A 230,686-nucleotide genomic window follows, 5' to 3' on the forward strand; every position below is an offset into this window, starting at 1 on the left:
AGTAATAAACGTCGCTCAATCAACTTAAATGCCCCCCAGACAAGCACACTACTAATAAGAATACCGACAATAACATCAGATGCCCAGTGCATTCCCAATACAATACGCCCAATAGTGACGTCCATTCCCCATAATAACCCGAATGACGCTAAAAAATAATGACGGCGCAACATAAAAAAGGTAAAAACAAACAAAGCAAGTGTTGCCGCAAACAAACTATGCCCTGAAGGGAATGCATATCCCGTTTCTGCTCGCCAATGTTTTAATTGCCATAAAGGAACAACGGCTGAATCAGCAAATCCATCATGTAACAGTTGTTCTCTTTCAGGTCTTGATATCTGATAAAAATAGTCTGTCGAAATATGCAGATTATCACTTACCCAAACGACATAAGGACGGGGCTCTTTTACACTGTTCTTTACCACCACTTTGATTAATTGCCCTATTGCCAATGTAGCTATCATAATCACAGCTAATTGAATAAAAACTTTTTTAGGCAATTTCAATATAAAAAATAGTAATGCTAAACAGATAACAAGGGTCAATGCCCCCCAAGGTTTTGCAGCGCTATCAGCAAACCATAGCGTGGTAATTCCGCCAATAGGATGTTCTATAGGTTGCCAATGCCAACCTATAGACAACAGCACGACCGGAGGTAACAACAGCAGTATGCTTCCTAAGAAGATCAAAAAAGTTATTTGTCTATTCAATCAATTAATCCTTTCAAATCGCCATTGCTTACGAATCTGTTGACGAAACTCAATCACCATAAACAATGTTTATTAATAAATAAACCATTATGCAAAAAGGCTTAAAATCTGCTAGTTTAGAGGCGTGTGTATTACAAGTGTGTGTTAGCTTTTTCCTTGTTTATCAGACATGGAAACATTTCAGTGTTTTATTTCTCTTCGTTCATATTGCTAAAGTGTATAGTATGAATGAGAGTATCACCTGAAATTACGAGTCAAAAATAATGAAATTAAGACGTATCGCAGAAGCAAAACTACCTACTCCATTTGGTGAGTTTTTAATGGTCGGTTTTGAAGAAATCGCAACTGGAAAAGATCATGTCGCCCTTGTTTATGGCGATATTTCAGGCACTGAGCCTGTACTATCCCGTATTCATTCTGAATGTTTAACGGGAGATGCACTTTTTAGCCTACGCTGTGATTGTGGTTTTCAACTTGAAGCTGCACTTTCTCAAATCAGCAAAGTAGGTCGTGGGGTATTACTATATCACCGCCAAGAAGGTCGCAATATTGGGCTGCTAAATAAAATCCGTGCTTATGCACTGCAAGATCAAGGCTTAGACACTGTTGAAGCAAATCTTGAGTTAGGCTTTAAAGCAGATGAACGTGATTTTACGCTATGTGCTGATATGTATAACCTTTTAGGTGTACATGAAGTTCGGTTATTAACCAATAACCCGAAAAAAATTGAAATTATGAAAGCTGCGGGTATTAATGTTATTGAGCGCGTGCCATTAATTGTTGGACGTAATCCTAGTAATGCGCATTACCTTGATACAAAAGCAGATAAAATGGGGCATCTGTTATTTAAAAAAGCACAGTGATCCATAATTAATTTTTTTCATTCCGGGTAGCCACTACCCGGATTTTATTTTTTACTTTATTCGTTATTTCTTAACGAAATCATTGTCTCCCACTCGGTTTTCTCTATATTCCTGACAATTTTTTATTATTAAATTATATCATGTGCCTTTTTATCATATGCTATTTCATTGACTATCTATCTGATTTTCAGCTATTTTTTAATAAATAACTTATTGATTTAGGAATGAATTATGCCAATGCAATTTTCAGGTAGGCTTTTAGGCGCGTTTTTATTAGCGAGTACATTATTAACGGGTTGTGATAACAGCAATAAAAGCGGTTATTCAATTAAAGTTGGTGTAATTAATGGTGCAGAACAAGATGTTGCTGAAATTGCAAAACAAGTCGCCAAAGAAAAATATGGTTTAGATGTTGAGTTAGTTGGCTTTAGTGGTTCTTTATTACCCAACGATCCAACAGCAAATAATGAATTAGATGCGAATGTTTTTCAACATCGTCCTTTTTTAGCCCAAGATAACCAATCTCGTGGATATAATTTAGTGGCTGTAGGTAATACCTTTGTATTTCCAATGGCGGGTTACTCTACCAAAATAAAGCACCCTTCTGAGCTAAAGCCAGGTGATACCGTTGCAGTACCTAACGATCCGACCAATTTAGGTCGAGCACTGTTACTATTACAAAAAGAAAAGCTGGTTACACTTAAACCTGATAGTGGTTTATTGCCGACTGCGCTTGATATTATTGCAAATCCTCTTAACCTAAAAATTATGGAACTAGAAGGCGCACAATTGCCTCGTGTACTAAACGATCCGAAAGTGACGGTAGCAATAATTAGCACAACCTATATCCAACAAATTAATTTATCACCGACCAAAGACAGTATTTTTATTGAAGATAAAAACTCGCCTTATACCAATATTATAGTGACAAGAGAAAACAACAAAGATGCTGATAATGTGCGCGATTTTATAAAAGCATACCAATCGCCAGAAGTCGCCACAGCCGCTGAGAAAATCTTTAATGGTGGTGCAATTCAGGGTTGGTGATCCACTAAAGATATGGCTTCAAATCTTAAAGGAATTCCATACGGTTAGGTAAGTTATTCCTTTATTTCTCCCCTATTTTGTCTTTCGCCGTGTAGATGATTTAACAATACTCAATATCCCAGTATACTGGCTAAAATTCGTATCTCATTTAGATATGAATTGATAGCTCACTCTTTTTAATTCACAAAACTAATGAGAATACGCTAACACCCCATTTACAGGCTAATGGAGAATCAAGTGAGTAAAATAGATACACTAACTATTAGCGGTTTTAAATCTATCCGTAAATTGGATCAGCTAAAACTAAATCGCCTCAATATACTTATTGGCGCTAATGGTGTTGGTAAAAGTAATTTTATTAGCTTTTTTCGTATGTTACATGAACTGGTTGAAGGACGTTTACAAATTTGGGTAAGTAAACAAGGTGGGGCTGATCGGATCCTCACTTATGGCGTTAAAGAAACAGAAGAACTGCAATTTGATATTCGTTTTAATAACAGTGGTTACAGTGCAATATTATCGCCTACTTTAGATGATGCATTTACATTTATTAATGAGAATCTTTACTTTAGTTGTTCTTATAAAACAGATGATCTTCCTGTATTTAGTTCTGGTCATAAGGAATCCAACCTAAAAAACACATCGAGTGCTGTTGCATTAGCCTGTTACAACAGCATTGCTAGTTGGAAAGTCTTCCATTTTCATGATACTAGTGAAACAGCGACAGTTAAACGATTAGGCGCTGCTCATGATAATGAATATTTACGTCCTGATGCTTCCAATTTAGCTGCTTATTTATTCCGACTACAGCAAGAATACAGCGATATTTATACTCAAATATGTAAGATTGTTCGCTTAGCTGTTCCCTTTTTTGATAGCTTCATTCTAAAACCAACCCAATTAAGTTCAGGTGAAGAACAAATTCGATTGTTTTGGAAACAAACCGACAGTGATTATCCACTATGGCCAAGCCAATTATCTGATGGTTCTATTCGCTTTATTTGTCTAGTAACTGCGCTACTTCAACCTAATCCACCGTCAACCATTATTATTGATGAACCAGAGTTAGGATTACACCCTTATGCAATTACGCTACTTGGCGCATTACTAAGAAGTGCATCAGAACGTATGCAGGTTATCGTTTCAACTCAATCAGTCCCATTACTCAATGAATTTGAATTAGAAGACTTAATCGTTGTTGAACGTAAATTGGGCGCTTCTGTATTTAAGCGTTTAGAAGCTAAACAATTTGAAGATTGGCTTGAAACCTATTCTGTTGGTGAACTATGGGAAAAAAATATTATTGGTGGGAGACCGTTAAAATGACCTTAGTTCATGTTATTTGTGAAGGGCAAACTGAAGAAGCTTTTGTACAAAATTTATTAGTTGAGCCTTTTGCTCATAAAGGGATTTATTTAATACCTGCATTAATCGGTAGACCTGGTCATAAAGGAGGAAACTTCAAATTTGACCGTCTTTATCCTGATATCAAAAATAGATTACTAGCTGATAAAAACTGTTATTGCACAACCTTCTTTGACTACTATGGTCTACCTGAATCTTTTCCTGGAAAAATTGCGTCTTCATTAATGCCTACAATGATAGATAAAGCACGGGAACTCCAAGATATCCTAGTACAAAAATTAACAGAAAAGCTGGGTGAACAAGCAATGCTTCGCTTTATTCCTTATATACAAATGTATGAATTCGAGGCGCTTTTATTTAGCAATACACAAAAAATGGCTCAAGGTATGGATAAGTTTGAATTGGCAGATACTTTCTCCAATATATTAAGAGAATTTGACTCGCCTGAGCATATTAATAACTCCCCTCAAACTGCCCCTAGTAAACGTATTGAAAATCTAATCCAAGGTTATGAAAAACCATTATTAGGTATTTTAGCTGCGCTTGAAGTTGGATTAGATTCAATGCGAGAAAATTGTTCTCTATTTAATCATTGGTTAACAGAAATAGAATCATTATCCTAAAATTATAAATATAAACGCCTTAATAATAAGGCATTTATATTATCGCTATGCTACAACACATTAATCACAACATATTACGAATAACATAATGCAATATGCCACCATGTTGGAAATAGGCTAATTCAGTTTGGGTATCAATACGGCAACGTGCCATAATAGTTTCCGTGCGATTATCTGCGAAAGTAATATTTACCGCAACCTCTTGCCCCGGTGTTAAAGCATTAAGTCCTGTGATCTCAATTTTCTCATCACCTTTTAAACCTAATGTCTTACGAGTTACCCTTTCAGGAAACTCTAACGGTAAAACGCCCATACCGATTAAGTTAGAACGGTGAATACGCTCAAAAGAGCCTGCGATAACAGCTCGCACGCCTAATAAACGCGTTCCTTTTGCCGCCCAGTCACGACTAGAGCCAGAACCATATTCACTCCCTGCGATTATCACTAATGGCGTTGCATCTTGCTGATAACGCATTGCGGCATCATAAATTGCTAATGTTTCACCACTTGGAATATAACGCGTAAATCCACCTTCTACTTCGGGTACCATCTCATTACGAATACGGATATTGGCAAAAGTGCCTCGCATCATCACTTGATGGTTGCCTCGTCTTGAGCCATAAGAGTTAAAATCTTTAGGCTCTACACCATGCTCGCGTAAATAACGCCCAGCAGGGCTATCCGCTTTTATATTACCCGCAGGTGAAATGTGGTCAGTAGTTACCGAATCACCTAAAATTGCTAAAATATTCGCTTGATGAATATTTTTTACTGCAACCGGCGTTTTCGTCATTCCTTCAAAGAAAGGAGGATGTCGAATATAGGTAGAATCAGGTTGCCAATCATAAACTGGGATATTTTGCGTTTTTAGTGATTGCCAAGTCTCATCACCATCAAATACCGCAGCGTATTCTTTATGGAACATCTGCGTTTTAACTTTTTCAACCGCATCAGCAATTGCTCGGCTATCAGGCCAAATATCTTTTAAATAAACAGGATTACCCTGCTTGTCTTCCCCTAATGGCTCTTGGGTTAAATCAATATTCATATTACCTGACAACGCATATGCCACCACTAATGGCGGTGAAGCAAGCCAGTTGGTTTTGACTAACGGATGAATACGCCCTTCAAAGTTACGGTTTCCTGATAATACAGCGCCAATAGTTAAATCATACTCTTTAATTGCCGCCTCAATAGGTGCAAGTAAAGGTCCTGAGTTACCAATACACGTAGTACAACCATAACCCACCAGATTAAACCCAAGCGCATCAAGATACGGCGTTAATCCAGCCAGTTTTAAGTAATCAGTAACCACTTTCGAGCCTGGCGCCAACGACGATTTAACCCAAGGTTTACGCTGTAAACCTTTCTCTACTGCATTTTTAGCCAACAATCCTGCTGCCATTAATACATTTGGGTTAGACGTATTGGTACATGATGTAATTGCTGCAATCACAACGGCACCATCGGATAGCTCAAAGGCAGGTTGTGAATCGATTTTAACGTGGGGATATTGAGAGAGTGGTTTCTTATTGGTTTCTAGCTCAACTGCCGCTTTAAATGCTTTAGGTACATTAGAGAGATTAACACGATCTTGTGGGCGCTTAGGTCCTGCTAGACTTGCTTCTACTGTGCCCATATCTAAAGATAAAGTTGAGGTAAATATTGGCTCATCACCCGTATTACGCCATAAACCTTGCTCTTTGCTATAGGTTTCAACTAATGCAATTTCTTGCTCTTCACGCCCTGTAAGACGTAAATAATCCAGTGTGATGTTATCAATAGGGAAAAAACCACAGGTTGCACCATATTCTGGTGCCATATTGGCAATTGTTGCACGATCGGCAAGAGGTAAAGAGGCTAACCCATCGCCATAAAACTCAACAAATTTACCCACAACACCATGAGCTCGAAGCATTTGGGTAACCGTTAACACTAAATCCGTTGCTGTAATGCCTTCACGTAGTTTTCCTGTTAGTTTAAACCCAACAACATCCGGAATAAGCATTGAAATAGGCTGACCTAACATCGCAGCTTCTGCTTCAATTCCACCTACCCCCCAGCCTAATACACCAAGACCATTTATCATGGTGGTATGTGAATCAGTACCGACTAGAGTGTCAGGATAAGCAACATTGCGACCATTTTGTTTTTCATACCAAATCGCTTTACCAAGATATTCAAGGTTAACCTGATGGCAGATTCCCGTTCCTGGTGGCACTACCCGAAAACGTTGAAATGATTGCTGACCCCAACGTAAAAAGAGATAACGCTCATAATTGCGTTCCATCTCTATCTCTACGTTATCGGCAAATGCACTTTTAGTCGCGTATTCATCCACCATAACGGAGTGGTCAATAACTAAATCAACGGGAGATAACGGGTTAACCTTTTCAACTTGACCACCGAGTGACCTCACCGCTTCACGCATTGCAGCTAAATCAACAACCGCAGGAACCCCCGTAAAATCCTGCATTAACACCCTTGCAGGTCGATACGCTATTTCACGGTCTGCATGGGCTTTTTTCTGCCAAGTAATTAATGCCTTGATGTCATCTTCAACAACAGTATCGTCATCAAGATAACGCACTAAGTTTTCTAACAACACCTTTAGCGATTTAGGAAGACGCGTAATATCGCCTAATTGACGGGCAACTTCAGAAAGACGGTAATACTCGTATTGTTGAGTGCCAACAAAAAGCGTAGCAAGGCTCTCTTTTTTTAAGCGTAACGACATAGCTCCTCTCCTTCTTATTTTTTACTGACAGCAATCTAAACCATCAAAATAGGTAAGGTTATCTATTAAACATACCATAAAAGAATAATTTCGCTTAATTACCACACATTTTGTTAATGCGATGTTATGAGCGTTATGGCGCTAACAAAATTTAATCTCTTTCTTTATGAATACTTAGGATTAAATGGCTACGTTATAGTAAAAAAAAGGATAATGAGATATGAATAGCCAACAACCTGAGTTACTAAAAAAAATCATGATGGCAGATAACTATTTTGCCGCTCCTATCACACCTCCATTCCCACAATCTATTTCTATTAATCCATTACATACGCAAAATATACGAGATACAGAAGGCTTGGTTCAATTTATTATCGCCTCGCCAAAACCTTTCGACCAAAAAGAATTAGCGCGTATGACACAATTGAAAGATATCCAAATCGCACTAATTTCAATTATGGCAAATCATCTCCATGCTTTAAAAAAACATGACGATGAAGCTTATTACCATCCTGAACACTGGCTAGAAACATTAAATCACTTACCACTTTTAGGCAGAAATAAAATAGAGACAAAAAAATTAGATAAACAAACATTTGATTTTTCTATTGCTCAAGCCTTTGTTCAGCTATTACTGGGCGCAGCAATTAATGCCGCCTCTCCATCACTCACGGAGTTTATAGAATTTTTACGTAAACAAGGGCAACAAATAGAGATTGGATTACGCCGCTCTTTTGATAGTTATAAAACCATCACCATTGCAGGTATTACTGAAATATTAAATCATAATAATCATCTTATTTTTGTACCGAAGCTAAAAATTATGAGCCTGCGTTTTTCAACACAATCAGCAAAAATGCTATTAGCAAGTTGTGCAGGAAAAAAATTTTCGCTGTCGTTGGAATACACCACTATTACGTCGGTGTTTGATGTGGGTGCACTTGACGATCCACTCGTTAGTCAACGTTTTTATGCTTTCTTACAGAAATATCGTCAACTTAGTATGGAAAAATCAGATGCATTTTTTAATGGGGATTTTTATCTAAAATAAAATCATTACTTGAAGTTTAACAACGCTTGAAGGCGGGAGAACCCCGCCCTTCAGTATCAAATTTATTCAATACCAAACTTATTGAGTATCAGACAAGTGGTAGTTCAATATCTTTAAATAACTCATCAATCTCTTCATGTGTACGTAATGCAACAGCTTGCTCTACTAAATTGCGAGTTAGATGAGGCGCAAAACGCCACATAAAATCGTACATATAGCCACGTAAGAAACCACTACGGCGAAATGCAATTTTTGTGGTGCTATAACTAAACTTATCGCGCATATCAATAGCAACCAAATCGCTATCAAGTACCGGGTCAAATGCCATACTCGCAATAACACCAATTCCTAGATGTAATCTAACATAGGTTTTAATTACATCAGCATCGGTTGCAGTAAAGACAATCTTAGGTTTCAGCCCTACTTTACCAAATGCGTCATCAAGATCGGAACGTCCTGTAAAGCCATGGGTATAAGTAACGATATCGTAGCAAGCTAACTCTTTTAGCGTCACTTCTCGTTTTTGTGCTAGTGGATGATCTTTTGATACCACGACAATACGGTTCCAGCGATAACACGGCAGCATGACTAAATCGTTATAAAGGTGCAGTGATTCTGTCGCTATCGCAAAGTCACTTTTTCCTCTGCATACATCTTCTGCAATTTGCGTTGGTGAACCTTGATTCATATGCAAAGAGACATCAGGGTAACGCTCAATAAAACCTTTAATTACGGGAGGTAACACATAACGCGCTTGTGTGTGTGTTGTTGCAATAGAGAGCGCGCCTCTATCAGGATAAGTATGTTCTCCTGCAGCAGATCGAATAGCTTCTGTTTTAGCTAAAATTTCACGAGATAGCCTTACAATTTCTTCACCCGCTGGCGTCACATGCGTTAAATGTTTACCACTACGAGAAAAAATTTGTATACCTAACTCATCTTCTAGCATACGGATTTGCTTACTGATCCCCGGTTGTGAGGTATACAAACGTTCAGCGGTGGTTGAAACGTTTAAATCGTTATTTACAACTTCAACGATATAACGCAACTGTTGTAATTTCATAGAGACGCTATCCCTTCAACAAAAAAAGCAATTATTCTGTTATTCCGTTTATATTGATATAACTAAAAAGAATAATAAAGATGTGATATATAACCACTATATCACTTATTTCATTTCGGTCTAACGTAATTGATAAGGTTATTTAGCCTTTGTTATATCAAATAGTTATAAGCTATAAAAATTAGTACAAAAATAAAGCCGACTAAAGTCAGCTTTAAATGAGATTAATTTATCGTTGAAAGATCATTTAATTACACCACATGCCATTCTAGCACCGCCGCCACCTAATGCTTCTGGGTTATCTGAATAGTTATCGCCGCCCACATGAACCATAAGGGCTTTATCTTTTATCTGCTCAAGTTTTGTCAACCTAGGTGCTAGAACAGAATAATCGGCAACACCTTTATCATTAACCACCAAGCCGGGCAAATCCCCTAAGTGTCCATCTTTACTATAAGGTCCTAAATGCACGCCTGTCTTTTCAGGATCTAAATGACCACCCGCTTTTAATGCAGGAACGGGTTTCCCCTCTTTCATATCAGGCTCACATGAACCATTTGCGTGAACATGAAAACCATGAAACCCCGATGCTAATCCATTCAGTTTAGGGGTGAATAATAGTCCATAATCGGTTTCTGTGATGGTTACAACCCCAATATCATTGCCAGCACCCGTTGGTAATGCTTCTTTTAACGTAACATCTAATGTGGCTGCACTTGCTATAGAGGTAAATAAAAAACCTGATAATAACCAAGGTATCAGTTTCATAGCATCTCCGTTTTATAATTAGCAATTTAAAATATCGATTAAACAAAAATTAATTGTTAATACTATTTCTACATACCTTAATTAGCATAACTGTAGATGCAAAAAAAGCGACTAACTCACGCTAGTCGCTTTTCTGTTTGTCGAGAGAGGTCAACGTTACTTGGTTTTTTCAACCCACTTGCCATCTACATAAAATGCAGACCAGCCAGTTGCTTTGCCCTCTTTTTCTGAAGAGACATATTGCTGTTTTGTTTTACGGCTAAAACGTACAATTGTCGGGTTGCCTTCAGGATCAGCGACAGGTGCATCTGCTAAATAACGCAGTTTTTCTGCCAATCTGTCTTTAAAGCGAACCAACTCTTCAACTTTAGGTGCGCGTGTTTCTCGTGATTTAGGGAATGTATTTGCCGCTAAGAAAACACCCGCAGCACCATCTCTTAATACGAAATAAGCATCTGATTTTTCACATGGTAATTCAGGAAGCGGTACTGGATCTTCCTTCGGTGGTGCAATTTCACCACTTTTTAAGATTTTACGTGTGTTTTTACATTCATCGTTAGTACAACCCATGTATTTACCAAAACGCCCCATTTTCAGGTGCATTTCAGAACCACATTTGTCACACTCAACAACAGGACCTTCATAACCTTTTAAGCGGAATTCACCATCTTCGACTTCATAACCATCACATGCTGGGTTATTACCACAAACATGTAATTTACGATGTGTGTCGATAAGGTAGCTATCCATTGCAGTACCACATTTCGGACAACGACGACGTGCACGTAATGCATTGGTTTCTGCATCATCCCCTTCAAGAATATTCAGTAATTCATCTTCAGGGATAAGGTTAATGGTTTGCTTACAACGCTCTTTAGGTGGTAATGCATAACCAGAACATCCTAAGAATACACCTGTTGTTGCCGTTCTTATTCCCATATGACGAGAACAGGTTGGGCATTCAATCGAGGTAATAATCATTGGATTTGGTCGCATACCGCCTTCTTCAGGATCTTTTTCTGCGACTTCTAATTGCAGACTAAAATCTTTAAAGAACGCATCTAATACCGCTTTCCAATCTTCTTCGTTATTGGCAACATGGTCGAGATGGTCTTCCATTTGCGCAGTAAAATCGTAATTCATTAAATCGCTGAAGTTCTCTTCTAGACGATCAGTAACGATCTCACCCATTTTTTCTGCATAAAAACGTCGATTCTCAACTTTCACATAACCACGATCTTGGATCGTAGAGATAATCGATGCATAAGTTGAAGGACGACCAATACCACGTTTTTCTAATTCTTTAACTAACGTTGCTTCACTAAAACGTGCTGGTGGTTTAGTAAAATGCTGGCTTGGCTCTAACTCAGACAATGACAACGTTGCGCCAACCTCAACGGCTGGCAAGGTTTTATCTTCATCTTTGCTACGCATAGCAGGCATGACTTTAGTCCAACCAGCAAAACGCAGAGTACGTCCTTTAGCACGTAATTTATAGTCACCTGATTGTACCGTTAATGTGGTTGAATCATATTTTGCAGGTGTCATTTGACAAGCTACAAATTGATTCCAAATCAGTTGATATAAGCGTTGAGCATCGTTATCCATATCTTTTAGCGATTCAAAGGTCACGCTAATATCAGAAGGACGAATCGCTTCGTGCGCTTCTTGTGAATTCTCTTTGCTTGAATAAACATTTGGTTCTTTAGGCAAATATTTATTACCAAATTTTTCACCAATATAATCACGCGCCATTTGAATTGCATCCTGACTTAAGTTTGTTGAGTCAGTACGCATATAGGTTATATAACCTGCTTCATAAAGGCGTTGTGCTAACATCATGGTCTTTTTCACACCAAAGCTTAAGCGAGTGCTTGCCGCTTGTTGGAGTGTTGATGTTATTAATGGTGCACTTGGCTTGCTTGATGTCGGTTTGTCTTCACGATCTTTTACAACAAAAGCGGCATTTTTCAATGCATCAACGGCAACCTGAGTTTCAGATCCTGAAACTGGGTTAAAGGCTTTATCGTTGTAATGTGTGACTTCCATACGCAACATTTGCTCATCAGGTGTAAGCAAAGAAGCATGTAATTGCCAATATTCTTCAGGAACAAAGGCTTTAATTTCACGTTCACGCTCAACTAATAAGCGAACAGCAACAGATTGCACGCGACCCGCAGATAATCCACGAGCCACTTTTTTCCAAAGCAAAGGTGAAACCATATAACCAACAACACGGTCCATAAAACGGCGTGCTTGTTGCGCATTAACGCGATCTATATTTAATTCACCCGGCGTTTGGAACGCTTGTGTTATTGCATTTTTAGTGATTTCGTTAAAAACCACACGACTAAATCTATCATCATCACCGCCGATAACTTCGCGCAAATGCCACGCGATAGCTTCTCCTTCGCGGTCAAGGTCCGTCGCGAGGTAGATGTGATCAGCTTTTTCAGCCAATGATTGAAGCTCAGCCACCACTTTTTCTTTGCCGGGAAGAATTTGATAATTCGCATCCCAGCCATTATAGGGATCAACTCCCATGCGGCTAACTAAGGCTGATTTCTCATCCTTTTTTACTTTTTTTACGCCTTTCGTGGCGGATGAGTTTTCGCTCTTCTGGCTGCCAGATCCACTCTTTGGCAAATCACGAATATGACCCACACTGGATTTAACCACGTAGTCATTGCCAAGATATTTATTGATCGTTTTGGCTTTAGCCGGGGACTCCACGATAACAAGAGCTTTACCCATAATTACCTTTACCTAATTAAACTTTGTCATGACGGCATCGTTTTATGCCATCAACTCAGAAAACTTTTAGAAATCTCTTTTTTATATTGCGTTAGTTTTGCAATATATCAACCTGTTTTTATTCAAAGCTTTTGTTTAAACGCAAAACTCGTTAAATTTTTTGAGGTATTTTAAACACCTCATCACTTTTTTCAGGTAACAGGCAACACACTGTTTGCTACATATAGAGTAGCTGAGTTTTAAAAAAGCCACACTCTACCTGATAAAAAGTGAGGCGCAACAAATTATTTTTCTAAGGAGCACAAATTATGCAAAATCAAACTACACCTATTACAACAGAGATGCTACTTGAAAAAGCGAATAAAATCATACGTGAGCATGAAGATTATATACAAGGAATGCGTGCTGATTCTGTTGAACAAAAAGGTAATGTACTCGTATTTAAAGGTGAGTTTTTTTTAGATGAGCAAGGTTTACCCACTGCCAAAAGCACCGCAGCATTTAATATGTTTAAACATTTAGCACATCTATTCTCAGACAAATACCATTTAGAATAAGGTATTTTTTAACATTTAGCTTTCCCATTACTATCACAATTAGAATGGTGAGCGAAATTGCGTCATTTAATTATTTTTATAGCGAATATATAAACATTAAATAATGTATGCATTGAATGTATTCTAAATTTGAATAATAAAGAGTGGGATTATCGTCGTTATAATTTCGCTAAAGAACCATTTACGATACTGGATAAGACACCACTTTCCAGTATCGTAAAATAACCGCTAAATTAAGATTGATACCGGCACTACAGCAGCGGTTTTTGACCTCGTTGTAACCAACGCATCATAAGTTTATCCACGCTTTCCATTGCACCACCCGTAATGCGCTCAACCATGCGTTTTTTCGTCACGAATTGAACAGCGAATACTTCATAGTCATTGATGCGATTAATTAGCCAGTCGTCACTCACACCAACTGCATCAATTAAACCTCGATTTAAGGCTTCTGAGCCATACCAGTATTCACCCGTTGCAACACTATCAATATCTAATTCTGGGCGATATTTGTGCACAAACGATTTAAACAACAGATGTGTTTCATTCAAATCTTGTTTAAATTTCTCACGTCCTTCATCGGTATTTTCACCCATCAAGGTGAGTGTACGTTTGTATTCACCTGCGGTATGCAATTCCACATCAATATCGTTTTTCTTCAGTAGACGATGAATGTTAGGAATTTGTGCAACCACACCGATAGAACCAATAATTGAGAATGGTGCCGCAACAATATGGTCTGCAACACAAGCCATCATATAACCACCACTTGCAGCAACTTTATCGACCACTGCGGTAAGTTTAATGCCTTTCTCTTTTAAACGAGTTAATTGAGCAGCAGCTAAACCATAACCATGGACCATTCCACCCGGGCTTTCAAGACGTAACAACACCTCATCTTCTGGTTGAGCTACAGATAAAATAGCGCTTATTTCTTCACGTAGTGCGCCCACTTCATGAGCGTCCATACTGCCATTAAAATCAAGCACATATAAACATGGTTTAACAACACCTTTTTTACCTTCTTTGGCATCGCTCTTACTCTGTTTATTCTCTTTTTTCTGCTGCTTTTTAAACGCCTTAGACCAAACTTTTAACTCAGCATCGTCCATTCTTGCTTGTTGCATAATTCGCTGTTTTTCTTGGTAAGCTTCACCAATATCAGTCACCTTTAACGTGCCTTTACGATTTTGCTTTTTATTACCAATAATGACAAAAAACAATACGATAGCGATGATAGCAACCACCACAGTGACAATTTCTGCTAAAAATAGCCCATATTGCAAAATATACTCCACAAAGACCTCTTTTTAAGGTTAATCAAACTCATTGAAACATAATATGCCCTAGTTTAACGAAATTCTGCTTTAGCGCCACCAGCGAAAGGAAAATTCTGTTAAATACCTTAATGTACTAAGAATAAAACCAGCAGAAACTGGTCGTTAAGTGAATAAGGCGTTACACTTTATTAACTTTCTACCAAACAGGATCCCTCTATGTTGCAATATCAACCTACTCATGCCGTATTAAAAGATAAAATTATTCTTGTTACTGGTGCTGGTGATGGTATCGGCAAAGAAGCCGCGCTAACTTATGCTCGTTATGGGGCGACATTAATCTTGTTAGGTCGCACTTTATCTAAGCTTGAAGACGTACAAACACAAATTACAGCCTCTGGTGGGCAAAAACCGCTGCTGTACTCATTAGATTTACTCACTGCCACAGAGCAAGATTATCAACAGTTCGCTAAGACCATTGAGAAGCAATTTACTCATCTTGATGGTGTATTACAAAATGCAGGATTGTTAGGTGTTGTTGAGCCTATCATCAATCAGCCTAGCACGCTTTGGCATGATGTGATGCAAGTCAATGTTAATGCGACTTTTATGCTGACGAAAGCGCTTATTCCATTAATGTTAAAAGCCCCTCATGCCAGCTTGATTTTGACAAGTTCTAGTGTTGGTCGCCAAGGGCGTTATGGTTGGGGTGCTTATTCTGTTTCTAAATTCGCAACAGAAGGCTTTATGCAAGTGTTAAATGAAGAGTATATCAATAGTACTCTGCGCATTAACTGCATTAATCCTGGTGGCACTCGCACAGGTATGCGAGCAAGCGCTTTCCCTGAAGAAAATGCACAAAAGTTAAAGACACCTAAAGATATTATGCCGTTATATCTTTATCTAATGAGTGATGACAGCATCAATGTACGTGGTCAATCTTTAGATGCACAACCCGGCAGAAAAGCAGGTCCCGCAGAGTAATCGATAAAATATCCTTTAAGGTAAAACTATGAATGAAGCACAACACCAACAACGCCAGCAACGTTTAAAACAGAGAGTAGATGCCAGAATTGAACAAGCTCAACGTGAGCAAGGTATCTTTATGATTTTTACAGGAAATGGCAAAGGTAAAACAACCGCAGCAATGGGCACAGCAACTCGCGCTGTCGGTCACCAAAAAAAGGTGGGTGTTGTGCAGTTTATTAAAGGAACGTGGGAAAATGGTGAACGCAATCTTTTAGAGCAAGCGGGTGTCCCTTTTTATGTAATGGAAACAGGATTTACATGGGAAACGCAAGATAGAACTGCAGATACACAAGCCTGTTTAAATACATGGCAACATGCACTTAAGCTGCTTAATTCTCCACAATACGATTTAGTTATTTTGGATGAAATCACTTATATGATCACCCTTAATTATTTACCACTTGAAGACGTTATCAACGCGATAACGTCTCGCCCTGCTCATCAAAATATAATTATTACAGGTAGAGCTTGCCATAGAATGTTGATTGAATTGGCAGATACAGTGACAGAAATGCGCCCAGTTAAACACGCATTTGATAGCGGTATTAAGGCTCAAAAAGGAATCGATTGGTAACCTACCATTATAATAACAAATTAATACTCTCTTAAATGATGATTGGTTCGCCTAAAATACCCGCACCAAATAGTCGACCATTGTTTTTAATAAATTCAAAATAAGCATCTCTATCTACAAAAATATCATTTTGTAATTGTTGATTGTAAATTATTGCCATTCTTACTAAATATTTATGATATTCATCATAAAACATCTGCTTTTCATTAGGATCTCTGGATGCTAGATATTTTTCCATTATTTCATAAATACTATTTGCTTCTTTTGCTAATTTTTCATTACGAAATTGAATATTATGTTCTAGCGGAACTAAATTATCTGTTCGTGTGTTCAGTTTATCTATCCAATTAAACTTATCCATTGCTAAATGTTCAGTTGAAAAGTCACGTTCAGAATAAAAGTGAATACCGTAGGGGTATCTAGCGATATATTGAAAAAAATCATCTTTTGAAAAGCATTTAGTCAATACATTTACTTTTTCATTACTTTCCCAGTCAGGTAAATAAGTAGGTAATGATTCATCTAATGGAATATCACAATTGAATATATTATTATCAATGAAAAGAGAATCTGAACTATTAATAGCTCCACTAACAAGCATACCGTTAATCCATACCGTTCGCTCATCTATATGGAGGTTCTCAGGTGCATCTTCTTGTTTAAAAACCGTGGTGAAACTATAATATATATCTCTATTTGGATTAATTATCCCGCCTCGGTTACCAGGATAAATCATAAACTCACTCTGTTGACCATGGCTATCAACTAACAGATGTTGTCCATTATTAAGTTTAATTTTTTTGACTTCACCTTTACCCATCACAAAATAAGCATTATCAACTTTAAACTCCAAAGGTTCTAATCGATTATTACTGATGTAAAAAACACCATTCTGCTTTTCTCTTTTTGCAGGGTTATCGCATCCCACGATCAGAGAAGCTATATATAGCACTGTTGTTAAATAAAAATAACGATACATATTATTTTGAATACCTTATCGTTAAATATAAAATTATTAATATGTCTGCCGTAATAATGTAAGTATCATAGATATATTTATAATAAAAAGAAAGTCATCAAAAAAAGAAGTCCTCATAAAAATATGAGGACTTCTCTATTAATAATGAAATTTTAAATTAAAAAAATAAATAATTATTCGTTTTATTAATTTTTATTTCCTGCTGATTGACGACGACTTGATACTCTTTTTGCAGGCGATGTTGCAGATGTACGAGTAGACATTTTAGTATGACGTTTCACTGCGCGACGAATTTGATTCGCTTTGAGTCGGCGCTGATCTTTCTCAACGGCAACTTTAGTGATGGTCTCATCGTTAAGCTCAACAAGTTGGCGCAAATAGTTAATTTGATCCAGCCCTAATTCAACCCAACCACCACGTGGTAATCCTTTTGGTAAATCAATATCACCATAGCGAACACGAATAAGGCGACTAACTTGTACACCTACCGCTTCCCACATACGGCGAACCTCTCGGTTACGACCTTCTGTAAGCGCAACGTTATACCATTGATTGATCCCTTCGCCGCCACGGTAAGAAACAGTGCGGAATGAAGCAGGACCATCTTCCAATTGTACGCCTCGAGTTAATTGACGAATTTTAGCATCATCAATTTCACCAAAAACACGTACCGCATATTCACGTTCAACTTCACGGCTAGGGTGCATTAAACGGTTTGCTAACTCACCATCAGTTGTAAATAACAATAATCCGCTGGTATTTACATCAAGACGACCCACTGCAATCCAGCGAGCACTGTTAAGACGAGGAAGACGTTGGAAAACAGTAGGACGACCTTGTGGATCACTGCGAGTACACAATTCACCTTCAGGTTTGTAATAAGCAAGCACACGACAAACATCTTTTTGTGCTTCGCGAATATTTAAAACACGGCCATCTAAACGGATTTTGGCTGTAGTGGTGACATCAATACGATCACCTAATTTCGCTTTTGTACCATCAATGCTAATCCGTCCTTCTTGAAGGTAACCTTCAATTTCACGGCGAGAGCCGTGACCAGATCGAGCAAGGATTTTTTGTAATTTTTCAGTCTGTTGCGATTTATCGCTCATGGAACAACCTCATGTGTCGCCTTCACAGGCGTCATAAAATAAAATTAATTTTTTTAAATCAATTAAGTAAAAAACAACCTGTTTTTATAAAATGTTTTAACAAACACAGATCTATTGATTCAGGGGTGAACGATGCTGATAACAGAGATAAATATCAACATCGCTGACAAAAATAGTGCCAACAAAAGTCGCCTTTAACCGCTTAAATGCGCCTACTTTACCGTTAATTGCCATAACTGAGTTTAAAGGCATATACCGTGACTTTTGTCGCAATGTATAAATTTAACACAAGCAGCAGCTAGCTTCACGTTTTATATCTTTATCACGCGATAAAAAATCGTTCGCCACAAGAATACTGACTTGCTATTTAATACTTATTGAAAAGGAGTTATATCACCAGTACCTTCTCGAACAATCACAGGGCTATCTTCAGTTAAATCAATAACGGTTGTTGGTTTTTGCCCTAAATAACCACCATGGATCACTAAATCGACCTGTTTACTCAGTAAGTCGTTGATCTCTTCAGGATCAGATTCTGCAAAATCATTACCCGGTAAAATCAGCGTGGTTGACATTAATGGCTCACCGATTACTGCCAATAACGCTAATGCAATAGGGTTAGAAGGAACACGCAAACCTATTGTTTTACGCTTCTCATTCATTAAACGCTTAGGTACATCTTTGGTCGCTTTTAGAATAAAGGTGTAATTTCCCGGTGTATTATTTTTAATTAACCGAAAAACGACATTATCCACATAGGCATAGTTCGCTATCTCAGATAAATCACGACACATTAAGGTAAAGTTGTGGTTTTTATCTAATTGACGAATACGGCAGATCCTCGTCATTGCATCTTTGTTATCTAAACAACAGCCAATGGCATAACCAGAATCTGTTGGGTAAATCACCACGCCGCCTTTGCGTAAAATATCAGCACTTTGTTCAATTAAACGAGCCTGCGGATTATCAGGGTGAATATAAAAAAGTTGGCTCATACATCCCTCAACGACTTTCTGATGTTACTCCTGCCATAGCGTCCAAACAGGTTCGACGCCACCGGGTAACCATAAATTACGCCCTAATTCTATCCACGAACAAGGACGATGAAAATCAGAACCTAACGACGCTTTTAGCTCAAAAGATTGTGCCAATGCACCGTGTTGTTCTCGTTCTTGTGGTGGCTGTTGGCATTGTGCCACTTCGATAGCATCGCCACCTTGTTGTTTAAAATAAAGCGTTAAACGCTTTAACCACTTAGAAGATAGTCCATATCGACCAGGATGTGCTAACACGGCAACACCACCAGCAGCATGAATTGCCGTGACAGCGTCACCAATAGAGCACCATTGCGGCGGAACATAACCTGTTTTGCCTTTTGCTAAGTAGCGTTTAAATACTTTATTAACAGAGTCTACATGTCCCGCGTTAACTAAAAAGCGAGCAAAGTGCCCTCTGGTAACTTGCCCGTCTTGTGCCAATGCTTTAGCACCTTCCCAAGCGTCTGGAATGCCGGCTTTTGTCAAACGTTCGCCTATCATTTTGGCACGTTCTTCTCGGCATTGGCTTTGTGAAGCAAGACAGCTTTTTATGTCATCATGCTCAATATTAATATTAAGCCCCACAATATGGATTTCTATATTCTCCCACAAAGTCGATATTTCGACACCTGATATCAGGGTAAGAGGCAGATTTTTTTCTGCAATATGACGAGTTGCTGGTTCAATTGCCGCTGTTGTATCGTGATCGGTTATCGCTAACACATTAATTTGACGTTCTACTGCTCTTTCAACTAGCTCTTCAGGTGAAAGTTCGCCATCTGATGCGGTAGTGTGGCTGTGTAAATCATATATCACTCGTAAATCAGATAGCCGTTCTGTCATTGGTTCTCCTTTTATAACCGCTAACAACACAATAATTTTTAAAGAGTATGCCACAAAGTACTTGACGAACCCAACGCAATCCAGTTTACTAGTACGCAATACGAGCTAGTTCGTTAATTGCTATTTATGATTATCTTTAAGGAGATCTTATGAACACCTATCAACATCTTATCGCTCTTTGGTGGCGCAATCCTATGTTATGGGCGGTTTGATCTCCTGCTTAGAGTCAGTGATATCTATAACCCGCCTAGGCGGGTTTTTTTATGCGCCAAAACAAGCACTGAAAGCCACAAATAAAGACCATAAAATAGAGCGATAATAATGAATACATTACAGACATTCTCATTTAAAACGAAGGCAATGCCTTTACCTTATCACAGCGAACCTGCTTTAATTTTCAATACATTATGTGAGGATCGTGACCATACATTGCTGTTAGAATCTGCACAAATAGAGACTAAAGCTAACTTAAAAAGTTTATTAATCGTTGATAGTGCATTACGTATTAGCGCATTAAAAAATCAAGTCACTATTGATGCATTAACGGCTAACGGACAAGCACTATTACCTGCGATAAAAATCGCACTAAAAGAACAGGCAACGCTAACATCAGAATCGGCTCAACAGTGTATTTTTACTTTTTCAGCGGCAAAACAAGATATTGATGAAGAGAGCAAACTTAAATCAGCTAGCGTATTTGATGCTCTGCGTTTCTTCTTAGGTAATTCCAACGCTAAAGATGCTCACTTTGTCTTTATTGGTGGCCTATTTGCCTATGATTTAGTGTGTGGATTTGAACCTATTGCTGATTTAGACAGCGTTTTTTCTTGCCCAGACTACTGTTTTTATTTAGCAGAGCAGTTAATCGTTATCGACCATCAAAACCGTGATAGTCAGTTAGTCTCCATTACATTTACTGATGATAAAGCAGAGAACCAACGCATTCATTCACGCCAACAGCAGCTTATTGAACAGACAAAACAGCCGTTAAAATCGCCTATTCCACGTACCTTATCAGCGGAGGAAGCGGTGGTACGCGGCAATATGACCGATGATGGTTATGGTGACATTGTTGAAGCGATGAAAACCTACATTCGTCGCGGCGATATTTTCCAAGTTGTCCCTTCTCGCCGTTTTCAAGTCGCTTGCCCTTCACCGCTGGTGGCTTACCAAATGTTAAAGGCAAAAAATCCAAGCCCTTATCTATTTTATATGCAAGACCCACTATTTACGGTTTTTGGTGCTTCTCCTGAAAGCGCATTGAAATACCAAGCGATAGATCGCCAAATTGAAATCTATCCAATTGCAGGTACTCGCCCAAGAGGTCGTAATCCTGATGGTTCAATTAACCAAGATTTAGATAGCCGAATTGAACTGGAAATGCGTACTGACACTAAAGAGCTTTCAGAACACTTAATGCTCGTTGATTTGGCTCGTAATGATTTAGCGCGAATTTGCCAAGCCGGTAGTCGTTATGTTGCTGAATTAACTAAGGTTGATCGCTACGCTTTTGTGATGCATCTGGTATCGCGCGTTGTCGGTAAATTACGTGATGACTTAGATATTTTTCATGCTTATCAGGCATGTATGAATATGGGAACCCTTTCGGGCGCACCAAAAGTGAGTGCCATGCAGTTAATTGCCCATTATGAAAAAACGAAGCGTGGTAGTTACGGTGGCGCGATTGGTTATTTTACTGGCGCTGGAGATTTCGACACTTGCATAGTTATTCGTTCAGCCTATGTCGAAAATAATATTGCGACCATTCAAGTTGGTGCTGGAATTGTGCTCGATTCCGATCCAAAAATGGAAGCAGAAGAGACGAGAAATAAATCACAAGCCGTTATTAATGCCATTTTACAAGCACACACCGTAGTTCAAACAGAGGAGGCTTGCTAATGGCGACGATTTTACTGCTCGATAATATCGACTCATTTACTTATAACCTAGTTGATCAATTACGCAGCCATCATCATCAAGTGGTGATTTATCGCAATAGCGTAAGCGCTGACTTTATTGAACAAAAACTGAGTGAATTAACTGATCCTATTTTATTGCTATCACCAGGACCTGGAGCACCATCACAAGCAGGATGTATGCCTGAATTATTACAACGTGTATTAGGTACCTTACCTGTTATTGGAATTTGTTTAGGTCATCAGGCAATTATTGAAGCTTATGGCGGCAAAGTTTCCTCTTGTGGCGAAATTTTACATGGCAAAGCGACGTTAGCTCAGCATGATGCCAATGCAATGTTCGATAAATTACCTAATCCGTTACCAGTAGCCCGTTATCATTCACTTTCAGGCGAACAAGTACCAGAAGAACTGATTATTAATGCGTGGTGCGATAACACCGTTATGGCGGTGCGTCACCGTCAACATAAAACCTGTGGTTTTCAGTTTCACCCTGAATCAATTTTAACCACAAAAGGCGCACAACTATTAGAACAAACTATCGCATGGGTACTTACTCCTAAAGGAGACGCATAAAATGGATACTATCTTCAATAAATTATTTAGCGCACAACAATTAACGTTGGAAGAGAGCCAAACTCTGTTTAGCGCCATTATTCGCGGTGAATTAACCGAATCGCAATTAGCGGCAGTATTGATTAGTATGAAAATGCGAGGAGAACATCCTCAAGAGATAGCGGGTGCCGCTCGGGCTTTACTCGACAATGCACTGCCTTTTCCACGCCCTGATTATACGTTTTGCGATATTGTTGGTACTGGCGGTGATGGCGCGAACAGCATTAATATCTCAACAGCGAGCGCCTTTGTTGCTGCTGAAATGGGGCTCAAAGTAGCAAAACATGGTAATCGCAGCGTATCAAGCCGATCGGGTTCTTCTGATTTATTAGCGGCATTTGGTATTGCACTTGATAACAGCGCAGATGATGCTCGTCGACTACTCGATGATATTAATGTCTGTTTCTTATTTGCACCGCAATATCATAGTGGTTTTCGCTTTGCGGCATCCGTTCGCCAGCAACTTAAAACTCGCACACTCTTTAATGTGTTAGGGCCGTTGATTAATCCAGCTCGTCCACCATTGGCTCTGATTGGCGTTTATAGCCCAGATTTATTATTACCGATTGCCGACACCCTTAAAGTATTGGGTTATGAGCGCGCAGCCGTCGTACATAGTGGTGGCATGGATGAAGTTTCATTACATGCCCCAACACAAGTCGCAGAACTCCATAATGGTAAAATTACACGTTATGAATTAACACCAAGTGATTTTGGTCTACGCCCTTGTGCAATGTCTGATCTTGAAGGTGGAGAGCCAGAAGTAAATCGTCAGTTACTGGCAGATTTATTACAAGGTCAAGGTAAACGCGCACATACTGAATCTGTTGCCGCCAATGTGGCGTTATTAATGCGTTTACATGGTCAGGAAGATTTAAAAATAAATACCGAAATTGCCATGCACACCATTTACAGTGGTAAAGCAATTAACCGTGTTAATGCACTCGCAGCAAGAGGATAAACCAATGACTGTATTAAATGCCATTGTTCAAGATAAAGCGCAATATTTGATTGAACGTAAAGCGGCTCAACCACTAACGACGTTTCAGCATAAAATAACACCATCAACACGTTCGTTTTATCGGGCTTTAACGCAAGAGAAAACAGTATTTATTTTAGAGTGTAAAAAGGCATCGCCATCAAAAGGATTAATTCGTGCTGATTTTGATCCGGCAAAAATTGCCAAAGTTTATCAGCCTTATGCTGCAGCTATTTCGGTTCTAACCGATGAAAAATATTTCCAAGGTAGTTTTGATTACTTACAACAAGTGAGTAATGCGGTACATCAGCCTGTATTGTGCAAAGATTTTATTATTGATGAATACCAGATCTATCTCGCGCGCTTTTATCAAGCTGATGCCATTTTATTAATGTTGTCAGTATTAAATGATGATGAATATCGTGCCCTTGCAGCGGTTGCTCACCAATTAAATATGGGTGTATTAACCGAAGTCAGTACAGAAGAAGAACGTCAACGCGCAATAAATCTTAATGCCAAAGTGGTTGGTATTAATAACCGTGATTTACGTGACCTCTCTATTGATTTAGCACGTACACAACGACTAAGCCAAGGTTTAGCTAAAGAGACCATTATTATCAGCGAATCGGGTATTCATACCCGCCAACAAGTTAAACAGCTCAGCCAATATGCTAATGGTTTTTTAGTGGGAAGTGCGCTGATGTCGCAAGAGAATATCGACCAAGCAGTAAGAGCTCTTATTCTGGGAAAGCATAAAGTGTGCGGTTTAACCCGTACACAAGATATTAAAGCCGTTTATCAAGTGGGAGCTTATTATGCTGGGCTTATTTTTGCTGAAAAATCACCACGTAAAGTGACATTGTCACAAGCGCAAGCATTGATTACGCAAGCTCCCATGAACTATGTCGGTGTTTTTCAAAATCAACCGATAGCACTTATTTGTCAATATGCAGCGAGTTTAGGTTTATCTGCAATACAGTTACATGGGCAGGAAAATACACAATTTGTTGAGCAATTACGTCAACAACTTGATCCAAACTGTGAAATCTGGCAAGCAATAAATATGACTAAACAAGACGATATACACCCCATTGTCTCTGTCGATAAATATGTTCTGGATAATGGCGCGGGTGGCACAGGAAAAGCCTTTGATTGGCAACATATTCCTAATGCATTACGTGAAAAAGCATTACTTGCAGGAGGTCTTAACAGTGAAAACTGTTTAAGTGCGGTTAAAACAGGTTGTATCGGACTTGATTTTAACTCAGGCGTCGAATCTGCGCCGGGCATAAAAGATGCTCAACTGCTAGCTCAAGTATTTAATCAATTACATTAAGATAAATTGTCACAAAGATAAAATTTTAAACAGGATGACAGCATAATGAGAAAACTTAACCCCTACTTTGGCGAATTTGGTGGCCAATATGTACCCGAAATCTTAATTCCAGCACTGGATCAACTTGAACAAGCTTTTATTGATGCCCAAAGTGACCCTTCATTTCAGCAGGAGTTTCAAGATTTATTAAAAAATTACGCCGGTAGACCAACCGCACTCACGCTTTGCCGTAACCTGACTGAAGGCACTCGTACACGTTTATATTTAAAACGTGAAGACCTACTGCATGGCGGTGCTCATAAAACTAACCAAGTATTAGGGCAAGCGCTGTTAGCTCGACGTATGGGTAAAACAGAAATCATCGCAGAAACAGGTGCTGGTCAACATGGTGTAGCAACTGCTTTAGCTTGTGCGCTGTTAAATATGAAATGCCGTATTTATATGGGCGCAAAAGATGTTGAGCGCCAATCACCTAACGTATTTCGTATGCGTTTAATGGGGGCTGAAGTTATCCCTGTTCATAGTGGTTCTTCTACCTTAAAAGATGCCTGTAATGAGGCGTTACGTGACTGGTCTGGTTGTTACGACCGCGCGCACTACTTATTAGGTACCGCAGCGGGTCCTCACCCTTATCCAACAATTGTGCGTGAATTCCAGCGAATGATTGGTGATGAAGCAAAAGCACAAATTTTAGCAAGAGAAGGTCGTTTGCCGGATGCTGTTATTGCCTGTATTGGTGGTGGCTCAAATGCAATTGGTCTATTTGCTTCGTTTATTCCTGAAACCTCAGTGCAATTAATTGGCGTAGAGCCAGCTGGTAAAGGGATTGAAACCGGTGAACATGGCGCACCGTTAAAACACGGTAAACTTGGCATCTATTTCGGTATGAAATCACCTATTATGCAAACCGATGAAGGTCAAATTGAAGAGTCTTACTCTATTTCAGCCGGATTGGATTTTCCCTCTGTCGGTCCTCAGCACGCACATTTAAATAGCATTGGTCGCGCTGATTATGTTTCTGTAACTGATGATGAAGCCATTGATGCATTTAAAGCACTTTCTCGTCGTGAAGGCATTATTCCAGCATTAGAATCATCACATGCACTTGCCTATGCATTGAAATTAATTGCACAAAATCCAGATAAAGAACAATTACTGATTGTGAATTTATCAGGGCGTGGCGATAAAGATATTTTTACTGTAAATGATATTTTGGCAGCACGAGGAGAAATCTAATGAACCGTTATCAATTGTGCTTTAATGCACTAAAAGAAAAAAACCAAGGTGCATTTGTTCCCTTTGTAACATTAGGTGACCCAACGCCCGAACTTTCATTACAGATAATTGAGGCATTAATTGCGGGTGGTGCTGACGCATTAGAAATTGGTATTCCATTCTCAGATCCTTTAGCAGATGGTCCGACAATTCAAGGTGCCAATTTACGTGCATTAAATGCCAATGTCACACCAACCGCTTGCTTTGCACTATTAGCTCAAGTTCGTGAAAAACATCCTAATATTCCTATTGGGCTACTGGTCTATGCCAATTTAGTGTTTAGTAATGGTATTGATAATTTTTATGCTAAATGCCAACAAGCAGGTGTTGATTCGGTGTTAATTGGTGATGTGCCACTGCGTGAATCGCAAGAGTTCCGAGAGGCAGCACAACGCAATAATATCGCCCCTATTTTTATCTGCCCACCAAATGCAGATGAAGAGCTGCTAAAAGAGTTAGCAACATCGGGTAAAGCCTACACTTATTTACTTTCTCGTGCTGGCGTAACAGGTACAGATAAACGAGCAGAACAACCATTAGCGCATTTAACAGAAAAACTAAAAACCTATAGTGCGCCACCCGCACTACAAGGATTTGGGATTTCTGAGCCAAATCAAGTTAAAGAGGCGATAGCCAATGGCACAGCTGGGGCTATTTCAGGTTCTGCTGTTGTGCAAATTATTGAGAAAAATCTTCATCAACCAGAAATTATGCTAAAAAACTTAACTCAATTTGTAAAAGAGATGAAAGCGGCGACACGCGCGGCATAATCGCGCAATAATTTTATGCAAAAAATCCGCTTTAGAAGAAGATACCCTTCTTTTTCTGAGCGGATTATTCTCAATTTCTGTTTTAAGCACTTATCCTCCCTCCTGCTTATTTTAATAACAACTTATTGATCTAGCGTGATATTGCTATCTCTCATTTTCCTAAACAGAAAAACATTATTTTTAGTAAAAATTTGGCAATATTCTATTTTTTGCACATACTTTACACAGAGCTTTATCTTTGCTTTTCTTAAATAACCCACCACATCGTAGTAATAGGGAGTTTAATTATGAAACTATGGGCAAAAATTTCTGCTGTATTTGCAGCAATGGTGATGGCACTCGCTTTATCTGCATGTTCTCCGACACCAACCTCAGAAGGCACTGGTGGATACTTTGATGACTCGGTAATTACCACCAAAGTAAAAACCGCACTTATTGGTGAAAAAAATCTGAACTCAACACAAATTAGTGTTGAAACCTTTAAAGGCAAAGTTCAACTCAGTGGTTTTGTCTCTTCTCAAGCAGATGCTAATAAAGCAATAGAAGCCACACGTAAAGTTTCCGGTGTTAAAGGCGTAATTAACTCTATGGTTATTCGCTAATCTTTCTTTTCTGTTTTTTCTTTTTCCTTTATTTTTCACTAAGACCACTTCGGTGGTCTTTTTTATCTCGCCATAACCTAACTTTTACTCGCTAAAACCCCAATTTAGGCAACAAATCAATTTCTGTAAAAAAACCAATTTTGATAAAAACAACTGCTTTTTATTCCAAGATAAATTAAGAGCAAAAAAAGAGCAAAACACAAATTTAACTAATCATTTTGCGAGTAAAAAAACATCTGCTTATTTAGTAGAAATAATCTAATCATGTTTTACTGCTACTTTATTTTTTATTGTTTGCTTTAGCACTCACCCTTCACTTTGCGATATTTAACTTTATCAACATTAGATAAAGATGCATTTAAAATACACCTAATCAATGGTAGTATTTACAACTATTAGCTTCTAATTTTAATAAATATTATTCACCGAATTTATTGGTTTAATAGAGTCAAAAATAATAAAGTGCATTTAAAATACAATTTAAATATAAACTAAAAATATTAGTCCCATATAAGATAAATCTTACACTATAAAATGTATGTTTTTCTTTATTACTATTAATAGGTGTATTAAATATAAAAAGTCACTATTCAGTTTAGATTTTTTTAGAAAATTGAGATATAAAAAAAGCGAAGACAGTCTTCGCTTTTTCATTATTTGATATTCTTTTAAAGAAAGAATAATTAGAAACGGTAACCAACACCGAACATAAATACAAATGGGTCTATACGAGTACTGATTGATTGTCTATCGTCACCCGCTTTGAATTTAACATCAGTTTCGATATTCATCCACCAAACTGAAGCATTCAGCATCCAGTTTTTATCTAGGTTATAATCTAAACCAGCTTGTGCTGCAAAGCCCCATGAATCCTTAAGATCTAAGTCAGAAAGGCCAGCACCTTTACCTGCTGAATTGAATTTTTCATCAAAGAAGGTGGTAAAGTTAAGACCCGCACCTAAATAAGGGCGTAATTTATCTTCGCCATTACCGAAATAGTATTGTGCCATTAATGTTGGTGGTAAATGTTTAATAGTAGCAATTTCACCAAAGTTTGTTAATGAAACCTTGTGTTCAAAAGGCGTAGCTGCTAATAACTCAACACCAAAATTATCAGTAATCATATACCCAAAGGTTAAACCTAATTGAGTATTATTGTTAGCTTCAAAATGACCAATATCTAATACATTATCAGAACCTGCATTAGGACGAACTGTTGCAGTACCCGCACGGAATAAAAAATCCCCTGCTTGGTGTGCAAAAGAAATAGAAGGCGCAAGAGTTGCAGCCGCTAAAATAAGCGCAGAAAGCTTTTTCATTATTTAACCCATTCCTGTAATAAGTAAAATCTCCGCTAAAATATAACCATTAATCATAAATTATGATCTAATGCCGATCACAACTTTGGAATTATTTTTGCAGAAAATGTTATTTCGTTATTTATTATTTATGAAGCCGATTATTTATAATTGATCCACATCAAATTACCTGTTAATACCATTTTTTCTTATAAATTAATTTATTATTCCTGCTAATTTTTGAATAAAAAACATCCTAAAAAGATATTTGAATAAATAAAGTTATTAATGTGTTAATTTTATGTTTTATTTAATTTAGGTAATGAATATTACCTTAAAGAAAGTAAATGGCTTTATGTTTGAATTGTACTGGCAAGATAAAATATCCCTTTTTGTTGTATGAAAAGGTACAATAGCGCAAATTGACTTAGTCTATCTTTAATAGGAGCCGTTTTCATGCCTACCACGGCAAGCACAATCTACCGGGACAGCCTTAATTTTTATAAGAATGAACTACGTAGCCTTGTCATACTTTCCGCCTTTCTGGCGGCTATTTTAGCGGTAATTACTTCATTAGTGGGACCAAATACCCAAGAATACCAATTGATGATCGACTTTATTGCCGATTTTCAAAAAACAAAATTAGCCAGTGCTTCACCTGCTGAATTAGAAGCAATGAGCAACAGTGTCGTAGGCGTTGCTAAAAAAGTATTGGTGCTATATTCATTTGAAACACTACTACAAAGCATATTGGTTCTTACACTGCTTATTTTTGTTATGGGGTTATCTTCGGGTCATAACCCTACTATCAGCCAATCATTTAGCTCAGGGCTGCCACGCTTACCTAAGATGTTTTTATTAGTTGTGCTTTGCTCAATTCTTATTAGCGCTGGTTTTATGGTAATGATTATACCAGGCATTATTCTGCTAATTGGTTTTGCGATGGCACCGGTTATTTTGATCCGCCAAAATAGCATCGGTAATGCGATTCGATTAGGGTGGAAAATAGGCTTTAGTGAATCAAGATTGCTAATCCCTGCGTTAGGGATTTGGATCTTGCTGCAATTTGGTATTGGTTTTCTTACTAACATCACCCTGCAGCTACCCGATTTTGTGCACAATTTCTTATACTACCTATTAAAAAATATGGCGTCTGCTTGGGTTATTATTTATCTTTTCCGTTTATTTATGTTGGTTAACGACAAATATATGGCTAACACACATTAAAAAAATATCCCGTGATAGGCATTTACTTATCACGGGATTATTGTGTATTTCAACTCATAACAACATTACATATCTATTTTAACCAGTCCCTTTAGGCACCGATAAATTATCTTGTGTCGATAAGGCATCTTCCACTGTAGGCTCTGTAGAGTGCTCTTTTTCTGCATTATACTGTTGTGCTTGTAATGCTTCCTTTTGTTTCTCTTTAATTTGTAAGCGACTCTGATAAAGCCGAATAACAAAATAGAGATCCGGTGCAATAATTAAGTCGTCTTCATTAGAAGACATTTTATTTCGCTCAAGCCAACGATTTAATTCTGTTCTACGCCCCGCTAAAACTAATTTAACGCCTTTTATTTTAAGCTCACGTATTAGCTCATCAATGGCGGCAAACACGCTTACATCGTCATAGGTGAAGCTTACCGCTGCATCAACAGCAAGCCATGCTGGTCTCTGTGGCGCGCTATCAACTAATTGCAATACTCGTTTTTTAAAATAAGCCACATTAAAATACGTTAAAGGTGAATTAAAACGATACATCATTAAGCCATCTATCGGCACTATGTCATTATCTTTATTCATTGAATGAACCATTCCCTGTTCATCAACGCCTAATAATTGATCACTAGGGCGAAATACAATACGCAGAAATTGCAATAATCCGAGTAAAACCGCAAATCCAATACCGTTAATTAACCCAGCTAACAACACCGCTAATAAAGTAAACGATGCCAACGTAAAGGCTTGACGATTACGTTTACGATAAGACCAAATATGACGAATACTGAGTAATGACCAAGAAGAAACAATAAGTACCACGCCTAATGAAGAAAGCGGAATATAAGCAAGAAAGTCGGTCATAAATAACAGTACTAATAGGATCACTAGCGCTGCAATAATCGAAACTAACTGCGTTTTACCACCAACAGAATCATTAACCGCAGTACGACTACTTGCCGCACTTACAGCAAAACCTTGTGAAAGCGCAGCAGCAATATTGGCAATACCTAATGCTTTTAGTTCTTGGTCTGCATCAACTTCATAGCCGTTTTTACTCGCAAAGCTTCTTGCTGTCATCATAAAACTGACAAAGCTAATTACAGCAAGGTTAATAGAAGGCACCATCAATTCACGCAATAAACCGGGATGAAATGTACTCATTGAAACCACAGGTAAAAACATCGCAACATTACCTGCATCTTTATTGACGATAGCAATACCATAATTAACTAAATCAAACTGCCAACTTAAATAAGTCATTACAACCATTGCAATTAAAGGCGCAGGCCAACGGCTACGAAAATGACGGATCCCAAGTAACAATGCCAAGGTGACTGTTGACATTAACAGTGTCTGCCAATGTGCATCCATCAGCCTAAACGGCACTTCAATTAATTTTTCTATTAAGTATTCAGGAGAGGTATCAAAACCAAAAACTTTACTGATTTGACCAACCATAATAGTGATAGCAACACCATTTAATAGGCCTTGTAAAATGGGACGAGAGAGGAAATCGGTAAACGCACCTAAACGGAAATGGCTTGCGAGAATACACCAAAAACCCGTCATTGCCGTCATTATAATGGCAAGTTGCCAGCGCGTGTTTTCATCTCCCGCTGATAACGGAATGACGACCGCCGCAATAACAGCACAAGTAGCGGCATCGGGTCCTGTAATTAATTGTCGTGATGTACCAAAAAGTGCATATATAATCATTGGTAAAATACAAGCGTACAATCCAACTATCGCATTGATACCTAATAGTTCGGTGTAAGCAATAGCAACAGGTAATGCAACGGCAGCAACAGAAAGCCCAGCTTTAAGATCATAACCAAAATAAGCACGCTTATAATTAAACAGTAAGCCTAATCCTGGCATCCATTTTATTATTCTTTTCCCGTTCATTGATTTCCTCTTATCAGAAATACGTTCTTACTTATGCATTCATCAGGCTGTGCCACTAAAATTGATGAATTATTGAATCATATACTAGAGTGATGTTTAAATCTCCTATCATTAACATGGCTTGATTATTGACTTTCCATAAATGCAATTACATTTATTTTTCATTTAGTTATTTGTCATAAAAGCGACTATTATTATATAAATTAGCGCTATGACATTAAAGATATGCAATTGTTTACCCATTCATGTCGCTTTGCATTAGAATAGCGTTGTTTCCGAATTTAATTACAATAGGTTCCCATCAGTTATGAAAAACGGCTGGCTTAAGCAACTACTTGATTTTGCTCCACTTTTAGTGTTTTTTGTGTTTTATAAATGGCAAGATATATTCTATGCTTCTGGTGCATTAATTGTAGCAACATGGATTTCAGTCGTTCTAACATGGCTTATTTTCCGTAAAGTTGAAAAAGCACCACTGATTACTGCGGTCGTTGTTACTATTTTTGGTTCATTAACTATCGCCTTCCATTCTGCTGATTTTATTAAATGGAAAGTGACCGCTATTTATGCCATTTTTGCGGCAGTATTAGTAGGGATGCAACTCTTTACACCAAAAACATTAATAGAAAGAATGTTAGGTAAAGAGTTAAAAATGCCAGCCGCAAACTGGAAGAAACTCAATATTGCGTGGGTTATTTTCTTTGTTACCTGTGCATTAGGTAATATTTATGTGGCTTTTTCACTCTCTTTAGAGACTTGGGTTAACTTTAAAGTCTTTGGCTTAAGTATTTTAACCTTTATATTTACTATCGTGAGTGTGGTTTATATCTGGAATAATCGTTTACCAGAACCAGAAGAAGAGCCAGAAAATAGCACAGAACAGAACGCATCAGATGAAAACCTAGCTCAAGCAGCCAAACCTCTTCATCATGATGCAGATATAAAATCTAAATAATACAACTTATTCTTGGGAGATCTTATTAAGATCTCCTTGGTTTTAACACTTATAGATATCATTTCCCATGACTGAACAACAATCTCTTCCTAATGGTGAGCTCGTTTTACGTACCCTTGCCATGCCTGCAGATACTAATGCCAACGGTGATATTTTTGGTGGCTGGTTAATGTCTCAAATGGACATTGGTGGCGCTATTTTGGCAAAAGAAATTGCATTAGGTCGTGTCGTTACTGTTAGCGTAACAGGCATTACCTTTCTAAAACCTGTCGCTGTTGGCGATGTTGTGTGTTGTTATGCACGCTGCTTAAAAACAGGTAACTCATCTATTACAGTCAATATTGAAGTATGGGTGAAAAAAGTTGCCACAGAACCTGTAGGTCAACGTTATCGTGCCACAGAAGCTGTTTTTACTTATGTTGCTGTTGATGAAAATAACGCGGCTCGTCGCTTACCTGAAGGCAAAGCCCAGTTTACGTTAACAAGTACCATGGAATAAGCGTTAAACCGTTTTAGCAAAATCCGCCAAACGAGAGAACTAAGCTACAACAACCAACGCGATAAAAACTAAAGCTAAAAAAGGCACTTTATAAAGTGCCTTTATTTATATAAACGATGTGTGCTATCTCTATAAGTGACTAATGCTAATAGCTTATCGCGCTTTCTCTTTTACACTAACCACTGGTTGATATACCCGTTAGTTTAAAATCGATAACCAGTACTTTTCCTTTATAAGCAATTTTTTCATAACGCCACTGACGCATAGCTCTTTTAATATCTCTTTCAAACACATTTTTGGGATCAGCAGAAATAATTTCTACATTTTCCACTCGCCCATCAGCATCAACATCAAAACGTACTTTAACGGAACCTTCAATACCTACAGCTCTTGCTCTTGGTGGATATTCAGGTAAACCTTGTCGAACAGCATTAGGTGCTCTACCTTCACCACTACTTGCCGTTGCAACGGGTTTATCTTCGCCTTTATCACTTGGTTTGGCTGTTGGATTCAGATTCTTTTGATCATTCCCTTTATTCAACACCAATTGTGGACGTTCAACTGGTGGCTTAGGTTTTTCCACTGGTTTCGGTTTTGGCTTCGGTTTGGGTTCTGGTTTTTTCTCTATTGGTTTTTCAATAATAGGCTTTACATCAGGAATTGGCTCTGGTTCTGGCTCTGGTTCAATCACAGGCTCGGGTTCCGGTGGTGTTACCTCTTCAACCACAGGATCAGGCTCGCCAGCAGGCTCATCTGCTGCAAATGCCAACATCTGTATGGATATCGGTTCCGGTTTTGCCGGTTCTTCTTCCACAACATACAAAACGGCAGCCGCAACTAATGAGGCGTGCAAACATAGTGATATGAATACCCAAAGCTTCCAACGCATAACTTGTCTTATTTCACCTAAAGAAAAAATAATGCCTACAGTTTAAATGCAAATAGCAATCATATTCAATAACGTTTATCAAAATGATTGACATAAACAGTTAAAAAAGGAAATTATTAGCTCCACTCAGCGAGTTGCACAAACAAAAGTGCTCTATGTTTTTTAGAAGTATCAAGCTTACGTAGTTGATAAATGCGTAAATTACGACGCGATTGCCCTTCTAACCAACGACGACGCTTACGTATTGCTTGTCTCATCATTCGCCAACGTGCAACTTCGTTCCTGCTATGTCTCATGCTTTCAACACCTACTTTTTCAAATAAGTGATGTATTATAGGACGTTCATTTTGTGATCCAAGGGGGTAATTGTTTTTTGTACTAAATTTATTCATTCTTTGCGCATTTCTCACAAAGAAAAAATAAACAAAGAGTTGTATCGTTCTACTAATTTAATGCTTATCTCTCAAGAAACAGATTTGACAGCGATAATAATCCTGATTTAATAGCAACATTGTACAAATAACAGCGATAATGAACTGTTTTTTATTAAATTGCCTCTAGCCTGTCCATGTGGTTTTTTTTCAACGGAAAATAGCTCTACTATGACAACATTTTATACTGTATTAAGCTGGCTAACATTTTTCTTTTACTGGCTACTCATTGCCGGGGTCACTTTTCGTGTCCTGATGCGTAGACGCCCTGTCGCCTCAACCATGGCTTGGCTACTTATTATTTATATTCTACCTTTAGTGGGTGTTATCGCCTATTTTGCTTTTGGTGAATTACACCTTGGTAAACGCCGAGTTGAACATGCCAGACAAATGTGGCCCTCTGTTGTTGCTTGGCTTGAAGAGTTAAAAAAATATAAACATATTTTTGCCAAACACCATAGTGATGTTGCATCTCCACTTTTTCAATTAACGACAAAACGTCAAGGTATTGAGGGTGTAAAAGGCAATAAAATACAGCTTCTCACCACTTGTGAAGACTCATTGAATGCCATCACACGAGATATTGATAACGCTCGTGATAATATTGAAATGGTCTTTTATATTTGGCAACCTGGTGGATTAGTTGAAGAAGTGACAGACGCCTTAATTCGAGCGGCTAAACGCGGTGTAAAATGCCGGATTATGGTTGACTCAGCGGGAAGCTGGAACTTCTTTCGGACCAAAGGCCCTGAAAAAATGCGTGCCGCTGGTATTGAATTTATCGAATCACTTCACGTTAATTTATTCCGTTTCTTCTTACGCCGAATGGATTTACGCCAACACCGTAAAATTGTACTTATTGACAACTATGTTTCCTATACAGGAAGTATGAATATGGTTGATCCTCGCTATTTTAAACAAGATGCGGGGGTAGGTCAGTGGATTGATATTATGGTGCGAATGGAAGGTCCCGTTTCTACCACATTAGGTATTATCTATGCCTTTGATTGGGAAATGGAAACAGGTGAACGTCATTTACCACCACCACCTGACGACAATATTATGCCTTTTGAAAGCGAAAGTGGTCACACAACTCAAGTTATCGCTTCAGGACCTGGTTTTCCCGATGAATTAATTCAACAATCATTAATTACTGCTATTTATTCAGCAAGAAAAGAATTGGTACTCACCACACCTTATTTTGTGCCAAGTGATGATCTTGCTCATGCTATTTCTACTGCCGCCATGCGCGGTGTTGATGTCACCATTATTGTGCCGCGTTGTAATGACTCATTTCTCGTTCGCTGGGCGAGTCGAGCATTTTTTACTGAGATGCTTGAATCCGGTGTGAAAATATTTATGTTTGAAGACGGATTGCTGCATACAAAAAGTGTGATGGTAGATGGTCAATTAAGCATGGTAGGTTCAGTCAATCTTGATATGCGTAGCTTATGGCTCAACTTTGAGATAACTGTAGTGATTGATGATGAAGGCTTTGGTAGCGATTTAAGCATTGTACAATATGATTATATTGCACGTTCTACTGAATTAACGCTTGAGGAGTGGGAAAAACGCCCATTTTTCAATCGCGTTTTAGAACGCATCTGTTACTTCTTTAGCCCACTGTTATAACCAGAAATGTTATACTCAGTAAAGCGATAAAAAAGTAACGTATAAGTTTGGCTAAAATAGCAAAATACGCTATAAACAACGCGACAATTTTAGAAACAATAACAGGCATTACCATGAATGAACCAACATTGATCAGTGAAGATGAAGCCCTTGAACAAGCCTATGATCTATTTTTAGCACAAGCGGCTGATAATTTAGATGTTGCAGACCAACTCCTTTTTAACCTGCAATTTGAAGAACGAGGCGCTGCTGAAGTGGTTCCATTAGGTAATGACTGGCAGTTTATTGTTGGACTTCCGATAACATCAGCACGTTTTAGTGAAGTGATTATTGGTCTTGCTCCAGATAACGATGCCGATATCGATGATATTTTTGGTCGAGTCTTAATTAGCCGCGATCCGTTACAACCTATGTTTCATATTATCTGGAAGTCATAGCATTATTTTTATTTTCGCCAGCCTTCTATTTTTATTTGGCTGGCGATTTTAATTTTAGGCAACCAATCTTATCTTTATCTTAATTCGCTGTTCTGCAATCACTATCACATAGCTATCTTAACGTGATTTTCTACGCCTGATATCATTATTGGCGCAAGCTTACTGCAATACGATTAAATGCATTCATTAAGCCGATAGCAACGGTTAAATCGCTCATTTCAGCATCCGTAAAATGTGCTTTAACTTGTCGATAAATAGCATCATCGGTAGTTACTGCTGAAAGATGAGTCACAGCTTCAGTCCAAATTAAAGCGGCACGTTCTCTTGGTGAAAAACGTTCGCTAACTTGCCAACCATTAAGGGCATCCAATTTATTTTGCGCCACATCGTGTTTACGTAATGAAGTACTGTGCATTTCAAGACAAAAAGCGCAACCGTTAATCTGCGATATTCTTAAATATACTAATTCAATAAGCGGCAACTCTAACGAGCTACCTTCTAGTGCAGTTTTGCATTTTATTAAACCAGAATAGGCTTCTGCACTGAGTTTTGGATATGACAAACGTAATTGTGACATTTTCTACTCCATAATAAATAACGAAGACTCAACAAGAACTGGACATAAATACAGTAAAAATAATATTCCATTAGCGCCTTATCATTTATCAATTTTGTGGTATTGCAAAAAATAGCCACATCTTAAAAATGGCTAAAATCACTTAACCTCATAGTATAAAAACAAAAAAAAGCGCCTAAATGCGCTTTTATGTAGCCAAATAAAATAGAAATCATTCAAAACAGTGCGACGAATGTGCAATAGTTAAAAACATCATTCCCTCTTTTGTTAATTCAGCTTCTTTTCTCTTGGCGGGAGATGTCACCATATTATCTATTTCTGTTGATGAGAATTTTTTCTCAGCGTCATTATAAAAACAGATACACTGCTCTTTAGTTACTTTACTATAAACACTCAATGCATCCATACAATATGCAATGACTCTATCCTCTTGTGATTCAGAACAAGCAGTAATAAAAAATAAAGATAAGATAGCTGCAAATTTTTTTATCATCGTAATCCACCTTAATTTTAGAATTATTTTTAGTGTGGAAGAAATCACCCTGCCATTTACTTACACAATATGTTGTTATTAACTAAAATTATTTCATTAAACGAGAGGGATTATTACGACATAAATCAAATTACATTGTGAGATTAATCTATAATAGTTATTTTCAGTACTTATACTTATCTCTATTTAACTTTAAATGTAACAATGGATATGGATTTCCCTGTCCATCCAATTCAGAACGCCCTATTTGATCAAATCCCATATAATAATAAAAACCGACGGCTTGTGGATTTTGTTCATTGACATCTAATTCATCAATATTTAGTTTTTCGACAGCAAATTTTAATAGCTGCTTTCCACATCCTTGACCTCTTGAAACAGCAGCAACAAATAACATTTCCAATCTATTTTCAGCCGTACCTAATACACCACCAATAACCTTATTTTTATCCATAGCAACGTACAGAGTAAGCATCGGTAAATATTGCGATAAGATATCTGCTTTTAGCGATTGAATAATTTCTTGCGTTAAAAAGTGATGTGTCGCCCTCACTGATGATTCCCATACCTCCATTATCTCATCATAATGTGAAGGGTTGGCTTTTATTATTGTCAACATAATGACTCCTTAAAAACTGTTATATTAAATTGAGATTAACAACAGTCAATAATAAATTAAAAAGGCCAGCGATTAGCTGACCTCTATTTCTATCTACATTCTCTCTTTTTTTTACCACTCAAAATTCACACCCGCACCATACATTAAATCACCAGAATTTGATGTTGAGGTAGATACACTGGCTTTAGCGGCGATATTTTCATTAAAACGGTAACCACTTCCCACTGCAATCGCATTTTCAGAGTTATATCCTCCGATAGCTGCACTGACATTAAATTTACCCACACTATAAGGTTGGAATAAATTAGCCGTTGCGGCTGACATTGCAAAACCACGTTTCATTTTGTCATCAAAATCATTCATTCTATTTTCTAACTTATCAATACGCGCACTATTATGTGTTGCTAAGTTCCAAGCATTATTTGCGGTTTTATTGGCAATATTTGCCGTATTATTTGCCGTATTTGCCGTATTATTTGCAATGTTAGATGTGTAATTGGCATTATTAGCGGTTGTATTTGCCGTATTGGCAATATTTTTTGCATCCACAGCCGTGTTTTGAGCATTATCAGCACTAGTTTGTGCTTTATCTGCGCTAGTCTGAGCTTGATTAGCTGTTGTTTTGGCATCGGTTGCCGTTGTCAGTGCCGTATTAGCTGTTACTTTTACCTCATTAACAGAGGTCAGCGCTGTATTCGCGGTTGTTTTAGCTTCGTTGGCTGTTGTTAACGCTGTATTAGCGGTTGTTTTGACTTCATTAACCGTTGTTTTAACCTCATTAACTGAGTTTAATGCAGTATTTGCTGTTGTTTGAGCGCCATCAGCGGTTTTTTGTGCATTATCCGCAGCTGTTTTGGCTCCTGTGGCAGTGGTTAGCGCTGTTGCTGCGGTGGCTTTCGCTTCATTTGCGGTAGTTAAGGCTGTTCCTGCTGTGGCTTTAGCATCCGTTGCAGTAGTCAATGCTGTATTAGCTGTATTTTGAGCATTATCAGCGGCAGTTTTAGCCTCATTTGCCGTTGTTAACGCTGTACCCGCTGTCGTTTTAGCTTCTGTTGCTGTTGTTAACGCCGTATCCGCTGTCGTTTTGGCATCATTCGCCGTTGTTAATGCTGTACCGGCTGCTGTTTTGGCTTCTGTTGCTGTCGTTTGAGCATTATCGGCGGCTATTTTTGCGCCATCAGCCGTTGTTTTAGCTTCAGTTGCGGTTTCATTTACTGCTTTTAATTGAGCAATATTAGCAACATCTGTATCTTCGGCACCGCCAGCAACATTAGTGATACGCCGATAGGTATCTTTTTCACCCCATTGGCTATTTTCAGCACTTTGTCCTACTGATAACTCACCAACATTCTGTCCTGCTCTATTATTCTCATCTAAAAATAGTGCTTTTTCTGTAGACATTTTTCCTGCGACTGAATTAGCACCTAATGCAATAGATTCTCTTGCATTATTCACGACTTTGGCATCCGTACCAATTGCAACACTTTGATTACTTTCAAATTCAGAGCCATCAGGTGCTGTAAGTTTACTACCAACACCGGCATTTGAATTACTACCGATGCTTATCCCACCATTATTTTGTTTAGATGCATCACCAATGGCTATGCCACCTAAACCATTTGAAACAGCTTTTGAACCAATAGCGACAGAACCTTCACCTTTAGAAACTGCCGCATTACCAAACGCTAATGCCGGTGCTCCTGATAACTGACTATCAGCATATGCACTATTACCAATAGCAATATCAGAATCAGATTTAGCAACAGGAGGTCTTGGTTTATCTTTAGGCAATAACTTATTTGGATTTTCAGCGGGAATATCTTTATCGTCCGCTGTATTACCAATAATAATTGAATTGTTATCAATGGGATCGATAAAACCAGATCCTACTTTAACGCCCCCAGATTGTTCAACTAAACTGGTTGAAACATTTGGCATTGAAACTGGGACATCAAGATCATTATTGTCATCGATAGACGCGGCTTGAACAAAAAAAGGAGCGAGGGCTAGTACGATCAAAGATTTTTTAAACATAGATAAGACCCCAATATATTAAGTAATACAACATTAAATAAAGGAGTTTTGAATATAACTTTATTAAAGGAATACTTTCGGCTAAAGATAAATCAATAAAAGATTAGAAGTAGTCGTTTGTACTTAAGGTTTAACTAATTATTTTTTATTAAAAATCTCATTTAGATTAAAAATGATTTTTAATAGAATTAAAATTAAAAATCGACCAAAAAGGCAGCTAATAAAATGAAGAATTTGCAATATCTCATCATTTAAAGCCAGGAAAAAGACTAGTGAAAAAATGGCTCTATTTTTACCTACTTGGAGATAAAATACTTTTTCAACTCAAAATAAGTTAGCAAACCGAATAACCACCTTATTACAACCTTCTTTTTTAGATGTAAATTATTCTAGTTATTGAACTCTATACTTATAAAAATAAAGCCACATAATGTGGCATTATTTAAAAATAATTATTAGAATCTGTATCCAACACCAAAGACCCAAGTGCCAAAATTAATGCCTGCAATTTGAGAGTATTCATAAGAAGCATCCACAGCTAAATAAGGCAAGGGATTAAACTGCATACCTACCCCATAACTATTCGAAAATTCAGTTGCTTCTTCTTTACTTCTCATATTTGTATTATGCTTATTAACTTTAGCGCTCATACTACTCATGCCAACTAAACCATATAAATTAATATATTGATTAAAACGATAGCTTGGACCTGTGCTTAATAAATAATAACTTAAATCTAATTCCGTTGTTAGATTATCAGATGCAGATTGTTCATAAGCCCGTTTATTATAGGAAAACGAGCCAATAATACCAAACCCATTACCTATTTCACGGTGATATTTAAGATTAAATCCTCGTGGATCTTGTTTCGATTTTACCCCATCAACTTTAAGACCACTCTGAGCATAGCCTACTGATACTGTATTTTTTAATGATGCAAATGCGTTAAAAGAAAGTGTAGAAAAAACGATGATTATAGATGAAGAAATAAATAATTTTAATTTCATTTACAGACTCAATATTATTAAAAAAGAGAAATAAGTAATTAATCAATATTGTTTGAATATTAATCAATAAAAACTCAATTTAAATAATAAAACAAGCTTAAAAAATCACAAATTACTTATTAACCAAATAAGAACAATAAAATAATAATTTTATTTTAAAAGAAATAGGCGAGACAGAGCACTATAAAAAACACCCTATGTGAAAGATTTAATTAGATAGCTTAGTTAATTGAATTATCATTAAATAAATAATTATAAAAAAAGAGATCATCAAGATGATCTCTTATGATAATACTTATTTATTTAGTGGTATTAGAAACGGTAACCTACACCTAATACCCAAGTACCAAATTTAGCATCGTCTAACTTAGAATATTCATATGAAGCATCAATAGCAATATTAGGCAGCGGATTTACTTGTAAACCTAAACCATATGCCATTGACGTTTTATTATAGTCATCTTTCTCACCATAATATTTATCTTCTTGATTTACATGTCCAAGACCAATTAAACCATAAGCACTAACATAGTCATTAAAGCGATAGCTTGGACCAGCCGTTAGTGAAAAGTAATTAACTTCTGAAGAACCTACTTTGCTCCAATACTCATAGTAGTTATAAGTGAGTTTGGTATAAGTTAATGAGCCAATAACACCCCAGCTATCATTTAACTCATAGTTATATTTAAAGTTAATACCTTTTGGGTTGTCATCTATTTTATCATCATCAAGCTTGATGGTAGTCTGCGCATAACCAACGGAGAAAGTATTATTTAATGCCGCTTGTGCGCCAAAAGAGATTGTGGAGATAGCTAATACAGTAGCAGAAATGAGTAAATTACGTTTCATCTTTATTCTCAATATAATAAATAAGCCAAAATGAATATATAAGAAGGCAACTAAAATAAAACTTTAGCTGTTAATTTTCTTATCATTCAATAATATTGTGCTTAAATAATACGACAACAAACCAAAATAATAAAGATTTTCTTATTAATGAAGTGACAATAGAACAACTATCTTAATCAAAAATAAACTTACCATACTTTCACCTATCACCAATAAAATATTAAGACTATAAAATCAAAGAAAAAAAACCAGTTAAGCATAAAATAAATTAAAAGTTCGATTTTCAATCAGTAAATTATACAATATAAAAAATATCAAAACTTAAGTTAAATTAAACAAAAAAAACATGTAAGATAACCCTTATGACAGTAGTTTAAGTATAAAAAAAACAGTTAAATTCAAGCCCGATAAATAAAAAATAAAAAAGCCACTTCAACTGTAGTGGCCATCATTATTATTGAATTTTCACTGTTCTTATGTTGCTCTGCTATTTTATATGGCAGTAATGTCACCAAATAAAAAAGCTAATCTACCAATTGAATATCTAAATATCTCAACAGTTCTAACGCTTCAAATTTGGAAAATTTAGCTTTTGTTATTTTATTTTGGCGAATATCAATATCAAATGAGTGCGAATCACTAAAATCAACAAATTCCAAATTTGTCTGCATAAATAAACTATTTGTTAAATCAGAATTAATCATAACTGATTTTTGCAATTCAGCATGTCTAAAATCAACATCATGCAGGCGACAATCTTCAAAAATAGATTCATGAAGCTTCAATTCAAAAAAATTACAACCACTTAAAATACTACTTTTAAAACTTAGCTGAGAATAAAAATCAAATCGTGGCCAATAGGCTTTTGTCCAATCAATACCGACAAGTTTACACCCTATAAACTCTAGATTAGAAAACCGCGTATTTCTTACCTCAATCAAACTTAAATTACATTGGTTAAATAAGCAGTTAATAAATTTGCAATAAGTTAAACTTGCTGATGAAAAATCACAATTATTGAACTCACACTTCTCAAATACGATTTCTTTAAATGTAAGCCCCGCAATATCTAACTTATCAAAAACCACATCTAGATATTCTTGCTCGTTTTCTATTTTCCCCATGCGAACTCCCTTGTTTAAATACCTTTTATGCTCTATTTGCTAGTTGCATTTTTAACCAAAAAGCTTGCTGGCATAAATTAAAAAACTCTTTCCGACGTGGTGAGATCGGTTTATGGTTTGATTCAATAATTTCCCACGTTATCCAATGTTCGGGGCACTGAGCATCATTATCATAATGCTCAGTTTCTATCTCTTCGACACACTTAAGAATAACACCATCATTAAACTGCCAAGTTTGTGTAGACGTTATAACCTCTTTTAACTCATCATGCTGTTTAACATGCGTTAAATTATGATAATTATTATCCATATTGATAATATGGGATATGTAGTTTGCTAACATAAAGTCTGTTACCTAAAATCTTTTCATACAAATAAGCACTATTATGCTCTATTTAATGCGCTTTCCATCAATATAAATTTAGGTTCTGCTTTTATATATTGGTTAATCATTGGTACTAATCGCCGGAAATGTTCACTATTACAGTGCGTATCTAATGCCGCGTGATCTGGCCACTCTTCAATAAAAATAAAATGACCCGGATCTTTTTCATCAATATACAGATCATAACTAATGCAAAGAGGCTCTTTTTTTGTTGCTTCAACGAGCTCACGATAAAGTGGTAACACTATATTAATAGCTTCTGTTTGAATAAAATCTTCTGCGATAACTTTTAGCATGATATTTCCTTTAGTGAACACTCAACTAAAACACTGTATAAATCCACATTAAATATAATTCACTTATCCTTGCATATCCATCACATTTACCTTAAAAAGGGCTCAATTGTTGAGATAAAACACCACATCTTATTAATAGATGGTAACAATTTGTTTTTTATGGCTTTTTTATTTAACTGTAAATATAGTCCACTATTTTTTGTAACAGAACCATCTCCTAATATTTTCTACTAAAATCATTAAATATTTCCAAGAAAAATACTTAAGTTATAAATAATTATCCTGATTATCGAGAAAAATATACGTTTAAATTGGCTAGATTATTTTTATATAATATAAAATTGAATCTACTTATCCGAATAAGTAAAAATAACTATTAGCGTGGAGGTTAAACGTGTGGCTTGAGCAATTTGGGGTACTTAATATTTGGACATATCTAGCGGGTATGTTTTTTATTATTATTGTTCCTGGTCCAAATTCACTCTATGTACTTAAAACCAGCGCCTCACGCGGTGTTGCTGCCGGTTATCGAGCTGCATTGGGGGTATTTATTGGTGACGCCATTTTAATCTTTTTAGCCTTTATTGGTGTTGCATCTGTAATAAAAGCATCGCCTCTCCTTTTTACCATTGTTCGCTTTCTTGGTGCTTTTTATCTGCTCTATTTAGGGATAAAAATAATTTACGTTAATTTCTTTTCACGAGAAAAAAATTCAGCTGAAGCAATGAGTCTACAGGAACATGTATTCAGAAAAGCACTGACTCTTAGCTTAACCAATCCAAAAGCGATCTTATTTTATATCTCCTTTTTTGTGCAGTTTATTGACTTTAACTATGCACATACTGGCTTATCTTACTTAATTCTTGCCTCAATGCTTGAAACATTTAGTTTTATCTATCTTTCATTTTTAATTTTTGGTGGCGTTGCTCTTGCTCGATTTTTTGGTTCTCGTAAAAGCATGGCTAAAGCAGGAAATGGAATTATTGGATTATTCTTTATGGGATTTGCGACTAAATTGGCATTGATTACCTCTTAAAGAATAATAATTCTCTTTAAGGTAAAATAATTTTATTAATAACTACTTAACCCACCTAAGTTTGATTAATATTATTAAAACATCTCAACACTCGTTATATCATAATAGATATAACCAGAGAAATAGGTAATGAGATAAATAGCCTAATTGTAATTGACTCTCAAAAATGTATTGGTTGTAAAACGTGTGAAATTGCTTGTTCTGTCAGCCATACATCAGAAAAGGATGGGGGGGATTTTCTTGATAAGAAAAACTTTCATCCTAGAATACGTATTATTCGATTAATGAATTACTTTACTGCTTCTGTTTGCCATCAATGTGAAGATGCGCCTTGTGCCGAAGCTTGCCAAACAAAAGCGTTAATACTTGGGGAAAATAGTGTAGAAACTCACCCTGATAATTGTATTGGTTGTCGAGCATGTCTATTAGCTTGTCCATTTGGTGCGATTGAATTGATAAAAGGCAACCATAGCTCTCAGCGCTCTTTTTTAGAATTAGGGCAGCAAATTCATATGGATATTATAAAATGTGACTTATGTAAGCACCGAGAGCAAGGTCCTGCTTGTGTTGAATTTTGTCCTCAAGATGCGCTTACTTGTGTTTCTGATAACACATTATCAAAACTTACAGAACAACGCAGAAGAGATTCTGTATTGAGAGAAAATCATTCTGTAGATGGATATTATCTTTAAAAAATCATCTAGCCTCATAATATTGTGAGGCTATAAAACGCGTTATATTAACGCCTAAACGGTTTCCATTTTACTTATCTGCATCGAATCTATATCGAAACTACCCTACCATCTGCTATCATTGCGGCTTATCAATTTCCTTGCCATAAATAACGAGTATTTTTTGCCTATGAATTATTTATATCTACATTAAATCTAATTGATCTTTATACCATTTTTTAAAATTTCAGATCGACTTAAAATAGGTGTTGATAGAAATAACATCGGTTAAAAAAAGATATTTATCAGCAAATTACAGAACAATCAGCAACAATATAGAAACGTAAAAATGAGCATTCCAAAAGAGCAGTATAATTTTAACAAATTACAAAAACGCCTACGCCGTGATGTTGGGCAAGCTATCGCTGACTTTAATATGATTGAAGATGGCGACAGAATTATGGTCTGCCTTTCTGGTGGTAAAGATAGCTATACATTGCTTTCTATCTTAATGAATCTGCAAAAAAGTGCTCCGATTCACTTTTCACTTATTGCCGTTAACTTAGATCAAAAACAACCTGGTTTTCCTGAGCATATTTTACCTGAATATTTAGAACAGCTTGGTGTTGAATATAAGATTGTTGAAGAAAATACTTATGGGATCGTAAAAGATATTATTCCAGAAGGTAAAACTACCTGCTCTTTATGCTCTCGTTTACGTCGTGGTATTTTATATCGTACAGCAACTGAAATTGGCGCAACTAAAATTGCTTTAGGTCATCATCGTGATGATATTTTAGAGACGCTATTTTTAAATATGTTCTATGGTGGAAAACTCAAAGGTATGCCACCAAAATTAATGAGTGATGACGGTAAACATATCGTTATTCGCCCTCTTGCTTATGCTCGTGAAAAAGATATCGAGCGCTTTGCTCAAGCAAAGCTATTCCCAATTATTCCATGTAATCTTTGTGGCTCACAACCAAATCTACAGCGCCAAGTTATTAAAGAGATGCTAAGAGATTGGGATAAACGCTACCCTGGTCGAATTGAAACCATGTTTAGAGCGACACAAAATATTGTTCCATCTCATTTATGTGATACTCAATTATTTGATTTTGTCGGTCTCAAACATGGCGATGAAGTCATTAATGGTGGAGATTTAGCATTTGATAAAGATGAAATTCCATCAACGCCACTAATTTCACCAGAAGAAGATGAACGACCTAATTTTAGCCAAGATAGATTAGATATTATTGAAGTTAAATAAATCATCGGATCCCTAGAAAACGATATTCTCTTTTCTGGGGATTTTTATGTTCAAAAATCATTATGAACGAAAGATAGATACAAAAAAAAACCGATGTCATTAGACACCGGTGTAATAATGGTCAATTATTCTGTATTAAGAACTCAATATGAGAAAAACTACAATTATGGAGCACAACGTTCATCGCTCAACGTTGTATTCACCTGCGAGAGTTATAGTGCCAGATGTTTCACTTTTAAAAATTGATATATCTCAAACAGAGTTAGAGAATTCTTTTTTAAATCCATTTAGTTACGATTAATTTTCTGAATATTTACAACCATCTACTACGCTTTAACCACCAGGTAACAATAATAATTAAAAACAGTAGCGACATACAAAAAATAGTGAAGCCATAAGGAAACTCATTTCCAGGGATCCCCCCTAAATTCACACCAAATAATCCAGTCAGAAAAGTTGTAGGTAAAAAGAGCATTGCCATTAGCGACATAGTATAAGTCCGTCGATTCATTGCATCAGCCATCATTGAAGTAATTTCATCTGCAATAACTGCGGTACGTGAAATACTGCTATCCAAGTCTTCTAAACGCCGGGAAAGTCGTTCTGATATTTCCAACATCGTCACTCTGTCACTATCACTCATCCAAGGTAGCTTCTCTATTGATAATCTAGAGAAAACATCTCGTTGGGGCGCCATGTAACGACGTAATACAATAAGTTGTTTACGCAATAATGCGAGTTCCCCTCTTGCTGGAATTTGCTGATCGAGGATCATATCTTCTAGTTCAATTAATTGGTCATGAAGTGTTTCTACAAATTCACCAATTTCATCCGTGACAGCATCAGCCATAGTAATAAGCCAATCACCACTACATTCAGGACCATCACCTAATTCTAAAGTATGAATAACAGAATCTACCGAATTCACCCTACGATGACGGCTAGAGACAATAACTTGGCTATTAATATAAATTCTAAACGCCACGAGTTCATCAGGACGGTCATTAGGATTATTATTAATTGTTTGCAGATTAATAATTACACCTTCGCCAATACGTTGTGCTTTTGGTCTAACGTTTTCCGCCAAGAGTACATCTTTTGCAATAGGAGGCAATAGAGCCGTTTCTTGTATCCACTGAGCGCTTTGTGATTTACGATAATCTAAATGAATCCAAAAAGGTTGCTCGCTACTCGCTATCGAATCTGAAGTTATTTCTTTTGTACTGCCATTGCCACTAAGCTGAGCGGCATAAATAGCATCGGAATTTTGGATAACAGAATTATTAATTGTATTCATTTAGTATCCTTCTTAAATATCTCACTTAACACAATATTCCAGTTTCACTGCTGACGAGGATATGTTTATTCGAATATGCAGCTTTTATATTATTATATTTCAAGATGTTATTTCATACTATTTTTGTCAATTTTGCTTGTCCTAACGATTTTTTGTATTAAAAAACAGCAAATTTATATTATATTTTCTACTTTAGGATTTTTACACTAAAAATAATGTTGATAGTTACCTTATGCTATTACTTTCAATATATACCTAAGAATATGTTATTTTATGATTGGATGCTTCGGAAACTACCTACTATTAAGTGTAGTTTCTTGAGCAATATATAAACCACATTCTATACTTAGTATGTCGTACCTAAAAATAAGGTCATTAATATGAACAAATTTCTCGCTATTCCTTTATTTTTACTTTTAGCAGGTTGTGATAACGCTACTACGACAGAATCAGCGGCTAATCCACAAACTGAGCCAACAAAAACCTTTCTTGTAGACTCTCAACTTTATGATTGTGTCGGTGTTGCACCTATGAAATGTATGAAAATAAAAGAGCTCCCTTCTGGTGAGTGGTCTCTTTTTTATCAAAACATTGAAGGCTTTGAATTTAAGAGTGGTTCGGAATATACACTGAAAGTAAAAGTAACAGATATTCCTAATCCGCCAGCGGATGCACCAAGCGTAAAATATACATTAGTTGAAGTACTAGATAAAAAGTAAATTATCTGATAAAGCGTGATGGATTTTAGGATCCATCACTCTATTTAAATACTTGCTTTATTTATCCATTTAAATATAAAAACTAAAGTATTTATATGATGTTTTTAATAACATTATTCTTTTTAATTCAATAATTATATATTTATGCAATCCGATTTTTTATTTAATCTAAGAGTAAGCTTGCTAATTTTTTTTAAGAGTAATTTCAATCAATTAATATTGAGTTTATTTTTTAACTCACTAAAAATAGCGTCATCTTAAACAAGCAGATACTCAAAAATGAATATACCTAAAAAATTAATTACTACCCTTATCTTCTTAGCGTTATCATACTCATCCTCTTTATATGCTCACAATGATGCTCACACATTTTATGGTGGCTACATTTACAGCAAAATTACAGGTAACACAGCTCATGGCGCACAACTGAGCTATCGTTATGAGTCAGATAATACATGGGGGTTATTAGCATCCCTACTACATATTAATTCCAACCGTGAGAAAAATTTTAGTGATGGGCGATTTCCCACTCTCTCAATTTTAGAACAAAAATATTCTATGACTTCAGTATTAATCGGTCCTACTTATCGAATTAATTCTGCCTTCTCAATTTATGCCCAAATGGGACCAGTAAAAATAAAATACAATGAAGATAAGCATCATCCATTTATTAACACAACGGATGACTGTGTAGTCAATACATCCAACTATTTAGCTCAAGGTGGTATTGATTATAATCCCATAGAGTATATTTCAATCAATATGGGATATCTCTATTCCGATGCAACGGTTAATAAAAGACGTATTAAGTTAGATGGTATACAACTCTCTTTAGGATATCGATTCTAAAACTGTTGATAACATGTAACAATTATTAACAAAACTAATATTAATTGATTATTGATTTATTTGTAAATATAAGCAGTTAAACAACTAATAACATTAGTTTCAGTTAATATTAAGAACATATACCTATAAGAAAAAGAGGATGTAATATTAAAATTTGCTTATACTGCACAATTAGTCAAAACATTAATGCAAAAATATATTAACATTCATTCTGCAATGTTTATTCCTTTTGAGTCTCCTTCTGTTTTTATAACAGAGGGATTTTTTTTATTAAAAAAATTTTTGTAACAGCCGTAACAGTTAGAAACAATAAAAAACGTGCAAATTAAACGTTTTAAATATAATTTATAACAAGACAATAAGTTACCTCTGCTTTATTTTGCTACGCCCCTTGTTAAAAGGGGTTCTTTTTTTACCCTCTCTTTTTTATTAAAATCTCTTTGACTCTATTAATAAAAATAAAAAAAACACCCAACCAAAAAGTTGAGTGTCTTATATTTCGCTGAGATATAATGTTAATGTTTTAAAATATATAATGAATGGCTATATGCTACATCTTCAGGATTTTCAATAGGATAACCTTTTAACCAAGGTTTAATTAATCGTCCATTTGTATATTGATAAATAGGCGCTATTGGTGCATCTTCAGCAATTATTTGCTCAGCTCGGTTATAAAGACGATTTCTTTCGTTATCATCAATGGTTATTCCAGATAGCGTCAAAATTTCATCATATTGCTGATTTTGATATTTAGAAATATTTCCCGCATGCTTAGAACCTAACAAAGTTAAAAACGTTGATGGTTCATTATAATCCCCCATCCATGAAGCTCTAATCACATCAAAATCACCTAAGTTCCTACTATCAATATAGGTTTTCCACTCTTGATTACGTAATTCAACTTTTACGCCTAATTTTTTCTTCCACATTGATGCGACTGCAATAGCTATTTTTTGATGATTCTCAGAGTTATTATATAAAAGTGACAGTTTTAGTGGGTTATGAGGTCCATATCCCGCAGCTGATAGCAGTATTTTGGCTTGGCTATCTAGTTCATCTTGATTGTATTCATCATAGATTGTGGGCTCGGGTATAAAGTTTGCCGTAACATCAGGCGTAAACCGATTAGCTGGTTTTTCGCCAGTTCCTAGCACTTTTTCTGTAATAATTTTTCTATCTATTGCCATTGCCAATGCTTTGCGTACACGAATATCACTTGTCGGTCCTGATTGTGTGTTAAATGCATAATAATAGGTACCCAGTTGTTTAGGAATATAAACTTGGTCTGGAATATCCTTCATTAATTTATGGTATAAATTTTTAGGAAAGGATTCAGTAATATCTATATCACCGGCTAGATAACGTTTTGTTGCTTGCGATTCATGATTAATTGGTAAAAATGTCACTTTTGTTAAAACGGTATTTTTATGATCCCAATAGTAACGGTTTGGTGTTAGGACGATTTTTTCATTAACAACCCGTTCATTTAAAACAAAGGCACCATTTCCCACTAAATTATCTACTTTTATCCACTCTGCACCATATTTTTCAATAGTATGACGAGGTACAGGATATAACGAGAAATGGGTGGTTAAACTTGGGAAATAGGAGACGGGTCGTTCTAAGGTAATTTTTAATGTTTGTTCATCAAGGGCTTCTACGCCCAATGCTGTTGGCTTTAATTTTCCATCAATAATTTTTTGTGCATTTTCTATCGAGGATAAAGACACATACCACGCAGAAGGTGAAAGGTTTTTAGGATCAACCAATCGTTGCCAGCTGTATACGAAATCTGATGCGGTAACTTTTTCACCATTAGACCATTTAGCATTGTTGCGCAAAGTAAAGATCCATATACGGTTATCCTCTGTTCGCCACGATTGTGCAACGCCAGGAATAGCGCGTCCATGTCTGTCTTTTATCGTCAACCCTTCAAATAAATCTCGCTGGATCTGTGCTTCAGCTAAACCAACTGAATTAGTGGGATCTAAGGTAGCCGGATCATCTTTTATATGGCGAACAACTTCTTGTTTTTTATCCAGTATTTCACCTTTTGGGATCTCCGCAGTATAAGCTTGCGACGTAAATACCCCTTGGGCAACCAGTATGCAGGAAATGACGAATGTTTTGCGCATGTCTGTTTCGTCCTGTAGTCTATGTGAAAGTGAACTGAATAATTATAAGAGCCTGATAAAAAGGCACAATCACTGTTTTCAATTATTTTATAAAAATCAGCCTTTTTAGCTGTTACTACATTTTTTAGCTACAGCTACAGCTACAGCTACAGCTACAGCTACAGCTACATTAGTAATGATAAAATTTAATTATGGTCAAGCGGTAACAATGTTATCGCAAATATGAGTATTAATAATCGTTAGTTTAAAAACTAATAAAGGAGAGCAACAATGGCACATCAAGTTACTTTACAAGGAAACGCAGTCACTTTAGCAGGGAGTTTCCCAACTGTAGGTCAAAATGCACCTGATTTTTCTTTAGTGGGTAAAGACCTCAATGATGTTTCTTTAGCCCAATTTGCTGGTAAACGTAAAGTTTTAAATATTTTTCCTAGTGTAGATACTGGTGTTTGTGCAGCAAGTGTTCGCCAATTTAACAAAGTTGCAAATGAATTAAATAATACGATTGTATTATGTATTTCAGCTGACTTACCTTTTGCTCAAGCTCGTTTTTGCGGTGCTGAAGGTTTAGATAATGTAGTAACGTTATCTACTCTACGTGGCGCTCAGTTTAAAGAAGATTATGGCGTTGCCATTGCATCTGGTCCTTTAGCTGGTTTAACAAGCCGAGCAGTAATCGTATTAGATGAAAATAACAAAGTTATTTATACCCAACTCGTTGATGAAATCACTACTGAACCAAATTATGATGACGCACTTAACGCGTTAAAATAATCTATTCTAGGTGCATTATAGGTTGTAAAAATAAACGGGCTATTGCCCGTTTATTTTATTGTAGTATCTAATAAGTATATTACTCACCGGAGCGATTAATTTTCACTTTTATCACTTTTTTTATTTGTTAAATTGTATTCTCTTAATTTATTCGCAATTGCAGTATGAGAGATACCTAAACGTTTTGCTAATTTACGTGTACTAGGATAATCACGATATAATCGCGTTAATATTGAAGCTTCAAATCGTTTAGTCATTTCATCTAACGAACCTTCTAACAACTCTTCATCAAACAGAGTATCTGTAATCTGTTCTGGTAATGAGATATCTTGCTGACGCAACGTATTTCCCACTAATTGAGCCATAGCTTGGTAGATAGTATTACGTAATTGACGCACATTGCCAGGCCAGGAATATTGCATTAAATAGCTAGAAAGCTCTGGTGAAAGGAGAGGATGCGCCACTTTTTGCTCTAGACAATATTGATCAACAAAATGTGTAGTAAGGGGCATAATATCTGCTTTTCTTTCTCTTAAAGGGGGCAACTTTAGGGTTAAAACATTAAGCCGATAATAGAGATCTTCTCTGAACAATCCCTTCTGCATTAATTCCCATAAATTTTTCTGAGTTGCACAAATAATACGTACATCCACTTTAACTTCCTGCTCTTCACCTACACGGCGAAATGTACCATCATTTAAAAAACGCAGTAATTTGATTTGCATCTGTGGTGACATTTCACCAATTTCATCAAGTAAAACAGTCCCGCCATCAGCTTGCTCAAAGAAACCTTTTTTCCCTTCAGATGCATTAGGATAAGCACCCGCGGCATAACCAAAAAGCTCACTTTCAACAACATCATCAGGCATTGATGCGCAGTTTAACCCAAGAAAAGGTAATCTTGCTCGATCACTTAAGAGGTGGCAGGCTTTTGCAAATATATCTTTTCCAGTTCCAGTATCACCAACTAATAGCAATGGATCATCCATTTTGGCCATTTTACGAGCTCGCTCAACAATCTGTTTCATTTGAGAGCTAACTGCGATTATTTGAGCAAAACCACTATCATCATTAATAATTAATTTAGGGTGCTCATGATGCTGCATTCCATGATATTTCAGTAGAATAAGTGCACCAACACAGTGGTGAAATTGGTTATCATCCGTCAATTTAATCGGCACAATTTCCATATCATATTTTCGTTTTTTTAGATTAATAGGAATAACTTGAGCGTGCGGATCTTTTTGGTCTAACCAACGATGAATATTAAAATTAGGGATTAATTGATTGAAAGATTTTTCGGAGTCGTCATCACTTGCTAAGTCAAAAAGCTGGCGAGTTGCTGGATTTAATAACTTAATTTGCCCTTTTATATTAATCGAAAAAACGGGCACTGGTACTGATTCTAATAATGTCCACATTGCACGGTGTTCTTGTTCTGATGGCATAAATGCCACTGTGCGAACATCAATAACACCATTAATTCTTCTTATTTCTGCCATTAAAGGCTGGAATATATTGAAATCGACTTGTGAAAAATTCAGGTAAATTAGGCCTATAGGAAATATTTCAATTCCGCGCAAATCAATATTTTTCAGTACTAGCAGATCTAATAATTCACGGGTTAACCCGATACGATCTTCGCATGTGACTTCTAAACGCATTTTAAACCTTCTTAACACAGAGTGACCCTGAACTAATTTTAGATATTATACATAAATATCAACGAAATAAAGGGAATTGTCAGCAAAGGTTGACACTACTAGCATTTATTTTTACACGAATGAATCAAGTTTTTGATTATTAAAAACCTATCGTTTATACTTTGGAGCCATTAAATAGAGCAAACCAAGACGGTTTTATTACTTTTTTCAGTTCAAAATCAATAAGATGCTCGATACCTTGTACTAATGGTTTTAATTCTCTTCGTATTACTTTTTTTATCACTTTACAGCCATTGTCAAAACAAAAAAGTAAATACTCTAATGCATAAATAGCGTTCTCTCTTTTATCGTTTTCAGTTAGATACTCAAAAAATTGTGATGCTTTCTTAAATTGATTTTGTTCTATATCTTTTTGCTGCTGTTTTTTCTTTATTTCATCAATAGTTTCATTAAGAATTGGAATAAGTGTACTTAATTGCTTATCAAGCTTTGCTAAATTGATAGAAGAACGTACATAAAGCTTACGTCTCTGTTTTGACAATTTTTTGATAACTGATATTTGTATTTCGTTCATTTTCCCATCCCTAATAAATGTAATCTACTCTTTAATATCTCTATTCTTTTGAATAGAACCAAATTTTTTAATTCTATTTAATAGCAATGATTTTTGCGAAAATAGCACGTAGATGGCAATTTTCCACCCGTTTTTTTGCTGTTTTTTTAGCTATTTTATTATCATCTCAATTGAGAAGGGTAATATTTAACGCTATTTATTATACTAAAGCCAACACTCTTTTCTATCAAAAAAGGAATATTGTTAATATATTGCTACACAAGGTGTGTGAGATAATGTGATTTTACTTAAAATACAATCAGATAATAAATCGTATAAAAAAGCTTGTTCTTTATATTTCTTACCCCTTTATATAGAAGTACTAACAATGTCTGATAATAAATACTCAAACAATAACTTAAGGTTAATAAATTATTGTTTGTCTAATCTTCTAGTTATATTTTAATTTTATTTATATAATTTATTTTCTATAAAACAATTTAAATTAATTATTATAACAATAAAAAAAGCCGCTGATATTTATCAGCGGCTTTGATTGAGTTGAGTTAAGAGTATATCCAAGGAATAGCCTATTCCTTTTTCTTACTTCCTAATGTGTTCTTTAATTGACCAATAAGCTCTTTTCTAAAATCGCCTAACTTAGGCTTATTATTATCAATCCACGGAAGTGGGCGGCAAAGCTCCATCGCTTTAATCCCTAAGCGCGCGGTTAATAGCCCAGCACCTATACCTTGCGCTGCTCTTGTTGATAATCTTGCAGCTAAGTCTTGAGATAGCCAATCCATACCAACTTCTGTGACTAACTCAGTGGCTCCTGCAAAAGCAATATTGACTAAAACAAGACGAAATAGTTTTAAACGACTGTAATAGCCTAATTCAATACCATATATTTCAGCAATACGGTTAATTAACCGAATATTGCGCCAACCAATAAACGCCATATCAACCATTGCTAATGGACTAACTGCAATCATAAGGGTTGATTCTGCAGCAGAACGGCTAATTTCAGCTCTGGCTTGCTTATCTAAAATAGGTTGAACTAATTGGCTATAAAGCTCTAAAACTTCTCTATCATTATGAGTATCATGTAATGCACTCTGCCAACGAATAAAAGCTGGGTGTTGGGGATTTACGCCTGCTTGTTTAGCGAGATTTTCGCAAAATGGTCGTCCATTTCCCATCGCATGGCTATAGAGCAGCGCTTTTGCTTTATCTCTTTCATCTGCTCGTTGACGTAAACGATAAATACGAACCCACTCAGTAATAACAGAACCTATTCCTGCGACAACAATTAAACCACCCGCACTTGCAGCACCTAAAGCAATCCAATCAGAATTTATCCACGATTCATAAATCCATTGCCCAGCTTGAGCGATAACACTTACACCTAAAATGGTGGTTGCTACTGTTAATAACCGTTTCCATACACTTTTTTTGGGTTTTAAAACAGATTGAATTTCACCTTCTAAGCGCCCTTCATTTTCTTCTTGCTCTAATTGTGGGTTAAAAGGCAGAAATTGTTCTTCGTTATTAAAATCGACACTCTTTTTTAGGATAACGTCTTCGTCTTGAAGTACAGATCCTTTAAAATCAATACGTGATTTTAGTGGCTCATTCATTTTAATTTATCCCCTAACAAAAACTCCATCGCACTATCCATTCTTATATGTGGAACGGCACTATCTCTTGAAATTTGCTGTGGTCTAAATGATTCAAAATTAAAACCTTGCTGCTGCCAAAACGCTTTTTCAGGAAGGCGTTTTGGAACTTCTCCAGGGAAATAGACCAACGGTTGGTTATCACTTAATCTAAAACCTTTTAATGCAGGAATTTTCTCACCATGATGTGAAACTATGCCGCTTTCAGTTGCTGCAATGGAGGCAAGTCCCATGCAATCAATACTGATCCCTTCAAAAATAGCATTTTGTTTTGCATCTTGAATAAGCTGCTGTAATAGCGAAACTAAATTTTCATGTTGATCCGCGGTAATATGGTCAGCTTTAGTCGCTGCAAATAAAAGTTTGTCGATACACGGTGAAAATAAGCGTCTTAATAAAGTACGTTTGCCATAATGAAAACTACGCATCAATTGTGTTAATGCTTGGCGCATATCATTAAAAACATCGGCACCTTGGTTTAATGGTTGTAAACAATCAACTAAGACAATTTGTCTATCAAATCCTTGAAAATGGTCACGATAGAAACCTTTGACGACATGTTGCCCATAATATTCATAACGCTGTTTTAACATACCAATATTGGTGCGTTTATCTGCGTTTTTTAATTTCGTAATATCATGTTGCTGTAAATCAGCCCACGGAAAAAATTGTAAAACAGGAGCGCCTGCTAATTCACCAGGCAAAACAAAACGTCCCGGTTGAATAAAATGTAAGCCTTCTTTTTTACAGTCTAATAAATATTCAGTGTAAGCCGCTGCAATATCGGCTAATAAGGTTTCATCAGCGGGTGCAAATGGATCACATTTTTTAATTAGTGACTGCCATTTTTGTTCTGGTGATATTCTTTGGCGATTTACCTTATTCATCTGTTCAGACCATTCAAAATAGTCTTGTTCTAGCATAGGTAAATCTAATAACCACTCACCAGGATAATCGACTATTTCAAGATAAAGTGATGATGTCTCTTTTATAAAACGGGTCAGTGATTCATTAGAGCGATAACGTAGCTGTAAACGAATTTCACTCACGCCTTTTGTTGGTGTAGGCCAGCTTGGTGGTGTGTGATAAAGAGAGTCCATTCCCTCATCATAAGTAAATCGTGGAATATTTAAATTATGTTGTGGAATACGTTTCACACCTAATAACTGTTTATTACGAGCAGCCGAAAATAAAGGTAAACGCGCACCACTATGAACATTTATAAGTTGATTAACCAACGAAGTAATAAATGCTGTTTTACCGCTACGGCTTAATCCAGTAACAGCTAAACGAAGGTGTCTATCGACTCCGCGATTAATAAATGCAGTTAATTCATTTTGTAGGCGTTTCATGTTTCTCCCAAGATACCTGACGTGATAGCTTATTTAGCCCTTTTGTAATAATAGGTTCAGCTATCAACAGAACCAACCAACGTAACGGCTTACTACTTATACGCCTTAATATACCGCCAGTTATTGCCGCTGGTCCTAATAAAGTGAATAACATAAAACCAAATGTTAACCCTTTTTGGATTAACTTGGTGAGATTATTTTTTTTAATCGTTGCTTCTGAGTTGGTGCAATTCACACAATCCTCCTGATTAAACCACTTTATCTTTAGAGATTAATTAGCGAACAAAGAAATGCATTTAAAAAAAGACGCTCCAATAAAAGGAGCGTCATTCAGATTAAGTGGCGAGAAAATTATAAATCTCGAAAGCGTTTATTTAATTGATACGTTGAAGAAGTAATGTAACGTTCCATTTGCTGCAAACGCTTTTCTCCGCGCATTAATTGGCTATCTACGCCATTTAAGATCTCTTTTAAACTTTCTTGCTGCTGTTGATCCTGATTGTAATTATCAGGTGCCGGCTCCATAAAAAAACTTAAAACTAAATAAGCCACAATGGTTAAACCAAAAAAGCCTGCAAACAGAGCAATCACCGCAATAACCCTAACCAGTAAAACAGGAATATTAAAATAATGGGCTAGCCCTGCGCATACACCACGGATCATTCCCTCTTGTGGCAAACGATACAGTTGCGTTTGTTGCATCGTCATTATGATTGCCTCCAGTTAGGATGTTCTGCATCAAGTATTTGTTCTAGTGTCTTAATGCGTTCCTGCATCTGTTGAGCTTGATCCACCAGCGCGCTCAGTCGCTGCATTTCTTGTTGGGTTAGCTGAACACTACCTCCTCCCTTTCTACTGCTGTAATGTAACCACAGCCAGATAGGTAGAATAAATAGAATAAAGATAGTCAGTGGTATTCCCAGAAATATATAGCCCATTACATATCCTTTATAAGTGGTTATTACGCTTGCTATTACTCTTTGTTGATATTGATTTTAGCTTTTAACGCTGCTAATTGCGCGCTAATTTCATCATCAGCTTTTAATTCAGCAAACTGTTGGTCTAAAGATTTTTCTTTACCTAAGCCATAACTTTGAGCTTCACCTTCCATATGATCAATTCGGCGTTCAAATTGCTCAAAACGCGCCATTGCAGCATCCATTTTACCACTGTCTAATTGACGACGAACTTGACGTGAAGAGTTTGCTGCTTGATGACGAACCACCAGTGATTGCTGTTTTGCACGGGTTTCTGTCAACTTGTTTTCCAATTCACGAATTTCACCTTTTAGTCGCTCTAAGGTTTCATCAATAATAATCAGCTCATGTTTTAAAGTGTCATTGACTGAAGCAATACGTTGTTTTTCAATTAATGCAGCGCGAGCTAAGTCTTCTTTATCTTTCACTAAAGCCAGTTCAGCTTTATCTTGCCAATCTTGAATTTGCTTTTCAGCTTGTTCAATACGACGTTCTAACCCTTTCTTTTCAGCTAAAGTACGTGCTGATGTAGTCCGAATTTCCACCAGCATATCTTCCATTTCTTGGATCATCAGGCGGATCATTTTTTCTGGATCTTCTGCTTTATCTAATAAAGAAGCGATGTTGGCATTAATAATATCGGCAAAACGTGAAAATATACCCATGATGTCATCCTTAATAGCTATGCTAGATAGTAGCGTTCAATTGTTTCATTTTAAATGGCATTATCACTGATAATACCCTGCTTACTTTTATTAATACAATTTACGTGCCAACTTTTATAATAACCTTAATACATTGATAAATAATAGCTTATTTAAATTAGCTTAATATTCAGACAACTGATAACATGGTAAAAAATACCTCTGTATGGTGAATTTAACCAATGAATAAGAATCTAGAGACCATTATTGGAGTAGACAGCCAGTTTATTGATGTATTAGAACAGACCTCTGCACTTGCTCAACTTAAAAAACCCGTCTTAATTATTGGTGAACGCGGTACAGGTAAAGAGCTAATCGCTCATCGATTGCACTATCTTGCCCCTTGGTGGCAAGGTCCTTTTATTTCAATTAACTGCTCTGCGTTAAATGATAATTTACTTGATTCTGAACTTTTTGGTCATGAAGCAGGCGCTTTTACGGGTGCTAAAAACCGCCATCAAGGCCGTTTTGAACGAGCAGATGGTGGTTCATTGTTTCTTGATGAATTAGCAACAGCGCCAATGCTTGTGCAAGAAAAATTACTGAGAGTTATTGAATATGGTCATTTAGAGCGTGTTGGTGGTAGCCAATCGCTTCATGTTGATGTCAGACTCATCTGTGCAACTAATGCTGATTTACCCGCAATGGCAGAAGAGGGGAAATTTAGAGCTGACTTACTCGATAGACTCGCTTTTGATGTAATAAGAATTCCACCATTAAGAGAGCGCAGAGCCGATATTATGTTATTGGCTGAAAATTTTGCTATTGCTATGTGCCAAGAGTTGGGATTGCCGTTTTTCCCTGGCTTTAGTGAAAGCGCAAGCCAAACCCTGTTAGATTATGCTTGGCCGGGTAATATTCGTGAATTAAAAAATGTGGTTGAACGCTCTGTCTATCGTCATGGAGAAAGTGATAACGAGTTAGATAATATTATTATTGATCCCTTTGCTCGCACGCAGCGGGCACTAATGGTGCCGCCATCTAATGCAATAAAATCATCATTGACCTCATCTGCACTGCCCTCTTTACCGTTAGATTTACGACAATGGCAAAACGATACAGAAAAAGCGCTAGTCGATGTTGCACTAAAAGAAGCACAATATAATCAGAAAGCTGCCGCAGAAAAATTGTCTTTAAGCTATGATCAATTACGAGGACTGATTAAAAAGCATCAATCAGTGAATTAGAGGAATAGAGGAATAGAGGAATAGAGGAATAGAGGAATAGAGGAATAGAGGAATAAAAGTAGTTGATAAAATGCTTTGTTCTAGAAGAGATAAATGGCAGATAAAAAAAAAGCCAGCACCCGAGCTGGCTAGTAAAAAAATACTGGAAGCAATGTGAGCAATGTCGTGCCTTTGGTAGAAAACCTCTTTACTGCCAAAGGACAATACGGATGATAATATTTATCATTAGCATTTGTAAAGCTTTTTATTGAGAATTTTTCTCACTTTGTTTTTTGACAATTTGGGGATAGAAAGTTTTTTAAGTTACAATAGCAAAATCGTTTCTATAAAAGACATTATTTATGCGCCCTATTTTACTTGTTAGTACTATGCTACTCGCCTCTTTATGCATGGCTTCTGTTGCTAATGCAGCCCCTATGACGCAAGTGATATCGGTAGAACAAGAGCCAACACAAATTCATCAAAATGGCTTTGTTTACTGCGTAGATGGCAGTGTAAATACCTTTAATCCCCAATTATCAAGTAGCGGATTAATTATTGATCCTCTCGCGGCACAACTTTACGACCGTTTATTAGATGTTGACCCTTACACTTATCGACTGATTCCTGAGCTTGCCGCGCGATGGGAAACTCTTGATAACGGTGCAACTTATCGTTTTTATTTACGTAGAAATGTTTCATTTCAACAAACTCAGTGGTTTAACCCAACACGTAAATTAACAGCAGATGATGTTATCTTTAGTTTTGAACGAATGTTTGACCCTGAAAATCCTTTTTACCAAGTTAATGGCGGTCAATATCCTTACTTCGATAGCTTACGTTTTGCTGATAATATTCAATCAATTAAAAAACTTGGGCAATATACTGTTGAATTTAGTCTAAAAGAGCCTGACGCCTCTTTTTTATGGCATTTGGCAACTCATTATGCCCCTATCCTTTCTGCTGAATATGCGAAAAATCTTGTTGATGCAGGAACACAATCACAACTTGATTGGAAACCTGTAGGCACAGGACCTTTTTTACTCGATGAGTATCAAGCGGGTCAATTTGTTCGACTTTTTAGGAATCATAATTACTGGAAAGGTGAACCTAAAATGCAGCAAATTGTCATTGATATGGGTGCCGGTGGTACAGGACGTATTTCTAAATTATTAACGGGCGAATGTGACGTTTTAGCTTATCCCGCAGCGAGTCAGCTAAAAGTATTGCGAGATGATCCTCGTCTAAGACTAACATTACGCTCCGGTATGAATATCGCTTATTTGGCATTTAACACCAGTAAACCACCGCTAAATGATTTGAAAGTTCGCCAAGCAATAGCTTACGCTATTAATAACGAACGATTAATGGAATCAATATATTATGGAACTGCCGAAACTGCTGCATCGGTGCTTCCTCGCGCCTCTTGGGCTTATGATAATCGAGCTAAAATTACAGAATATAATCCTGAAAAATCGAAACAAATTCTTAAAGAGTTAGGTCTTGAAGGGCTTAAGTTAAATTTATGGGTGCCTAGTGCTTCTCAATCTTATAACCCAAGCCCATTAAAAATGGCAGAGTTGATACAAGCAGATTTAGCGCAAGTGGGTATTAAGATGAATATTCGCCCGATTGAAGGTCGTTACCAAGAAACAACAATGATGGATAGGACTCATGATATGACATTATCTGGTTGGTCAACAGACAGTAACGATCCCGATAGTTTTTTCCGCCCGCTATTTAGTTGTGCTGCGATTAGTTCGCAGACTAACTTAAGTCACTGGTGTTCACCTGACTTTGATGAAATATTGAAAAAAGCGCTCTACAGTCAACAGTTAGCATCTCGTATGGACTATTATCACGAAGCACAGGATGTTTTAGCTCAAGAACTGCCCGTTTTACCTTTAGCTAATTCTTTACGCATGCAAGCTTATCGCTATGATATTAAAGGACTTTTATTAAGCACCTTTGGTAATGCCTCTTTTGCAGGGGTTTATCGAGAAACTGAAGTTGATGAGCATAATAGCAGCAAAGAGGCAACGAATAATCCATGATTATCTATTCGATACGTCGATTACTTTTATTAATTGTGACACTGTTTTTGCTGTCATTAGTCAGTTTTAGCTTAAGTTATTACACGCCTAATGGTCCATTGAGTGGCGCATCGCTCACCGATGCTTATATTTTTTACACTCATAATATGGTTCATTTAGATTTTGGAATATCATCAATTAATGGCGAATCTATTCGTGATCAACTGATCGAAGCGCTTCCAGCAACAATGGAGCTTTGCACCCTCGCCTTTATTTTTGCATTACTTGTTGGTATTCCTGCGGGTATTATTGCTGGTGTTTGGCGTAATAAACCTGCCGATATTCTCATTAGTAACTTTGCTTTATTGGGCTTTTCTGTCCCTGTTTTTGGACTTGCTCTATTATTAACCCTCTTTTTCTCACTAAAACTCGGTTGGCTTCCTGTATCAGGTCGTATTGACTTGTTATATAACCTGCAAACGGTGACAGGAATTGCACTCGTTGATGCATGGTTATCTGATTCACCTTATCGTCAGCAGATGATAATCAATGTATTACAGCACTTAGTTTTACCTGTTACGACATTAGCCATTGCACCAACAACGGAAGTAATTAGACTTATGCGTAATAGCACTGAAGAGATCATGGCTGAAAACTATGTAAAAGCAGCAGCAACGCGAGGTCTCTCACGTTTTACCATTATTCGTCGTCATATTCTTCATAATGCTTTACCCCCCATTATTCCTAAATTAGGCTTACAGTTCTCTACCATGTTAACTCTCACAATGGTGACAGAAATTGTTTTTAACTGGCCGGGTCTTGGTCGTTGGTTGGTTACTGCCATTCGCCAACAAGACTACTCTGCCATCTCAGCCGGTGTCATGTTAATTGGGTCAATGGTCATTATTGTTAATGTGCTATCAGATATTGTGGGTGCAATGAGTAATCCGATGAAACATAAGGTGGGATATGCCTTTAGATAGCCAATTTTATAAAGAGAAAAAAACACCATCTCCTGCTCATGTGATTTGGCAATGTTTTTCTAAAGATGTTATCGCCATGGTCGGATTTTATGGCGTTATCTTTTTGTTAGTATTAAGCATCGTTGGACCATATATTGCGCCTCATGCCCTTGATCAACAATTTTTTGGGCATCAATTAACGCCACCTTCATGGTATCAAAACGGGAATGTCTCCTACTTCTTTGGTACAGATGATTTAGGTAGAGACGTTTTTAGTCGGATCTTAATTGGGGCAAGCTTAACTTTTGGTGGTGCGTTTATCGTTACCTTTGCGGCAACATTAATGGGGTTAATTATTGGCTGTCTTGCCGGTATGACTCACGGGCTTAAATCCGCAGTGTTAAATCATATTTTAGATACACTGCTCTCTATTCCATCATTATTGTTGGCAATTATCGTTGTGGCGTTTGTAGGAACAAGCCTAGAACACGCCATGATAGCAATCTGGCTAGCGCTGTTACCTCGCTTAGTTCGAATGATTTATTCTGCGGTAAATGATGAGCTAAACAAAGAGTACGTTATTGCCGCTCGTCTTGATGGCGCGTCTAATATCTCTATTCTATGGTATACGGTACTTCCTAATATTACGCCTGTTTTAGTATCAGAATTAACGCGTGCATTCTCGATAGCTATTCTTGATATTACCGCTTTAGGCTTTCTTAATTTAGGCGCTCAATTACCTTCTCCTGAATGGGGGGCAATGTTAGGCGACTCATTAGAGTTAATTTATGTGGCACCTTGGACAGTTTTAATTCCTGGCGCAACCATTATGATAAGTGTTTTACTGGTTAATCTATTAGGTGATGGTTTACAGCGTGCAATCAATGAAGGAGTCGAATAATGCCGTTATTGGATATCCGCAATTTAACCATTGAATTTATGACGCCTGATGGCCCAGTTAAAGCGGTTGATCGCGTCTCTATCACACTAAACGAAGGTGAAGTAAGAGGCTTAGTTGGCGAATCTGGTTCAGGAAAAAGCTTAATTGCTAAAGCTATCTGCGGAGTTACCAAAGATAATATTAATGTAACCGCTGACCGTTTTCGTTTTGATGACATTGATTTACTCAAACTGTCACCAAGAGCACGTCGTAAAGTTATTGGTCACAATATATCAATGATATTTCAAGAGCCTCAATCTTGTCTCGATCCTGCAACAAAAATTGAACAGCAGTTGATACAAGCTATCCCGGGCTGGACATTTAAAGGTCATTGGTGGCAGAGGTTTCATTGGCGTAAACGTCGTGCTATTGAGTTGTTGCATCGTGTTGGTATTAAAGATCATAAAGATATTATGCATAGTTATCCTTATGAACTAACGGAAGGCGAATGCCAGAAGGTGATGATTGCTATTGCTATTGCAAATCAGCCTCGATTACTTATTGCAGATGAACCAACTAATGCGATGGAACCAGCAACGCAAACACAAATATTTCGTTTATTAACACGGCTTAACCAGAATAATAATATGACTATCCTCTTGATTAGCCATGATTTGCAATGGATGAGTAAATTAGCGAATAAAATAACGGTAATGTATTGTGGTCAAACCGTAGAAACAGCAGTACCTGATGAGCTATTAGTGACACCTTATCACCCTTATACTCAAGCACTTGTTCGCTCTATTCCCGATTTTACTAACTCGCTAATTCATAAAAGTCGATTAAATACATTGCCTGGTGCAATTCCCTCTTTAGAGCACCTGCCTGTAGGTTGCCGTTTAGGTCCACGCTGCCCTTATGCACAACGTCAATGTATTGAGGCACCGCGTTTGCGTTTATTTAAAAACCACTCTGTAGCCTGCCATTTTCCATTAAATGTGGAGCCGACAGATGTTCGATAAATTACTCGAAGTTAAAAACTTATCAAAAACGTTTCGCTATCGCACGGGACTTTTTCGTCGTCAACAGCACGTTGCTGTAAAGCCAGTAAGCTTTACGCTTGAGCCTAAACAGACATTAGCCATTATTGGTGCTAATGGTTCAGGAAAATCAACCTTAGCAAGAATGCTATCAGGAGTGACAGAACCCACTGAAGGTGAGATTTTTATTAATGGGCATCAACTCAGTTTTGGCGATTACTCTTATCGTAGTCAACGAATTCGGATGATATTTCAAGATCCCACCAACTCCCTGAATCCTCGTCAGCGTATTGGTCAAACGCTTGATATTCCCTTGCGCCTCAATACTGACTTAAGCGCAATAGAGCGTGAAAAGCGGATCTATCAAACGCTACGTCAAGTTGGACTTTTACCTGAACATGCTAATTATTACCCCCATATGTTTGCATCGGGGCAACGCCAACGTATTGCTTTGGCTCGGGCATTAATCTTACAACCACAAGTTATTATTGCAGATGAAGCGATAGCATCTCTCGATATGTCTTTGCGCTCACAAATTATAAATTTAATGTTAGAGCTGCAAGAGACGCATGATATTGCCTATATTTATGTCACGCAAAATTTAGGCATGACAAAACATATCAGTGATAAAATTATTGTAATGGATAATGGTGAAGTGGTTGAACGCGGTAATACTGCCGAAGTTCTGGCATCACCTTTACATGAAGTAACACGCAGGCTTGTTGCTAGCCATTTTGGTGAAGCCCTAACAGCAGAAGCGTGGCGTCAAGATTTACCTTAAGAGTAAATAATATCGGCATAATAGTTATTGCACATTATTTCACCCTTTTTCCTTAACTCCTCGGAGGTGCTAGGGAAATTAAACAAATTTACAAATGTCGTGGTAGAATCAGCCACGTTTATTAACAATAAGCGTGATAACCTAACAGATAACTAAAATTCTGAGTGATGTTATTATCGCGATTTACGAAAAAAAACAAGGATACAGCTATGGGCTTTATGACCGGCAAACGCATTCTTATTACTGGTGTTGCTAGTAAATTATCAATTGCTTATGGTATTGCCAAAGCTATGCATGACCAAGGTGCTGAACTTGCATTCACCTATCAAAATGAAAAACTCAAACCTCGTGTTGAAGAATTTGCGGCATCGTTAGATTCTAGCATCGTATTAGAGTGCGATGTAGCGCAAGACGACAGCATCGCTGCAATGTATGCAGAGCTGGCAAAAGTTTGGCCTAAATACGATGGTTTTGTTCACTCTATTGGTTTTGCACCAGCAGACCAATTAGATGGCGACTATGTTAATGCTGTAACTCGTGAAGGCTTTAAAATTGCCCACGATATCAGTGCATACAGCTTTGTTGCGATGGCAAAAGCAAGCCGTGAAATGTTAAACCCTAATTCTGCGCTGTTAACCCTGACATACTTGGGTGCGGAACGTGCAATTCCTAACTATAACGTTATGGGTCTGGCTAAAGCATCTTTAGAAGCTAACGTTCGTTATATGGCAAATGCTATGGGTCCTGAAGGTATTCGTGTTAATGGTATTTCAGCAGGCCCAATCCGTACATTAGCGGCATCTGGTATCAAAGATTTCCGTAAAATGTTAAGCCACTGCGAATCTGTTACACCACTGCGTCGTACTGTAACTACAGAAGATGTAGGTAATACAGCGGCATTCCTGTGCTCTGATTTATCAGGCGGTATCACAGGTGAAATTATCCATGTTGATGGTGGTTTTAGTATCGCTGCAATGAATGAATTAGAACTGAAATAATTTTCTTTCTATAGAAAGAGGACTCCGTTTTTCGGGGTTCTCTTTTTTATTATAATGTCTTGGTACGCCATAATTTTCGCCCAGTACCCTCCATTTATCTTCTCTTTACCCTCTCTTTCATCTCACTATTTATTTAAAAACTTTTTATCTTTAGGTTATTATAAGTAAGTTCTGCTTTTATTTATAAACATCTTCCTATAGTCTTTCTTTCAATTAAATAAATAACATGTCGTATATTAAACAGTGGATGTAATGTATGAAAAAATTTAGTTTTGTTTTTTATGTTTTTTCTTTTATTGGTGCCGTTATTTTTATTATTTCCCTGTTTGTTATTAAATCAGAATTAAATTTTATTAGAAATGGCGTAGAAACAACAGGTGTTATAATTGATGTTAGTATTGACCGTTCGTCTGATAATAAGCAAACTTACTTTCCCATTGTTCAATTTAATACAGAAGATAATATAGAAATTATTTTTCGCTCTTCTGCTGGAAGCAGCAATTATCACAATAGTATTGGCAATGAAGTAGAGGTGATTTATCTTCCTAACAGTCCTAAGAAAGCATCAATTAATAACTTTTTTAGCTTATATGGTGCTGGATTAATTTTAGCTGTTTTTGGTTTGGTTTTTGCTTCTATCGGGCTTATCCCGATTTTTATCGGGAGAAAGAAAAATAATAAAAATCAACGACTAAAAAGAGAGGGTTCACCTTTAACCGTTAAGATAACTGATGTTATTCTTAATAATTATATTCAAATTAATCGCCAATCGCCTTATCAAATTATTGCTGATTATCATGATAAATTGAACAACCGAGTTATTCGATATAAAAGTGATTATATTTTTTTTGATCCATCGCCTTATATTAATTCAAATCTAATTACTGTGTATATAGATAAAAAAAATCCTAAACGCTATTATCTTGATATCTCGTTTCTACCCACACTAGAAGATTGATGATAACTATCCCTTTGTATAATTATCAATATTTCACGAGGGGAAATTATAGTTTCTATAATTTTCATCAATTAACATCATTGTTCACAAATTTACAAAAGCCTTTTTTATTAGCATCATTTGAGTTTGCTAAATTCTTAGAAAACCCTATTATCTTAACTTAGTGATGATCTTCTTTTATATCCACATCATTATTGCCATCTCATTGATAGGGAGTCGTTCAATATGAAATTGTACTACACACCAGGCAGTTGCTCACTTTCTCCTCATATCGTTTTACGTGAAACAGGTTTAGATTTTTCAATTGAGCGTATCGATTTACGAGCGAAAAAGACCGAATCAGGTAAAGACTTTCTAAGTATTAACCCCAAAGGGCAAGTCCCCGTACTTCAATTAGATAATGGTGATATCCTTACTGAAGGTGTTGCTATTGTGCAATATCTTGCTGATTTAAAACCTGACAGAAACTTAATTTCTCCACCAAAATCGCTAGAGCGCTATCATCAAATTGAGTGGTTAAATTTTTTAGCCAGTGAAGTGCATAAAGGTTATGGTCCACTATTTTCACCAGATACCCCTGAAAGTTATGTGCCAATAGTGAAAGAGAAACTGAAAGGTAAATTCCGTTATGTCGATGAAGTATTAGCAAAACATAATTTTATTTGTGGCAATCACTTTACGGTTGCTGATGCTTACTTGTTTACGCTTAGCCAATGGGCACCTCATGTTGGATTAGAGATAACCGACTTAACTCACCTACAAGATTACCTAAAACGAATTGCACAACGCCCTAATGTTCATAGTGCATTAGTCACGGAAGGGTTGGTTAAAGAGTAACGTTATTATCATAAAAAAACGGAAGCCCTAAAGCTTCCGTTTCTCATTTTATTAATTCGCTTAAATAGAACACTTTTTAATCAATTTGTGTTGCGCAGAATTTATGGGTTGGATGCACCATTTGATCTTGCGCGGCAACTAATTGCAGTTCGTACTCATTCATCTCTTTAGTTTTTAACATCACTTCATAAACGGCAGCGGCAACGTGTTCTAGAGTCGTTGATAACTCTACACCTTTTAATAAATCCACCAGCATTAATCCACTTGTTAAATCACCAACACCAACAGGCTGACGTTCGCCAAAATCGACTAATGGACGGCTAACATGCCAGCTATGTTCTGCGGTTACTAATAGCATCTCAAAGCGGTCATGACGATAACCTGCGCGAGATAAATGTTTTACTAATACGACCTTAGGACCTTGTCGGCAAAGCTCACGAGCAGCATTTACACATTCATCGACATTATGAAGCGCTTTACCACCCGTTAAGGTTTCTAGCTCTAATAGATTTGGTGCAATAATATCGCTAATAGGTAATGCTTCTTCACATAACACCCCAGAAACTTCAGGTGGCACAATACAGCCTTTTTCAGGATGACCCATTACAGGATCACAAAAGTACCATGCATTCGGGTTAGCTTGTTTTACTTTTTTAACGATATCAACAATACGTAAACCTTGTTCTGCTGATCCTAAATAACCACTCAATACGGCATCACATTGTGCCAGTTTACCAATTGCAGCAATACCATCGACAATTTCTGTGATATGTGATGCGGACATGACACAACCTGTCCACTTTTCTGGGTATTGTGTGTGGTTAGAAAATTGAACCGTATTTAAAGGCCAAACATTCACACCCATACGACGCATTGGGAATTCCGCAGCGCTGTTACCTGCGTGACCAAAAACAACATGAGATTGAATAGAGAGTATATTTTTCATGACATAAACCGATTATTGTGAATACACACAACACCCAAGCTTTATCATCATAGGCGAGGTATATACATTTATTTATTGTTATCAAGAAAAAGGGCAACACACCGGCTGCCCTTTACTGTCAGTTACTTCCAGATGATGAGGCAATAGTGTTTTTTGCCACGACGTAAAATAGAGTAACGACCAAATAAGAAATCTTTTTCTTCAAAAGTGTACTCAGGGTTGTCTTGCTTATCGCCATTAATAGAAACAGCGTTAGAGCCAATCATTGTACGCGCCTGACCACGTGAAGGTACTAATTCTGCATTTACCAGCGCTTGTTGTAAATCACTGCCTTTTTCTAGCTCAATAGTAGGCATACCATCTTGCGCGAGTTGTTCAAGATCGGCTTGAGTTAACTCTGCAATTGCACCAGAAAATAAACTTTCAGTGATACGTTGTGCAGCAATTAAACCTTCTTCGCCATGAACTAAGCGAGTAACAAGTTCTGCTAATACGCGTTGTGCACGAGGTGCTTGTCCGCTATTTTTATCTTCTTCTTCAAGTGCATTAATTTCGTCAATGCTCATAAAGGTGAAGAATTTTAAGAAGCGGTACACATCTGCGTCAGCCGTGTTTATCCAGAATTGGTAGAATTTGTACGGGCTAGTTTTCTTAGGATCTAACCAAACTGCACCACCTTCTGTTTTACCGAATTTAGTACCGTCAGATTTGGTAATTAATGGTACTGTCATACCAAAAACTTGTTTCTGATTGAAACGACGGGTTAAATCGATACCTGAAGTGATGTTACCCCACTGATCAGAGCCACCAATTTGTAACTCCACACCTACATGCTTATTTAATGACGCAAAGTCATAAGCTTGTAATAGGTTATAGGCGAATTCAGTAAAGGAGATACCAACATCATCACGGTTTAAACGCTGCTTAACCGCTTCTTTGTTGATCATTTGGTTCACAGAGAAGTGTTTACCGATATCACGCAAGAAAGTTAGCACATCCATTTGACCAAACCAGTCATAGTTGTTTGCTAATTCCGCACTGTTTTCACCACTGTCGAAATCTAAGAAAGGTGACACTTGTCTACGAATTTTTTCTACCCATTCGTGAACAGTATCTTGGGTATTCAGTTTGCGCTCGGTGGCTTTAAAACTAGGATCACCAATTAGACCCGTTGCACCACCCACCAACGCCACAGGCTTATGCCCGGCTAGTTGGAATCGTTTTAAACACAGCAAAGGAACCAAATGCCCCAAGTGCAGGCTATCAGCGGTAGGATCGAAGCCACAATAGAGAGCGATAGGACCTTGCTCCAAACGCTCTACTAAAGCTGCCTCATCCGTGACCTGAGCGATTAGCCCACGCTCCTGCAATTGTGTGATTAGGTTCTTGCTAGACATCAATGACTCCATCGGTTTATTGTTTTTTGTCTATTTAAAATATAAGTAAAATATAAGTGGTATAGCATAAAGCGCTACCACGCTAAGTACCAGTAGAAAAAGCCTTTTTGAGATAAAATTTAAATCAATAAGCAATTAAGGCGCTAATCGCTCTATAGCCCACCCTTCTGGTGATTTTTGGTAGATAAAACGATCATGTAAACGATTTTCTCTTCCTTGCCAAAATTCGACAGAATCGAACGTCACGCGATATCCACCCCAGAAACTTGGTAATGGCACTTCACCATTTTGAAATTTCTGTTTTAATTCCATAAATTTGCTTTCTAATACGCCTCTTGCAGAAATTCGAGATGACTGCGCAGAAGCCCAAGCTGCAATTTGGCTATCTTTAGGGCGACTATGAAAATATTTAATAACCTCAAGTGAAGAGAGTCTCTCGGCTTTACCTAAGAAACACACTTGTCTTTCTAAGGGATACCATGGAAATAACAGACTCACTTTTTGATTATGCTCTAAATGGCTCGCTTTACGGCTGCCCAAATTGGTATAGAACACGAGTCCTTTTTCATCGAAGTGTTTTAGCAACACAATTCGCTGATAAGGCTGTCCATTTTCATCCACGGTTGCAACACACATTGCTGTGGGATCGCTTAATCTCGCTTCACAGGCCTGTTTTAGCCATTTTTCAAACAAAACCAGAGGCTCTTCGGTTAACTCATGACGTCGTAATCCACCATTCATATATTCACGGCGAAGATCAGCAACATCAATAAAATCAAGTTCTGTCATTTTTCACTCTCTCTTTTGAGAAACTGGGTTCAGCATATCACGCTTAACGGGGATTTGTAGGGTAAATAGCCCCTAAAACGGTTTCTCTTGATGCCCCTGTTACAGAAGGCAAATTTCCTGATTCATTGGCAAGAGTACGAGCGGCAAGCCACGCAAATGCGAGGGCTTCCATGTCATCACCACTCAACCCATATTTATCCGTTGGAGCCACTTCTGTACCAGGAAGTAATGCGGCTAATCGTTGCATTATTTGCCCATTACGCGCACCACCACCACAAACAAGAAGACGTTCACATCCACCACTTAATTGTACTTGCTGCACAATACTCATGGCAGTCAGTTCAACTAATGTTGCTTGCACATCTTCAGGAAACACATTAGGAACTTGTGCTAAATGGTAATTTAGCCATTGCGTATTAAAGTATTCTCGACCTGTACTTTTGGGCGCTGAACGAGAAAAATAGGGATCAGCAAGCATCTCTTTAAGTAACGTTCTATTGACAGTACCTGTTGCTGCCCATTGTCCATTTTCATCATAAGGTGTCTGATTATGGATCCAGTTCCAGCTATCCAATAGCATATTACCAGGGCCTGTGTCATAACCTTTAACCGCGACACCGGGCAATAGCAGTGAGATATTAGCAATACCACCAATATTTAAAATAATACGTTTTTCAATAGGATGACCTAATACAGCGAGATGAAAAGCAGGTACTAATGGTGCACCTTGCCCACCATAAGCCATATCACGACGGCGAAAATCTCCGACTGTTGTTATACCTGTTAATGCTGCAATCCGGTTGTTATCACCAATTTGCATAGTAAATGGAAGTGGGCTTTCAGGTTCATGCCACACTGTTTGTCCATGGCAACCTATCGCCGTAATATCGTTGGCACTTAATTTAGCTTTTGATAATAATCCAATGATAGCTTGAGCATAGAGTTCACCCAATTGCGCATCTAATAGCCCTAGTTCATGTAGCGTGGCAGGCTGCCCTTGGCATACAGAGAGAATACGCTGACGCAAGTTTTGCGGATAAGGAAGAAAATAGTTAGTTTGTTGTGCTACAAACTTATTGCTTATTGCAGCCAGTACAACATCAACACCATCTAAACTTGTGCCTGACATCACGCCAATGTACCGTCCTGCCCTCATGTTCTTTTCCTTATAATCAAGATGATGCAATTAGTTAACATATAATGTTATATTTTCTTTTTTCAGAAATCTCTTCTGGGGTTACTGACTGACTTTACTATATAGTAAGCTATCTATTATTAAAATCAGCGTCACTATACATAAAATACACGCTATAACTTATACTAAACAATATGGGTATGGTCTGGGTTTTTTCTCGGATTTTCATTAGGAGTAACTATGTTTAAGCATTTACTTATTGGTCTGTTTGCTGTTACCGCACTTGCTGGTTGTGTAAATACCGATTCATTATCTGGTGATACATACAGTGCAAGTCAAGCAAAACAAGCTCAGAGTGTGACTTATGGTACTATTGTCTCAGTTCGTGCTGTGAATATTCAAGCTGGCAGTGATGAAAATCTGTTGGGCGCAGTAGGTGGGGCTGTTTTAGGTGGACTATTAGGTAACACTATTGGTGGTGGTAGCGGTCGTAATCTTGCAACAGCCGCAGGTGCTATAGCGGGTGGTATGGCAGGACAACAAGCTCAAGGTGCATTAAATACAACCAAAGGTATTCAGCTTGAAGTTCGTTTAGACAGTGGTAAAACCGTTGCTGTTGTACAAAAAGCAGATAATACCGTTTATAGCCAAGGTCAGCGTGTTGCTGTTATTGGTAATGGTAATAACTTAACGGTTTCACCTCGTTAAGGTTACTATAAAAAAAATAGGCAACTTTTTATGGTTGCCTACTTTATTTTATAGCAGTAAATTAATTTTCAATATATCTATTATACATTTTGTCAATCACAGATAAACAATATAAATATCTTAACAGTTATTTATCTCATATAGTTACTTGTGATAAATAACTATTTAGTCAATCACATCAAGAACATTTATGTAGCATATATCAACCTATTCGTTCTTAAATTATATGTTTATATTTGAAATAATTAGTCGTGTAGTCTATTTATATTTCTTTCTAACTTTTGAACTAAGATAACTAACGCTTCGATTTCCTCTCGTTGAATATCGCCTAATATTTCTTGACGTGTTTTTTCGATAACTGCATAAACCTCTTTAATAAAAGGTTCAGATTCTGCGGTTAATTTAATTCGTTTTGCTCTGCGGTCATTTACACAAGTGTGTCGACAAATCAATTTTTTCTCTTCCAATTGATCTAAAGTTCTTACTAAAGAAGGCTGTTCAATTCCTATTGCCTTAGCCAATTGAATTTGTGACTGCTCTGGAGGTAATTGACTAATATTATACAGTGTTACCCAGTGAGTTTGAGTCAGTTTTAATGGTTTGAGACGATGATCAATCAAAGCACGCCATAATCGGACTAAACGCGCTAAATCTGCTCCTAATGTTGATTCCACTTATCCCTCCTTAAATTAGCATACTCAGTCAGAAATTTATAAAATTTAAGATGATACTTTTAAAATAACATTTCTTAACTTCTCTAGTTTCTTTAGTACTCTTATTTATTACCATCAAACTTACGATCCTATTTATTATATTGAGTAATTATTTACTGGGTTCAATTAGATGAGTTTCTTTTTTCTAAAATAAATTTAGATGAAGAATAACCTTGTTATAAAAACTAATCTATATTTTTTTACATAATTGTCATTATAATTTCACACTGCACCAAGCGAGGAAATAAAAATCGTTTAAATTCACGCAATTATAATTGATTGGGATTTGAATAATTACAATCAATATTATTATCAATATAAATAAAGAACGCCACTTAATTAAATAAAACAAATAAAAAAGCAATTAACACCTCACCTTATTATTTAAAACTTTAAGAAATAATAATATAATTAAAAAAGATCTAATTGTTCATTTTCGTTTTTAGTTTCTTTTATTGTTTTCTGTACATTTCTTAAATAACGTTGACGACATAAGCGCAGCACATTTCTTTTTTCTTGCTGCCCCATTGCTGCCCAATTAAAACGCTCTTGCCTGTTACGATAACAACCAATACAGTACCCTTGTGCATTCATTTCACAACGACCAATGCATGGGCTGGGAATATCAAAAAATTCTAATTGTTCTTGCATTTGATTTTTCCTCCTGATTGTTTGTTACTATAGAGTATAGTTAATAGAGATATTACCTGCTTTGATACTGATTTAACTGATAGCGAAAGAGTAAAATTGAATTTTATGGCTTGAAAGCGTTATAGTACTGCGCCATTAGTTTATCTGTAAGATTTAATCATTAAATAAACACGAGAGGTTTATATGCGAGTACTTCATACCATGATTCGTGTAGGCGACTTACAACGCTCTATCGATTTTTATACTAAAGTTCTGGGTATGCAACTTCTACGTACCAGCGAAAATGAGGAGTATAAATACTCGTTAGCCTTTGTTGGTTACGGTGATGAAAGCAGCGGCGCAGTCATTGAATTGACCTATAACTGGGGCGTCAATAACTACGAAATGGGTACTGCTTTTGGTCACATAGCACTCGGTGTTGATGATGTTGCAGCAACTTGTGAGGCTATTCGCCAAGCGGGTGGAAATGTAACTCGTGATGCAGGACCAGTAAAAGGTGGTACAACCATTATTGCCTTTGTTGAAGACCCTGATGGGTATAAAATCGAATTAATCGAAAATAAAAATGCCAGTCACGCACTTGGTCACTAATTTTTATTTTAACCAAAGAGGCAGTAAATCTGTCTTTTTGGTTTCTGCTTATTGTTAATTTCCGATATTCATATTTATCGGATAAGTATAATTTAATGCCTGATAAAAATAACCCAAATGAATTATGTAACCGCTTTCGTGGTTACTACCCTGTTGTTATTGATGTTGAAACAGGTGGATTTAATGCAAAAACTGACGGTCTACTTGAGATAGCAGCCATTACATTAAAAATGGATGAACAAGGTTGGTTAAAACCAGACAACACCCTACATTATCACATTGATCCTTTTGAAGGCGCTAATTTAGAGCCTTCTGCCTTAGAATTTACAGGCATTGATCCAACAAACCCACTTCGTGGTGCGGTGAGTGAATATGAAGCGTTGCATGCTATTTTTAAAATGGTACGCAAAGGAATGAAAGATGCAGATTGCAACCGTGCGATTATTGTCGCGCATAATGCTGCCTTCGATCATGGTTTTGTCATGGCTGCAGCCGAGCGAGCTAGCCTAAAACGTAATCCATTTCACCCTTTTGCTACTTTTGATACAGCGGCATTAAGTGGATTAGTATTAGGGCAAACCATTTTAGCTAAAGCGTGTTTAACAGCTGGTATTCCTTTTGACAGTAAACTAGCACATGGCGCCTTATACGATACTAACCGCACATCACTGCTATTTTGTGAATTAGTCAATCGCTGGAAAAAACTAGGTGGCTGGCCATTGCCTCCTCAAAATTAATCTATTTGAGAATGTTGTTTTAAGTGCACTATTTTAACTCAATAGGTTTAAAACTATAATTTAAAAACAGTGGGTTAAGAATAATAGTTTAAAAAAACAAAAAAGCCAGTTTCAGATTTATAGACACTGAAACTGGCTTTTATTTTATCTGTTGATCTAATTTGTTTAAAATTAAATCAATTATTCTGCTTCTTCATCGCGATATTTATCAGCGGTTTCTTTTAATAACTTCTGTAATTCGCCACGCTGATACATTTCTAAAATGATGTCGCATCCACCGACTAATTCACCATCTACCCATAATTGTGGGAAGGTTGGCCAATGTGCATACTTTGGTAATTCTGCACGAATATCTGGATTTTGTAGGATATCAACATAAGCAAAACGCTCACCACATGCAGAAAGCGCTTGAACCGCTTGTGCAGAGAAACCACAACTTGGTAATTTTGGTGAACCTTTCATATATAAAATAATTGGGTTTTCTTTGATCTGGCGTTCAATTTTTTCAATAGTCGTCATTTATTACGTCCTTACAACCTTTTATATGCAATATGTTTTATATTGGGGAAAACATGAAAGAAGAATACCACTTTATATTGGAAAGCTCTACGTAAAGTTTATTTTCAATTAAAATCAATTAGTTAAAGAAGAAACGTGCTAATTTTGATGAAAAGGAATATGGGAAAACGTAACAAATAAATCAATACGTTGCACTCTTTAGTACATCTATTTTAAGAAAAAACAATATTAATCCAAGGGTAAAATACTACGATCAATATATAAACAATAGGGTTGATGTGAATATGATATTTCAATATTTCCTTCTTTAGCTTCAATATTCTCTAATTCAGAGAAAGTGAATAATTTATCATCGTTTTCTATTTCAACTTCAATTTTCTCTAACTCCCTACAGTGCATTATTTCCGCTAATAGCGCTTTTTTATCTTTAACTAACGGAAAAATATTTTTTCCTTTTTGAGCTAAGAGTGTGCAAACAGAATTTAGATCATTTCCACCAAAATAGGATTGATACACTCCAATTAATTTTCCATTATAAAATTTTAAGGCATTTTTATCTGAGTCTTTATCAAAAGGAGGCTGATTTTGAAACATACACGTTATCAGTTTATCTTCAGTCTCACATGTACCATCTTTGATGAAGGGGATCTCATCAATTGATATTCCAAACTCTAATTTAAAGGGATCATAACTTCTCACGCCAAAACCTGTTAAAAAAAGTGTCATCATGATAACAGTAAATCGTTTTTTCATTCTCACGCACTCCATGCTGATTTATTGATTGCAGTATAGCCATAAATTGAATTTTATTTATTCAGATAATCTGACATTATTTAGCCACCGACATATTTATGAGTATTAATTATGGACATGATTTTGCTGTTTCTTTTGGTGGGATGTATTACTGGTTTTTTTGCTGGATTACTGGGGATTGGAGGTGGAGCAATCATTGTTCCTGTTGTTATGTATGTAGTAAGCCAGCAAGCAATTCCTACTGATATGGTGATGAAAATAGCCTTATCCACATCATTTTCTGTCATTATATTTTCTACAGCATCTTCAGCCTATTCTCATAATAAACATAAAGCTATTTTGTGGAAGCAGTTTCCCTTACTCGCTGTTGGTACTTTAATTGGTATGCTTGCTGGTACATTTTTTGTACAAAAAATGTCAAATACAATATTACAAATCGTGTTCTGTATTTTTATGATCTACACCATTTATGGATTATTAACTAAAAAGAAAGAATCTGAGCATATTGAAAATGTAAAAGATCCTATTGTCTCAAAGCCTACTTTAACAAGCGGCGGATCCTTAATTGGTTTTATATCAAGTTTTATTGGTATTGCTGGTGGCACCATCACCATCCCCCTTTTAAGCTATTGGGGGTTTAATACTCGTAAATGTATCGCAACATCATCAATGCTTGGTGTCATTATTGCATCAATTGGTACCGTTATGGGTGTTGTTTACGGTTGGAATCAAACAAATATTCATGACTATTATTTAGGTTTTGTTTATTTACCTGCATTTATAGGGATAAGCATTACAAGTATATTTTTCGCGCCTATTGGCGTAAAAGTGGCTTATCGACTCCCCCTTCCTAGAGTTCGTCAAATATTTGCATTATTTCTGTTCTTAGTTGTGGTGAAAATGATGTATACACTCATTATAGAGTAACAATCAAACAGCTAAATTTTATTTTTATTCAAAAGAATAAAACGAATAGAAAGTATTTTATGGCAGTAAGGTACTCAATATTATAAGAATATCCGCCCTTATGATGAAATATATTTTACTGCTTTACGTATGACGCTCTGGGATATAGTCTTAACAGTATAATTAATCTATATAGCTTATAACTATAGATAAAAGATATTTAGCTGTTATTTCAGCAGGTTTTTGTTAAAATAATTAGCAAAATAGCAACAACTTAGATATTCAATTTGCCTCATTTTGTCAATCTAGATGATTTTGATAAAGTGATTTTTGGCACAAAACCCGAAATAGATAGTATAAAGGAGTACGCAATGTCTTTCGAATTACCAAAATTACCTTATGCGTTAGATGCTCTTGAGCCACATATCTCTAAAGAAACTTTAGAATATCACTACGGCAAACATCACCAAACTTATGTCACTAACCTGAACAATCTGGTTAAAGGTACTGATTTAGAAAGTAAATCTCTAGAAGAGATTATTAAATCAACTGATGGCGGTGTTTTCAATAACGCAGCGCAAGTTTGGAACCATACTTTCTACTGGAACTGTTTAGCACCAAATGCAGGTGGCGCACCAACAGGTAAAATTGCTGACGCTATCAACAAAACATTTGGCTCATTTGAAGAGTTCAAAAAACAATTTAACGATGCAGCAGCTAAAAACTTCGGCGCAGGCTGGACATGGCTTGTGAAAAAAGCAGATGGCTCAATTGCAATTGTTAATACGTCTAATGCTGCAACCCCAGTGTCTGGCAACGACAAACCACTGTTAACTGTTGACGTCTGGGAACACGCTTATTACATCGATTACCGTAATGCACGTGTAAAATATTTAGAAGAGTTCTGGGCACTGGTTAACTGGTCATTTGTTGACGCTAACCTCGCTTAATTTCTCTTAAGCATTAAGCATCAATTATTGATATTTAGTGACTAAATAACAAAGGGCCTTAGGCCCTTTGTTATATTCAGATATCCGATTATTTATAATTTAAATTAACCTGATATTATATAAAGCAGTGATTAAAACATCATTGTAGAAAATAAAACGATCATGACGAGTGCTGCTACTGCTGTACTCAAACCAAATTTCAGATCCGTATCCATCTATTCTCCCTCAAAATGATTATAATACACATTATTAACCATAACATTGTCATGGTTAATTATTATCACATATCACAATTTGCTAATATAGCGACTAGTGCACAATTTATAACATTGATTAATACTTTCACTTTTGAGCTAGATCATACAAAATTCATAGCTAACAGCTAAATTATTGCCAGTGTTTGCCCTATATATGACTATACTGGCAGCAGAACCACAAAATTAGATTAAAAGAGACCAATGAAGGTCAGGAGTTTTTCACACCATGGCAACAATAAAAGACGTGGCAAAACGCGCAGGAGTGTCAACCACGACTGTTTCTCATGTTATCAACAAAACACGTTTTGTTGCTGAGAACACACGAGCAGCAGTTTGGGCCGCTATTAAAGAATTAAATTATTCGCCTAGTGCTGTTGCGCGTAGTTTAAAAGTCAATCACACAAAATCAATTGGCTTGTTAGCCACGTCCAGTGAAGCTCCTTACTTTGCTGAAGTGATTGAGGCTGTTGAGAACAGCTGTTATAGCAAAGGCTATACCCTAATTTTATGTAACTCACATAATAATCTGGATAAACAAAAAGCCTATTTAGCAATGTTGGCACAAAAACGTGTCGATGGATTATTAGTGATGTGCTCTGAATATCCCGATCACCTTCTCTCTCTTCTTGAAGGCTATCGTAATATCCCTATGGTTGTTATGGATTGGGGAAAAGCACGTGGGGATTTTACTGATACTATCATCGATAACGCCTTTCATGGCGGCTATATTGCGGGGCGCTATTTAATTGAACGGGGTCATCGTGAGATTGGTATTATTCCGGGTCCGTTAGAACGAAATACCGGTGGTGGGCGTCTTCAAGGCTTTTTAAAAGCAATGGAAGAAGCCAAAATTATTGTAAAAGACGAATGGATTGTGCAAGGCGACTTTGAACCAGAATCTGGTTATAAAGCGATGTATCAAATGCTAAATCAAAAACATCGTCCTTCTGCTGTATTTTGCGGTGGTGATGTTATGGCGATGGGCGCTATTTGTGCAGCAGATGAACTCGGCTTACGTGTACCATTTGATATTTCTATTGTTGGCTACGATAACATCCGTAATGCTCGTTATTTTACCCCAGCATTAACAACCGTACATCAACCCAAAGAACGCTTAGGTCAAATGGCATTATCTATGTTACTTGACCGTATTGTGAACAAAAGAGAAGACGCACAGACTATCGAAGTGCATCCACGATTAGTCGAGCGCCGCTCTGTTGCCGATGGTCCATTTATCGATTATCGCCGTTAATTATACGCCTTGTCGAGTTACTCTTAACGAAGCCATTCCGCATTTAAGGTTTGGCTATCACCAAGATAATCTAATAACCAAGATAACGCCGGCGATTCACTTTTATCAACCCAAGTGAGACAGCAAGGACTATCAGGTAATGGCTGTGCCAATTTAAGTACAGCCAGCTTCCCCTGAGCGATTAATGGCTCAGCTCTATGCAATGGCACCATTCCAACACATAATCCTGCTAGTAAGCATTCAAGCCCCATATCCCACGTAGGTACAACCATTCTGCGCTGATTGTTTAGCGCCCAAGTATCACGCTTTGGTAAACTGCGAGAGGTATCTTCTAAACAGAGGCTAGGATAAGGTCGCATTTCATCATCAGTAAGCGGATTAACTGCCTTAGCTAATGGATGATCAACATGGCAAACACAACGCCAAGGCATAAATCCCATGTCTTTAAAACTATATCGCTCACCAATAGGTGATGCTCTGGTTGCGCCAATGGCTAAGTCAACTCGTCCATTAACTAATGAGTCCCACACACCATTAAAAACTTCAGGGTAAACATAAAGTTCGATATCGGGAAAATGTCGATAAAAATCAAGAATAAGTTGTTGTGTTCTTTCCGGTTTTACTATGCAATCTACTGCTATACTAAATTGTCCTCTCCAACCATTAGAGACTTGTTGACACATATGTCTAGTGTCATTCATTTTTTTGATAACAGATCGGGCTTCCTTGATAAAAATTTTACCTGCATCGGTTAATTCTACATCACGGTGACGGCGTTCAAATAGAGGCACAGCAAGCCATTCCTCTAATTGTCGAACGGTATAACTAACAGCGGAGGGTACTCTGTGTAATTCTTGAGCTGCTGAACTAAAACTTCCGGTTCGAGCTACAGCATCAACGACTTCTAAAGAGTATTCTGACCACATAAAGTTTATTCCTTTGAAATTTTTTCACAGCATTAACCAAATATTCCCGTTTCACAAGTAAAATAGGTCTTAGTTACAATATATAAAATGTTCTACATCACATAACATAGAAAATTAAAATGAATTTAAATACTTCCACACAAACAAAAACGCCTGCACGCTTTATGGTGTACCTTGCTGGTCTAAGCATGTTAGGTTACTTAGCCATTGATATGTACCTGCCTGCATTCGGTATGATGCAACGGGAACTTTCAATCAGTGAAGGGGCTATCAGTAATAGTTTAAGCATCTTTTTATTCGGTTTTGCTATTGCACAATTACTTTGGGGACCTCTTTCTGACAAAATTGGTCGTAAGCCCGTTCTGTTAATCGGTTTAACTCTTTTCTCTTTCGGTTGCCTTGGTATGCTTTGGGTTGATAGTGCAACCAGCTTACTGGCGATGCGTTTTCTACAAGCATTTGGTGTCTGTTCTGCTGCCGTTATTTGGCAAGCATTAGTTATTGACCGTTTTGATGAATCTCGTTCACAACATGTTTTTGCTTTAATTATGCCACTAGTTGCTTTGTCTCCAGCTTTAGCACCATTGATTGGCGCATGGTTCTTACAACATGGCGGCTGGCGTATGATTTTCATTCTATTAATGGCGGTAACTATCGTTTTAATGCTACCGACTTTAATGCTGAAAAATATTAAACAAAAATCAGTGACAGAAAATAGTGCAGCTCAAGCATCTGTCTCTTTTATGACTTTGCTAAAATCGCCTATCTACAGCGGTAACGTATTAATTTACGCTTCTTGTAGTGCTGGATTCTTTGCTTGGTTAGCAGGCTCTCCAATCATTCTTGAGAAGATGGGCTATTCACCACAAGATATCGGCTTAAGTTATATCCCACAAACCATTGCCTTTATGGTGGGTGGTTATGGTTGCCGTATTTTACTGTCTAAGATGACGGGTAAGTCACTATTACCATTACTATTAATTGGTTACGCAGTGAGTATGACCGCACTATTTTTAGTTGCTAAATTTACTCAACCAACGCTGACTACCATTTTAATTCCATTCTGTATTATGGCAGCAATGAATGGTGCATCTTATCCAATCGCTGTATCTAATGCGTTATCTGCTTATCCTGAGATTAGTGGTAAAGCCGCGGCGTTACAAAATGCGCTTCAGTTAGGGCTTTGTAGTTTAGCAAGCTTTATTGTTTCAGCCTTTATTAGTCAGCAGCCTTTAATAAACACCACGGCGATTATGGCATTAACGGCGATCCCAATGGCGGTTGGATACTTTATTCAACGCAATAAATCCGTTACCAAGCACACAATTCAAACCGCTGAATAACACTCTTTGCGCTTTTAAGATAATTCTTAAAAAAGGTCATTTTTATAAAATGGCCTTTTTCTTTTCTAGAGAAAAATATTCTACGTCTCTATACTTAATAAACGCAAATTGTAGCGTTTTATTTAATTTTCTTTCGGATTTTGAGGAGTATTAGCGGATCATTGCCTGATTATGTCAGATTAGTTATTTTATTAATCCTATTCATGCGACACATTTTGAATAAGATCCCATTTAACACAGAAAATCTGTACACATCCCTTCTTTGATTCATAACTCAAGACCCGCTTAGTTTACGCCGGAGAGTATATGAGTACATCTTGTGTAGAAGAAGGCCGAAAGACCTCCAATAATTCTTACCAACGCATTGCTACAGAGCTGCTGGCTCAAGCAGATATTCGTGTCAATGGTTCAGAACCTTATGATATTCAGGTTCACAACAAAAATTTTTATAAAAGAGTATTACAGCAAGGCTCGTTAGGTCTCGGTGAAAGCTATATGGATGGCTGGTGGGATTGCGAACGACTCGATATATTCTTTCATAAAGTTTTACGTGCAGGCATTGAAAACAGACTTCCACAAAATATACACGACATACTCAAAATAGCGGTTGCGCGTATATTTAATCTGCAAACACAAAAAAGAGCATGGATGGTAGGGAAAGAGCATTACGACCTTGGTAATGACCTTTTTACTGCAATGCTTGATCCTAACATGCAATATTCTTGTGGTTATTGGAAAAATGCAGATTCATTAGCGTTAGCTCAAGAGCATAAGCTAAATCTAATTTGTCGAAAACTGGCGCTAAAACCAGGAATGACATTATTAGATATAGGTTGTGGTTGGGGTGGTCTTGCTGCCTATGCAGCAAAACACTTTGGTGTTTCAGTCACAGGAGTAACCATCTCTGTTGAGCAACAAAAACTGGCTCAAAAACATTGCCAAGGACTTGATGTTGATATTATTTTAGAAGACTACCGTGACTTACATACACAGTTTGATCGCATCGTTTCTGTAGGCATGTTTGAACACGTTGGTCCTAAAAATTACGCCACTTATTTTGATGTTGTACGCCGTAATTTAAAAGAAGATGGTCTATTTTTGCTGCATACCATAGGTTCTAATCGCGATAAGGTGAATGTTGATAGTTGGATTAGCAAATACATTTTCCCTAATGGTTGCCTACCTTCAATTCAAAAAATTGCCCAAGCGATGGACAATAAATTTGTCATGGAAGATTGGCATAACTTTGGTGCCGATTACGATAAAACCTTAATGGCATGGTATCAGCGTTTTCTTACTTGTTGGCCTGAAATTGAATCTAACTACACACCTCGATTTAAACGTATGTTTAGTTACTATCTTAATGCCTGTGCGGGTGCTTTTCGTGCAAGAGACATTCAGTTATGGCAAATTATGTTAAGTCCTAAAGGTAAAATAGGTGGATTGCAAACACCTCGTTGATTTTTAACTGCCGTTAAAAATAAAAAAGCCAGTTTGTTGAAAAGACTGGCTTTTTTACTTTCTAGTTTCTGACTTTTTAGTTTTTTACATTTTATTTTGTTAGGAGCATGTGACTGCTTAATTTGTTTTAAACTTCAACAAAATAACTTGAAGCTTATTTCGCTTCGCTTTCAGCCTGTTGTTCGGCTAATAATGCTTGTTGCTGAGCCTCTTGTTGTGCTTGTTGCTGAATCATAAAACGTTCAACAGTATCTACAATAGCTTGCGTTTGAGGATCCAGTTCAATATTCACTTTATCGCCAAGACGTTTGCGACCTAATGTAGTTCGGTCTTTTGTTTCAGGAATTAAGTGAACACAAAAACGATTATTAACTACATCACCAATCGTTAAACTAATACCATCAATACCAATAAAGCCTTTATGCAAAATATATTTCATTAACGCTTTATCGAAGATGCGAAACCAAATTTGTAGATTATTTTCAGAAGTAATAATTTTGGCAACTTCGGCAGTAGTTACAATATGACCAGACATTACATGTCCACCAATTTCATCACCATATTTTGCCGCACGCTCAATATTAACCTCTGAACCTACTTTTAATTCACCAAGATTTGTTAAACGCAGTGTCTCTTTGACTAAATCAAAACTAACTTGATTACCTTCTATTTTAGTCGCCGTTAAGCAACAGCCATTATTAGCAACAGAAGCGCCTGTTTCCAAGTTTTGGACTAACGTCTCTGGTAATTCAATGATATGAGTACGGAAATCGCCTTTATCTTCAATGGAAATAACCCGCCCTTTTCCCTGAACAATACCTGTAAACATCTCACATCTCCTTGATTCTACAAACTGGTTTACCCTTAATGAGGTTGATACAGTTTAGAATAACATAGCTATTATTAATACAAAGGAACAATTATCTCTTTTATTCCTTATCGATTATCGTCATTAAATATAACGTAAAAATACGTAATAAATTATCAAAATCCTGTGTTTGAAAAACGTCACATCTTTCATTGATAATTAAACTTTTATCATTAGAATAAGCGCCATTGAGGATCATTTTACGTCATTTTAACAATATGGCGTTCATTATCTCCCTTCCGTTTTCTTATAATTAATAAAGGTGTATGCGTGCAAAAGTACGTAAAAGAAGCGCGTAGCTTACTTGCTCTTGGTATCCCCGTTATCATCGCACAATTTTCCCAAACGGCGATGGGTGTGGTTGATACTGTCATGGCGGGCGCGGTTAGCGCCACAGAAATGTCTGCAGTTGCTGTGGGGACATCAATTTGGTTACCTACCATTTTACTGGGTCAAGGCATATTAATGGCATTGACGCCCATTGTTGCCCAATTAAATGGCTCAGGACAACGAAAGCTGATTGCAAATCGCACACAGCAAGGTTTTTGGTTGGCGACTTTCCTATCAATAATGGTTATTGCAATTCTTTATAATTGCCGATTTATTATTGAAGCTCAGGAAGATATCGACCCAGAATTAGCAGAAAAAGCCGTTGGATTTATTCACGCAATAATGTGGGGGGCTCCCGGTTGCCTCTATTACCAAGTATTGCGAAGTCAGTGTGAAGGGTTATCCAAAACAAAACCGGGGATGATTATCGGTTTTGTTGGATTACTGATTAATATTCCCGTTAACTATGCCTTTATTTACGGTAAATTTGGTGCACCACAATTAGGGGGTATTGGTTGTGGTGTAGCAACGGCATCTGTTTTTTGGGCAATGTTCTTTATGATGCGCTATTACGTGCGTCGAGCACCAACGCAACGTGATGTACAGCCCAAACAACGTTTTGTAGCACCAGAACTTCATACACTAAAACGTATTACTTTCTTAGGGTTACCTGTTGGATTAGCACTCTTTTTCGAGGTAACACTGTTTGCGGTTGTCGCATTATTAGTTTCGCCTTTAGGGGTTACCGCCGTTGCAAGTCACCAAATTGCATTAAACTTTAGTTCGTTGATGTTTATGTTCCCATTATCATTAGGAATAGCCGCAACGATTCGTGTTGGTCATAACTTAGGACAACGCTCGACAGAACAGGCGCGTATTTCTGCTATTACCAGTTTGGCGGTAGGCTTAATGTTGGCAACTTGCACCGCGATTTTTTCCATTATTTTTAGAGAAAAAATTGCCTTAATGTATAACGACGATCTTGAGGTTGTGGCACTCGCGTCACATCTAATGTTGTTTGCTGCGCTTTATCAGCTATCAGACTCTGTGCAAGTAATAGGCTCTGGTGTATTACGTGGTTATAAAGATACGCGTTCTATCTTCTTTATTACCTTTATTGCATATTGGATAATTGGTCTGCCATCAGGATATTTATTAGGTCGTACTGATTATATTGTTAATGCTATGGGTCCTGCCGGTTTCTGGATTGGCTTTATTCTTGGCTTAACGGCATCCGCCATTATGATGGGAAGCCGCATTTGGTGGATCCAACGTCAATCTAATGAAGTGGTATTAGCACGTTCTGAGCGTTAAACAAAAAACATCGATTTAGGCAAGGGAATGACACAAATATCAACAAATAGCTTTAAATACGAGCAGTTGAATATAAATTTGTGTTTTTCCTCTTGCCAGAATCAGATCATCTCGCTAATATTCGTCCCCGTTGTCACCCAGAATAAGTAATGCGTCCATAGCTCAGTTGGTTAGAGCACCACCTTGACATGGTGGGGGTCGGTGGTTCGAGTCCACTTGGACGCACCATTTAATTCTGAACAACTATCTCAATACAGTGCGTCCATAGCTCAGTTGGTTAGAGCACCACCTTGACATGGTGGGGGTCGGTGGTTCGAGTCCACTTGGACGCACCATTTTCTACTCTCTATTTTCTTAGTTTTACTCTTCTTACCTACCCTACAAAATAATTAATTCAGCTTGCAATATTTTATTGCGCAACAAAACGCTTAAAAAACAAGCAGTCAGCACCGTATTTTGATCACATCACTTAAATTTACCTTTTTTCGATTTTCTTCACAGAAATTAACCTCTATAATACGAAACATAATTTTGTTGAAAGGTTTCAGCGCATTGATTTACGGGCATCTTTAGAAAAAAGAACGAATGAACCGTGATAGACTATAATGTATGATATCTGCAAACCCTCGATGCAAATTAGTAACAAGAATTTTATGATGTTGCTGGATCATTAACATGTTGCGCAACTAACCTCATTAGAGTTTTGTTGGCACCATGTGTGCTTAGTCAATAACACAGCGGCATTACTCCCTATTCATCCATTACAATAAACCATTAAATAGACTGCCATGAAAAAGACAAAAATTGTATGCACCATCGGACCAAAAACCGAATCTGAAGAAAAACTGAATCAATTACTGGACGCTGGCATGAACGTTATGCGTCTTAACTTCTCTCACGGTGACTATGAAGAGCATGGCAACCGTATCAAAAACCTTCGCAATGTTTGTGCTAAAACAGGCAAGAAAGCGGCTATCTTATTAGATACTAAAGGTCCAGAAATTCGTACCATCAAATTAGAAGGTGGTAACGATGTGGCTTTAGTTGCAGGTCAAACATTCACTTTCACCACAGACAAAACTGTTGTTGGTAATAAAGACCGCGTAGCCGTTACTTATGAAGGATTTGCTAAAGATTTAACTGTTGGCAACACCGTATTAGTTGACGATGGTCTTATCGGTATGAAAGTAACTGCAGTTACTGATACTGAAGTTGTTTGTGAAGTATTAAACAACGGTGATTTAGGCGAAAACAAAGGTGTTAACTTACCAGGTGTTTCTATCGGTTTACCTGCATTAGCAGAAAAAGATAAACAAGATCTTATCTTTGGTTGTGAACAAGGCGTTGACTTTGTAGCCGCTTCTTTTATTCGTAAACGTTCTGATGTTGAAGAAATGCGTGCGCACTTAAAAGCACACGGCGGCGAAAACATCATGATCATCTCAAAAATTGAGAACCAAGAAGGTCTTAATAACTTTGATGAAATCTTAGAAGCATCTGACGGTATCATGGTTGCTCGTGGCGATTTAGGTGTTGAGATCCCTGTTGAAGAAGTTATCTTTGCACAAAAAATGATGATTGAAAAATGTAATGCAGCGCGCAAAGTCGTTATCACTGCAACGCAAATGTTAGATTCAATGATCAAAAATCCACGCCCTACTCGCGCAGAAGCGGGTGACGTTGCGAATGCTATTTTAGATGGTACTGATGCTGTTATGTTGTCAGGCGAAAGTGCAAAAGGTAAATACCCAGTAGAAGCTGTAACTATTATGGCAACTATCTGTGATCGTACAGACCGCATCATGAAATCACGCCTTGACCTAAGCCAAGTTGGTGCAAAACTGCGTGTCACTGAAGCAGTATGCCGTGGCGCTGTAGAAATGGCTGATAACTTAGATTCACCACTGATTGTTGTTGCAACTTACGGTGGTAAATCAGCTCGTTCTATTCGTAAATACTTCCCAACTGCACCAATTTTAGCATTAACTAATAACGAAGAAACAGCTCGTCAATTACTGTTAGTGAAAGGTGTTACAACTCAATTAGTAAAAGAGATCGCATCTACTGATGATTTCTACCGTATCGGTAAAGAAGCAGCATTAGCAAGTGGTTTAGCTCATGCAGGTGACCGTGTTGTTATGGTTACAGGCGCGCTGGTTGATAGCGGAACAACCAATACTTCTTCTGTTCACGTTCTGTAATTTTACTTAACGCTTAAGTTATCTAAACGCCACTATTTCAGTGGCGTTTTTTATTAATCATATCAACGTATTATGTATGTTTATAATTTTCACATACAGATAAAAACGTTTAAAATCACCAGCAGCGATCATGATATCGGTTATCATAACTTCTGTTATCATGGTATCGGTTATTTCCATATGGTCGAGCGGACTCCCTCTGTGTTTTAATTTGATCAGATAATGAATCCAAATCCTTTATCAGTGATTTAACGTTATCATCCGTTTCGCTAACACCTTGATCATAAAGTTTATTTAATTCATATCTCTTATCTTCAAAATCTCTTTGTAATTTTGAGTAATTTGAATTATTTGAATATCTTTGTCCATGATTGCCATAACAATAGGCGCATGCAGAAGCGACAGATGAATATAAAAATAGTCCAGACAGCATACTAATTAGTAATAGTTTCTTATTCATAAACACGCCTTAATTAAAATAAAACTCTAAATATTTCTTATATTATATTATTTAAATTCACATCATGTAAGGTGATAAAATCAATAAACTATCACTCTAGGTACTACTAAGCATGAGCTATCACTTTAAAGAAATTTTTTAAACTAAATTTAGTTTGCTGTATGAGAGTATAAAAAATGCAAACACTCACCCCGCCAAAAGATAAACTGACGAGATATTATAATGGAAAATCGGATGAAATAGCATAACTCACGAAATAAAGCTTTTCACTATCAGACTTTTATGAATAAAAATCTTTTGTGAAGGGGTACGCACTTTTTGTGCTGATCATTTGCGTTTTAGGTGCTATTTTTCCTATTGTTATAGAGAGTGTAAGTTACACTTATTGCGAATATATCCAGCATTTTCTTATAACTGTGCCATACTTATTAATGGCTTCATATAAATGCTACTTGTTCCTTTAAACAAACTAATAATAGAGGTTGTTACCATGAAAGCGAAACTAGTACTAGGTGCGGTAATTGTGGCTTCAGGCTTATTAGCAGGTTGCTCCAGCAACACTGCTCAATTAGATCAAATCTCTTCTGATGTAAGCCGTTTAAATACACAAGTTCAACAATTAAGCGGTGATGTACAGTCTGCTCGTGCGGAAGCTAAATCAGCTTACGATGAAGCAGCGCGTGCCAATCAGCGTTTAGATAACCAAGTTACTACTTATAAAAAGTAATTTGACTCGCCAATAAGCTAGAAACAGTTTTAGGTAAGTATTAATAGCAAAGCCCCAATCCGCAATGGTTGGGGCTTTGGTTTCTTATGAAATTAAATTAATATCCCTTAAATTCTGCTGTATTATCCGATTTGCTTCTAATTTAGAATTAATTTTATCGGTCGCATTTCTTTTTAACGGTTCAAGCTCTCCTTGATATTTTTCATTTATATTTTTAAGTAATGCAATAACGTTATCGTTTTGAGTAGTTTTGCAATCACTTTCAAGAATAAAATTATTATTAATTAATTCAAATATCTGTGATTTTAATAAATCGTTATGACCAGGATTAATATTCTTCTGAAAATGTTCATTCGCCTGTTGATAAACCTGATACAGTGTCGCCAACATTATATTGACTGATTTATCAGGGTGACCTTCGGTGAGTGATAAAGACTTATCTGTTTGATTTAACAGTTCATTTTTTATAGAACAGAATAATTTAGTCACATCATTAGTCAATTCTTTATGGGTTAACCTAGAACTAATACGCCCACTATCATTCAATGTTTTTGCGTCTAATCGTTCATATTCATCATTTTTTGTTTTTGTTGAGATCCGCTGAATAAACTCACCACATGTTTTATTAATATTCTGTTGTCTTTTCGCTTCACTCCCAACAAAAAAAGTTTCTGTACTATTTTTTATTGCAGCGACTACATTTGCCAATTGACTAAATTTATTTCCAATACTAGAAGTAATACGTTCAAAAACACCACGAGTAATATTTTTTGAATCAATTTCCATATCCAGAACTCAGTTATTTTAAAAAGATGTTACTGATATTAAAGAAAAAAATATCAATTTAATATTAAAAATACACCTTTTATTACGTTAAGCTGTTTTATATAAATTATTATTTATAAAAAAACAGATGCCTTAATAAGCATCTGTTTTGCAATTTATTAATGTTGTTAGCAGCTTAATATGCGGTTACATCGACAGGTAAACCTGAGCGACGAATTATTTCAGCATCAGCTTTATCTTTATCAACTTTGCCACTCTCATACCATTCATTAAATTGCTTAGTAAAGGTTAATGGCATCGTTTGTGGATCATCATCTTCATTACGTGATAATGGTTGGTGGACTTCAATAAACTGTCTACCATCCGCAGTTTCAGTAAATTTAATGGGTTTATTGATAATTTGAACCCGACTTCCTTTAGGAATGACGTTAAATAAGGTTTCAATATCATCAGGTCGCAAACGAATACAACCAGAACTGACTCTTAAACCAATACCGAAATCTGCATTAGTACCATGAATAAGATATTCACCTCGACTGTGTGCCAGCCTTAGAGCATAAGCCCCCATTGGGTTTTCAGGGCCTGCAGGTACTACTGCTGGCAATATTATTCCTTTTGCAGCATAGTTTTTACGAATATTTGTAGTCGGTGTCCAGGTTGGATCTTTAATTAACTGCGAAACCGAAGTCACCATCTCAGGTGTTTCACGCCCTAATTGACCAATACCAATGGGATAAACATCAACGGTCGTTCCCTCTTTGGGATAATAATAGAGGCGTAATTCAGCAAGATTGATAACAATACCTTTACGTGTGGTATCAGGTAAGATCATTTGCAATGGAACGTTAAGTGTTTTACCTGCTTGAGGTAGAAGAGGATCAACACCCGAATTAGCTTCCATCATATTGAGCAGTCCAACCTGATATTGTGCTGCGATGACTTCTAATGAACGATTATCGTTAGGCACTGTATATAATACATTTTCACCAATTAAACGTTCACCATTAGCAGGTAACAGGTATTCATTTGCGTAAGATAAGTGGCTGCTCATCCCTAACAGCGATACACCCAATAGGGTTAACCATTTATTCATCATTGATCCCGTAAATTAAAAATAAAGTAAACTGGCTATCATGATAATAAGATTATAGTACTTTATTCTTATCATATATTAAGCCAGTTTAGAATATTACCACGAGATTAGATAACATTTACGCTACAGTGTAATCCGAAAAACGCTTAATCAGTGTTGTAACCATAGCGTGCAACCCCTGAGTCCGAGATGGCGTTAAGTGGCTTTCAAGCTCAAGGGATGCAAAATAGTGTTTTACATCTGTCGCTAATGCTTGTTCTATGCTCTTACCTTGAAATAAGATAATCACTAATGCCACTAGCCCTTTTACAATACCTGCATCACTGTCGCCCGCAAGCATAAGCTGCTGCTGTTCATTAAGCTCAACCGCTATCCACACTTGGCTTTGGCAGCCTTCAATAAAATTAGCTGCAATACGCTGTTTATCTGTTAATGGAGTAAGACGTTCGCCTAATTCCATCATATAGAGATAGCGCTGCTCCCAGTCCTGACAACGAGAAAAATTGCGCAGTAATTTAGCTTCATCAGGTAAGTTGGCAACCGCCATAAATAACCTCTTTATCTTTTCTTATTTAACCGAGTAACATCTCAACGCGTAACAGTGCATTCACTAATGCATCAATATCTTCTTTACTGTTATACAAGCCGAATGAAGCACGACACATTGCAGGAACTTGATAGAAATCCATAATTGGCATCGCACAATGATGTCCTGTACGGATAGCAATGCCATAATTATCAAGAAAGGTACCTACATCATAAGCATGATGCTTACCTAAATTAAACGCTATCACACCTTGTCGACTTTCATTACCATACAGTACCAGCGATTTTATTTTTGTCAGTTGCGCTTGGGCATATTGCATTAGGCTATTTTCATGCTCTGCAATGGCTTCCATTCCCAATTGACTAAGATAATTTAATGCCGCACCTAAACCTATCATACCAATGATATTGGGTGTGCCAGCTTCAAAACGCCAAGGGGCATCTGCATAAGTAATATCACCGTTAAGATGAACATGCTTAATCATCGCACCACCACCTTCCCATGGTGGCAATTCATCAAGAATGGCTTTTTTACCATACAACAAGCCAATGCCCGTAGGTCCATAAAGTTTATGACCACTACAAACAAAGAAATCACAATCGATTTGTGCAACATTGATAAGTTGATGCATTGCACTTTGTGCGCCATCGACCAGAATATGTAAATCACCGCCTTGTTGAGTTGCATATTGGCGAGCATCACGAATTATCTCAGCCACTGGATTAACAGTGCCTAATACATTTGATTGATGAGTAATGCTGAGTAGCTTAGTACGTTCATCAATAAGTTGTGGTAACTTCACGAAATCAAGTCTGCCATCTTGCAACATTGGGATAATGCGGATATCAAAACCATACTGTTTCGATAGCATAAACCAAGGCACGATATTGGCGTGGTGTTCCATTTCCGTAATGATGATATTGTCGCCATCATTAAGAAAACGCTGACTATACGTGTTAGCAACTAAATTAATACCTTCTGTTGTCCCTTTAACGAAAACAATCTCTTCTTCGCTATGAGCACCCAAAAAGTCAGCCGCTTGTTTACGTACATTTTCAACGAGAGTTGTCGCTTCTGCACTTAACGTATGAATGCCGCGATGAACCGCGGCATATTGTGTTAACGCAAAACTTTTCTCATGCTCGATGACACAAATTGGTTTTTGAGCACTGGCTGCACTGTCGAGATAAATCAGTGGTTTACCTTTCACTTGCTGTGACAAAATAGGAAAATCATCACGCGCTTTTTCAATAGATTGCGTCATAATTACGGTTATACCTCAGATAAGCGCTGATTAATTCTATCCAACACACACGCTTTAATTACGCTATTTTCTAATGATTCGGTTAATTCAGCAGCGAAAGCATGAATAATCATCTTACGAGCTTCATTCAACGAAATACCACGAGAACGTAAATAAAACAGTTGTTCATCATCCATACGACCAACCGTTGCCCCATGACTGCATTTTACGTCATCAGCATAAATTTCAAGTTGCGGTTTGGTATCGACTTGCGCTTTTTCACCTAATAACAAATTATTGTTGGTCATTTGACCATCAGTTTTTAATGCTTGAGGCGTTACAGTGATCATGCCGTTAAATACTGCCTTACCTGCATCCATTGCAATAGTTTTATGCAATTGACGACTCTGACAGTTTTTCTCACCATGTATCAACCAAGTTCTGGTATCCGCGATTTCACCGGCTTTAGGTAATATCACACTGTTCATCGATAGCTCAGTGTTTTCACCATTTAACGCTGAACTAGTATGATGACGAGTAAGTTTACAGCCTAATAAAAAGGCATAACTATCAACTCGAGCATCTCGACCTATTATCAGATCATTATGGGCAAAATGCTGACTAACGGTATTCTCAAAACCTAACTTAAGATGATTGAATGAGGTGTTATCGCCAATATTTGCCGTTAATCTTGCCCCCGTAAAATGGCGATGATCATCGTTATCACTAATATAGTGCTCAATCACTTGCATTTGTGCATTAGCACCAATGTCAAAGTGGAAACGATAATTAGCACTATTGATATCATCAGTGTGATTACCTTGGGTAATATTCAAGATATAAAGCGGTTTATCCGCAATTACACCTGATTTTAAGGTAACAAACAGTGGGTGTGGTGCTAAGCTTTCCACTAAGTGTAAAAATACTTCACCATTAACCGCGTCAGGTAATTCACTTTGGTTATCAAGTAAAGTCACCTGATAAGGACCAAAATCTTTGCTACTTTCAGTGGGTGAAAAAGTACCATTAACCATCACAATACGATAGCAGTCTAACGGTAACGCTTGCTTCGCAACAATCTCTTGCACATCAAAAGGTGGCAATATGCGATATTGCTGATTTAGTGTTTCATCAAGTGGCGTATAGTGCCAATCTTCATGTCGATAAATAGGAAAACCGACTTTCTCAACTTGCAACCAGTGATTACGGGCATGCAGATTATCTTCACCTTTACGCTGATGATACAAATCTGAAAATGTCTTCAATGCTTGTTGGTTGCGTTGATCTACTTGGCGCTGTTTTTCACGTTTTTCATTGAGGGTCAATAAGCCAGCCATAACCTTGTTCCTCCAATTTTTGCGCCAATGAAAAATCACCCGATTTAATGATTTTTCCTTGATAAAGCACATGCACATAATCAGGTTTAATATAATCTAAAATCCGCTGATAGTGTGTTACAACAATAAAAGCACGTTTACCATCACGTAGGCTATTTACGCCATTAGAGACAATTTTCAGCGCATCAATATCAAGCCCAGAATCCGTTTCATCTAAGATACATAATTCAGGCGCTAACGCTGCCATTTGCAAAATATCGTTACGTTTTTTCTCACCACCAGAAAAACCGACATTAACAGAGCGTGTTAACAGGTCTTGAGGCATATCAAGTAGTGCGATTTTATCTTCAATAAAATCTTCAAAATCAAAGCGATCTAATGGCTCTAAACCACGGTATTCTCTTACTGCATTAACAGAAGACTGTAAGAAAAATTGATTACTCACACCGGGAATTTCAACAGGGTATTGAAATGCCATAAAGATCCCTTCGCCCGCACGCTCTTCGGGTTCTAACGCTAAAAGATCTTTACCTTTAAAGGTGATAGAACCTTCATCGACTTCATATTCATCACGACCAGCAAGTGTTGCCGATAAGGTACTTTTGCCTGAACCATTGGGTCCCATAATGGCATGTACTTCGCCTGCTCGGATTTGCAAATCTAATCCTTTTAGGATTTCATTGCCTTCAACACTGACATGTAAATTTTTAATATCTAACATAATATATGCCTTCGGTATTGATATACTCAGAAATAAGCTAATGCTTAACCAACGCTGTGCTCTAAGCTGATTGCTAATAATTTTTGTGCTTCTACAGCAAATTCCAGCGGCAATTCTGAGAATACGTCCTTACAAAATCCGTTTACAATCATTGAGATTGCATCATCTTCACTTAAACCACGCTGACGACAATAAAACAGTTGGTCTTCACCAATACGTGACGTTGTCGCTTCGTGTTCAAGTTGTGCTGAGTTATTCATTACTTCCACATAAGGGAAAGTATGTGCACCGCATTGGGTACCAATTAACATCGAGTCACATTGCGTAAAATTACGTGCATTTTTAGCAGAAGGGAGCACTTTGACTAATCCACGATAGCTGTTTTGACTTTTACCCGCAGAAATACCTTTAGAGATAATGGTTGATTTGGTATTTTTGCCGATATGGATCATTTTCGTCCCCGTATCTGCTTGCTGATTACCATTGGTTAACGCGACAGAGAAAAATTCAGCGGTTGAATTATCCCCTTTTAAAATCACGCTTGGGTATTTCCAAGTAATAGCAGATCCTGTCTCTGATTGTGTCCATGACATTTTGGCATTTTCACCTTCACAGATAGCACGCTTAGTCACAAAGTTAAGAATACCACCTTCACTATCACCACCAGCGAACCAGTTTTGTACTGTGGAATATTTTACTTCTGCATCTTTATGAATAATGACTTCTACCACAGCGGCATGCAATTGATAAGTATCACGTACTGGCGCAGAACAGCCTTCGATATAACTCACATAACTGCCTTCATCAGCCACTAAAATCGTGCGCTCAAACTGACCAGTTTGTGCCGCATTAATACGAAAATAGGTGGATAACTCCATTGGGCAACGCACACCTTTTGGAATATAAACAAAGGTGCCATCAGAAGCGACCGCCGCATTGAGTGCTGCAAAGTAGTTATCGTGGCTAGAAACCACAGTACCGAGGTATTGACGAACTAAATCAGGATACTCTTGAATAGCTTCGCTAAATGAGCAGAAAATAATGCCATGTTCAGCAAGTTCTTCACGATAAGTCGTCGAAACAGAAACGGAGTCAAAAATCGCATCAACAGCAACGGCTTGCCCTTCTCTTACAGGCACACCAAGTTGGTTAAATGCATCTTCAACTTCTTTAGTTAGATAATCCTGAACGGCTTGCTTATCACTTGCAACTGCTTCATTAGAACCACTCTCACAACTACCATTAGCACAACAAGAACTGCATGATGGTGCTGAATAATAACTATAATCTTGATAATCAAGTGATGGATAATCTGCTTTAAGCCAATGCGGTTCTTCCATTTCTAACCAATGGCGATAAGCATCAAGTCGAAACTCAAGCATCCACTCAGGTTCATTTCTTTTTGCCGATATTGCACGAACAACGGCTTCATTTAACCCTTTCTCAAGGGTATCCGTAGATATATCGGTATAAAAGCCTTCTTTATAGTGATGTGAGCTCAGCCAGTCCTGAACTTCATCACCTATTTCAACATTGCTCTGAGACATAATCTGACTTCACTATGTTATACCCCGAAGCTCTCACCACATCCGCAGACATTCTGAGCTTTAGGATTATTAAATTTAAACATCTGATTGAGTCCTTCACGGACATAATCAACAACCAAACCATCGATAAAAGGCATCGCTTTTAATGAAACAAACAGTTTTGCACCGTTATGTTCATAAACAATGTCATCCTCTGTTGGCGCAGCGGCTAACTCGATAACATAGCCATACCCAGTACACCCAGATGGTTTGATACTTAAGGAAAGTCCCTGACTTTCAGGGTTTTTCTCTACTAAATGGCAAATATGTTTTGCGGCATTATCCGTTAATACAATACCTTGCCATGTTGTGTCGTTAAGAGAAAAAGTTTCAACATTGTTTGTCATTGCTGACCTCATTTCAAAAGGAGAATAATATCTTTCCCAACTCTAATGGTAATGATAACCCTTATCACTTCAACCCTGTTTTTTAAAAGGATATTATGGGAATGTTTATTTTTTGTTCTATTTTTGAGTCAGCCAAGTTACGAGTAATAGCTAACTAACTGTAATATATCACTTTGATATTTTTCATTTCAAAAATAAAATTTGGAATTATCTTTTTATTTCGCACAATACGCATAAAAGTTGCAATGTAAATACACCTTATATGTTTATCATTGGAATGTAGAGAAAAAAGCATAAAAAGGAGCATTTAAAAATCGTTTTATCTTCTCTTTATGCTTCTAATTTGATGGATAAGATATCATCACCGTTGTGATTATCTCTTATTGGATTGTGTGCTCTCTCAACTTATTTTTCGATAGTAATTGAAGCAATATATCCACTTGTACATTCAAGTTGTTGGCGATATTTATTACGATTTGATTGGCTATTTACATCACCAATAAATTGTAGCTGCCATACACGATTGTTTTTCGTATCAGAGATTAATACACCTTCATAACTGACATTCTCTTGTGCCATCTTGCCTTCAAAAAGAACATGGCGACCTTGAAACCCTGAAATATCTAATGGCTTTATCGATGTGAAAATTTCTTTCATTCCATCCAATAGTGCAATGTTATCAACAATCCCTTGTGCACCAGAATCTATATCGTAAGTCATTATCTTATTCATTTTAAAATAAACCAGACGAACCTCTGCCAAATTACAAATAGGCTCTGATTTATATACCAACATTTCAGTTGTCACATCTTGGACATAATCAGGTAATATTTGAAAGTAGTGTTCAGTATCTTTTCTACTCATTGAAAATGAGGTTGGGTAATGGATATTAAATCCTGACATTAATTGAACAGGATAATGACTTATTTTTTTACGCTCACTGGTTGTAGAATTATCATCACAAGCACTCAATAATAAACTAGCAATTAGTATGATTGCTGTTTTAAATTTTGAAATAGTTAACATTATTTATTTTCTTAAATTTCCATAGTGGAGACATCGTGAAGATAATGATTATCATTAAAAAACATTTAAATAAAGCGTTATTTATTATCTTCTATTCACTTTTTTTATAATAAAAAACGCACAAAGATAATTATATTCTTTGTGCGTTAATAATTAATTCGCGCTTAAGCAATAACCGATGTAGTTAGTCTTGAAATACAAACTTGGCGGTCTGCATCATCAAAAATCTCTATTGACCAAACTTGGTGTGAACGACCTAAATGAATGGGTTTACAAATCGCTCTAACCTTGCCTTCTCTTACAGCACGAATATGGTTAGCGTTAATTTCTAAACCGACTATCTTTTGTTCACCTTCTGTACAGAGATAACCCGCAACAGAACCCAATGTCTCAGCTAATACAACCGAAGCGCCACCATGCAATAACCCTAAAGGCTGCTTAGTACGATGGTCAACAGGCATAGTTCCTTCAAGATAATCGTCACCAAGGCAAGTTAGTTCAATACCAAGATGACTCATCATATTATTTTGACCAATTTGGTTAAGCTGCTCTAGCGTTACTTCTCGTTTCCATATCATGGTATAATCTCCAAAAGCGCCTGTAAGGGGTGTTTTAGCATAATATTATCAATACGTTTTACTTGACTACGACAAGAGTATCCCGTACTTAAACAGCGTGTTGCTGGCAATGTTTTTAAGGCAACTCCCCATGAAAGCTGATAAATACCCAGCGAGTTTTCATAGTTATTGAGCTCATGGCCATAAGTACCTGCCATTCCACAACAGCCAGTACTCACAAATTCAAGTGGTTGCCCATAGCGCTGGAAAACGGCCTGCCACTGTTTCATACTTTGTGGTAGTGCGGTAACTTCAGTGCAGTGCCCAAAAAGATACCATTTTTCAACATCATCGCGAACATCAATCGGTTCACTGACTAATTTACTTAGCCATTCATGAACCAGTTGGACATTAAAATCACCCCGTTTATCACCCAATATTTCACGATATTCATCGCGATAACAGAGCACTAATGCAGGATCAACCCCCACCATTGGAATGCCTAATTTAGCAACTCGATTAAGCATAGTGGCGGTTTTTTGTGCTGTTTTACTAAACTGCTGTAAAAACCCCTTAATATGTTGTGCTTTACCATTAGGCGAAAATGGCAACAATACGGGTTTAAAACCAATTTTTTCAATAAGTTTAATAAAATCAGCAACAACTTTTGCATCGTAATAACTCGTAAACGGATCTTGCACCACCAGCACATGGTGACTACGTTGCTTATCAGATAAACGTTCTAGATCTTCTAACGTCATATCTAATGCTTTATGACCGGCTAATTGCTGTTTTAATGTTGGCGTCGAAAGCAAGGGTAAATCTACCATACCTATCGTATGTTTACTTACTTTTTGCACCAAAGGCTGTTTCATAAAAAAGTTAAAAAATGCAGGTGCTTTTGCCATTAACGGCGTTGTTAACTCAACATTAGCGACAATATGGTCTTTTAATGGGCGTAAATAGCGCTGATGATAAAGCTCTGTAAACTTAGAACGAAATGCAGGAACATCAATTTTAATCGGACATTGAGTCGAACAGGCTTTACATGCCAAACAGCCATTCATTGCGGATTTAACTTCATGAGAGAAGTCATATTCACCGCGTTTTGCTTTCCATGTATTACGGGTTTTCTCAATCAATCCACGTAAGCTTGGTTTGTTATTTGCAAAACTCGATTCAAGTTGCTTAGGACTGACACCCTGTTCTGTTAGTAAACGTAACCATTCTCTGACTAATGCGGCTCGTCCTTTGGGTGAATGGATGCGTTGACCACTTATTTTCATTGATGGACACATTGGGCTTTTAGCATCAAAATTAAAGCATAAACCATTACCATTACACTCTAGTGCACCACGAAAATCTTGACGTACAGATAACGCAATAGTGCGATCAAAAGTACCCCGTTTAATGGTATCAACTTGTTTCATTGGTTCATCGTTATCCAACGGTGGACAAATTTTACCTGGGTTCAGTCGATTTCGAGGATCGAACACCGTTTTTATTTGGCGAAGCTCATGAAAAAGCGTTTCACCAAAAAACTCTGGGCTATATTGCGCTCTAAAGCCTTTTCCATGTTCTCCCCATAATAATCCACCATATTTTGCAGTTAAGGCAACGATGTCATCAGAAATCGATTTCATTAACAACTCTTGTTGTGGATCGCACATATCTAACGCTGGGCGAACATGCAAAACACCCGCATCAACATGACCAAACATGCCATAATTAAGCTGATGGCTATCGAGTAATGCTCTAAATTCCGTTATATAGTCAGCCAAATTTTCTGGTGGCACACAGGTATCTTCTACAAAAGGGATCGGTTTTGCTTGCCCTTTTGCATTTCCTAATAAGCCAACGGCTTTTTTGCGCATACCATAAATACGATTGATTTCATCTAAGTTATCACAAACTTGGTAACCTATTACGCCACCTTGTTCATCATTCATCAATGCATCTAAGCGCTGGCAGAGTGACGTAATTTGCGAGGCAACTAAGACGTCATCATCACCTGCAAACTCAACTATATTAAGCCCCTGCATATCTTTATCAGGCACATCTGTTATTAACTCTTTTACTGAATGCCAGACGATATCTTCTCGCGCTAGGTTTAAAACTTTAGAGTCCACGGTTTCAACAGAAAGTGCATTGGCTTTTACAAGAAACGGTGCGTTACGCAGTGCTGAATCAAACGAGTCATATTTTACATTGACTAAACTACGTTGCTTAGGAATAGGTGTAATATCGAGTGTTGCCTCAGTAATAAATGCTAGCGTTCCTTCTGAACCAGTTAAAATTCGTGTTAAATCAAAACGCTTCATGTCATCACTAAACACATGGCGCAAATCGTAACCTGTTAAAAACCGGTTTAATTTAGGAAATTTATCTAAAATAAGTTTCCGCTGCGCTTTACAACGAGACAACACGGTTTGGTAAATCTTACCAATAGCAGAGCTTTCTTGTGCAAGATTTTCCGCTAATGCAGTATCCATAGCACGCGTTTCAAGTAATTCACCCCCTAATAATACGGCTCTAACACCTAAAACATGATCTGAGGTTTTACCATACACCATTGAGCCTTGCCCTGATGCGTCAGTGTTAATCATGCCACCCAGTGTTGCGCGATTACTCGTCGAAAGCTCAGGTGCAAAAAAGAAACCATAGGGTTTTAAGAAGAGGTTTAGCTCATCTTTTATCACACCAGCTTCTACTTTGACCCAGCGCTCTTGTGGGTTGATATCAATAATACGTTTCATATGGCGAGATAAATCCACCACAATACCGTCAGTTAATGCCTGCCCATTAGTGCCAGTACCACCACCTCTTGGTGTAAGAGAAAGTGAATGAAAACGTGGTTCATCGACTAAACGCGCTATAATAGTGACATCAGCTGTTGAACGGGGAAAAACGACTGCCTGTGGTAGTAGCTGATAAATACTATTATCTGTCGCCATGGTGAGTCTGTCTGCATAAGTGCTAGAGATATCACCGGTGAATCCGTTTTGTCGGAGTGTTTCTAAAAATTCAGTTGTGAGTTCGCTTACTTGCGGTGCTTGCGATATACGTGGGATCATTTGTTATAGCTCTTTAATCTAATTGTCCACATTGCTTAATATTAAATCATCTCAAGGTAGGTCTAAAAATACGTATGCCTCTTTTTGTACTTTCAGATCGATACCTATTCACCTTATCATACAATTCTGGCAAATTGCGTAGTGATATAAACAACATGATATTTGCCATGTTTATTCATCTGCTCTTAGCATTTTTATTCGTGTAGGGATTTAAAATCATGGAAAAACCGCAGATCCATACAGATATACCCAAAATTTTATTCACTGTTCTTTTTATATCTTTCTTTATTATCGCCAGCTTTTGGATCTTAAATCCATTTATTGTCGGCTTTATTTGGGCAGGAATGATTGTCGTTGCCACCTGGCCTTTACTGATTATTTTAGAAAAAAAAGTAAAGTATCGTTGGTTATCAACCATGATAATGATGATCCTCATCTTGCTGGTTTTCGTCATTCCTATTGTGTTGCTAATCAGTAGTGTTATTGATAATAGCGCACCACTGATTGAGCTTGCCAAATCACCATCAGATATCCAACCACCTCAATTGCTCTGGTTAAATGATATTCCGATGATTGGTGAGAAACTTTATAATACTTGGCACTCTATTTTGGTTTCAGGGGGAAATGCCCTTATTGCCAAAATACAGCCTTATATTGGTCAAGCGGCTAACTGGTTTTTTGCTCAAGCATTGAATATTGGTCGTTTTGCACTTCATTTAGCCATTATGTTGCTGTTTTCTGGTTTACTGTTCTTACAAGGTGAGAACGTTGTTAGTTGGTTACGTCATTTTGCTGTACGTTTGGCAGGACAACGTGGTGATGCGGCAATTGTATTAGCGTCAATGTCTATTCGCGCTGTAGCACTTGGTGTGGTATTAACCGCATTAATTCAAGCCATTGTTGGTGGAATTGGTCTTGCGGTTTCAGGTGTGCCTTATGCTACCGTATTAACCGTTATTATGTTTATCTGCTGCTTGGCACAAATTGGTCCTCTATTAGTGCTTATTCCGTCTGTATTGTGGTTATTCTGGACTGGCGATACAACCTGGGGTGTCGTAATGGTTATTTGGGGTGGCACTGTTGCCACTATGGATGGCGTATTACGACCTTATCTAATAAAAATGGGTGCAGATTTACCCATGGTACTTATTCTAACTGGGGTTATTGGTGGGATTTTAACTTTAGGTATGATTGGTTTATTTATTGGTCCCGTGGTTCTTGCTGTTGGTCATAGTTTATTAAATGCATGGATTAATGAAGTACCAAAACCTAATCCTGATTTATCAGAGACCGTAGAGTTTATGAATAAAAACTTTATTGAAAAAGATTAATATAATAATAGTGTATGTAAGGGTTGATACTTACATACACTATATATATTAGGTTAAACTTTAATAAAGATTATCAATTTAAGAGTAATTTATTTATTAAAACTTACATTTTGAAACATTTTTTATTTTTTAAACCTGTTTGTTACCAGCAGGTTATATTCAATTTTAAATATAATAATAATCTTTTTATTGAGATAATTCTTAGAGCATAATTAACGCATTTCTCTTAATATAAATATCAACGAAACAAATGTTTCATCGAATTAATGATTTCGCCTATTATATTAATAGATTTAAAGGCGAGATTAAAGAATATAAAATATTGCTGTGTGTAGTCTTTGCCTGTCAGCCCATGATAGGCTTTTTTTTTGCCTGCGATTTATTATTGTATAAAAAAAGCTCACATTATTTTGTGAGCTTTTTATTATTAACAATCGTATTAATTCTCTTGTGCTAATTTCACCCAAGTTTTAATTACAGTATCGGGATTCAGAGATAAACTATCAATTCCCTCTTCCATTAGCCACTGTGCAAAATCTTCATGATCAGAAGGTCCTTGACCACAAATACCAACATATTTGCCATTACGCTTAGCTGATTGGATTGCCATAGATAATAATGCTTTTACTGCATCATTACGCTCATCAAACAATGAAGAAACAACACCAGAGTCACGGTCAAGACCAAGCGTAAGTTGCGTCATATCATTAGAGCCAATAGAGAAACCATCAAAATGTGCTAAGAATTGATCTGCCAATAAAGCATTTGATGGTATCTCACACATCATAATGACTTTTAAGCCATTCTCACCACGTTTTAAGCCATTAGCTGCTAATTCATTAACGACCTCTTCTGCTTGACGCACAGTACGTACAAACGGGATCATCACTTCAACGTTATCTAATCCCATATCATTACGTACACGTTTCACCGCTTCACACTCTAAAGCAAAGCAACTGCGGAAATCATCAGAGACATAGCGTCCTGCACCACGGAAGCCTAACATTGGGTTCTCTTCATCCGGCTCGTAACGAGAACCACCAACTAAGTTGGCATATTCGTTAGATTTAAAATCAGATAAACGAACAATAACGCGTTTAGGCCAAAATGCAGCAGCAAGTGTAGCAATTCCTTCCGTTAATTTACTAATGTAGTACTCAACAGGAGATTCATAACCTGCCATCATCTCATTGATTTCAGCTTTTAGTGCTTCGGTTTGATCTTCGTATTCCAATAAAGCACGAGGATGCACGCCAATCATACGGTTGATAATAAATTCTAAACGAGCAAGACCGACACCATCATTTGGTAATCCAGCAAAATCAAATGCACGATCAGGATTACCGACGTTCATCATGATTTTCAGGTCTAAATCTGGCATGTTATCGATTGCGGAGCTCTGAATAGAAAAATCCAGTTTACCATCATAAACAAATCCAGTATCACCTTCAGCACAAGAAACAGTAACCACTTGCCCTTCTGTAATACACTCTGTTGCATCACCACAACCTACAACAGCAGGAATACCTAACTCACGCGCAATAATCGCTGCGTGACACGTTCTACCACCACGGTTGGTCACAATCGCAGAGGCTTTTTTCATGATAGGTTCCCAATCTGGGTCTGTCATGTCAGTCACTAGCACATCACCCGCTTCGATTCTGTCCATTTCATTCAGATTATGAATGACTTTTACAGTACCACTACCAATACGGTGACCAATTGCACGACCTTCAATAATAACGGAACCTGTATCATTGAGCTGATAGCGTTCCATCACTTGTTGATTAGAACGTACTGTTTCTGGACGAGCTTGAACAATGTATAAACGCCCATTGTGTCCATCTTTTGCCCACTCAATATCCATTGGGCGACCATAATGACGTTCAATCAATACCGCTTGTTTAGCTAGCTCTTGAATTTCATCATCAGTCAAAGAGAAACGATTGCGTAGTGACTCTGGCACATCTTCAATTCGTACTTGTTTACCATGCTCAACGCTGTCTGCGTAAACCATACGGATCTTTTTAGAGCCTAGATTGCGACGAACAATCGATGGACGTCCTTTTTCTAAGGTTGGTTTATGTACATAAAACTCATCAGGGTTAACGGCTCCCTGAACAACCATCTCACCTAAACCATAAGCTGATGTAATAAAGACAACTTGATCAAAACCTGATTCAGTATCAATAGTAAACATGACACCTGAAGAGGATAAATCAGAACGCACCATGCGCTGAACACCCGCAGAAAGTGCAACACCGCGATGATCGTAACCTTGGTGAACACGATAAGAGATTGCACGATCATTAAATAATGATGCAAATACGTGTTTAATCGCGACTAAAATAGCATCAATACCTTGAACGTTTAAAAACGTCTCTTGTTGACCAGCAAAAGAAGCATCTGGCATATCTTCTGCTGTTGCAGATGAACGCACAGCGAATGACGCCGCTAATTCACCTTCACTTAAGGTTTGATAAGCATCACGAATATCTTTTTCAAACTGAGGCGTAAAAGGAGTGTCAATAACCCACTGGCGGATTTGACTACCTGCTTGTGCCAGTTGGTTAACGTCATCAACGTTAACGGTATCGAGTAATTCATAGATACGTTGATTAATACCACTCTGTTCCAGAAAATCATTAAACGCTTGCGCTGTGGTAGCAAACCCATTAGGAACAGAAACACCCAGTTCCGCTAGATTTGTGATCATTTCACCGAGGGAAGCATTTTTCCCACCAACACGATCAACGTCATTCATACCCAATTGGTTATACCAAAGCACATTGCACGGGGTGAGGCTATTGCTGGACATTGAGAACAATCCTTTTTTAAACAATTATGAGAGAGAGAGAAAAAAAGAAAAACCCGCTGCCAAAACGACAACATAAATAAGCGTATCACAATGTTATAGGGAATATAGAAAGGTGAATCGATCAACCAGAAAACTTTATTTTTTTATCCTTTATAATCACTAAAAATGCTATAGATAATGTTGTTTGATTTGCTAATTCAGCTAAAAGAAGGTGAGAGTCATGATATTAAGCTTGAATTCCATTAATTGCGATAATAATGAACCTATTGATAGAACAGTCTTTTTTATCTCTGATGGCACCGCGATAACTGCCGAAGTTTTAGGACACGCTGTACTCTCTCAATTTCCATTAAAAATGAAAAGTTATACATTACCTTTTGTATCTACTGTTGAAAGAGCAGAAGAAATAAAACAGAAAATCACCGAAATTTATAAAAAGAGCGGTGCGAAACCTCTGGTGTTTTATTCCATTATTAGTCCAGAAGTGAAGCAAATAATAAATAGCAGCGAAGGTTTTTGCCAAGATATAGTTCAATCTCTTGTCACACCGCTTGAAAAAGAAATAGGCATCCAAGCATCACCCAAGTTAAATAAAACACATGGGCTAACTGAAAAGAATCTCAGTAAATATGATGCACGCATTGCAGCCATTGAATATACCCTATCTCATGATGATGGCATCTCCTTGCGCAATCTCGATCAAGCGCAAGTTATCTTAATTGGTGTCTCGCGCTGTGGAAAAACACCCACCAGCTTATATTTAGCGATGCAATTTGGGATCCAAGCTGCCAACTACCCGTTTACCGCTGATGATATGGATTTTTTAAAATTGCCTACTGAATTAAAAGAGTATCAACATAAATTATTTGGTTTAACTATTGCACCAGAACGTCTTGCTGCTATTCGTAGTGAACGTCGAGAAAACAGTCGTTATGCTTCAATTCGTCAATGTCGAATCGAGTTAGCCGAAGTAGAAGCACTATTTAGAAAAAACAATATTCCTTATCTCAACACAACAAACTACTCGGTTGAAGAAATATCAACCAAGGTAATTGATTCAATGGGATTAGCCAGAAGAATGTTCTAATCTCAATCCATGCTTTTTTATTAACTATTCACGGATAACCTTGTTGAAATTAGCTGAATTTCGTTTATTGTGATCTTAATCACTGGGTAGGTGTACCCTGTATTTTTATTGAGATAAATTATGTTAAAAACAGACGAATTACGGACAAAGGCTTTAGACAGTCTGGTGACACCGGAAACTTTATCTAAAGAGTTTCCTATCTCTGAAGAGATTATCAACAATATCACGTCTGCCCGTAAACGAATTGAAGCTATTCTCACTGGTGAAGATAAACGACTTTTAGTTATTATTGGTCCTTGTTCTATACATGACCCTAAAGCCGCCAAAGAGTACGCAACCAAGCTTAATCAACAAAAAGATCGTTTTCATGACCGTTTAGAAATCGTCATGAGAACCTATTTTGAAAAGCCACGAACCGTTATTGGTTGGAAGGGTTTAATTTCAGATCCCTATCTTGATCACTCCTGTAATGTAAACGAAGGCATTCGTATTGCTCGTAAGTTACTTATTGAAATCAATGCGCTTGGGCTGCCAACAGCCACTGAGTTTCTTGATATGGTAACGGGTCAGTATATTGCTGATTTAATCAGTTGGGGGGCAATTGGCGCAAGAACCACTGAAAGCCAAGTTCATCGTGAAATGGCATCTGCACTCTCTTGTCCTGTTGGTTTTAAAAATGGCACTGATGGCAATACACGTATCGCTATTGATGCTATTCGTGCGGCTCGGGTTGGTCATACCTTTTTATCACCAGATAAAAACGGTCAAATGACCATTTACCAAACCAGTGGTAATCCGTATGGTCATATCATTATGCGTGGAGGTAAAAAACCTAACTATCATGCAAGTGATATTGCTGACGCTGTTGATGCACTTAAACAACTTGATCTACCAGAACATCTCATTGTCGATTTTAGCCATGGTAACTGCGAAAAAATTCATCGTCGCCAGCTAGAAGTTGCTCGTAATATTGGTCAGCAAATCATCGATGGTTCTCAAGCTATTGTGGGTGTAATGGCAGAAAGCTTTTTACAAGAAGGCTCACAAAAAGTCACGCAGGATAAATCATTAGTTTATGGTCAATCAATTACTGATCCATGCCTAAGCTGGGATGATACTGAGCAATTGTTAGAACTGCTAGCTCAGGCTGTTGATAACCGTTTTAAATAACTTTGGGTAACGTCTATCGTTATCATACAAAGTTATCATTCACTTATCGCACTTATGTAAATTTAAAGGAGAGCTTGGCTCTCCTTTTTACGATCTGATGTCAGATTATAAAAAGACACTAATGATACAAATAGATTATTGATTGGCGCTCTCTCTTTTCTCAACAAAGCATCCTCAAAAAAAAATTGCTGCAATTTTCATCGGATATAACTTAATCACTCATAATATGACTTAAATTTACCTGTTTCAGTTAAAAAAAGCTTGTCTAAACACATTCATTAACGATAATGATTATCATAATAATAACCCTTATCATTTTTAATTGCGTAATGGATAAAAAAACCAATAGTTCAAATAGTTCCTTATTGAAACGGGAAAACAGTTCTTCAGTTATTCAAACTATCAATAGTTCTGAGTTACTGGATGAAAATGGCGTGGTTTATATTCAACACAATGGAGAGTTATATCAATTACGCCAAACAAAAGCAGGAAAACTCATTCTAACCAAATAGTTTTTTAACAATAAATCGCAAGCCACCTACCTTTAGGCAGCCAGCTAAATAACTTCCATATACAAGGAATTTTTATGGATATTTATGGTATGTGCATGCTGAAAAAACAGTTCAAATATACAAACATAGCAGCCGCTCTTTGTCTGTTATATACCCCTATTGCCTTTGCACAACTTGAAAATAGTGGCACGGAAACGCTCACTGTTATTGCTACAACAAATACAACTCCTGATTTTCATTCAACAATTGATACCACCACAGCCAGCGCACAGACCGCTGCTACAACAGGTGAAATGCTAAAAGAAGTCGCTGGCGTAACACTGTCAGGTACCGGAGTGACAAATGGCGCCAATCTCCTTATGCGAGGCTATGATCAGAAAGGTGTAAGAATCATTGTTGATGGTATTCAACAATCAACTGAAAACACCATAAATAATCTAGGTGGATTATTTATTGATCCTGCACTAATTCGTCGCGTTGATGTTAAACATGGTTCATCAGCCGTATTACATGGTGAAGGCGCTATGGGAGGTGTGGTTTCATTTCAAACCCTAGAACCTCGATCACTTCTTACTGAAGATAAAAACCTCAGCGCTAAATTATTTACTTCAGTTTCTTCTGCCGATAGACACTTCACTTATGGTGGCATTATTGCTGGTAGATATAATATTGTAGAAGCACTAATCGCTTATAGCCAACACCAGCGGGGTCCTATTCGTCTTGCTGATGGCGAAATAATGGATAATCACGAATACGTTAAAAATTACTTTGCTAAAGCACATTTATATCCAACAGAGAGCCAAACCTTTATTTTATCTGCTCGCCATTACGATAATCGAGGTGAACAACGCGAAGTATTACATCGTATGGGGGGATATGGTAAAAATGAAAGTAACCAAGTATCGCGTGATACACAGCAAAAGAATTATGCCCTCACTCATCATTATGCACCAGAAGCGAATTCATGGTTGGATTTAACAACTCATCTCTACTATTCACAATTTGATATAAACCAAACATTTTTAACCGATACTTCATTAAGTTCATACCAATTAAAAAATAAGAACCAGGGTAAAATAGGCAGCTATGAAGCTCGTACACAAACAACTTACGGTCTGAAATTAGAAAACCACGCCAAGACTCACTATTTCGCACTTATCAATCATTCATTTATTTTGGGTTCTGAAGTTTATCGCCAAAAAATGTTATCGAATGAACAAGCTAAAAACTTTCCTTTAGCGCAAATGGATTATGCTGCGAGTTGGTTACAAAACACATTTAGTACACCATTACTCCCTCTCTCATTAACAGCGGGTATTCGTTATCACTATTATCAAAATAATCCTCATGAAGAACTCAATACCTTTTTTAATAAATTTGAGAACAGTAAATTAATTGCAACAAAGCATAAAGCGAGTTACCAAGGCACATCAGAGAATGTAAAACTAACCTTTACACCAACGCATTGGTTGCAACTCTATACCTCATATTCAACGGCATTTAGAGCGCCAACTCTTAGTGAAATGTTTAACGATTCTCTGCACTTCAAAATGCGATTGCCCTTGTTGGGTACAACATCAGCCCACTGGGTTCCTAATCCTAATTTAAAACCAGAAAAAAATCGTACTTGGGAATATGGTGGTCAACTTGCATTCTCAAACTTACTGACCAAGCAAGATAAGTTATCAATAAATGCCGTTTATTTTGACACGGAATCAAAAGATTACATCACTTATGGTCCTTGGCAGGATAAATCCATTGGGGGCGTGCTTAACTTACAAGCTTTCAATATTCCTAAAGCATTAATTGACGGTATCGATATTGGTTTACGCTATACCCATCCTTATTTTTCAATGGGCTTAAGCTATAACCGCACTAAAACTCTTGAGTTAACAACGAACGAAACTATCTCACCTGTGCGACCTGAAATACTCACAACCTTTGTTTCTATTCCTGTTATCAAAACACCATTTTCATTAGGTTGGTCAGGGCAATTTGCAAGTGCGACCGCTAATAAAGGAACTCATAAAGGTCGCGCTCCTCATGTTAAAGGAAAAAATACAAACCGAATGCAAGAGTTGATCCAGCAATATCCCGGTTATGGTATTCACGATTTTTCAATCAGTTATCAATCGCAAGAAAACAAAGATATCCAGGCTGCTTTAGTACTCGCTAATGCCTTTAATTATGAGTATTTCTCAGCAATGGGTGTGCCACAAGAAGGACGGAATATAAAAATGTCCGTTAGCTATCGCTGGTAGACAAAGAGCAATGATTTACATAACAAAGGGCTGTTTAACAGCCCATTAAAATCATGGAGATCCACCTGCATGTCTCAGTCATCCATTTTTGTCAGATTTAGTTTGCTTGCAGTAGCTATTTCATCTGCTTGTGCTACTGCTCAAGAAATATCGCAAACTAAAATCGAGAAAAAAACAGAGGTGCTTACGGTTTATGCAACAGGTAATGAAAGAGATAGCTTCTCGCTTCCGATGATGTCAACGGTAATTAAAAATAATACCGCCTTATCAGAAACAGCGGGTAGCGCTACAGAGTTACTTCGTCATTTACCCGGTATTTCTATCTCTGGTGCAGGACGAACTAATGGGGAAACCATTAGCATGCGTGGGTATGATAAAAATGGCATATTGACACTAGTAGATGGTGTCCGCCAAGGAACTGATACAGGACATATTGACAGTATATTTATTGACCCATTACTGATTAAGCAAGTTGAAGTTATTCGAGGACCTTCCGCTCTATTATATGGCAGCGGTGCATTAGGGGGGGTAATTGCTTATGACACGGTTAATGCGAGTGATTTATTATCAAAAGGTGACCATGGTGGTGTACGAGTTATTGGTCTAGGTAACACAGCGCAGCATAGCCAAGGATTCGGTGTTACTGCGTTTGGTCGCCAAGATAATCTTGATGGATTAGTGGCTTTCTCAGCACGCAATAAAGGAGATATCCGTTATGGTGGTGGTTATCGTGCTCAAAATGATGAAACCGTGCTTAATCTCTTATCAAAGGGCCGTTGGCTGATTGATGATGATAATACATTAAGTGGACAACTACGTTATTACCATAACGACACAAACCAACCTAAAAACCCCCAAATAGCAGGTAATGCCTCTGCTGCTAATGTACCAACAGATCGCACAACGACTCAAAAAGATGGGCAACTTACCTATCAATATAATCCTGCAAATTCACCATGGCTAAATGTTAAAACCCAAGCTTATTACAGCGAGGTTGATATTAATGCTAAAACGACACAAAACGGTTTTGAAGGTCGCCAACAAAAAACTTACGGCATAAAACTAGAGAATCGTTCACATATCGGTTTACATCACTTTGCCGCACATAGTTTTACTTATGGCAGTGAAATTTATAAACAAAAACAGACACCAAGCCAAAATACAGAGAGTTTTCCTCAAGCAGATATCCGTTTTATGTCTGGCTGGATTCAAGATGAAATCACGCTACGAGATCTTCCTGTTTCATTGGTAGTAGGTACACGTTTCGACAAATATAACAGCCAAAATGACCGCTATGATGATATTAGTGCAGATAAATGGTCATCAAAAGGTGCAATAAGCATTACACCAACCGATTGGCTAATGATTTATTCATCTTATGCACAAGCTTTTCGTGCCCCTACTTTGGGTGAAATGTATAACGATTCAAAACATTTTGATGCTCCCTTCCCTGGTGCTCCAACTAATTATTGGCGACCAAACCCCAATTTAAAGCCTGAAACCAATTCAACGACTGAATACGGATTCGGTTTTCAATTCGACGACTTATTATCTAATAATGATAATCTGAAAATTAAAGCTGCCCATTTCAATACTCGCGCAAAAGATTATATTGATGCAGATGTCGCGATATTTCAGGGATATACACAATCTACAAATATTCCAAGAGCGACTATTTGGGGATGGGACATTTCCATGAGCTATGAATCCCGCTACTTCAATTGGGACTTAGCCTATAACCATACAAAAGGGAAAGATAATGCAACAAATGCATCTATCACCTCTGTTGAGCCAGATACTTTAACGAACCGTATTGATGTTCCAATACCAAGCTCGCACTTTTCTGTAGGTTGGTTAAGTCAATTTACTAAGCACACAAATTTTACTAAAACAGACCGTTTTAACCGACCTGTAAACAAGCAACAAGCAGGCTATGGGGTTAATGATATTTACCTTCGCTATGAAGGCGATGCCTCTTTTCAAGGGCTAACAACATCAATCGTACTTAGCAATGCTTTTGATAAAACTTACTACTCTTCTGCGGGTATTCCTCAAGAGGGACGTAACGCAAAAATGTTAGTGAGTTATCAGTGGTAATGATTAATAAAATAAACAATTTAATAGGAGTTTCTGTGAATACATCTCTTTATGAGAGCTACCTGCAAGCAAAAACGGATAAAAAAGCAACTTATGCCCGTGATTTAGCCGCTTATTTAAATGTCAGTGAAGCGCAATTAACACATGCTCGCGTTGGTCATGATGCAAAACGCCTACGTAACGATGTACGTGATCTTCTAACTGCATTAAGTAAAGTGGGAGAAGTAAAAGCCATTACTCGTAACGATATCGCCGTTCACGAGCATCTTGGTGAATATACCAATGCCCGTTTTAACGATCATGCAGGATTAATTCTCAATCCACGCGAACTTGACCTACGCTTTTTCTTCTCTTACTGGAAAAGCATTTTTGCACTAACAGAAGTATTTGAAAAAGGCACTCGCCACAGTATTCAATTCTTTGATATGCATGGCGATTCATTACATAAAGTCTATACAACTGATAACACGAATATGGATGAGTGGAATGCACTTATTCAACAATTTCTATTAGAAGAAAATCCAGATTTAGAAATTACCCCAGCAGAACCTTTTACTGAGACGCCCGTCGATGAAGAGTTAGCACAGCAACTTGAACAACAGTGGCGTTCAATGACTGATGTGCACCAATTCTTTAAATTATTAAAAGACAATAATCTCAGTCGCCAACAAGCATTTAAAGCGGTGAGCAATGACTTAGCCTATCAAGTTGATAACAGCGCACTAAGAACACTACTAGAACACGCCAAAGAAGCTCAAAACGAAATTATGATCTTTGTTGGTAGCCGTGGTTGTGTGCAAATTTTCACTGGAAATATTGACCGCTTAGTGCCTCATCAATTTGAAAATAGCAATCAAGTTTGGATTAACGTATTTAATCCTGCATTCACATTACACCTTATCGAAAGCGAAATTGCAGAAAGTTGGATAACACGTAAACCCACTCAAGATGGCTTTGTCACTAGCCTTGAGATCTTTGATAACAAAGGTCAACAAATTGCTCAGCTTTATGGACAGCGCACGGAAGGAACAGCAGAGCAACAACAATGGCGAGAACAAGTTAATACTCTCGCCAAAATTGCGTAATCGGAGAATAAATTAATGAAAAAATGGCTTCTATTCACCCTGTGTTGTCTTAGTGCAATAACAACTTCGGCAGCCGAACGTATTGTAACAATTGGTGGCGATATTACAGAAATTGTTTTTGCACTGGGTTCCGGCGAACAAGTGATTGCCCGAGATAGCACCAGTTTGATGCCTGAGAGTGTCAAGAAGCTTCCTGATGTTGGCTATATGCGTATGTTAAGCCCTGAAGGTATTCTTTCTGTGAAACCGACACTGATTATTACCAGTGAGTTAGCGCGCCCATCACTGGCTTTACGTCGTATTAAAGCAGCCGGTGTATCCGTAAAGACGATTACAGGTATACATAGTTTAGAAGCCATTAATCAAAAAATAGAGACGATTTCCGTGCTGTTAAATAAACCAGAAGAAGGTAAACATTTAACAGAGAAACTCAATCAAGCTATCGCCCTAATTCCAACTTCACCTATTAATAAAAAAGTTATTTATATTATGAGTCATGGTGGCGTGGTGCCCATGGCAGCCGGACAAAATACCGCAGCAGATACCATTATCACCTTAGTCGGTGGCAAAAATGCAATGCAAGGTTTTACCAGCTATCGCCCTCTCTCTCAAGAAGGTGTTATTGCCAGTCAACCTGATATTTTGTTAGTCACAACAGAAGGGCTTAAAACAATAGGTGGAATAGATAAATTATGGCAATTACCTGGTATTAAATACACACCCGCTGGTAAAAATAAACACTACGTTGTTGTCAATGATATGGGGTTACTCGGTTTTACACTCTCAACCCCAGAAGTTATGCAACAAATTCGACAAGCATTGGAGCAATAATGGTGCATTTACGTTCTCCGTGGGTGAGTATTTTTGCTTTATTGCTGTTACTTACTGTAGTGACCTTAATTTCTGTCAATAGTGGTGCTTTATCTCTGTCATTTAATACACTTTGGCATAAATCTTTTGATGATATGGAATGGCAAGTCTGGCTAGATATTCGCTTACCCCGCGTCTTATTAGCCATTCTGGTTGGTGGCGCTTTAGCAATTTCTGGCGCTATTATGCAAGGATTATTTAGAAATTCACTCGCTGACCCGGGGCTGCTTGGTATTAGTAGTGGCGCAGCATTAATGGTCGCTATTGTTATTATTTTGCCTTTCTCTTTTTCTCCGGCGTTCTCTTTCTATAGCCACATTATCGCCGCATTTATTGGTGGCTTAATCGTTGCTATGATTATTTTTTCTCTTCATCAATTAAGTAACGGCAATTTAGCCCGATTATTACTTGCCGGTATTGCAATTAACGCGCTCTGTATGTCTTTTATTGGTGTATTAAGTTATATCAGTACCGATCAGCAACTACGCCAATTTTCATTATGGATGATGGGTTCTCTTAGTCAGATTGATTGGAAAACTCTGTCTATCGCAACGCTTGTGATTATTCCAGTTAGCATTTTAGCCTGCTGGCAAAGTCATAAACTGAATTTGCTACAACTCGGTGATGAAGAAGCTCACTATTTAGGATTACACGTTAGAAGAACTAAATTTATTTTACTTTTACTTAGTGCCGTTTTGATTGGTTGTGCCGTTGCACTAAGTGGTGTGATTGGTTTTATTGGATTAGTTGTACCTCACCTTGTTCGTATGAGGATCGGCAGTAACCATGTTTGGCTGCTTCCTGCCACTATTTTAGGTGGTGCAACGCTTTTACTTGCCGCAGATACCTTATCAAGAACATTAGTTTCTCCTGCTGAAATACCTGTTGGATTAATTACAGGATTAATTGGAGGTCCTTATTTCCTTTGGCTTATCTTAAGACAACCCGCAGGAAGAGTGTAATGAAATCATTAGAACACCCCCCATTACTTTGTGGTAAAAATCTAACTTATCAAATTGGTGATAAAACTATTATTGATAACGTTTCTTTGTCGCTTGATTGTGGTGAATTAGTCGCAATTATTGGTCCTAATGGGGCTGGTAAATCGTCGCTATTACGCCTATTAACCGGATATACCTCACCAACACAAGGTGAGTGTTATTTTAAAAATAAACCTTATACGCAATGGAATAGCCAAGCCTTAGCACAAAACCGTGCGGTTATGCGTCAAAATAGCCAACTCACATTTTCATTTTCAGTCGAAGAAGTGGTTGCAATGGGAAGAACGCCTCATGGACAACAAAATAAACAAATTGCCATAGAAACCGCCCTACTACAGACTGATTGCTTAAAGTTCAAAAATAGAGACTATCGCCAATTATCTGGCGGTGAACAACAGAGAGTACAACTTGCTAGAGTACTTGCACAATTGTGGCACCCTTCACCTCAACAAGCCGCACTATTTCTTGATGAACCTACTTCGGCACTTGACCTGTACCACCAGCAACATAGTTTACGATTATTAAAACAGCTCGCTAAAACTCAACAATTGATGGTGTGTTGTGTGCTTCATGATCTTAACCTAGCATCACTTTACGCCGATAGGATCTTATTATTGCACCAAGGTAAGCTGGTTTGTGAAGGGTCACCTAGAGAGGTTTTAACAACTGATAATATTCAAAAATGGTATGGCGCCGACGTAAGTGTTGATATCCATCCTGAATTATCACAACCTCAAGTGTTTTTACGACCTTAAAATAAGCGCTATCAAACATTGAATGTCTATAACGTAAAAATATACTAAGGTAAAAGTAATATCTCAAATTAATACAAAGAGTTAAGAAAAACCATTAATCAGTTAAACAACGTAAACCATTACTTAGCATTAACTTTAAGTAATGGTTTATTTTTACCATAAAAAATATTTTCCCCTACCGTTTTCACTATAAGTAAGAACACCAAAATACATTAATAATATTAAATTATAATTTTATATAGTTAATCAATTAAATTGAATTTAAAATACACCTTAATCAATGATTAGCTTGTTATATATACATAAAATTATAACAACATAGTAGATTTATAGGCATAACAGTATTTTGATCTTAAAAATAATTTAATAAATTCAATGAAATAAAAGATAAGAAAATTAATTTTCTTTATCAAAAAATCTCATCAGCAATCTATATTAGACTATTTATTACTTTCGCCTATTTCTGCGATAATGATTATCAATAACAAAAAGCATTTTTTGCCTACCAGTTATTCTCCCCATGCTTAAAATAGGTTACAAATAACATACGTTACTATTCTATTAATTGGGCACTGTGTCCCCACCTTATTTGTGGGAGGTTTTATGGCTGAAAATGTCGTTAATGATATTCTGAAATGGCTGGAAACGCAGTTACAGCGAAACGAAGGCATAAAAATAGATACGATTGCAAATAAAAGTGGTTATTCCAAGTGGCATTTGCAGCGTATTTTTAAAGATTTTAAAGGTTGTACTTTAGGCGAATATGTTCGTAAACGTCGTTTATTAGAAGCGGCTAAATCACTACAAGAAAAAGAGATGCCTATTTTAGATATCGCTTTAATGTATGGCTTTAGTTCTCAAGCAACATTTACTCGTATTTTTAAAAAACACTTTAATACTACACCAGCTAAGTTTAGAGAAAATGGCACAATGCCTGATACTCATTGCTTTATGTCATGTGAGAATCACTAATACTCTTTTTTCACCCGCTACTGTCGTATAAAAAAACCAGCGCTTGTAATAATACAAAGGCTGGTTTTTTATTATCTAATTTCAATAGCTATTTTTAAGCTTAGGCTATTGCGCCTACTAGCCACTGTTTAAACTCATCTAACTCAGCACTATTTTGTGGAAATTGCGTCTTTAACTGCTCAATAAGCGCTTTTAATGGATCTGTTGAATAACGCTGCCCAACTAACATTTCAGAAAAAGCTTCTAATGGCGCAGGATCTAAACTATCTGTAAAAATCTGGCTCTTAATAATATTGCCACGTTCAATATCAAAATGAAGCTCAATACCACCCCATTTAAAGCGATTATCTAGTAAATGAGAAAATGCAGGTGCTTGCCCAAAATTCCATTCCCAACTACTTTGTTTAGCAAACGTCTCTGTAAAACCGGGTAAATCTGGTAACTTTTGTGGTGAAATAATTTCAGCATCGACTCTTTCACCATAATATTCAAAAAAGCTTTCAGTAATTGTTTGGCAAAGTTGTTCGTGAGTTATTTCTGGTTTTAGCTCAACAAGATTTGTCACCCTTGAACGAACAGAAGTAATTCCTTTAGCTTGCAGCTTTTTAGGGTCTGGATTAAGGTAATTTGCTAATCGAGATAAATCAGCATTAATCAATAATGTTCCGTGATGAAAACCTCGATCTTTCGTCTCTTTATAAGCTGAGCCTGATATTTTTCGTTCACCTTCATTATGAGGAACAACTAAGTCATTACGTCCTGAAGCCGTTGCATTAATACCCGCTTTTAATAACCCATCAAGAATAATTTGTGTTGAGATAGTTTTATTATATTCAGGTTTTCCTGCCATAAAAGTAAAACACGTATTTCCCAAGTCATGAAAAACCGCACCACCACCACTTGAGCGTCGTGCTAATTTCACACCATCTTCTTCCATCTTACGTGTATTACACTCTTTCCATGGGTTTTGAGCGCGACCAATAACGACTGTATTATCATTACGCCAAAGAAACAAAACCCGTTGTTCCGCTGGCATTTGTCTAAAAATAGACTCTTCAACAGCAAGGTTAAACCAAGGATCGTAAGATTCAGAAATTAGCAGACGCAATTTACCTGACATAGAAAGTACCTGTGAGAAGAAAATAAGGTATACGATACCATAACTCTCATAGCGTTAGCGTCTCAAATGGCACGAAATTACAAACGGCGCGCTTGCCAGAAGGTCTTTTTCCAATAAACATTATCAAGAGATGAACGCATCACCCCTTTGCTTGTTGATGCGTGGATAAAGTTATTATCAGTATCGTAAATACCCACATGAAGCCCATTATCTCCACCACCAGTTTTGAAGAAAACTAAATCACCGGGCATCAGATCACTCTTGCTAATCTGTGTGCCATATTTAGTTTGATCAACTGTCATACGTGGGAGTTGAATATCAAAACGATCGCTATAGGTTTTATAAACGAAACCAGAGCAATCAATTCCTGAAGGGCTCATTCCACCATATCGATAAGGTGTACCGTACCATTGCTCTAACTGTGACTTTAATTGCACAATCACCATGATAGGATCTGAGAGTTGTGTTTTTAATGGTGGCGCTGGAGGCAGGTGTTTAGAAGGGCTAGAAGAACAGCCAGCTAAAAGGATAATACAGAGTAAGAAAGGATAAAAAACTGACTTTCTCATCACACTCACCATAATAATCACAGTAGGTTTTAAAACTTATCTGCTTTTACAAATAAAAACAAGCTATTGAAGATAGAAGTACAATAATTGACATTATTAATAGCACAATAACTCACAATTAGAGATTTCAGTCATAGCTAAATAACGAGATAATATTTAATGTGATTTGGTGGTCTCTTTCGGTTTTTGGCTAATCAACCAAACACCAATCATAATAAATACAATACCCAATGTTTTTGTTAATGACGGTGTTTCTTGAAACCAAGGCAATACAACTGCGAGGATATAAACAAATACATAGCTCAAGCTAATAAGTGGATAGGCTTTATTTAACGGTATGGTACGCAGTGTGAATAACCAACACACCATTGATAGAACGTATCCCACCAACCCAGCAAATACGATACTTAAAGATTTTGCATTTGCCCATAACCATGCAAAATCAAACCACTGCTTTTCCAACTGCAATAGAGGTAATTCTGACATACCTACTTTTAGGAGTAATTGAGCTGCTGTCACTAATAGCGCACTGCCGATTGCCCAGAAATAACCTTTCATGATTGTGTACTCATCAGCACAATACCCAACATAATTGACGCAATTCCGACCCAGTGCTTCGCATTAACGGGCTCTTTATAAACAAATTGTCCAATTAAAGTGACAACAATAAAATTAATACTCAACATTGGGTAAGCAATACTCAATGGTAAAATTTGCAATAAGCGTAGCCAAAACAACATACCAAAGCCTAGCATTGCTATCGCAACAAGAAGCCAGAAAATAGTTTTTCTGGCTTTTGTCGTTGAATTACTTTGCCAACTAACAACCGCTTGTTTTTGACAAACTTGTCCAATACAAGTTAATAAACTGACGATTAGCAATAAAACAAAAGACATCACTCTCGTTTCTCATACGTTAATATTGCCATTCTCTGGTTTGTGACTAATTCTTCAGGTCTTGGGAATTTCGCCAATGTTTTAGGATCTTTAAAGGTTACCACAACAGAGACATTCCCCTCTTTTCTTGCGGCATCTAACCATTGAACGAAGTTATCTGGCTTAAGTAGTCGATGTTGCGAATCAGAGTATTCAACACCATAAGTTAATTCACCCGTTCTTTCATACAGATAAATATCACTACGCTGTAATTCCCACGCTAAACCCGCACCAACACCTACACTATTACTGACAATATATTGGCTAGATTTTAACGTATCAAAATTTTGACGAATAAATTCTTGTGGCAACTTACCATCTACACTGCTGTTTGGAATAGCTTGCCCAATACATAAGCTGACACCTAATGAGCAAGATGCAGCCCACAACCAATGTTTACCATTTAGTGTTGAACATAAATATCCAATAATGCCCCATAAAGAGAAAGCCACTATTGCTAATACCCATTTAGACCACTCATAAGGCATATAAATAGGTTTTGAAGATATCAATTGAACTACTAAGATAGCGACAACAGCAGCGACACCAATAAAGATATTAATATAACCATTAACTCTCAGCGCTTTCATTCTGAATTTTCTAGCGCAATCAACACCATATTTTGCCATTAGCATCGCAAGAGGCGCCATAAAAGGTAGCATGTACGTTGGCAACTTGCCCTTTGCAATGCTAAAAAATAAGAATGGCACTACGAACCAACAGAGCAAAAAGAATAATTCAGGACGTTTACGTTTTTTCTTCCACGCACTAATAAGCGCACCAGGAAGTAAACCGAGCCAAGGGATAACGCCTAATATTACCACTGGAATATAGTACCAAATTGGTGCTTTATGCTGAGCATCATCACCAGAAAAACGCTGAATATGCTCAACCCAGAAGAAATAGTTCCAGTAATCAGGTTCAGCTTTAGCGATAGCTAAAACCCATGGCAAACTAATTAAAGTAGCGCCTAATACCGCAAGCAAGCCATATAACAGCATTTGCATAAAACGACGTTGGTAAAGTGTAATGGGAACCATCACTATGACAGGAATAGCTAATGCCAAGAAACCTTTAGTCATAAACGCCATACCACACGCCAAACCAAGGGTTATCCATGCCAATATTCGTGTTTTGACTGTCGTTGCTTTCAATGCCCAGAAACAGCAAACCATGCTTGCTGTTACCCAAAGTGCCAACATAGGATCAAGCACACTATAGGTACCGACACTAAACACGAGAAACATTGATAAATAAATTAAACCAGAAACAAAGGCTATTTGACGATTACGCCACATCATTCTGGCTAGTAAATAGACAAGCAATGTGCTTAAAAGAATGGAAATAACGGAGCCAAAACGCACAGCAAAATTAGTATGCCCAAAAATAACTTGGCTGATATTGTTAATCCAATATCCTGCAACAGGCTTTTCAAAATAGCGAATATCCAGCATGTGAGGAACAATCCAGTTCCCACTCACCACCATTTCTCGGCTAATTTCCGCGTAACGAGTTTCATCTGGCTGCCATAATAACCGGCTGTTCAATGGAAATAAGTAGGTAAGAACAAAAAAAAGAGCCAAGAGGATGGCCCCGATTTTACTCGCCCGGTTATTCAACATAGTTTTGTTAGACCTCTTGTTGGCACCCTAACCAGCCTTCTCGACCTGGAAAGTCAGATCGGACAACTTTGCCTATCGGAAGCGTTTCTTTATCTTTCGGTAATAAATCGCTTAGTGGGCAGAATTCGATGCCTTCATTTGCAATCATTGCCAGTAACTGCTCAAATTGAGCTGCCTTTGACATTCCTTCAACTTCAGTATGGATAGTATAAACAGGTATACCTTTATCTTTTTTGATTTCATCAATAATAAATTGATTAAAATCTTCATCCTTTACCTTTGTACCAACCACTTCATCATAAGTAGGTAATGTTACTGGAATTTGCACCGTACCGATAGAACCATTTTCTAAAATAGGTCTAAAAGGATGCGTTCCTCGACAATCGCTATTGTAATCGAATTTAAAGTTTTCTTTAACTGTTAATACACGCTCATCTGCTCGCCATCCAGCAACTGCTGAACATTTTACAGGTGTTTCAAGGGCTTTTTCTAGTGCTTCGACACCTAAACGAACTTGTTGCATTAATTCTTCTTGTGTCCAACGCCCTACTTTTGCTTGCCAACCCTGATGATCCCACGAATGCAGACCGACTTCATGCCCTGCATCTTGGGTCTGCTTCATCAAATACCCCAAGTTTTGAGCAATCTTTTTACCCGGCCACGCAGTTCCCGCAAGTAAAATATCAAGTCCGTAAAGTGATGCTGCATTTGACCTTAGCATTTTCCACAGAAATTTCGGTCGCAAAAGGCGCCATAAATGGCGCCCCATGTTGTCTGGACCGACACTGAAGAAAAAGCTGGCCTGAATGTTATGTCTGGCAAATACTTCCAGCAATTGTGGAATACCCTCTTTAGTTCCTCGATAAGTATCCACATCGACTCTCAAGCCAACTTTCTTCATTATTTGTTACCTAACTCTTCCACAGCACCGCGTAAGAAGAAATCTAATGTTTCTTCTACTGTTTGGCGTGTTTCTATGGTTGGTTTCCAATCCAATAAACGTTCTGCGTTTTTAATGCTTGGCTTACGGTGTTCAACATCTTGGTAACCTTTACCGTAGTAACTGCTACTTTCAATTTTCTTAAAGCCAGCAAATGGAGGGAAATGACCACGTAACTCATGTTTTTCAAAGCAATCTAACAGCATTTCTGCTAATTCACGGATACTTGCTTCGTTAATTGGGTTACCAATATTAATAATTTGACCATCACATTTGTTATCACGGTTTTCAATGATACGGAATAATGCTTCGATACCATCGTTAATATCTGTGAAACAACGTTTTTGCTCACCACCATCAACCAGTTTAATTGGTGAACCTTCAACTAGGTTTAGAATTAACTGAGTTATTGCACGAGAACTACCAATACGAGCTGAGTTCAAGTTATCAAGACGTGGTCCCATCCAGTTAAATGGACGGAATAAGGTAAATTTCAGACCTTCTTTTGCACCATATGCCCAAATAACTCGGTCTAACAATTGTTTAGATACAGAGTAAATCCAGCGTTGTTTATTGATTGGACCTACAATCAGACGTGAATTATCTTCATCAAACTCTTTATCATCACACATTCCGTAAACTTCAGAAGTTGATGGGAAAATAATACGTTTATTGTATTTAACGCAATAACGTACAATTTTTAAGTTTTCTTCAAAGTCTAATTCAAATACACGTAATGGGTTACGGGTATATTCAATTGGTGTCGCTATCGCAACTAATGGCAGAATAACATCACATTTTTTAATGTGGTACTCGATCCATTCTGTGTGGATACTCACATCACCTTCAATAAAGTGGAAACGTGGGTTACCAATAAAGCGCTCTATTGCAGAAGATCCAATATCCATACCATAGATATCATAATTATCATCTTTTAATAGGCGTTCAGTTAGGTGGTTACCAATAAAACCATTTACACCTAAAATAAGAACACGTTTACGACGTTTAACTTGCGCAGTCGCTTTTGGTCCAACGCGAACATCGGTAACAATACCCATTTCAGATGCTAAACGGCTACCTTGAACATATAAGCCATTTTCACTTTGACCAGTAACAATTTCTATCGCACCTTGCGCACACGCGATAACTAAAGGCTCAGTTGAAATAACAGTACCAGGACGTTTACCTTGGTTATCAGCTACTGGACGTGAACGCCAAATAATCATTTTACGCTCACCTAAGAAGGTGAATGCTCCTGGATAAGGTTCTGTTACCGCTCGAACTAAATTATGAACAGCCTTAGCATCCGCATTCCAGTCGATTAAACCATCTTCTGCGCTACGACGACCAAAATAGGTTGCTTGGTTTTCATCTTGTTTAGTGGTTGAATAGTCACCAGAAGAGATATGAGGTAAAGCACTTGCCATCAGTTTTTCAGCAGCTTCTTTAACCTTTTCATGCAAAATAAGAGACGTGTCGTTTTCACCAATAGTCACTTTTTCTTGAGCAACGATATCACCAGCATCTGCTTTTGCTGTCATTTTGTGCAGAGTAACACCGGTTTGCGTTTCACCATTAACAATAGCCCAGTTAATTGGCGCACGACCACGATATTTTGGTAATAACGAACCATGTAAATTGAATGCACCTTTAGGAGCTAAATTCAGGATCTCTTCGCTTAACATATTGCGATAATAGAAAGAGAAAATAACATCAGGCTTCATTTCACGAATGCGTTCAATCCACAAAGGGTGATTGACATTTTCTGGTGCAAATACTGTCAATCCCATCTCTGCGCTCACGCGAGCAACAGATGAGAAGAAATGATTTTCGTTAGGATCGTCAGTATGGGTAAATACAGCTTGAATATCAAAACCCGCTTTTTCAAGTGCTTTTAAACCGACACAGCCAATATCATGATAGGCAAATACGATTGCTTTCATTAGTCTTCTTCCTGATTTTCGTTGGTTTTTTTAACACCAACCACTTTTTGGATAAAATACCGAGGACGCGCTCTTACATCATTATAAATTCGGCCTATATATTCACCTAATAGACCCATTGCAACGAACTGCGCACCGATAAACATGAATAATATAGCGAAAAGTGTAAATACACCTTCAGCAGCCCACATAGCACCGAAAATAAGTCGTAGCACAATTAAAAGTACGGCAAGTAAAAATCCGGCGACGGCAATCACACTCCCTACGACACTTAATAAGCGCAATGGTGCCGTTGTTAGGCAAGTTAATAAGTCATACATCAAATTAATAAGTTTCAAGAAGCTATATTTTGAATCGCCATATTCGCGTTCAGCATGAGCCACTTCAATTTCAATAGTACGACGAGCGAACGTATTCGCTAAAATAGGGATAAATGTACTGCGTTCGTGACACTGTAACATGGCTTCAACGATGTGACGGCGATAAGCTCTTAACATGCAGCCATAATCGCCCATAGAACGCCCTGTTGCCTTTGTTATCATGGCATTAATCATTTTAGAGGCGGTTTTACGAAACCATGAATCTTGGCGATTGCGACGACGAGTACCGACAACATCATAGCCCTCTTCAGCCGTAGCAACTAAACGAGGGATCTCTTCTGGCGGATTTTGTAAATCCGCATCCAACGTAATAATTAAGTCACCTTTTGCTTGATTAAAGCCCGCCATAATTGCCGAGTGTTGACCATAGTTACGATTTAAAATAATCGCGATAACATGGTTATCTTCAATTTCAGCGGCATCTACCAGCATTTTTGCCGAATTATCGCTACTACCATCATCAACAAGGATCAATTCATATTCTTGGGTAAGTTGCTTACAACTTTTAATAGTACGTTCTAAAAGAATCGGCAAACTTTCTTCTTCGTTATAAACAGGAATAACAACTGAAACTTTATTGATTTTATCAAATGTTGACACTAGATATGCTCCGAAAGGATTTCATTGATCGCATCTGTAACGCGAATAACATCTTCATTACTCATATCTGGGAACAGTGGCAACGAGCATAACGTCGCAGAGTTCCACTCTGATTGAGGAAGGGATAAAGAAGGATAACGCTCACGATAATATTTTTGGGTATGAGCTGCACGAAAATGCAGACCTGTTCCGATATCTTTTTGTTTAAGTTTTTCCATAAATGTATCGCGATCAATACCACATGCTTGCTTATCTACTCGAACCATAAAAAGATGATTAGCATGTAAATGTGGGTATTGTGGAATACTTAGCATTGATAATGGCGAATTTTTTAACTTTTCGCGATAGAGCTCGACTAATTCTGCACGTTTGGCATTCATTTCATCTAGTCGATTTAATTGAACAACAGCAATAGCAGCATGAATATCAGACAAATTATATTTATAGCCTGGCTCAACAACTTCTGCTTGTGGTTTGCGACCTTGGATTTGTCTATCAAAGGCATCAACAGCTAAACCATGGAATTTTAAGCAACGCACTCTATTAGCTAGTTCATCGTTATCAGTGACAACGAGTCCACCTTCTGCACATGTGACATTTTTAATCGCATGAAAAGAAAAAATAGAGGTCCCTTTTTCACCAATCCACTCATTCTTATAGCGGGTTCCTATTGCGTGTGCTGCATCTTCAATAAGAGGAATACCCGCTTCTTCAGCTACTGCTCTTAACGCATCAAGATCACAAGGTGCGCCGGCATAATGAACCGGAATAATCGCTTTCGTTTTTGGCGTTATTGCTTTTTTAATATCGTCAGCGCTTACCATCAATGTATCGCGGTCAACATCAACCATTACAGGCTCTGCACCTAATAAGGTAATAATGTTAATCGTTGAGACCCATGTTTGTGACGGAGTAATAACTTCATCGCCAGGACCAATTCCCATAGCCATAAGAACAACATGCATGCCTGCTGTTGCAGAACAAATAGCGATAGCATGTTTGCTACCAAATTTCTTACAAAAGTCTTGCTCAAGCTGATGATTTTGCGGGCCTGTGGTGATCCAACCTGAACGCAGAACACCTTCAACGGCTTTGATCTCTTCATCCCCGATAGCAGGACGGGAGAATGGAAGAAAATGACTCATAAAAATGTAGCCTAATTAATGAATGAATAGAAAACAATTATATACAAATTGCTGTTTCTCAGCATTAGATCTTATTAAAAAGTCTTAAAGAAAGCTTAATAATTTCTATTGCGTCTGTTTTGAGCATGCCATTAAGTTAAATAACCTGCCAATCGATCTTATTTGTTATATTTTCACATTTAATTTCTACATTAAATGTCGTAGATAGCAAATTTTCATCTAAAAGTATCTTTGCTGTACCTGATCCGACTAATACACCGTCAGAAATTAACCATATTTTGTTCGCTTTTAAATAGGCATGTTTTAAATCATGCGTACTCATCATGACAGAACCACCCAATTGGCAAAATTTATCTAGCCATTTATCTAATATTGTTAACTGCACAATATCTAAATTATTCGTGGGCTCATCGAGTAACATTAATTTTCCTTTTAAATTATTACTCGACCACAACTGAATAAAGACAGCAACAATTCTAATTCGTTGCCATTCACCACCAGATAAATGCTGAATATTTTTTGATAATAGTTTATCTATTTGAAAATCATAAAATAATGCACGTAGCTCTGTGTTATTCATTTCTGATAATTGATGGAATAACGAAAGATAGTGAAAAACAGGCATAAATGGCAAAGCCTCTGATTGTTGTACAACAAAGCCTTGTATTCTAGAAAGATCATGATAATTGTAACGTCTTATTGAGGTTTCGTTTAGAATTGCCTCACCACTGAATGATAGTTCTGTTGCAAGTACATTTAATAAACTACTTTTTCCTGCTCCATTAGCGCCAATAAGATGAATTCGCTCTCCAAAATCAACATTTGCGGTGATCATTTTTAGTCTATTTGGCACACTAATATTGCTCATTTTAAGTAGTGTCATATTATTAGCGCCCCATCTCTTTTGTCGCTAACAACCAAATAAACAGTGGTGCACCAATTGTTGCCGTAACAACACCAATAGGAACTTCTGCACCATTTAACATTAGTCGTGATAAGAGATCAGCCAGAACCAGCAATCCGCCCCCCGTTAGTGCACAAGCTGGTAATAACGTTTTGTAATGAGTAATACCACATAACCTTAATAGATGAGGAACAATTAATCCCACAAAACTGATGGCGCCTGCTAATGCCACACTTAATCCAACAAGTAACCCTACGGCGAGAATAAATCGATTACGCCATTGTTGAACAGAAATCCCTAACTGCTTGGCGCTAAAGGTTCCCAAAGAAAGATAATTCAGCATATTGGCTTGCCAAAACAGCAGTAAAATAACGGGAAGTAATCCCCAAAATAGCAATTGATGACGCCAATCTATTCCGCTAAAACTTCCCATCAACCAATACATTAGTTGTCTTAAATCTAACGCAGAACTGAAATAAACCAGCCATGTCATTATAGCGCTTGCCATAACACCTAATGCCACGCCAATTAATAATAATTGTGCATTTGAAAGTTTTTTTATTTGAGTGAAAAACATCAGTAAAAGTGTAATACCTAAAGCACCCAATATAGCGGCACTACTTATTAACCAATAGGTTGTTCCTATTTGTAGCGTAATTAATAGCACCACACAAACTCCCGCCCCACTGCTTACGCCTAATAACCCGGGCTCAGCTAATGGATTTTCAAACAATGCTTGCATAACCGCACCAGCAATAGCCAAACTAGCACCAACAATGATCACTGCCAATATTCTAGGAAGGCGGATCTGCCAAACAAATAATTTAGCCTCAGCAGAAAACCATTGATTTGGAAAGAGCCAAACCTCACCCGCAGAGAGCGAAAATATTGCCAAAAGAGACACCACTATTGTCATAAAAAATAGCTTTTTATTGTCGTTTTTTCGTTGCTTCTTTTTAAGAAGGCACAGTGGATTATCTTTTTCGTTGTTCATAATAATTTCATATCTATTTTCGCTTTCTGTAACTTTATCTATTTCTGCTTTTATTTTTCATACACGGCTTACGCTAATAGCCTAACTAATTATAGTTGTTATAAAAGATAAAATAGTATGAAAGAGGGTTGAATGCAAAAATGAGCATCACAATAAGAAGATTGTAGTTTATTGAATAAAAACTAGTGTGTAACAAATTTATTGGCTATTACATCAGAAAACTGCTTATAAACAAAAGTAAGTATTTTCCATTATGCTAATAACATAACGGTATAATAAATTAGCTTATAAAAATAAATAAAATAATAAGTAAAAAGAGAAGTAAAAAAAACGACCTTCAAAGAAGGCCGTTTTGGGTGCTCTAAATATTACTCTTTCGGTGTCGCGCTCTCAACCCGGCTCTTTAATTTTTGTCCAGGGCGGAAAGTTACAACACGGCGAGCTGTAATAGGAATATCTTCCCCTGTTTTCGGGTTACGACCAGGGCGCTGATTTTTATCACGCAGGTCAAAGTTTCCGAATCCAGACAGCTTCACCTGTTCTCCATTTTCTAGAGAACGACGCACTTCCTCAAAAAAGGCTTCTACAAGGTCCTTTGCATCGCGTTTGCTAACACCAAGTTTTTCAAACAGATTTTCTGCCATTTCAGCTTTTGTAAGCGCCATAGGTCTAGTCCCTCAAGGATGCTTGGAATCGCTGTTTCAATGCTGCTACACAGGTATTGACTGTTGCAGCAATCTCATCTTCTTCCAGAGTATGCTCGATATCCTGCAAGATTAAGCTAATAGCGAGGCTTTTATAACCCTCTGCTACTCCTTTACCACAATACACGTCAAATAAGTTTATGCCAACTATTTGATTTCCGCCAACTTTCTTACATTCGGCTAAAATATCTTCTGCAGCTACATCATCCGGTACAACTACAGCAATATCTCTACGGTTTGAAGGGAAACGTGAAACAGCTTTTGCTTGCGGTAAATTGCGGTTTGCAATTGCGTCCCAACGTATTTCAAATACAACCGTGCGGCCGTTTAAGTCAAGTTTACGTTCAAGCTCTGGATGAACAACACCAATACAGCCAATATATTCATTTCTCAGATAAATCCCAGCACTTTGTCCCGGATGAAGGGCTGGATGCTCGGCTGGTTTAAATGTAATTTCATCTAACTGGCCTGTCAATTCCAGAATCGATTCAATATTACCTTTCAAATCAAAGAAATCAACAGTTTGCTTATCTAAAGACCAATGTTCTTCACAACGGTTGCCCGCGATCACACCAGCAAGCATAAGTTCCTGACGTATTCCATATTCTGCTTGATTATCAGGAACAAAACGCAGACCTGCTTCAAATAACCTAACTCTTGCTTGTTGACGATTCTGGTTGTAAACCACTGTCGTTAATAATCCGGTCAATAATGATAGTCTCATTGCTGACATATCTGATGATATTGGATTAGGCAGAATTAATGCTTCTTCGTTAGGGTGCAATAAACTTTGTACTTTTGGATCAACAAAGCTATAAGTAATTGCTTCTTGGAATCCATTATCTACCAACATTGTTTTTACACGTTTTAATGGCAGATTTGCTTCGCGGTGATTTGTCATAATTAAATCAGCGCGTAGTGGCACATCAGGAATATTGTTATAACCGTAAATACGAGCAACTTCTTCAATCAAATCTTCTTCGATTTGTACATCAAAGCGCCAAGTAGGTACTGTTGCTAACCAGCCATCATTTTCAACAGTAACACCAAAACCTAAACGAGTTAATGAATCAAGAACTTGTGCATCATCGATTTTATGACCTAATAAACGGTCTAATTTTGCACGAGTTAATTTAACTGGAGCAATGTTTGGTAAAAATTCTTCGTTTGTGACATCAATCACTTTACCAACTTCACCACCACACACTTCTAACAGAAGCTTAGTCGCACGTTCCATTGCCTTGTATTGAAGCGCAGAATCGACACCACGCTCATAACGATGAGAAGCATCAGTATGTAAGCCATAGCGGCGTGCGCGTCCTGTGATTGATAACGGAGAGAAAAATGCACACTCTAAGAAGACATTCTTGGTTTCTTCATTCACACCTGAAAATTGACCACCAAAAATACCCGCCATTCCTAAAGCTTGTTTTTCGTCAGCAATAACTAATACATCATCTTTTAATGTAATTTCATTGCCATCAAGTAGAGTCAGTTTTTCACCTTCTTTACCCATACGAACAACAACAGCACCATCAACGCTATCAAGATCGAAAGCATGTAGAGGTTGACCCAGTTCTAATAAAATCAGATTAGTAATATCAACAATGGGGTCGATAGAACGAATTCCACCACGGCGCAGTTTTTCTTGCATCCATAAAGGTGTTTTTGCTTTCACATTCATATTAGTGAAAACACGACCTAAATAGCGAGGACACGCTTGTGGAGCTTCAACACGCACAGGAAATGTTGCTGAAGACGTTGCAGCAACAGCTGACATATCTGGAACTTGGCATTCCATTTTATTGACGACAGCGATATCACGAGCAACACCCATAATACCTAAACAATCCGCGCGGTTAGGTGTGATACTGATCTCAATAGCATTATCATTGAGTTTCAAATATTCACGGATATCCATGCCAATAGGCGCATCAGCAGGTAGTTCGATAATACCGTCATGGTTTTCTGAAATTGCTAACTCAGAAAATGAACACAACATGCCTTCTGATGGTTCACCACGTAATTTTGCTGCCTTAATTTTGAAATCGCCCGGCAATACAGCACCGACCGTTGCCACGGCAACTTTTAAACCTAAACGGCAATTAGGCGCGCCACAAACGATATCTAATAGTCTATCGCCGCCTACGTTGATTTTTGTCACACGTAGTTTATCGGCATTAGGGTGTTGTCCACATTCAACAACTTCACCCACATAAACACCGTGAAAATCACCGGCAACTGCTTCTACGCCATCAACTTCTAAACCAGCCATAGTAAGCTGTTCAGAAAGTTCTTCGCTAGTAATCGCTGGGTTTACCCACTCACGTAACCAAAGTTCACTGAATTTCATGAGATAATCCCACCTTATTTAAACTGTTTGAGGAAACGAAGATCATTCTCGAAGAATGAGCGTAAATCTGTTACACCGTAACGTAACATGGTTAGACGTTCCATACCCATACCGAACGCAAACCCTGAATAAACTTCAGGATCGATACCAACATTACGCAATACATTTGGGTGTACCATACCGCAGCCTAATACTTCCAGCCATTTGCCATTTTTACCCATCACATCGACTTCAGCAGAAGGCTCTGTAAATGGGAAATAGGAAGGACGGAAGCGAATTTCCATATCTTCTTCAAAGAAGTTTTTTAGAAAATCGTGCAGAGTGCCTTTTAAGTTGGTAAAGCTAATATCTTTATCAACAATCAGACCTTCTGTTTGATGGAACATTGGGGTATGTGTTTGGTCGTAATCGTTACGATACACACGACCTGGCGCAATAATGCGAATAGGTGGTTGTTTATCGTGCATAGTACGAATTTGTACACCTGAAGTTTGCGTGCGCAATAAGCGTTTCGCATCAAACCAGAAAGTATCGTGGTCTGCTCTTGCTGGGTGATGTGCAGGAATATTTAACGCATCAAAGTTATGATAATCATCTTCAATTTCAGGGCCATTCTCAACGGAGAAGCCTAATTCGCCAAAGAAAGTTTCAATACGTTCAATAGTACGAGTGACTGGGTGAAGGCCACCATTTTCAATGCGACGACCGGGTAAAGAGACATCAATTTTCTCAGCAGATAGACGTTCATTTAATATTGCTGATTCCATTTGATCTTTACGAGCATTCAGCGCTTGCTGAACCTCTTGTTTAGCCTGATTAATCACAGCCCCTGCAGCTGGACGATCTTCAGCGGGTAAGTCGCGCAGCGTGGACATCTGAAGCGTTAAATGACCTTTTTTCCCCAAGTATTCAACACGAACCGAATCCAGCGCAGCAACATCCTGTGCCTCTTCGATAGCTGCTGTAGCTTGAGCAACGAGTTCAGCGAGATGTGGCATCGTTTCCTCTTCCTTTGACCTGATGAGGTCTATTAGTTGTTATCAATGATGACGATTAAAAAATTGCCCTTTTTGGTTTCTCACTCAATCAATATGAGATTTGAAAACAAAAAAGCCTCCATATTGGAGGCTTCAGGCGCTACTTTTCGTTTCTGTTCTTACGCGCAAAAGCCCCCTAAATTAGGCGCTAAAGTAAAAAAAGAAGCGAAAAAAAGCGATATTTAACATTAGTTGTGTCTCGTCGAATATTAACTTATTGAATTTCTATCATTAAGCCACAAATTTACACAAAATAAAAGAGGGAGAAAACTCCCTCTTCCATCTACTGACTAATTAAGCCAGAGCACCTTTCGCTTTTTCAACAAGTGCAGCAAATGCTACTTTGTCGAATACTGCGATATCAGCCAGAATCTTACGGTCAATTTCAATGGATGCTTTTTTCAGACCATTGATGAAACGGCTATAAGACATGCCGTTCTGACGAGCTGCTGCGTTGATACGCGCAATCCACAGCTGACGGAACTGACGTTTTTTCTGACGACGGTCACGGTACGCATATTGACCAGCTTTGATAACAGCCTGAAAAGCAACACGATATACACGTGAACGTGCACCGTAATAACCTTTAGCTTGCTTTAAAATCTTTTTGTGACGAGCACGGGCGACAACGCCACGTTTAGCACGAGCCATATTAATCTCCTAATGTCATGAATTCTGTTAAAAAATGATACTTATGCGTATGGTAAGCAAGCTACGACCAGACCTAAATCTCCTTTAGAGACCATGCCTTTTGGACGTAAGTGACGTTTACGCTTAGTTGATTTTTTAGTCAGAATGTGACGGAGGTTAGCATGCTTGCGCTTAAAGCCACCACCTGCAGTTTTTTTAAAGCGTTTAGCTGCACCGCGTACTGTTTTAATCTTTGGCATTTCTATAATCCACTTCGCATTGTTAATAACATAAAATAATTAGGCGAATAACTACCAACTCCGAAGAGTTGGCGCTATTACTTGAGTTGCCCGACTATTTCTTCTTCGGTGCGAGCACCATGATCATCTGACGACCTTCAATCTTATTAGGGAAAGATTCAACAGCTGCCAGTTCATCCAAATCTTCACGGATACGACTAAGCATTTCCATACCGATTTGTTGGTGCGCCATTTCACGACCACGAAAACGCAGTGTTACTTTAGCTTTATCGCCATCTTCAAGAAAACGAATCAGGTTGCGTAGTTTGACCTGATAGTCGCCTTCATCTGTACCAGGTCGGAATTTAACTTCCTTAACCTGAATAACTTTTTGTTTCTTTTTCTGTTCTTTGAGAGTCTTACTTTTCTCATAGAGGAATTTGCCGTAGTCCATAATACGACAAACCGGCGGCTCGGCATTAGGACTAATTTCTACTAAATCAGCACCTGCTTCCTCGGCTTTCTCAAGAGCCTCTTTCAGACTAACAACACCAATCTGTTCGCCATCCAAACCTGTTAAACGAACTTCATGAGCGCGAATCTCACTGTTGATACGATTCTGACGCGTTGATTGAATTCTTTTTCCGCCTTTAATACCTTATTCCTCCAACTGATGAAGACTTCTGCTTCTTATTTCTTGCAGAAGTTTTTCTTTAAATTCGTTAACGTCGACACTACCGAGGTCATTACCTCGACGAGTACGAACCGCTACTTTGCCTGATTCGACTTCTTTATCACCGCAAACAAGCATGTACGGAACACGACGTAAAGTATGTTCACGAATTTTAAAGCCAATCTTCTCATTTCTCAAGTCTGCTTTTGCACGAATTCCGGCATTTTGCAATTCTTTGACGAGTTTTTGTACATAATCAGCCTGTCCATCCGTGATATTCATCACGACAACCTGCTGTGGTGCTAACCAAGTCGGGAAGAACCCTGCGTATTCTTCAGTAAGAATACCAATAAAACGTTCTAACGAACCTAATACCGCTCGGTGAAGCATTACAGGTACTTTACGCTCATTATTTTCAGCAACGTAAGATGCATTTAATCGACCTGGGAGTGAGAAGTCCAGCTGTACTGTACCACACTGCCACGCACGATCTAAACAGTCGTAAAGTGTAAATTCAATTTTAGGGCCATAAAATGCCCCTTCGCCTGGCTGATATTCAAATTCAATATTATTATCAGTCAACGCTTTTGCTAAGTCTGCCTCTGCGACATCCCATAAAGCATCTTCACCGATGCGTTTTTCTGGGCGAGTAGACAGCTTAACTACGATTTTTTCAAATCCGAAAGTAGAATATACATCATAAATCAATTTGATGCAGTCATTTACTTCACTTAAAATCTGTTCTTCGGTACAGAAGATGTGCGCATCGTCTTGTGTAAAGCCACGAACACGCATTAAACCGTGCAATGCACCTGATGGCTCATTACGGTGACAGCTACCAAATTCAGCCATACGTAATGGCAAATCACGGTAAGAACGCAGACCTTGTTTGAAAATCTGTACGTGACCAGGGCAGTTCATTGGTTTGATGCAATATTCACGATTCTCTGAAGAAGTTGTGAACATATGTTCTTTGTAGTTTTCCCAGTGACCTGTTTTTTCCCAAAGAACACGATCCATCATAAACGGACCTTTCACTTCCTGATAATCATATTCTTTTAATTTACAACGTACAAATGTTTCTAACTCACGGAAAATAGTCCAGCCATCATTATGCCAGAATGCCATACCCGGCGCTTCTTCTTGCATATGATATAAATCAAGTTGCTTACCAATTTTACGGTGGTCACGTTTTGCTGCTTCTTCTAGACGTTGTAAATAGGCTTTTAACTGTTTTTTATCAGCCCAAGCGGTACCATAAATGCGTTGTAGCATTTTGTTATCGCTATTAGCACGCCAGTATGCGCCAGAAATTTTCTGCAATTTAAAATTATGGCAGAAACGCATGTTTGGTACATGAGGACCACGGCACATATCAACATATTCTTGGTGATGATAAAGTCCTGGTTGTGAATCTTGACTAATATTTTCATCAAGGATCATGACTTTATAATCTTCACCACGCGCAACAAAAGTGTCGCGAGCTTCACGCCAGCTTACGCGTTTTTTAATAACGTCGTAATCTGTTTTCGCCAACTCTAGCATGCGTTTTTCTAGAGTGTCTAAGTCTTCCTGCGTCAAGGAGCGGTCTAAATCAACATCATAGTAAAAACCGTTTTCGATAACAGGACCAATCGCCATTTTGGTTTGAGGCCAAAGCTGTTTAATTGCATGTCCCAATAAATGGGCACAAGAGTGACGAATAATCTCAAGACCTTCATCATCTTTAGCGGTAATAATTGCTAGATTGGCATCGTTTTCGATTAATTCGCAAGCATCCACCAGCTCACCATTAATACGACCAGCAATACAGGCTTTTGCGAGTCCAGGACCGATATCTGCAGCGACATCCATGACAGAAACTGCATTTTCAAATTGACGTTGGCTTCCATCAGGAAGAGTAATAATTGGCATTTAAAATCCTTATTTACAGTGGTGACCCACACGAAAGATCACTTGCAAGCTTTTTATTTCATATATTTTCAGTACGTTACGATAATTTCTCACTTCACCTCGCGAGGTGTGAACACAGTTATCTACCGCTATTTACTAGGTAAATATCCATAGCATAACCGAGCCTTATCGCAACTCAGCGAGAATATTATCACAGACCGTATGGATTAATACATTTATCTACCTACTGAAATAAAAAAGTATTGAATAATCTTGAATACAAAAAAGCCTCGCTATTTGAACCGCCTTCAATTTATTGAAGGGCTCAATGATGAGGATATAAGGACTTAAAAATACTGAGCTAAAAAAGAAGGGACAAATATCAATAAATTTGACATGTAATGATTAGCGCGAAAAATAACACACTGCTTTGCATTTCTTTTTTAATTTGCTTACCATCTTTAATAAGCGGAAACCGTGGCTTTAAAAAATAATAATTTCTGGGGCGGTCCAAACTCTAAAACAGAGGTATATGCTGTGTTTTATTTGAAGCCCCGCCCTAGGAAACTTGTTTACGCTGTCACTTTTGAAGCCCTTGCTATTCTATTAAGTGCCCTTTTACTGGCAATTCTTAGCCAAAGCCAATCTCATGACTCTCTTCCTGTTGCCATTGCAGTTTCTGTTATTGCACTTATCTGGAACTATTTTTTCAATTCACTATTTGAATTTGTGGAATTAAAGCTAAAAATTGAAAAATGGGGTGTTATCACTCGTCTTATTCACGCTATTAGCTTTGAGTTGGGTCTATTTTTCTTTACGATCCCACTTTATATGTGGTGGTATAACGTCGGCTTTGTAAAAGCGATGAGTATGGAATTGACTATTTTGGTGTTCTTTTTTATCTACACTTATCTATTTACGCTCGCTTTCGATAAGCTATTTCCGCGAATTTATACCACAAGTTAACAACTGTTGTTTCCGATGCGATAAACATCAATGCACTGACTTTAAGTATTAATGTTATAAACCGCGATATTCATTAGGACTTTTATTAAAATATTGGCGAAATGCTTGGCTAAACGCAGAGTGTGATTCATACCCTACGGCTAAAGCAATATTCTCGATATTCGAAGACGAATACTTTAATAACTCTGCACCTTTTATTAAGCGCATCTGCATTACATAATACATTACCGATACACCTAACTCAGATTTCATTTTCCGCTGCAACGTACTCACAGAGATATTAAATGCGATAGCAATATCTTTTGTGGTTAATGGCATATGCAATTTGTTATCTAGCCATAAATCTAGGTGATCACGCCAACTTTTTTGTGGCTTCATCTGCGCCAATAGTAACCGCGTTATTGTTGGATATTGTTCAGGTGCTTGAGGATATTGGCGTAGCCATTCTAATAACCCAATAGCAGCAGGAGATAAACTGAACTGCCCTCCTTTTTCACTAAATTGCCATTGTGATGTTGTAGGAAGCTCCAAAATAAGATTTTTATTATCAATACAGCCAGAAAAAGCATGATTTACGGTTGGAGGAATAATGAGACATTGTTGATTAGAAATCAGAAAATCTTCTCGATTAAAATTGACTTCCATCGAACCAGATAGACCAAAAATAATCTGCCAAATATTATCGTGCTGATGTGATACCGTTTCTAGTGTATAACATCGAAAATGTAATTCAGGTAGTAACAAAAGACGCTCCTACATATCAATCTCGCGATTTGGTTTACACTATAGCAAACCTTAGTCAATAATCGCTATATAAGAGCAATGTAAAATAATGATTATGCTAAACGAGCCCCATTAGGTAATGGTAAATTAAACTCAGCAAGTACAATAGCACCCGCTTCATCAGGGGCACCTGTAATTAATACTTCCGATTTTATACCTGCGATACGTTTAACTGGAAAATTACAGACACATAAAATACGACGTCCAATTAACTCATCAGGTGTATAATTCACCGTAATTTGAGCACTTGAACGTTTTATTCCAAATTCACCTAAATCCACGTCCATTACATAAGCTGGCTTATTCGCTTTTTTATTTATCTCAGCACTAACAATTGTGCCGACACGCATTTCTACTTGTAAAAAATCATCCCACTCAATTGTATCTGCCATTTTTCCTACCAAGTTAGTTAAATTTATTGTTACAGATTAGCATGCATCTCTATTGGTCACCTGTATTCAAACAGTCATAATCTGTTGTTAGAAATGCACTCTGGTTTTGTTCCCTTATTTTGTCTATTTTTTATCTGAATTATTTTCATCGAATCGCTAAATAGCAATATCAATTCATTAATTTGTTATGTATAAAAAGTATGCTTTATTTAATAAAAATAGTGTTAACAACAGCAAAGAGAATATGAGATGAGAAAAATTACAGATTGGACAACACTAGAAGGGAAACTTGTTCGTTTAGTGCCATTAACCATGGAACACTATTCAGCGTTATTCAAACTAATTGAAGAAGACAGACCTGATGAGCTTTGGTATACCACAGTGCCTTCTGTCACAACATTAAAACAAGATATTGAGCATAAAATTCAATTGCAAGAAAAAGGATTAATGCTGCCTTTTACGATAATTTCTAAAGCAGATAACAAGGTGGTAGGGATCACTTCATTTATGAATGTAGATAATCAAACTCCTCGCTTAGAAATTGGATCTACATGGTATGCAAAGCGCGTTCAGAGAACGGGCATTAATACTGAGGTTAAATATCTATTACTGACTTATGCTATTGAAAACTTACATTGTATTGCTGTTGAATTTCGTACTCATATATTAAATCAAACCAGTCGAAAAGCAATTGAGCGCCTTGGTGCAAAACTTGATGGGATATTACGAAATCATAGATTAACAACGGGTGGGCAGCGTAGAGACACCTGCATATACAGTATTACGGATTATGATTGGAACTCAGTAAAAATACATCTTGAATGGCTAATGAAAAAATACCAATAAATACAAAAATTATTATAAAATAACTTTTGTTACTTTTAATTTGTTATAATTGTTGCTCTTTAATTATCTGTTATTAGGAGTATTTATATTCCATGCACTCTGTTTACCAGTTTTTTCAAGCTATTGGTCTTGGTCTTATTCTGCTTCTTCCTTTAACCAATCCATTAACAACGGTTGCCCTTTGGCTTGGTCTTTCCGGAAATATGACCAAAGAACAGCGTAATCAGCAATCTTTAATGGCATGTGTTTATATTTTTATTATTATGACCGTCGCGTTTTATGCTGGGCGAGTCATAATGACAACCTTTGGTATTTCTATTCCCGGTCTTCGTATTGCTGGTGGAATGATTGTCGCCTTTATTGGCTTTAGTATGTTGTTCCCAAATACACCGAATGTTGACGACCCTATTTCTGACGATAAGAATCCTCATAGAAATCCACAAGAACCCAATATTGCCTTTGTTCCTTTAGCAATGCCGAGTACCGCAGGTCCTGGTACTATTGCAATGATTATAAGTACTGCAGCATCTATTCCTTCACGTACCGATATTGCACACTGGGTGTTATATGTAGCCCCTATCACCACGTTCTTTTTGATTAGCATAATAGTCTGGTTATCACTACGAGGCTCCACTGGCATTATGAAATACCTAGGTCATAGTGGCATTGACGCTATTTCTCGTGTTATGGGATTTTTATTAATCTGTATGGGCGTTCAGTTTATGATTAATGGTGTCTTAGAAATCATTGCCGATCTTCCTGCTCTATTACAGCAGACTCAATCTGTCACGAGCTTACCAGAATAATTATCCGCAGAGTGATATGCCGCTTTAACTTTCGCTAAATAGCGAGGTGCTTGAGCTGCTGGATGATTTTTTTCTACATAACGATAAAAGTCATCCGCACTCATTGCATTAATCTTAGCAATTGCACTGTCTCTATTATTATCAAATGTTCTTAACAATGCACCCGCACCATTTACATAAGCAAGGATCGTTGCATAATAAAGTGTTTCTGGATTGCTAATACCTGAAAGATGACGCTCTCTGAGTAATTGAATATAGGCAGTTCCTAAATCAATATTAGTGGCAGGATCTTTTAACTGTGCTGTCGTTGGTTGACCTGATCTACCTCTATTTTGATAAATATCTCTTCCTGCTGTTGATGCCTTTATTTGCATTAAACCAACCGCATTCGACTTACTAATAACTTCAGGTCTAAAGTTTGATTCAACTTGTATAATAGCCTTGATTAAAATTTCATCGACATCATAACGCGCAGAAGCCTGTTGAATATGTGTATCAAAAGGCGTCCTTTTCCATTGAGCAGTAGAAATAGAAGCATTGCTCACTCGATTTTCAATTGGTTTTGCATTTAAAAATCGTGTTGGGCTATTTTGAACAGCCTGTTTATTGTCACTAGCACAACCAGCAAGAAGCAAAATACTTAGGGAAAATACGATTTTTCTTTTCACGCTTTATCCTTTTACACAAATAGTTACGAACTATTGTTAATTTTTGTGACAAAACCCGACAATCTACTTAACATTTACTGAAATACATGGTGTTATCTTACTTCTCGCTGTTATCGAAAGAAGCTTTTTACACAGAGATAACTTGACTTCTTTTGAGATGATATTGATAATCATTATCAATTGAGAAGATTACTCTGCAACTATAAGGCAATAATAATATGGATATATTCCGCTCTGTAAATAAAATTTCACTTACGGCTGTATGCCTTATGGCATCCGTATTTTTAATAACACCAGCACAAGCAAAAGATAAACTTAAAGTGGTGACCACTTTTACTATTATTCAAGACATCGCTCAAAATGTAGCCGGAGATGCGGCTGTTGTCGAGTCAATTACCAAGCCTGGTGCAGAAATTCATGATTATCAGCCAACACCAAAAGATATCGTAAAAGCACAAAAAGCGGATCTTATTTTATGGAATGGTCTAAATCTTGAACGTTGGTTTGAGCGTTTTTTTAATGAGTTGCGTAGTGTGCCCGCAGTTGTTGTAACTGAAGGTATTACACCAATGGCTATTCGTGAAGGTGCTTACAAAAACAATCCCAACCCTCACGCTTGGATGTCACCTAATAACGCTTTAATTTATATTGAAAATATCCGTAAAGCATTTGTTGAACACGACCCAGAGAATGCTGAAATCTATAATCAAAATGCGGCTCGCTATGCTGAACAAATAAAACAACTTGATGCTCCATTAAGAGAAAGATTGTCTCGTATCCCACAAGAAGAACGTTGGTTAGTCACCAGTGAGGGTGCATTTAGTTATTTAACTAATGACTATGGATTTAAAGAGATCTATTTATGGCCAATCAATGCGGAAGAACAAGGCACACCACAACAAGTTAAGTATGTGATTGATACCGTAAGAAAATACAATATTCCAGTTGTTTTCAGTGAAAGCACTATTTCAGATAAACCCGCTAAACAGGTCAGTAAAGAGACGGGGGCAAAATATGGTGGCGTTCTTTATGTCGACTCCCTCTCAGCCGAAGGCGGTGATGTACCAACTTATATCGACTTAATAAATATTACAGTCGACACAATTGCGAAAGGATTTGGACAATGAATCAAAATAAAACTAATCCAACCCTTACTGTTGATAATGCAACAGTAACCTACAACAACGGACACACAGCAATTTTTGATGCCAGCTTTTCTATTACTGGAGGCACAATTTGTGCTCTAGTGGGTATTAATGGTAGTGGTAAATCGACACTATTTAAAACCATTATGGGATTAGTTAAACCTTCTAAAGGAACAGTGACTCTAAACGATAGCCCTATTCAACAAGCGTTAAAACAGAACATGATTGCCTATGTTCCACAAACCGAAGAGGTAGACTGGAATTTTCCAGTACTGGTTTCAGACGTTGTGATGATGGGTCGTTACGGAAAAATGGGTTTTTTTCGTATTCCATCAAAACATGACCATGGCATTGTTGAAGCGTCATTAGAACGTGTTGGCTTATCCGGTTTAGGTCACCGACAAATTGGTGAACTTTCTGGTGGTCAGAAAAAACGCGTTTTCTTAGCAAGAGCAATGGCGCAAGAAGGTACCGTTTTACTTTTAGATGAACCGTTTACTGGTGTTGATGTTAAAACAGAAAACGCCATTATTGAGCTTTTGCGTAATTTACGTGAAGAAGGTCATTTAGTTTTAGTTTCTACCCATAACTTAGGCAGTGTGCCTGAGTTTTGTGATCACGTTATTCTTATTAATAGAACCGTGCTTGATAGCGGACCGACCGAAACCACATTTACACAAAAAAATCTGGAACATGCTTTTGGTGGTGTATTGCGTCATATCCGCTTATCAGGGCCTGATCTGCATGACGACGACGATCCTCGTTCTCTTACTGTTATCACCGATGATGAACGTGCTGCCGTTTTCTATGGACATAAAGAAGAACATACACCTGCACATCAAAGCCAACGCAAGCAAGGAGATTAGCCATGCTAGAATTACTCCTACAGCCATTTGAATATAACTATATGGTGAAAGCAATCTGGGTCAGTGCACTAGTTGGCGCTGTTTGTGCTTTTCTCTCATCCTATCTTATTCTAAAAGGCTGGTCATTAATGGGAGATGCCCTTTCCCATTCAGTTGTTCCCGGTGTTGCAGGTGCCTATATTTTGGGGCTACCTTATGCTGTTGGTGCCTTTTTTACTGGTTTACTGGCCGCATTATCGATGACGTTTATTCGTCATATTACGCGATTACGCGAAGATGCCGTGATCGGGTTTATTTTTTCTACTTTTTTTGCTTTTGGTCTGTTGCTAGTTTCATTAAAACCGACTGCCGTCAACGTTCAGACCATAATTCTCGGAAATATTTTAGGGATTGCAGATGAAGATGTATGGCAAGTCGTCATTATTACGACAGTCTCTTTCTTAGTTTTATTTTGCATATGGAAAGACTTGCTGGTGGTTTTCTTTGATGAAGTTCATGCTCGTTCTATTGGTTTATCACCTTTAAAATTAAAAATTATCTTTTTTACTTTGCTCAGCGCATGTACCGTTGCTGCGCTTCAAACAGTGGGCGCTATTCTTGTTATTGCTATGGTAGTAACACCCGGTGCGACAGCTTATTTACTCACAGACCAATTTAAACGACTGGCAATAATTGCTATCTGCATTGGTACAGCAACGAGTGCTATTGGTGCTTACCTTAGTTACTTCTTTAATGGTGCAACAGGTGGTGTCATTGTCACAATGCAAACCGCCCTCTTTTTATTAGCATTCTTGTTTGCACCTAAACATGGCATGTTAGCGGCTCGTCGTCGAGCTCGCCAAAGTTCACAACAGTTATCCTCACAATCTCATCAGAGCAAAGAAGTGACTGAGCAAGAAGAGGTGCAACTATGAATGAACTAATGGACTTTTTCCTCGAACCTTTTCGATATCCATTTATGCAACGCGCCATTATTGCTGCTGTTATCATTGGGATCGCTTGTGCTATTTTATCTTGTTATATGGTATTAAAAGGTTGGTCACTGATGGGAGATGCTATCTCTCACGCAGTGTTACCCGGTGTTGTACTTGCTTATGTTACCGCTGTTCCATTGATCGTTGGTGCATTTTTCTCTGGATTATTTTGCTCTTTTGCAACTGGCTATTTAAAAGAACATAGTCGTATTAAAGAAGATACCGTGATGGGAATTGTATTCTCTGGTATGTTTGCCGTAGGTTTAGTGATTTTTGCTAGTGTCGATACTGACCAACATTTAATGCATATTCTATTTGGTAATATTTTGGGTATAACACCTGATGTATTAATACAGATTAGCCTTATCTGTTTATTCACCATTACCATTATGCTGGTTAAACAAAAGGATTTTATGCTTTATTGTTTTGATCCTAACCAAGCAAGAATTGTCGGTTTACCTGTAACGTTATTACACTACGGCTTGCTCTCTATTTTGGCATTAACTATCGTTGCTTCAATGCAAGCTGTTGGGATTATTTTAGTGGTTGCTATGCTTATCTCACCGGGGATCACTGCGTATCTGTTAACTCGTAGTTTCTCTCGTATGATAATGTTAGCCATTATATTTTCCGTGGCATCAAGTGTAATTGGTACTTTTATTAGTTTTCATATTGATGGTGCAACAGGTCCCTCTATTGTGCTAACGCAAGCGGTGTTCTTTATTATTGCACTATTATATAGCCAAATTCAGTTAGCAAAAATAAAGCGACAAACAAAACCCACTAATGCCTGATAAAATTCTTTATCTTTGCAAAAACGGGATTATCATCCCGTTTTTTAGCTTTATACTTTATTGATTTAATTAAAGTGTTATTGTCATAGTATAAAACATCGCTCGTTACTATTTGGGTCTACTAAGTAAACAACTTTGCGAGGTGTAATGTATGTGGCAGAATGTAGGTCGTTTACTAGAATCAAACTTAGGATTTTCAGCAAAGATAACTGAAAAAGTTCACCTTTCTAGTGGAGATATTCACCATACATGGAAAATTATTTATGGTGATACCCCTGTCTTTGTTAAATCTAACTTACGTGAATTTCTGCCTAATTTTAAAAATGAAGCAGAACAACTTGAGATGTTGGCAAAAAGCCAAACTATCCGTACTCCTCGCATTTTAGGCATTGGCAACAGTAAAGATGCCAGCTTTTTACTTCTTGAATATCTACCTGTTCAATCCTTTACAGCCCATAGTGCTTACTGTTTCGGTCAACAACTTGCTCGTTTACACCAATGGGAAGATCAACCAAGTTATGGATTTGATTTTGATACTCAAATAGATACAACGCCTCAAATTAATAGCTGGGAAAAACGCTGGGATCATTTTTATTCAGAGAAACGTATAGGCATACAACTTCAATTAGCTTCAGAAAAAGGTATGGTGTTTGGAGATATTGATGAAATCATTCAGGCTATCAATCAACGTTTAGCTGACCATCATCCACAGCCTTCCTTATTACATGGAAATTTATGGCCTAAAAATTGCGCTGCAATTGGTCAATCAGAAGGCACTGTGTTTGATCCTGCTTGTTATTGGGGGGATCGTGAATGTGATATTGCGATGCTTCCGCTCTGTACTAGTGTACCAGCGAATATCTTTGATGGTTATCAGAGCATTTGGCCATTATCTGATAAATTTTTATTACGCCAGCCTGTCTATCAGCTCTACTTTTTCTTAAATCGCTGTAACTTATTTGGTGGTGATGAAAACTATATTGAAGCAAGAAAAATTATTGATGATTTATTAGCCTAATCGCATTTTCCTCTAAAAATATAACCTCGCCAGTTAACCATGTGCGAGGTTTATTTTTCCTTTATTTATTAAAAAATGGGCATTCCTTAACCCATAAATCTGCTCTTTTTTCTATAACAATAAAATACTCGATTGTTACCAACCTAAGAATTTTAGTAAAAAATAACCTATAGCGATTACGATAATCGGTGAAAGATACAGCACCATAATTTGCGTAAATATCGTATGTCGAGGTAACTTAATATTCTGTTGTAACTCTTCAGCAGTTACGCCACTTTTCATTGCTCGTTCAAGAATAAGCTGATCTTGTATATTTTCTTTTAAATACTTCACTTGCCGGTACATTCTAATCCCCGAGGCACTAAATGCTAAACCAACAAACATAAGAGCAAAAATCACAAAAAAAGTGATATTTATTGAGCTAAAACCCATTTGCGGATCAGGAATTGGCGAGTTATGCCAAAAGAAATTAAGAAATGGGGTATTAAATTGCACCATTTCCGCTAATACGCGAAAAAAGTCATTAATCACCGCATTAACACCCTCAGCACCCGCTCGTGGTATTGCCGCTAACCCAATCAAAGAGATAGCGGTAGAAATAAAGGCAGGAATAAAAATAAGCCACCCAAAAACTCGTTTCAAAATGGCATACAACCCTGCATATTGATAACTCATACATCCTCACTAATAGAATTCGTCAATATTCATCTATTTATCGTAGTCTAATTAACGGCTAATAACGTAATAAATTAATAGTACCTATTCTTACTATTTATTTAAAAAAATAAATAAGAAACTGATTAAAAAGATTTTCCTAGTAACTCTTGCTACAATCGCGTTTCATCAACATAGACCTGATTTTGGAGAGTAACATGTCTTTTAAATTCCCTATTGAAGCTGCTATTTTTGATATGGATGGTTTATTAATCGACTCTGAACCATTTTGGCAGCAAGCTGAACATGAGGTCTTTGTCGAGTTAGGTGTCGATTTGTCATTGGCACAACATATGCCTGATATGGTTGGATTAAGAATAAACGAAGTTATTGATTTATGGTATAAAGCATCGCCATGGCAGGGTATTTCAAAACAAGAAGCAAAACAAAGAATGGTTTCTCGTGTTGTTACATTAATCGAAGAAACCAAGCCCCTTTTGCCGGGTGTTGAACATGCTTTATCACTTTGTAAATCATCAGGATTAAAAATAGCATTAGCATCTGCATCACCTGATTTTATGCTTGAACGCGTACTTGAGTTATTTAATATTCGCCATTATTTCTCAGCTGTTGTTTCTGCTGATGCATTACCACACAGTAAGCCACATCCTGAAGTTTACCTAAACGCAGCTAAGGCACTTAATCTTGACCCAATTCATTGTGTTTCATTAGAAGATTCACGTAATGGTATGATTGCTTGTAAAGGTGCAAGAATGCGCTCTATTGTTGTTCCTGCAAAAGAGCAGTTTAATGAAAAGTGGTGGGGTTTAGCTGATGCAAAAATTACCTCCCTTAATGAACTGACAAAAGCCCATCTATTAGGTTAATTTGCCAAAAAATTAAAAGGGATATCTGATAATTGAGATCCCTTTTACTTTCCCTTCTTTTTATGACTCATTTCTTTCATCCAGTGCCTTATGCTAAATTTGTTCGTTTTTGAATCAATCAAATAAAATATTGCTGTTATTGCTTAATAATTAAGACAATTTTTATCTTTTATGTCTGTTAGTTATCGTCGAAACCTTTTATACTTAATCACTGTATAAATGAACAGCAAATAGACAAAAATGGAATGACAGCTGAAGGACACCTACTTTTTTCTGTGGCTACACTTGTTTTAGCTCAGAAACTCGAAATTACTCCCGTTCTCGCACATGGTGATTGGTTTCACATGATACCGGCTGTCTTATTGGGTTCGTTATTACCAGACTTAGATCACCCTGGTTCAATTCTTGGCAGATTATTCCGGGTTATCTCAATTCCGTTATCTAAACTCTGTGGACACAGAGGTTTTACACACAGTTTATTAGCCTTTTGTGGCTTAGCCATTTTATGGGAAACTCAAATTTCTCCTCGTTGGGCGATCTCTGCTGATGTTTTTCATGCAATGTTACTCGGCTATCTGAGTCACTTAATTGCAGATATGCTCACTCCAGCCGGAGTCCCTTTTTTGTGGCCATTAAAAATACGTTTTGCACTACCTATTTTAGGTAAGAAAAATAGCAAAAAAGGGGAACGATTTATCTCAGTACTGATTCTAGTCGGCGCTCTTTTTTTACCACCACACCTTACAGTTACGCTACCTTCACACGTCAACAACTGGTTACAGATATACCACGATAAACGCACGTCATTTTAACATCCACTGACAAAACCCTACGTTTATCTATTTATTTATAATTACTTACCTCTTTTTATGCCCTGTTTTCTTGTCTTTATAACCAAATGGCTATATAAAATACCAATTAATTATAAAAAGTTATTAACAATACTGCTACCATATAGCGAATTGATGCAGTTATATCCTTTCTTATAATTTAAGAACTCATATCGCATACAATCGCTGAAATCATATAAATAGAAATCTCGTTGGAGAGTTAAGATGAATTTTCCGTTAATCATTAACGTACTCGTCTTTGTCGTGCTATTACTCATCTTGGCTAAATTAAGCCAACGTCAGTGGAGCCTTTCAAAGAAAGTTATCGTTGGTTTAGTTTTTGGGGTGGCGTTTGGATTAGCACTACACGCATTCTATGACTCACACGATCCTATAATTAATGAATCCATTCTTTGGTTCAATATCGTTGGTAATGGCTATGTTCAGTTATTACAAATGATCATTATGCCATTAGTTTTCGCCTCTATTCTTAGTGCCGTTTCACGTTTACACCAAGCATCCTCTTTAGGAAAAATTAGCGGACTAACCATTGGGACACTTTTATTCACTACTGCAATTTCTGCATTGATTGGTATTGTTATCGCCAATTTATTCGGTTTATCTGCTGAAGGTTTAATTCAAGGTGAACAAGAAGCTAAACGCCTAATTGCGATTGAGCAAAATTACATTGGCAAAGTATCCGACTTAACAGTACCGCAGCTAATTTTATCTTTTATTCCTAAAAATCCATTTGCTGATTTAACTGGCGCAAGCTCAACATCGATTATTAGTGTTGTTATTTTCGCTGTTTTCTTAGGTATGGCGGCGATAAAACTGCTAAAAGACGATCAACCACGTGGTGAAAAAGTCTTAGCAGCAATAGATTGCTTACAAGTATGGATAATGAAACTGGTTCGCATTGTTATGGCATTAACACCTTATGGTGTAATGGCATTAATGACTAAAGTCGTTGCAAGCTCCAATATGCATGACATCATCCAGTTAGGTAGCTTCGTTGTCGCTTCTTATGTCGCAATAGCACTCATGTTTATTGTTCACGGTTTACTCGTTGGCTTAACAGGTTTAAGTCCAATTAAATTCTTTAAGAAAGCGGGACCTCTATTAGCGTTTGCATTCACTAGCCGTTCTAGTGCAGCAAGTATCCCATTAAATATTGAAACCCAAACACGCCGTATAGGTATCCCTGAATCTATTGCTAGCTTCTCATCATCATTTGGTGCAACTATTGGTCAAAATGGCTGTGCGGGTATCTACCCTGCAATGTTAGCCGTAATGGTAGCGCCAACTGTTGGCATTAACCCATTTGATCCTTTATGGATTGCAACTTTAGTCGGGATTGTAACCATCAGTTCAGCGGGTGTTGCGGGTGTCGGTGGTGGTGCAACATTTGCTGCACTTATCGTATTACCCGCAATGGGCTTACCAGTAACCTTAGTTGCATTGTTAATTTCTGTTGAACCATTAATTGATATGGGACGTACTGCATTAAACGTTAGCGGTTCTATGACAGCAGGCACAATTACCAGCCAATTTATGGGACAAACAGATAAAGACGTTTTCAATCAAGAAGAAGAAGCTGAATTAAGTATTAAATAACGCTTTAACTAATTATTAATTTTGATAGGCAAAAGCCAGTTCACAAAATGAGCTGGCTTTTTTTTGTATTTAAATTAATACGCACTGTTAAGTTAATGCTGAGCAATTCAAACTTTAAACTTATTATAATAGGTCAATATCTGTGCAAAAAATTATGAGGGTTTTACGTAAATTATATAAGTATGAAAATAGCCAATATGATGGACAACGGAAAGTCTCTATTTATAATCTCGATACTCTTTCAGAAAAAGAGCAAATAATATTATCGGAGTCTAATTGGCAACCCAATGTTATCGAACATTGTGATGATCATACTGATATCATCACAAAACTGCACAGTTTGAAAAATGAGCCCTCTTTAACCCAACAACGGTGTTTAGATGCTTTTGTTGCCGGAGTTGGTGGCAGCTATCTACGCGGTCGTTCGGTTCTAGGCGCTTTTCATAAATTACATACTCTGCCAATACATGATTATCTAGAAAAAAAACAATATGCTTGCTGTTGGATCTGTAGTGACTACAACAAACTACAATATATCAATGATAGTTATTTCCAATATTGCTTATATTACGGTAATTCATATACAGGTAATGCGCTATACGCCTATTTAAACCTAAAACATCTATTAACCGTAGAGCCCGTTATTCCAACCGACAATGATAAAAAGATCTTTAATCAGTTATTAGATTTATTACGTATAGTGCCTGTAGATGAAACACCTGGGCGCTTTGAAAAGCGTTTAAATGAATCTAAACTCATTTCTGGTGATCGATATACTAAACGAGGCATATTACATTCTCTTGCTTTGATTGGCGTGATCCCAAATCAGTTTATTTCGCTATCTCTTGATACATGGAATAACTTTGGCGATATCTCCATAACCGAGCAGCAACTGAACAATACAAAAGGTCGTTCTGATATGGAAATGCCTTGGGCTGGTTGGAAAGGTTCATTGAAAATTGATGAAGAGAAAGCAGCTGAATATTTTGCAACTTATTAAAACTAAAGAACACCAGACAATGACTACTCTGGTGTTCTTTATTAGAGGTCAAATATTTAGAAGCTAACCTCTTATTCATTTATCTTACAACGCTACTACTTCAGATACTCACCACTACGTAACGCTTCGATACGCTTATCTAATGGTGGATGTGATAAGAACAATTCGCTAAATGATTTATTACGACCATTGATGCAAAATGCCATCATGCTGCTCTCTTCTTGTGGCTCGTAACTGGTTTTTAAACGTTGCAGTGCTGCAATCATTTTTTCGCGACCAACAAGTTTCGCCGATCCGGCATCAGCATGGAACTCACGGTAGCGAGAGAACCACATTGTAATAATGCTGGCTAAAATACCAAAGACAATTTCCAGTACCATTGATATCCCCATATAAACCCATGGGTTACCATTGCTGTTCTCACTTTCATCATCGTTTGAAATAAAGTTAGCGACAAACTGAGCAATAATACGAGAAATAAAAATAACAAAAGTATTCACCACACCTTGTAACAGCGTCATGGTTATCATATCACCATTAGCCACATGGCTAATTTCATGGGCAATAACCGCTTCTGCTTCATCACGGCTCATACTAGCAAGTAAACCTGTACTTACAGCAACTAAAGACGCATCACGACGCGCACCTGTTGCAAACGCATTAATATCAGGCGCATCATAAATTGCAACCTGTGGCATTTTGATGCCCACTTGTTCTGACTGACGTTTTACTGTGTTTAATAACCAACGCTCAACTTCAGAAGTCGGATTTTCAATAACTTGACCGCCAACTGAACGTAATGCCATCCATTTTGACATTAACAGCGAAATAAATGCACCACCAAAACCAAACAAGCCCGCCATGATCATTAAACCTTGAACACTGCGACCTTGAATTCCGGTTAAAGATAAGATGATCCCAAAAACAAACATAACTGCAAGGTTTGTTAACAGGAATAACGCAATTCTCATCATATTGATACTGTTCCTATTTTATCTAATTGCCACATTACAAAACCACCTTATAAATAAGGCTTTTTTAAATTTTATCAAGTGTTTTAACGTATATTCTACTAAAAATAGTATAACTTTACATATTCATAAAAAAAACCAGTAATTGGTCGTCCAACGATTAGGATTTTCTTCAAGCTTAAGCTAGAAGTATGGTTTAAAATTTATGAAAATTAATTGATTTTTTTGATATGAACATCAACGTTTATGACACTGACGAATTATTTTAAAAATATTCTATCAATGCTTTATTATCAGGCAGGTGAGAAAATTTGGGAAACTGGCATAAGGTGTAAATAGAGGCGTTTTCTTTGAAGATCAATTAGCTGCTTAATTCTATTTTTTATGCACAACTTGCAAGTAATACAAGTTGTGCACTTAAAACAAATAGTAAAACTAACTGACGCTATAAACTACATTTTGAAACGATATGTTGTTGTCATAGAGCCTGATAATGAGTGAGCTCGTTGTGAATGACCATCATAAAGTTTTGGTGTGGTATAGTCGTTTTCTTGCTGGTGGTGCCAGCCGATACCACCGCTTAAAGAAACAGAAAGATTCGCGGTTGGTTTCCAATAGCTAAATAAGCCGAACTGTCCTTGTTTTAGCCTTTCACCTGAATAACTGAACTCACTATAGTTAGTACGCGCACCAACAGAAAGCTCTTTGCTGACTCTGTATTCTGCTTCCAGTGCACCCATGACTTCACCATCACGCACATAGTCAATATCTGCATAAGCTGGTGAGTTAAAGCGTCCACGGCTATTACCAATTGGATTACGTGCAAATTGACCAACACCATTCGCTTTTTCAGCATCGGTATAAGTCACACCAGTACGTAATGTCCATGGTGATTCAGGAATACGCCATTCCATGATGCCCGCAAAGTGCCATGCGTCATTATCAAAGTTACGCTTACCTTTATTGGCATCACTTAATGTACGTTTACCATCACTACCATAATCATGATAATAAACAACACCACCAACAGTAACATCTGAGGTTAATTTATATTTTGCTTCTAAACCATGTTGACGGAATACATCATCCGCTTGACCGTAGAAATAAAATACTTTTAACGGTTTGGAGTTGTAGTTAATGCCACCAGTAAGAACATGGTCGATATTGTGTCTAACGCCATTTCCGTCACTGAAATACATTCTGTCAGTGTTTGGGCTATCACGACGCATTACTTTACCGTCAAGGAACAGTAAATCTAAGCTCCAGTCGCCCATTGCAGTGTTAGTTGCATAACCATTGTAGCTGTTTAATGACAGGCGCTGTGAGTTAGAGAAAATACCCGTATTTTTCAGGGTAAACCAACCTGCTTTACCATTAATTAAAACAGGATCTAAATCTAATTTAATTTTTGCGAAGCGTTGACCAATTTTGTTATAGCCTTTTGCTTCACCATCATCATTAAATAATATTGCACGAGAGGCGAAGTCTCTACTTGCACCTAATTTGATACCACCATAATAAGATGCATCAAACCCGATAATGTCACCAAAATAACCTGATTTGAAATCTACTTGGAAGTTTTGCCCCCATGCGTTAGCAACTTGTTTTCTGTAACGTTGCTCTTCTTTATCAAAACGGTTTTCAGTCTTTAGGTATTTCCACATATTAATTGTAGAAAGCTCTAGTTCAGAATCGGAAATAAATGAACTTTCTTTAAGTGTGTTTTCCCAATTTCCTGCATTTGCAGCACCCACAGCTAAAAAACAAGGAGAAAACATTAACAACACTATTCTTTTTAATTTCATTTTTAATTCAACCTGGTTTATAAATATTTGAATTAATTTATATTGGCTTATATTCAGCAAGCTCAACAAAGCACCATTTTTATATTTAGCTAAAAAACAACCTTGGTTTAAATTTATACTTACATCAATTTTAAACACTAAAATCATTTTTTTTGCATAAAAACTCAATGCGGTTATCACACCACATTTGTATATCTACTTATTTTTTCGCAATAGAAATCCTTTAAGCAAATTATAGATTATTTGCTATCTAGTCATTATCCCTTACGAGGAAATCCTGATTTTGGAAATATAATAATTCAGTTATTATATGCTGCTTTGGTAATACATTTGAACTCATCGAATAAAGATTATTCATCATTTAGGTAAGCTTTTTAGCTGTTGCGATGGTGTGTCAAAGTGCTACAAAATTTTATAGTCTGTATATTATAGTAATTTTATGTCAATTTAAGAGATCGGCGTCACAACATATTACATCTATTGCAACAAAGAAAACCTTAAATGTGACCGAAAGCACAATAAACAGCTTTTATAGCTTTTTATTGTATTTGTTAGATAAAAAGCTAATTTTTCATCACCACTTGAACAAATATTCATCTAAAAAAATCAACTTGGTATCCTTTCTGTTTATATTTTACAAAGCTTATTCAAAATATCCGTCAATATTTATGTAAGTAGATATCTTAACTTTAATTAAAAATATATTTCGGATTAAAATTTAAGTTACATAACGCTAAATTTAAATATCTGCATAATAAAAACAACTATATGTATTAATGGTTTTTTATGTTACTGGTAACTTAATAGAGTAAATAACTAAAATATATTGAGAGATAATGTGCAAGATATCTATTGATAAATATAACCAACTTTCTTGAAAGTACTTTTGATGGCTCACTTTATAAACATTAATTGGCAATAATAATTTTTAGCTCTCGCTAGTATCCGGACATAAAAAACCCCCAATAATTGATTATCTAACTATTGGGGGTTACTTTAAGTACTCGTTTTTATAACCGAATAACTTAATTTAATAACTTTTTAGGCTTTATCATTTGAGAGAGATCTACCGCTATTTTAGCTGTCTCATCTAAATAAGGATCAGGACCTTCATAATCCTTAGGTAAATCATCAAGTGACTTGAGCAGTGGCTTACCTTCTTCTTTAAAACGCTCGTTAAGGCGATTTAATTTGGTATCCTCTAACTCTTTATTTTCTTTCTCTCGCTCAGCAAAGTTAAGAACAACAAATTTATCTTCGTTCTTTGCTTTAGCTTCGTTATAACGCTTAATATCATCAAAGATATATGAGAACTCTCTGTCACCAGCAATACGTTTTGCATGTTGCTCAGTCAATGTTGCTAAAGAGGATTTTATCTTCTCTGAATAGTCAGATAACTGATAGCTCGCGGGAGAAATACTATCCCATGGCATTGCATTATCTTCAAAGCTTTCACCCATTTCAGAACTATCAAAACTTGGTAGTAATAGATCTGGCGTTACCCCTTTAAGTTGAGTACTTCCACCATTAATTCGATAGAATTTTTGAATGGTATATTGCACTGAACCTAAACCAGGCCAATCTGGGCTTAACATTTGATCATAAACACGGGTTAATGGACGATATTGTTGAACGGTACCTTTACCAAAGGTTTGTTCACCAACAACTAAAGCACGCCCATAGTCTTGCATTGCCGCAGCAAAAATCTCAGAAGCTGAAGCACTAAAACGATTTACCACCACCACCAGCGGACCTTTGTAATAGACAACATCATCGCGGTCAAAATCTTGACGAACGCGACCATTGTTATCTCTTACCTGCACAACAGGACCACTAGGAATAAATAATCCAGAAAGCGAAATTGCTTCTGTTAATGCACCACCACCATTACCACGTAAATCAATGACTAATGATGAAACATTATCTTTAGCGACTTTTTGTAATTGCGTTTTTACATCATTGGTTAATCCGACATAAAAACTAGGAATATCCAAAATAGCGACTTTATCACCATTAATAACTTTTTCAGTTAACTTAACGGCTCTATCTTCTAAGCGGATTTGTTCTCTAACTAAGGTGATAGTTCTTGGTTTAGCGCCTTTTTCATCAGAGAGAATTTCCAGCTTAACTTGACTACCTTTTGGTCCTTTAATTAACGCAACAATATCATCAAGACGCCAGCCAACCACATCAACCATTGGTTTATTACTTTGCCCAACAGCAATGATTTTATCGCCAACTTTTAGGTCTTTATTTTTTGCCGCTGGACCACCAGTAACCATCGAATTAATCATTGGATAGTCATCATCCATTTGCAATACAGCACCGATCCCTTCTAATGAAAGACTCATTTCAGAATCAAAAGCTTCTGTATTTCTTGGTGATAAATAGCTGGTATGGGGGTCTATTTCACGGGCAAATGCCGTCATGATAAGCTGAAAAACGTCTTCGCTTTGGCTTTGGGTCTGACGACGCATCGCTGCTTTATAACGTTTAGTCAAGGTCTCTTTGATTTCATTGTCGTTTTTATCTGACAGTTTCAATGTTAACCAATCATATTTTACTTTTGCATCCCAAAGCTTATCTAATTCTTCTTGGGTTTGAGGCCAAGGTGCTTTGGTTCTGTCTAGCTCAAATTTATCTTGCCCTGCTAAATCTATCGGTCTATCTAAACGATTTAAGGCATATTGAAAACGTTCAAAACGTCTTTTTTGAGCAAGATTGAACAAATTAAATAGTGGTTCAAGCTCTCCCGACTTCAAATACTCCCCTACTTTGGCTTTATCTTTGCCAAACTGGGCAATATCTGACGCTAATAACACATTGTGACTATAATCTAATAAATTAAGATAACGGTTAAAAATCTTTTCTGAAAAACTCGCATCAAGCGAGAACTGCCGATAGTGAGAACGTTCAAAACGTGAAGTGACACGTTCGCTCACCGTAGAGTGTTGTGGCTCTTGCTTTAGCATCGGTAACTGATTTATCGTTGCTCTTGCTGGGGTGGCTGGTTTCTCAGCCATCACAACAGAAGTGCCTGTTAAAGTTAATCCGATAACAAAAGCCACATTTAAAAGTTTGTTCATGCTCTGGTTGGCCTCCGTATCAGAACTTTAAATGTTCCGTGCGTACATTCATTGCCAAACCGTTAGGCAATTGTACACGTACACCCTCTTTCGCTATCTCTAGCACTGTCGCATCCATCACGCTGCTGCCGACGTTAACTTTCAGCGCCTGACCCACAGTAAGTACTGAGGTATCCTTCACTGGTATTAACTTTTCGATATTTTCACGTGGTGCCTTGCGAGGCGCTGTAGAAGCTTGCCTTTGAGGGCGGGGCTGCCGTTTTTCACCTTCTTTAGGTGGCTGACGACGAGGGTTTGGCTTTTTCGCTGCCGGACGCTTACTGGTCTCCTTATCACCTTCAGCTTCGCGTTTTTTTGCGCGTTGCTCTGCTCGTTGAGCTTGAACGCGAGCTTTCGCTTCTGCTAATTGTGTACGAGCATGCTCTATATGCTCTGCTTCCAGTTCTCCGCAGTCATTACCGTCCAAATCGACACGTTTTGCCCCTTCTTTAACTCCATAAAGGTAGCGCCAACTTGAGGTATACAAGCGTAATGCCGAACGTAATTGTGTCTTACTCAGTGAGGTCTCATCTTTAAGATGCTCTACGAGATCTTGAAAAATTCCGACTTTCAAAGGGCGAGCTTCACCCTCAGCGATAAAACACTTAGGGAAACGTTCCGCTAAAAAAGCGATGATATCTTTACTACTGTTCAACTTAGGTTGATTTTCCATGAAATTTCCTGATTACAACGGTTTTGCCAACCAGCGCAGGCATGAACAAGCGACATTATAATAGTGTTGCCAACAATTTCTATGGCAAACGCCTGTTAACTTACACAAAATTCACAATATTTTGCTATATGACAAGTTTTTAAGTGCTCGCAGAGCACGTCACACAACGCTTTAAGCCCATTTTCATCTTTTTTATCAAAACGATCAAAAATAGGACTATCAATATCGAGAACGCCGATAATTTGTCCATTTACCTCTAAAGGTAGAACAATTTCAGACTGACTTGCACTGTCACATGCAATATGTCCACTAAATTGGTGTACGTCACCCACTCTCAAAATTTTGTTTTCTGAGTATGCACTACCGCATACTCCTTTTCCAAAACCAATTCTTACACAAGCTATTTTACCTTGAAATGGGCCAAGAACTAATGAATCACCATCATTAAGATAGAACCCAACCCAATTTATCGAGTCTAATTTCTCGTAAAGAAGCGCGCTGGTATTAGCAAGTGATGCGATGAGATCATTTTCACCAGACAACAAAGCTGACAAATTATCAGTGAGTTCCTGATAAAAAAGCGATTTTGGCATCATTAAACCTTATTTGCATAACTAAAATAGATAACATAACCCGTAATTTAGCCTATTTCACTCTGAGGTTGAATACACTCTTTTTAAGAATTAAGTAAAAAAACGATAAAACTCTCTTAAGGCTCACAAAAAAAATCAGACACTTATTATTGTAAAATAAAAAGCGTAAATATAATAAAAATGATAAGTTGTGAAGCTCTGAGTATAGATACTTTTTTTTAGCTTAATCAAACGATAAGTCTGAATAAATAGAATATAGGCGATTTAATGAGCACCTCATCCAAAATGCAGACAAAATCTATTCGCTGCCAAGAATGTGACAGCTTAGTCACACTTGCGCTTACACTGAAGTGTGGCGAAGATGCATATTGTCCGCAGTGCCAAGCAAAACTTGCCTCTTATCGTGATTGGTCATTAACGCGCCTTTTAATTTTATCAATAACAATGCTAATACTTGCATCAATCGCATTTACTCAGCCACTAATAAAAATTCACCTCTTAGGCACCACGATTTCTGCAAATGTGCTTGATGGCATACGGTTAATGACTGAACAAGGTTCTCCACTTACAGCAGCAATGGTTGCATTCTGTGCTGTTGCAGCCCCCCTTAGCCTTCCTATCGCTATTTTATATCTACATTTAGGCGCACGATTACATCTTAACCTTCGCCCTGTTCTCTTAATGTTAGGTAAATTAAAAGAGTGGGTTATGCTTGATGTCTATCTCATTGGCTTAGGTGTAGCAACTATTAAACTAGGTGACTACTCTACGGTTTATCTTGGTAATGGACTTATCGCTTTTATTGCGTTGATGCTATTAAGCCTATTAATGTTAATTAACATCAATATGGATCAGCTTTGGCAGCAATTTTATCCGCAAAAAGAGGTAAAAATTAGCCCTGCAACCTGCCATGCATGTCATTACCATTTTAAAGAGACGCCAACTACACATTGTCCTCGTTGCAAGTCATGTTATTCAGCCCGTCAACCTATGAGTTTACAAAAGACATGGGCAGCATTAATTGCCGCGATAATCTTACTGTTACCTGCAAATCTATTACCAATATCTATTTTTTACCTAAATGGTCAACGTAACGAAGATACTATTTTTTCAGGCGTTATCGCATTAATTAACTCAGGCAATACACCTATTGCAATTATTGTCTTTATTGCCAGTGTATTTGTGCCATTTTTTAAGATTATTATTTTGTTAGGGTTACTGCTTACTATTCAGTTTAACTCTAAAATTCATCCTCTATTTCGGATAAAGTTATACCGTTTTGTTTCTTGGATTGGACGCTGGTCAATGCTGGATCTGTTTGTTATTGGGTTAATGATGTCATTAATTAATCGAGACCAACTGATGACATTCACAATGGGTCCAGCGGCTTTTTATTTTGGTACTGCTGTTATTCTTACTATCCTTGCCGTTGAATGGTTGGATAGCCGTTTATTATGGGATACTTATGCAACACGAAGAAAACGATGCTCAGGAAGCACAAGCCGAGATACGCCGCAAGCGTAAAATTTCGACTTTTTGGTTACTCCCTGTTATCGCCATTTTTATTGCGAGCTGGTTGCTCTTTCAGCACTGGCAGGATAAAGGTGTGCAAATTACCATTGATTTCCAATCTGCTTCTGGAATAGTTTCTGGCAGAACACCTATTCGCTATCAAGGTGTTGATGTCGGTATCGTGAAAGATGTGACATTAAGTGATGATCTGCGCCGTGTTATTGTCACTGCTAATGTACGCAAAGACGTTGCGACAGCTTTAAGAAAGAATACTCAATTTTGGTTGGTCACCCCCAAAGCAAGCTTATCCGGTGTTTCGGGCTTAGATGCTTTAGTTGGAGGTAACTATATAAGTATGCTACCTGGTGATGGCGAAAAACAACTAACGTTTGTAGCACAAGAGGTTCGACCTCAAGCCAATATTGATAAAAGCCAACAACTCATTACCTTAACAGCAGATAACTTAGGATCATTAAATGTAGACTCACAAGTTTACTATCGTAAAGTGCCTGTTGGTAAAGTATATAGCTATGCTATTCGCCCAGATAACCAAGGCATCTTCATTGAATTAAGTATCGATAAACAGTATTCACATCTTATCCGACAAGATAGCCATTTTTGGAATGTATCAGGTTTTCAAGGAAGTTTTGATTTAAAAAGTGGCATGTCTGTTAAAATGGAAAGTGTTTCTGCTTTAGTTAATGGTGCAATTGCTTTCGACTCTCCTGAAGATAGCCCACCAGCACAAGAAAATCAGCAATTTGTATTGCAATCAGCAACGTCTATTGATGCAGGAAGAGCGCTTTATGGTGAAGATGGTTTAATTCTCTCATTAACCAGTGAAGAGAGTTGGGGTGTCGATGCAGGGCAACCTATTCTTTTTAGAGGCATTACTATAGGTCAAATTATTCAGCGTAATATGAGTGATGATGGTGTTATTTTTGATGCCATTATCGCCCCTGAATACAAACACTATATTTATCAAAACAGTAAATTTGTTGCGAATAGCCGAATCAATGTAAATATGGGCTTAAATGGTATTGATATCCAAGGTGCAACACCACAAGAGTGGTTAGAAGGTGGTATTCATTTAATTCAAGGCGATAAAGGTAAACCAACTGAGCAATATCGTCTTTATCGTAATGATTTTTACGCCAAAGCAAGTATCAATGGTAATGAATTACCCGTTACATTAACGTTGAAAGCGTCTAGTCTACCCGGCATTCAGAAAGGCTCAGTCGTGCTTTATCATCAATTCCAAGTTGGTGAAATCACTGATGTACGCCCTTTAATGAACGAATTTGATATTGATGTTTACATCTCTAAGCAATATCGCCACCTTCTTACTGAAAAAAGTGTTTTTTGGACTGAAGGTGCTGCAAAAGTTTCATTAAATGGCGCTGGGCTTACGGTTGAAGCAACACCACTAAACAGAGCCCTTAAAGGTGCAATCAGCTTTGATAACTTTGAAAGCATTAATAATAATGCCTCACGTTACAAGCTGTACTCTTCAGAAACGAGTGCACGTGCAATTGGTGCTCAAATCACCTTAAAAACCTATGATGCAAGTAAACTCTCGGAAGGTATGCCTATACGCTATTTAGGTATTGATATTGGGCAAGTTGAATCGTTGGCACTCTCTTTTGATAGAAAAGCCGTGAGCGTTTCAGCAGTTCTCTATCCTGATTATGTCAAGGCATTTGCTCGTTCTGGTAGTCGTTTTGCGGTGGTAACACCTGAATTAACCGCATCAGGGTTAGATAACTTAGACTCCCTTATTCAACCTTATATAAAAGCAGAACCGGGTAATGGTGGAGTTTATCGACAGTTTGAATTACAAACCGCCAATATTACTGATTCACGTTATCTTGATGGGTTAAATTTAGTGCTTAATGCCACAGAAGCAGGTTCAGTACAAATTGGTACACCTATCTATTATCGTGGGCTTGAAGTGGGTGCTGTAACGGGATTAGAACTGGGGAATATGTCTGATAGGATATTAATTCACATCAGAATTAGTCAGGAATATCAATACCTTGTAAGAAACAATAGTGAATTTTGGCTCTCTTCTGGCTATAACTTCTCCTTTGGTCTTACTGGCGGTGTTATTCGTAGTGGTACATTTAAACAATTTATACGTGGTGGGATTACATTTGCTACACCACCCTCTACACCATTACAAGCAAAAGCCAAACAGGAACAGAATTTCATTTTAAATACAAAAGAACCTAAAGAGTGGGATGAATGGGGAACTGCGATACCCAAACCATAAAATTTAGTTAATTCGGTATTTTTCAATCGATTTATTCAAAGCGGATCACAAAAAATGATCCGTTTTTTTTATTTGTGAAAAATATTTTGGAAATGGATTCCATTTATACTATGCTTAATTCTGTTTGGTCAAAAAGCTTTCTTTATCGCTTTAATACTTAACCTCATAAATAAAATACAACCACCTGCCCCGGAGTATGACGATGAATAAAACAACCTTAAAAATAGCTTCTTATGAAATAGAAGACGTTACCTTAAAACATTCTGGCGATAATCAATTAACGTATATTTATATTCCATGCGATTATGACAAAGAGTTTTGCATGCAGTTGGATGGATGGGATGAGAATACAAGCATTCCTGCTCAATTAAAGGATAAAAATATTCTACTTTATCGTCATGCCTATGATAAACAAAGCCATCATTGGATTTTAAAAGTAGCGTAACATGATGCTAAAGCATATAAAAAAAGCCAGGTAAATCATTTACCTGGCTTAGGGAAAAGGCTCATTGCGAGCCGTGCGCTAAAAAGGACATAAATGTTTACTACATAAAATTCAGTATTGAAACTGTCTTTTATTTATCTCACAACCTACTGTTAAATATTAGCTAACAATATGTAAAGATCCAGTAAACAAATAGCGCACTCACTCTTTTCGACTTAAAATATTTTTGTCTTATAATTTTCTTATTTAAATCAAACTAATAAACAGAAAAAAAGTCACACTCAAAATTAATCAATTGATTAACTCTTCTCGCAAAGTGATTTAAATGTATTTTGTATTACTTCCACTGATTTTTTCTTTTCCGGAGAGTTCGGATCTGCAAGTAAAATTACATCAATTAACTGAGCATTCACTTTCCCGCTTTTCATCTGTGCCATTGCGATATCATTAAGTGGATATTGTACTAATGTAGCAGGGTTAATCACAAACCAAGCGCCATCAGCACGACAATTAAGCATCACCTCTTCACGAGTAAAAGGCCAGTCATCTCCAAACTGAAGTTTACTTACTGTTGAAATAGGTGCAGAAAAAGCTTGGAAAGAGAACATCATTAACATACTTGCTAGTAAAAAACGTCTCATATTCGTATCTCGTTTTACAGATTAGATATTCACGATTATATAACAATCTATACAGGTGAGTTAATCGCAAAGATGGCGACAGTTAAAATAACGACAGTACCAAGCAACAGTTCAAACCAACTGTTAATTAATAACCACTGAAAATTATTTTTTCGTCTAATGTGAGGAACTAGAACATAACGGTTAATTATAGCGAGACCTAGCATCACAGCCACAAATGCAATTTTAAGCCACAACATGCTTTGATATTCAGAAGAGAGTTGTGTTACAGGCCAGCCAGGAATAAGCATAACAGCACTAATCACCCCGCTAACTATAACCAAGAAAACAGCAATATGACCAAATAAAGAGAACTTCTTCATTGTTGCAATGATCGGTTTTATCATGCCATCAGCCAATTCATCTTTATTTCGCAAAAACTGCAAGCAAACGACAAAAGGCCATAAACCACCAAACCAATATGCAGCACTGACGAGATGAATAACTTGGTTAACTTTATAAATAACGGCTTCTGTGCCAGTAAACATAGCACTGTGCCCTATTAATGCATGTAAAATAAGCATCAATATTGCAATAATAAGTAATGCGATATTTCGAATATAACGCTGGTGGATAAATAGCATTAATAGTGCCAGCGTAGCTAAGACCAGTTGCCATTGCCAAACTTGACCAAATGTAGTGCTTAATACCGCTTTCCATATATTAAAAGACCATGCATCATCCCACCCATCACCCATAATACCTGACAGTACCACCATCCATAAAAAAGTTGTGATAAATACAGTAATGGTGCTGATAGCTAATGCAGGACGCAAACGAATTTGAATAAGTGGAATGAATTTATCTCTTGCGAGAATGGCAGCCGAGAAGCTCAGTCCAAAAACAAACATGACTGCCACAAAATGGAAAAAACGGCATAAAATATAAACGTCTTCAGGTGTCATTATTTTACACTAAATTGATAAGAGCCTTTTGTCTTGTGTCCATCAACAGAAACTACATTCCAATCTACTAAATAATTACCTTCGGCTAACTCACCTTCTAAAGGTAATAACAATTTTGTATTATTGACAGGATCTAAACTCAACTTCCCAACAGTAATCTCTTTACCATTAGCATGAGTTACTTTTACTTTACTAAAAGTAAGTTCAATACCTTCAGAGAAATCAAGTGTGATCACTTTTGGCGCTTGCGCTTGTTCTATCGCAGCACCTTCAGCTGGGAGTTGTGATTTTAAATGTGCATGAGCCAATGCTTGTTGGCATGACATACCTAAGAATAAAACAGCAATGGCAGATAATTTGCCCCATGATGTCTTAAGTGTATTTAATGTCATAATAACCTCTTCAATTACAGGTGATTTTTTTATTTATGGAAATATTTTATAGTAAATTTATCTCAAGATCTGCGCTTCTTAACCATTGAAATAAAAGGTTGTGAACTAGCACTCAAAATATATGTTATTTAGAGCAGGATCTGTCTCAAATATCACCCATTTTTACATTTCAGTAAAATTTAATACCTTTTTTGACAGACTAAACCGTTCAATACATACGCAAATTGCGATAATAATAAAATAATTTATTGTGCAAATAATATTCAGAACAATATATTGAGCAAAAAACAGACACATCAACTGATGTTTAATAAACAAAAACATGGCAACACAATAAGAAGAAGAACGAGAAAAATAAAAGTAGAAATAGAAAGGTCTTTATAGAGATTAGGCGCATAAAAAACGCCCTATTATAAGATAACAGAGCGCTAACTTTTTTACTTGCTAGTGAAGAGTAAAGCTAACTAAAGCTTTACTCCTTTTACTATTAGTAATTAAATGTGGGCTGATGTCGATAAAGTGTTTAAATCTTTATCTAATAAGAAGAGCGCTTTTCCGCTTTCTCCTACCATCGCTAATTTATCAATAATAGATTTGAATAATTTTTCTTCTTCGTGTTGTTCTGCAACATACCACTGTAAGAAATTAAACGTTGAGTAATCTTGAGTAGTCATTGCTAAATGCGCTAATTTGTTAATTTCAGCCGTAATATACTGCTCATGCTCATATGTTTTAGCAAACAGATCAGATAAAGATAAGAACTCTGACGGCGGAGCTTCAATAGCACCAAGTAAAGGTAAGGCACCTGTATCGCTTAAATACTCAAATAAGCGTTGCATATGTTCCATTTCTTCACGGGAATGTGCTTTTAAAAATTTAGCCGCACCATCAAATCCTTTATCGTCGCACCAAGCACTCATTTGCAGATAAAGATTGGCTGAATAAAACTCAAGGTTCAGCTGTTCATTCAGTTTATTAATCATATCTTGATGTAACATATTTTACTTCCCTAGCAATAAAAATTAACATTATGAATATTATGCACACTTAAAAATAAAAATATAGCAATTTTAAATATAGTTTTATTTATTTTTTAAAAATTACAAACGTAATAAAAATAAAAACCAATCTCATTTGTAATATTCTACTACTTATAAAAACCCACTTAATAGGATTGATTATCATTTGTAAAAAACATAATATATTCATAGAGATAAATCTCATTAGGAATAAAAGTAACATTAATAAAATTAATTTAAAATAATTTATTACAACCACTATTCTAAAATCATCAATATCATATAGCTCTATTTTAGATATCCTTCATTTTAATATTACTCTCTATTTTTAACATATAAAAAAACAAAGAAAAAACTTTAGAGATAATCATAATTTCAGATATCCAGTAGAAATAGAAAACATATATTCATTATATTGTTATCAAGCTTTATAAGCTCTAGTTATAAATAAAAACAACAATTTACCACTCATAATGGTACTAGTTTCTAAATTAGATGATTATCGACATCGCTATTTTTCACATAACAAACACATACATCTCAAAACATAAAAATATTTCGTTTTTTCACACTATTTTCCTATTTGGCTGATAAGATTAAAAGGTAACTATCGTTTTTATGAGTAACAAAATAACGATAACGTCCTAATCAAAATAAAGGTTAATTAGGAGCCACCATGCCAAAAACAGTACTAGTACCCGTTGATTTTACAGAGCTCGGTTTATTAGACAAAGTCATCTCTCATTTAGAAGCGTTGGCTGTTGCTGATAAACTCAATATTCACTTCTTATCTGTTATTCCTAGCTATGAATCCTTTGCCGGGTTTGCATTTCCGGGTCAGGATAAGCTTACTAGTGACAAACAACGCATCGAAATTGCATTATCAACATTGAAAGAAAGTTTATCACACACAGATATACCAAATAGTACCACTCAATTTTATGTCTCCATTGGTAATCCACGTGATAAAATTCTAGAAACGGCAAAGAAAATCCAAGCTGAACTTATTGTTATTGGCTCGCGTAACCCAGGCATGAAAACATACTTACTCGGTTCTACAGCCTCTTCAGTTGTCAGCTATGCAGAATCGTCTGTATTAGTTGTACGATAACCAAATTTTATTTGTACTGATATAAGAAATCTGGATCCTTTACAAACCAGATTTCTTATCTTTTTTGTCTGTCCGAAGCTTATAAAATAAAATTTTCTTTTATAGTTCTCATTTTATGAAGTCATTTAAAATCGAATATTTTAGCAATAAGATTATTATGAAAAAATGAATGAAAATTTTATGTGCTAATATTTATTATACTAAATTCTATATTCATAACTTCTTAAGAAATTTATATTGTTTGCTATGTGAATTTATGTAAAAATACTTTTCTTTACATTTCCACAAGTACTCTTTTATATCTTTAAAAGGAATTATCATGAATAAAGAATATTCTGCAAAATGGGAAGAACGTTTTGCCTTTATCGAACAATATGGTTCACCTAAATCACCTGAATACAAAGCTGCTTATAAAGGATTAGCCTTTGGTAAACGTATTCTTATTGGGATGAACATCTGGGCATTCTTCTTTGGCTTTATTTATTTTCTGATCCTTGGTTTATGGCGTAAAGCGTTAACTTTATTCGCAATCAACGTTGCTATTATTGTTGTTATCAGCTTTATTGTTGAGGCGTTATCTATCAGCCCTTCGTTTATGAATGCGGTCAGTATCGCACTAAACGTCTTGTGGGCAGCAACAGCTAACTACGCTTACTACCTGAAAGAAAAGAAAAATGATCAAGGCTGGAATCCATTTGCCGGTATCTTCTAATAAAAAGGGGCTAGCCCCTTTTTATTTATCTAAACTTTATTTACCAAAAAATACTGATACTATTTAATAATAATTTCTTATCTATTTTTATAGCATTACTCGAAAAATAAGTGGTAATACTTAATTCCAACACATCTCCTTTATCTCTATTTTCTATAACCAATAGAAACAAGCTTTAATAATTGCTTATTAGCGCCCATTTAAAAATAATGCTTATCTTTAATAAGATTTCTATTAAACCGAAACGACTCTTAAACTCTCTTTAAGGCATCTTGAGATGAACACTTCTATTAATGTTATACTCACTTTATTGTTAAAAGAGGAAACATTAAATGTCTGAACACTTTCAAGGTAAGTTTGAAGCAGAGCTAAAATACCACTTAGAAAACCCTCACCAATTTGCTGCAGCACTAGCAAATGCAGGTGCTATTATATTTACACAAGATAATCAAGAAACAGATTGGTATATGGAACATAGTGGCGTTGCTTTCTCGGCACCGACAATAAGCTTATGTGTACGAAAAATGTCTCCATCCGGAATAAACTTATTAATTGTTAAAGGTCCGGATTTATCGCAATGCGAAGCTGTACGCATTGAAGATACCAATAAAACAATTTCTATGCTTAATACGTTAGGCTATCACTGTGCTTTAAACTACACCAAATCAAGACAGATCTATTTTTTAAACGAGTTTCACATCACCATCGATAAAATAGACAAACTAGGCTCCTATGCTGAATTTGCGATTATGACTGACTCTCAAAGCAAACTTCCCTTCTATACGACACAATTAAAGGCATTGGCTGCTAAATTTGGGTTTAATGAAGCAATGCGAGAAACTAGAAATTATAAAACACTTATGCTTGAACAGATCTGACAATCATAAATAACTATATTATTTTATGCTTTAACTATTTCTCTTAGGAAAGGTTTTTTATAAAATAAAAAACTACAATTAAATCAAGAATAAGTTTTATATTTTCACATAAAAAAAATAATCAGATCGCTCGGCGAAATAAAAAGATAAATTAAAAAACTTCATTTTAATAGAACAATTGAGACAAAAGCCATATTTATAGCAATTTATTCAAATGAACACTCAATTTTCTATCTATTTTAATTCTTTCTTATGCCAAAAATGCCATTAAGATCTAAAAATAAAGATATTTTATAAATACCCCTTATATTAAGGTAATGTTTTTATTAGAATAAATAAAAAAATATACTAATAGGAGGGTTTATGCTTGAAAATTACCTTAATATCTTTATTAGGGCAACTTTTATTGAAAATATGGCGCTTAGTTTTTTTCTAGGAATGTGTACTTTTCTTGCTGTATCTAAAGAAGTAAAGACCTCATTAAAACTAGGTCTTACGGTAACAGCATTACTTGTTATTGCCACGCCAATCAACAACTTAATTTACCACTTTATATTAAAGAAAGATGTTATTGTTGAAGGAATCGATCTTAGTTTTCTTCGTTATATTACCTTTATTGGTGTTTTAGCTGCATTAGTTCAAATATTAGAAATGTTTTTAGATAAATTTATTCCTTCGCTGTACCATTCACTAGGAATTTTTTTACCTTTATTGACTATTCATTGTGCTATCTTCGGTGCCACCATATTTATGGTCGAACGAGACTATACGTTTACAGAATCGATTACTTATGGTGCAGGCTGTGGTGTTGGTTGGCTATTAGCTATTGTCGCACTATCAGGCTTACGAGAAAAAATGAAGTATTCTGATATTCCTAAAGGGTTAAGAGGCCTAGGTATTACCTTTGTGACTGTTGGTCTAATGTCACTAGGATTTATGTCATTTTCTGGTATCTCACTTTAAAGATAACCTTTTTAGCTTTAAAGTTATTTCAACACTATTTTTCAGCGAGTAATAAAAAATCTGTTATCGCTAGCGATAAATTAAAAAATAAACGGAAGGTTTACCTCTTCCGTTTTAAGTATTTTCTAACGCTCACTTCAATGATATTGATTTAAACATCATATAGTTCATTTCTGCGATTTTAGCTAATCACAACATATATCAACTTAGAATATATTTGAAATAATCTTAGCTATTAGATAAAAACAACCTAATATACTGCACTTCAATTTATTTCTAACTTTTAATTTCACATTACAATATTATCTCATCATTTAAATTCAATTGATTCTCATTAAATCAATTATTCACATAACAATAATAATACTTCAACAATTTGATTGTTATTTATCAAGGATTCACTTTGGTTTGAAATTTCATATTATTTTTTAACTTTGAGTTAAATTTAAACACCATTAACAATGAAAATAAAATCATTTCAAATCAACGTGTTAAATAAAAATCCAATCTATTTATAAAATTAATCAATAAGCACAAGAAATAACCATAAAGAATATTTATAAAATGCCGATACTATTTTTTAGTATTTTGCTATTTTCAAAAGGATCTGTGGCGTTAAATCAAAGAACAGAGCAAAAAAACGCACTGACTCATTTTCTCTTTTCTTTGTTCATCCCTATTACAGGACGTAAAAATAAAACTCAATAATCAATAAATTACACAGTTATATTTTTATAACAAAAGGAAATAACTATTTATGTTTAAGATCTTCAAACAACGTTATTTGCCAAGCATTTCTCTTAATGTATCAAGTTTAAAAACAACAACTTTAGTTTGGCTAATAACCGGTTCACTTATTTTATTATTTTCTCTAGCTTGTTTATTATTCCTTTCATCAGTAAATGATTACAAGGGAAATTTAAACAAACTAAATAGTATCTACGATGAACAATCCGTTCTAAATAACACATGGGAAAGTTTACTTCAAACACGTAATACTCTAAACAGGGCTAGCTCTCGCCATTTATTAATCATTAACAAAATGGCGACGGCAAATACAGATATTTCATCACTCTTACAACAAACAAAAGAAAAGCTGGTACAAGTAGAAAGTAATTGGGATGTATTTAAAAACAAGCCACATCAAGTAGAAAATGAAAAATATCTGCAACAATTAGAAGATAAATATATCGAACTTCACGCAGCTTTAATTGAGTTTCTTGGTTTCTTAGAACAAGGAAAAACCTATGAATATCTAAATCAACCAACTCAAGCTTATCAGGATAATTTTGAAAAAGAGTATAATGCTTATCATCAACAGTTGCAGAATCATTACACTACAGCGTTAAATGAAGGCGAGCTGCTCTACGATAAAATTATTTATAGTCTTATCATTATTTCAATTTTAATTGTGATTTTTTCATTCTTAGTGCAGCTTACATTGAGACGATATTTTATATCACCTCTAAATAAGATTATGCATAGCATAGAAGAGATTAGTAATGGTGAATTAGCTTCATCTCTTACAACTAAAGGTCTTTTTGAAATTAATAAGCTCACATTTCATATTGAAAAAATGAAAGAACAAATAAAAAAGATAATCAACAGCATCAACCAAAGTGCCAATAGCATTAATTCAGAACTCAATGATATTACTGTAATGAACAATAACCTTGCTATTCGGGTCGAGCAACAATCAGCTGCGGTTTTAGAAACATCTGCGGGAATAAGACAACTTAGTGTGACTTCTAAACAGCATTCAGAAAATACACACACCTCTTGCGAATTAGTAACAAAAGCGGATTCAATGATCAATCAAAGTAATGAGATGCTGGCAAACGTTGTTGAGAATATGAATGAAGTTGTCACTTTTTCAGAAAAAATTAACGATATCACATCAACTATCGATAACATTGCATTCCAAACAAACTTATTAGCACTAAATGCCGCAGTTGAAGCTGCTAGAGTTGGTGAGCACGGCAGAGGTTTTGCTGTTGTTGCTAAAGAGGTTAGAGAGCTTTCAATTAGCTGTAATTTGGCATCAAAAGAGATAAAAGTATTGGTCGCCAGTTCTAGTAAAAAAATCAATCAATGCTTTCAACTTGCTGCAGATGCAAACGATAACATGGTTGATATATCAAAACATACAGCAAATATTAATGAGATGATACACGATATATCTATATCAACAGATGAACAGAGCAACGGTATAGCTCAAATTGAAGATGCAATAAACCAACTTGACCAGACTACACAAGCTAATTCAACAATGACAAGAGATCTTGTTAGTTCATTAGATTCACTTCAAACACAATCTAACCGACTAAAAAATGAACTTACTATTTTTCATCAATAACAATAAACTACTAACAATCTGACTTACGTTAAAATGAGTAAAGACCTTTACAGTTAAACGTTAAGATAATAATAGGAACAAATAAGAAGCTATCAATAATATTTGATAGCTTCTTATCTTCAAAAAAGTAATGCTAAAAATCTTTAAATTCAGCAATCTCTTTTTTACCATGTGATTGCAAAAAATCGAGTACTCTTCTCGGCGTTGCATTTAATATTCGTTCTGCTGGAAAATCAATTTGTGCTAATACCTTTAACACCTGATCGAAATTACCTAATGACGATGCGATATGAGAATCAGAGCCAAGCGCAATAAGTCCTCCTGCATCACGAACTGCTTTAGCTATTTCAATGCAATTTTTCTCACTACCTACCCTAGAATGAATAAATGATGAGTTGTTCATTTCTAACGCAACATTGCTAGATGCTGCCACTTGTGCAACTTCTTTAATATCTATGGGGTATTTAGGATTACCTGGGTGAGTAATTATCTGAACAATGCCACTCGCCATCGTAGCTATTAACGCTTTTGTATTATCAACTAAGCCTAAAGATCCCATTACTGGTTCATGAAAACCCGCTAAAACGATATCCAGCTTTTTACTCATTTTTTCACTACAATCTGTTTCACCTTTAATATTTTTAATGTTGGCTTCTATTGAGTATAAAATACCAACATCATCAATAATCCGAGGGATCACAGGTAAATTAGAAAAGTGCCATTCATGAGGTGCATCTGCCATATCAGGTCCATGATCAGTAATAGCAAATAGCTTTATTCCTTTCTTTTTAGCTTGTTGGAAATATTCACTAACCGTACTATAAGCATGAGTACTAGCAATGGTATGTGCGTGTAAATCAACTGGATACATAAAAACCTCTTTCTAAAAGCCTTAATTTCTGGTTATAAGATAGCCTTTTTTCTTAGCGGATAACACTTGTTTAAAATTATTACAGTTAATATATATCGTTAATTATCTAGTGATTATTCTATATTTATAACTAAGAGACACTATAAAGCATAGAAGTAAGGATTAACCAGCCAAAGTATGCTCTAATCATAAACATAATGTTTAGCATCAATGCGACAAATTGAGTTAACACCTATTTTCAGATAAAGAAATATTAGCTAACTTATTGAATAAATGAGTTTTATTATTTTTTCTTTATTTACTTAATAAAAGGCGATTTATGTTTAAGTATCCAGCAGTAGCTAGTTTTGATGAAGAGAGTGAAACCTACGAAATTACTTATCGAGACTTTGAAAATATACATGCTGTAGCCTATACAGAAGATGATATTGAACTTGAAGCCTCTGATATTTTACATGTTGGTCTTGAAGAGTTTATTTCTAGTAAAATGCCTATTCCTGCACCATCGAAAGCTCAGGCTGGTGATTTTATTGTCTATTTACCGCTACTAAGTTGCCTAAAAATTGCTTTACATAATGCAATTTTAGAAACCAATACAAAAAAGGCAGATTTAGCTAGAAAAATGAACTTAACTAGCGCACAAATCGAACGTTTAGTTGATATTAACCAAACATCAAAAGCAGATAGTCTAGAACAAGCACTTTACTTACTTGGCTATGATATTTCACTATCAGTTAGTAAAGAAAAATAAATTTTATTATTCTAACTAATTTAAGTTTTATAAATAAAAGTAGCTCTAATAATATTAGAGCTACTGAGCTATCTTATTTTACAAAAATAAGAACCTATTTTATTTAGATTAAAGCTTTTTACTTGCTAAGAATTTTGCATGATTAGTATAAATTGCAATAATATCTTCTTTACGACCAACTAAACCAGCAACCTGATTCACCATATCTAGATGATCTTGTGAATAATCATCTTTAATCAATTTGCCTAATCGCATACTTTTACGGCTAACCAAACCATCATTTTCTTTTTCAGCAAAAAATGCGCCAAGTACTCGCATTGGAGCATGAGTAGGATCTAATAAATTTCCTTTTTCTCCAGCAATAAGTCCCTGAATGTAGCTACCAAATGAGTAATAGTGAACACCATTCACAACTTCTTTTCCTTCACCACCCCATTTCTCAGGTAATCCCTGTGGGAATTTTTTATTAAATTCATTCACACTTTCAGTGGTTAGCGCTTCTAATGCTGCAATAGCGTTTTGTGGATTTTCGCGGTTACCTGAAAATGCAGAAATAATAACACCAATCGCTTTCATTACAGCGTCTGCAATATATTCGGGTACACTATCTTTTCTAACAATACGTCGTACTAAATCCGCGATTTCTGAACCATGGTTGACACCATTAACAGAAGTGACAGACGCGATTTTATGGGCATGTTTAGCCGCAACATAACGACAAGCTAATGGTCCTTGACTATGACCAATCAAATTAACTTTTTTCGCTTTTGTTTCTTTAAGAATTTTTTGAACAAATTCCCAAAGTTGCTCACCACGAATTTCATTGGAATTGAATGCAGAAAGTGACGCGGTAAATACTTGATGGCCATCCTTTTTTAAAGCATCACCAATGCCATAAAAATAAGGATAACCAACAATATCATCAAAACCAGATAATCCATGAACTAAAATAATAGGGTATTGCGTTGACATAATTTCCACTCCTTGGGTTTAAAATAAAGTATTTATATTGCTAAACTTCCTGTTAGCAATAACTAACAACAACTTGTACATAAGATGAAATGTAAGGAATGTTGTAATACCTTTTTTCATACTCTGTTTGCTATCAGTGTTATTAGATTATCCTATATTTTATGATCGTAAAGCTTTATTTTAAATTTTATTGATGCTTAGATTTAATATCATTCATAATTAACATACCTTCTATCACACCCTCTGCTTTTTTAAGCTTTTTTCCAATATAAGTATCTGAACATTGTTGGAATTTAGCTAATTGAATGAATGTTTTTCCATACACATAATAATTAAGTAATAAATCATAATCTTCTTTGTTACTATTCAATAAGTTAGTCATGAACTCGGAAATTAATTGAGCCTGATCTTCATTACTTTTTCTTCTAGACTTTATACGTTCAGGAATAATATGCTGGGATTTTTTGATATCTTCTTGAATTGATTTATTATTATTTATCATCCAAGTTCCCCACTGCTTCATCATTTTAGATATATCTTTCATTTCACATCCTTGTTATTTATTTTATTAAAAACCAACTACATCCTAGTAATTGAGATTACAAGCTTATTCAGTAATAGCTAAAAAATAGCTATAATAACTATACTAATGTTTATTATTATTACAATAAAAAATATTTTTTAAGCAATATGATAAGATAAGAAAATAACGATAAATAAAAATATAAAAATGATAGAAAAATAGGCAAATGAAGATCAATCAAAGAGATAAAAACACTTCCAGCTATGTTAATAAAAAATATTTTTGTCTTAACAAATTAACCTATTCTTTAGTTTAATAGCTGGAAATACCTATATGTAATATACTACTGCAGTGTTTCGTTAGGGCGTAAAGTCAAAACTTCATATCCCGTAGAAGTAACTAAAATTGTGTGTTCTGATTGCGCTGACAATTTCTTATCTCTAGTCACTACAGTCCAACCATCTTTTTTAGTTTTAATTTTTGAACCACCTTGGTTAATCATAGGCTCAATAGTAAAAGTCATCCCTTCTTTTAACTCAACACCTTGTCCACGAATACCATAATGTAATACTTGTGGTGCTTCATGCATTTCTCGCCCAATTCCATGCCCACAATATTCTCTTACTACACTATATCCATGGCTTTGTGCAAAGCTTTGAATGGCATGACCAATATCACCCAATGTTGCGCCTGGTTTAACTTGCTTAATTCCTTCCCACATTGCTTGATAAGTTGTTTTTGCTAACTTACGAGCTATCGGAGATGCTTCAGGCATAATATACATTTTGCTTGAGTCAGCAATAAACCCATTTTTTTCTAGCGTGATATCAACATTAATTATGTCTTTACTTTTTAATCGCTCATCAGCCTTAGGAACCCCATGACACACAACTTCATTAATAGAGGTATTTAAAACATATTCATAGCCATATTGACCTTTACTTGCAGGTCGAGAATTAAGCTCGTTAATAATAAAGTCTTCAACCTTGTCATTAATTTCTAATGTTGAAACACCTGGTACAATAAAATCATCAAGCATCATAAAAACCTGAGCAAGTAATCGACCTGATTCACGCATTAATTCAATTTCATCTTGCGTTTTGATGGTAATTTTATCCATTATTTTCCCTTTCTATTTTTGTTCTTGTTTTGCTATTTCTTTTTCTAGCATCTCGCTAATGATCATCGGAAATGTTTTTTCTGGATTCAATTCTGCTTGAATGCCAATTTTTATCCAAAATTCAGCCTGTGCATTAACAGAACGAGACATAACATTACTTGCCTTACGCAAATACTCATGTAACTCATCAGAGATTTTTACAATACCCACCATAACCTCTATATACAAATAGTAATAAAACATATATGTATTATAGTAGAATCAAATAACATTGCTTTCAATCATTATTCGATACCGACACTACGGATAAAACCTTAAGATAAGGCTTAGAGCATTAATTTAAGGGTTTATATAAACAAAAAAATAATAAAAAAGGGAAAAGTAGCTGTAATCACTTGATTATCATCTTAAATACTCATAATTATGATCGTCATAAAGTCTATTATTAATGGCGTAATTTTCTTTAATGATATTTTTAAAAGTGAAGCCACTTTTCTTTAAGACTTGCTCAGATGCCGAATTCCCCCCAGTTACAACGGCAACAAATCGTGTAATTGGCTTAAATCGTTCATCCGCTAACATACTAATAAGCGCTTTTGTGGCTAATCCTTGACCTGCATATTGAGGATCGATGATAAATCCTACCTCAGCTGTTATACGCTGTTCTCCAATTTGAGGCTCAACCATTTTAAGCCCCATGAATCCCATAGCTGATTTTTTCTCATTACGAATAACCATACAAAGCCAATGTATAGAATGTATATTCCATAATGGTAGGCGAGATTCAAATGCATCTTTAATTTGCTCTTCGGTCATTATTCCTGAAATATATTTCATTACATTTTGTGAAGTATATAAATTATGGAAAAACGACCAATCTTTGGCTGTTATATGTTCAAAAATAAAGTTTAAATTTGGCATTTTTCTGCATTACTCGTCATTTTTATCTAAATGTAGCTTATTAATTAATAAATATTTTTTCTTTATTACTCTCTTATTTGAATAGCAAACTGAATAACATGGCATTTTCCAGTATGAAATTTGCCTTCATGACGTTCAACTTCGCCAACAAAAAAATGATAAAAATTATCTTTGCCAAAAACATTCAAAAAATCATTAATCTCATACAACATATCGGAAGAACTGGGACCTCCAGTACCATAATTTAATTGTTCTTTAGAATAAACTTCTCCGACAAACCACCCATTATTTTTTAGTGACGCTCTAATGCCGAATAATGTTTTTTGTCTTAATTGCGACGGAAAATGACCAAAAACACAAAAAATATTTTGAAATTGATTAGCTTGCCAAACAACATCATTGAGATCTAAACATTGAGTTGAAATCTCAATATTTTCTTCTTTTGCCCTATTCTGAGCTTTTTGTAAACCAATTGAGGAGTAATCCCACAGCGTTACCGAAAAAGCTTGGTTTTCTTGCTTCGCTTTATGAGCAAGAAAAAGCGCATTACGCCCCTCACCTTCAGCAATAGCTAAAGAGTGACCTTTAAAATTTATTTTATTTGCAATAAACTTAATAAAAACATTTGGCTCATTGCCATAAACTGACTCATGCTCTTGATATCGATTATCCCAGCTCTCTTTCATTATTGCCTCATTATAAAAAATAAAGTTTATGCTCAATTTATAAAGTAACTAAGGTGTATACTATTTTCAATCCGCATCTTTTTAGTATTACTACTTTCGCTCTTTCTGACAAACAAACAAACTTAAGTTAAATTTTTCGTTTTATTTTACTTTTAAGATTAATACGAACATCATCCTCAGAATAAACTGAAAGACAATTGAATTAATAACCGTTAATTTAATTAAGAATTTTTTGAACAAAATTAATTTATATGGAATGACATTTAATTCCATTACACTATTTTCAGGTTTATAGAATTAAATATTAAGGAAAGCTAATGAAATTACTTAAAACTATAGCATCTTTCTCATTGATGAGTGCGCTTATTTTCACTTCAGGTTGTACCACAATTGCTAAAAATTACCCAATAGATACCGAAACGTCTTCAGTACAAACTACAAACAAAGCACTCTCAACTAAATGGGGTGAAAGTATTCAATCTGAAGTTCAGAAAGTTGAAGCAATTCGCTTATCAAAACAACCTTATGAAATAGCAGCTATCCATTATCAAGCCGGAGAACCGTCTAATAATTCACAAAAAATAAAATGGGCAAACTTGGATCCTATCAATCTAAGCGTTCTTACTGAAAGTAAAAAAATAATACCTTTATATCAAATTAAAAATAATCAGTACTCCTTATATGGTAAAGAGAATGAGCGATACATTATTTATTTAAACAATACTGACAGACAAAAAACTTATGAAGTTGTCGTTACTGTTGATGGTTTAGATGTTATTAGTGGCAAAGCGGCTTCTTATCAAAATAGAGGCTATCTATTAAGAACTGGGGAAGAGCTGTTTATTGAAGGCTTTAGAAAAAGTGACCAACAAGTAGCCGCATTTCGCTTTGGTTCACCAGACGAAGGCTATGTGAATTTTAGTACCCAAGGGGATAAAAAAGATATTGGTGTTATATATGTTGCCGTTTTTGAAGTAAAAGAGAGCACCTCAGAAAAAATACAAAAATGTATATCAAGCCAAAAGCGTTTTCTTGATGATAACGGCTATGCACCAGAGCCTTGTATTCCTTAATATTAAAAAATAGAATTAAGGTCAATACACACATATATTGACCTTAATAAATATTAATATGATGCCATAATTCGTAAATCTGGTCTTTCGCCTCTCATTATAGCCCGCTGTTGTTCATGTACAGCTTCATTTATTGCACTCTGTTCATCCGGTGTTCTCGTATTTTTACCACAAACTAATGTGGAACAAACTCGCTCACCGACACGATGTTCCCCTGAAGTTCCCACCCTAAAATTAACGCTATCAGTACAACCTGATAAAAACAAAAATGATAATAATACAATTACTGTGCGCATAAATTCCCTATAAATAAAGTTATTGCTTTTAATAAGCATCAAAGATGTAGCGAGGTTTATTATTCCATTTTAATTCTAACTTTTGTTTATTTTCATTCCATACTGGTTCAGGTATTGACATAATAACACTGAGTCTATTATTTGTTTTAATCGTGGAATTTCTAGAATTAATATATTGATTACTCGATATTACGTTAGCTTTATCAAAGCCACTTTTAAATAACTGATTAAATTTTTGTTTTTCTTCTCTAGCCTCAATTTCAAAGCGAGATTGTTTCGATAACATAAAAACCAAGTTATTATTTACATCGTTACTATATACATCTGAATTATCTTTATTAACTTTAATTAATGTCCTTTCTTTATAAGGATAATTATTATCCTTATCCATACAACCAACCATTAAAAATAATGAAAAAAATAGAACGAAAAAATAGCACATAAATAGAATACTTGTAAGAAATAGAAGCAAACAATTATTCCACAAAAACAATTCACCAACAAAATAATTAATCTTCTTTTTATTAAAAAAGTTAAATAATCTTTAAAATAAAAACACAAAGAACAAAAATAATGAAAAAACCAACACCAAAGAGGCATAAGTACAAAAATTTAGCTTTAGCCATTTAAAAATAAAGATAACAGATCTTTTTTGTACGTTTATTCATATAAAACACCACCCTACCAATCAGTATTCTAGATAAAACTTTTCTCTATTTTGTGGCGAAAAATATAACCACAAAGAAATTATGGTTATGTTAATATTTACATATTGCACAATAAATATGCCATTTCCTAATACTATTGATATTAGGGTTACTATTAACTTATCATTTTTAGGTGATTGCTATACCGGTAAGAATATAAGAAAAGATGGTGGGTAATAATATTTTTATAAATTAACAGTTTGAATTAAGTAGAATTAACAAGGTCCCTATTCTAGCCATGTTAGATATAAAATTTATAAAATAAAACCCCACAATAATAAAATTATAGGGTTCTAATAAAACTTAATACAGCTTATTGACCTGCTGACATTTTTTTCATTTGTTCTAATGAATCTAAAGCTTGCTTACAAGTACTTTCTTGAACATCTTTAGGTAGTGCTGCAAATTGCTCTTTAGCTTGAGCGTATTGAGCTTTCATCGCTTCAGCTTGAGCTTTAGTTGCATCATTCTTTGCCATTAACTCAACATAAGAGTCAGTTTCTTTAAAATAATCTTCACATGATTTAGCTAAATCAGCAGAAACAGCTACTGAAGAGAGTGATAATAAACCTAATGCTAAAATTAACTTTTTCATAAATATCCTTTGAGTGAGTAAAAAAATAAATAAGTATTTATTATTGTGAAAGCAATTATCTCAAAGAAAAATAGAATGTAGATAAGTTTTATCCTAATTGAAAATAAAAACCAACAATCAAATAATGATTATTAAATTACAATCAATCAAAATAAGATAGTTATTAAACAAAAAAATGTCATTCGTCGATGTGAAAATTAATTATAATTAATAGCTTAGAATTATTATTAATTCTCACGCTGCATTGTAATAATAAATAACAAACCATTTTAAATAATTGTTAAATCACTGTTTTATTTACTGTTAAGTCATTATGATTCTATATTTTCAATATAAAAATAATATTTAATTAATTCTGCCGTGATCTATATAAAAGAACTTAACAAAACTCTTATATATAGTAGCTCCATACTTAATAGGTTCTATTAGTCGGGGATAATCCCCAAAATTGGAGGCATTTAATGTCTAAAAAGTGGATTTTAATCATATCAGGAGTTGTAATCGGATTTATTGCTTTATTTCTTGGAATAAAAGGTAATCCTCCTAACATGGGTGTATGCGTCGCCTGTTTTATTCGTGATAGCGCAGGTAGCATGGGATTACATAATGCAGAAACAGTACAATATCTTCGCCCCGAAATTTTCGGTTTTATTCTTGGTTCATTCGCAGCCGCGCTATTATTTAAAGAATTTCAATCTAAAGCAGGTTCAGCACCCATAATTAGATTTACCTTGGGCTTTTTAATGATGGCAGGTTGTTTGGTCTTTTTAGGCTGTCCATTAAGAATGGTACTTCGTATTGGTGCGGGTGATTTAAATGCTGTAATCGGTTTAGTAGGATTAGTGGTAGGTATTGGTGTTGGTAGTCTATTCTTGAAAAAAGGCTTTTCATTACCACGTAACTATCGTCAATCTCCAGTAGAAGGATTAATACTCCCTATAATCTGTATTTTCTTATTTTCTCTTTTTCTGTGGAATAATGATATTTTTAATGCAAGTACAAAGGGACCAGGAGCAAGCCATGCACCGGTATGGATTTCAATAACTGCAGGTTTAGTTATCGGTGTTATTATTCAGCGTACAAAATTCTGCTTTATTGGGATGGCAAAGCATGTTTTTTTATCACGCAACTACAATATGGCATTAGGTATTGTCGCATTAACCCTAGTTGTTGCATTAGGAAATATCTACCTAGGAAAATTCAATCTGGGTTTTGATAATCAGCCTATTGCCCATACAGATGGACTATGGAACTTCCTTTCCATGGCACTGGTTGGCTTGTGTGGCGTATTTATTACTGGTTGTCCTTTACGCCAATTAGCGAATGCAGGACAAGGCAGCTCAGATGCAGCAATAAGCGTAATGGGAATGTTAGTTGGCGCTGCATTTGCTCATAATTATTCTTATGCATCGAGCCCTGCTGGTGTTACTGAGAATGGTAAAATAGTTGTTATTATCGGATTATTGCTAACAATGATTATTGGACTTATCTATACCTACTCAACAATAAAAGCAAGCAATAGCGAGACCAATAAAAATGATGCATGACTATTTATTCTTATTTCACGTTCAATATGCTGTTAAAAAACTTCAGCAGAGATTTCAGCAAGATAAGATACCATCTGAAATTATTGATGTACCAAGAAAGCTATCGTCTGAATGTGAATTAGGGATATTAGCTCATTTTATCAATGAAAAAAGCCATGAAAGTTATGTAGACTCAAATATAAGAGCTATATATAAAGTAGAAAATAAAAATTTTACTGTTATTTGGCAAGATAAAAGCTAGTATTTTTTAAACTAGGGAAAAGGTAACGTCATAAGCCTCTTCCCTTTTTAATGGTTGTACTTAATCATTCGGTTTCTACTTAAAGAAGAAACGCCCATTAATAAACCTAAGCACCATTTTAAGAGTCCTAAGTTTATGCTATCTCTAAATTTTTCAATTATACTTCTGATTATTGTAGTTTTATTAATTGCTGGATTGGCATATTGGTGCTTAGAAATACTAAAATATCGTACCAATATCTCCTTAACATTTTTTATTGTTAGACTTTTCATTGGGATCTTTTTGATAATAGTAGATATTTTCTTAATATCTATAATAATAACTCTTACTATTAGTTAAATAAATATCTAATAAAAAAAGCCATCTAGCTTTAAATGATGGCTTAACTATAAATTATAGCTTTATAAAAAATTATTTAAATCAAAAACTATTCATCTTCAGGCGGATTTTTGAGGATTTGATGTATCTCCTCTTTCAATCGTAATTTTTGTTTTTTTAATTCAACGACTTCATCACCATAACCACTTCTATCAGAATGTTCTAGCCTTACTATTTCATGGTCAAGTTGATTGTGCTTATCAAAAAGTGCACGAAAATGAGGGTCTGCTTGGCGAAGTTTTGAAATTAAATCACGGTATTCTGGGAACATAGAAATTTACCTTTCATTATAAATGATAGATTAAAAACCTTATATTTAGTCTCGCTCAAACTAGTTAAACTGTCATTTTTTTATGTCAAAAATAAGACTAATATCAATTAAATTTTTAGCCTTTATATTTTTATGACTGCTTTTATTTTTGCTTATTTTAAATATATCAATTACAGAGTAAGTAAATAAGCTTATTGCTATTCGAACCAAATATCTTCATAACCGCTTCGATCAATAATAAATCTGCTACCTTCTGGTAAGTATAGATAATTAACCACTTCTGGCAACGCTTTATCTAAATGCGATGTGTGTATAACCTGATAAAAATCATCAGAATCAGAGAATTCACCACAATAAAAAAACCAACTTATCGTCCCTGCTTCTGGTAACTCAATACGTGTTCCATAAATAGGGTTATCATTTAATGAATTTAATGCAACAGCAACTTTTTCTTCAGGCGCTAAAGGCAATACCTCATATCTTTTGCATATTTCAGTTTGTATATTATTTGGCTTTTTTGTATGAGTATTGTGCGGCATTATATTTTCTCTTAAATTTATTTTTATAGCGAAACACAAAGTATACATCTTAAAATCAATCATTTTTTAAGATTATAGTTCCTTAAGCCAGCTAAGCCGATCAAATCAGGTTATTTACACTTCTTTTCTAGAAAAAAGCATTATTTGTTAACTATATAAATGAAAATTAGCTACATTTATAGGGATCTCTAATAGTTTTTTTATACCCATCTATTTGAGTCACTAAGCCCAATGCCGCCGCATTGGGCTTTCCTATCTTTCACTATGCTATAAGCGCTTGGCGGCAGAGTCTTAACATCACGCGACTGATAATATCTATAATTAACACTATGGGATACAGAACAATAGATTAACCAAATCTATCATTGCTTATTTTTTAAGGATAAATGATTTATCTAAAGGGGCAAATAAGAATAATTTAAAATAAGATTATTTCTGATTATGAGATAGTTAATTATACTTAGATTAAAGTTTTATTTAATTAATATAGAGTTAATACCAACGGCGAGAATGTTGAAATAGATAACCTCCATCATCCGTCATAAGTAATTATGATGCTTTTAATTTTTTCGTTAACTTTCGTGTCTAATCTAATTTCTACTAGTGAATAGTTTCAGAGTTTTGATTGCACCACCAAACACTTTTATCCCGATATAATGATAACAGGTCACCAAAGTAACCTATTTAATTTAAGGTGGGCATTTTAATAAGAACTATTATCACTACAGAGATATCAAAACTAACGGATCTGATACCGATTAGTACAACATGCTATCCATTGCTTATGGTACTTACTTTATGCCCGCTTAATGCCTAATATGCCGGTTACTCATCAGGTAACTTCTCTTGTTCTCGCAATTTATCTAGTGCGAGTTCCCTCATCCAATCTGAAAGCAATGGCACAGTCTTTATTGAATCCAATAAGGCTCGTTCTTTTTTCGTTAAACGAATGATAACGACTTCTGTTTTCATCATAGACATGTTAATTCTCCCTTGGTTTAAAGGGAAAATATTGACACATAACATGAGTAGAGCGGTCTGAATTACAGATTTTTACAAACCAAATAGTTAAGGCTACACATAATGCGTAGCCTTAACTTTCTTAACGTTATCTAACTTTATTGTTTTTTATCTTTATTCTCGATCGCTATCGTTTGTAGTTTCTCTTCTTCAGGTAACTGATATTCGATAATAATAGTCAAAAGCCCGCTTGATAGATCGGCTTTCTCTATTTTAACATTTTTACCGAGATCAAATTGTAAAGTGAATTTTCCTTGCGATATTCCACGATGGATCCACTTTTCATTATCTTCCTCTATGTTTTCTTCTTTCTTTCCTTCTACCAATAAACGACCACCTTTTAATGAAACGGCTAAATCGCTTTCTTGATATCCAGGAACACTAACAGCCAGTTCATAATGGTCATCATCAATCTGTTTCAGGTTATAAGTTTGAATAGGTGATGATATCGGTTTACTCCCTGTTAACTGGCTAAATAAGCTATCTATCTGATCAAAACGTTTTGATAATAAATTATCAGATATTGCTGGAAATAATGAAAAAGGTTTGATGTTAGGCATAATTCCTCCTCCAGTATTTATTGAATTAAGGGTGATACATTATTTACCCAAGATATAAATAAGAACTGATAGCTATTTTTCAAGCCCTAAAAAACTAATTTTTTATTAATTTTTTATTAATTTTTTATTAGCATAATTATCTATATAACAGAGCACCACTCTTTTCATGTTAACTATATGAGAAATATAATTTTTAAGCTGATGTTATCAGCTAAATTTAGACAACAAAAAACCCCGCCGTAGCGAGGTTTTATATATTCAACTATTTAAACTTAACTCAATTGCGTTGTCATCACACTTTTGCAAAAAATACATTTTGCGCCATGTGGATTGTTCACTGAAACATCAAATTGTGATGTTCTGTATTGTGAACCACTACAACAAGGACATTTAAAATAGAAGTGTATAATAATAGTGCCTTTAGAGAGCAACTACATTACCAGCAGAAGGACCTTTCATTCCGTTCTCGATGGTAAATGAAACTTGTTGGCCTTCAGCTAAAGATTTGAAGCTATCACTTTGGATTGCAGAGAAATGTACGAATACATCTTTGCTGCCATCTGCAGGAGTAATAAAACCAAAACCTTTACCATCATCAAACCATTTTACTGTACCAGTCATTGTATTAGACATAGAATTTCCTTTAATTTTTTAAATTGCCATAAGGCATGTGTATGCGGTTTGTTTTTTATTTTTACTTATGGGTATTAATTAGAAGGAATTCGCAATGAAGAGGTATCAAGGATAACACTAAATGGGAACAACTTTAAACTTACTAACATAAATAGGCCTGTACTTCCAAACCAGTGACGTTATTAAGCCATAGTTAAATTCAGATAGCAAATCTTATTTTTCAAACACACCATAGAAATTAAGAATAGAGGAAAATAATGCTAAGAATTACATCACCATACACATTCATATAAGAATTTCAGCTTATTCTATTAGCTATAACAGAATACATAACCCTATAAACAAGAATAAAAACTATTTGTTTATCAACGTTTTTCTATACTTTTTGATTATTTTCATAGCCCATTCATAGTGAGATGAAGTTGCTGATACAGCGTAGCTTCCCAAACTTGTTGAACCCGTCCATTTAAAGTATTTTTTGGTAAATAGTTCCTCATCAGAAAATAGACTTATTAGTTGTAAACACTGTTTGTGGCTAACAATAAATAAGTTTTTTGCTTTCTCTAGTGATGTAGTTTGATGTTTTTCCCAAAACTTAATATTCATTTCAGGGTAATTTTTCCAGTTATATGGTTGTGGCAGAAACGCAACCATATCTCCGGCTTGATTAGATTTCACCCACACAATAAATAAATGATGCCATTCATATAGATGAACTAAACAATCTCGAATTTGACGGTCTCTTCCCTCAAAAGGAAATTCACCTAGCTGCTCTTTTGATGAAAGTGAGTTAATAAGATTTAATAGCTCATTATAGTTTGTTTCAGACTGCTCAATTAAACTATTCTTAGTTACTGGTCTAGCCATAACTTCCCCCATTTAATTTATAGTGACAATATAGTTTATCGGTGACAATTCAGGCAATAACGTTGATTATGCTCTGAAGCGATAAATTACTGCTCAGATTATTTTCTTCTTAGACTACATACAATTGGCGATATTTATATTTTCACGCAGCTAAGAAGAAACGGAAGTTTAAAACTAGGTCATGATTTACATAACCTAGCGTTTAGAAGGTAAAATATATATAAAAATCAAGCTACTTATGCACCTAATTGCTTATTAAAGAAAGGGATAAGCTGATCTAGTGCTTTAACCGTAGCTTCAGGATTATCATATAAATCATAATGAGAGGCACCTTTCACAATCTGCAGCGTTTTCTCTGTAGAGCGGGCACGTTGATAAAGTTCATAACCATCACGATAAGATCCAAAACCACCGGGAATATCGCCAATAACAATATGCAGTGGCTGCACTAGTAATTTTTCCGTAAAGGCAAAAGCATCCCAGTTTAATGTGGAGGTTGTGCTGGTAAAGCGCAGCTTGTTTGGTGAACCTGACTGCTGCCCGCGAGGAGTAGTGTAATAATCAACCGCCTCAATGATATCGATATCTTTGATACCCGTCTTTGCCAGCTCATCAATATCGGCAGGAATATAGCCAACCACCAGCGAAGCCGCTCCTCGGGCCTCTGTGGTGCGCTGTTTACCAAGTGCTTCAATTATCTTGAGTGCAGCATCGGGGCTTAAATCCCCTTCTCGCATGAGCCGCCCATAGTTGGCTCCAACCACAGTTGCAACTGCTTTGAAACGATGATCTGTCGTTGCGGCACTTACGGCATATCCTCCTCCGCCACAGACACCTAGCACCCCTATGCGATCTTCATCTACATAGGATAAAGTCACGAGGTAGTCCATTGCACACAAGAAATCTTCTACACGAGTTGAGGGCGTTTCGCTAAAGCGAGGAGTGCCTCCACTTTCACCTTGTGTTGAGGCATCGAAGGTAAGAGTAATAAATCCAGCGGCAGCTAACTTTTGACCATAGACAGCACCTGATGTCTGCTCTTTACAGCCGCTAATAGGGTGGGCACAGACAATGGCTGGGTATTTTTGGTTTGCGTCGAATCCATCAGGAAAACGCATGATAGCAGCAACTTTCCAAGTGTTGTGCCTGAAGAAAACGGAACGTTCATAAGACATAGTATAAAATCCTCAAACTTATTGAGATGCGATGAGCATAAATGCAGAACGTTGAGCTGTTGTTAGAGATCAAGGTATATTTCATTCTGTTGTTCTCTGGTAAATTTTGCTCGGCGAAATAGGCTTCCACACTCATGGATCGTGTCACAGGTTTTCTGAAAAGAAAGAGGCAAACTTACCCGTTGCTTCTGTCACATAACCTGACTTGTCATACATAGCAATATGGGTGGCACCATTAACGATATGTATTATCTTTTTCTTACTGGCGGCACGCTGGTAAATCGCTTTTGTCATCCAAAGCGTTCCTGCTTCACTTCCTGCAATTACCAGCATTGGTTGAGTTAAAAAAATGTCAGCATGATTGAATGCATCATAAGTAATAAGTGCAGCAAGGCTGCGGGTTGTCAATTTACAGGATGCGTTGCAATGCATTGCTCGTGGTGTTCGATAATATTCATAAGCCTCTACAATATCGTTATTTATTACCTCTTCCAGTGAATTAGGAATTGTGGGTAAATACCCCGTAGAAGCCCCTTTGGACTCTGCTGTTCGTTGCTTTGCCGCCATCTCAAGGAGTTCAAAAGATAATAAAGGTTGCTGATCACCTTCCCAGCCAAAACGATACATATCACCATAGTTAACAGCACTTACTGTGCCAACGGCTTTAATACGTCGATCCAGCATAGCTGCATGAATGGTGTAGCCACCTCCCGCACAGATACCCAAAACACCAATTTTTTGCTCATCAATACAGTTCTGCGCAACCAAATAGTCAATTGCTGCACTGATATCCTCTACCCTGTTGTAAGGGTTTTCGAGCTGACGCGGTTCCCCGCTACTTTCTCCCTGATACGATGCATCATAAGCCAGAGTAACAAAGCCGAGACTTGCCAGTTTCTCCGCATAGAAACCAGCAGTTTGTTCTTTAACACCACCGCTTGGATGGACAACGACAATTGCGGGGTAGCGTTCTGCTTGATTAAAATGCTCAGGAAAAAACATATTCCCTGCCATGTTGATCCCTGCATTAGTAAACTGAATAGATCTCATCATTTTCTTCTCCCAAGGTCGAGAACCCCATTGTTACGGTGAATTTATGATACTAGTGGACAACTCTTCTGATTAGCAGGGATAATCCGATGACAGTTATTAGCAGAACTTATAAATATGATGAAAGAAAATATTAGTGATCTCACCACATTTCTGGCGATTATTCAGGAAGGTAGTTTCACACGAGCTGCCGCGAAAATTGGGACATCCCAGTCTGCTGTTAGTCAAACAATCAGTAACCTTGAGGCTCGTCTACAACTCAAATTACTCAATCGCACAACCCGTAGCCTGACGCTGACAGAAGCCGGAGAACGGCTAGCGCAACTCATTGGTCCGCCACTCGATGAAATCGCCAATGGTCTAGAGCAGCTCGCTGAGCTGCGGGATAAACCAGCTGGCAAAATTCGTATTTCAGCTGATAAATATGCGATCCAGCAAATTCTCTGGCCGAGATTAGCACCTGTTCTTAAGGATTTTCCCGATATTACACTTGAACTCATCACTGATTATGGTCTTGTGGATATTGCCAAGGAGCGCTTTGATGCGGGTGTGCGACGAGGCGGTCTTATTGCTCAGAATATGATTGCTATTCCTATTAGCGCAGAACACCGCATGGTTGTCGTGGTATCTCCTAATAATCCACATCTACTAGATCAAGGATTACCTAAAACTCCTTTGGAATTGCTAACAAGACCATGTATCAATTTACAGTTACCCACGTATGGACAAAATTTATCGTGGACGTTTTTAATTGATGGGCAGGAGCACAAATTACGAGTAAAGGGACCACTTATCGTTAATGGCATTAATCAGGTTCATCAGGCATGTCTTGATGGCTATGGATTTGCTTATGTTCCACAGGCATTAGTGCAGAATGATATCGTTTCCGGGCGACTTCTCACCGTTCTGGACGACTTCACTATCACCTTCCCAAGTTATTATTTGTATTACACCAGTAGGCTAAAGTCTTCGGCTGCATTTAATATTATTATTGAATCACTTAGATATAAAAAAAGTCTCTATTAGCTTTTTAAAATACCAAATAATCGATTAAATTTCGCAAGTGAAATGATTTCGAAAAAATAATATTAAGACAGTTTATAATAAGAGTATCTAAATTAGCCTCAGATAAAATCGCAATAAAGGTAACAATGAAAGCACCATACAAAATAAAACATCCGAGACATGTCAATAGTTATTATTAACATTGTTATATAAAAAAAGAGGAAATAAATTTAAATTTCTTAGTATGATAAGCTATTATTAAAAACTAGTGATATATGATAAACTAAATTTTATTAACATTATAGGTATTAAAAATGAAAAAACATTTAATTTTAATTTCATCTATTTTATCTGCTGTTTTTGGTTTAATTTCTGCAGGTCTTTGGCATCTGTCATCCACCTTCCCCAATCAAGCCGTATCAGTGGTTGAAAATAAATATGCAGCTGGTTCTGCCATAATATCAGCAATATTCGCTTATATTTCTTTAATAAGAACAAGCCAAAAAACGAGCAATATTCAAAATGGAAAAGAACAATATATTACAAGAAAAGAGTATGAAGAGTTAAATAAAAAAATTCAATGCATGGATGAACAGATTAAATTAAACAAACCACCACAAGAAGAAACTAAAGAAAAAGAAGAAATTAAAGAAAAAGAAAAAGAAAAAGAAAAAATATTTTAAAAAACATCATTTAAATAAAACACTATTAATATTTACAAAGTGAGTAATACATAAAGAAACAATACCACATATGATATTTTGTAATATATTTATAACGTTTTAATTAGAAATAGCATTTGCCTATTCTTTGCATACATAAATAATTCTATTCACAGGGTTATATCAGGTAAAATTATTTTTGTTACGCCATAACGTATCAATATTAGTGTGGTATACAACTGGAACTATATCAGGTGAAGAGATATTTGAAGAATTGCTTGGATTCAAAATTACGCTAGAACCAATGTAAACCAAAGGGGCTGGGCTAGCCCCTCTTTTTAAACTGGTTAACTGGCTATATGATTTCCAAACTGTTTAGCAGCTCGGATAGCCAGGCTAAGTTCACTATTTTTAGCACCGTCCTGCATGATTTGAATCGGCGTCTTTTGCAGGCCTTCGTTATTAATCTTTATCGGTGATTTCAGCACACCCAACCGTAACATTGGATGGGTATCCTCTTCGAATGCCGCCATAACGTCTTCAAAGCCAGTTATCAGTCCATTATCAGTGAACTGAAATTTCGGGAAAATAAAATCACCGTTCTGCTTGAATGCTAAAAGCTTATTTTTCTTAATGCGAATGTTTATCGCTTGGCGAGTAATGCCAAGGATATCGACCACGTCGTTCACCTTTAGCGTACCACCCAACTCCTGAAGCTCACGATAAAATCTTTCCAGATTTTCGCGACGACGGCGAACTTTACGTAGTTCGTATTCTGTTACGCGCGTCTTTTGCTCTAGTTGGACGGTATAGAGCAATTGCATCAGTGAGGCATCATCCAGCGTGATGGCATTTATTGCCTGACTTTTATCTTCAAATTCAGGCATCAGGGAAATAGCGAGGTTGTTAATCCTTTTCAGAAGGTTCAACTGGAAGTCATTCAGCTTAGCTGAAGTGTTGATTTCTCTTTCTGCTGTGGTGTGTTTAATCATTATGCACCTCCATTTGACAAGAATCATAATCTATTTTTGTGGAATCGTCAACTTAAGGGTATTTTTCAAACAATCAATGGTCAAGCAAGGCGTAATACTTTGACCTGTTCCCAGTCGATTTATACAGCGTGATGTCAGCACACACACAATTATGGATATCCAAACAACCCGTTGAGTTCTGTGTACAAACAGTTTAGTGCTAAGCGTTGCTCTTATTAGAGATCGGCAACTTAACTTGGTTGGTTCTCTTCAATATGAAACTTTACGTTTAGCCAGTTAACAAAAGCCATAATTCGATTTTTAAAATTAGCTACATCGCCCAGAGGTTTATAACTAGTTGCGAGTAAGTAATCCATAATTTCAGCTTTAGCTGGATATTGGGTATTGAACTTAATGCAGTACTCTTCGAGTGTGCTAGGCCAGTCTGTATCATGTTTACTACGAAGAATGTTAGTTGATCTGATCGCTTTTCGTGCAGCAGCTCGCTGTAGTTGTAGCATTGTATTTTTGTCAGGGGATGATTGCATTTGCACAAGTAATTCTTTAATTACTTGCAAAAAGTCACCATTCACTGCTACTGCGATTTCTTTTGAAGGTTTGAAAGGATGAAATCGGTCGCGCAGATCTTCCCCGTAGATGCAGACACAATGATGCTTGAGCCAGTACCCCCAGCTAAATTTATTATCCGAATGCAGTACCTGCTGTAATACGCCGCAATCAAAATCGATTTTACTAACAACAGGATGATCTTTTTTCAATTCACACTGAATCATAGTAAGTTGCGTTGCAGCAACCTGTTCGGGTTTACTATTGAATACTATTGTTATATCGAGATCGGATTTTTCTATCTTTGCCCGACCTTCAGCCACGCTACCATAGAGATAAATACTATGCACTAACTCAGGAAAACGTTGGCTTAACGCTGCTACTAAGTCCTCAACTACCGCGACAAATTCGGGCTGAAATTCATTGATATTGGGTAAGGTTATGTAACCACTGCGATCGATTGCCATGCTTTATCCCTTTTATTGGTGCTATGATCTCTAGCAATAAGTAACTAGAACTTCATATTTTCTTTTTGTGGAAAAATGAAGTAATAAACTATTTTTAATACTCCTCAATTTAAATTATAAACTGTCTCTTTCATTTTACTGTTTTTATAACCAATCCATATGCTACACGTATTTGATATTGAGTTTTATTGATTTAAGGATCCCCACTATCGAGATAACCCGTTACCACTTTGCCTGCACCAATCAACGCTTCGTCTCCCTCCTGCTTTAACGAGTGTTTTTCTCTTGATAAATATGATTAGCAATATGCAAAGCGCCCAATATTAATGGTGGTAAATAAGGGATTAATCCTCCATAAATGAAAAAAGCTGCCATTGCAGCTTAGTTATTTTAAATGATACAAATTAATAGTATTTAGCCCTAACAGTTGCTTTTTTATGTATTTCTATCGGGTTATTATTTGGTGATATTGTTATATTTATATCACAGTCATTAGGATTTCTATTTTTATCATAAGCGCATTTAGAGTTTACTATTGATGATATTTCATTTAATGTTTTATTTTTTATATCAAAATCAAATGGCTTATTAATTTCATCGTAATAATTTATAATCGACTCGGAAAACACCATGCTATTGATGTAATATTTAGTGTTAATTATCAAACCATTTTTATTATAAAAGTTTTTAGATAATATACCGCCTGTTTCTCCAATCGTTCTACTTTTTAGGTACCCTTTTTCATTTAATATATTATTAATCACACCGGCACTGTTACTTAAAGATGTAATCAGACAATTTTCATCCAATTGCATTTCTACTGCACCAGCATCGTCTTTCCCTATTAATTTACCATTATTTAAACTGACAGATAAAAATGTATTACTTGAATTTAAATATTCATCTTTATTCTTTTTTAAATAGAAGCTTTCCACACAACCATTAGCATTCATTTTCAATATTGATTCATAGAAAATTGTGCCATCATCATTATATATGGTTGATTCCAATTCACTAACATCCCCTTTAACAGGATTAAAATCATACATTTGAGCTAAGTTAAAAACATTAGGACGATAACTTTGCTCTTCAGAAGAAAGCGCTTTTACAGAAAAACTGGCTGTTGTTAAGCACATTATTATAAAAAATGATTTAATCATTAAAATCCTCTACCACATATCCATTTGTACCGTAATTCTACCATCAGTCTAGGTGTTATGTTGTTTTTCCCTTTCGAATTTGTAAAGATAATCCACACGCGATTTCAGACCTGCCACACAATCAGGGACTAAATTGTTTTTTCATGCCCCCAATAACAACGTACTATATGTTGATGTCGGCAGATTCTGCTTTGAGGACTCTACTATGACCACGTTTTATCAATTGACGGCTACAAGTCTTAGCGGTCAGCTTATTTCTATGGCTGACTACGCTGGTAAGGTGGTGCTCGTCGTTAATACAGCCAGTCATTGTGGCTTTACGCCACAGTACGAGGGTCTTGAAGCACTCTACAAGAAATACGCAGCCCAAGGTTTGGTGGTGCTAGGTTTTCCTTGCAATCAGTTCGGAAAACAGGAACCTGGCGGCGCTGAGGAAATTGGGCGAACTTGCCATATTAACTACGGTGTGAGCTTTCCAATGTTCGAGAAAGTAGAAGTTAACGGAACCACAGCACACTCGGTGTTTCGTTATCTAAAAAAAGAACTACCAGGCTTTCTGGGAGGACGTATCAAGTGGAATTTTACTAAGTTTCTGATCGGACGAAACGGTGAACCGCTCAAGCGCTTTGCGCCGTTCATCACCCCAGAAAAAATGGAAGCTATAATCATTGCTGCACTTGAAATTTAAATATAGAACTAAGAAATTATTTAAATATAAATTAAATAATTTATATTTATTTTATAGTTGTTAGCCATGTTCTATCCTCCCAAAATAATAAATACTCACTGAGCATATACTAACCAAGATCGTTATAACGATGTTCGTGGTAAAGAATGGATAACTATCGAGTATTAGCCTTATTTATTATCTTGTTTTAATCAATTAGATAAGTTAGTTATTTTTCTATAAGCAACGATTTCCTTTTAATGAAGCATTTTAAGTTGGCACATTAAGATTCAATAGTCTAAACCAGTTGCTGAAATATAATCTGTCATACATAAAATCTAATTCCATGTTGATTGGTACTATATTAGAGAATTAGGAAAGTATTTGTTTTGATTCCTAATGGAAAGCAATTACAAAAGTAAAACGATCGTTGTACATTGTGTGTATGGACATAAAAACACACATAATTTCTACTGCCGAGCGTATCTTTGATCAACACGGCTTTTCTGGAACTAGTGTTGATCACTTAGCCAGAGAAGCTCAAGTATCGACAAGAACATTTTACAAACACATAGGTGGTAAAGATGCGCTTATCACCGCCGTCTTGCGTCATCGTGAAGAGCGATTTTTTAATACTCTTAACACCTGCAATATTGACACTCTTTTTCTCTCACTTGAGGTGTGGTTAAGCAATGAAAGTAATCGTGGTTGCTTGTTTCTTCGTGCATTAGGAGATACTGGAGCAGAGATACCCATGGTTGTTGAAGTGGTTTCTGAGTACCATCTAAAACTCCATCAAAAGATTTCATATCTTTGTCAGAAACACGCAAAAGAAAACTACAACAAAGAACTCCCGGAACAAATTCTAATCCTGTTTGAAGGCGCTATTTCTTCTGCTAGTTACCTTGGAAAAGAAGCAATACATACCGCGCATCGCGCTGCATTACTGCTTATTAAACAAGCCAGCCTTTCCAATAAAAACACTTAAAACTCATAACTGGGTTTTACTTCCTACCACCAATACCCTCTGGGAAACATTATGAATTTACTTACTATCTTTGCTCACCCTATACGAAATAGCTATCCTGCGGCGGTAATGGATGCATTTCATAAACCATTCACAGAAAATGGGTTCAATATAGACCTACTAAACTTATATGACGAAAATTTTGACCCTCGATTTACTCAAGATGACCACGCTCACTTCTGGGGAGGAGATCTGCCAGAAGAAATTGCAGCAATGCACCATCGCATTGAAAAAGCAGACCGACTAGCATTTGTATATCCAATATACTGGTGGGGAATGCCTGCAATTATGAAAGGATGGATAGAGCGAGTATTTACTGGTGGTTGGGCGTACCAATACGGAAAAGGGGTTGAAGATCGAGGTGCTAAGCCGCTTAAGTCTCTCCTACAAAATATTCCTACAATACTTATTGGTATAGGTGGTTCTAGTGATAAAACGTATGAAAAATATGGTTATTTAGATGCAATGAGAACACAGATTGATGTTGGAACTTTTTCTTATTGTGGTATCACTGATGTAGAAAGCCATGTCATTACGGATATAGAAGGAGAGATTAATGCATGGAAACGCGAACAAGGACTGAAAGATGTTCATCAATTTGCTAAAGATTTTATCTCTCCAATGCGGGTTGTACGTAACAGGAAAGAAGAACATTTAAAAAAAGCTAAAAAATGTTAAATATTCTAGATGTTGATACACCATACTAAAGCTGTGTAATTAATCCCTTTTATGTTAAACGGACAAATATCTGCTACCTTGTAGTAAGGGCTTTCGAGATACTTGAAAATGGAGTTCCTCAATTAGAAACCTTTACGAAGCGTTGCTCTGGATATGAAAAAGATGGCGCTGCTGGCGCTTCTTTTTATTTTTTGGTGCATACTTACAAGGTCAATTAACGAAAAAAAATACGAAATATAGCTCGAAAAGTTATCGGTAATAGTTTTTTAGAAAAATATCACGAGTGCTACCCTTGGTCGCTCAAATAAAGTACTCCATGCTAAAAATATGGGATTCGTCATCAGTCTGAAGGTCCTTTAGGACCTCACTCAGACAATAACTATCGATTCATTCGCACTGATGGTTATTAATAACCACCTCCCTAGATTTATCAGTCCTTACTTGTCGCTGTATAGCTGTAATTTATAGGTATCCAGCGATAACCATTACCTTCTTTTTGAACATGGCCTATACCTGGAAACGAAATATGCGCAGCAGCAACCCAATCCCCACTCTCAGAAATCATTTTTAAAACACTTTCTCTTGTTTTAACTGCCTGTTGTTGGTCAACATCAAAATGGATTGCGACATCGGGGTCAGGCATTTGTACTGCTTTAGCATGAATAATATCACCCCATAACATCATGCTTTGAGAATGGTTTGTGATCTTATAAATTACGCTGCCAGGAGTATGCCCAGGTGCTGGAATAGCTTGAATACCAGGAATGATCACGGTGGGTGCATGAAAAGTTTTTAACTTACCCGCATTAATCACTGGACGCATTGTTTTTTCTGATTCAGCAAATGTATGTTTTTGGCTATCCTCAACCTTGTTGATATTTTTAGGATTGAGCCACCAGTCAACATCTTTTTGATCAACATATACCGTGGCATTTGGGAAGGCTGGTTTTCCTTTATATTCGACTCCACCCGAGTGGTCACCATGAATATGCGTCAATAAAACGATGTTAATACTCTCAGGTGGGAAACCTGCATTTTTTAGGTTATCCAAAAGATGCCCACCAGCATCACCCATTAATGAACCAGCCCCTGTATCTACTAAGATTATTTTGCTTCCTGTATTGATTACGAAGGCATTGATCGACGTTTCAGCCAAAGGAGTTAAGGCATCTTTAGACATCGCTCTTTTTAAATCATCGGGAGAAATATTAGTCAACAATTTATCAAGAGGTACCTTAACTGTACCATCAGAAACAGCCGTAACCTGCCAATCCCCAAGCATCATACGGTAGTATGCAGGTGCTTGTTGTTGAACAATTGGGATTGGGGAAGCGAGTGTATTTGTCGTATACAAACCGACTGATAGCATTGTTAGTAAAGTAAGTGCAGCTTTCATATATTCCTCATGGTTATAGTTAAGTTGCGTGCAGTATTGGTTATGGACTATTATTAATCCAATTGATTGGAGTGATAATGAATATTAAAGAGAATGATTTTAGGTATGTTGATTTAAACTTATTGATTGTTTTTATGGTGTTATTTCGAGAGGAGAGCGTCTCTCTAGCAGCGGATAAACTGAACCTAGGACAACCCGCCATTAGTGCGTCGTTGTCTCGCTTGAGAGATATGTTTCAAGACCCTTTATTTATTCGAAGTGGTCGAAAAATGCTACCAACAGCCAGATCGGTACAGCTTCAAAAGGAACTGATACCAGTAATGGAGCAGCTTCAAGTTGCTCTGTTTAACCCTAAAATATTCAATCCCAAAGATGCGAAATTAACAATTACAATCGGTATGACTGACTGGGTAGAAATATGGTTGTTGCCTAAGGTTATTAAAAAGCTAAAAAATGTTGCGCCCGGCATAACATTGAACATAGTTGAAAGCACACCATTTACAGATCAGAAGAAATTGGCTTCGGGCGATATCGACTTAGCAATTTCTGTCGCTAGCAGTCCAGAAAAGAACATAGAGCGAGAAGTGCTTGAAACCATGAATTTTGTTGCTTTATGGCACCCTTCGCAGCTACACCTTAGCGATCCATTATCCATTGAAGACTATGCAAAACAGCAACATATTATGGTGACTTACAGGGAAGCGATAAGCAGTAAAATAGATGTTTTGCTTATGGAGGCGGGGTCATCAAGAAATGTTTGCTATACCACTCCACACTTTTCCGTAATTCCATCAATACTCAAAAGTACCCCTATGATAGCAACAGTACCAGAGGGATTAACCTTTGATTGGATGGATAGCTGGGGGCTTAACAAAAGTGTATTACCAGTAAATCATCCATCATTTGATATAAAGATATTGTGGCATAAGCGAAATACTGGAAATAGTGCTCTACAGTGGTTGAGGGAGTTTATTCAGTCCACTTGCCGGTGATCAGTTAATGCAAAAGTACATTATTATAAAAAATGATTTAATCATTAAAATCCTCTACCACATATCCATTGGTATCGTAATTCAACCTTATAAAATAACCATCAAAATATTTGTCTATTCAGATAACATGAGTGTTTAAATTTATTAATTTCATATTAATAATTAAGCATTAACACACGAATTAATTAAACTAACCTCATAGAAATTGAATACTTGCAAAGAAATTATAGTTGTATAAAAATTAAAGGCTTTGCCACTCAAATAACTATTTTATACTCAACAACACTATCAACCGTTTTAGGTAAAGAATTAATAAGAATTTCAAATCCTGCACCTAATATTGTTCACTATTATCAATCAATACTAGATAGTAAAGTAACATCGAAAATAAACAACAAGAGTGAATTTATATACCTAGAAGCTTTAGTGACAGATATATTTATACATCTATCACTAACAAATTATTTAGATCCTGATTTTACAAATAATGGTTCCATTTTACCTGAAATAATTTCTGGTTCATCATCAATATAATATTTTCTATAAAAACTCTGATTCTCGTTTTTATACTTATTCGTCTTATTAGCTGATGAATGGCTTTCCAAGCTCATAATAAACTCTTCTAACTTTTGAATATTATTTTCTATACGTTTCCTGTCAAAGTTAGCCATATTCTATCCTCCAAAAATAATAAATACTCACTGAGCATATACTAACCAAACTAGATTTGAAATATAACTACATTGCACTTTGATAGCCTTTAATTTTTATGTTCTCCATCATTATTTCGTCTTTAGTTATTTCAAACCTATCCTTTTCCAACTCCACACCCAACACGTTTCTATTTAACTTTAATCCTGCCTTTATCGCTGCGCCTGAACCCATACAACCAAGTCACCCTCACGACTGCTAGAGCGGATAATATGCTCAATCATATCTGATGGCTTTTCACAAGGATGCTTACCGGAATAATATTGCTCGGAAGGATATGCCCATACATCAGTATAAGACACATCCGCAGTAACAAAAAAATATACGCGCAGGCATCTACTTCACCAAAATACTCTACACAAATACAGCATGCACTCCACGTAAAATGACTCAAATTTACTGTTCGGCTATCTTCGTACAAGGTTGGAGTTTTCGCTCTCAGAAAACAACAAAGGGCACAGATACCCTTTGTTCATTATTAATACTTTATGGGTTGCCAATGGTTACTATAAATACTGTATATCCATCCGCAGAGTCTTCTTTGATGCTATCAATCGCTAATTGATTATTCTCTGCTAATTTATTTTCTTTAAATAGCTTTGTTTTTCCAGACCAAGAAGCTTCACCATCAGGTCGAAAGCCTGGGTTAAACCAATGCCCACCATCAACTCCTAGTACCCATAATTTCTGTTTTGTCGCTTCCTGACAAACTTCCATGGCTGCTTTAGGAGATAATTTCATTGAGGCATTACCTTTTAGCTTAAAGAAATCAGACCCGTTGTTGTATAAAATGCCATGATTAAATAGTTTCTTTTCCATTATTTTTTATTCCATCTTACTCTTGAATCATCAATCCAATCAGGATCTGTTTTATTACTAACTTGTGTAACTTCACCCGTACGGTCATTAACAACTACATACTTACCAGGCTGACCATACACCGTGGCAGGATCATTACGTCCTAATCCATCATCTGTATTTTTTGGTTTACGTTTATCAAATGAATCACCACTCCCTAGAAAGCAAGGTATCGATACGCAAGCATTATTAGGACATGCAACTCGAGTGCAAACTGATCGTTATAACGATGTTCGCGGCAAAGAATGGATTAAGTTCCTTATTGTAGGATAGATGTAACCCACAATAAAGAGCGCTAAAAATGAGAATGACTCGGCACAGCAAGTGAAATTATCTAGAATTAAAACTTTCAAACGTATTGAAAATAAGAATTATTACCATTAATATAATGGTAATATAAAATAGGACTAATTATTCATTAGGTGCTGAATATGACTAAAAAATATTATATTAATAATATGTTCTGGGGATTTTTCATTCTTACAATTCATATAATTCTTTCGTGGGAGGAACTCCGTTTAGGAGATGGGCTTTTCTGGTTACTTATGAGTATTATTAACGCTATTTTATATCCATTTGCTAAATGGGCTGTTGAATGCTTCTTCTTAAAGTTCACCACAAGAGAATTTTGGAATAAAGGTTGGTTTATAGATACTCCTGGAAAAAAAGGTTTATTAGCGCTATATTCCATAATAGTTTTTATCTTTGCCATCCCTATTTCTATGCTTTATATAATAGCTACTCTGGTAAAAAGGCCACTTATATAGTATATACAAATAGCCTTTAATATCTATGCGATTAAATCTCCATTAGCTTATTAGCTTTTTCGATTAGCTTTTCATCAATTAAAGCTCCGACAGTTGCAATGATTAATCCATATCCTAATATTCCAATTGGCCCACCTAATAGTATGCTAAATGCAAATCCCACTACAACGGGAGCAGCATATCCCACAGCTATTGTTTCAGCTTTAACAAAAAATGGTCTCCAATTATCAGTTTGCATAGCTTTTTTATATTCATCGTATAGTTCATAGGTATAAATAGCTTTGTTAATATATCCCATTCCTTTACTGAATTGTTGTAATCTTTTTGCAAGCTCTTCGACTTTGATTGACTCTATATATTTTACGATAGCAGCTCTATCTGCCGCATTGATTCGCTTATTAATATTAGCTCTATATTTCTCATAAGCCTTAGCTGCATCATCAGCATTACGAATAGTTTTCCCTTTCGCTTGTTCTGCTAACTCCCTAGATAATTGCTCAGCTTTTTTCCCATATTCTTCAGTTATTTGTTCATAAAATGATGCTGTGAATTTCACTCCATCCTTGATGTCATTAAACTCTTTTTCCTGCTGAGGACGCGGATCTTTATCCTTAAGTTCAATTGTGGGGAAGCCCGAATAAGCATATAAAGGCGGTAAGTTTGAATTTCTAGGAAACACAATGATTGCATCATTAAATTGATGTGGGTATGGTGCTTCTATCCTTTTGTTTTCTACCTTATTAGGTAATTCTACTTTTTCTGGATATGAGAATTTTTTATTTTCATTTGAGTAATTTTGAATAACATTTCCTTGTAAACCAAGGCCACTAGGGGAGCTAGTGGGTCTAAGTAAATATTCAATCCTCATATTCTTAATATCCACATGATAACTATTAGCAGCGTAATTAACTTCATATACAGGGACTTTTTTAGTCACTAAAACACCATCGGTTCTAACTAACGTGGCATTCGCTTTATTGTTTTCTTTAATTATAGCTATTCTTGCATTAACATTAATTGTTCCATTGTTTTTTGCAATTTCATTAAGTTCACCAGACATCAAATCAGAATTGTTAATTAAGTTTTCTGCCGGAATGGTAGACATAAGGTAAAACTCATTAAATGAATTATTATCAAACTCACTAAACTCCATAAAATTTACTGAATTCACCTTATTATCATCAATACTATTTTCTTTACTGTATAAACTAATAACAGACTCTATCAATTTATCTTGAACTAAATTAACAGCTTCCTTTGTAAGAAAATATTTCTTTTTAAATGTTTCGAGTTGCTCAATAACAACACCATTAAAATGCATTACACCTTTATTTGTAGCTAATTCTTTATTATTTGAGCTATTAGTTAGTTTATTATTATTACTAGAGATAATAACGGGCTTTTGCGGTTTATTGACTTTAAATTTAGTATTTGGATTAAAGGGTGATGAACCACCATTACCCACATTAGGAGATGGATATTCATCTTTATCACTATCAGCAATAGTGGGTATTTTTGACCAAGGTAAGTCATTTGATGTAGCTGGCGTCACAATTAATCGCTCCACCCCATTATCCACACTTACTACTCCCCCTTTGGTAATCCAACCACCATCTTCGTCAGCACCTCCTGAAGTATCATAAATTAAGCCCTTTTGTTTTATATCACGAATAATATCAGCTGGAAGCCAAGGATATTGATCAACGTTCGCTCTTGTAATAAGCATATAAATTCCTTTTTATATTTAATAGCACACAACCACTGTATGCAAATACAGTATAATCAATAGTAATCGTAAAACAATCATCTTATTTCGGCTATATTCGGAATAATTATCATTAGTATTTAATTCTTCCTTGAGTTAAATACATTTGATTATTTATCAATTTCTGGTGTCTTATTGGTGTCCTGATTTTCTTTCTCTTCTTTTTGTCTGCGTTCCTCTTCCATCTCACGCATTCTCACGTTATAGATTGATTGCTCTGGCATCTGCACACGAACAGAAATAAAACGACCGGCTGGAATATCAATAAGGTCGCCATTCTTAAAACAATCAATTTCATTATTCGCAAATGAGGGCGCGCTAGAGTGAGTACAGTGGTAGATTTTAACGAGAATATCGCTATCAAGGTTAGCGGAACAACGTAGCCGACAAGTTATGGCTATTAGCGATCGAGTAGCAAAAATTAAAGGTAAAGAAATCACGGTTAATACTTGGTTAGATAAATACCACGACGAACGTGGAAAATAATGGCAAATTATTGCTGTTTAATTATACAGTTTTGGGGAAGAGTTTTGGGGAAGAGATATATAGTACAAAAAATAAACGGGAACTAATAAGCTCCCGTTAACTATTTATCAAATCAACAATTACATATGTTTGATAATCGCGTCACCAAACTCGCTGCATTTCAGCAGTTTAGCGCCTTCTAACTGACGTTCGAAATCATAAGTTACAGTTTTGGCGGCAATCGCCCCTTCTGTACCTTTAATGATTAAGTCAGCCGCTTCTGTCCAACCCATATGGCGCAGCATCATTTCAGCGGAAAGGATAATTGAACCTGGGTTTACTTTATCTTGGCCTGCATATTTCGGTGCTGTACCGTGTGTAGCTTCAAATAAAGCACACTCATCACCAATATTTGCACCCGGAGCAATACCAATACCACCAACTTGAGCAGCCAATGCATCGGAAATGTAGTCACCGTTAAGGTTCATACATGCGATAACATCATATTCAGCTGGACGCAGCAGGATTTGTTGTAAGAATGCATCAGCGATAACATCTTTAACAATGATCTCTTTGCCCGTTTTTGGATTTTTGATTTTAACCCAAGGACCACCATCTAACAGTTCGCCACCAAACTCTTCACGCGCTAACTCATAACCCCAGTCTTTAAAGGCACCTTCGGTAAATTTCATAATATTACCTTTGTGTACCAATGTAACTGAATCACGATCATTATCGATAGCGTATTCAATCGCAGCACGAACTAGACGTTTAGTTCCTTCTTCTGAACATGGTTTAATACCAATACCACACTCTTGTGGGAAGCGGATTTTGGTTACACCCATTTCGTCTTGTAGGAATTTAATGACTTTATCCGCTTCAGCAGAACCTGCTTTCCACTCAATGCCTGCATAGATATCTTCTGAGTTTTCACGGAAGATAACCATATCAGTAAGTTCAGGTTGTTTAACTGGGCTTGGCGTGCCTTTGTAATAACGTACTGGACGCAGGCAAATATAGAGGTCAAGTTGTTGGCGTAATGCAACGTTTAATGAACGGATACCACCACCAACTGGAGTAGTAAGAGGACCTTTAATAGAAACACGATATTCACGGATAAGATCTAAGGTCTCTTCTGGTAACCAAACATCTTTACCATAAACCTGTGTTGATTTTTCACCAGTGTAGACTTCCATCCACTCAATCTTACGTTCTTTGCCGTAAGCTTTCTCAACTGCCGCATCAACAACTTTTAACATTGCTGGCGTTACATCAATACCGATACCATCCCCTTCGATATAAGGGATAACCGGATTATTTGGAACAACAAGCTTACCTTTAGCATCTAGTGTAATCTTAGCGCCATTAGCCGGAACAACTACTTTGCTTTCCATTTACCTCTCCTTTCATATAAGCGCACGCTTTGTTAATTTTTTGTAAGAGACCTGTCAATACTACTTGATTATTCAGCTAACGCCAATCGCTTCTCTTTTAAGGTATAATCAATCTCCCACTTTTTACAAAAATAAACTATGGCAAATCAACTTAAAAGTACGTCTAAAACAAAAAAATATCACACCTCTTTTAATCGAGACAAACCTGCTCGCCCTAGAGGGGAGCGCAAAGTAATTATCTTTAATAAGCCGTTTGATGTACTGGTGCAATTTACGGATGAAAATGGACGTAAAACACTAAAAGATTTTATTCCTATCCGCGATATTTATGCCGCAGGACGGCTTGATAGAGACAGTGAAGGTCTACTGGTCTTAACAAATGATGGAAAGCTACAAGCAAAACTCACTCAACCAAATAAAAAAACAGGCAAAATCTACTATGCTCAAGTAGAAGGCATACCTATAGAGTCTGAATTACAACAATTTCGTAAAGGGTTAATGTTAAAAGATGGCAAAACATTACCAGCACAAATTGAAATAGTAGAGCAACCTGACTGGGTATGGGAAAGAGTTCCACCGATTAGAGAGCGTCAAACAATCCCAACATCTTGGGTGAAAATAACGTTATATGAAGGAAAAAACCGTCAAGTTCGACGAATGACCGCACATATAGGTTACCCTACTTTACGTCTTATTCGTTTTAGTATGGGAAATATTACATTGGATAATCTATTACCTGGTGAATGGAAGGAGATCAACCTTGTTTAAACCACATGTCACTGTTGCTTGTATCGTTCATGCAAAAAATAGATTTCTTGTTGTCGAAGAAACCGTCAATGGAAAAGCGACTTGGAATCAACCTGCTGGTCACCTTGAAGCCAATGAAACACTCATACAGGCAGTTCAGCGTGAATTATGGGAAGAAACTGGCTTAACGCTTCCTGTTCAACATTTTCTTAAACTACACCAGTGGATTGCACCGGATAACACACCTTTTTTACGCTTTTTATTTTTGATTGAAACTTCAGAGTTACTTGAAACTCAGCCGAATGATAGTGATATAAATTGCTGCCATTGGGTTAGCTTTGATGACATTATTAATAGCAAACAACTACGCTCGCCATTAGTGAGAGAGAGTCTGTTGTGTTATCAACAAAGTGAACGTTATCCTCTTAGCTTATTAGATAGCTTTGGTGCGCCCTTTAATCTTTAAAAACAAAATAAGAAAACGTATTCGTTTGATGCACCCCTGTTAGCGATATGGTAAAGTATGGCGCTTATTTTTCCGCAGTGAGATTCAGTTATGTCAGATAACAGCCAAAAAAAAGTCATCGTAGGAATGTCCGGTGGCGTTGATTCATCCGTCTCAGCCTATCTTCTTAAGGAACAGGGATATCAGGTCGTTGGTCTGTTTATGAAGAACTGGGAAGAAGACGACGATACTGAATATTGTTCAGCTTCTACAGATCTTGCCGATGCACAAGCGGTATGCGATAAACTTGACATCGAGCTTTACACCATCAATTTTGCCGCTGAATATTGGGATAATGTTTTCGAACATTTTTTATCTGAATACAAAGCAGGTCGCACGCCTAACCCAGATATTCTTTGTAATAAAGAAATAAAATTTAAAGCTTTCTTAGAATATGCAGCTGAAGATTTAGGCGCTGACTATATTGCAACAGGTCACTATGTTCGTCGTCGTGATGTAAATGGCAAGAGCCAATTATTACGTGGTGTTGATAACAATAAAGACCAAAGTTATTTCTTATATACATTAAGCCACCAGCAAATCGCACAAAGTCTTTTCCCTGTTGGTGAAATGGAAAAACCAGAAGTTCGTAAAATTGCTGAGAAATTAGATCTCGCCACAGCGAAGAAAAAAGACTCCACGGGGATCTGCTTTATTGGTGAGCGCAAATTTACTGATTTTCTTTCTCGCTATTTACCTGCAAAACCGGGTCCTATTGTTACTGTTGATGGCGAAACTATCGGTGAACATCAAGGGTTGATGTATCATACTTTAGGTCAACGTAAAGGTTTAGGCATTGGCGGTACCAAAGATGGTGGTGAAGATCCTTGGTATGTCGTTGATAAAGATGTTGAAAACAATATTCTTGTTGTTGCACAAGGACATGAACACCCAAGATTAATGTCTGTGGGTTTAATTGCTCAACAGCTTCATTGGGTATCTAGAGAGCCAGTTACACAAGCGTTCCGCTGTACGGTGAAAACGCGATATCGCCAACCTGATATTGCATGTACGGTAACGCCATTAGGTGAAGATAGAATTGAAGTTCGCTTTGACCATCCTGTTGCCGCTGTCACACCGGGTCAATCAGCCGTCTTTTATCAAGATGAAGTCTGCTTAGGTGGCGGTATTATTGAAACTCGTATTCAGGAGTAGATGTGGCTAAAGATTTTCGTGATATTACCCTTGCATTGGCTGGCATCTGCCAAGCAAGCCGCCTTGTTCAGCAATTTGCTTATCAAGGTAGCTGTAATGAGAAAGATGTTGAAGTTATGGTCAACAGCATTTTTAATATCAATCCGACATCAACACTTGATGTTTATGGTAATCAAATAAGTCACTTGAAATTAGGCTTTCAAACTTTGAAAGCCATTCATCAAGCGGTGAGAAGAGAAAAGCTCACTCTTGAGCTAATGACTTATCAACAAGGTTTAATCAATCTTGAACGTCTTATCAGTAAAAATAGCCAATATAGTGACCAATTATCACAAAAAATTTCTCAATTAGAGCGCCAAAAAAGCTATTTTGAGCCGATGTCTGATGGTGTGTTTAATGCACTAGCGGGCGTTTATGTTGATGCAGTTAGCCCAGTGGGACCTCGCATACAAGTTCATGGCTCTGTTGAATTATTACGTAACCCAATTATTCAGGCTAAGGTCAGAGCATTATTACTGACAGGTATACGCAGTGCTGTACTCTGGCGTCAAGTAGGTGGTCGTCGTTTTGATTTTTTACTCCATCAAAAAACTATCCTACGACAAACTGACGATTTTCTCGCTCAATGTTAATACTTTAAAAAATTCAACCTGGGAGTTGCCAACAATGGAATTATCTTCGCTGACAGCGATTTCACCGATTGACGGTCGTTACGGCAGTAAAACCTCGTCATTACGTTCTATTTTTAGTGAATTCGGTCTTCTGAAATTCCGTGTACAGGTAGAAGTTCGCTGGCTGCAAAAGCTAGCTTCTTGCACCGACATTAAAGAAGTTCCAGTCTTTGAAAAAAACGCAATCGATTTCCTTGATGCAATTGTGGCTAATTTCAATGAAGAAGACGCAAGCCGTATTAAAACTATCGAACGAACAACTAACCATGATGTAAAAGCGGTTGAATATTTCTTAAAAGAAAAAGTAGCAGCGATCCCTGCGTTACATCAGGTTTCAGAATTTATTCACTTCGCTTGTACTTCCGAAGATATTAATAACCTCTCTCACGCTATTATGTTAGAAACAGCGCGCCAAGAAATTCTGCTGCCAGCATGGCGCGAGATTATTGATACCATTAGTAAAATGGCGCAAGATTATCGTGATTTACCGCTGCTGTCTCGTACACATGGACAACCAGCAACCCCTTCAACTGTGGGTAAAGAGTTTGCTAACGTTGCTTATCGTATGGAACGCCAATATCGCCAGCTGACTCAAGTTGAGATCTTAGGTAAAATCAATGGGGCTGTTGGTAACTATAATGCGCATTTAGCCGCTTATCCTGAAATCAATTGGCACCAATTTAGTGAAGAGTTTGTCACTTCACTGGGAATCACATGGAACCCATACACCACGCAAATTGAACCACATGATTACATTGCTGAGCTTTTTGATTGTATTAGCCGCTTTAATACCATCTTAATTGATTTCGACCGTGATATTTGGGGCTATGTAGCCCTTAACCATTTCAAACAAAAAACCATCGCAGGCGAAATTGGTTCATCAACCATGCCACATAAAGTTAATCCTATCGACTTTGAAAACTCAGAAGGTAACTTAGGACTTGCTAATGCGGTTATGGGGCATCTTTCTAGTAAATTACCTGTATCTCGTTGGCAGCGTGACTTAACAGATTCAACCGTATTACGTAATTTAGGTGTTGGTATCGGTTATGCTTTAATCGCCTATCAATCCACCATGAAAGGTCTTAATAAGCTCGAAGTAAATGAAAATCACCTTCGTGAAGAGTTAGATCATAACTGGGAAGTTTTAGCTGAGCCAATTCAAACCGTAATGCGTCGTTATGGTATTGAAAAACCTTATGAAAAACTTAAAGAATTGACTCGTGGTAAACGTATTACGGCACAAGATATGAGTGTTTTCATTGATGGACTAGATTTACCAGAAAATGAAAAAATACGCTTAAAAGCAATGACGCCTGAAAGTTATATTGGCTTTGCAACCCAACTTGTTGATAAGCTAAACTAATCAGCGACTAAAAAGGCAGATAAACTCTGCCTTTTTTTATGGATATACTTTTTAAAGATACGATCTGATGCCGACCTATTTTGCGGTTATACCGTATTTTTAGATTATAAATTTAACACAATATCCCACTCTAAATTAGCGAGTGAACTATCGCACACGCTATAATTGCCTTACAGTCACTTTAGGGATTGCTGTAAGCGAGGTAAAACAATGCGACTCTTAATTATTGAAGATAATATTTTACTCCGCCATCACTTAACCGTGCAGTTTCGCGATGCTGGACATCAAGTTGATGCCGCAGAAGATGCCAAAGAAGCGGATTATTTTATTGCTGAAGGCACGCCTGATGTCGCTATTGTTGACTTGGGTCTTCCTGATGAAGATGGCATCAGTCTTATTCGCAGGTGGCGAGAAAATAACATTACACTGCCTATTATGGTATTAACTGCACGAGAGAGTTGGCAAGAAAAAGTGTCAGCATTAAATGCAGGCGCTGACGATTATGTGACGAAACCCTTTCATTTTGAAGAGATTGTTGCACGAGTACAGGCATTAATGCGAAGAAACATGGGCATTGCTTCACAGACGCTTGTAATAACACCTTTTGAGTTGGATTTATCGCGTAAAGAGTTCATGATTTTCGGCGAGCAAATTAAGTTAACTGCGTTTGAATATACCATTTTAGAAACGCTGATGCGTAATCAAAATAAAGTTGTCAGCAAAGATGCCTTAATGCGCCAACTTTATCCTGATGCAGAACTAAGAGAAAGTCACACTATCGATGTACTTATGGGTCGTTTACGTAAAAAAATACTCGATAAATTCTCTAATGACGTCATTGTAACAGTACGTGGACAAGGCTACCGTTTTGATATGAAACCTTAATATGCAAAAAAAACAGCGTTCACCATTTTCATTACGAACACGATTCCTACTTGCTACCAGTGCAATTATTTTAGCACTCACCCTCTCTTATGGGTTAGTAGCAATTGTTGGTTCGATAGTTAGCATTGATAAAACAACTTATATGCTAATGCGTAGCCAAAGTAATCTCTACTACAGCCTTGCGCAATGGCAAAATGGTAAGCTGAATATTGAGTTTCCTACTAATTTAAATAATAACAATACATCGCTGGTGGTGATTTTTGACAGCAAAGGCGATGTATTATGGACACCCCCCGATTTACCCAAATCAATTCCTAACAGCATTAATCCCAAGTGGCGTAGCGAAGAAGGTTTATTTGAAATAACTGCCGATATCAAAACAACACGTTCAATGTTGCAACAGTTGCCACAATATCGTGCCTATTTGAAACGACTTGATGAATATTCTCGCAATGATTCATTGACTCACTCAGTGGTGATTAATCACTATCCTGCTGAAGGTAATATTCCTTATCTAGCCATAGCTGTTATCGATCCAATCCCTCAACGTATGCAAAAAGTGAATCAAGTATGGGATTGGTTTCTCTATGTTTTGCTGGCTAACTTTCTATTAGTTATTCCTTTAATTTGGTTAGCGGCGCATTGGAGCCTAAGACCGATAAAATCCGTTATTGAGCAAATTAGCGCATTAGAAAAAGGCTCTCGTAGCGATCTTGATGAAAATCCACCAACTGAATTAAAAGGCGTGGTACGTAACCTTAATGTATTACTGCGTAATGAACGCAACCGCTACAGTAAATATCGCACCAGTCTATCTGATTTAACCCACAGCTTAAAAACACCTCTTGCTGTATTACAATCAACGCTGCGCTCTTTACGCTCAGGTAAACAGATGAGCATTGAACAAGCTGAGCCTATTATGCTCGCTCAAATTGAGCGGATATCTCAGCAAGTGGGTTATTATCTACATCGTGCATCGATACATGGTGATCATGATATTACTACACGCAAACTTCACTCATTATCTGGATTGCTCGACAACCTTTGTAGTGCTTTAAGCAAAGTCTATCAAACAAAAGGAGTCGATCTCTCTTTGAATGTTTCACCTGAAATTATGTGGCTAGGTGAAAAAAATGACTTTATGGAAGTGATGGGTAATATTCTTGATAATGCCTGTAAGTATTGCTTAGAATTTGTTGAAATTAATGTTAATTACGATGAATGCAGCGTTATTATTATTGTTGATGATGATGGTCCAGGCGTTAGCCCTGAAAAAAGAACGGCTATTTTTCAGCGTGGCACACGAGCCGATACCCTTCGCCCAGGACAAGGTTTAGGATTATCTATTGCCGTTGATATTATTGAGCAATATAGTGGTGAGATTGTAATAACAGATAGCCCATTAGGTGGCGCACGTATCACTGTTATATTTAAAGAGCAACAGTTAACCTCTGAACGAGAATAGCGTTTACCTAATAGAGTCTATAATTGATAGCAACGAGCAATCAGACACCTTTATTATTGTTATTACTCCCGTTATGTATGATATCTGCTCACTTACCACCATGTTAATGGCTATTACTCACATAGCTCACCGGAATGTTTAGCAGGAAGTTCCAATTCATTATATTATGTTTTTTAGGCTTCCCGAATTCAGGATATACACAATGGACTATAAACTTAATTTAGATTGGCATGCTTTTTTAGAAAGCCATTGGCAAAAACGCCCTTTATTAATAAAAAACGGCTTCTCACGTTTTGTTGATCCTTTATCTCCTGACGAACTTGCTGGTCTTGCAATGGAAGATGAAGTTGATAGCCGTCTAGTTAGTTGTCATGACGGACAATGGGGAGTCAAACACGGACCTTTTGAGCACTTTGATGGTCTTAACGACAAAGATTGGTCTTTATTAGTACAAGCTGTCAACCATTGGCATTTTCCTAGTGCTGCATTGATGAAACCTTTCCGTGTTTTACCAGATTGGCGTATTGATGATTTAATGATCTCTTACTCGGTTCCTGGTGGTGGTGTTGGTCCTCATCTTGATCAATATGATGTCTTTATTATTCAAGGACAAGGTCGTCGCCATTGGCGTGTTGGGGAAAAAATCCCAATGAAACAGCACTGCCCTCATCCAGATTTACTTCAAGTTGATCCATTTGAAGCTATTATTGATGAAGAGTTAGAACCGGGCGATATTCTCTATATCCCACCTGGATTCCCACATGAAGGTTATGCAATTGAAGAGTCTCTTAACTACTCGATTGGTTTCCGCGCACCAAATGCACGTGAGCTGTTCAGTGGTTTTGCTGATTATATTCTTGCTAACGATTTAGGTAGCTATCGCTATAGCGATCCAGATTTAACACCTCGTGAAAATCCTGCGTTAGTACAGCATCAAGAACTCAATAAATTACATGACATGATGGAAGATTTATTAGCTCAACCAGAAGTATTCCGTCATTGGTTTGGTGAATTTATCTCTCAATCTCGCCATGAACTTGATTTAGCAATACCTGAACCTCTATACGAAAATGCAGAAATCCATGATTTGCTGCAACAAGGCGAAAAACTTCATCGCCTAAACGGTATTCGCGCACTTCGTGTTGGCGATAACTGTTTTGTAAATGGTGAATTGATGGATACAGACCGTATTGAAGCCGCAGATGCATTGTGCCAATACGCTTATATTGATAAGGAACATTTAGGTGAAGCCTTAGGTGACCCTAAATTTGTTCGTTTATTAACCAACTTAGTTAACCAAGGCTACTGGTATTTTGATGATTAATCATCAATAGTTGTTAATTTTCATGCTTAAAAGCCCAGTTTATATTTCTGGGCTTTTTATTATCTAATGAAAAAATAAACTCGCATCAGCTATTTTTTATACAATCGCTTTATATAATTAAGCGATACTTTTAAAAGCATTCTGGTACTTTTAAAATAAAATGGAATACAGATAAAGAAAGATATCTGAAGAGATAATAACAACAGTGTATATTTATTATTTAATGCATATAAAGAGCATAAAATAGAAAAAGAGATAACAAAATAGCTAATAAAAAAGAGTAATACTTGTTTTTCTGATTTTACAGTTACTATATCATCCTCATTATCAGTATTATTTTCTTTATTTTTTTGTATGGCTGCTTCTTTATCTATTATTGGTTCAAACAATACATCTGTTACTGCTTTCATTAAAACATCCTTATTTAATCATTTTATGATTAGTATAGTCGATGTTCTTTTCTTTTAATCTAGCAATATTCCTTAATAAATAACCTTATATTTATGGTTAAATAAATAATAATACTTATTTTAATAATTATTAAATAATCTAATTTAGATTTAAGTATTATTACATCCCGCATTGCTGGTTATCTTTCAGTCTATTCTGCTATTTTACTTTATTAATCACCTCTAAGATAAAATTAGATATTCACAAACATTCTCTTTTTTGACAATGGAGTCGTCTATGAAAAAGCTTATTACTTTTATTATTGCATTTATTTTACCTACAGCTGTATTTGCAGAATCTATTATCGCTCAGGATATAAAAGCACCACCAGTGGATACTGATATTATCTTTGTATTAGATAAAAGCGGTTCAATGCAAGGCTATGAAAAAGATACTATTGGTGGATTTAATACTATTTTAGCGGAAAATAAAAATCGCCCTGAAAACGTCTATATCACAACTATCTTATTTGATAGCAAAGTTCACAAACTACATAACCGTGTTGATATTAATAAAATAAAAGATCTAACCGCAAACGACTATTTTGCCTCTGGTAATACAGCATTACTTGATGCTGTAGGCAGCGCTATTATCGATGGGCACAAACCAAACTCACCTTATAAAAATGTGATGATGGTGATCATTACCGATGGTGAAGAAAATAGTAGCCGTGAATATTCACTAGATACAGTAAAATCATTAATAAATTCAGCAGAAAAAGAGAAAGGTTGGGAGTTTGTTTTCTTAGGTGCCAATATTGATGCAATCGGTGCTGCTGAAAGTATTGGTATTAAATCATCGAACTCAACACAATATATTCAAGATGCTAAAGGTTATGAAAATGCCTATGAATCCGTTAATAAAGCGGTTCAGTCTAAAATAGAAGGTAAAGTATTGACTGAAGATTGGAAATCATCTGTTGAGCAAGATGCGAAAGAGAGACAATAATCTGCCATAAAAAAGAGTAAATACTAATTTATCCAAAAATAACAATAGCCGATATTTCGGCTATTGTTTTATATAATCTGCTTACTTGTAAATTAGCTAATGACTTTTGCTTTTTCTCTTTCAGCGGTAATTTCTGCAATACGCATAATCACACTCACAGCAGCTTCCATACCTTCAAGAGAAATAAACTCATGTTTACCATGGAAGTTATACCCCCCCGTGAAAATATTTGGGCAAGGTAAGCCACGATAAGAAAGCTGAGCACCATCAGTACCACCGCGGATCGGCTTTATATCTGGTTCAATTTCACAATCGATCATTGCTTGTTTAGCAATATCAATCACATGTGGAAACTGAACAACCTTATCGTGCATATTGTAATAACTGTCATCAATCGTCAGCTCAATATAACAGTCTGGGTGTAGGCCTTTGCCCACTTTCTCTGCTATCGCAATCATATTTTGTTTGCGTTTTTCAAACTGATTACGATTAAAATCACGGATAATATAGTGCATATCCGCTCTTTCTACCGTACCTTTAATACTCTGAAGATGGTAAAAACCTTCATAACCATCCGTATTTTCAGGTGTTTCATCGATAGGTAATTCTTGATGTATACGTGAAGCTAAACCTAACGCATTCACCATCACCCCTTTTGCACTGCCAGGATGAACATTATTACCGACAATTTTGATACTAACTGATGCCGCATTGAAGTTTTCATACTCCAATTCACCAACACCACCACCATCTACGGTATATGCCCAGCTTGCGCCAAATGCGTTTAAATCAACATAATGCGCACCTCTGCCAATCTCTTCATCTGGCGTAAAGGCGATACGAATATCACCATGTGGTCGATTAGTCTCTTTTAAGCGCACCATCGCAGTGATGATTTCAGCAATACCTGCTTTATCATCAGCACCGAGTAATGTTTTGCCGTCTGTTGTAATTAATGTTTTCCCAATCATTGAGTGTAAAATTGGAAACATAACAGGTGATAACACTTCATCACCAATACCAAGGGCAATATCTCCCCCTCGATAATCTTCAAGCACTTGTGGCTTTACATGCTTGCCTGAAAAATCAGGTGCGGTATCAAGGTGAGAAATAAAACCAATCACAGGTACTGGCCATGCGACATTAGAGGGTAGTCCTGCCATTACACAGCCTTTATCGCTAAGTGTAACATCAGAAAAACCCAATTTTTTTAACTCTTGTGCCAAGGCTTTTGCTAACTTTAACTGCCCATCACTGCTTGGCGACATTTTTGAAGATGGCTTTGATTGAGTATCAAAACTAATGTATTCAAAAAACCGTTCTAATAATTTATCCATTTTGCCCCCTAAATCTCTCTAAGATTCATAATAGGGAACTTTAAGAAATAATTATTGCGTCAAATCAGCTTTAGGATCATTAATCAAATCAAACAATTTATGAACATAATCATCAACAACCTGACTTGCTGGTCCATAATGTTTTTCTTCAAACTGACTTTCAACTAAACTTGGCTCAAGATTTAGCTCAACGGTATGCGCTCCCGTCAGTTTTGCCTCATGTACAAATCCAGCCGCAGGATACACATTGCCAGATGTTCCAATAGAGATAAAAATATCTGCATCAGCCAATGCTTGATAAATCTCTTCCATACCAATAGGCATCTCGCCGAACCACACAATATGTGGACGTAAAGGTGATGGGAATTGACAACAATGGCAGTGGTCACTCGTTGTCAAATCACCTTTCCATTCAAAAACTTGACGAGACTGAGGGCAACGGACTTTTAGCAACTCACCATGCATATGTAAAACATTCTGACTACCTGCTTTTTCATGCAAATTATCGATGTTTTGTGTAACAAGTAAGAAGTTTTCTTTACCAAGACGTTGTTCAAGCTTTGCTAATGCGTAGTGAGCTTCATTAGGCTCAATAGTAGGCTGTTGCAGTTGACGACGACGTTCATTATAAAACTGCTGAACTAATTGGGGATTTCGTTGATAACCTTCTGGTGTTGCGACATCTTCAACACGGTGCTCTTCCCATAAGCCATCTTCTGAGCGGAATGTTTTTATTCCTGATTCAGCTGAAATGCCCGCCCCTGTTAATACAACGACTTTGGGTAAATTCATTTCATGCTCCGTTTTATGGGTTAAGTGAAAATAGCGACAACGAGCATGTTGTCTGCGTAAATACTTAATCTTACGATATTTCCTAAACCGACGATGACGAAGTTTCATCATAACAATCCTTGGTTCTCACTTTTAAAATATAACGGTTTTAAATTAACGATTTTAATGTGTTCTATTTATTTTTATGCCATTAAACTTACTGTCCACTTAAAATTCTCGCCGGAGAGAGTTTAGTTGCCCTACGAGCAGGATACCAACTTGCAATCAGACTTAAGATAACAGTGGTAAGAAATACTGAAAAAACATCTATTCCGTGAATTTCAGAAGGTAGAAAATCAACAAAATAGACATCTCCTGAAAGAACACTATGTCCGGTTAATGATTCAATAGCTGAAACCAAAGGGGTGAGATTTAGCGCAACCAAAACACCCACAATAACCCCAGCGACACATCCAACCATGCCAGATAACAAACCATACCATAGGAAGATGTTGCGAATATGACTGTCTCTTGCACCTAACGTTCTTAAAATAGCGATATCACCACTTTTATCTCTAACTGCCATAATCAGCGTAGAAACAATATTGAAGCAGGCAACGCCAATCACTAAAATCATAGACAAATACATAATGCTACGGATCATTTGAATATCGCTATACATATAACCATAGTCACTTATCCAACTTTTCGCATAAACATATTCTTGGCTATTTAGCCCCGCATTATGAATAACTTCATTAGCAGTGAAAGGATCGACCGTTTTTACTTCAATACCCGTAACACCATTGCCGTAATCCATATATTGCTGAGCATCAGCAAGGGGAATAAGCGCTAATTGGTGATCAAGCATACCACTTAGGCGAAAAATACCGCCGACCTGTAAACGAATACGCTTAGGTTGTAATAACTTAGTTGGATCGTCATTATTAGGGATTAAGACCGTTAGCCAATCCCCTTTTGTCATTTTTAATGCGTCAGCAACACCTTGCCCAATAATAATTTGCTGCTTGCCTGCTTTAAAATCTTGCCATGCATTATCTTGAACATAGCTGGGTAATAAGCTGATATCGGCTTGTTTCTCTGGCAAAACCCCCATAACTTGTACCGCTTTTAAATCTGTGCCTTTTTCTAATAGCCCAGTAAGCAAGATATAAGGAGCAGCCGCCTCAACGCCAGGTGTATTTTCGATACGTGGTAACGCCGATTGCCATTGCTTAAATGGCTGTTCGACTGAATAGATTTGCCCATGAGGAACAACGGATAGAATACGGTTTTTTAACTCCCGTTCAAACCCATTCATCGCACTCAAACCGATAATAAGGACCGCGACACCGAGCATAATCCCTAATGTCGATATAATTGAAATTAAAGAGACCATTCCTGCGCGTTTTCGCCCTTTTGAAAAACGCAAAGCCGTCACTAAAGCGAGTGGCAACTGAGCCATTATTTCACTCCTGAAACCGAATCATGTTGCTGTAATTGACCATCTTTCATTTCAAGCTGGCGTTGAAAACGTGCAGCTAATGCCAAATCATGCGTCACCACCAGAAATGCTGTTTTTTTCTCTTTATTTAACTTAAGCAGCAATTCAAAAATAGCTTCCGCATTTTTTTGGTCAAGATTACCAGTGGGCTCATCTGCAAGTACTAATGCGGGATCATTCACAAGTGCTCTGGCGATAGCAACGCGCTGTCTTTCACCACCAGAAAGCTCAGAAGGTCGATGATGTGCGCGATCTTTTAAACCAACCGCTTCTAAAAGTGACATCGCTTTTTCTTTGGCTTTAGCCACATTAACACCACCAATCATTAAAGGCATTGCGACATTTTCTAGTGCCGTAAAGTCTGGTAATAAGTGGTGAAATTGGTAAATAAAGCCGAGTTGAGTATTACGCAAATCCGCTTTTTGCGAAGATGAAAGCTTATTAAGTGATTGTCCCTTGAAAAAAACTTCGCCTGAACTTGGAGAATCTAAACCACCAAGCAAATGCAACAAGGTACTTTTACCAGACCCCGAGCTTCCCACAATAGCGAGAAAATCCCCTTCTCCCATGGAAAAAGAGACTGATTTTAAAACTTGTGTTGAGATAAGACCATCTTTGTACTCTTTACACAGCGCATGGCAATCTAACAAAAATTTTTTCTCAATTTGCTCTTGTACTTCTGATGGGTATTCTGATTTTAAAAGAGAATTACTCATAACGTAGCGCCTCTGCTGGCTGAATTATAGCTGCCCGCCAAGACGGGTATAAAGTCGATAGAAGTGAAATAACAATCGCGGCAAAACCAATAATAAATACGCGTCCCCACTCTAATGTTGCAGGTAATTCAACACCATGAGGAATAAGCCCAACCGCGGGCATAATGGTATTTAGTTGACTAGAAAGTAAAGCACCTAATAATCCACCAGCAATAGCGCCAATAATACCGGCACCAGCACCTTGAAGCATAAAGATAGACATTATCTGAGAACGCTTTAAACCCATGGTTTGCAAAATAGCGACTTCACCTTGTTTTTCCATCACTAATAATGAAAGAGAAGTAATAATATTAAAAGCCGCTACAGCAATGATTAAGCTTAATAATAATCCCATCATATTTTTTTCCATTTTGACTGCTTGGAAAAATTCACCTTTACGTTCACGCCAATCTTTCCAACTTAACCCTTCAGGTAAAGATTGTGCACTGTATTTTTCGATATTAAGTGGAGATGAGAAAAAGAGCCGCCATCCAGTAATATTACCCGGTTGATAGCGCATTAAACGCGCAGCATCTTGTTGGTTAACCAAAATTTGTGAAGCATCTGCATCACCGCCACTTTGAAAAACCCCTTTAACGGTAAACAGTCGTTGACTTGGCATTCTGCCCATTGGCGTTAGTTGGCTAACGCTAGGCACGATTAAACGAATACTATCCCCTTCTTTTGCTTTTAGTTGTTTCGCTAAGCCATTACCGAGGATCACGCCATATTCGCCAGCTTTAAGCATTGAAAAGTTACCATAACGAATATATTGCGTTAGTGGTTCGTCTTGCGCTTTTTCAACACCTAACATAATGCCGACGCTGATATTGTCTTTACTCTGTAAAACAACATCACCTTCCACTAAAGGTACAACATTTATAACACCTTCTCGTTTTAATAAAGTTTCAGCAGTGCTATCTTGTTTTGGCAATTGTCCATTAGGGGTTGTGATAATTGCCTGTGGAATATACGCCAATATACTGTCTTGTAATGAACGCTCGAAACCATTCATTACCGACGTAACAGTAATAAGTGCCGCAACACCTAACATAATCCCTAAAGCCGATAGCCAAGAGACAAAACGACCGAATTTATCGACCGCACGACCCCGCATATAACGGAGCCCTATAAAAAATGAGACAGAATTGTACATGAAATCTGTGCTGTTCCTGTTGCTAATGCGAAGTGTTCAGGGATAATAAAGGGTAGTCTTACTGAATGGAACCACTCTATTCCCAAACTGTGGTTTTTTCTTTTATCTTAACCTGCCCGCCAGTTTAAGCTTTAGCGATTACGCTGAAGATGTGTTGGGAGTTAACTACAACCAAGAGTTCACATTACACGCTTATGTCCTCAGAATATCGTTATCAACTTCCTGTTAAACAAGGGGATACTCGCCAGCTAGGTCAGCTGACTGGTGCCGCTTGTGCCTTAGAATGCGCAGATATCATTAAACGTCATTCGGGATTAGTTGTTCTTGTTACGCGCGATATGCAAAATGCATTGCGTTTACAAGATGAAATCCGCCAGTTTTGTGATTATCCGGTAGATACACTCTCTGATTGGGAAACCTTGCCTTACGACAGTTTTTCACCTCATCAAGAAATTATCTCTAATCGCCTTTCTACGCTATACCGTATCCCATCACTTCTCAAGGGAATTTTAATCTTACCTGTCAATACGTTAATGCAAAAAGTCTGTCCTACGGATTATCTCGCAGGTCATGCATTAATAATGCAAAAAGGTGAGTTACTTTCCCGTGATAATTTCCGTAAAACGCTCGATGAAGCCGGATATCGCCATGTAGAACAAGTATTAGAACATGGTGAATATGCGACGCGAGGCGCATTACTCGATCTTTTTCCTATGGGAAGCGAGTTTCCATTTCGTATTGATTTTTTTGATGACGAAATTGATAGTTTGCGTACTTTTGATGTTGATACACAACGTACTTTAGCTGAAGTTGAGCAAATAAATCTGTTACCTGCCCACGAATTTCCTACTGATGCAAATGCTATTGAGTTATTTCGCAGTCAGTGGCGTGAGCGTTTCGATGTAAGACGTGATCCCGAACATATCTATCAGCAAGTGAGCAAACAAGTATTACCCGCTGGAATTGAATATTGGCAATCGCTATTTTTTGAGCAGCCATTATCAAATTTATTTGCTTATTTTCCTCAAAACACGTTGATTGTTACGCAAGATCTCCAAGATTCAGCTGATAAATTTTGGCAAGATATTAATCAACGCTATGAAAGTAGACGCGTGGATCCCATGCGTCCTCTGTTGCCGCCTGATGACATTTGGCTCAATGTTGATAATTTCAATAAAGCACTAAAACAGTGGCCACGAATTCAGTTACGTAGCGAAATTTTGCCTGAAAAAGCCGGACAAACAAATCTTGGCTATCAAGTGCTGCCTGATTTATCGATTAATGCACAAAGCAAGTCTCCACTCGATAACTTACGTCGCTTCCAAGAGCAATTTTCAGGCAGCATTGTTTTCTCTGTTGAAAGTGAAGGTCGTCGTGAAACAGTACAAGAACTGTTATCTCGAATAAAAATCGCACCAAAACAAATTATTGAATTAGCGGATGCTAAAGAAAAAGGCTTCTACTTTATTATTGGTGCCGCTGAACACGGTTTTATTGATAGCCACCGCCAACTAGCAATGGTTTGTGAAAGCGATATGTTAGGCGAACGAGTAAACCGTCGTCGACAAGATAATCGCCGCGCTATCAATACTGATACTCTAATTCGTAACCTTGCTGAACTAAGCCCAGGGCAGCCAGTTGTTCACCTTGAACATGGTGTAGGTCGATATCAAGGCATGACTACACTAGAGGCGGGTGGCGTTAAAGCTGAGTATTTAATGCTAACTTATGCTGGTGGCGATAAACTTTATGTTCCCGTCTCTTCATTGCACCTCATTAGCCGTTATTCTGGTGGTGCTGATGATAATGCACCACTTCATAAGTTAGGTGGTGAAGCTTGGACTCGCGCCCGTCAAAAAGCTGCTGAGAAAGTGCGTGATGTCGCTGCTGAGCTATTAGATATTTATGCTCAACGTGAAGTTAAAACAGGTTTTGCCTTTAAAATGGATAGAGAGCAGTACCACTCTTTCCGTCAAAGTTTCCCTTTTGAAACCACACCTGATCAAGAAATGGCAATTAACGCTGTTCTTAGTGATATGTGTCAAGCTATTGCGATGGATAGATTAGTTTGTGGTGATGTTGGTTTTGGTAAAACTGAAGTGGCAATGCGTGCTGCTTTTCTTGCCGTTAACAATAATAAGCAAGTGGCTATTTTAGTACCAACAACACTGCTTGCTCAGCAGCACTTCGATAATTTCCGTGATCGCTTTGCTAACTGGCCTGTTAATATTGAGATGATCTCACGTTTTCGTAGCGCCAAAGAGCAACAATTGATCACTGAAAAATTAGCCGAAGGGACAATTGATATTGTGATTGGTACCCATAAGTTATTACAACCTAATATTCAGTGGAAAGATCTGGGGCTGTTAATCGTTGATGAAGAGCACCGCTTTGGTGTACGCCATAAAGAACGAATTAAAGCGATGCGGGCTAATGTTGATATTCTAACATTAACCGCAACGCCAATTCCTCGTACCTTAAATATGGCAATGAGTGGTATGCGTGACCTTTCGATTATTGCCACACCACCCGCACGTCGTTTATCAGTTAAAACCTTTGTACGAGAGTATGATGAATTAGTTGTACGCGAAGCGATATTGCGTGAAACCTTACGGGGTGGGCAAGTTTACTATTTATATAATGATGTTGAAAATATTGAAAAAGCCCGCGATAGACTTGCTGAATTAGTACCAGAAGCACGAATTGGTATTGGTCATGGTCAAATGCGTGAAAGAGATCTTGAACGCGTGATGAATGATTTTCACCATCAACGCTTTAACGTATTACTTTGTACTACCATTATTGAAACAGGTATTGATATTCCAAGCGCTAATACCATTATTATTGAACGAGCTGACCATTTTGGTTTAGCGCAGTTGCATCAGTTACGTGGACGTGTCGGTCGTTCACATCACCAAGCTTATGCTTATCTGCTTACGCCACACCCGAAATCGATGACCAAAGATGCGCATAAACGCTTAGAGGCGATTGCTTCTCTTGAAGATCTTGGTGCGGGCTTTGCACTCGCTACTCATGATTTAGAAATTCGAGGTGCCGGTGAACTATTAGGCGAAGAGCAAAGCGGACAAATGAATACCGTTGGCTTCTCGTTATATATGGAATTGTTAGAAAGTGCAGTTGAAGCATTAAAAGAGGGTCGAGAACCTTCTTTAGAAGATCTCACCAATCAGCAAACTGAAATTGAACTCAGAATGCCAGTTCTGTTACCTGATGATTATATTCCTGATGTTAATGTTAGGCTCTCATTCTATAAACGCATTGCCAGTGCAAGCGATTTAAATGAGCTGAATGATTTAAGAGCTGAGCTTATCGATAGGTTTGGTACATTGCCAGATGCAGGACGTAATCTGCTACGTAATGCCGCTATTCGTCTTAATGCCATGAATTTAGGTATCACCCGTATTGAAGCACATGACAAAGGCGGATTTATCGAATTTGGTGAGAAAAATAGTGTAGACCCGAGTTATTTAATTAGCTTGTTACAAGAGCAACCTCTTGTTTTCCGTTTAGATGGGCCAACAAAATTGAAATTTATTGTTGATCTTACAGAGCGAGAAAAACGACTTGTCTTTATAGATAACATGCTTGAAGCATTTGCTGAGCATCGCATCAGATAATCATGTAGCTGTAGATAACCAACGGATAAAAGGCGTAAATTAAAATATTTACGCCTTTTATTTTGGTATTCAATGTCACTGGTGTGCTTACTAAAATAATGACAACTGATAACTTAACTATTTGCTGTACTACTTTTTGTACTTGTATTTATACTTATCTTTATAAAGTAAATTTTTATTCTTTTCGACAAGGAACATTTTCATTCATTGAACAATAAGGTTCTTGTTCTAAAATCAGTCGTCCTTGTGGGTCTAATGCAATAGTATCGCCTGGTTTAAAGGTTGTACGCACTTTTCCTGGTGTTCCATCAATGGTGTACAGCACATCATAACCAACGACTCTACGTTCTTGGCGATAAATAGGAATACACTCTTTAAATTGTGGATATGGGAATCGTACAATATTTTTATCGTTGAGTGCTTCAATCATATAAAAAATTTGGCACTCTTTTTCTGCTGGGTGAAATCTTGATAAGTTTTCTGGTGTAAATGGTGTCGGTAAACCAATACGGTGACAATATTCTTCTGTAACAAAAACTGTCGATTTTATTGGTGTTGCTGAAACAACATGAGCGAATTGAGGCTGTGGGAAAACCCACCGCCATGCGATAAACGAAAGAATAGCTAATACAATGATTAGTCCTATCAGTGTGTATTTTCTGATATCAACACTCACTTTTTCCCCTTTTTATCTGTTTTATCCTTAATTTTATTACTCTTAAGTCATTATATAATCACTTGGTTTTTATAAGTGGTTAATATAGTTGGTATTAACTTAAATTATATCGTTTTACTTAAGAGTTTATATAACGTCCTTGACTGTTAACATAATAAATAAACTACGTATTTATGACATGTTAAATACACCACTATTTTTTGTTTTTATTACCTAATTAAATAAATATTCTATATTTTTTAAGATCTAATCCTAATATTAAGAGAGCATTTGACTTATTTAAATAGAGTGTAAAGTTCAGCTAGGACTATAATGCGACAACACAGCATTATGATAACAGCGACTTAACATTTGTTGCCTATTTACTTTATTCGTAACTATCTTAATTACTATGATAGAAAAAGGCCTGACTAAATCAGTAAATTTAACTAATCAAAAAAAACAAATAAAAATAACAAGTTAACGCATTTCTATTATATGAATAAATAATTAATCTTTTAATTATTTCACGCAAATTACCATAACACTTTATCGTAAAAAATAATGAAATAAACGAAACTTTTTATTTAAGAAAAGTCTTAAATAATTCAACTTAATAATTAAAGGGATCCTATCGTTTAAATTATAACTATTTAACCTTAATGGTAAAATTATATTTAACATTGTTAGGTTATGCTTTAGAGTTATTTGTTATTTTTAAGATAAACAGCTAAATCATCTAGTACTTTATGCTACTATTTTTCAGCTTATTTAGATAATCTCATTTAGAATTTTATCTGTAAAGAAAAATAGATAAAAAACCCTCATATAAAATGAGGGTCTTCGTCGTATTACTTTTGTCTAGAGAAGAGAGCAAAAGATACATTCCACCAGCAAAACTGAAGTTAATGTAGTTTCAGTTTTGGTTTAATAACACGATTAATAGATCCGACCAGCATCATTAATCCTGTTTTTATATATCCATGCAGTGCAATTTGATGCATTCGATAAAGTGATATATAAACGATACGAGCAATACGCCCTTCTATCATCATGTCACCTTTCATTAGATTTCCCATCAAACTACCAACAGTACTAAATTTAGAAAGTGAAACTAAAGAGCCATGATCTTTATACACATACTCTTTTAGCGGCTTATCTTTTAACATTGCTAAAATATTACTATAACAACGACTCGCCATTTGGTGTGCTGATTGCGCTCTTGGTGGCACAAAGCCGCCTTCTTTTCTTGGGCAAGATGCACAATCGCCAATGGCAAAAATAGCATCATCTAATGTAGTTTGTAATGTTGGTTTTACAACTAATTGATTAATTCTGTTGGTTTCTAGCCCCGCTATTTCTTTTATAAAATCAGGTGCTTTAATACCTGCCGCCCATACCATTAAGTCAGCATCTATATGCTCACCTTCTTTTGTATTTAAACCGTGATCATCAGCGCTAGTTATCATTGTTTGGGTCATCACTCGAACACCTAATTTGGTTAATTCGTGATGTGCCGCACTTGAAATACGAACAGGTAATGCTGGTAATATACGTTCACCCGCTTCAACTAAAGTAATATTCAGTGTTGATGGGGCTAATTTCTTTAAACCATAACTATTAAGTTGTCGAACAGCATTATGCAACTCAGCCGAAAGTTCAACCCCCGTTGCACCACCACCCACAATAGCAATATTGACTTTACGCCCTTCGGCTTCGGCATTAGCATCTGCTGAATATTTTAAAAACAGATTCAACATTTCGTTATGAAAACGGTGAGCTTGTTGAGGACTATCGAGAAAAATACAGTTTTCTTTAATACCTGGAGTACCAAAATCGTTTGATTTACTTCCCAGAGCCATCACTAAAATATCGTATTCCAGTTCACGTTCAGGAACTAATAACTCTTGGTGTTCATCATAAATAGCCGCTAGCGTGACTGCTTTTTTCTCACGAGAAAGTCCAGTTAGTGAGCCAAGTTGAAAATTAAAATGATGATTATGTCCATGAGCTAAATAGCTTAATGCATCAACACCATCATCTAATGATCCTGTTGCAACTTCATGTAAAAGTGGTTTCCATAAATGACTATTATTTCTATCAACTAAGGTGATTTCAGCTTTTTTACGCCGACCTAATTTATCCCCTAATTTGGTTGCAAGCTCTAATCCGCCAGCCCCACCACCTACGATAACAATTTTTGTTAATGACATGAGTGTCACTCCATAAAGATATTTACTGTTGTTATTTAAGTAGGCTTGGTGAAATCTACTTTGATAACGACAGTTAAATCGTTTCGGCTATTATTTTTGTTTTCACACAAGTTAATTGGCAAGATGGTTATACTAAAGTTGATTTATATCAAAAATATTTGAATATTCATATCTCTTTTTTGATAAAGCCAAGTGTAAATTGCATATTATTGTTCAATAAAGCATCCAAAAGCAGGCTTAAAATAATTTAATATTTATTAATCAAGTAGATAACTAATATTTTTTAAATGTAACGATTGATATCAAGAAAAAAATGATAAAAAGGGCAGTAAAAACATGACATCAAACGGATGTTTAAATGCAGCAAGGAAGTCCAATAACGGGGGGGGGAGAAATAGGGAATAAAAAATGGATGAAGATAGCTTCATCCATCTTAAAATAGCTGTTTTTAATACACTATTTGGTATTAAAAGCTTTAATTTTGAACAGGTGTTCAGAGAGATTTTTAAATTTATGCGATTGATTATCATCCCAAACTACTGAGTAATATGGTGATAACTCATCTGCAGAACGTTGATTATCTAAGATTTCATCATGACGAGATAAAATCACTAATGCATTGTCTCTATTTCTAGAACGGAAATCTTTAATGCATTTTGTCGCGATATCTAAATACTCTTCTGGTCTGTCAATTTTATCCGTCATATTTTCGTAAGGAAAAAGATTTGGATTTATCATTACTTGACGAATATTACACAAGAAACCAATACGTTCAGCCCAGTAGCCGCCTAATCCAACACCACAAATTAAAACGGGTTCTTTGGTTGATTTAATCACTTTATCCGTTTCTTTCAACAAATGTTGCATATCATGACGAGGATGCAACGTGCTGTAGCTAATAAAACGAACATCAGGATCAATAAACTGTAGCTGTAAAACTTTCTCATGATTTCCAGGACTACTGGAATCAAAACCATGTAAATATATAATCATGCGCGCTCCTGCCATTGCTCCTGTAATTGGGTCAACAACTGATTCGATTTTTTCCAACGATCAGATGCTTGAAGCTCACTCAAGGTGTAGCGACCTCGATGATGGTACAATGCAGAAATTCGATCTGCTTTGACGGAGGACAGGTTATCTAACACACTCACTGCACCTTTACGATTATTACACACTAAAAGCATATCACAGCCCGCATCTAACGAACGCTGCGCTCTTTCTGGGTAACTGCCCATAATCGCCGCGCCTTCCATTGAGAGATCATCAGAAAAAATCACCCCTTGGAAACCAAGTTGCTCACGTAATACTGATTTTAACCAATAAGATGAACCACTTGCCGGACGCTCATCAATCTGAGAATAGATAACATGTGCTGGCATAATTGCATCAAGCAATTGACGCTGAATAAAATCTTTAAAGATAGACATATCATGTTGGCGAATATCATCTAATGAGCGTTCATCACGAGGTGTCTCTTTATGAGAATCGGCTCTTACGCCACCGTGCCCAGGGAAATGTTTACCTGTTGATTTCATTCCAGCTGAACGCATTCCTTTAATAAAGCTTTCAGCCATCACCATTGCGACTTCCGGTGAGTCATGAAAAGCACGCTCGCCAATCGCAATGCAGTTATGACCTAAGTCAAGCACAGGTGCAAAGCTAATATCAATATCCATGGCAATCATTTCAGAAGCCATAAGCCACCCTGCTTCTTGAGCTAATTGGCTTGCTTGATAAGCTTCATTTAAAGCTGCATAAGATTGAGCTGCGGGTATGCGAGTAAAGCCATCGCGAAAACGTTGTACACGACCACCCTCTTGATCGACAGCAATAACAAGGCGCTCGCGTGAAGCATCTCGTATTTGACGCACTAATTCATTTAATTGTTCGGCATCGTGGAAGTTGCGGGTAAAAAGGATTAATCCACCAACAAGTGGATGCTTTAAGATTTCGCGCTCCTCACTATCGAGTTCATATCCTTCAACATCAAGCATTACTGGACCCATAACATTCCTCTCTTGGTAATTTTGACAATATAATGTCTTTAGTTCATCAGACTAAAATAGCGACGCAAAGATTCAGACATTATTAAAAATGATTCATCTTTTGTTTGCTGCCAACGCACTTCATACCACATTAGCATCATATAAAAAATGAATGGCTCTCTAGAAATAATACGCTTTCTTAGTTGTTCAACGGAATAAAATATTCCCTCTTTTGCTTGAAAACCGTGACTATGATATGAACAATAATAGTGTAAAAACTGCGTTTGTTGCTCAACATCTAATTGGTTAGCAGCAAAAAATGTCATTAGTGAATCTGCTATATCAATATCGGCAGCATATTCCCAATCAATAAATTTTATACCTGAATCACTTAGAAGAATATTAGTAGGATGTAAATCCATGTGAGCGGGCGCGTATTTTATAAGATTGTGGTGCGGTTGATGCAAAAAATCACGTTGTAAGCGTAACCATTTAGGTGATAAACGATTTTTATCAATGCCATACCAATAAACAGATAGTTCATGGCAAAGATCAAGAGGATAACCAAAAGGTTTTAGCTGATGCAGTGTGGCAATTTTTTGAGCTAAAGGTTGAAGATAAACACTGAAAAGTTGTTTATGTGAGAGGTGTTTTCCTTCTTGCCAATGAAGAAAAAACCATTCGCCGCAACGAGTGGCAACGTTGGGCGATAAATCAGAGCCAGAAAGCTGCTTTAAAATTGCATACTCTTTTCTGGCTCTCACAAATAAAGCTGTTTTTTCTATACCATAATATCGAGCAACCCAATCAATTTCAGCATATTGAACGCGGAAAGAACCACCGCCTAATCCTGCTAATGCTGTAATTGTCCAATCACTCAATGTTGTTGTTGGAAATAAAGCCTGCAACACATTGAGTAATTTAGCGTAATGCGAGTCACTCAACCTTATTGCGCCCATTCCAGAGTATTTCACCCGTAGAAACAGACATTAATTGCATATTGATCACGCGGTTATCTTTTTTGCCATCAACCGTTGAAAATAGGATGTAATCGGCGTGCAAATAACGTGCTAATCCAATGGCAGCGCTACGTAGCCCTAAGCTATCTTCACCAGATAATCCAAGTGCTTTTCTTGCCGACATCATCTGAGCATAAGGTACTGTTTGCAGAGCACTTATTTGATTTACTGATTGGATAATTGTATTAGTGGCATTAACCGCTTGGATATTTCCACCTGAATTATTTTTAACATTATCAACAACTAATAATTTACCAGCAATAAGATCATCAGTAACAGCCATTTGTCTAATTAATGGCTGAATAGCGGTATTCCAATCGATGCTCGTAATTTTAGGCGGTGTTGGAACGACCTCTATCGGAG

General features: G+C 36.7%; 227 protein-coding genes, 2 tRNA genes, 4 pseudogenes and 1 other annotated feature (2 of these 234 only partly in view). Of the genes and pseudogenes, 102 read left to right on the top strand and 131 right to left on the bottom strand.

Going from position 1 to position 230,686, the window contains the following annotated elements; translation table 11 throughout:
• Positions 1–710: the 5' portion of a phosphatidylglycerophosphatase B gene (pgpB, locus tag ABN099_RS08350; RefSeq protein WP_349463194.1), read on the bottom strand. It extends 10 nt beyond the left edge of the window; only the first 710 of its 720 coding nucleotides appear in the window; its start codon is at positions 708–710; its stop codon lies off the left edge, out of view.
• 263 nt (positions 711–973) lie between these two features.
• On the opposite strand from pgpB, the gene ribA reads away from it, so the two are divergent.
• From ribA to ABN099_RS08370, 4 genes are all read left to right on the top strand, one after another.
• Positions 974–1,573, top strand: a complete 600-nt coding sequence (gene ribA / locus ABN099_RS08355) for a GTP cyclohydrolase II (protein ID WP_349463196.1) — start codon at positions 974–976, stop codon at positions 1,571–1,573.
• Between the two features lie 231 nt (positions 1,574–1,804).
• Positions 1,805–2,620 carry a MetQ/NlpA family lipoprotein gene (locus ABN099_RS08360; protein WP_349463198.1) on the top strand — a complete coding sequence of 272 codons (816 nt, stop codon included), beginning with the start codon at positions 1,805–1,807 and terminating at the stop codon, positions 2,618–2,620.
• A 237-nt stretch (positions 2,621–2,857) separates the two neighbouring features.
• Positions 2,858–3,946: an AAA family ATPase gene (locus ABN099_RS08365; protein ID WP_349463199.1), complete on the top strand. Its 1,089-nt coding sequence runs from the start codon at positions 2,858–2,860 to the stop codon at positions 3,944–3,946.
• On the top strand, positions 3,943–4,608 hold the full coding sequence (locus ABN099_RS08370; RefSeq protein ID WP_349463200.1) for a DUF4276 family protein: 666 nt from the start codon (positions 3,943–3,945) through the stop codon (positions 4,606–4,608). Before ABN099_RS08365 ends, ABN099_RS08370 begins: the two co-directional genes overlap by 4 nt.
• Before the next feature lie 64 nt (positions 4,609–4,672).
• Here ABN099_RS08370 and acnA read toward each other — a convergent pair whose 3' ends face one another.
• Positions 4,673–7,345 (bottom strand): aconitate hydratase AcnA, encoded by a 2,673-nt coding sequence (acnA, locus tag ABN099_RS08375; protein ID WP_349463201.1) that lies wholly within the window; start codon positions 7,343–7,345, stop codon positions 4,673–4,675.
• Between the two features lie 220 nt (positions 7,346–7,565).
• Between acnA and ABN099_RS08380 the strand changes: the two genes are divergently transcribed.
• Positions 7,566–8,396, top strand: a complete 831-nt coding sequence (locus tag ABN099_RS08380) for a hypothetical protein (RefSeq protein WP_349463203.1) — start codon at positions 7,566–7,568, stop codon at positions 8,394–8,396.
• Positions 8,397–8,484: 88 nt separating this feature from the next.
• Here ABN099_RS08380 and cysB read toward each other — a convergent pair whose 3' ends face one another.
• The 3 genes from cysB to topA form a co-directional block, all read right to left on the bottom strand.
• A complete protein-coding gene (cysB, locus tag ABN099_RS08385) occupies positions 8,485–9,459 on the bottom strand; it encodes an HTH-type transcriptional regulator CysB (protein WP_349463204.1) in 975 nt (324 codons plus the stop codon).
• A gap of 243 nt (positions 9,460–9,702) precedes the next feature.
• Complete coding sequence (sodC, locus tag ABN099_RS08390; RefSeq protein WP_349463206.1) at positions 9,703–10,227, bottom strand: superoxide dismutase [Cu-Zn] SodC; 525 nt, start codon at positions 10,225–10,227, stop codon at positions 9,703–9,705.
• Between the two features lie 156 nt (positions 10,228–10,383).
• Positions 10,384–12,981 carry a type I DNA topoisomerase gene (gene topA, locus ABN099_RS08395; protein ID WP_349463207.1) on the bottom strand — a complete coding sequence of 866 codons (2,598 nt, stop codon included), beginning with the start codon at positions 12,979–12,981 and terminating at the stop codon, positions 10,384–10,386.
• Between the two features lie 308 nt (positions 12,982–13,289).
• On the opposite strand from topA, the gene ABN099_RS08400 reads away from it, so the two are divergent.
• A complete protein-coding gene (locus ABN099_RS08400) occupies positions 13,290–13,538 on the top strand; it encodes a YciN family protein (RefSeq protein WP_349463208.1) in 249 nt (82 codons plus the stop codon).
• A gap of 251 nt (positions 13,539–13,789) precedes the next feature.
• On the opposite strand, the gene sohB is transcribed toward ABN099_RS08400, so the two are convergent.
• Positions 13,790–14,836, bottom strand: coding sequence for a protease SohB (gene sohB, locus ABN099_RS08405; RefSeq protein WP_349463209.1), 1,047 nt, complete (start codon positions 14,834–14,836; stop codon positions 13,790–13,792).
• A 201-nt stretch (positions 14,837–15,037) separates the two neighbouring features.
• Here sohB and ABN099_RS08410 point away from each other — a divergent pair, with 201 nt between their 5' ends.
• Both ABN099_RS08410 and cobO read left to right on the top strand, forming a co-directional pair.
• Positions 15,038–15,799, top strand: coding sequence for a YciK family oxidoreductase (locus ABN099_RS08410; RefSeq protein WP_349463506.1), 762 nt, complete (start codon positions 15,038–15,040; stop codon positions 15,797–15,799).
• Positions 15,800–15,827: 28 nt separating this feature from the next.
• Positions 15,828–16,418, top strand: a complete 591-nt coding sequence (gene cobO, locus ABN099_RS08415; protein ID WP_349463210.1) for a cob(I)yrinic acid a,c-diamide adenosyltransferase — start codon at positions 15,828–15,830, stop codon at positions 16,416–16,418.
• A 31-nt stretch (positions 16,419–16,449) separates the two neighbouring features.
• Here cobO and ABN099_RS08420 read toward each other — a convergent pair whose 3' ends face one another.
• The 5 genes from ABN099_RS08420 to rnm all read right to left on the bottom strand — a co-directional run bounded on the left by ABN099_RS08420 (position 16,450) and on the right by rnm (position 20,389).
• The gene (locus tag ABN099_RS08420) at positions 16,450–17,397 is read right to left on the bottom strand and encodes a hypothetical protein (protein WP_349463211.1); all 948 of its coding nucleotides are present in this window, start codon (positions 17,395–17,397) and stop codon (positions 16,450–16,452) included.
• 185 nt (positions 17,398–17,582) lie between these two features.
• On the bottom strand, positions 17,583–18,509 hold the full coding sequence (gene rluB, locus ABN099_RS08425) for a 23S rRNA pseudouridine(2605) synthase RluB (RefSeq protein ID WP_349463212.1): 927 nt from the start codon (positions 18,507–18,509) through the stop codon (positions 17,583–17,585).
• 111 nt (positions 18,510–18,620) lie between these two features.
• On the bottom strand, positions 18,621–18,761 hold the full coding sequence (locus tag ABN099_RS08430; protein WP_349463214.1) for a hypothetical protein: 141 nt from the start codon (positions 18,759–18,761) through the stop codon (positions 18,621–18,623).
• 122 nt (positions 18,762–18,883) lie between these two features.
• Positions 18,884–19,504, bottom strand: coding sequence for an L-threonylcarbamoyladenylate synthase (locus ABN099_RS08435; protein ID WP_349463216.1), 621 nt, complete (start codon positions 19,502–19,504; stop codon positions 18,884–18,886).
• A gap of 24 nt (positions 19,505–19,528) precedes the next feature.
• Positions 19,529–20,389 carry an RNase RNM gene (gene rnm, locus ABN099_RS08440; protein WP_349463218.1) on the bottom strand — a complete coding sequence of 287 codons (861 nt, stop codon included), beginning with the start codon at positions 20,387–20,389 and terminating at the stop codon, positions 19,529–19,531.
• A 321-nt stretch (positions 20,390–20,710) separates the two neighbouring features.
• On the opposite strand from rnm, the gene ABN099_RS08445 reads away from it, so the two are divergent.
• From ABN099_RS08445 to ABN099_RS08470, 6 genes and pseudogenes are all read left to right on the top strand, one after another.
• A complete protein-coding gene (locus ABN099_RS08445; protein ID WP_349463219.1) occupies positions 20,711–22,288 on the top strand; it encodes an anthranilate synthase component 1 in 1,578 nt (525 codons plus the stop codon).
• Positions 22,288–23,881 (top strand): annotated as a pseudogene (gene trpD, locus ABN099_RS08450) (bifunctional anthranilate synthase glutamate amidotransferase component TrpG/anthranilate phosphoribosyltransferase TrpD). Before ABN099_RS08445 ends, trpD begins: the two are co-directional and overlap by 1 nt.
• 4 nt (positions 23,882–23,885) lie before the next feature.
• Positions 23,886–25,235, top strand: a complete 1,350-nt coding sequence (gene trpCF / locus ABN099_RS08455) for a bifunctional indole-3-glycerol-phosphate synthase TrpC/phosphoribosylanthranilate isomerase TrpF (protein ID WP_349463220.1) — start codon at positions 23,886–23,888, stop codon at positions 25,233–25,235.
• Positions 25,236–25,280: 45 nt separating this feature from the next.
• Positions 25,281–26,471, top strand: a complete 1,191-nt coding sequence (gene trpB / locus ABN099_RS08460) for a tryptophan synthase subunit beta (RefSeq protein WP_349463221.1) — start codon at positions 25,281–25,283, stop codon at positions 26,469–26,471.
• Positions 26,471–27,280, top strand: coding sequence for a tryptophan synthase subunit alpha (trpA, locus tag ABN099_RS08465; RefSeq protein WP_349463222.1), 810 nt, complete (start codon positions 26,471–26,473; stop codon positions 27,278–27,280). Before trpB ends, trpA begins: the two co-directional genes overlap by 1 nt.
• A gap of 287 nt (positions 27,281–27,567) precedes the next feature.
• On the top strand, positions 27,568–27,882 hold the full coding sequence (locus ABN099_RS08470; protein WP_349463224.1) for a BON domain-containing protein: 315 nt from the start codon (positions 27,568–27,570) through the stop codon (positions 27,880–27,882).
• A gap of 683 nt (positions 27,883–28,565) precedes the next feature.
• On the opposite strand, the gene ompW is transcribed toward ABN099_RS08470, so the two are convergent.
• Positions 28,566–29,201 carry an outer membrane protein OmpW gene (ompW, locus tag ABN099_RS08475; protein WP_349463225.1) on the bottom strand — a complete coding sequence of 212 codons (636 nt, stop codon included), beginning with the start codon at positions 29,199–29,201 and terminating at the stop codon, positions 28,566–28,568.
• A gap of 435 nt (positions 29,202–29,636) precedes the next feature.
• Between ompW and ABN099_RS08480 the strand changes: the two genes are divergently transcribed.
• Positions 29,637–30,407, top strand: a complete 771-nt coding sequence (locus tag ABN099_RS08480) for a YciC family protein (RefSeq protein WP_349463226.1) — start codon at positions 29,637–29,639, stop codon at positions 30,405–30,407.
• A 78-nt stretch (positions 30,408–30,485) separates the two neighbouring features.
• Here ABN099_RS08480 and ABN099_RS08485 read toward each other — a convergent pair whose 3' ends face one another.
• Positions 30,486–32,312, bottom strand: coding sequence for a SulP family inorganic anion transporter (locus tag ABN099_RS08485; protein WP_349463227.1), 1,827 nt, complete (start codon positions 32,310–32,312; stop codon positions 30,486–30,488).
• Between the two features lie 307 nt (positions 32,313–32,619).
• Here ABN099_RS08485 and ABN099_RS08490 point away from each other — a divergent pair.
• Together ABN099_RS08490 and yciA are read left to right on the top strand one after the other, a co-directional pair.
• Positions 32,620–33,171: pseudogene (locus ABN099_RS08490) on the top strand (septation protein A); the annotation flags it as partial.
• A gap of 163 nt (positions 33,172–33,334) precedes the next feature.
• On the top strand, positions 33,335–33,766 hold the full coding sequence (yciA, locus tag ABN099_RS08495) for an acyl-CoA thioester hydrolase YciA (protein WP_064719800.1): 432 nt from the start codon (positions 33,335–33,337) through the stop codon (positions 33,764–33,766).
• A gap of 175 nt (positions 33,767–33,941) precedes the next feature.
• Here yciA and tonB read toward each other — a convergent pair whose 3' ends face one another.
• Together tonB and ABN099_RS08505 are read right to left on the bottom strand one after the other, a co-directional pair.
• Positions 33,942–34,655 carry a TonB system transport protein TonB gene (gene tonB / locus ABN099_RS08500; RefSeq protein ID WP_349463228.1) on the bottom strand — a complete coding sequence of 238 codons (714 nt, stop codon included), beginning with the start codon at positions 34,653–34,655 and terminating at the stop codon, positions 33,942–33,944.
• Positions 34,656–34,771: 116 nt separating this feature from the next.
• Positions 34,772–34,951 (bottom strand): YciY family protein, encoded by a 180-nt coding sequence (locus tag ABN099_RS08505; protein ID WP_349463230.1) that lies wholly within the window; start codon positions 34,949–34,951, stop codon positions 34,772–34,774.
• Between the two features lie 306 nt (positions 34,952–35,257).
• Between ABN099_RS08505 and cls the strand changes: the two genes are divergently transcribed.
• Positions 35,258–36,718, top strand: coding sequence for a cardiolipin synthase (gene cls, locus ABN099_RS08510; RefSeq protein ID WP_349463231.1), 1,461 nt, complete (start codon positions 35,258–35,260; stop codon positions 36,716–36,718).
• Between the two features lie 107 nt (positions 36,719–36,825).
• Positions 36,826–37,155, top strand: a complete 330-nt coding sequence (locus ABN099_RS08515; protein ID WP_432807499.1) for an HI1450 family dsDNA-mimic protein — start codon at positions 36,826–36,828, stop codon at positions 37,153–37,155.
• A 145-nt stretch (positions 37,156–37,300) separates the two neighbouring features.
• Here the strand turns inward: ABN099_RS08515 and ABN099_RS08520 are convergent, their stop codons facing one another.
• The 9 genes from ABN099_RS08520 to ABN099_RS08560 all read right to left on the bottom strand — a co-directional run bounded on the left by ABN099_RS08520 (position 37,301) and on the right by ABN099_RS08560 (position 44,539).
• A complete protein-coding gene (locus tag ABN099_RS08520; protein WP_349463233.1) occupies positions 37,301–37,732 on the bottom strand; it encodes a carboxymuconolactone decarboxylase family protein in 432 nt (143 codons plus the stop codon).
• Positions 37,733–37,943: 211 nt separating this feature from the next.
• On the bottom strand, positions 37,944–38,225 hold the full coding sequence (locus ABN099_RS08525; RefSeq protein WP_349463235.1) for a hypothetical protein: 282 nt from the start codon (positions 38,223–38,225) through the stop codon (positions 37,944–37,946).
• A 163-nt stretch (positions 38,226–38,388) separates the two neighbouring features.
• The gene (locus tag ABN099_RS08530) at positions 38,389–38,841 is read right to left on the bottom strand and encodes a GNAT family N-acetyltransferase (protein ID WP_432807500.1); all 453 of its coding nucleotides are present in this window, start codon (positions 38,839–38,841) and stop codon (positions 38,389–38,391) included.
• A 114-nt stretch (positions 38,842–38,955) separates the two neighbouring features.
• A complete protein-coding gene (locus ABN099_RS08535) occupies positions 38,956–40,878 on the bottom strand; it encodes a YadA-like family protein (RefSeq protein WP_349463237.1) in 1,923 nt (640 codons plus the stop codon).
• 455 nt (positions 40,879–41,333) lie between these two features.
• Entirely contained in the window at positions 41,334–41,885 is a 552-nt protein-coding gene (locus ABN099_RS08540) for an Ail/Lom family outer membrane beta-barrel protein (protein WP_349463238.1), read from the bottom strand.
• A 312-nt stretch (positions 41,886–42,197) separates the two neighbouring features.
• On the bottom strand, positions 42,198–42,734 hold the full coding sequence (locus tag ABN099_RS08545; RefSeq protein ID WP_349463239.1) for an Ail/Lom family outer membrane beta-barrel protein: 537 nt from the start codon (positions 42,732–42,734) through the stop codon (positions 42,198–42,200).
• A 524-nt stretch (positions 42,735–43,258) separates the two neighbouring features.
• Positions 43,259–43,858 carry a pentapeptide repeat-containing protein gene (locus ABN099_RS08550; protein ID WP_349463240.1) on the bottom strand — a complete coding sequence of 200 codons (600 nt, stop codon included), beginning with the start codon at positions 43,856–43,858 and terminating at the stop codon, positions 43,259–43,261.
• A gap of 25 nt (positions 43,859–43,883) precedes the next feature.
• Complete coding sequence (locus ABN099_RS08555; protein WP_349463241.1) at positions 43,884–44,201, bottom strand: hypothetical protein; 318 nt, start codon at positions 44,199–44,201, stop codon at positions 43,884–43,886.
• Positions 44,202–44,242: 41 nt separating this feature from the next.
• Positions 44,243–44,539 carry a putative quinol monooxygenase gene (locus ABN099_RS08560; protein WP_349463243.1) on the bottom strand — a complete coding sequence of 99 codons (297 nt, stop codon included), beginning with the start codon at positions 44,537–44,539 and terminating at the stop codon, positions 44,243–44,245.
• Positions 44,540–44,984: 445 nt separating this feature from the next.
• Between ABN099_RS08560 and leuE the strand changes: the two genes are divergently transcribed.
• From leuE to ttcA, 4 genes and pseudogenes are all read left to right on the top strand, one after another.
• Positions 44,985–45,575: a leucine efflux protein LeuE gene (gene leuE, locus ABN099_RS08565; RefSeq protein WP_432807501.1), complete on the top strand. Its 591-nt coding sequence runs from the start codon at positions 44,985–44,987 to the stop codon at positions 45,573–45,575.
• Positions 45,576–45,727: 152 nt separating this feature from the next.
• Positions 45,728–45,781 (top strand): annotated as a pseudogene (locus ABN099_RS19055) (4Fe-4S binding protein); the annotation flags it as partial.
• A gap of 78 nt (positions 45,782–45,859) precedes the next feature.
• On the top strand, positions 45,860–46,267 hold the full coding sequence (locus ABN099_RS08570; protein WP_349463245.1) for a 4Fe-4S dicluster domain-containing protein: 408 nt from the start codon (positions 45,860–45,862) through the stop codon (positions 46,265–46,267).
• 328 nt (positions 46,268–46,595) lie between these two features.
• A complete protein-coding gene (gene ttcA, locus ABN099_RS08575) occupies positions 46,596–47,516 on the top strand; it encodes a tRNA 2-thiocytidine(32) synthetase TtcA (protein ID WP_349463246.1) in 921 nt (306 codons plus the stop codon).
• Positions 47,517–47,829: 313 nt separating this feature from the next.
• Here the strand turns inward: ttcA and zntB are convergent, their stop codons facing one another.
• Positions 47,830–48,813 carry a zinc transporter ZntB gene (gene zntB / locus ABN099_RS08580; RefSeq protein WP_349463247.1) on the bottom strand — a complete coding sequence of 328 codons (984 nt, stop codon included), beginning with the start codon at positions 48,811–48,813 and terminating at the stop codon, positions 47,830–47,832.
• Between the two features lie 380 nt (positions 48,814–49,193).
• Here zntB and ABN099_RS08585 point away from each other — a divergent pair, with 380 nt between their 5' ends.
• The gene (locus tag ABN099_RS08585) at positions 49,194–49,532 is read left to right on the top strand and encodes a DUF4377 domain-containing protein (protein WP_349463248.1); all 339 of its coding nucleotides are present in this window, start codon (positions 49,194–49,196) and stop codon (positions 49,530–49,532) included.
• 279 nt (positions 49,533–49,811) lie between these two features.
• On the top strand, positions 49,812–50,381 hold the full coding sequence (locus tag ABN099_RS08590) for an Ail/Lom family outer membrane beta-barrel protein (protein ID WP_349463250.1): 570 nt from the start codon (positions 49,812–49,814) through the stop codon (positions 50,379–50,381).
• Between the two features lie 515 nt (positions 50,382–50,896).
• Here the strand turns inward: ABN099_RS08590 and ABN099_RS08595 are convergent.
• The gene (locus tag ABN099_RS08595; protein WP_349463251.1) at positions 50,897–52,516 is read right to left on the bottom strand and encodes a peptide ABC transporter substrate-binding protein; all 1,620 of its coding nucleotides are present in this window, start codon (positions 52,514–52,516) and stop codon (positions 50,897–50,899) included.
• A gap of 270 nt (positions 52,517–52,786) precedes the next feature.
• On the opposite strand from ABN099_RS08595, the gene tpx reads away from it, so the two are divergent.
• The gene (tpx, locus tag ABN099_RS08600; RefSeq protein ID WP_349463253.1) at positions 52,787–53,290 is read left to right on the top strand and encodes a thiol peroxidase; all 504 of its coding nucleotides are present in this window, start codon (positions 52,787–52,789) and stop codon (positions 53,288–53,290) included.
• A gap of 95 nt (positions 53,291–53,385) precedes the next feature.
• On the opposite strand, the gene tyrR is transcribed toward tpx, so the two are convergent.
• From tyrR to pspA, 8 genes are all read right to left on the bottom strand, one after another.
• A complete protein-coding gene (tyrR, locus tag ABN099_RS08605) occupies positions 53,386–54,954 on the bottom strand; it encodes a transcriptional regulator TyrR (protein ID WP_349463255.1) in 1,569 nt (522 codons plus the stop codon).
• A 154-nt stretch (positions 54,955–55,108) separates the two neighbouring features.
• Positions 55,109–55,528 carry a hypothetical protein gene (locus tag ABN099_RS08610; RefSeq protein WP_349463256.1) on the bottom strand — a complete coding sequence of 140 codons (420 nt, stop codon included), beginning with the start codon at positions 55,526–55,528 and terminating at the stop codon, positions 55,109–55,111.
• Between the two features lie 569 nt (positions 55,529–56,097).
• Positions 56,098–57,147: a YcjF family protein gene (locus tag ABN099_RS08615; RefSeq protein ID WP_349463257.1), complete on the bottom strand. Its 1,050-nt coding sequence runs from the start codon at positions 57,145–57,147 to the stop codon at positions 56,098–56,100.
• Entirely contained in the window at positions 57,144–58,538 is a 1,395-nt protein-coding gene (locus ABN099_RS08620) for a YcjX family protein (protein ID WP_349463259.1), read from the bottom strand. The genes ABN099_RS08615 and ABN099_RS08620 overlap by 4 nt, the downstream gene beginning before the upstream one ends.
• Positions 58,519–58,773: a peptide permease gene (locus ABN099_RS08625; RefSeq protein WP_349463260.1), complete on the bottom strand. Its 255-nt coding sequence runs from the start codon at positions 58,771–58,773 to the stop codon at positions 58,519–58,521. Before ABN099_RS08625 ends, ABN099_RS08620 begins: the two co-directional genes overlap by 20 nt.
• A 116-nt stretch (positions 58,774–58,889) precedes the next feature.
• On the bottom strand, positions 58,890–59,246 hold the full coding sequence (gene pspC, locus ABN099_RS08630) for an envelope stress response membrane protein PspC (RefSeq protein ID WP_349463262.1): 357 nt from the start codon (positions 59,244–59,246) through the stop codon (positions 58,890–58,892).
• On the bottom strand, positions 59,246–59,476 hold the full coding sequence (pspB, locus tag ABN099_RS08635) for an envelope stress response membrane protein PspB (protein WP_064719777.1): 231 nt from the start codon (positions 59,474–59,476) through the stop codon (positions 59,246–59,248). Before pspB ends, pspC begins: the two co-directional genes overlap by 1 nt.
• 35 nt (positions 59,477–59,511) lie before the next feature.
• Complete coding sequence (gene pspA, locus ABN099_RS08640) at positions 59,512–60,180, bottom strand: phage shock protein PspA (RefSeq protein WP_349463263.1); 669 nt, start codon at positions 60,178–60,180, stop codon at positions 59,512–59,514.
• A 221-nt stretch (positions 60,181–60,401) separates the two neighbouring features.
• Here pspA and pspF point away from each other — a divergent pair, with 221 nt between their 5' ends.
• The 9 genes from pspF to gstA all read left to right on the top strand — a co-directional run bounded on the left by pspF (position 60,402) and on the right by gstA (position 69,874).
• Positions 60,402–61,406, top strand: a complete 1,005-nt coding sequence (gene pspF, locus ABN099_RS08645; protein ID WP_349463265.1) for a phage shock protein operon transcriptional activator — start codon at positions 60,402–60,404, stop codon at positions 61,404–61,406.
• Positions 61,407–61,747: 341 nt separating this feature from the next.
• Positions 61,748–63,439 (top strand): ABC transporter substrate-binding protein SapA, encoded by a 1,692-nt coding sequence (gene sapA / locus ABN099_RS08650; RefSeq protein WP_349463266.1) that lies wholly within the window; start codon positions 61,748–61,750, stop codon positions 63,437–63,439.
• Positions 63,436–64,401: a putrescine export ABC transporter permease SapB gene (gene sapB, locus ABN099_RS08655; RefSeq protein ID WP_349463267.1), complete on the top strand. Its 966-nt coding sequence runs from the start codon at positions 63,436–63,438 to the stop codon at positions 64,399–64,401. The genes sapA and sapB overlap by 4 nt, the downstream gene beginning before the upstream one ends.
• Positions 64,388–65,281 carry a putrescine export ABC transporter permease SapC gene (gene sapC, locus ABN099_RS08660; protein WP_349463268.1) on the top strand — a complete coding sequence of 298 codons (894 nt, stop codon included), beginning with the start codon at positions 64,388–64,390 and terminating at the stop codon, positions 65,279–65,281. The genes sapB and sapC overlap by 14 nt, the downstream gene beginning before the upstream one ends.
• Complete coding sequence (gene sapD / locus ABN099_RS08665) at positions 65,281–66,282, top strand: putrescine export ABC transporter ATP-binding protein SapD (protein WP_349463269.1); 1,002 nt, start codon at positions 65,281–65,283, stop codon at positions 66,280–66,282. The genes sapC and sapD overlap by 1 nt, the downstream gene beginning before the upstream one ends.
• Positions 66,272–67,081 (top strand): putrescine export ABC transporter ATP-binding protein SapF, encoded by an 810-nt coding sequence (gene sapF, locus ABN099_RS08670; protein WP_349463271.1) that lies wholly within the window; start codon positions 66,272–66,274, stop codon positions 67,079–67,081. The genes sapD and sapF overlap by 11 nt, the downstream gene beginning before the upstream one ends.
• 209 nt (positions 67,082–67,290) lie before the next feature.
• Positions 67,291–68,079, top strand: coding sequence for an enoyl-ACP reductase FabI (gene fabI / locus ABN099_RS08675; RefSeq protein WP_349463273.1), 789 nt, complete (start codon positions 67,291–67,293; stop codon positions 68,077–68,079).
• 256 nt (positions 68,080–68,335) lie between these two features.
• Positions 68,336–69,037 carry a DUF3592 domain-containing protein gene (locus ABN099_RS08680; protein ID WP_349463274.1) on the top strand — a complete coding sequence of 234 codons (702 nt, stop codon included), beginning with the start codon at positions 68,336–68,338 and terminating at the stop codon, positions 69,035–69,037.
• Positions 69,038–69,262: 225 nt separating this feature from the next.
• Positions 69,263–69,874 carry a glutathione transferase GstA gene (gene gstA / locus ABN099_RS08685; RefSeq protein ID WP_349463275.1) on the top strand — a complete coding sequence of 204 codons (612 nt, stop codon included), beginning with the start codon at positions 69,263–69,265 and terminating at the stop codon, positions 69,872–69,874.
• A 76-nt stretch (positions 69,875–69,950) separates the two neighbouring features.
• On the opposite strand, the gene pdxY is transcribed toward gstA, so the two are convergent.
• The 4 genes from pdxY to anmK all read right to left on the bottom strand — a co-directional run bounded on the left by pdxY (position 69,951) and on the right by anmK (position 74,162).
• A complete protein-coding gene (pdxY, locus tag ABN099_RS08690; RefSeq protein ID WP_349463276.1) occupies positions 69,951–70,820 on the bottom strand; it encodes a pyridoxal kinase PdxY in 870 nt (289 codons plus the stop codon).
• Positions 70,821–70,942: 122 nt separating this feature from the next.
• Positions 70,943–72,217, bottom strand: a complete 1,275-nt coding sequence (gene tyrS / locus ABN099_RS08695) for a tyrosine--tRNA ligase (RefSeq protein WP_349463277.1) — start codon at positions 72,215–72,217, stop codon at positions 70,943–70,945.
• A 135-nt stretch (positions 72,218–72,352) separates the two neighbouring features.
• Positions 72,353–73,006 carry a pyridoxamine 5'-phosphate oxidase gene (gene pdxH / locus ABN099_RS08700; protein WP_349463278.1) on the bottom strand — a complete coding sequence of 218 codons (654 nt, stop codon included), beginning with the start codon at positions 73,004–73,006 and terminating at the stop codon, positions 72,353–72,355.
• A 43-nt stretch (positions 73,007–73,049) separates the two neighbouring features.
• Positions 73,050–74,162 carry an anhydro-N-acetylmuramic acid kinase gene (anmK, locus tag ABN099_RS08705; protein WP_349463279.1) on the bottom strand — a complete coding sequence of 371 codons (1,113 nt, stop codon included), beginning with the start codon at positions 74,160–74,162 and terminating at the stop codon, positions 73,050–73,052.
• A 219-nt stretch (positions 74,163–74,381) separates the two neighbouring features.
• Between anmK and ABN099_RS08710 the strand changes: the two genes are divergently transcribed.
• The gene (locus tag ABN099_RS08710) at positions 74,382–74,849 is read left to right on the top strand and encodes a glycine zipper 2TM domain-containing protein (RefSeq protein ID WP_349463280.1); all 468 of its coding nucleotides are present in this window, start codon (positions 74,382–74,384) and stop codon (positions 74,847–74,849) included.
• A 245-nt stretch (positions 74,850–75,094) separates the two neighbouring features.
• On the opposite strand, the gene slyA is transcribed toward ABN099_RS08710, so the two are convergent.
• Together slyA and ABN099_RS08720 are read right to left on the bottom strand one after the other, a co-directional pair.
• On the bottom strand, positions 75,095–75,523 hold the full coding sequence (slyA, locus tag ABN099_RS08715; RefSeq protein WP_349463282.1) for a transcriptional regulator SlyA: 429 nt from the start codon (positions 75,521–75,523) through the stop codon (positions 75,095–75,097).
• Between the two features lie 450 nt (positions 75,524–75,973).
• Positions 75,974–76,213, bottom strand: coding sequence for a DUF1289 domain-containing protein (locus ABN099_RS08720; protein ID WP_349463283.1), 240 nt, complete (start codon positions 76,211–76,213; stop codon positions 75,974–75,976).
• A 183-nt stretch (positions 76,214–76,396) separates the two neighbouring features.
• On the opposite strand from ABN099_RS08720, the gene gloA reads away from it, so the two are divergent.
• Together gloA and rnt are read left to right on the top strand one after the other, a co-directional pair.
• Positions 76,397–76,804, top strand: a complete 408-nt coding sequence (gene gloA, locus ABN099_RS08725; RefSeq protein ID WP_349463284.1) for a lactoylglutathione lyase — start codon at positions 76,397–76,399, stop codon at positions 76,802–76,804.
• Between the two features lie 95 nt (positions 76,805–76,899).
• Positions 76,900–77,541 carry a ribonuclease T gene (rnt, locus tag ABN099_RS08730; protein ID WP_349463285.1) on the top strand — a complete coding sequence of 214 codons (642 nt, stop codon included), beginning with the start codon at positions 76,900–76,902 and terminating at the stop codon, positions 77,539–77,541.
• Between the two features lie 180 nt (positions 77,542–77,721).
• Here rnt and ABN099_RS08735 read toward each other — a convergent pair whose 3' ends face one another.
• Together ABN099_RS08735 and ABN099_RS08740 are read right to left on the bottom strand one after the other, a co-directional pair.
• The gene (locus ABN099_RS08735) at positions 77,722–78,060 is read right to left on the bottom strand and encodes a Grx4 family monothiol glutaredoxin (RefSeq protein WP_064719757.1); all 339 of its coding nucleotides are present in this window, start codon (positions 78,058–78,060) and stop codon (positions 77,722–77,724) included.
• Positions 78,061–78,288: 228 nt separating this feature from the next.
• Entirely contained in the window at positions 78,289–78,813 is a 525-nt protein-coding gene (locus ABN099_RS08740) for a hypothetical protein (RefSeq protein ID WP_349463287.1), read from the bottom strand.
• Positions 78,814–78,924: 111 nt separating this feature from the next.
• Here ABN099_RS08740 and ABN099_RS08745 point away from each other — a divergent pair, with 111 nt between their 5' ends.
• Positions 78,925–79,740, top strand: coding sequence for a sulfite exporter TauE/SafE family protein (locus tag ABN099_RS08745; protein WP_349463288.1), 816 nt, complete (start codon positions 78,925–78,927; stop codon positions 79,738–79,740).
• Positions 79,741–80,090: 350 nt separating this feature from the next.
• The gene (sodB, locus tag ABN099_RS08750) at positions 80,091–80,669 is read left to right on the top strand and encodes a superoxide dismutase [Fe] (RefSeq protein WP_349463289.1); all 579 of its coding nucleotides are present in this window, start codon (positions 80,091–80,093) and stop codon (positions 80,667–80,669) included.
• A 131-nt stretch (positions 80,670–80,800) separates the two neighbouring features.
• Here sodB and ABN099_RS19060 read toward each other — a convergent pair whose 3' ends face one another.
• A complete protein-coding gene (locus ABN099_RS19060) occupies positions 80,801–80,884 on the bottom strand; it encodes a YnhF family membrane protein (protein ID WP_102949514.1) in 84 nt (27 codons plus the stop codon).
• 268 nt (positions 80,885–81,152) lie between these two features.
• On the opposite strand from ABN099_RS19060, the gene purR reads away from it, so the two are divergent.
• Positions 81,153–82,178 carry an HTH-type transcriptional repressor PurR gene (gene purR, locus ABN099_RS08755; RefSeq protein WP_349463290.1) on the top strand — a complete coding sequence of 342 codons (1,026 nt, stop codon included), beginning with the start codon at positions 81,153–81,155 and terminating at the stop codon, positions 82,176–82,178.
• 23 nt (positions 82,179–82,201) lie between these two features.
• Here purR and punR read toward each other — a convergent pair whose 3' ends face one another.
• Positions 82,202–83,104 (bottom strand): DNA-binding transcriptional activator PunR, encoded by a 903-nt coding sequence (gene punR / locus ABN099_RS08760; RefSeq protein ID WP_349463291.1) that lies wholly within the window; start codon positions 83,102–83,104, stop codon positions 82,202–82,204.
• 119 nt (positions 83,105–83,223) lie between these two features.
• On the opposite strand from punR, the gene punC reads away from it, so the two are divergent.
• Entirely contained in the window at positions 83,224–84,447 is a 1,224-nt protein-coding gene (gene punC / locus ABN099_RS08765) for a purine nucleoside transporter PunC (protein ID WP_349463292.1), read from the top strand.
• A gap of 306 nt (positions 84,448–84,753) precedes the next feature.
• Complete coding sequence (gene cfa / locus ABN099_RS08770; protein ID WP_349463293.1) at positions 84,754–85,908, top strand: cyclopropane fatty acyl phospholipid synthase; 1,155 nt, start codon at positions 84,754–84,756, stop codon at positions 85,906–85,908.
• Positions 85,909–86,062: 154 nt separating this feature from the next.
• Here cfa and ABN099_RS08775 read toward each other — a convergent pair whose 3' ends face one another.
• Entirely contained in the window at positions 86,063–86,737 is a 675-nt protein-coding gene (locus ABN099_RS08775) for a riboflavin synthase subunit alpha (RefSeq protein ID WP_349463294.1), read from the bottom strand.
• A 309-nt stretch (positions 86,738–87,046) separates the two neighbouring features.
• Between ABN099_RS08775 and ABN099_RS08780 the strand changes: the two genes are divergently transcribed.
• From ABN099_RS08780 to pykF, 4 genes are all read left to right on the top strand, one after another.
• The gene (locus ABN099_RS08780) at positions 87,047–88,420 is read left to right on the top strand and encodes an MATE family efflux transporter (protein ID WP_349463296.1); all 1,374 of its coding nucleotides are present in this window, start codon (positions 87,047–87,049) and stop codon (positions 88,418–88,420) included.
• 151 nt (positions 88,421–88,571) lie between these two features.
• A tRNA-Val gene (locus tag ABN099_RS08785) sits at positions 88,572–88,648 on the top strand.
• A 30-nt stretch (positions 88,649–88,678) separates the two neighbouring features.
• Positions 88,679–88,755 (top strand) — tRNA-Val (locus tag ABN099_RS08790).
• Between the two features lie 453 nt (positions 88,756–89,208).
• On the top strand, positions 89,209–90,621 hold the full coding sequence (gene pykF, locus ABN099_RS08795; protein ID WP_349463297.1) for a pyruvate kinase PykF: 1,413 nt from the start codon (positions 89,209–89,211) through the stop codon (positions 90,619–90,621).
• 115 nt (positions 90,622–90,736) lie between these two features.
• On the opposite strand, the gene ABN099_RS08800 is transcribed toward pykF, so the two are convergent.
• Positions 90,737–91,081 (bottom strand): hypothetical protein, encoded by a 345-nt coding sequence (locus ABN099_RS08800; protein ID WP_349463298.1) that lies wholly within the window; start codon positions 91,079–91,081, stop codon positions 90,737–90,739.
• A gap of 490 nt (positions 91,082–91,571) precedes the next feature.
• Here ABN099_RS08800 and ABN099_RS08805 point away from each other — a divergent pair, with 490 nt between their 5' ends.
• A complete protein-coding gene (locus ABN099_RS08805) occupies positions 91,572–91,808 on the top strand; it encodes an Lpp/OprI family alanine-zipper lipoprotein (protein WP_349463299.1) in 237 nt (78 codons plus the stop codon).
• An 84-nt stretch (positions 91,809–91,892) separates the two neighbouring features.
• Here the strand turns inward: ABN099_RS08805 and ABN099_RS08810 are convergent, their stop codons facing one another.
• From ABN099_RS08810 to ydiJ, 11 genes are all read right to left on the bottom strand, one after another.
• Positions 91,893–92,594 carry a hypothetical protein gene (locus ABN099_RS08810; RefSeq protein WP_349463300.1) on the bottom strand — a complete coding sequence of 234 codons (702 nt, stop codon included), beginning with the start codon at positions 92,592–92,594 and terminating at the stop codon, positions 91,893–91,895.
• 175 nt (positions 92,595–92,769) lie between these two features.
• Complete coding sequence (locus tag ABN099_RS08815) at positions 92,770–93,687, bottom strand: L,D-transpeptidase family protein (protein WP_349463507.1); 918 nt, start codon at positions 93,685–93,687, stop codon at positions 92,770–92,772.
• A 118-nt stretch (positions 93,688–93,805) separates the two neighbouring features.
• Complete coding sequence (sufE, locus tag ABN099_RS08820) at positions 93,806–94,234, bottom strand: cysteine desulfuration protein SufE (RefSeq protein WP_349463301.1); 429 nt, start codon at positions 94,232–94,234, stop codon at positions 93,806–93,808.
• Between the two features lie 25 nt (positions 94,235–94,259).
• The gene (sufS, locus tag ABN099_RS08825) at positions 94,260–95,498 is read right to left on the bottom strand and encodes a cysteine desulfurase SufS (protein WP_349463302.1); all 1,239 of its coding nucleotides are present in this window, start codon (positions 95,496–95,498) and stop codon (positions 94,260–94,262) included.
• An 8-nt stretch (positions 95,499–95,506) separates the two neighbouring features.
• Positions 95,507–96,814: a Fe-S cluster assembly protein SufD gene (sufD, locus tag ABN099_RS08830; RefSeq protein ID WP_349463304.1), complete on the bottom strand. Its 1,308-nt coding sequence runs from the start codon at positions 96,812–96,814 to the stop codon at positions 95,507–95,509.
• A complete protein-coding gene (gene sufC / locus ABN099_RS08835) occupies positions 96,789–97,535 on the bottom strand; it encodes a Fe-S cluster assembly ATPase SufC (RefSeq protein ID WP_349463305.1) in 747 nt (248 codons plus the stop codon). Before sufC ends, sufD begins: the two co-directional genes overlap by 26 nt.
• Positions 97,536–97,579: 44 nt before the next feature.
• Positions 97,580–99,082, bottom strand: a complete 1,503-nt coding sequence (sufB, locus tag ABN099_RS08840; RefSeq protein WP_349463307.1) for a Fe-S cluster assembly protein SufB — start codon at positions 99,080–99,082, stop codon at positions 97,580–97,582.
• Between the two features lie 17 nt (positions 99,083–99,099).
• Positions 99,100–99,468: a Fe-S cluster assembly scaffold SufA gene (sufA, locus tag ABN099_RS08845; RefSeq protein WP_349463308.1), complete on the bottom strand. Its 369-nt coding sequence runs from the start codon at positions 99,466–99,468 to the stop codon at positions 99,100–99,102.
• A gap of 405 nt (positions 99,469–99,873) precedes the next feature.
• The gene (locus ABN099_RS08850) at positions 99,874–100,494 is read right to left on the bottom strand and encodes a hypothetical protein (RefSeq protein WP_349463309.1); all 621 of its coding nucleotides are present in this window, start codon (positions 100,492–100,494) and stop codon (positions 99,874–99,876) included.
• A 164-nt stretch (positions 100,495–100,658) separates the two neighbouring features.
• Positions 100,659–101,072, bottom strand: a complete 414-nt coding sequence (locus ABN099_RS08855) for a hotdog fold thioesterase (RefSeq protein WP_349463310.1) — start codon at positions 101,070–101,072, stop codon at positions 100,659–100,661.
• A complete protein-coding gene (gene ydiJ, locus ABN099_RS08860; RefSeq protein ID WP_349463311.1) occupies positions 101,069–104,125 on the bottom strand; it encodes a D-2-hydroxyglutarate dehydrogenase YdiJ in 3,057 nt (1,018 codons plus the stop codon). The genes ABN099_RS08855 and ydiJ overlap by 4 nt, the downstream gene beginning before the upstream one ends.
• A gap of 218 nt (positions 104,126–104,343) precedes the next feature.
• Here ydiJ and ydiK point away from each other — a divergent pair, with 218 nt between their 5' ends.
• A complete protein-coding gene (ydiK, locus tag ABN099_RS08865; RefSeq protein ID WP_349463312.1) occupies positions 104,344–105,456 on the top strand; it encodes an AI-2E family transporter YdiK in 1,113 nt (370 codons plus the stop codon).
• 439 nt (positions 105,457–105,895) lie between these two features.
• Here ydiK and ppsA read toward each other — a convergent pair whose 3' ends face one another.
• The gene (gene ppsA / locus ABN099_RS08870) at positions 105,896–108,274 is read right to left on the bottom strand and encodes a phosphoenolpyruvate synthase (protein ID WP_349463314.1); all 2,379 of its coding nucleotides are present in this window, start codon (positions 108,272–108,274) and stop codon (positions 105,896–105,898) included.
• Positions 108,275–108,494: 220 nt separating this feature from the next.
• Between ppsA and ppsR the strand changes: the two genes are divergently transcribed.
• From ppsR to ABN099_RS08920, 10 genes are all read left to right on the top strand, one after another.
• On the top strand, positions 108,495–109,361 hold the full coding sequence (gene ppsR / locus ABN099_RS08875; RefSeq protein WP_349463315.1) for a posphoenolpyruvate synthetase regulatory kinase/phosphorylase PpsR: 867 nt from the start codon (positions 108,495–108,497) through the stop codon (positions 109,359–109,361).
• Positions 109,362–109,481: 120 nt separating this feature from the next.
• Positions 109,482–110,531: a 3-deoxy-7-phosphoheptulonate synthase gene (locus ABN099_RS08880; protein WP_349463316.1), complete on the top strand. Its 1,050-nt coding sequence runs from the start codon at positions 109,482–109,484 to the stop codon at positions 110,529–110,531.
• A 329-nt stretch (positions 110,532–110,860) separates the two neighbouring features.
• Entirely contained in the window at positions 110,861–111,043 is a 183-nt protein-coding gene (gene hemP / locus ABN099_RS08885) for a hemin uptake protein HemP (protein ID WP_349463318.1), read from the top strand.
• 74 nt (positions 111,044–111,117) lie between these two features.
• Complete coding sequence (locus ABN099_RS08890; protein ID WP_349463319.1) at positions 111,118–113,304, top strand: TonB-dependent receptor domain-containing protein; 2,187 nt, start codon at positions 111,118–111,120, stop codon at positions 113,302–113,304.
• A 69-nt stretch (positions 113,305–113,373) separates the two neighbouring features.
• The gene (locus ABN099_RS08895) at positions 113,374–115,401 is read left to right on the top strand and encodes a TonB-dependent hemoglobin/transferrin/lactoferrin family receptor (RefSeq protein WP_349463320.1); all 2,028 of its coding nucleotides are present in this window, start codon (positions 113,374–113,376) and stop codon (positions 115,399–115,401) included.
• A gap of 35 nt (positions 115,402–115,436) precedes the next feature.
• Positions 115,437–116,486 (top strand): hemin-degrading factor, encoded by a 1,050-nt coding sequence (locus ABN099_RS08900; RefSeq protein WP_349463322.1) that lies wholly within the window; start codon positions 115,437–115,439, stop codon positions 116,484–116,486.
• A 15-nt stretch (positions 116,487–116,501) separates the two neighbouring features.
• Positions 116,502–117,317, top strand: coding sequence for a heme/hemin ABC transporter substrate-binding protein (locus tag ABN099_RS08905; RefSeq protein WP_349463323.1), 816 nt, complete (start codon positions 116,502–116,504; stop codon positions 117,315–117,317).
• The gene (locus ABN099_RS08910) at positions 117,317–118,318 is read left to right on the top strand and encodes a FecCD family ABC transporter permease (protein ID WP_349463324.1); all 1,002 of its coding nucleotides are present in this window, start codon (positions 117,317–117,319) and stop codon (positions 118,316–118,318) included. Before ABN099_RS08905 ends, ABN099_RS08910 begins: the two co-directional genes overlap by 1 nt.
• The gene (locus ABN099_RS08915; protein ID WP_349463325.1) at positions 118,318–119,112 is read left to right on the top strand and encodes a heme ABC transporter ATP-binding protein; all 795 of its coding nucleotides are present in this window, start codon (positions 118,318–118,320) and stop codon (positions 119,110–119,112) included. The genes ABN099_RS08910 and ABN099_RS08915 overlap by 1 nt, the downstream gene beginning before the upstream one ends.
• A gap of 603 nt (positions 119,113–119,715) precedes the next feature.
• Positions 119,716–120,084 (top strand): helix-turn-helix domain-containing protein, encoded by a 369-nt coding sequence (locus ABN099_RS08920; RefSeq protein WP_349463326.1) that lies wholly within the window; start codon positions 119,716–119,718, stop codon positions 120,082–120,084.
• A gap of 100 nt (positions 120,085–120,184) precedes the next feature.
• On the opposite strand, the gene ABN099_RS08925 is transcribed toward ABN099_RS08920, so the two are convergent.
• From ABN099_RS08925 to pheS, 14 genes are all read right to left on the bottom strand, one after another.
• Complete coding sequence (locus tag ABN099_RS08925; protein WP_349463327.1) at positions 120,185–121,204, bottom strand: lipoate--protein ligase A; 1,020 nt, start codon at positions 121,202–121,204, stop codon at positions 120,185–120,187.
• Positions 121,205–121,281: 77 nt separating this feature from the next.
• Positions 121,282–121,773 (bottom strand): NlpC/P60 family protein, encoded by a 492-nt coding sequence (locus ABN099_RS08930; RefSeq protein WP_349463328.1) that lies wholly within the window; start codon positions 121,771–121,773, stop codon positions 121,282–121,284.
• Between the two features lie 156 nt (positions 121,774–121,929).
• The gene (gene arnF, locus ABN099_RS08935) at positions 121,930–122,334 is read right to left on the bottom strand and encodes a 4-amino-4-deoxy-L-arabinose-phosphoundecaprenol flippase subunit ArnF (protein ID WP_349463509.1); all 405 of its coding nucleotides are present in this window, start codon (positions 122,332–122,334) and stop codon (positions 121,930–121,932) included.
• Positions 122,328–122,669 (bottom strand): 4-amino-4-deoxy-L-arabinose-phosphoundecaprenol flippase subunit ArnE, encoded by a 342-nt coding sequence (gene arnE / locus ABN099_RS08940; protein ID WP_349463510.1) that lies wholly within the window; start codon positions 122,667–122,669, stop codon positions 122,328–122,330. The genes arnF and arnE overlap by 7 nt, the downstream gene beginning before the upstream one ends.
• Positions 122,669–124,330, bottom strand: a complete 1,662-nt coding sequence (arnT, locus tag ABN099_RS08945) for a lipid IV(A) 4-amino-4-deoxy-L-arabinosyltransferase (protein ID WP_349463329.1) — start codon at positions 124,328–124,330, stop codon at positions 122,669–122,671. The genes arnE and arnT overlap by 1 nt, the downstream gene beginning before the upstream one ends.
• 7 nt (positions 124,331–124,337) lie before the next feature.
• Positions 124,338–125,231, bottom strand: a complete 894-nt coding sequence (arnD, locus tag ABN099_RS08950) for a 4-deoxy-4-formamido-L-arabinose-phosphoundecaprenol deformylase (RefSeq protein ID WP_349463330.1) — start codon at positions 125,229–125,231, stop codon at positions 124,338–124,340.
• A complete protein-coding gene (gene arnA, locus ABN099_RS08955; RefSeq protein WP_349463331.1) occupies positions 125,231–127,213 on the bottom strand; it encodes a bifunctional UDP-4-amino-4-deoxy-L-arabinose formyltransferase/UDP-glucuronic acid oxidase ArnA in 1,983 nt (660 codons plus the stop codon). Before arnA ends, arnD begins: the two co-directional genes overlap by 1 nt.
• The gene (arnC, locus tag ABN099_RS08960; RefSeq protein ID WP_349463332.1) at positions 127,213–128,193 is read right to left on the bottom strand and encodes an undecaprenyl-phosphate 4-deoxy-4-formamido-L-arabinose transferase; all 981 of its coding nucleotides are present in this window, start codon (positions 128,191–128,193) and stop codon (positions 127,213–127,215) included. The genes arnA and arnC overlap by 1 nt, the downstream gene beginning before the upstream one ends.
• A complete protein-coding gene (arnB, locus tag ABN099_RS08965; protein WP_349463333.1) occupies positions 128,193–129,338 on the bottom strand; it encodes a UDP-4-amino-4-deoxy-L-arabinose aminotransferase in 1,146 nt (381 codons plus the stop codon). The genes arnC and arnB overlap by 1 nt, the downstream gene beginning before the upstream one ends.
• A gap of 136 nt (positions 129,339–129,474) precedes the next feature.
• A complete protein-coding gene (locus ABN099_RS08970; protein WP_349463334.1) occupies positions 129,475–130,221 on the bottom strand; it encodes a vitamin B12 ABC transporter ATP-binding protein BtuD in 747 nt (248 codons plus the stop codon).
• Positions 130,222–130,225: 4 nt separating this feature from the next.
• Positions 130,226–131,236 (bottom strand): vitamin B12 ABC transporter permease BtuC, encoded by a 1,011-nt coding sequence (btuC, locus tag ABN099_RS08975; protein ID WP_349463335.1) that lies wholly within the window; start codon positions 131,234–131,236, stop codon positions 130,226–130,228.
• 368 nt (positions 131,237–131,604) lie between these two features.
• Positions 131,605–131,901 (bottom strand): integration host factor subunit alpha, encoded by a 297-nt coding sequence (gene ihfA / locus ABN099_RS08980; RefSeq protein ID WP_036937394.1) that lies wholly within the window; start codon positions 131,899–131,901, stop codon positions 131,605–131,607.
• A 4-nt stretch (positions 131,902–131,905) separates the two neighbouring features.
• Positions 131,906–134,293, bottom strand: coding sequence for a phenylalanine--tRNA ligase subunit beta (gene pheT, locus ABN099_RS08985; protein ID WP_349463336.1), 2,388 nt, complete (start codon positions 134,291–134,293; stop codon positions 131,906–131,908).
• 14 nt (positions 134,294–134,307) lie between these two features.
• Positions 134,308–135,291, bottom strand: coding sequence for a phenylalanine--tRNA ligase subunit alpha (gene pheS, locus ABN099_RS08990; protein ID WP_349463337.1), 984 nt, complete (start codon positions 135,289–135,291; stop codon positions 134,308–134,310).
• 45 nt (positions 135,292–135,336) lie between these two features.
• Between pheS and ABN099_RS08995 the strand changes: the two genes are divergently transcribed.
• Entirely contained in the window at positions 135,337–135,516 is a 180-nt protein-coding gene (locus ABN099_RS08995) for a hypothetical protein (RefSeq protein ID WP_349463338.1), read from the top strand.
• Positions 135,397–135,520, bottom strand: a sequence feature (Phe leader region). Its footprint overlaps the gene before it by 120 nt.
• A gap of 104 nt (positions 135,521–135,624) precedes the next feature.
• On the opposite strand, the gene rplT is transcribed toward ABN099_RS08995, so the two are convergent.
• The 4 genes from rplT to thrS form a co-directional block, all read right to left on the bottom strand.
• Entirely contained in the window at positions 135,625–135,981 is a 357-nt protein-coding gene (gene rplT, locus ABN099_RS09000; protein WP_036937406.1) for a 50S ribosomal protein L20, read from the bottom strand.
• Between the two features lie 41 nt (positions 135,982–136,022).
• Positions 136,023–136,220, bottom strand: a complete 198-nt coding sequence (gene rpmI, locus ABN099_RS09005; RefSeq protein ID WP_004263702.1) for a 50S ribosomal protein L35 — start codon at positions 136,218–136,220, stop codon at positions 136,023–136,025.
• A 94-nt stretch (positions 136,221–136,314) separates the two neighbouring features.
• Entirely contained in the window at positions 136,315–136,854 is a 540-nt protein-coding gene (infC, locus tag ABN099_RS09010; RefSeq protein WP_349463512.1) for a translation initiation factor IF-3, read from the bottom strand.
• Positions 136,855–136,857: 3 nt separating this feature from the next.
• The gene (gene thrS, locus ABN099_RS09015) at positions 136,858–138,786 is read right to left on the bottom strand and encodes a threonine--tRNA ligase (RefSeq protein ID WP_349463339.1); all 1,929 of its coding nucleotides are present in this window, start codon (positions 138,784–138,786) and stop codon (positions 136,858–136,860) included.
• A 456-nt stretch (positions 138,787–139,242) separates the two neighbouring features.
• Between thrS and ABN099_RS09020 the strand changes: the two genes are divergently transcribed.
• Positions 139,243–139,731, top strand: coding sequence for a PACE efflux transporter (locus ABN099_RS09020; protein WP_349463341.1), 489 nt, complete (start codon positions 139,243–139,245; stop codon positions 139,729–139,731).
• 54 nt (positions 139,732–139,785) lie between these two features.
• Here the strand turns inward: ABN099_RS09020 and ABN099_RS09025 are convergent, their stop codons facing one another.
• Positions 139,786–140,475: a helix-turn-helix transcriptional regulator gene (locus ABN099_RS09025; protein WP_349463343.1), complete on the bottom strand. Its 690-nt coding sequence runs from the start codon at positions 140,473–140,475 to the stop codon at positions 139,786–139,788.
• Positions 140,476–140,567: 92 nt separating this feature from the next.
• Positions 140,568–140,906, bottom strand: a complete 339-nt coding sequence (locus ABN099_RS09030) for a tRNA-binding protein (RefSeq protein WP_349463344.1) — start codon at positions 140,904–140,906, stop codon at positions 140,568–140,570.
• Positions 140,907–141,155: 249 nt separating this feature from the next.
• On the opposite strand from ABN099_RS09030, the gene ABN099_RS09035 reads away from it, so the two are divergent.
• Together ABN099_RS09035 and ABN099_RS09040 are read left to right on the top strand one after the other, a co-directional pair.
• Positions 141,156–141,752 (top strand): GNAT family N-acetyltransferase, encoded by a 597-nt coding sequence (locus ABN099_RS09035; protein ID WP_349463345.1) that lies wholly within the window; start codon positions 141,156–141,158, stop codon positions 141,750–141,752.
• A 92-nt stretch (positions 141,753–141,844) separates the two neighbouring features.
• A complete protein-coding gene (locus ABN099_RS09040) occupies positions 141,845–142,558 on the top strand; it encodes a MarC family NAAT transporter (protein ID WP_349463347.1) in 714 nt (237 codons plus the stop codon).
• Here the strand turns inward: ABN099_RS09040 and ABN099_RS09045 are convergent.
• Positions 142,531–143,226 carry a transglycosylase SLT domain-containing protein gene (locus ABN099_RS09045; RefSeq protein WP_349463349.1) on the bottom strand — a complete coding sequence of 232 codons (696 nt, stop codon included), beginning with the start codon at positions 143,224–143,226 and terminating at the stop codon, positions 142,531–142,533. The genes ABN099_RS09040 and ABN099_RS09045 overlap by 28 nt on opposite strands.
• Before the next feature lie 269 nt (positions 143,227–143,495).
• Between ABN099_RS09045 and ABN099_RS09050 the strand changes: the two genes are divergently transcribed.
• The 5 genes from ABN099_RS09050 (at position 143,496) to ABN099_RS09070 (ending at position 148,023) form a co-directional block, all read left to right on the top strand.
• Positions 143,496–144,353, top strand: a complete 858-nt coding sequence (locus tag ABN099_RS09050) for a metal ABC transporter substrate-binding protein (RefSeq protein ID WP_432807502.1) — start codon at positions 143,496–143,498, stop codon at positions 144,351–144,353.
• Complete coding sequence (locus ABN099_RS09055) at positions 144,350–145,237, top strand: manganese/iron ABC transporter ATP-binding protein (protein WP_349463352.1); 888 nt, start codon at positions 144,350–144,352, stop codon at positions 145,235–145,237. The genes ABN099_RS09050 and ABN099_RS09055 overlap by 4 nt, the downstream gene beginning before the upstream one ends.
• Positions 145,238–145,239: 2 nt before the next feature.
• The gene (locus tag ABN099_RS09060; RefSeq protein WP_349463353.1) at positions 145,240–146,151 is read left to right on the top strand and encodes a metal ABC transporter permease; all 912 of its coding nucleotides are present in this window, start codon (positions 145,240–145,242) and stop codon (positions 146,149–146,151) included.
• Positions 146,148–147,005, top strand: a complete 858-nt coding sequence (locus ABN099_RS09065; RefSeq protein ID WP_349463355.1) for a metal ABC transporter permease — start codon at positions 146,148–146,150, stop codon at positions 147,003–147,005. Before ABN099_RS09060 ends, ABN099_RS09065 begins: the two co-directional genes overlap by 4 nt.
• A gap of 151 nt (positions 147,006–147,156) precedes the next feature.
• A complete protein-coding gene (locus ABN099_RS09070) occupies positions 147,157–148,023 on the top strand; it encodes a fructosamine kinase family protein (protein ID WP_349463356.1) in 867 nt (288 codons plus the stop codon).
• Positions 148,024–148,158: 135 nt separating this feature from the next.
• On the opposite strand, the gene ABN099_RS09075 is transcribed toward ABN099_RS09070, so the two are convergent.
• Positions 148,159–148,698, bottom strand: a complete 540-nt coding sequence (locus ABN099_RS09075; RefSeq protein ID WP_349463357.1) for a YniB family protein — start codon at positions 148,696–148,698, stop codon at positions 148,159–148,161.
• A gap of 197 nt (positions 148,699–148,895) precedes the next feature.
• Between ABN099_RS09075 and hxpB the strand changes: the two genes are divergently transcribed.
• The 4 genes from hxpB (at position 148,896) to ABN099_RS09095 (ending at position 153,011) form a co-directional block, all read left to right on the top strand.
• Positions 148,896–149,564, top strand: coding sequence for a hexitol phosphatase HxpB (gene hxpB / locus ABN099_RS09080; protein WP_349463359.1), 669 nt, complete (start codon positions 148,896–148,898; stop codon positions 149,562–149,564).
• Positions 149,565–149,809: 245 nt separating this feature from the next.
• The gene (locus ABN099_RS09085; RefSeq protein ID WP_349463360.1) at positions 149,810–150,376 is read left to right on the top strand and encodes a metal-dependent hydrolase; all 567 of its coding nucleotides are present in this window, start codon (positions 149,810–149,812) and stop codon (positions 150,374–150,376) included.
• Positions 150,377–150,619: 243 nt separating this feature from the next.
• On the top strand, positions 150,620–152,011 hold the full coding sequence (locus ABN099_RS09090; protein ID WP_349463362.1) for an L-cystine transporter: 1,392 nt from the start codon (positions 150,620–150,622) through the stop codon (positions 152,009–152,011).
• 142 nt (positions 152,012–152,153) lie between these two features.
• Positions 152,154–153,011 carry a hypothetical protein gene (locus ABN099_RS09095; protein WP_349463363.1) on the top strand — a complete coding sequence of 286 codons (858 nt, stop codon included), beginning with the start codon at positions 152,154–152,156 and terminating at the stop codon, positions 153,009–153,011.
• A 95-nt stretch (positions 153,012–153,106) separates the two neighbouring features.
• Here the strand turns inward: ABN099_RS09095 and htpX are convergent, their stop codons facing one another.
• The 5 genes from htpX to ABN099_RS09120 form a co-directional block, all read right to left on the bottom strand.
• Positions 153,107–153,985: a protease HtpX gene (gene htpX / locus ABN099_RS09100; protein ID WP_349463364.1), complete on the bottom strand. Its 879-nt coding sequence runs from the start codon at positions 153,983–153,985 to the stop codon at positions 153,107–153,109.
• A 449-nt stretch (positions 153,986–154,434) separates the two neighbouring features.
• Positions 154,435–155,787: an OprD family outer membrane porin gene (locus ABN099_RS09105; protein ID WP_349463365.1), complete on the bottom strand. Its 1,353-nt coding sequence runs from the start codon at positions 155,785–155,787 to the stop codon at positions 154,435–154,437.
• Positions 155,788–156,812: 1,025 nt separating this feature from the next.
• Positions 156,813–158,873 carry a carboxy terminal-processing peptidase gene (prc, locus tag ABN099_RS09110; protein WP_349463366.1) on the bottom strand — a complete coding sequence of 687 codons (2,061 nt, stop codon included), beginning with the start codon at positions 158,871–158,873 and terminating at the stop codon, positions 156,813–156,815.
• Positions 158,874–158,892: 19 nt separating this feature from the next.
• The gene (gene proQ / locus ABN099_RS09115) at positions 158,893–159,585 is read right to left on the bottom strand and encodes an RNA chaperone ProQ (protein ID WP_064719682.1); all 693 of its coding nucleotides are present in this window, start codon (positions 159,583–159,585) and stop codon (positions 158,893–158,895) included.
• Positions 159,586–159,680: 95 nt separating this feature from the next.
• The gene (locus ABN099_RS09120) at positions 159,681–160,178 is read right to left on the bottom strand and encodes a GAF domain-containing protein (RefSeq protein ID WP_349463513.1); all 498 of its coding nucleotides are present in this window, start codon (positions 160,176–160,178) and stop codon (positions 159,681–159,683) included.
• 267 nt (positions 160,179–160,445) lie between these two features.
• On the opposite strand from ABN099_RS09120, the gene yebS reads away from it, so the two are divergent.
• From yebS to ABN099_RS09135, 3 genes are all read left to right on the top strand, one after another.
• The gene (gene yebS / locus ABN099_RS09125) at positions 160,446–161,702 is read left to right on the top strand and encodes a membrane integrity lipid transport subunit YebS (protein ID WP_349463367.1); all 1,257 of its coding nucleotides are present in this window, start codon (positions 160,446–160,448) and stop codon (positions 161,700–161,702) included.
• Complete coding sequence (locus ABN099_RS09130; protein ID WP_349463368.1) at positions 161,644–163,962, top strand: PqiB family protein; 2,319 nt, start codon at positions 161,644–161,646, stop codon at positions 163,960–163,962. Before yebS ends, ABN099_RS09130 begins: the two co-directional genes overlap by 59 nt.
• Positions 163,963–164,164: 202 nt before the next feature.
• Positions 164,165–164,407: a DUF1480 family protein gene (locus ABN099_RS09135; protein WP_349463369.1), complete on the top strand. Its 243-nt coding sequence runs from the start codon at positions 164,165–164,167 to the stop codon at positions 164,405–164,407.
• A gap of 299 nt (positions 164,408–164,706) precedes the next feature.
• Here the strand turns inward: ABN099_RS09135 and ABN099_RS09140 are convergent, their stop codons facing one another.
• The 4 genes from ABN099_RS09140 to ftnA all read right to left on the bottom strand — a co-directional run bounded on the left by ABN099_RS09140 (position 164,707) and on the right by ftnA (position 167,382).
• Complete coding sequence (locus ABN099_RS09140; protein ID WP_349463370.1) at positions 164,707–165,048, bottom strand: YebY family protein; 342 nt, start codon at positions 165,046–165,048, stop codon at positions 164,707–164,709.
• A gap of 47 nt (positions 165,049–165,095) precedes the next feature.
• Entirely contained in the window at positions 165,096–165,992 is an 897-nt protein-coding gene (gene copD, locus ABN099_RS09145; RefSeq protein WP_349463371.1) for a copper homeostasis membrane protein CopD, read from the bottom strand.
• The gene (copC, locus tag ABN099_RS09150) at positions 165,992–166,384 is read right to left on the bottom strand and encodes a copper homeostasis periplasmic binding protein CopC (protein WP_349463372.1); all 393 of its coding nucleotides are present in this window, start codon (positions 166,382–166,384) and stop codon (positions 165,992–165,994) included. The genes copD and copC overlap by 1 nt, the downstream gene beginning before the upstream one ends.
• 494 nt (positions 166,385–166,878) lie before the next feature.
• Entirely contained in the window at positions 166,879–167,382 is a 504-nt protein-coding gene (gene ftnA, locus ABN099_RS09155; RefSeq protein WP_349463374.1) for a non-heme ferritin, read from the bottom strand.
• A gap of 697 nt (positions 167,383–168,079) precedes the next feature.
• Between ftnA and ABN099_RS09160 the strand changes: the two genes are divergently transcribed.
• The 5 genes from ABN099_RS09160 to ABN099_RS09180 all read left to right on the top strand — a co-directional run bounded on the left by ABN099_RS09160 (position 168,080) and on the right by ABN099_RS09180 (position 173,423).
• Positions 168,080–168,514, top strand: coding sequence for a universal stress protein (locus tag ABN099_RS09160; protein WP_349463375.1), 435 nt, complete (start codon positions 168,080–168,082; stop codon positions 168,512–168,514).
• 319 nt (positions 168,515–168,833) lie between these two features.
• A complete protein-coding gene (locus tag ABN099_RS09165; protein ID WP_349463376.1) occupies positions 168,834–169,226 on the top strand; it encodes a DUF2628 domain-containing protein in 393 nt (130 codons plus the stop codon).
• A gap of 332 nt (positions 169,227–169,558) precedes the next feature.
• Positions 169,559–170,104 (top strand): class IV adenylate cyclase, encoded by a 546-nt coding sequence (locus ABN099_RS09170; protein WP_349463378.1) that lies wholly within the window; start codon positions 169,559–169,561, stop codon positions 170,102–170,104.
• Between the two features lie 363 nt (positions 170,105–170,467).
• Positions 170,468–171,067, top strand: a complete 600-nt coding sequence (nqrE, locus tag ABN099_RS09175) for an NADH:ubiquinone reductase (Na(+)-transporting) subunit E (RefSeq protein WP_349463379.1) — start codon at positions 170,468–170,470, stop codon at positions 171,065–171,067.
• Positions 171,068–171,824: 757 nt separating this feature from the next.
• Entirely contained in the window at positions 171,825–173,423 is a 1,599-nt protein-coding gene (locus tag ABN099_RS09180) for a methyl-accepting chemotaxis protein (protein ID WP_349463380.1), read from the top strand.
• A gap of 133 nt (positions 173,424–173,556) precedes the next feature.
• Here the strand turns inward: ABN099_RS09180 and ABN099_RS09185 are convergent, their stop codons facing one another.
• On the bottom strand, positions 173,557–174,294 hold the full coding sequence (locus ABN099_RS09185; RefSeq protein ID WP_349463381.1) for a phosphatase: 738 nt from the start codon (positions 174,292–174,294) through the stop codon (positions 173,557–173,559).
• A 319-nt stretch (positions 174,295–174,613) separates the two neighbouring features.
• Here ABN099_RS09185 and ABN099_RS09190 point away from each other — a divergent pair, with 319 nt between their 5' ends.
• Complete coding sequence (locus ABN099_RS09190) at positions 174,614–175,045, top strand: hypothetical protein (RefSeq protein WP_349463382.1); 432 nt, start codon at positions 174,614–174,616, stop codon at positions 175,043–175,045.
• A 108-nt stretch (positions 175,046–175,153) separates the two neighbouring features.
• Here the strand turns inward: ABN099_RS09190 and ABN099_RS09195 are convergent, their stop codons facing one another.
• From ABN099_RS09195 to ABN099_RS09220, 6 genes are all read right to left on the bottom strand, one after another.
• A complete protein-coding gene (locus ABN099_RS09195; RefSeq protein WP_349463383.1) occupies positions 175,154–176,017 on the bottom strand; it encodes a lipase family alpha/beta hydrolase in 864 nt (287 codons plus the stop codon).
• Positions 176,018–176,204: 187 nt separating this feature from the next.
• Positions 176,205–176,561 (bottom strand): antiterminator Q family protein, encoded by a 357-nt coding sequence (locus tag ABN099_RS09200; RefSeq protein WP_349463384.1) that lies wholly within the window; start codon positions 176,559–176,561, stop codon positions 176,205–176,207.
• A gap of 322 nt (positions 176,562–176,883) precedes the next feature.
• Positions 176,884–177,660 (bottom strand): type I methionyl aminopeptidase, encoded by a 777-nt coding sequence (map, locus tag ABN099_RS09205; RefSeq protein ID WP_349463385.1) that lies wholly within the window; start codon positions 177,658–177,660, stop codon positions 176,884–176,886.
• 12 nt (positions 177,661–177,672) lie between these two features.
• Positions 177,673–177,870 (bottom strand): ParD-like family protein, encoded by a 198-nt coding sequence (locus ABN099_RS09210; protein WP_349463514.1) that lies wholly within the window; start codon positions 177,868–177,870, stop codon positions 177,673–177,675.
• Positions 177,871–178,062: 192 nt separating this feature from the next.
• Positions 178,063–178,581 carry a GNAT family N-acetyltransferase gene (locus ABN099_RS09215; RefSeq protein ID WP_349463386.1) on the bottom strand — a complete coding sequence of 173 codons (519 nt, stop codon included), beginning with the start codon at positions 178,579–178,581 and terminating at the stop codon, positions 178,063–178,065.
• A gap of 65 nt (positions 178,582–178,646) precedes the next feature.
• Complete coding sequence (locus tag ABN099_RS09220) at positions 178,647–179,267, bottom strand: class I SAM-dependent methyltransferase (RefSeq protein WP_349463387.1); 621 nt, start codon at positions 179,265–179,267, stop codon at positions 178,647–178,649.
• A 317-nt stretch (positions 179,268–179,584) separates the two neighbouring features.
• Here ABN099_RS09220 and ABN099_RS09225 point away from each other — a divergent pair, with 317 nt between their 5' ends.
• The gene (locus ABN099_RS09225; RefSeq protein ID WP_349463388.1) at positions 179,585–180,340 is read left to right on the top strand and encodes a hypothetical protein; all 756 of its coding nucleotides are present in this window, start codon (positions 179,585–179,587) and stop codon (positions 180,338–180,340) included.
• A 53-nt stretch (positions 180,341–180,393) separates the two neighbouring features.
• Here ABN099_RS09225 and ABN099_RS09230 read toward each other — a convergent pair whose 3' ends face one another.
• The 3 genes from ABN099_RS09230 to ABN099_RS09240 all read right to left on the bottom strand — a co-directional run bounded on the left by ABN099_RS09230 (position 180,394) and on the right by ABN099_RS09240 (position 181,938).
• Positions 180,394–180,636 carry a hypothetical protein gene (locus tag ABN099_RS09230; RefSeq protein WP_349463389.1) on the bottom strand — a complete coding sequence of 81 codons (243 nt, stop codon included), beginning with the start codon at positions 180,634–180,636 and terminating at the stop codon, positions 180,394–180,396.
• A gap of 28 nt (positions 180,637–180,664) precedes the next feature.
• Complete coding sequence (locus ABN099_RS09235; RefSeq protein ID WP_349463390.1) at positions 180,665–181,027, bottom strand: hypothetical protein; 363 nt, start codon at positions 181,025–181,027, stop codon at positions 180,665–180,667.
• A 629-nt stretch (positions 181,028–181,656) separates the two neighbouring features.
• Positions 181,657–181,938 carry a DUF5339 family protein gene (locus ABN099_RS09240; RefSeq protein WP_349463391.1) on the bottom strand — a complete coding sequence of 94 codons (282 nt, stop codon included), beginning with the start codon at positions 181,936–181,938 and terminating at the stop codon, positions 181,657–181,659.
• A 461-nt stretch (positions 181,939–182,399) separates the two neighbouring features.
• Here ABN099_RS09240 and yedE point away from each other — a divergent pair, with 461 nt between their 5' ends.
• Positions 182,400–183,485, top strand: a complete 1,086-nt coding sequence (gene yedE / locus ABN099_RS09245) for a YedE family putative selenium transporter (RefSeq protein WP_349463392.1) — start codon at positions 182,400–182,402, stop codon at positions 183,483–183,485.
• Positions 183,475–183,726: a putative Se/S carrier-like protein gene (locus ABN099_RS09250; protein WP_349463394.1), complete on the top strand. Its 252-nt coding sequence runs from the start codon at positions 183,475–183,477 to the stop codon at positions 183,724–183,726. The genes yedE and ABN099_RS09250 overlap by 11 nt, the downstream gene beginning before the upstream one ends.
• Positions 183,727–184,153: 427 nt before the next feature.
• On the opposite strand, the gene ABN099_RS09255 is transcribed toward ABN099_RS09250, so the two are convergent.
• The 9 genes from ABN099_RS09255 to ABN099_RS09295 all read right to left on the bottom strand — a co-directional run bounded on the left by ABN099_RS09255 (position 184,154) and on the right by ABN099_RS09295 (position 190,222).
• Positions 184,154–184,375 (bottom strand): YdcH family protein, encoded by a 222-nt coding sequence (locus ABN099_RS09255; protein WP_349463395.1) that lies wholly within the window; start codon positions 184,373–184,375, stop codon positions 184,154–184,156.
• 197 nt (positions 184,376–184,572) lie between these two features.
• Positions 184,573–184,914: an immunity protein Imm33 domain-containing protein gene (locus ABN099_RS09260; protein WP_349463396.1), complete on the bottom strand. Its 342-nt coding sequence runs from the start codon at positions 184,912–184,914 to the stop codon at positions 184,573–184,575.
• Between the two features lie 825 nt (positions 184,915–185,739).
• Positions 185,740–185,895, bottom strand: a complete 156-nt coding sequence (locus tag ABN099_RS09265) for a hypothetical protein (RefSeq protein WP_349463397.1) — start codon at positions 185,893–185,895, stop codon at positions 185,740–185,742.
• A gap of 137 nt (positions 185,896–186,032) precedes the next feature.
• Positions 186,033–186,494, bottom strand: coding sequence for an Hsp20 family protein (locus ABN099_RS09270; protein WP_349463398.1), 462 nt, complete (start codon positions 186,492–186,494; stop codon positions 186,033–186,035).
• Between the two features lie 272 nt (positions 186,495–186,766).
• Positions 186,767–186,907 (bottom strand): cold shock small protein YmcF, encoded by a 141-nt coding sequence (locus tag ABN099_RS09275; protein ID WP_349463515.1) that lies wholly within the window; start codon positions 186,905–186,907, stop codon positions 186,767–186,769.
• Between the two features lie 7 nt (positions 186,908–186,914).
• Positions 186,915–187,127, bottom strand: coding sequence for a transcription antiterminator/RNA stability regulator CspE (gene cspE / locus ABN099_RS09280; RefSeq protein ID WP_349463399.1), 213 nt, complete (start codon positions 187,125–187,127; stop codon positions 186,915–186,917).
• Positions 187,128–187,481: 354 nt separating this feature from the next.
• Positions 187,482–187,994 (bottom strand): ClbS/DfsB family four-helix bundle protein, encoded by a 513-nt coding sequence (locus ABN099_RS09285; protein WP_349463401.1) that lies wholly within the window; start codon positions 187,992–187,994, stop codon positions 187,482–187,484.
• Positions 187,995–188,230: 236 nt separating this feature from the next.
• Positions 188,231–189,169 (bottom strand): alpha/beta hydrolase, encoded by a 939-nt coding sequence (locus tag ABN099_RS09290; RefSeq protein ID WP_349463402.1) that lies wholly within the window; start codon positions 189,167–189,169, stop codon positions 188,231–188,233.
• 144 nt (positions 189,170–189,313) lie between these two features.
• Positions 189,314–190,222: an alpha/beta hydrolase gene (locus ABN099_RS09295; protein ID WP_349463404.1), complete on the bottom strand. Its 909-nt coding sequence runs from the start codon at positions 190,220–190,222 to the stop codon at positions 189,314–189,316.
• Between the two features lie 114 nt (positions 190,223–190,336).
• Here ABN099_RS09295 and ABN099_RS09300 point away from each other — a divergent pair, with 114 nt between their 5' ends.
• Together ABN099_RS09300 and ABN099_RS09305 are read left to right on the top strand one after the other, a co-directional pair.
• Complete coding sequence (locus ABN099_RS09300) at positions 190,337–191,245, top strand: LysR family transcriptional regulator (RefSeq protein ID WP_349463406.1); 909 nt, start codon at positions 190,337–190,339, stop codon at positions 191,243–191,245.
• Positions 191,246–191,538: 293 nt separating this feature from the next.
• Entirely contained in the window at positions 191,539–191,907 is a 369-nt protein-coding gene (locus ABN099_RS09305) for a hypothetical protein (RefSeq protein WP_349463407.1), read from the top strand.
• 326 nt (positions 191,908–192,233) lie between these two features.
• Here ABN099_RS09305 and ABN099_RS09310 read toward each other — a convergent pair whose 3' ends face one another.
• From ABN099_RS09310 to ABN099_RS09320, 3 genes are all read right to left on the bottom strand, one after another.
• The gene (locus tag ABN099_RS09310; RefSeq protein WP_349463408.1) at positions 192,234–192,878 is read right to left on the bottom strand and encodes a DNA-binding protein; all 645 of its coding nucleotides are present in this window, start codon (positions 192,876–192,878) and stop codon (positions 192,234–192,236) included.
• A 230-nt stretch (positions 192,879–193,108) separates the two neighbouring features.
• Positions 193,109–193,891, bottom strand: a complete 783-nt coding sequence (locus ABN099_RS09315) for a nucleotidyltransferase domain-containing protein (RefSeq protein ID WP_349463409.1) — start codon at positions 193,889–193,891, stop codon at positions 193,109–193,111.
• Positions 193,892–194,295: 404 nt separating this feature from the next.
• Entirely contained in the window at positions 194,296–195,051 is a 756-nt protein-coding gene (locus ABN099_RS09320) for a YnfC family lipoprotein (RefSeq protein WP_349463410.1), read from the bottom strand.
• A 205-nt stretch (positions 195,052–195,256) separates the two neighbouring features.
• On the opposite strand from ABN099_RS09320, the gene ABN099_RS09325 reads away from it, so the two are divergent.
• From ABN099_RS09325 to ABN099_RS09335, 3 genes are all read left to right on the top strand, one after another.
• Entirely contained in the window at positions 195,257–195,739 is a 483-nt protein-coding gene (locus ABN099_RS09325) for a glutathione peroxidase (RefSeq protein ID WP_349463411.1), read from the top strand.
• Positions 195,740–196,163: 424 nt separating this feature from the next.
• Positions 196,164–196,706, top strand: a complete 543-nt coding sequence (locus ABN099_RS09330; protein ID WP_349463413.1) for a TetR/AcrR family transcriptional regulator — start codon at positions 196,164–196,166, stop codon at positions 196,704–196,706.
• Positions 196,707–196,757: 51 nt separating this feature from the next.
• Positions 196,758–197,423 (top strand): NAD(P)H-dependent oxidoreductase, encoded by a 666-nt coding sequence (locus ABN099_RS09335; RefSeq protein ID WP_349463414.1) that lies wholly within the window; start codon positions 196,758–196,760, stop codon positions 197,421–197,423.
• 430 nt (positions 197,424–197,853) lie between these two features.
• Here the strand turns inward: ABN099_RS09335 and ABN099_RS09340 are convergent, their stop codons facing one another.
• Positions 197,854–198,819 (bottom strand): MBL fold metallo-hydrolase, encoded by a 966-nt coding sequence (locus tag ABN099_RS09340; protein WP_349463415.1) that lies wholly within the window; start codon positions 198,817–198,819, stop codon positions 197,854–197,856.
• Positions 198,820–198,896: 77 nt separating this feature from the next.
• Between ABN099_RS09340 and ABN099_RS09345 the strand changes: the two genes are divergently transcribed.
• Positions 198,897–199,811 carry a LysR family transcriptional regulator gene (locus ABN099_RS09345; protein WP_349463417.1) on the top strand — a complete coding sequence of 305 codons (915 nt, stop codon included), beginning with the start codon at positions 198,897–198,899 and terminating at the stop codon, positions 199,809–199,811.
• A gap of 461 nt (positions 199,812–200,272) precedes the next feature.
• Here the strand turns inward: ABN099_RS09345 and ABN099_RS09350 are convergent, their stop codons facing one another.
• From ABN099_RS09350 to ABN099_RS09365, 4 genes and pseudogenes are all read right to left on the bottom strand, one after another.
• Positions 200,273–200,482 (bottom strand): hypothetical protein, encoded by a 210-nt coding sequence (locus tag ABN099_RS09350; RefSeq protein ID WP_349463418.1) that lies wholly within the window; start codon positions 200,480–200,482, stop codon positions 200,273–200,275.
• A gap of 67 nt (positions 200,483–200,549) precedes the next feature.
• Positions 200,550–200,854: pseudogene (locus ABN099_RS09355) on the bottom strand (site-specific DNA-methyltransferase); the annotation flags it as partial.
• A gap of 154 nt (positions 200,855–201,008) precedes the next feature.
• Positions 201,009–201,341 (bottom strand): colicin transporter, encoded by a 333-nt coding sequence (locus ABN099_RS09360; protein WP_349463419.1) that lies wholly within the window; start codon positions 201,339–201,341, stop codon positions 201,009–201,011.
• Positions 201,341–201,553, bottom strand: a complete 213-nt coding sequence (locus ABN099_RS09365; protein ID WP_349463516.1) for a colicin E5-related ribonuclease — start codon at positions 201,551–201,553, stop codon at positions 201,341–201,343. The genes ABN099_RS09360 and ABN099_RS09365 overlap by 1 nt, the downstream gene beginning before the upstream one ends.
• Here ABN099_RS09365 and ABN099_RS19065 point away from each other — a divergent pair.
• Together ABN099_RS19065 and ABN099_RS09375 are read left to right on the top strand one after the other, a co-directional pair.
• Positions 201,465–201,653: a hypothetical protein gene (locus ABN099_RS19065; protein WP_432807497.1), complete on the top strand. Its 189-nt coding sequence runs from the start codon at positions 201,465–201,467 to the stop codon at positions 201,651–201,653. The two genes, ABN099_RS09365 and ABN099_RS19065, sit on opposite strands and share 89 nt — an antisense overlap.
• 158 nt (positions 201,654–201,811) lie before the next feature.
• Positions 201,812–202,147, top strand: a complete 336-nt coding sequence (locus ABN099_RS09375) for a colicin E1 family microcin immunity protein (RefSeq protein WP_349463420.1) — start codon at positions 201,812–201,814, stop codon at positions 202,145–202,147.
• Positions 202,148–202,178: 31 nt separating this feature from the next.
• Here the strand turns inward: ABN099_RS09375 and ABN099_RS09380 are convergent, their stop codons facing one another.
• The 3 genes from ABN099_RS09380 to icd form a co-directional block, all read right to left on the bottom strand.
• Positions 202,179–203,873: a colicin-like pore-forming protein gene (locus tag ABN099_RS09380; RefSeq protein WP_349463421.1), complete on the bottom strand. Its 1,695-nt coding sequence runs from the start codon at positions 203,871–203,873 to the stop codon at positions 202,179–202,181.
• A 149-nt stretch (positions 203,874–204,022) separates the two neighbouring features.
• Positions 204,023–204,352, bottom strand: a complete 330-nt coding sequence (locus ABN099_RS09385; protein ID WP_349463423.1) for a hypothetical protein — start codon at positions 204,350–204,352, stop codon at positions 204,023–204,025.
• 165 nt (positions 204,353–204,517) lie between these two features.
• The gene (icd, locus tag ABN099_RS09390) at positions 204,518–205,771 is read right to left on the bottom strand and encodes an NADP-dependent isocitrate dehydrogenase (RefSeq protein ID WP_349463424.1); all 1,254 of its coding nucleotides are present in this window, start codon (positions 205,769–205,771) and stop codon (positions 204,518–204,520) included.
• Positions 205,772–205,909: 138 nt separating this feature from the next.
• Between icd and rluE the strand changes: the two genes are divergently transcribed.
• The 8 genes from rluE to ABN099_RS09430 all read left to right on the top strand — a co-directional run bounded on the left by rluE (position 205,910) and on the right by ABN099_RS09430 (position 213,889).
• A complete protein-coding gene (rluE, locus tag ABN099_RS09395) occupies positions 205,910–206,539 on the top strand; it encodes a 23S rRNA pseudouridine(2457) synthase RluE (protein ID WP_349463425.1) in 630 nt (209 codons plus the stop codon).
• A complete protein-coding gene (locus tag ABN099_RS09400) occupies positions 206,532–206,984 on the top strand; it encodes an NUDIX hydrolase (RefSeq protein ID WP_349463426.1) in 453 nt (150 codons plus the stop codon). Before rluE ends, ABN099_RS09400 begins: the two co-directional genes overlap by 8 nt.
• A 90-nt stretch (positions 206,985–207,074) precedes the next feature.
• Positions 207,075–208,178: a tRNA 2-thiouridine(34) synthase MnmA gene (gene mnmA, locus ABN099_RS09405; RefSeq protein ID WP_349463427.1), complete on the top strand. Its 1,104-nt coding sequence runs from the start codon at positions 207,075–207,077 to the stop codon at positions 208,176–208,178.
• 2 nt (positions 208,179–208,180) lie between these two features.
• Positions 208,181–208,810 carry a high frequency lysogenization protein HflD gene (gene hflD, locus ABN099_RS09410; RefSeq protein ID WP_349463428.1) on the top strand — a complete coding sequence of 210 codons (630 nt, stop codon included), beginning with the start codon at positions 208,181–208,183 and terminating at the stop codon, positions 208,808–208,810.
• Positions 208,811–208,844: 34 nt separating this feature from the next.
• Positions 208,845–210,215, top strand: a complete 1,371-nt coding sequence (gene purB / locus ABN099_RS09415) for an adenylosuccinate lyase (protein WP_349463429.1) — start codon at positions 208,845–208,847, stop codon at positions 210,213–210,215.
• Positions 210,216–210,425: 210 nt separating this feature from the next.
• Positions 210,426–211,100 carry a two-component system response regulator PhoP gene (phoP, locus tag ABN099_RS09420; protein ID WP_349463431.1) on the top strand — a complete coding sequence of 225 codons (675 nt, stop codon included), beginning with the start codon at positions 210,426–210,428 and terminating at the stop codon, positions 211,098–211,100.
• A gap of 1 nt (position 211,101) precedes the next feature.
• Positions 211,102–212,565 carry a two-component system sensor histidine kinase PhoQ gene (gene phoQ / locus ABN099_RS09425; RefSeq protein WP_349463432.1) on the top strand — a complete coding sequence of 488 codons (1,464 nt, stop codon included), beginning with the start codon at positions 211,102–211,104 and terminating at the stop codon, positions 212,563–212,565.
• A gap of 202 nt (positions 212,566–212,767) precedes the next feature.
• Complete coding sequence (locus ABN099_RS09430; protein WP_349463433.1) at positions 212,768–213,889, top strand: cupin domain-containing protein; 1,122 nt, start codon at positions 212,768–212,770, stop codon at positions 213,887–213,889.
• 89 nt (positions 213,890–213,978) lie between these two features.
• Here ABN099_RS09430 and ABN099_RS09435 read toward each other — a convergent pair whose 3' ends face one another.
• On the bottom strand, positions 213,979–214,299 hold the full coding sequence (locus tag ABN099_RS09435) for a hypothetical protein (protein WP_349463434.1): 321 nt from the start codon (positions 214,297–214,299) through the stop codon (positions 213,979–213,981).
• 277 nt (positions 214,300–214,576) lie between these two features.
• Here ABN099_RS09435 and ABN099_RS09440 point away from each other — a divergent pair, with 277 nt between their 5' ends.
• Positions 214,577–215,287, top strand: a complete 711-nt coding sequence (locus ABN099_RS09440; protein WP_349463435.1) for a vWA domain-containing protein — start codon at positions 214,577–214,579, stop codon at positions 215,285–215,287.
• Between the two features lie 92 nt (positions 215,288–215,379).
• Here the strand turns inward: ABN099_RS09440 and pepT are convergent, their stop codons facing one another.
• The 5 genes from pepT to lolC form a co-directional block, all read right to left on the bottom strand.
• On the bottom strand, positions 215,380–216,624 hold the full coding sequence (gene pepT / locus ABN099_RS09445) for a peptidase T (protein WP_349463437.1): 1,245 nt from the start codon (positions 216,622–216,624) through the stop codon (positions 215,380–215,382).
• Between the two features lie 51 nt (positions 216,625–216,675).
• Positions 216,676–217,524 (bottom strand): Sir2 family NAD+-dependent deacetylase, encoded by an 849-nt coding sequence (cobB, locus tag ABN099_RS09450; RefSeq protein WP_349463518.1) that lies wholly within the window; start codon positions 217,522–217,524, stop codon positions 216,676–216,678.
• An 88-nt stretch (positions 217,525–217,612) separates the two neighbouring features.
• On the bottom strand, positions 217,613–218,860 hold the full coding sequence (lolE, locus tag ABN099_RS09455) for a lipoprotein-releasing ABC transporter permease subunit LolE (protein WP_349463439.1): 1,248 nt from the start codon (positions 218,858–218,860) through the stop codon (positions 217,613–217,615).
• The gene (gene lolD, locus ABN099_RS09460) at positions 218,860–219,564 is read right to left on the bottom strand and encodes a lipoprotein-releasing ABC transporter ATP-binding protein LolD (RefSeq protein ID WP_349463519.1); all 705 of its coding nucleotides are present in this window, start codon (positions 219,562–219,564) and stop codon (positions 218,860–218,862) included. The genes lolE and lolD overlap by 1 nt, the downstream gene beginning before the upstream one ends.
• A 43-nt stretch (positions 219,565–219,607) precedes the next feature.
• Positions 219,608–220,810 (bottom strand): lipoprotein-releasing ABC transporter permease subunit LolC, encoded by a 1,203-nt coding sequence (gene lolC, locus ABN099_RS09465; RefSeq protein ID WP_349463440.1) that lies wholly within the window; start codon positions 220,808–220,810, stop codon positions 219,608–219,610.
• A gap of 194 nt (positions 220,811–221,004) precedes the next feature.
• Here lolC and mfd point away from each other — a divergent pair, with 194 nt between their 5' ends.
• Entirely contained in the window at positions 221,005–224,448 is a 3,444-nt protein-coding gene (mfd, locus tag ABN099_RS09470) for a transcription-repair coupling factor (protein WP_349463441.1), read from the top strand.
• A gap of 175 nt (positions 224,449–224,623) precedes the next feature.
• On the opposite strand, the gene umoD is transcribed toward mfd, so the two are convergent.
• The 6 genes from umoD to ABN099_RS09500 all read right to left on the bottom strand — a co-directional run.
• Complete coding sequence (gene umoD / locus ABN099_RS09475; protein ID WP_349463442.1) at positions 224,624–225,124, bottom strand: flagellar biogenesis regulator UmoD; 501 nt, start codon at positions 225,122–225,124, stop codon at positions 224,624–224,626.
• A gap of 884 nt (positions 225,125–226,008) precedes the next feature.
• Positions 226,009–227,316: an NAD(P)/FAD-dependent oxidoreductase gene (locus tag ABN099_RS09480; RefSeq protein WP_349463443.1), complete on the bottom strand. Its 1,308-nt coding sequence runs from the start codon at positions 227,314–227,316 to the stop codon at positions 226,009–226,011.
• A gap of 456 nt (positions 227,317–227,772) precedes the next feature.
• Complete coding sequence (gene ycfP, locus ABN099_RS09485; protein ID WP_349463444.1) at positions 227,773–228,309, bottom strand: alpha/beta hydrolase YcfP; 537 nt, start codon at positions 228,307–228,309, stop codon at positions 227,773–227,775.
• On the bottom strand, positions 228,306–229,325 hold the full coding sequence (gene nagZ / locus ABN099_RS09490; protein ID WP_349463446.1) for a beta-N-acetylhexosaminidase: 1,020 nt from the start codon (positions 229,323–229,325) through the stop codon (positions 228,306–228,308). Before nagZ ends, ycfP begins: the two co-directional genes overlap by 4 nt.
• Positions 229,326–229,363: 38 nt before the next feature.
• Positions 229,364–230,263 carry a phosphotransferase gene (locus ABN099_RS09495; protein WP_349463447.1) on the bottom strand — a complete coding sequence of 300 codons (900 nt, stop codon included), beginning with the start codon at positions 230,261–230,263 and terminating at the stop codon, positions 229,364–229,366.
• Positions 230,241–230,686, bottom strand: the 3' portion of a protein-coding gene (locus tag ABN099_RS09500) for a penicillin-binding protein activator LpoB (protein ID WP_349463448.1). 145 nt of this gene lie beyond the right edge of the window; the window shows 446 of its 591 coding nt (coding positions 146–591); its start codon lies off the right edge, out of view; the stop codon is at positions 230,241–230,243. Before ABN099_RS09500 ends, ABN099_RS09495 begins: the two co-directional genes overlap by 23 nt.

This window comes from Proteus hauseri, from assembly GCF_040139125.1.
Lineage (GTDB): Bacteria > Pseudomonadota > Gammaproteobacteria > Enterobacterales > Enterobacteriaceae > Proteus > Proteus hauseri_B.

Bases quoted from the DNA above. Each gene is read 5' to 3' on its own strand.
- ribA (WP_349463196.1), top strand. From the start codon at position 974: ATGAAATTAAGACGTATCGCAGAAGCAAAACTACCTACTCCATTTGGT.
- ABN099_RS08360 (WP_349463198.1), top strand. From the start codon at position 1,805: ATGCCAATGCAATTTTCAGGTAGGCTTTTAGGCGCGTTTTTATTAGCG.
- ABN099_RS08370 (WP_349463200.1), top strand. From the start codon at position 3,943: ATGACCTTAGTTCATGTTATTTGTGAAGGGCAAACTGAAGAAGCTTTT.
- acnA (WP_349463201.1), bottom strand. From the start codon at position 7,345: ATGTCGTTACGCTTAAAAAAAGAGAGCCTTGCTACGCTTTTTGTTGGC.
- ABN099_RS08380 (WP_349463203.1), top strand. From the start codon at position 7,566: ATGAATAGCCAACAACCTGAGTTACTAAAAAAAATCATGATGGCAGAT.
- cysB (WP_349463204.1), bottom strand. From the start codon at position 9,459: ATGAAATTACAACAGTTGCGTTATATCGTTGAAGTTGTAAATAACGAT.
- sodC (WP_349463206.1), bottom strand. From the start codon at position 10,227: ATGAAACTGATACCTTGGTTATTATCAGGTTTTTTATTTACCTCTATA.
- topA (WP_349463207.1), bottom strand. From the start codon at position 12,981: ATGGGTAAAGCTCTTGTTATCGTGGAGTCCCCGGCTAAAGCCAAAACG.
- ABN099_RS08400 (WP_349463208.1), top strand. From the start codon at position 13,290: ATGCAAAATCAAACTACACCTATTACAACAGAGATGCTACTTGAAAAA.
- cobO (WP_349463210.1), top strand. From the start codon at position 15,828: ATGAATGAAGCACAACACCAACAACGCCAGCAACGTTTAAAACAGAGA.
- ABN099_RS08420 (WP_349463211.1), bottom strand. From the start codon at position 17,397: ATGTATCGTTATTTTTATTTAACAACAGTGCTATATATAGCTTCTCTG.
- rluB (WP_349463212.1), bottom strand. From the start codon at position 18,509: ATGAGCGATAAATCGCAACAGACTGAAAAATTACAAAAAATCCTTGCT.
- ABN099_RS08430 (WP_349463214.1), bottom strand. From the start codon at position 18,761: ATGCCTTTAAACTCAGTTATGGCAATTAACGGTAAAGTAGGCGCATTT.
- ABN099_RS08435 (WP_349463216.1), bottom strand. From the start codon at position 19,504: ATGAGCCAACTTTTTTATATTCACCCTGATAATCCGCAGGCTCGTTTA.
- rnm (WP_349463218.1), bottom strand. From the start codon at position 20,389: ATGACAGAACGGCTATCTGATTTACGAGTGATATATGATTTACACAGC.
- ABN099_RS08445 (WP_349463219.1), top strand. From the start codon at position 20,711: ATGAATACATTACAGACATTCTCATTTAAAACGAAGGCAATGCCTTTA.
- trpCF (WP_349463220.1), top strand. From the start codon at position 23,886: ATGACTGTATTAAATGCCATTGTTCAAGATAAAGCGCAATATTTGATT.
- trpB (WP_349463221.1), top strand. From the start codon at position 25,281: ATGAGAAAACTTAACCCCTACTTTGGCGAATTTGGTGGCCAATATGTA.
- trpA (WP_349463222.1), top strand. From the start codon at position 26,471: ATGAACCGTTATCAATTGTGCTTTAATGCACTAAAAGAAAAAAACCAA.
- ABN099_RS08470 (WP_349463224.1), top strand. From the start codon at position 27,568: ATGAAACTATGGGCAAAAATTTCTGCTGTATTTGCAGCAATGGTGATG.
- ompW (WP_349463225.1), bottom strand. From the start codon at position 29,201: ATGAAAAAGCTTTCTGCGCTTATTTTAGCGGCTGCAACTCTTGCGCCT.
- ABN099_RS08480 (WP_349463226.1), top strand. From the start codon at position 29,637: ATGCCTACCACGGCAAGCACAATCTACCGGGACAGCCTTAATTTTTAT.
- ABN099_RS08485 (WP_349463227.1), bottom strand. From the start codon at position 32,312: ATGAACGGGAAAAGAATAATAAAATGGATGCCAGGATTAGGCTTACTG.
- yciA (WP_064719800.1), top strand. From the start codon at position 33,335: ATGACTGAACAACAATCTCTTCCTAATGGTGAGCTCGTTTTACGTACC.
- tonB (WP_349463228.1), bottom strand. From the start codon at position 34,655: ATGCGTTGGAAGCTTTGGGTATTCATATCACTATGTTTGCACGCCTCA.
- ABN099_RS08505 (WP_349463230.1), bottom strand. From the start codon at position 34,951: ATGAGACATAGCAGGAACGAAGTTGCACGTTGGCGAATGATGAGACAA.
- cls (WP_349463231.1), top strand. From the start codon at position 35,258: ATGACAACATTTTATACTGTATTAAGCTGGCTAACATTTTTCTTTTAC.
- ABN099_RS08520 (WP_349463233.1), bottom strand. From the start codon at position 37,732: ATGTCACAATTACGTTTGTCATATCCAAAACTCAGTGCAGAAGCCTAT.
- ABN099_RS08525 (WP_349463235.1), bottom strand. From the start codon at position 38,225: ATGATAAAAAAATTTGCAGCTATCTTATCTTTATTTTTTATTACTGCT.
- ABN099_RS08535 (WP_349463237.1), bottom strand. From the start codon at position 40,878: ATGTTTAAAAAATCTTTGATCGTACTAGCCCTCGCTCCTTTTTTTGTT.
- ABN099_RS08540 (WP_349463238.1), bottom strand. From the start codon at position 41,885: ATGAAATTAAAATTATTTATTTCTTCATCTATAATCATCGTTTTTTCT.
- ABN099_RS08545 (WP_349463239.1), bottom strand. From the start codon at position 42,734: ATGAAACGTAATTTACTCATTTCTGCTACTGTATTAGCTATCTCCACA.
- ABN099_RS08550 (WP_349463240.1), bottom strand. From the start codon at position 43,858: ATGGGGAAAATAGAAAACGAGCAAGAATATCTAGATGTGGTTTTTGAT.
- ABN099_RS08555 (WP_349463241.1), bottom strand. From the start codon at position 44,201: ATGTTAGCAAACTACATATCCCATATTATCAATATGGATAATAATTAT.
- ABN099_RS08560 (WP_349463243.1), bottom strand. From the start codon at position 44,539: ATGCTAAAAGTTATCGCAGAAGATTTTATTCAAACAGAAGCTATTAAT.
- leuE (WP_432807501.1), top strand. From the start codon at position 44,985: ATGTTTTTTATTATTATTGTTCCTGGTCCAAATTCACTCTATGTACTT.
- ABN099_RS08570 (WP_349463245.1), top strand. From the start codon at position 45,860: ATGAATTACTTTACTGCTTCTGTTTGCCATCAATGTGAAGATGCGCCT.
- ttcA (WP_349463246.1), top strand. From the start codon at position 46,596: ATGAGCATTCCAAAAGAGCAGTATAATTTTAACAAATTACAAAAACGC.
- zntB (WP_349463247.1), bottom strand. From the start codon at position 48,813: ATGAATACAATTAATAATTCTGTTATCCAAAATTCCGATGCTATTTAT.
- ABN099_RS08585 (WP_349463248.1), top strand. From the start codon at position 49,194: ATGAACAAATTTCTCGCTATTCCTTTATTTTTACTTTTAGCAGGTTGT.
- ABN099_RS08590 (WP_349463250.1), top strand. From the start codon at position 49,812: ATGAATATACCTAAAAAATTAATTACTACCCTTATCTTCTTAGCGTTA.
- ABN099_RS08595 (WP_349463251.1), bottom strand. From the start codon at position 52,516: ATGCGCAAAACATTCGTCATTTCCTGCATACTGGTTGCCCAAGGGGTA.
- tpx (WP_349463253.1), top strand. From the start codon at position 52,787: ATGGCACATCAAGTTACTTTACAAGGAAACGCAGTCACTTTAGCAGGG.
- tyrR (WP_349463255.1), bottom strand. From the start codon at position 54,954: ATGCGTTTAGAAGTCACATGCGAAGATCGTATCGGGTTAACCCGTGAA.
- ABN099_RS08610 (WP_349463256.1), bottom strand. From the start codon at position 55,528: ATGAACGAAATACAAATATCAGTTATCAAAAAATTGTCAAAACAGAGA.
- ABN099_RS08615 (WP_349463257.1), bottom strand. From the start codon at position 57,147: ATGAATGAGCCACTAAAATCACGTATTGATTTTAAAGGATCTGTACTT.
- ABN099_RS08620 (WP_349463259.1), bottom strand. From the start codon at position 58,538: ATGAAACGCCTACAAAATGAATTAACTGCATTTATTAATCGCGGAGTC.
- pspC (WP_349463262.1), bottom strand. From the start codon at position 59,246: ATGACGATGCAACAAACGCAACTGTATCGTTTGCCACAAGAGGGAATG.
- pspB (WP_064719777.1), bottom strand. From the start codon at position 59,476: ATGGGCTATATATTTCTGGGAATACCACTGACTATCTTTATTCTATTT.
- pspA (WP_349463263.1), bottom strand. From the start codon at position 60,180: ATGGGTATATTTTCACGTTTTGCCGATATTATTAATGCCAACATCGCT.
- pspF (WP_349463265.1), top strand. From the start codon at position 60,402: ATGAATAAGAATCTAGAGACCATTATTGGAGTAGACAGCCAGTTTATT.
- sapA (WP_349463266.1), top strand. From the start codon at position 61,748: ATGCGCCCTATTTTACTTGTTAGTACTATGCTACTCGCCTCTTTATGC.
- sapB (WP_349463267.1), top strand. From the start codon at position 63,436: ATGATTATCTATTCGATACGTCGATTACTTTTATTAATTGTGACACTG.
- sapC (WP_349463268.1), top strand. From the start codon at position 64,388: ATGCCTTTAGATAGCCAATTTTATAAAGAGAAAAAAACACCATCTCCT.
- sapD (WP_349463269.1), top strand. From the start codon at position 65,281: ATGCCGTTATTGGATATCCGCAATTTAACCATTGAATTTATGACGCCT.
- sapF (WP_349463271.1), top strand. From the start codon at position 66,272: ATGTTCGATAAATTACTCGAAGTTAAAAACTTATCAAAAACGTTTCGC.
- fabI (WP_349463273.1), top strand. From the start codon at position 67,291: ATGGGCTTTATGACCGGCAAACGCATTCTTATTACTGGTGTTGCTAGT.
- ABN099_RS08680 (WP_349463274.1), top strand. From the start codon at position 68,336: ATGAAAAAATTTAGTTTTGTTTTTTATGTTTTTTCTTTTATTGGTGCC.
- gstA (WP_349463275.1), top strand. From the start codon at position 69,263: ATGAAATTGTACTACACACCAGGCAGTTGCTCACTTTCTCCTCATATC.
- pdxY (WP_349463276.1), bottom strand. From the start codon at position 70,820: ATGAAAAATATACTCTCTATTCAATCTCATGTTGTTTTTGGTCACGCA.
- tyrS (WP_349463277.1), bottom strand. From the start codon at position 72,217: ATGTCTAGCAAGAACCTAATCACACAATTGCAGGAGCGTGGGCTAATC.
- pdxH (WP_349463278.1), bottom strand. From the start codon at position 73,006: ATGACAGAACTTGATTTTATTGATGTTGCTGATCTTCGCCGTGAATAT.
- anmK (WP_349463279.1), bottom strand. From the start codon at position 74,162: ATGAGGGCAGGACGGTACATTGGCGTGATGTCAGGCACAAGTTTAGAT.
- ABN099_RS08710 (WP_349463280.1), top strand. From the start codon at position 74,382: ATGTTTAAGCATTTACTTATTGGTCTGTTTGCTGTTACCGCACTTGCT.
- ABN099_RS08720 (WP_349463283.1), bottom strand. From the start codon at position 76,213: ATGCAAGAACAATTAGAATTTTTTGATATTCCCAGCCCATGCATTGGT.
- gloA (WP_349463284.1), top strand. From the start codon at position 76,397: ATGCGAGTACTTCATACCATGATTCGTGTAGGCGACTTACAACGCTCT.
- rnt (WP_349463285.1), top strand. From the start codon at position 76,900: ATGCCTGATAAAAATAACCCAAATGAATTATGTAACCGCTTTCGTGGT.
- ABN099_RS08735 (WP_064719757.1), bottom strand. From the start codon at position 78,060: ATGACGACTATTGAAAAAATTGAACGCCAGATCAAAGAAAACCCAATT.
- ABN099_RS08740 (WP_349463287.1), bottom strand. From the start codon at position 78,813: ATGAAAAAACGATTTACTGTTATCATGATGACACTTTTTTTAACAGGT.
- ABN099_RS08745 (WP_349463288.1), top strand. From the start codon at position 78,925: ATGGACATGATTTTGCTGTTTCTTTTGGTGGGATGTATTACTGGTTTT.
- sodB (WP_349463289.1), top strand. From the start codon at position 80,091: ATGTCTTTCGAATTACCAAAATTACCTTATGCGTTAGATGCTCTTGAG.
- ABN099_RS19060 (WP_102949514.1), bottom strand. From the start codon at position 80,884: ATGGATACGGATCTGAAATTTGGTTTGAGTACAGCAGTAGCAGCACTC.
- purR (WP_349463290.1), top strand. From the start codon at position 81,153: ATGGCAACAATAAAAGACGTGGCAAAACGCGCAGGAGTGTCAACCACG.
- punR (WP_349463291.1), bottom strand. From the start codon at position 83,104: ATGTGGTCAGAATACTCTTTAGAAGTCGTTGATGCTGTAGCTCGAACC.
- punC (WP_349463292.1), top strand. From the start codon at position 83,224: ATGAATTTAAATACTTCCACACAAACAAAAACGCCTGCACGCTTTATG.
- cfa (WP_349463293.1), top strand. From the start codon at position 84,754: ATGAGTACATCTTGTGTAGAAGAAGGCCGAAAGACCTCCAATAATTCT.
- ABN099_RS08775 (WP_349463294.1), bottom strand. From the start codon at position 86,737: ATGTTTACAGGTATTGTTCAGGGAAAAGGGCGGGTTATTTCCATTGAA.
- pykF (WP_349463297.1), top strand. From the start codon at position 89,209: ATGAAAAAGACAAAAATTGTATGCACCATCGGACCAAAAACCGAATCT.
- ABN099_RS08800 (WP_349463298.1), bottom strand. From the start codon at position 91,081: ATGAATAAGAAACTATTACTAATTAGTATGCTGTCTGGACTATTTTTA.
- ABN099_RS08805 (WP_349463299.1), top strand. From the start codon at position 91,572: ATGAAAGCGAAACTAGTACTAGGTGCGGTAATTGTGGCTTCAGGCTTA.
- ABN099_RS08810 (WP_349463300.1), bottom strand. From the start codon at position 92,594: ATGGAAATTGATTCAAAAAATATTACTCGTGGTGTTTTTGAACGTATT.
- ABN099_RS08815 (WP_349463507.1), bottom strand. From the start codon at position 93,687: ATGAATAAATGGTTAACCCTATTGGGTGTATCGCTGTTAGGGATGAGC.
- sufE (WP_349463301.1), bottom strand. From the start codon at position 94,234: ATGGCGGTTGCCAACTTACCTGATGAAGCTAAATTACTGCGCAATTTT.
- sufS (WP_349463302.1), bottom strand. From the start codon at position 95,498: ATGACGCAATCTATTGAAAAAGCGCGTGATGATTTTCCTATTTTGTCA.
- sufD (WP_349463304.1), bottom strand. From the start codon at position 96,814: ATGGCTGGCTTATTGACCCTCAATGAAAAACGTGAAAAACAGCGCCAA.
- sufC (WP_349463305.1), bottom strand. From the start codon at position 97,535: ATGTTAGATATTAAAAATTTACATGTCAGTGTTGAAGGCAATGAAATC.
- sufB (WP_349463307.1), bottom strand. From the start codon at position 99,082: ATGTCTCAGAGCAATGTTGAAATAGGTGATGAAGTTCAGGACTGGCTG.
- sufA (WP_349463308.1), bottom strand. From the start codon at position 99,468: ATGACAAACAATGTTGAAACTTTTTCTCTTAACGACACAACATGGCAA.
- ABN099_RS08850 (WP_349463309.1), bottom strand. From the start codon at position 100,494: ATGTTAACTATTTCAAAATTTAAAACAGCAATCATACTAATTGCTAGT.
- ABN099_RS08855 (WP_349463310.1), bottom strand. From the start codon at position 101,072: ATGATATGGAAACGAGAAGTAACGCTAGAGCAGCTTAACCAAATTGGT.
- ydiJ (WP_349463311.1), bottom strand. From the start codon at position 104,125: ATGATCCCACGTATATCGCAAGCACCGCAAGTAAGCGAACTCACAACT.
- ydiK (WP_349463312.1), top strand. From the start codon at position 104,344: ATGGAAAAACCGCAGATCCATACAGATATACCCAAAATTTTATTCACT.
- ppsA (WP_349463314.1), bottom strand. From the start codon at position 108,274: ATGTCCAGCAATAGCCTCACCCCGTGCAATGTGCTTTGGTATAACCAA.
- ppsR (WP_349463315.1), top strand. From the start codon at position 108,495: ATGATATTAAGCTTGAATTCCATTAATTGCGATAATAATGAACCTATT.
- ABN099_RS08880 (WP_349463316.1), top strand. From the start codon at position 109,482: ATGTTAAAAACAGACGAATTACGGACAAAGGCTTTAGACAGTCTGGTG.
- hemP (WP_349463318.1), top strand. From the start codon at position 110,861: ATGGATAAAAAAACCAATAGTTCAAATAGTTCCTTATTGAAACGGGAA.
- ABN099_RS08890 (WP_349463319.1), top strand. From the start codon at position 111,118: ATGGATATTTATGGTATGTGCATGCTGAAAAAACAGTTCAAATATACA.
- ABN099_RS08895 (WP_349463320.1), top strand. From the start codon at position 113,374: ATGTCTCAGTCATCCATTTTTGTCAGATTTAGTTTGCTTGCAGTAGCT.
- ABN099_RS08905 (WP_349463323.1), top strand. From the start codon at position 116,502: ATGAAAAAATGGCTTCTATTCACCCTGTGTTGTCTTAGTGCAATAACA.
- ABN099_RS08910 (WP_349463324.1), top strand. From the start codon at position 117,317: ATGGTGCATTTACGTTCTCCGTGGGTGAGTATTTTTGCTTTATTGCTG.
- ABN099_RS08915 (WP_349463325.1), top strand. From the start codon at position 118,318: ATGAAATCATTAGAACACCCCCCATTACTTTGTGGTAAAAATCTAACT.
- ABN099_RS08920 (WP_349463326.1), top strand. From the start codon at position 119,716: ATGGCTGAAAATGTCGTTAATGATATTCTGAAATGGCTGGAAACGCAG.
- ABN099_RS08925 (WP_349463327.1), bottom strand. From the start codon at position 121,204: ATGTCAGGTAAATTGCGTCTGCTAATTTCTGAATCTTACGATCCTTGG.
- ABN099_RS08930 (WP_349463328.1), bottom strand. From the start codon at position 121,773: ATGAGAAAGTCAGTTTTTTATCCTTTCTTACTCTGTATTATCCTTTTA.
- arnE (WP_349463510.1), bottom strand. From the start codon at position 122,669: ATGTCTTTTGTTTTATTGCTAATCGTCAGTTTATTAACTTGTATTGGA.
- arnT (WP_349463329.1), bottom strand. From the start codon at position 124,330: ATGTTGAATAACCGGGCGAGTAAAATCGGGGCCATCCTCTTGGCTCTT.
- arnD (WP_349463330.1), bottom strand. From the start codon at position 125,231: ATGAAGAAAGTTGGCTTGAGAGTCGATGTGGATACTTATCGAGGAACT.
- arnA (WP_349463331.1), bottom strand. From the start codon at position 127,213: ATGAAAGCAATCGTATTTGCCTATCATGATATTGGCTGTGTCGGTTTA.
- arnB (WP_349463333.1), bottom strand. From the start codon at position 129,338: ATGAGTCATTTTCTTCCATTCTCCCGTCCTGCTATCGGGGATGAAGAG.
- ABN099_RS08970 (WP_349463334.1), bottom strand. From the start codon at position 130,221: ATGACACTACTTAAAATGAGCAATATTAGTGTGCCAAATAGACTAAAA.
- btuC (WP_349463335.1), bottom strand. From the start codon at position 131,236: ATGAACAACGAAAAAGATAATCCACTGTGCCTTCTTAAAAAGAAGCAA.
- ihfA (WP_036937394.1), bottom strand. From the start codon at position 131,901: ATGGCGCTTACAAAAGCTGAAATGGCAGAAAATCTGTTTGAAAAACTT.
- pheT (WP_349463336.1), bottom strand. From the start codon at position 134,293: ATGAAATTCAGTGAACTTTGGTTACGTGAGTGGGTAAACCCAGCGATT.
- pheS (WP_349463337.1), bottom strand. From the start codon at position 135,291: ATGCCACATCTCGCTGAACTCGTTGCTCAAGCTACAGCAGCTATCGAA.
- ABN099_RS08995 (WP_349463338.1), top strand. From the start codon at position 135,337: ATGATGACGATTAAAAAATTGCCCTTTTTGGTTTCTCACTCAATCAAT.
- rplT (WP_036937406.1), bottom strand. From the start codon at position 135,981: ATGGCTCGTGCTAAACGTGGCGTTGTCGCCCGTGCTCGTCACAAAAAG.
- rpmI (WP_004263702.1), bottom strand. From the start codon at position 136,220: ATGCCAAAGATTAAAACAGTACGCGGTGCAGCTAAACGCTTTAAAAAA.
- thrS (WP_349463339.1), bottom strand. From the start codon at position 138,786: ATGCCAATTATTACTCTTCCTGATGGAAGCCAACGTCAATTTGAAAAT.
- ABN099_RS09030 (WP_349463344.1), bottom strand. From the start codon at position 140,906: ATGGCAGATACAATTGAGTGGGATGATTTTTTACAAGTAGAAATGCGT.
- ABN099_RS09035 (WP_349463345.1), top strand. From the start codon at position 141,156: ATGAGAAAAATTACAGATTGGACAACACTAGAAGGGAAACTTGTTCGT.
- ABN099_RS09040 (WP_349463347.1), top strand. From the start codon at position 141,845: ATGCACTCTGTTTACCAGTTTTTTCAAGCTATTGGTCTTGGTCTTATT.
- ABN099_RS09050 (WP_432807502.1), top strand. From the start codon at position 143,496: ATGGCATCCGTATTTTTAATAACACCAGCACAAGCAAAAGATAAACTT.
- ABN099_RS09055 (WP_349463352.1), top strand. From the start codon at position 144,350: ATGAATCAAAATAAAACTAATCCAACCCTTACTGTTGATAATGCAACA.
- ABN099_RS09060 (WP_349463353.1), top strand. From the start codon at position 145,240: ATGCTAGAATTACTCCTACAGCCATTTGAATATAACTATATGGTGAAA.
- ABN099_RS09065 (WP_349463355.1), top strand. From the start codon at position 146,148: ATGAATGAACTAATGGACTTTTTCCTCGAACCTTTTCGATATCCATTT.
- ABN099_RS09070 (WP_349463356.1), top strand. From the start codon at position 147,157: ATGTGGCAGAATGTAGGTCGTTTACTAGAATCAAACTTAGGATTTTCA.
- ABN099_RS09075 (WP_349463357.1), bottom strand. From the start codon at position 148,698: ATGAGTTATCAATATGCAGGGTTGTATGCCATTTTGAAACGAGTTTTT.
- hxpB (WP_349463359.1), top strand. From the start codon at position 148,896: ATGTCTTTTAAATTCCCTATTGAAGCTGCTATTTTTGATATGGATGGT.
- ABN099_RS09085 (WP_349463360.1), top strand. From the start codon at position 149,810: ATGACAGCTGAAGGACACCTACTTTTTTCTGTGGCTACACTTGTTTTA.
- ABN099_RS09090 (WP_349463362.1), top strand. From the start codon at position 150,620: ATGAATTTTCCGTTAATCATTAACGTACTCGTCTTTGTCGTGCTATTA.
- htpX (WP_349463364.1), bottom strand. From the start codon at position 153,985: ATGATGAGAATTGCGTTATTCCTGTTAACAAACCTTGCAGTTATGTTT.
- ABN099_RS09105 (WP_349463365.1), bottom strand. From the start codon at position 155,787: ATGAAATTAAAAAGAATAGTGTTGTTAATGTTTTCTCCTTGTTTTTTA.
- prc (WP_349463366.1), bottom strand. From the start codon at position 158,873: ATGAACAAACTTTTAAATGTGGCTTTTGTTATCGGATTAACTTTAACA.
- proQ (WP_064719682.1), bottom strand. From the start codon at position 159,585: ATGGAAAATCAACCTAAGTTGAACAGTAGTAAAGATATCATCGCTTTT.
- ABN099_RS09120 (WP_349463513.1), bottom strand. From the start codon at position 160,178: ATGCCAAAATCGCTTTTTTATCAGGAACTCACTGATAATTTGTCAGCT.
- yebS (WP_349463367.1), top strand. From the start codon at position 160,446: ATGAGCACCTCATCCAAAATGCAGACAAAATCTATTCGCTGCCAAGAA.
- ABN099_RS09130 (WP_349463368.1), top strand. From the start codon at position 161,644: ATGCAACACGAAGAAAACGATGCTCAGGAAGCACAAGCCGAGATACGC.
- ABN099_RS09135 (WP_349463369.1), top strand. From the start codon at position 164,165: ATGAATAAAACAACCTTAAAAATAGCTTCTTATGAAATAGAAGACGTT.
- ABN099_RS09140 (WP_349463370.1), bottom strand. From the start codon at position 165,048: ATGAGACGTTTTTTACTAGCAAGTATGTTAATGATGTTCTCTTTCCAA.
- copD (WP_349463371.1), bottom strand. From the start codon at position 165,992: ATGACACCTGAAGACGTTTATATTTTATGCCGTTTTTTCCATTTTGTG.
- copC (WP_349463372.1), bottom strand. From the start codon at position 166,384: ATGACATTAAATACACTTAAGACATCATGGGGCAAATTATCTGCCATT.
- ftnA (WP_349463374.1), bottom strand. From the start codon at position 167,382: ATGTTACATCAAGATATGATTAATAAACTGAATGAACAGCTGAACCTT.
- ABN099_RS09160 (WP_349463375.1), top strand. From the start codon at position 168,080: ATGCCAAAAACAGTACTAGTACCCGTTGATTTTACAGAGCTCGGTTTA.
- ABN099_RS09165 (WP_349463376.1), top strand. From the start codon at position 168,834: ATGAATAAAGAATATTCTGCAAAATGGGAAGAACGTTTTGCCTTTATC.
- ABN099_RS09170 (WP_349463378.1), top strand. From the start codon at position 169,559: ATGTCTGAACACTTTCAAGGTAAGTTTGAAGCAGAGCTAAAATACCAC.
- nqrE (WP_349463379.1), top strand. From the start codon at position 170,468: ATGCTTGAAAATTACCTTAATATCTTTATTAGGGCAACTTTTATTGAA.
- ABN099_RS09180 (WP_349463380.1), top strand. From the start codon at position 171,825: ATGTTTAAGATCTTCAAACAACGTTATTTGCCAAGCATTTCTCTTAAT.
- ABN099_RS09185 (WP_349463381.1), bottom strand. From the start codon at position 174,294: ATGTATCCAGTTGATTTACACGCACATACCATTGCTAGTACTCATGCT.
- ABN099_RS09190 (WP_349463382.1), top strand. From the start codon at position 174,614: ATGTTTAAGTATCCAGCAGTAGCTAGTTTTGATGAAGAGAGTGAAACC.
- ABN099_RS09195 (WP_349463383.1), bottom strand. From the start codon at position 176,017: ATGTCAACGCAATACCCTATTATTTTAGTTCATGGATTATCTGGTTTT.
- ABN099_RS09200 (WP_349463384.1), bottom strand. From the start codon at position 176,561: ATGAAAGATATATCTAAAATGATGAAGCAGTGGGGAACTTGGATGATA.
- map (WP_349463385.1), bottom strand. From the start codon at position 177,660: ATGGATAAAATTACCATCAAAACGCAAGATGAAATTGAATTAATGCGT.
- ABN099_RS09215 (WP_349463386.1), bottom strand. From the start codon at position 178,581: ATGCCAAATTTAAACTTTATTTTTGAACATATAACAGCCAAAGATTGG.
- ABN099_RS09220 (WP_349463387.1), bottom strand. From the start codon at position 179,267: ATGAAAGAGAGCTGGGATAATCGATATCAAGAGCATGAGTCAGTTTAT.
- ABN099_RS09225 (WP_349463388.1), top strand. From the start codon at position 179,585: ATGAAATTACTTAAAACTATAGCATCTTTCTCATTGATGAGTGCGCTT.
- ABN099_RS09230 (WP_349463389.1), bottom strand. From the start codon at position 180,636: ATGCGCACAGTAATTGTATTATTATCATTTTTGTTTTTATCAGGTTGT.
- ABN099_RS09235 (WP_349463390.1), bottom strand. From the start codon at position 181,027: ATGGATAAGGATAATAATTATCCTTATAAAGAAAGGACATTAATTAAA.
- ABN099_RS09240 (WP_349463391.1), bottom strand. From the start codon at position 181,938: ATGAAAAAGTTAATTTTAGCATTAGGTTTATTATCACTCTCTTCAGTA.
- yedE (WP_349463392.1), top strand. From the start codon at position 182,400: ATGTCTAAAAAGTGGATTTTAATCATATCAGGAGTTGTAATCGGATTT.
- ABN099_RS09250 (WP_349463394.1), top strand. From the start codon at position 183,475: ATGATGCATGACTATTTATTCTTATTTCACGTTCAATATGCTGTTAAA.
- ABN099_RS09255 (WP_349463395.1), bottom strand. From the start codon at position 184,375: ATGTTCCCAGAATACCGTGATTTAATTTCAAAACTTCGCCAAGCAGAC.
- ABN099_RS09260 (WP_349463396.1), bottom strand. From the start codon at position 184,914: ATGCCGCACAATACTCATACAAAAAAGCCAAATAATATACAAACTGAA.
- ABN099_RS09265 (WP_349463397.1), bottom strand. From the start codon at position 185,895: ATGTCTATGATGAAAACAGAAGTCGTTATCATTCGTTTAACGAAAAAA.
- ABN099_RS09270 (WP_349463398.1), bottom strand. From the start codon at position 186,494: ATGCCTAACATCAAACCTTTTTCATTATTTCCAGCAATATCTGATAAT.
- cspE (WP_349463399.1), bottom strand. From the start codon at position 187,127: ATGTCTAATACAATGACTGGTACAGTAAAATGGTTTGATGATGGTAAA.
- ABN099_RS09285 (WP_349463401.1), bottom strand. From the start codon at position 187,994: ATGGCTAGACCAGTAACTAAGAATAGTTTAATTGAGCAGTCTGAAACA.
- ABN099_RS09290 (WP_349463402.1), bottom strand. From the start codon at position 189,169: ATGTCTTATGAACGTTCCGTTTTCTTCAGGCACAACACTTGGAAAGTT.
- ABN099_RS09295 (WP_349463404.1), bottom strand. From the start codon at position 190,222: ATGATGAGATCTATTCAGTTTACTAATGCAGGGATCAACATGGCAGGG.
- ABN099_RS09300 (WP_349463406.1), top strand. From the start codon at position 190,337: ATGATGAAAGAAAATATTAGTGATCTCACCACATTTCTGGCGATTATT.
- ABN099_RS09305 (WP_349463407.1), top strand. From the start codon at position 191,539: ATGAAAAAACATTTAATTTTAATTTCATCTATTTTATCTGCTGTTTTT.
- ABN099_RS09310 (WP_349463408.1), bottom strand. From the start codon at position 192,878: ATGATTAAACACACCACAGCAGAAAGAGAAATCAACACTTCAGCTAAG.
- ABN099_RS09315 (WP_349463409.1), bottom strand. From the start codon at position 193,891: ATGGCAATCGATCGCAGTGGTTACATAACCTTACCCAATATCAATGAA.
- ABN099_RS09320 (WP_349463410.1), bottom strand. From the start codon at position 195,051: ATGATTAAATCATTTTTTATAATAATGTGCTTAACAACAGCCAGTTTT.
- ABN099_RS09325 (WP_349463411.1), top strand. From the start codon at position 195,257: ATGACCACGTTTTATCAATTGACGGCTACAAGTCTTAGCGGTCAGCTT.
- ABN099_RS09330 (WP_349463413.1), top strand. From the start codon at position 196,164: ATGGACATAAAAACACACATAATTTCTACTGCCGAGCGTATCTTTGAT.
- ABN099_RS09335 (WP_349463414.1), top strand. From the start codon at position 196,758: ATGAATTTACTTACTATCTTTGCTCACCCTATACGAAATAGCTATCCT.
- ABN099_RS09340 (WP_349463415.1), bottom strand. From the start codon at position 198,819: ATGAAAGCTGCACTTACTTTACTAACAATGCTATCAGTCGGTTTGTAT.
- ABN099_RS09345 (WP_349463417.1), top strand. From the start codon at position 198,897: ATGAATATTAAAGAGAATGATTTTAGGTATGTTGATTTAAACTTATTG.
- ABN099_RS09350 (WP_349463418.1), bottom strand. From the start codon at position 200,482: ATGGCTAACTTTGACAGGAAACGTATAGAAAATAATATTCAAAAGTTA.
- ABN099_RS09360 (WP_349463419.1), bottom strand. From the start codon at position 201,341: ATGGAAAAGAAACTATTTAATCATGGCATTTTATACAACAACGGGTCT.
- ABN099_RS09375 (WP_349463420.1), top strand. From the start codon at position 201,812: ATGACTAAAAAATATTATATTAATAATATGTTCTGGGGATTTTTCATT.
- ABN099_RS09380 (WP_349463421.1), bottom strand. From the start codon at position 203,873: ATGCTTATTACAAGAGCGAACGTTGATCAATATCCTTGGCTTCCAGCT.
- icd (WP_349463424.1), bottom strand. From the start codon at position 205,771: ATGGAAAGCAAAGTAGTTGTTCCGGCTAATGGCGCTAAGATTACACTA.
- rluE (WP_349463425.1), top strand. From the start codon at position 205,910: ATGGCAAATCAACTTAAAAGTACGTCTAAAACAAAAAAATATCACACC.
- mnmA (WP_349463427.1), top strand. From the start codon at position 207,075: ATGTCAGATAACAGCCAAAAAAAAGTCATCGTAGGAATGTCCGGTGGC.
- purB (WP_349463429.1), top strand. From the start codon at position 208,845: ATGGAATTATCTTCGCTGACAGCGATTTCACCGATTGACGGTCGTTAC.
- phoP (WP_349463431.1), top strand. From the start codon at position 210,426: ATGCGACTCTTAATTATTGAAGATAATATTTTACTCCGCCATCACTTA.
- phoQ (WP_349463432.1), top strand. From the start codon at position 211,102: ATGCAAAAAAAACAGCGTTCACCATTTTCATTACGAACACGATTCCTA.
- ABN099_RS09430 (WP_349463433.1), top strand. From the start codon at position 212,768: ATGGACTATAAACTTAATTTAGATTGGCATGCTTTTTTAGAAAGCCAT.
- ABN099_RS09435 (WP_349463434.1), bottom strand. From the start codon at position 214,299: ATGAAAGCAGTAACAGATGTATTGTTTGAACCAATAATAGATAAAGAA.
- ABN099_RS09440 (WP_349463435.1), top strand. From the start codon at position 214,577: ATGAAAAAGCTTATTACTTTTATTATTGCATTTATTTTACCTACAGCT.
- pepT (WP_349463437.1), bottom strand. From the start codon at position 216,624: ATGGATAAATTATTAGAACGGTTTTTTGAATACATTAGTTTTGATACT.
- cobB (WP_349463518.1), bottom strand. From the start codon at position 217,524: ATGAAACTTCGTCATCGTCGGTTTAGGAAATATCGTAAGATTAAGTAT.
- lolE (WP_349463439.1), bottom strand. From the start codon at position 218,860: ATGGCTCAGTTGCCACTCGCTTTAGTGACGGCTTTGCGTTTTTCAAAA.
- lolC (WP_349463440.1), bottom strand. From the start codon at position 220,810: ATGTACAATTCTGTCTCATTTTTTATAGGGCTCCGTTATATGCGGGGT.
- mfd (WP_349463441.1), top strand. From the start codon at position 221,005: ATGTCCTCAGAATATCGTTATCAACTTCCTGTTAAACAAGGGGATACT.
- ABN099_RS09480 (WP_349463443.1), bottom strand. From the start codon at position 227,316: ATGTCATTAACAAAAATTGTTATCGTAGGTGGTGGGGCTGGCGGATTA.
- ycfP (WP_349463444.1), bottom strand. From the start codon at position 228,309: ATGATTATATATTTACATGGTTTTGATTCCAGTAGTCCTGGAAATCAT.
- nagZ (WP_349463446.1), bottom strand. From the start codon at position 229,325: ATGGGTCCAGTAATGCTTGATGTTGAAGGATATGAACTCGATAGTGAG.
- ABN099_RS09495 (WP_349463447.1), bottom strand. From the start codon at position 230,263: ATGGGCGCAATAAGGTTGAGTGACTCGCATTACGCTAAATTACTCAAT.